Source organism: Caulobacter sp. BP25 (genome assembly GCF_002737755.1).
Taxonomy (GTDB): Bacteria; Pseudomonadota; Alphaproteobacteria; order Caulobacterales; family Caulobacteraceae; genus Caulobacter.
This window is the reverse complement of sequence record NZ_PEGH01000019.1, coordinates 108,758-271,325: the sequence shown is the minus strand read 5'-3', so window position 1 is coordinate 271,325 and position 162,568 is coordinate 108,758. Positions and strand designations below refer to the sequence as shown.

At 66.9% G+C, this 162,568-nt stretch carries 147 protein-coding genes, 5 tRNA genes and 6 pseudogenes (1 of these 158 only partly in view); 92 read left to right on the top strand and 66 right to left on the bottom strand.

The window, feature by feature from the left end; translation table 11 throughout:
• From ptsP to CSW59_RS18900, 7 genes and pseudogenes are all read left to right on the top strand, one after another.
• Positions 1-1,947 (top strand): annotated as a pseudogene (gene ptsP, locus CSW59_RS18930) (phosphoenolpyruvate--protein phosphotransferase); the annotation flags it as partial.
• A gap of 15 nt (positions 1,948-1,962) precedes the next feature.
• Positions 1,963-3,720 (top strand): N-acetylglucosamine-specific PTS transporter subunit IIBC, encoded by a 1,758-nt coding sequence (nagE, locus tag CSW59_RS18925; RefSeq protein ID WP_099445536.1) that lies wholly within the window; start codon positions 1,963-1,965, stop codon positions 3,718-3,720.
• Positions 3,721-4,117: 397 nt separating this feature from the next.
• Complete coding sequence (locus tag CSW59_RS18920; RefSeq protein WP_099445513.1) at positions 4,118-6,796, top strand: TonB-dependent receptor; 2,679 nt, start codon at positions 4,118-4,120, stop codon at positions 6,794-6,796.
• A gap of 139 nt (positions 6,797-6,935) precedes the next feature.
• Complete coding sequence (locus CSW59_RS18915; protein ID WP_099445512.1) at positions 6,936-9,248, top strand: alpha-N-acetylglucosaminidase; 2,313 nt, start codon at positions 6,936-6,938, stop codon at positions 9,246-9,248.
• Complete coding sequence (locus tag CSW59_RS18910; RefSeq protein ID WP_099445511.1) at positions 9,245-10,363, top strand: acyltransferase family protein; 1,119 nt, start codon at positions 9,245-9,247, stop codon at positions 10,361-10,363. Before CSW59_RS18915 ends, CSW59_RS18910 begins: the two co-directional genes overlap by 4 nt.
• 8 nt (positions 10,364-10,371) lie before the next feature.
• Complete coding sequence (locus CSW59_RS18905; RefSeq protein ID WP_099445510.1) at positions 10,372-11,637, top strand: histidine-type phosphatase; 1,266 nt, start codon at positions 10,372-10,374, stop codon at positions 11,635-11,637.
• Between the two features lie 93 nt (positions 11,638-11,730).
• Positions 11,731-14,256: a glycosyl hydrolase 115 family protein gene (locus tag CSW59_RS18900; protein ID WP_099445535.1), complete on the top strand. Its 2,526-nt coding sequence runs from the start codon at positions 11,731-11,733 to the stop codon at positions 14,254-14,256.
• A 174-nt stretch (positions 14,257-14,430) separates the two neighbouring features.
• Here CSW59_RS18900 and CSW59_RS18895 read toward each other — a convergent pair.
• Positions 14,431-14,505: transfer RNA gene (locus tag CSW59_RS18895), tRNA-Thr, on the bottom strand.
• A 90-nt stretch (positions 14,506-14,595) separates the two neighbouring features.
• Here CSW59_RS18895 and CSW59_RS21015 point away from each other — a divergent pair.
• The 19 genes from CSW59_RS21015 (at position 14,596) to CSW59_RS18800 (ending at position 29,263) form a co-directional block, all read left to right on the top strand.
• Positions 14,596-15,048 carry a hypothetical protein gene (locus tag CSW59_RS21015; RefSeq protein WP_201722853.1) on the top strand — a complete coding sequence of 151 codons (453 nt, stop codon included), beginning with the start codon at positions 14,596-14,598 and terminating at the stop codon, positions 15,046-15,048.
• A 113-nt stretch (positions 15,049-15,161) separates the two neighbouring features.
• On the top strand, positions 15,162-16,451 hold the full coding sequence (murA, locus tag CSW59_RS18885; protein ID WP_099445509.1) for a UDP-N-acetylglucosamine 1-carboxyvinyltransferase: 1,290 nt from the start codon (positions 15,162-15,164) through the stop codon (positions 16,449-16,451).
• A 3-nt stretch (positions 16,452-16,454) separates the two neighbouring features.
• Entirely contained in the window at positions 16,455-16,901 is a 447-nt protein-coding gene (locus CSW59_RS18880; RefSeq protein ID WP_099445508.1) for a DUF2948 family protein, read from the top strand.
• Between the two features lie 188 nt (positions 16,902-17,089).
• The gene (locus CSW59_RS18875) at positions 17,090-18,529 is read left to right on the top strand and encodes an NCS1 family nucleobase:cation symporter-1 (RefSeq protein ID WP_099445507.1); all 1,440 of its coding nucleotides are present in this window, start codon (positions 17,090-17,092) and stop codon (positions 18,527-18,529) included.
• A gap of 78 nt (positions 18,530-18,607) precedes the next feature.
• The gene (gene hisD, locus CSW59_RS18870) at positions 18,608-19,882 is read left to right on the top strand and encodes a histidinol dehydrogenase (RefSeq protein WP_099445506.1); all 1,275 of its coding nucleotides are present in this window, start codon (positions 18,608-18,610) and stop codon (positions 19,880-19,882) included.
• Positions 19,883-19,927: 45 nt separating this feature from the next.
• Positions 19,928-20,410, top strand: coding sequence for a UPF0262 family protein (locus CSW59_RS18865; protein ID WP_099445505.1), 483 nt, complete (start codon positions 19,928-19,930; stop codon positions 20,408-20,410).
• 5 nt (positions 20,411-20,415) lie between these two features.
• Positions 20,416-20,874, top strand: a complete 459-nt coding sequence (locus tag CSW59_RS18860; protein ID WP_099445504.1) for a low molecular weight phosphatase family protein — start codon at positions 20,416-20,418, stop codon at positions 20,872-20,874.
• A gap of 74 nt (positions 20,875-20,948) precedes the next feature.
• A complete protein-coding gene (gene infA / locus CSW59_RS18855; RefSeq protein ID WP_004617696.1) occupies positions 20,949-21,167 on the top strand; it encodes a translation initiation factor IF-1 in 219 nt (72 codons plus the stop codon).
• Between the two features lie 7 nt (positions 21,168-21,174).
• The gene (locus CSW59_RS18850; RefSeq protein ID WP_099445503.1) at positions 21,175-21,780 is read left to right on the top strand and encodes a Maf family nucleotide pyrophosphatase; all 606 of its coding nucleotides are present in this window, start codon (positions 21,175-21,177) and stop codon (positions 21,778-21,780) included.
• Positions 21,777-22,823 carry a ribonuclease E/G gene (locus CSW59_RS18845; RefSeq protein ID WP_099445502.1) on the top strand — a complete coding sequence of 349 codons (1,047 nt, stop codon included), beginning with the start codon at positions 21,777-21,779 and terminating at the stop codon, positions 22,821-22,823. The genes CSW59_RS18850 and CSW59_RS18845 overlap by 4 nt, the downstream gene beginning before the upstream one ends.
• A complete protein-coding gene (locus CSW59_RS18840; RefSeq protein ID WP_099445501.1) occupies positions 22,820-22,993 on the top strand; it encodes a DNA gyrase inhibitor YacG in 174 nt (57 codons plus the stop codon). The genes CSW59_RS18845 and CSW59_RS18840 overlap by 4 nt, the downstream gene beginning before the upstream one ends.
• A 99-nt stretch (positions 22,994-23,092) precedes the next feature.
• Positions 23,093-23,168: transfer RNA gene (locus tag CSW59_RS18835), tRNA-Phe, on the top strand.
• Positions 23,169-23,738: 570 nt separating this feature from the next.
• On the top strand, positions 23,739-24,641 hold the full coding sequence (locus CSW59_RS18830) for a MotA/TolQ/ExbB proton channel family protein (protein WP_099445500.1): 903 nt from the start codon (positions 23,739-23,741) through the stop codon (positions 24,639-24,641).
• A gap of 5 nt (positions 24,642-24,646) precedes the next feature.
• The gene (locus CSW59_RS18825) at positions 24,647-25,078 is read left to right on the top strand and encodes a biopolymer transporter ExbD (RefSeq protein WP_099445499.1); all 432 of its coding nucleotides are present in this window, start codon (positions 24,647-24,649) and stop codon (positions 25,076-25,078) included.
• Positions 25,079-25,090: 12 nt separating this feature from the next.
• Positions 25,091-25,822 (top strand): energy transducer TonB, encoded by a 732-nt coding sequence (locus CSW59_RS18820; RefSeq protein WP_099445498.1) that lies wholly within the window; start codon positions 25,091-25,093, stop codon positions 25,820-25,822.
• A 129-nt stretch (positions 25,823-25,951) separates the two neighbouring features.
• Positions 25,952-26,028: transfer RNA gene (locus CSW59_RS18815), tRNA-His, on the top strand.
• A gap of 329 nt (positions 26,029-26,357) precedes the next feature.
• Positions 26,358-26,903 carry a YfiR family protein gene (locus CSW59_RS18810; RefSeq protein ID WP_236632268.1) on the top strand — a complete coding sequence of 182 codons (546 nt, stop codon included), beginning with the start codon at positions 26,358-26,360 and terminating at the stop codon, positions 26,901-26,903.
• Entirely contained in the window at positions 26,900-28,627 is a 1,728-nt protein-coding gene (locus CSW59_RS18805; protein ID WP_099445496.1) for an ATP-binding protein, read from the top strand. Before CSW59_RS18810 ends, CSW59_RS18805 begins: the two co-directional genes overlap by 4 nt.
• Positions 28,628-28,726: 99 nt before the next feature.
• The gene (locus CSW59_RS18800) at positions 28,727-29,263 is read left to right on the top strand and encodes a hemerythrin domain-containing protein (protein WP_099445495.1); all 537 of its coding nucleotides are present in this window, start codon (positions 28,727-28,729) and stop codon (positions 29,261-29,263) included.
• A gap of 129 nt (positions 29,264-29,392) precedes the next feature.
• Here CSW59_RS18800 and CSW59_RS18795 read toward each other — a convergent pair whose 3' ends face one another.
• From CSW59_RS18795 to CSW59_RS18785, 3 genes are all read right to left on the bottom strand, one after another.
• On the bottom strand, positions 29,393-30,889 hold the full coding sequence (locus tag CSW59_RS18795; RefSeq protein WP_099445494.1) for a UdgX family uracil-DNA binding protein: 1,497 nt from the start codon (positions 30,887-30,889) through the stop codon (positions 29,393-29,395).
• Positions 30,889-32,118: a putative DNA modification/repair radical SAM protein gene (locus CSW59_RS18790; protein WP_099445493.1), complete on the bottom strand. Its 1,230-nt coding sequence runs from the start codon at positions 32,116-32,118 to the stop codon at positions 30,889-30,891. Before CSW59_RS18790 ends, CSW59_RS18795 begins: the two co-directional genes overlap by 1 nt.
• Before the next feature lie 122 nt (positions 32,119-32,240).
• Positions 32,241-32,522, bottom strand: a complete 282-nt coding sequence (locus tag CSW59_RS18785; protein ID WP_066682603.1) for an HU family DNA-binding protein — start codon at positions 32,520-32,522, stop codon at positions 32,241-32,243.
• Positions 32,523-32,860: 338 nt separating this feature from the next.
• Here CSW59_RS18785 and CSW59_RS18780 point away from each other — a divergent pair, with 338 nt between their 5' ends.
• Genes CSW59_RS18780 through ligD form a run of 3 tightly spaced genes read left to right on the top strand, consistent with a single transcriptional unit; the run spans position 32,861 to position 34,283 of the window.
• Entirely contained in the window at positions 32,861-33,130 is a 270-nt protein-coding gene (locus tag CSW59_RS18780) for a hypothetical protein (RefSeq protein ID WP_099445492.1), read from the top strand.
• 11 nt (positions 33,131-33,141) lie between these two features.
• Positions 33,142-33,342, top strand: a complete 201-nt coding sequence (locus CSW59_RS21010) for a hypothetical protein (RefSeq protein WP_099445491.1) — start codon at positions 33,142-33,144, stop codon at positions 33,340-33,342.
• Positions 33,339-34,283, top strand: a complete 945-nt coding sequence (ligD, locus tag CSW59_RS18770) for a non-homologous end-joining DNA ligase (protein ID WP_236632267.1) — start codon at positions 33,339-33,341, stop codon at positions 34,281-34,283. The genes CSW59_RS21010 and ligD overlap by 4 nt, the downstream gene beginning before the upstream one ends.
• A 188-nt stretch (positions 34,284-34,471) precedes the next feature.
• Here the strand turns inward: ligD and CSW59_RS18765 are convergent, their stop codons facing one another.
• The gene (locus CSW59_RS18765) at positions 34,472-34,879 is read right to left on the bottom strand and encodes a helix-turn-helix domain-containing protein (protein WP_099445490.1); all 408 of its coding nucleotides are present in this window, start codon (positions 34,877-34,879) and stop codon (positions 34,472-34,474) included.
• A gap of 167 nt (positions 34,880-35,046) precedes the next feature.
• Between CSW59_RS18765 and CSW59_RS18760 the strand changes: the two genes are divergently transcribed.
• Both CSW59_RS18760 and CSW59_RS18755 read left to right on the top strand, forming a co-directional pair.
• Positions 35,047-36,057: an FAD-binding oxidoreductase gene (locus CSW59_RS18760; RefSeq protein WP_099445534.1), complete on the top strand. Its 1,011-nt coding sequence runs from the start codon at positions 35,047-35,049 to the stop codon at positions 36,055-36,057.
• A gap of 34 nt (positions 36,058-36,091) precedes the next feature.
• The gene (locus CSW59_RS18755) at positions 36,092-37,255 is read left to right on the top strand and encodes an acyl-CoA dehydrogenase family protein (RefSeq protein WP_099445489.1); all 1,164 of its coding nucleotides are present in this window, start codon (positions 36,092-36,094) and stop codon (positions 37,253-37,255) included.
• A gap of 76 nt (positions 37,256-37,331) precedes the next feature.
• On the opposite strand, the gene CSW59_RS18750 is transcribed toward CSW59_RS18755, so the two are convergent.
• Complete coding sequence (locus CSW59_RS18750) at positions 37,332-38,045, bottom strand: energy transducer TonB (protein ID WP_099445488.1); 714 nt, start codon at positions 38,043-38,045, stop codon at positions 37,332-37,334.
• Positions 38,046-38,238: 193 nt separating this feature from the next.
• On the opposite strand from CSW59_RS18750, the gene CSW59_RS18745 reads away from it, so the two are divergent.
• Positions 38,239-39,117 (top strand): transglycosylase SLT domain-containing protein, encoded by an 879-nt coding sequence (locus CSW59_RS18745; protein WP_099445487.1) that lies wholly within the window; start codon positions 38,239-38,241, stop codon positions 39,115-39,117.
• Here the strand turns inward: CSW59_RS18745 and CSW59_RS18740 are convergent.
• Together CSW59_RS18740 and CSW59_RS18735 are read right to left on the bottom strand one after the other, a co-directional pair.
• On the bottom strand, positions 39,104-40,294 hold the full coding sequence (locus CSW59_RS18740) for a CaiB/BaiF CoA-transferase family protein (protein WP_099445486.1): 1,191 nt from the start codon (positions 40,292-40,294) through the stop codon (positions 39,104-39,106). The two genes, CSW59_RS18745 and CSW59_RS18740, sit on opposite strands and share 14 nt — an antisense overlap.
• Before the next feature lie 80 nt (positions 40,295-40,374).
• On the bottom strand, positions 40,375-42,165 hold the full coding sequence (locus CSW59_RS18735) for an ATP-binding protein (protein WP_099445485.1): 1,791 nt from the start codon (positions 42,163-42,165) through the stop codon (positions 40,375-40,377).
• Between the two features lie 206 nt (positions 42,166-42,371).
• Between CSW59_RS18735 and spbR the strand changes: the two genes are divergently transcribed.
• Positions 42,372-43,505, top strand: a complete 1,134-nt coding sequence (gene spbR / locus CSW59_RS18730) for a pole-localized protein SpbR (RefSeq protein ID WP_099445484.1) — start codon at positions 42,372-42,374, stop codon at positions 43,503-43,505.
• Positions 43,506-43,565: 60 nt separating this feature from the next.
• Positions 43,566-44,330 (top strand): NUDIX domain-containing protein, encoded by a 765-nt coding sequence (locus tag CSW59_RS18725; protein ID WP_099445533.1) that lies wholly within the window; start codon positions 43,566-43,568, stop codon positions 44,328-44,330.
• Between the two features lie 3 nt (positions 44,331-44,333).
• Here CSW59_RS18725 and CSW59_RS18720 read toward each other — a convergent pair whose 3' ends face one another.
• From CSW59_RS18720 to CSW59_RS18705, 4 genes are read right to left on the bottom strand one after another with little or no spacing between them, the layout of a single operon-like run.
• Complete coding sequence (locus tag CSW59_RS18720; protein WP_099445483.1) at positions 44,334-44,969, bottom strand: ABC-type transport auxiliary lipoprotein family protein; 636 nt, start codon at positions 44,967-44,969, stop codon at positions 44,334-44,336.
• Entirely contained in the window at positions 44,966-45,904 is a 939-nt protein-coding gene (locus CSW59_RS18715; RefSeq protein WP_099445482.1) for an MlaD family protein, read from the bottom strand. Before CSW59_RS18715 ends, CSW59_RS18720 begins: the two co-directional genes overlap by 4 nt.
• Positions 45,904-46,737: an ABC transporter ATP-binding protein gene (locus tag CSW59_RS18710; RefSeq protein ID WP_099445481.1), complete on the bottom strand. Its 834-nt coding sequence runs from the start codon at positions 46,735-46,737 to the stop codon at positions 45,904-45,906. The genes CSW59_RS18715 and CSW59_RS18710 overlap by 1 nt, the downstream gene beginning before the upstream one ends.
• Complete coding sequence (locus tag CSW59_RS18705) at positions 46,734-47,849, bottom strand: ABC transporter permease (RefSeq protein ID WP_099445480.1); 1,116 nt, start codon at positions 47,847-47,849, stop codon at positions 46,734-46,736. The genes CSW59_RS18710 and CSW59_RS18705 overlap by 4 nt, the downstream gene beginning before the upstream one ends.
• 221 nt (positions 47,850-48,070) lie before the next feature.
• Here CSW59_RS18705 and CSW59_RS21540 point away from each other — a divergent pair.
• Together CSW59_RS21540 and CSW59_RS21535 are read left to right on the top strand one after the other, a co-directional pair.
• A pseudogene (locus CSW59_RS21540) lies at positions 48,071-48,476 on the top strand (protoglobin domain-containing protein); the annotation flags it as partial.
• 6 nt (positions 48,477-48,482) lie between these two features.
• Positions 48,483-49,607 carry a methyl-accepting chemotaxis protein gene (locus tag CSW59_RS21535; protein WP_369825795.1) on the top strand — a complete coding sequence of 375 codons (1,125 nt, stop codon included), beginning with the start codon at positions 48,483-48,485 and terminating at the stop codon, positions 49,605-49,607.
• On the opposite strand, the gene CSW59_RS18695 is transcribed toward CSW59_RS21535, so the two are convergent.
• A complete protein-coding gene (locus CSW59_RS18695) occupies positions 49,604-50,656 on the bottom strand; it encodes a LacI family DNA-binding transcriptional regulator (protein WP_099445479.1) in 1,053 nt (350 codons plus the stop codon). The genes CSW59_RS21535 and CSW59_RS18695 overlap by 4 nt on opposite strands.
• 219 nt (positions 50,657-50,875) lie before the next feature.
• On the opposite strand from CSW59_RS18695, the gene CSW59_RS18690 reads away from it, so the two are divergent.
• From CSW59_RS18690 to CSW59_RS18680, 3 genes are all read left to right on the top strand, one after another.
• Positions 50,876-52,132, top strand: coding sequence for an MFS transporter (locus CSW59_RS18690; RefSeq protein WP_099445478.1), 1,257 nt, complete (start codon positions 50,876-50,878; stop codon positions 52,130-52,132).
• A gap of 19 nt (positions 52,133-52,151) precedes the next feature.
• The gene (locus tag CSW59_RS18685) at positions 52,152-52,958 is read left to right on the top strand and encodes an RNA methyltransferase (protein ID WP_099445477.1); all 807 of its coding nucleotides are present in this window, start codon (positions 52,152-52,154) and stop codon (positions 52,956-52,958) included.
• Between the two features lie 84 nt (positions 52,959-53,042).
• Entirely contained in the window at positions 53,043-54,026 is a 984-nt protein-coding gene (locus CSW59_RS18680) for an alpha/beta hydrolase (protein ID WP_099445476.1), read from the top strand.
• 4 nt (positions 54,027-54,030) lie between these two features.
• On the opposite strand, the gene CSW59_RS18675 is transcribed toward CSW59_RS18680, so the two are convergent.
• Positions 54,031-54,750, bottom strand: coding sequence for a YafY family protein (locus CSW59_RS18675; RefSeq protein ID WP_099445475.1), 720 nt, complete (start codon positions 54,748-54,750; stop codon positions 54,031-54,033).
• Between the two features lie 92 nt (positions 54,751-54,842).
• Here CSW59_RS18675 and CSW59_RS18670 point away from each other — a divergent pair, with 92 nt between their 5' ends.
• A complete protein-coding gene (locus CSW59_RS18670; RefSeq protein ID WP_099445474.1) occupies positions 54,843-55,571 on the top strand; it encodes a glutathione S-transferase family protein in 729 nt (242 codons plus the stop codon).
• Positions 55,572-55,767: 196 nt separating this feature from the next.
• Positions 55,768-56,103: a hypothetical protein gene (locus CSW59_RS18665; RefSeq protein WP_099445473.1), complete on the top strand. Its 336-nt coding sequence runs from the start codon at positions 55,768-55,770 to the stop codon at positions 56,101-56,103.
• Between the two features lie 11 nt (positions 56,104-56,114).
• On the opposite strand, the gene CSW59_RS18660 is transcribed toward CSW59_RS18665, so the two are convergent.
• The 3 genes from CSW59_RS18660 to CSW59_RS18650 all read right to left on the bottom strand — a co-directional run bounded on the left by CSW59_RS18660 (position 56,115) and on the right by CSW59_RS18650 (position 58,429).
• Positions 56,115-57,131, bottom strand: coding sequence for a 2-hydroxyacid dehydrogenase (locus tag CSW59_RS18660; RefSeq protein WP_099445472.1), 1,017 nt, complete (start codon positions 57,129-57,131; stop codon positions 56,115-56,117).
• Positions 57,132-57,210: 79 nt separating this feature from the next.
• Positions 57,211-57,951, bottom strand: coding sequence for an SDR family oxidoreductase (locus tag CSW59_RS18655; RefSeq protein ID WP_099445471.1), 741 nt, complete (start codon positions 57,949-57,951; stop codon positions 57,211-57,213).
• A 1-nt stretch (position 57,952) separates the two neighbouring features.
• Positions 57,953-58,429: a DUF3429 domain-containing protein gene (locus tag CSW59_RS18650; protein ID WP_099445470.1), complete on the bottom strand. Its 477-nt coding sequence runs from the start codon at positions 58,427-58,429 to the stop codon at positions 57,953-57,955.
• A gap of 213 nt (positions 58,430-58,642) precedes the next feature.
• Here CSW59_RS18650 and CSW59_RS18645 point away from each other — a divergent pair, with 213 nt between their 5' ends.
• On the top strand, positions 58,643-59,251 hold the full coding sequence (locus CSW59_RS18645) for a TetR/AcrR family transcriptional regulator (protein WP_099445469.1): 609 nt from the start codon (positions 58,643-58,645) through the stop codon (positions 59,249-59,251).
• Positions 59,252-59,675: 424 nt separating this feature from the next.
• Here the strand turns inward: CSW59_RS18645 and CSW59_RS18640 are convergent, their stop codons facing one another.
• The gene (locus CSW59_RS18640) at positions 59,676-61,262 is read right to left on the bottom strand and encodes a DHA2 family efflux MFS transporter permease subunit (protein WP_099445468.1); all 1,587 of its coding nucleotides are present in this window, start codon (positions 61,260-61,262) and stop codon (positions 59,676-59,678) included.
• Positions 61,263-61,323: 61 nt separating this feature from the next.
• Here CSW59_RS18640 and CSW59_RS18635 point away from each other — a divergent pair, with 61 nt between their 5' ends.
• Together CSW59_RS18635 and CSW59_RS18630 are read left to right on the top strand one after the other, a co-directional pair.
• On the top strand, positions 61,324-61,917 hold the full coding sequence (locus CSW59_RS18635; RefSeq protein ID WP_099445467.1) for a TetR/AcrR family transcriptional regulator: 594 nt from the start codon (positions 61,324-61,326) through the stop codon (positions 61,915-61,917).
• Positions 61,914-63,014, top strand: coding sequence for an HlyD family secretion protein (locus CSW59_RS18630; protein ID WP_236632266.1), 1,101 nt, complete (start codon positions 61,914-61,916; stop codon positions 63,012-63,014). The genes CSW59_RS18635 and CSW59_RS18630 overlap by 4 nt, the downstream gene beginning before the upstream one ends.
• A 255-nt stretch (positions 63,015-63,269) precedes the next feature.
• Here CSW59_RS18630 and CSW59_RS18625 read toward each other — a convergent pair whose 3' ends face one another.
• The 3 genes from CSW59_RS18625 to CSW59_RS18615 form a co-directional block, all read right to left on the bottom strand.
• On the bottom strand, positions 63,270-63,725 hold the full coding sequence (locus CSW59_RS18625; protein WP_099445466.1) for a bacterioferritin: 456 nt from the start codon (positions 63,723-63,725) through the stop codon (positions 63,270-63,272).
• A 63-nt stretch (positions 63,726-63,788) separates the two neighbouring features.
• Positions 63,789-64,466: a type 1 glutamine amidotransferase domain-containing protein gene (locus CSW59_RS18620; RefSeq protein WP_099445465.1), complete on the bottom strand. Its 678-nt coding sequence runs from the start codon at positions 64,464-64,466 to the stop codon at positions 63,789-63,791.
• Positions 64,467-64,539: 73 nt separating this feature from the next.
• Positions 64,540-66,051 carry a coniferyl aldehyde dehydrogenase gene (locus CSW59_RS18615; protein WP_255408987.1) on the bottom strand — a complete coding sequence of 504 codons (1,512 nt, stop codon included), beginning with the start codon at positions 66,049-66,051 and terminating at the stop codon, positions 64,540-64,542.
• A 14-nt stretch (positions 66,052-66,065) separates the two neighbouring features.
• Here CSW59_RS18615 and CSW59_RS18610 point away from each other — a divergent pair, with 14 nt between their 5' ends.
• Positions 66,066-66,953 carry a LysR family transcriptional regulator gene (locus CSW59_RS18610; protein WP_099445463.1) on the top strand — a complete coding sequence of 296 codons (888 nt, stop codon included), beginning with the start codon at positions 66,066-66,068 and terminating at the stop codon, positions 66,951-66,953.
• A 332-nt stretch (positions 66,954-67,285) separates the two neighbouring features.
• Here the strand turns inward: CSW59_RS18610 and CSW59_RS18605 are convergent, their stop codons facing one another.
• From CSW59_RS18605 to CSW59_RS18590, 4 genes are all read right to left on the bottom strand, one after another.
• Positions 67,286-67,888 (bottom strand): TetR/AcrR family transcriptional regulator, encoded by a 603-nt coding sequence (locus CSW59_RS18605; protein WP_099445531.1) that lies wholly within the window; start codon positions 67,886-67,888, stop codon positions 67,286-67,288.
• Positions 67,889-67,984: 96 nt separating this feature from the next.
• Positions 67,985-71,080 carry an efflux RND transporter permease subunit gene (locus CSW59_RS18600; protein WP_099445462.1) on the bottom strand — a complete coding sequence of 1,032 codons (3,096 nt, stop codon included), beginning with the start codon at positions 71,078-71,080 and terminating at the stop codon, positions 67,985-67,987.
• Positions 71,077-72,165: an efflux RND transporter periplasmic adaptor subunit gene (locus tag CSW59_RS18595; RefSeq protein ID WP_099445461.1), complete on the bottom strand. Its 1,089-nt coding sequence runs from the start codon at positions 72,163-72,165 to the stop codon at positions 71,077-71,079. The genes CSW59_RS18600 and CSW59_RS18595 overlap by 4 nt, the downstream gene beginning before the upstream one ends.
• A 102-nt stretch (positions 72,166-72,267) precedes the next feature.
• Positions 72,268-72,891 (bottom strand): TetR/AcrR family transcriptional regulator, encoded by a 624-nt coding sequence (locus CSW59_RS18590; protein WP_099445460.1) that lies wholly within the window; start codon positions 72,889-72,891, stop codon positions 72,268-72,270.
• Between the two features lie 92 nt (positions 72,892-72,983).
• On the opposite strand from CSW59_RS18590, the gene CSW59_RS18585 reads away from it, so the two are divergent.
• A complete protein-coding gene (locus CSW59_RS18585; RefSeq protein ID WP_099445459.1) occupies positions 72,984-74,420 on the top strand; it encodes an efflux transporter outer membrane subunit in 1,437 nt (478 codons plus the stop codon).
• Between the two features lie 109 nt (positions 74,421-74,529).
• Here the strand turns inward: CSW59_RS18585 and CSW59_RS21005 are convergent, their stop codons facing one another.
• The 4 genes from CSW59_RS21005 to CSW59_RS18570 all read right to left on the bottom strand — a co-directional run bounded on the left by CSW59_RS21005 (position 74,530) and on the right by CSW59_RS18570 (position 77,460).
• Positions 74,530-75,069 (bottom strand): aldo/keto reductase, encoded by a 540-nt coding sequence (locus CSW59_RS21005; protein ID WP_201722850.1) that lies wholly within the window; start codon positions 75,067-75,069, stop codon positions 74,530-74,532.
• A gap of 14 nt (positions 75,070-75,083) precedes the next feature.
• Positions 75,084-75,419 (bottom strand): aldo/keto reductase, encoded by a 336-nt coding sequence (locus CSW59_RS21630; protein ID WP_201722849.1) that lies wholly within the window; start codon positions 75,417-75,419, stop codon positions 75,084-75,086.
• A 343-nt stretch (positions 75,420-75,762) separates the two neighbouring features.
• Positions 75,763-76,260 (bottom strand): PaaI family thioesterase, encoded by a 498-nt coding sequence (locus CSW59_RS18575; RefSeq protein WP_236632265.1) that lies wholly within the window; start codon positions 76,258-76,260, stop codon positions 75,763-75,765.
• Between the two features lie 39 nt (positions 76,261-76,299).
• Complete coding sequence (locus CSW59_RS18570; RefSeq protein ID WP_099445529.1) at positions 76,300-77,460, bottom strand: thiolase family protein; 1,161 nt, start codon at positions 77,458-77,460, stop codon at positions 76,300-76,302.
• 159 nt (positions 77,461-77,619) lie between these two features.
• Between CSW59_RS18570 and CSW59_RS18565 the strand changes: the two genes are divergently transcribed.
• Complete coding sequence (locus tag CSW59_RS18565; protein WP_099445458.1) at positions 77,620-78,213, top strand: TetR/AcrR family transcriptional regulator; 594 nt, start codon at positions 77,620-77,622, stop codon at positions 78,211-78,213.
• A gap of 1 nt (position 78,214) precedes the next feature.
• Here the strand turns inward: CSW59_RS18565 and CSW59_RS18560 are convergent, their stop codons facing one another.
• The 4 genes from CSW59_RS18560 to CSW59_RS18545 form a co-directional block, all read right to left on the bottom strand.
• Positions 78,215-79,588, bottom strand: coding sequence for an efflux transporter outer membrane subunit (locus CSW59_RS18560; protein WP_201722848.1), 1,374 nt, complete (start codon positions 79,586-79,588; stop codon positions 78,215-78,217).
• Entirely contained in the window at positions 79,575-80,729 is a 1,155-nt protein-coding gene (locus CSW59_RS18555) for an efflux RND transporter periplasmic adaptor subunit (RefSeq protein ID WP_099445457.1), read from the bottom strand. Before CSW59_RS18555 ends, CSW59_RS18560 begins: the two co-directional genes overlap by 14 nt.
• Positions 80,722-83,895 (bottom strand): efflux RND transporter permease subunit, encoded by a 3,174-nt coding sequence (locus CSW59_RS18550; RefSeq protein WP_099445456.1) that lies wholly within the window; start codon positions 83,893-83,895, stop codon positions 80,722-80,724. The genes CSW59_RS18555 and CSW59_RS18550 overlap by 8 nt, the downstream gene beginning before the upstream one ends.
• A 126-nt stretch (positions 83,896-84,021) precedes the next feature.
• Positions 84,022-84,918, bottom strand: coding sequence for a LysR family transcriptional regulator (locus tag CSW59_RS18545; protein ID WP_099445455.1), 897 nt, complete (start codon positions 84,916-84,918; stop codon positions 84,022-84,024).
• A 228-nt stretch (positions 84,919-85,146) separates the two neighbouring features.
• Here CSW59_RS18545 and CSW59_RS18540 point away from each other — a divergent pair, with 228 nt between their 5' ends.
• The 3 genes from CSW59_RS18540 to CSW59_RS18530 all read left to right on the top strand — a co-directional run bounded on the left by CSW59_RS18540 (position 85,147) and on the right by CSW59_RS18530 (position 88,411).
• Positions 85,147-85,974 (top strand): SDR family oxidoreductase, encoded by an 828-nt coding sequence (locus CSW59_RS18540; protein WP_099445454.1) that lies wholly within the window; start codon positions 85,147-85,149, stop codon positions 85,972-85,974.
• 123 nt (positions 85,975-86,097) lie between these two features.
• Positions 86,098-86,685, top strand: coding sequence for a TetR/AcrR family transcriptional regulator (locus CSW59_RS18535; protein ID WP_099445453.1), 588 nt, complete (start codon positions 86,098-86,100; stop codon positions 86,683-86,685).
• A 289-nt stretch (positions 86,686-86,974) separates the two neighbouring features.
• Positions 86,975-88,411 (top strand): NAD-dependent succinate-semialdehyde dehydrogenase, encoded by a 1,437-nt coding sequence (locus CSW59_RS18530; RefSeq protein WP_099445452.1) that lies wholly within the window; start codon positions 86,975-86,977, stop codon positions 88,409-88,411.
• 81 nt (positions 88,412-88,492) lie between these two features.
• Here CSW59_RS18530 and CSW59_RS18525 read toward each other — a convergent pair whose 3' ends face one another.
• From CSW59_RS18525 to CSW59_RS18510, 4 genes are all read right to left on the bottom strand, one after another.
• A complete protein-coding gene (locus CSW59_RS18525) occupies positions 88,493-89,479 on the bottom strand; it encodes an aldo/keto reductase (RefSeq protein WP_099445527.1) in 987 nt (328 codons plus the stop codon).
• A 63-nt stretch (positions 89,480-89,542) separates the two neighbouring features.
• A complete protein-coding gene (locus CSW59_RS18520) occupies positions 89,543-90,160 on the bottom strand; it encodes an NADPH-dependent F420 reductase (RefSeq protein WP_099445451.1) in 618 nt (205 codons plus the stop codon).
• 11 nt (positions 90,161-90,171) lie between these two features.
• Positions 90,172-91,161 (bottom strand): aldo/keto reductase, encoded by a 990-nt coding sequence (locus CSW59_RS18515; protein ID WP_099445450.1) that lies wholly within the window; start codon positions 91,159-91,161, stop codon positions 90,172-90,174.
• A 41-nt stretch (positions 91,162-91,202) separates the two neighbouring features.
• Positions 91,203-92,033 carry an SDR family oxidoreductase gene (locus tag CSW59_RS18510; RefSeq protein WP_099445449.1) on the bottom strand — a complete coding sequence of 277 codons (831 nt, stop codon included), beginning with the start codon at positions 92,031-92,033 and terminating at the stop codon, positions 91,203-91,205.
• A gap of 113 nt (positions 92,034-92,146) precedes the next feature.
• On the opposite strand from CSW59_RS18510, the gene CSW59_RS18505 reads away from it, so the two are divergent.
• The 3 genes from CSW59_RS18505 (at position 92,147) to CSW59_RS18495 (ending at position 95,349) form a co-directional block, all read left to right on the top strand.
• Positions 92,147-93,046, top strand: a complete 900-nt coding sequence (locus CSW59_RS18505; RefSeq protein ID WP_099445448.1) for a LysR family transcriptional regulator — start codon at positions 92,147-92,149, stop codon at positions 93,044-93,046.
• Between the two features lie 376 nt (positions 93,047-93,422).
• On the top strand, positions 93,423-93,827 hold the full coding sequence (locus CSW59_RS18500) for a GNAT family N-acetyltransferase (RefSeq protein WP_201722847.1): 405 nt from the start codon (positions 93,423-93,425) through the stop codon (positions 93,825-93,827).
• On the top strand, positions 93,814-95,349 hold the full coding sequence (locus tag CSW59_RS18495) for a sodium:proton antiporter (RefSeq protein WP_099445446.1): 1,536 nt from the start codon (positions 93,814-93,816) through the stop codon (positions 95,347-95,349). The genes CSW59_RS18500 and CSW59_RS18495 overlap by 14 nt, the downstream gene beginning before the upstream one ends.
• A 146-nt stretch (positions 95,350-95,495) precedes the next feature.
• On the opposite strand, the gene CSW59_RS18490 is transcribed toward CSW59_RS18495, so the two are convergent.
• Positions 95,496-96,431: an alpha/beta fold hydrolase gene (locus CSW59_RS18490; protein ID WP_099445526.1), complete on the bottom strand. Its 936-nt coding sequence runs from the start codon at positions 96,429-96,431 to the stop codon at positions 95,496-95,498.
• A 149-nt stretch (positions 96,432-96,580) separates the two neighbouring features.
• On the opposite strand from CSW59_RS18490, the gene CSW59_RS18485 reads away from it, so the two are divergent.
• Positions 96,581-97,018, top strand: a complete 438-nt coding sequence (locus CSW59_RS18485) for a helix-turn-helix domain-containing protein (RefSeq protein ID WP_099445445.1) — start codon at positions 96,581-96,583, stop codon at positions 97,016-97,018.
• A gap of 157 nt (positions 97,019-97,175) precedes the next feature.
• Here the strand turns inward: CSW59_RS18485 and CSW59_RS21625 are convergent, their stop codons facing one another.
• Positions 97,176-97,301 carry a hypothetical protein gene (locus CSW59_RS21625; protein WP_255408985.1) on the bottom strand — a complete coding sequence of 42 codons (126 nt, stop codon included), beginning with the start codon at positions 97,299-97,301 and terminating at the stop codon, positions 97,176-97,178.
• Between the two features lie 179 nt (positions 97,302-97,480).
• Positions 97,481-98,158, bottom strand: a complete 678-nt coding sequence (locus CSW59_RS18480; protein ID WP_143755017.1) for a transcriptional regulator — start codon at positions 98,156-98,158, stop codon at positions 97,481-97,483.
• 300 nt (positions 98,159-98,458) lie between these two features.
• Here CSW59_RS18480 and CSW59_RS18475 point away from each other — a divergent pair, with 300 nt between their 5' ends.
• Genes CSW59_RS18475 through CSW59_RS18455 form a run of 5 tightly spaced genes read left to right on the top strand, consistent with a single transcriptional unit; the run spans position 98,459 to position 106,287 of the window.
• Positions 98,459-100,735 (top strand): TonB-dependent receptor, encoded by a 2,277-nt coding sequence (locus tag CSW59_RS18475; RefSeq protein WP_161495073.1) that lies wholly within the window; start codon positions 98,459-98,461, stop codon positions 100,733-100,735.
• A gap of 2 nt (positions 100,736-100,737) precedes the next feature.
• Positions 100,738-101,679 carry an ornithine cyclodeaminase family protein gene (locus CSW59_RS18470; RefSeq protein WP_099445442.1) on the top strand — a complete coding sequence of 314 codons (942 nt, stop codon included), beginning with the start codon at positions 100,738-100,740 and terminating at the stop codon, positions 101,677-101,679.
• Positions 101,679-103,379, top strand: a complete 1,701-nt coding sequence (locus tag CSW59_RS18465) for a peptidase M61 (RefSeq protein WP_099445441.1) — start codon at positions 101,679-101,681, stop codon at positions 103,377-103,379. Before CSW59_RS18470 ends, CSW59_RS18465 begins: the two co-directional genes overlap by 1 nt.
• On the top strand, positions 103,367-104,689 hold the full coding sequence (locus tag CSW59_RS18460; RefSeq protein WP_161495072.1) for a CapA family protein: 1,323 nt from the start codon (positions 103,367-103,369) through the stop codon (positions 104,687-104,689). Before CSW59_RS18465 ends, CSW59_RS18460 begins: the two co-directional genes overlap by 13 nt.
• The gene (locus CSW59_RS18455) at positions 104,686-106,287 is read left to right on the top strand and encodes a M20/M25/M40 family metallo-hydrolase (RefSeq protein WP_099445439.1); all 1,602 of its coding nucleotides are present in this window, start codon (positions 104,686-104,688) and stop codon (positions 106,285-106,287) included. Before CSW59_RS18460 ends, CSW59_RS18455 begins: the two co-directional genes overlap by 4 nt.
• 324 nt (positions 106,288-106,611) lie before the next feature.
• Here the strand turns inward: CSW59_RS18455 and CSW59_RS18450 are convergent.
• Together CSW59_RS18450 and CSW59_RS18445 are read right to left on the bottom strand one after the other, a co-directional pair.
• Positions 106,612-106,686, bottom strand: a tRNA-Val gene (locus CSW59_RS18450).
• Positions 106,687-106,733: 47 nt separating this feature from the next.
• Positions 106,734-107,447, bottom strand: a complete 714-nt coding sequence (locus CSW59_RS18445) for an HAD-IA family hydrolase (RefSeq protein ID WP_099445438.1) — start codon at positions 107,445-107,447, stop codon at positions 106,734-106,736.
• A 69-nt stretch (positions 107,448-107,516) separates the two neighbouring features.
• On the opposite strand from CSW59_RS18445, the gene glmU reads away from it, so the two are divergent.
• The 9 genes from glmU (at position 107,517) to CSW59_RS18405 (ending at position 116,682) form a co-directional block, all read left to right on the top strand.
• Complete coding sequence (glmU, locus tag CSW59_RS18440; protein WP_099445437.1) at positions 107,517-108,896, top strand: bifunctional UDP-N-acetylglucosamine diphosphorylase/glucosamine-1-phosphate N-acetyltransferase GlmU; 1,380 nt, start codon at positions 107,517-107,519, stop codon at positions 108,894-108,896.
• Positions 108,893-109,579 (top strand): ribose-5-phosphate isomerase RpiA, encoded by a 687-nt coding sequence (rpiA, locus tag CSW59_RS18435; protein WP_099445436.1) that lies wholly within the window; start codon positions 108,893-108,895, stop codon positions 109,577-109,579. The genes glmU and rpiA overlap by 4 nt, the downstream gene beginning before the upstream one ends.
• A gap of 40 nt (positions 109,580-109,619) precedes the next feature.
• On the top strand, positions 109,620-111,020 hold the full coding sequence (gene gor / locus CSW59_RS18430) for a glutathione-disulfide reductase (protein WP_099445435.1): 1,401 nt from the start codon (positions 109,620-109,622) through the stop codon (positions 111,018-111,020).
• Entirely contained in the window at positions 111,017-111,766 is a 750-nt protein-coding gene (locus CSW59_RS21530; protein ID WP_236632263.1) for a hypothetical protein, read from the top strand. Before gor ends, CSW59_RS21530 begins: the two co-directional genes overlap by 4 nt.
• Entirely contained in the window at positions 111,730-112,251 is a 522-nt protein-coding gene (locus tag CSW59_RS21525; protein WP_236632262.1) for an O-antigen ligase family protein, read from the top strand. Before CSW59_RS21530 ends, CSW59_RS21525 begins: the two co-directional genes overlap by 37 nt.
• Before the next feature lie 112 nt (positions 112,252-112,363).
• A complete protein-coding gene (locus tag CSW59_RS18420; protein WP_099445434.1) occupies positions 112,364-113,743 on the top strand; it encodes a class II 3-deoxy-7-phosphoheptulonate synthase in 1,380 nt (459 codons plus the stop codon).
• A gap of 184 nt (positions 113,744-113,927) precedes the next feature.
• Positions 113,928-115,718, top strand: a complete 1,791-nt coding sequence (locus CSW59_RS18415) for a long-chain-acyl-CoA synthetase (RefSeq protein ID WP_099445433.1) — start codon at positions 113,928-113,930, stop codon at positions 115,716-115,718.
• Between the two features lie 145 nt (positions 115,719-115,863).
• Positions 115,864-116,220 (top strand): aspartate 1-decarboxylase, encoded by a 357-nt coding sequence (gene panD / locus CSW59_RS18410; RefSeq protein WP_010920154.1) that lies wholly within the window; start codon positions 115,864-115,866, stop codon positions 116,218-116,220.
• A gap of 3 nt (positions 116,221-116,223) precedes the next feature.
• On the top strand, positions 116,224-116,682 hold the full coding sequence (locus tag CSW59_RS18405) for a hypothetical protein (protein WP_099445432.1): 459 nt from the start codon (positions 116,224-116,226) through the stop codon (positions 116,680-116,682).
• 35 nt (positions 116,683-116,717) lie between these two features.
• On the opposite strand, the gene CSW59_RS18400 is transcribed toward CSW59_RS18405, so the two are convergent.
• On the bottom strand, positions 116,718-117,503 hold the full coding sequence (locus CSW59_RS18400) for an SIMPL domain-containing protein (protein ID WP_099445431.1): 786 nt from the start codon (positions 117,501-117,503) through the stop codon (positions 116,718-116,720).
• A gap of 149 nt (positions 117,504-117,652) precedes the next feature.
• Here CSW59_RS18400 and CSW59_RS18395 point away from each other — a divergent pair.
• A tRNA-Ile gene (locus CSW59_RS18395) sits at positions 117,653-117,728 on the top strand.
• A gap of 125 nt (positions 117,729-117,853) precedes the next feature.
• Here CSW59_RS18395 and CSW59_RS18390 read toward each other — a convergent pair.
• The gene (locus tag CSW59_RS18390) at positions 117,854-118,303 is read right to left on the bottom strand and encodes a hypothetical protein (protein ID WP_099445430.1); all 450 of its coding nucleotides are present in this window, start codon (positions 118,301-118,303) and stop codon (positions 117,854-117,856) included.
• Positions 118,304-118,805: 502 nt separating this feature from the next.
• Between CSW59_RS18390 and CSW59_RS21520 the strand changes: the two are divergent.
• Positions 118,806-118,901: pseudogene (locus CSW59_RS21520) on the top strand (hypothetical protein); the annotation flags it as partial.
• A gap of 70 nt (positions 118,902-118,971) precedes the next feature.
• Here CSW59_RS21520 and CSW59_RS18380 read toward each other — a convergent pair.
• The gene (locus tag CSW59_RS18380; protein WP_099445429.1) at positions 118,972-121,689 is read right to left on the bottom strand and encodes a TonB-dependent receptor; all 2,718 of its coding nucleotides are present in this window, start codon (positions 121,687-121,689) and stop codon (positions 118,972-118,974) included.
• A gap of 305 nt (positions 121,690-121,994) precedes the next feature.
• On the opposite strand from CSW59_RS18380, the gene CSW59_RS18375 reads away from it, so the two are divergent.
• Complete coding sequence (locus CSW59_RS18375; protein ID WP_099445428.1) at positions 121,995-123,794, top strand: alpha-amylase family glycosyl hydrolase; 1,800 nt, start codon at positions 121,995-121,997, stop codon at positions 123,792-123,794.
• The gene (locus CSW59_RS18370) at positions 123,770-125,410 is read left to right on the top strand and encodes an alpha-amylase family glycosyl hydrolase (protein WP_099445427.1); all 1,641 of its coding nucleotides are present in this window, start codon (positions 123,770-123,772) and stop codon (positions 125,408-125,410) included. Before CSW59_RS18375 ends, CSW59_RS18370 begins: the two co-directional genes overlap by 25 nt.
• Here the strand turns inward: CSW59_RS18370 and CSW59_RS18365 are convergent.
• Positions 125,407-126,500, bottom strand: a pseudogene (locus CSW59_RS18365) (LacI family DNA-binding transcriptional regulator). The gene CSW59_RS18370 and the pseudogene CSW59_RS18365 overlap by 4 nt on opposite strands.
• A gap of 245 nt (positions 126,501-126,745) precedes the next feature.
• Between CSW59_RS18365 and CSW59_RS18360 the strand changes: the two are divergent.
• From CSW59_RS18360 to CSW59_RS18325, 9 genes and pseudogenes are all read left to right on the top strand, one after another.
• On the top strand, positions 126,746-128,239 hold the full coding sequence (locus CSW59_RS18360) for an MFS transporter (protein ID WP_099445426.1): 1,494 nt from the start codon (positions 126,746-126,748) through the stop codon (positions 128,237-128,239).
• 38 nt (positions 128,240-128,277) lie between these two features.
• Entirely contained in the window at positions 128,278-130,602 is a 2,325-nt protein-coding gene (locus CSW59_RS18355; RefSeq protein ID WP_099445425.1) for a glucan 1,4-alpha-glucosidase, read from the top strand.
• Between the two features lie 236 nt (positions 130,603-130,838).
• A pseudogene (locus tag CSW59_RS18350) lies at positions 130,839-132,200 on the top strand (HAMP domain-containing methyl-accepting chemotaxis protein); the annotation flags it as partial.
• 54 nt (positions 132,201-132,254) lie between these two features.
• A complete protein-coding gene (locus tag CSW59_RS20835; protein ID WP_161495071.1) occupies positions 132,255-132,428 on the top strand; it encodes a hypothetical protein in 174 nt (57 codons plus the stop codon).
• 3 nt (positions 132,429-132,431) lie between these two features.
• On the top strand, positions 132,432-133,061 hold the full coding sequence (locus CSW59_RS18345) for a nucleotide-binding protein (protein WP_236632261.1): 630 nt from the start codon (positions 132,432-132,434) through the stop codon (positions 133,059-133,061).
• Between the two features lie 71 nt (positions 133,062-133,132).
• A complete protein-coding gene (locus CSW59_RS18340; protein ID WP_099445423.1) occupies positions 133,133-133,627 on the top strand; it encodes a GAF domain-containing protein in 495 nt (164 codons plus the stop codon).
• Between the two features lie 88 nt (positions 133,628-133,715).
• Entirely contained in the window at positions 133,716-134,240 is a 525-nt protein-coding gene (locus CSW59_RS18335; RefSeq protein ID WP_099445422.1) for a flavin reductase family protein, read from the top strand.
• 76 nt (positions 134,241-134,316) lie between these two features.
• Positions 134,317-135,813, top strand: coding sequence for a CoA-acylating methylmalonate-semialdehyde dehydrogenase (locus CSW59_RS18330; protein WP_099445421.1), 1,497 nt, complete (start codon positions 134,317-134,319; stop codon positions 135,811-135,813).
• A gap of 22 nt (positions 135,814-135,835) precedes the next feature.
• On the top strand, positions 135,836-136,807 hold the full coding sequence (locus CSW59_RS18325) for a M15 family metallopeptidase (RefSeq protein ID WP_099445420.1): 972 nt from the start codon (positions 135,836-135,838) through the stop codon (positions 136,805-136,807).
• A gap of 57 nt (positions 136,808-136,864) precedes the next feature.
• Here CSW59_RS18325 and CSW59_RS18320 read toward each other — a convergent pair whose 3' ends face one another.
• From CSW59_RS18320 to CSW59_RS18300, 5 genes and pseudogenes are all read right to left on the bottom strand, one after another.
• Entirely contained in the window at positions 136,865-137,818 is a 954-nt protein-coding gene (locus CSW59_RS18320) for a transposase (protein ID WP_099442359.1), read from the bottom strand.
• A gap of 328 nt (positions 137,819-138,146) precedes the next feature.
• Positions 138,147-138,872, bottom strand: a complete 726-nt coding sequence (gene nth, locus CSW59_RS18315) for an endonuclease III (protein WP_099445419.1) — start codon at positions 138,870-138,872, stop codon at positions 138,147-138,149.
• A 244-nt stretch (positions 138,873-139,116) separates the two neighbouring features.
• Positions 139,117-139,691, bottom strand: a pseudogene (locus tag CSW59_RS18310) (NUDIX hydrolase).
• Positions 139,679-140,680 carry an inorganic phosphate transporter gene (locus CSW59_RS18305; protein WP_099445418.1) on the bottom strand — a complete coding sequence of 334 codons (1,002 nt, stop codon included), beginning with the start codon at positions 140,678-140,680 and terminating at the stop codon, positions 139,679-139,681. Before CSW59_RS18305 ends, CSW59_RS18310 begins: the two are co-directional and overlap by 13 nt.
• A 5-nt stretch (positions 140,681-140,685) precedes the next feature.
• The gene (locus tag CSW59_RS18300) at positions 140,686-141,342 is read right to left on the bottom strand and encodes a DUF47 domain-containing protein (protein ID WP_099445524.1); all 657 of its coding nucleotides are present in this window, start codon (positions 141,340-141,342) and stop codon (positions 140,686-140,688) included.
• 175 nt (positions 141,343-141,517) lie between these two features.
• On the opposite strand from CSW59_RS18300, the gene CSW59_RS18295 reads away from it, so the two are divergent.
• From CSW59_RS18295 to upp, 3 genes are read left to right on the top strand one after another with little or no spacing between them, the layout of a single operon-like run.
• Complete coding sequence (locus tag CSW59_RS18295) at positions 141,518-141,994, top strand: (2Fe-2S)-binding protein (RefSeq protein ID WP_099445417.1); 477 nt, start codon at positions 141,518-141,520, stop codon at positions 141,992-141,994.
• Entirely contained in the window at positions 141,994-144,168 is a 2,175-nt protein-coding gene (locus CSW59_RS18290; RefSeq protein ID WP_099445416.1) for a xanthine dehydrogenase family protein molybdopterin-binding subunit, read from the top strand. Before CSW59_RS18295 ends, CSW59_RS18290 begins: the two co-directional genes overlap by 1 nt.
• A gap of 54 nt (positions 144,169-144,222) precedes the next feature.
• Positions 144,223-144,852, top strand: coding sequence for a uracil phosphoribosyltransferase (gene upp, locus CSW59_RS18285; RefSeq protein WP_099445415.1), 630 nt, complete (start codon positions 144,223-144,225; stop codon positions 144,850-144,852).
• A 95-nt stretch (positions 144,853-144,947) separates the two neighbouring features.
• Here the strand turns inward: upp and CSW59_RS18280 are convergent, their stop codons facing one another.
• The 8 genes from CSW59_RS18280 to CSW59_RS18250 form a co-directional block, all read right to left on the bottom strand.
• A complete protein-coding gene (locus tag CSW59_RS18280) occupies positions 144,948-145,472 on the bottom strand; it encodes a hypothetical protein (RefSeq protein ID WP_099445414.1) in 525 nt (174 codons plus the stop codon).
• Between the two features lie 75 nt (positions 145,473-145,547).
• On the bottom strand, positions 145,548-145,946 hold the full coding sequence (locus CSW59_RS18275) for a Dabb family protein (protein WP_099445413.1): 399 nt from the start codon (positions 145,944-145,946) through the stop codon (positions 145,548-145,550).
• Positions 145,947-145,975: 29 nt separating this feature from the next.
• Positions 145,976-146,338 carry a hypothetical protein gene (locus CSW59_RS18270; protein WP_099445412.1) on the bottom strand — a complete coding sequence of 121 codons (363 nt, stop codon included), beginning with the start codon at positions 146,336-146,338 and terminating at the stop codon, positions 145,976-145,978.
• A 117-nt stretch (positions 146,339-146,455) separates the two neighbouring features.
• Positions 146,456-146,545: a hypothetical protein gene (locus CSW59_RS21515; protein ID WP_236632269.1), complete on the bottom strand. Its 90-nt coding sequence runs from the start codon at positions 146,543-146,545 to the stop codon at positions 146,456-146,458.
• A 611-nt stretch (positions 146,546-147,156) separates the two neighbouring features.
• Positions 147,157-148,062 carry a 5'-methylthioadenosine/S-adenosylhomocysteine nucleosidase gene (locus CSW59_RS18265; protein WP_099445411.1) on the bottom strand — a complete coding sequence of 302 codons (906 nt, stop codon included), beginning with the start codon at positions 148,060-148,062 and terminating at the stop codon, positions 147,157-147,159.
• Between the two features lie 122 nt (positions 148,063-148,184).
• The gene (locus tag CSW59_RS18260; protein ID WP_099445410.1) at positions 148,185-148,622 is read right to left on the bottom strand and encodes an acetyltransferase; all 438 of its coding nucleotides are present in this window, start codon (positions 148,620-148,622) and stop codon (positions 148,185-148,187) included.
• A 9-nt stretch (positions 148,623-148,631) separates the two neighbouring features.
• Positions 148,632-149,588, bottom strand: coding sequence for an SIS domain-containing protein (locus CSW59_RS18255; protein ID WP_099445409.1), 957 nt, complete (start codon positions 149,586-149,588; stop codon positions 148,632-148,634).
• Positions 149,585-149,800 (bottom strand): hypothetical protein, encoded by a 216-nt coding sequence (locus CSW59_RS18250; RefSeq protein WP_099445523.1) that lies wholly within the window; start codon positions 149,798-149,800, stop codon positions 149,585-149,587. Before CSW59_RS18250 ends, CSW59_RS18255 begins: the two co-directional genes overlap by 4 nt.
• Positions 149,801-149,946: 146 nt before the next feature.
• Between CSW59_RS18250 and gpmA the strand changes: the two genes are divergently transcribed.
• Both gpmA and CSW59_RS18240 read left to right on the top strand, forming a co-directional pair.
• A complete protein-coding gene (gene gpmA / locus CSW59_RS18245; protein WP_099445408.1) occupies positions 149,947-150,660 on the top strand; it encodes a 2,3-diphosphoglycerate-dependent phosphoglycerate mutase in 714 nt (237 codons plus the stop codon).
• 82 nt (positions 150,661-150,742) lie between these two features.
• A complete protein-coding gene (locus CSW59_RS18240; protein WP_099445407.1) occupies positions 150,743-152,002 on the top strand; it encodes a pentapeptide repeat-containing protein in 1,260 nt (419 codons plus the stop codon).
• A 74-nt stretch (positions 152,003-152,076) separates the two neighbouring features.
• Here the strand turns inward: CSW59_RS18240 and CSW59_RS18235 are convergent, their stop codons facing one another.
• Positions 152,077-152,532 carry an Hsp20 family protein gene (locus CSW59_RS18235; protein ID WP_099445406.1) on the bottom strand — a complete coding sequence of 152 codons (456 nt, stop codon included), beginning with the start codon at positions 152,530-152,532 and terminating at the stop codon, positions 152,077-152,079.
• A 232-nt stretch (positions 152,533-152,764) separates the two neighbouring features.
• Between CSW59_RS18235 and CSW59_RS18230 the strand changes: the two genes are divergently transcribed.
• The 4 genes from CSW59_RS18230 (at position 152,765) to CSW59_RS18215 (ending at position 156,008) form a co-directional block, all read left to right on the top strand.
• The gene (locus CSW59_RS18230; protein ID WP_099445405.1) at positions 152,765-153,610 is read left to right on the top strand and encodes a class I SAM-dependent methyltransferase; all 846 of its coding nucleotides are present in this window, start codon (positions 152,765-152,767) and stop codon (positions 153,608-153,610) included.
• A 58-nt stretch (positions 153,611-153,668) separates the two neighbouring features.
• Positions 153,669-154,553 carry a class I SAM-dependent methyltransferase gene (locus CSW59_RS18225; protein ID WP_099445404.1) on the top strand — a complete coding sequence of 295 codons (885 nt, stop codon included), beginning with the start codon at positions 153,669-153,671 and terminating at the stop codon, positions 154,551-154,553.
• 160 nt (positions 154,554-154,713) lie between these two features.
• Positions 154,714-155,022 (top strand): SCP2 sterol-binding domain-containing protein, encoded by a 309-nt coding sequence (locus CSW59_RS18220; RefSeq protein ID WP_099445403.1) that lies wholly within the window; start codon positions 154,714-154,716, stop codon positions 155,020-155,022.
• Positions 155,023-155,027: 5 nt separating this feature from the next.
• The gene (locus CSW59_RS18215; protein WP_099445402.1) at positions 155,028-156,008 is read left to right on the top strand and encodes an alpha/beta fold hydrolase; all 981 of its coding nucleotides are present in this window, start codon (positions 155,028-155,030) and stop codon (positions 156,006-156,008) included.
• On the opposite strand, the gene hisN is transcribed toward CSW59_RS18215, so the two are convergent.
• Positions 155,983-156,819, bottom strand: coding sequence for a histidinol-phosphatase (gene hisN / locus CSW59_RS18210; protein WP_099445401.1), 837 nt, complete (start codon positions 156,817-156,819; stop codon positions 155,983-155,985). The two genes, CSW59_RS18215 and hisN, sit on opposite strands and share 26 nt — an antisense overlap.
• A 68-nt stretch (positions 156,820-156,887) precedes the next feature.
• Complete coding sequence (locus CSW59_RS18205) at positions 156,888-157,271, bottom strand: helix-turn-helix domain-containing protein (protein WP_099445400.1); 384 nt, start codon at positions 157,269-157,271, stop codon at positions 156,888-156,890.
• 111 nt (positions 157,272-157,382) lie between these two features.
• Here CSW59_RS18205 and CSW59_RS18200 point away from each other — a divergent pair, with 111 nt between their 5' ends.
• Complete coding sequence (locus tag CSW59_RS18200) at positions 157,383-158,327, top strand: lysophospholipid acyltransferase family protein (RefSeq protein ID WP_099445399.1); 945 nt, start codon at positions 157,383-157,385, stop codon at positions 158,325-158,327.
• Here CSW59_RS18200 and CSW59_RS18195 read toward each other — a convergent pair.
• The 4 genes from CSW59_RS18195 to gcrA all read right to left on the bottom strand — a co-directional run bounded on the left by CSW59_RS18195 (position 158,324) and on the right by gcrA (position 161,615).
• The gene (locus CSW59_RS18195) at positions 158,324-158,851 is read right to left on the bottom strand and encodes a response regulator (RefSeq protein WP_099445398.1); all 528 of its coding nucleotides are present in this window, start codon (positions 158,849-158,851) and stop codon (positions 158,324-158,326) included. The genes CSW59_RS18200 and CSW59_RS18195 overlap by 4 nt on opposite strands.
• Positions 158,852-159,052: 201 nt before the next feature.
• Complete coding sequence (locus tag CSW59_RS18190; protein WP_099445397.1) at positions 159,053-159,265, bottom strand: DUF2093 domain-containing protein; 213 nt, start codon at positions 159,263-159,265, stop codon at positions 159,053-159,055.
• Between the two features lie 28 nt (positions 159,266-159,293).
• On the bottom strand, positions 159,294-160,811 hold the full coding sequence (xseA, locus tag CSW59_RS18185) for an exodeoxyribonuclease VII large subunit (protein WP_099445396.1): 1,518 nt from the start codon (positions 160,809-160,811) through the stop codon (positions 159,294-159,296).
• A 282-nt stretch (positions 160,812-161,093) separates the two neighbouring features.
• Positions 161,094-161,615 (bottom strand): cell cycle sigma 70 cofactor GcrA, encoded by a 522-nt coding sequence (gene gcrA / locus CSW59_RS18180; protein WP_099445395.1) that lies wholly within the window; start codon positions 161,613-161,615, stop codon positions 161,094-161,096.
• Between the two features lie 238 nt (positions 161,616-161,853).
• Here gcrA and CSW59_RS18175 point away from each other — a divergent pair, with 238 nt between their 5' ends.
• A protein-coding gene (locus tag CSW59_RS18175; protein WP_099445394.1) for an ABC transporter permease crosses the window boundary here: on the top strand, positions 161,854-162,568 show its 5' portion. The gene runs 107 nt beyond the window's last position; the window shows 715 of its 822 coding nt (coding positions 1-715); it begins with the start codon at positions 161,854-161,856; its stop codon lies beyond the right edge, outside the window.

Here is a 162,568-nt window from a genome sequence, read left to right as displayed (position 1 = left end):
TGCGCGCGCGCCGCGCCAGCGCCAGGAGCCCCGGTGGGGCTGATGGCCCTGGCTGTGCGCCACGGCGACGAGATCGTGGTCACGGCCTCGGGCGCGGACGCCGCGAACGCCGTGGCGGCCATCGTCGCGCTGATCGAGAGCGGCATGGGCGAGGGGGCTCGGGTCTTGGCGAAGGCTGCGCCAGCGCCGCCCCCCGGCCCCGATCGCGTCGCAGCCGCTGGCGCCGGCGGCGCTGCCGGCCGACGGGGTGCTGAAGGGCGTGCTGGCCGCGCCGGGGCTTTCGATCGGCAAGGCCGTTCGCCTGGCCTCGTCCGACATCGCCGTGCGCGAGCAGGGCGAGGGGCAGGCCTTTGAAGAGGCCGCGCTGGTGGCCGCCCTGGACAAGGTCCGCGCCAAGATCGAGGCCAATGCGTCCAAAGAAAACGCCCCTGGGGGCGACAAGGCCCGCAAGGCTATCCTGTCCGCCCACCTGGCCTTCCTGGACGACCCCGAGCTTCTCGCCCAGGCCAAGAGCCTGATCGCGGCGGGCAAGAGCGCCGGCTTTGGCTGGCGCGCGGCGGTGGGCGGTTATGTCGAGGCGCTGCGCGCGCTGGGCGATCGCCGGATGGCCGAGCGGGTCGATGACCTGATCGACCTGGAGCGCCAGGTGCTGCGCGCTCTCAATGGCGAAGACGATGACGCCGCGGTGCTGCCGCCCGGCTCGATCCTGTTGGCCGACGAGCTTTTGCCCTCGCAGCTGATGGGGGCTGACCCTGGCGTCATCGCCGGCTTCGCCACCGCGCGCGGCGGTCCGACCTCGCACGTGGCGATCCTGGCTGCGGCCATGGGCATCCCGGCCCTGGTGGCGCTGGGCGGCGCGGCGCTGTCGATCGCGGACGGAACCGCCCTGATCCTCGACGCTGATGGGGGAAGCCTTCGCGTGGCCCCGACGCCCCGGCTCTGGAGGCGGCCCAGACGCAGCTGGCTCAGCGCCAGGCCCGCAAGGCCGCCGCCCACGCCGCCGCCCACGCGCCAGCCGTGACGAAGGACGGAACCCGCATCGAGGTCTTCGCCAACACCGGCTCGGTCAAGGACGCCTTGGCGGCGATCGAGAACGGCGCGGAGGGCAGCGGACTTCTTCGCACCGAGTTCCTGTTCCTGGACCGCCAGACCCCGCCCGATGAGGACGAGCAGGCCCGCCAGTACCAGGCCATCGCCGACGCCCTGCAGGGGCGGCCGCTGATCGTGCGCACGCTGGACGTCGGCGGCGACAAGGCCGCGCCCTATCTGCCGATCCCGGCCGAGGAGAACCCGGCGCTGGGCCTGCGCGGCGTGCGCGTCAGCCTGTGGCGACCGCATCTCCTGAAGACCCAGCTGCGCGCCATCCTGCGGGTGGTTCCGCCCAAAGGCGCAAAAGGGGGTCAGTGCAAGATCATGGTCCCGATGATCGGCAGCCTCGACGAGCTGCGGGCCGTGCGGGCTGTGCTGGAAGAAGCCAAGCGCGAGCTTGGGATCACCGACCACGTCGAGCTGGGCGTGATGATCGAGACGCCGGCTGCGGCCGTGACTGCCGACCTGATCGCCGCCGAGGCCGACTTCCTGTCGATCGGCACCAATGACCTGACCCAGTACGTGCTGGCCATGGACCGGGGCAATCCCGAGCTGGCCGCCCGGATCGACGCCCTGCACCCGGCGGTGCTGCGGATGATAAGCCAGACCTGCCAGGGCGCGAAGGTCCACGGCCGCTGGGTCGGGGTCTGCGGAGGCCTGGCCTCTGACGTCGCCGCCACGCCGATCCTCTTGGGCCTTGGGGTCACGGAGCTGTCGACCACGGCCGCCATCGCCCCGGAGGTCAAGGCCCGCGTCCGCGATCTTGATCTGGCCGCTTGCCAAAAGCTCGCCGCCCAGGCCCTGGCCCAGACCTCGCCGCAGGCCGTGCGCGGCCTTGTCCAAGCCTTCGGAGCCTAAAGCATGAAGTCTCCGATGAAGTCTCCGCTCGAGATCCTCCAGCCGCTGGGCCGGGCCCTGATGCTGCCGATCGCGGTGCTGCCGGTGGCGGGCCTGCTCTTGCGCCTGGGCCAGCCAGACCTCCTCAACATCGGCTTCGTGGCCGCGGCCGGGGATGCGATCTTCTCCAACCTCGGTTTGCTGTTCGCCATCGGCGTGGCCGTGGGCCTGGCCCGCGAGAACAACGGCGCGGCGGGCCTGGCGGGCGTGGTCTGCTTCCTGATCGCCACCGAGGGCGCCAAAGCCCTGCTGCATGTCCCGGCCGAGGTGATGGCGGGCCTTGTCCAGGCCCACGCGGACCTGGCCTCGGCCGCCTATAAGGCCAAGGCGCTGGGAAAGCTCAGCGTGCCGATCGGCATCGTCTCGGGGATCATCGGCGGCCTCTTCTACAACCGCTTCTCGGGCTTCAAGCTGCCCGAGTATCTGGCCTTCTTCAGCGGCCGGCGGTTCGTGCCGATCGTCTCAGGGCTGGCGGGCCTGCTGATCGCCGTCCTCTTGGGCCTGGGCTATGACGTCCTCAACGGCGGGGTCGACGCGGCCAGCCGGGCCGTGGTCGGCTCAGGCGAGCTTGGCCTTGTGGTCTACGGGTTCCTGAACCGGGTCCTGATCGTCACCGGCCTGCACCACATCCTCAACAACATCGCCTGGTTCGTGGTCGGCGACTATCACGGCGCCACGGGAGACCTGCGCCGCTTCTTCGCCGGCGACCCGGCCGCCGGGGCGTTCATGAGCGGGTTCTTCCCGGTGATGATGTTTGGTCTGCCGGCCGCGTGCCTGGCCATGTACCACGCCGCCAAGCCCGAGAAGAAAAAGGCCGTGGGCGGCATGCTGGCCTCGCTGGCCCTGACCTCGTTCCTGACCGGGGTGACCGAGCCGATCGAGTTCTCGTTCATGTTCCTGGCCCCGGCGCTCTATGCGATCCACGCCATCCTGACGGGCGTCTCCATGGCGCTCCTGGACATGCTGCATGTGAAGCTGGGGTTCACGTTCTCGGCGGGCCTGTTCGACTATGTGCTGAACTTCGGCAAGGCTAGCCGGCCGCTGTGGCTGATCCCGATCGGCCTCGTTTACGCTGGCGTCTATTACGGTCTCTTCCGCTGGGCCATCGCGCGGTTCGACCTGAAGACCCCCGGCCGTGAGGACGAGGAGCTTCCGGCGGCGGCCACGGTCACGACCGGCGGCGGGCGCGGGGCTGACTTTGTTCAGGCTCTGGGCGGGGCGGCCAATCTCACCAGTGTCGACGCCTGCACCACGCGCCTGCGCCTGATCGTCGTCGACCAGGCCGTCGTCAGCGAGCCGGCCCTCAAGGCCCTGGGGTCACGCGGGATCGTCAAGCCCTCCGACAAGGCCCTGCAGGTGGTGCTGGGTCCGATCGCCGACGCCGTCGCCGGCGAGATCCGCGCGGCTCTGGGCGCGCCGGCGCCCCAGGTCCAAGCTCAGACCCAGGCCCAGCCGGCCCAGGCCGTCGCCGCCCCGACCGCGCTGGACGAGGCCCTAGACGAGGCCAAGGCTCAGGCCATCCTCGCCGCCCTCGGCGGCCCGGCCAATCTGCGCGAGGTCACCGCCTGCGCCAGCCGCCTGCGCCTGGTCCTCGATAACCCCGAAAAGCTCGACAAAACCGCCCTCGCCAAAGCCGGCGCTCGCGGCAGCGTCACCCTCGGCCACAACGTCATCCACATCATCCTCGGACCTCAGGCTGAGGCTATCGGGAGGGCTATGCGGGCAAGGCCCTAGTCGGCCGCACGCAGGGCGGGAGTGGCTTGAATCCCTCTCGACCTGCGGCTGCCAAGGATTGAACGCGACGGCCAGGTGGCCTTTTAAGAGGCATTATAATGGTATTGTCGATATCGGTTCGCTCCTGGTGGTAGAGCTTGATAAATAACTGAATAAAAAAGAAAAATGGAGGAAATGCTTAGATGAGTGACTTTTAGCCCAGGCTTTGTGGCGCCCAACGAACGGTCGTCATGCAAAAGCGAGTAAAATAAACATCTTAGGCTTTGCGGCATCTTGGCCGGCAGCTTTAGAGTCTATCCATGCGGGCCAAAAAAGGTACTTCAATGGTCTGCTTAACCATCAAGGCGCGCGGTCTTGCAGCCGTATCAGCGTCAGCAGTCACGGGGGATACAAGAATATGAACGATCCGAAATCGAAGAGCGCGGCCGCCAGCCGCAAGGCATTCATGCTCGCCCTGCTGGGCGGCGCCTGCTTCGCCGACATGGCCCTGGCCCAGACGGCGCCCGCGCCGGCGGCTGAGTCGGAAGCAGTCGACGAAGTCATCGTCACCGCCTTCCGCAAGAGCCTGGCCACCGCTCTGGAGGTGAAGCGCAAGGACGTCCGCGTCTCGGACGGTATCTCGTCGGAAGACATCGGCAAGTTCCCGTCTGAAAACATCGCCGAAGCCATCCAGCGCATCCCGGGCGTCCAGATCTCGAACATCAACGGTCGTGGTTCGACGATCAGCATCCGGGGCCTTGGCCCGCAGTACGCCCTGACCACCGTCAATGGTCAGGCCTTCAAGAGCTCGAACTTCACCGACGGCTTCCGCTACGACGTCATCCAGACGGAACTGGCTTCGGGCATTCAGGTCTACAAGTCGCCGATGGCGGACATGGACGCTGGCGGTCTGGCCGGCACCGTCAATATCGACACCGTTCATCCGTTCGACGTGAAGGGCCGCCAGATCATCGTGGCCGGCAAGCTGCAGCAGCAGGAGCTGATCGGCGGCGACCCGACCGGCAAGTACGGCCTGACCTATGTCGACCACTTCCTGGACGGCAAGCTGGGCGTCTTCCTCGGCGGCGGCTACCAAGAGCTGAAGGACCGCGGCGACTATCTGTGGATGGACCGCTGGACCGTCAGCAACAACGTCTACACCCCGGCCCGTCTGCGCTATCGCCGCATTGACCGGGAAACCAAGCGCTCGATGCTGAACGGCGCCTTGCAGTTCAAGCCGACCAGCGACCTGCAGATCGACCTGATCGGCACCTACGCCCAGGACAAGACCACTCAGGAAATCCACCAGCAGGTCTTCCTGTTCACGACGCCGTCGGCCTCGAACGTCGTGCCGCTGACCGTCACGAACGGCACCGCGACCAAGGTGCAGGTCAACAACTTCCGTCTTGAGAACAACCACCAGTATGAGAACCGTCCGCAGTCGACTGGCGCCCTGACGGCCAAGGTCCACTACACCGGTCTCGAGAACTGGGACTTCAAGGCGACTGGCCACTACTCGCGCGGCAGCGCCAAGCACAACGAAGAAGCCGCGATCCTGGGCATCAACATCTCCAGCGCCACGGTCGACATCAGCAATCCGAAGAACGTCGTGTTCACGACGGCGACGGCGCTGACCGACACGGCGCAATACAACCCGTCGACCCTGATCCGGAACACCTATCCGAACGGCGCCTACCGCACGATCGACTCGTATGAGGACGCCGCCCAATTCGACGCCAAGCGCTACCTCGACTGGGGCGTGCTGGAGTCGATCCAGGCCGGCGCCAAGATCCGCCACGAAGTGCTCAAGCGCTATGTGATCCGGAAGGACGGCCAGAACACCATCCCGGCCTCCTATTCGCCGACCATGGCCGCCACTGGCATCGCGGTCACCAACTTCCTGGACGGCGAAGCGACCTTGCCGGCCTCCTGGGTGTCGCCCAACCTCGACGCCTATCGCGCCGCGCTCAAGGCTCAGGGCGTGACCGTCTACGAGGCCTTCGATCCGCAAGGCAGCTACCGCGTCGAGCGGGACCTAACCTCGCTGTACGCGATGGCCAATCTGAAGGGCGAAGTGCTGTCCAAGACCTTCCGCGGTAACGTGGGCGTCCGCAGCGAAAGCACCGACCAGACGATCAAGGGCTATATCGGCGGCGCGTCCAATCCGCTGAACACCGAGGTTCGTCTGGTCGCCGGGACCTACACGGCCAAGAAGTCGTACGACAACATCCTGCCGTCGGCTAACCTCAGCGTCGACCTGACCGACAACCTGCTGCTGCGCTTCGCCGCCGCCAAGGTTCTGGTGCGCCCGATCATCGACTCCAGCAACCAGCTGGCCCGCACGATGACCAGCGCCACGGACACCAGCGGCGTGAGGGTGTTCACGATCTCGACCGGTCAGGGCGATCTCGACCCGATGACCGCCAACCAGTTCGACCTGACGCTGGAATGGTACTACGGCCAGGGTAACGGTCTGAGCGCCGGCTACTTCTCCAAGAAGGTCAAGAACGGCGTGTTCACCCAGCTGAGCTGCCCGAGCGCCTACGAGGGCGTCTCGCTGTCGCGGAACACCAGCGGCGTCTGCGTGGCCAGCAATGGCGACAACTACATGATCACCGAGAGCCTCAATGACTCGAAGGTCGTCGACATCCACGGCTACGAAGTGAACTGGCAACAGTCGCTCGACGCCTGGCTGCCGATCGACGGTTTCGGCCTGATCGCCAACTACACGCACGTCAGCCCGGCCACGTCGACGACGGGCTTCCGCCTGGCCAACCTGTCGGAGCACACCGCCAACGGCACGCTCTACTGGGAAAACCAGACGTTCAGCGCCCGTCTGTCGGCCAACTACCGCAGCGCCTATGACCAGACCTCGGTGGAGAGCTTCTTCGCCGGCCCGCTGGGCCACACAATCAAGTCGCGGACCCAGCTCGACCTGAACCTGGGCTACAATTTCAACGAGCGCCTGAGCTTCGCCTTCGCGGCGATGAACATCAACAACGCGCAGGAGGAGGCCTACCTCGGCAACTCCAGCCGTTGGCAGGAAACCTCGGTGACTGGGCCCAGCTACTACCTGTCGTTCCAGTACAAGATGTAACCCGTTCGGCGCGGTGCTCTCTTCCTCCCCTGAGCGCCGTGTCCTTCCTGGCCTTGTCCGTCGAACGGACGAGGCCGCCCCCCTGGCGCCCGCCGTTTTCCTTCTCCTAGGCGGCGGGCGTCCCTTTTTGTAGATCCTGATGCCGATGAAAGCCTCTCTGAACCGACGTCAGGCGTTGATCTCTGCGGCCGCCGCCGCCATCGCGGGTCCCGCCTTCGCCGCCCCACCCCCCAAGGGGGCCGCCGCCGCCCGTGAGAGCCTGCGCCGCCTGTTTGGCCCGCGCCTGACCGGCGTGAACCTGACCCTGTCGCCGGGCGCCGGGCGCTCCTGGTACTCGGTCGCCGGCAAGCCTGGCCAACTCACCATTTCTGGCGATACGCCCGTCGCGCTTGTGCGCGGCGCCTACGCCTATCTGAACCAGGCGGGCCTCGCCCACGTCAGCTGGGAGGGCGATCGGATCGCCCAAGGCGGCGCCTTGCCGGCCGCCTCCGGCGCGCGCGTCGAGACGCCGTTCCGCCATCGCGCCTATCTGAACACCTGCACCTACGGCTACACCACGCCCTGGTGGGGCTGGGACCGCTGGACCCGCGAAATCGACTGGATGGCGGCCCATGGCATTGACATGCCGCTGGCCATGGAAGGTCAGGAGTATGTCTGGCGCGCCCTGTGGCGCGAGTTCGGCCTTACCGAGGCCGAGCTGGCCGACTACTTCTCGGGTCCCGCCTTCACGCCCTGGCAGCGCATGGGCAACATCGAGGGCTACCGCGCCCCCATGCCGACGGCCTGGATCGACAAGAAGAAAGACCTTCAGGTTCAGATCCTGGGCCGTATGCGGTCGCTTGGGATGACCCCGATCCTGCCGGCGTTCGGGGGCTATGTGCCCAAGGCCTTCGCTCAGAAGAACCCCAAGGCCCGCATCTATCGCATGCGGCCTTGGGAAGGCTTCCACGAGACCTACTGGCTGGATCCGGCCGACCCGCTGTTCGCCAAGATCGCCGGTCGGTTCCTGGCGCTCTACACGCAGACCTATGGGACGGGGACCTATTATCTGGCGGACTCGTTCAACGAGATGCTGCCGCCGATTAACGCCGACGGGGCTGACGCCCGCGACGCCGCCTATGGCGACGGCACGGCCAACACCGCCGCGACCAAGACCAAGGTCGAGGTTGATCCGGCGTTGAAGGCCCAGCGTCTGGCCGCCTACGGTAAGGCGATCTACGACTCGATCCGCCAAGCGCGGCCTGACGCCGTCTGGGTGATGCAGGGCTGGCTGTTCGGCGCCGATAGCCACTTTTGGGACCCGGCGGCGATCTCGGCCTATCTGAGCCTGGTCCCCGACGACAAGCTGATGATCCTGGACATCGGCAACGACCGCTATCCCGCCGTGTGGAAGAACGCCAAGGCGTTCGGGGGCAAGCCGTGGATATATGGCTATGTCCACAACTATGGGGGCAGCAACCCAGTCTACGGCGATCTCGACTACTACCGACAGGACATCCCGGCCATCGCGGCCAATCCCGAGGCTGGCAAGCTGGCCGGGTTCGGCATGTTCCCCGAAGGCCTGCACAACAATTCGATCGTCTACGCGGCGACCTACGACCTGGCCTGGAACGCGGGGCAACCGTCGCTGCCGGCGTGGCTGTCGACCTACGCCCGCGCGCGCTACGGCAAGACCTCGCCGCAGCTGGACGCGACTTTGGGCCAACTGGTCGAGGCGGCCTTCTCGACCCGCTACTGGTCGCCGCGCTGGTGGAAAAGCAAGGCCGGCGCCTATCTCTTCTTCAAGCGTCCTACCGCGACGGTCGGCGATTTCCCGCAACATCCGGGCGACCGCGCCAAGCTGGAGGCGGCCGTCAAGGCGCTGACGGCGCTGGCTCCGGACTACGCGAACGAGCCGCTGTTCACTCTGGATCTGGTGGACGCCGCGCGTCACCTAGCGACGATGAAGATCGACGACCTGCTGCAGGCCGCCGTCGCGGCCTATCGCCGAGGCGATGTCGCCGCTGGCGATCAGGCGCGAGCCGAGATCGAGGCGCTGGCGTTGTCGATCGACAAGCTGCTGGGCGTCCAGCCCGAGACCCTGGCCACCTGGATCGACGAGGCTCGCGCGTATGGCGACACGCCCGCCGACGCGGCGGCTTACGTCGCCAACGCCAAAGCCCAGGTCACCGTCTGGGGCGGAGAGGGCAACCTCAATGACTACGCGTCCAAGGCCTGGCAGGGGCTGTACCGCGGTTTCTACCTGCCGCGCTGGTCGATGTTCCTCGACGCGCTGAAGGCGGCGGGGACGGGGACTTTCGATGAAGCCTCGGCCGTACGCGCCAGCATCGCCTGGGAGCGCGCCTGGGTGGACGCTGAAGTCGCCTATCGCCGCGACAAGCCCGCCGATCCGATCGGCGAGATAAAGACCCTGATCGCACGGATCGGTCAGGGCGGGGAGAAGGCCGCATGAGCAAGCCCGCCGCCCGTTTCCTGTCCCTGGACGTGTTCCGAGGGCTGACGGTCTGCCTGATGATCGTCGTCAATACGGCGGGTCCAGGCGCCAAGGCCTACACCCAGATGGTCCACGCGCCGTGGTTCGGGTTCACGGCGGCGGACGCGGTGTTCCCGTCATTCCTGTTCGCGGTCGGCTGCTCCATGGCCTTCGCCTTCTCGAAGCCGATCCCAGTCAACGACTTCACAGTGAAGGTTCTGCGCCGCGCCGCTTTGATCTTCCTGCTCGGCTTCCTGATGTACTGGTTCCCGTTCGTGAAGAAGGTCGACGGGCATTGGGCGCTGATCCCGTTCGCCGACACCCGGGTCATGGGCGTGCTGCAGCGGATCGCCCTGTGCTACCTGCTGGCCGCCTTCGCCGTGCGTTGGCTGTCGCCGCGCCTGATCGTGGCGTTGTCGGCGGTGCTGCTGCTGGGCTACTGGGCGATCCTGATGACATTCGGCGATCCCGCCGCGCCGCTCACCAAGCTGGGCAACGCAGGCACCCACCTCGATCTCTTCCTGATCGGCCAGAACCATCTCTATCGCAAGGACGGGGGCTTTGATCCCGAGGGTCTGCTGGGCACGCTGCCGTCGACGGTCAACGTGCTGGCCGGTTATCTCGCCGCGCGGTTCCTGAAGGAGAATCCAGGCTCGACGCCGGCCCTGACGCGAATGGCGGTTGCGGGTGTGGTCCTGATCCTCGCCGGTCTCGCCTGGAACCCCCTGTTCCCGATCGCCAAGAAGCTTTGGACCAGCAGCTTTGTCCTGCTGACTGTCGGCATCGACCTCGTTCTGTTGGCCGGTCTAACCAAGCTGCTGGAAGGCAGGGACTCAAACCCGGCCACCTATTTCTTCCAGGTCTTTGGTCTCAATCCGCTGGTGCTCTACCTATTCTCCGAGCTCTTCGTCGTCGTGCTGGGCATGATCGAGGTCGCGCCCGGGGTCGGGCTCTACAAATGGGTCGGCGTCAACATCTTCCAGGTCTTAGCGCCGGGCGCGTTCGGTTCTCTGCTATGCGCCGTGGCTTACATGCTGGTCTGCTGGCTGCTGGGCCATGTCATGGCCCGCCGTGGCGTTGTCGTGAAGCTCTAGGAGCCGTCATGCGCTTGTCCCTCCGCATCGTCGTCGCCGCCATCGCCCTCGCGTCGGCGACCTCGACGACCGCCGCTTGGGCCGACACGCTCGAGAAGGTGGTGATCCTCAGCCGCCATGGCGTCCGCTCGGCCATGTCCTCGCCGGAACGTCTTGAGGAAGCTTCGGCCAGGCCCTGGCCGCGTTTTGAGGTCCCCGCAGGCCATCTGACTGCGCGGGGCGAGACCCTGGTCGCGCGCATGGGCGACTACTACCGACAATACTATGTCGCGCAGGGCCTGCTGAAGCCGGGCGAGTGCTCGGCCGTCTATGCCTGGGCCAACGTCACCCAGCGCACCATCGCGACCGGCAAGGCCTATGCCGCCGCGCTGGCGCCCGGCTGCCCCGTCGCCGTGAACACGGTGGGCGAGGGCAATCACGACCCGATGTTCGAGCCGGTGAAGGCTGGGATCGTCAAGGCCGATCACGCCCTGGCCCGCGCGGCCGTGGCTGGCCGCGTCGGCGACGATCTGACCGCCTGGAGCGCCAGCCACCGTCAGGAGGCCGAACAGCTCGACGCTCTCTTGATGCAATGCGATAGAGGCCCATGCCCGCCGTCGCCCGGCAAGCGCCGCGTATTCGACGCTAAGCCCGGCTTTGTCGATGGCGAGGAGCTGGCCGGCGTCTCAGGGCCAGAAGCCTTCGCCTCCGGCGTCACCGAGAGCCTGCTGATGGCCTGGGCCGACGGCCGCGACTTCGCTGGCCTGGGTTGGAAGGGTCTGGACGAGGAGACGCTGACTCGCTCGTTCTTCCTGCATCAGGCCGAGTTTGATCTGCGTCTGCGTACGCCCTACGTGGCGCGGACATTGGCCGGTCACCTGGCCGATCGGATCCTGGCTACCGTCCAGAGCGGCGCCAAGCCGAACGCGGCCCCGATCGGTCCCGCCGAGGCCAAGCTGGTGGTCATCTCCGGTCACGACGGCACCCTGGCCTCGCTGGGCGGCCTGCTGCGGATGGAATGGACTCTGCCGGGCTACCAGCCTAACCAGATTCAGCCGGGCGGCGCCCTGGTGTTCGAGCGCTGGAAGCGCGATGACGGCGTGCGCGTGATTCGCGTGCGCTTCACGGGCCAGAGCCTGTCTCAGCTGCGAGACATGACCCCGCTGGACGCCAAGACCCCGCCGCTGTTGGCCCCGGTGTTCATCCAAGGCTGCGGCACGGCGACCCCGGCCTTTGACTGCCGGCTGGAAGATTTCGAAGCGGTCGTACGCCACGTGACGCGCGCGGACAGCTAGAAGCCGCTTCGGCGGCATAGGAACGTCGCCCAGGGAATGGGCGCGAAGGCGGCGTTTAACACGCCGCAAGTAGGGAGTTTGGTGATGAAGTGGATGCACGTCGCGGCGGTCTGCGCGCTGGCCCTGGCCTCTTCGGCCCTTCCGACAAGCGGCGCGCGGGCCGCCGGCGCCTCAAGCCGCGCCGCCGCCGAGTCCGCCCCAATCTTCGCGGATGCACCCGCGCGCGGGAGCTTCCAGCTGGTGGGCGCGGGCGTGGTCCCGACCATCGTGGTCGACCCGACCGACGCCGCCGTCGTACGCCATGCGGCCAGTGACCTCTCCGAGGACATCCAGACCGTCACGGGCCAGAGCGTAGCGGTCGCCGCCGCGCCCGCCGGCAAGACCGCGATTCTCGTCGGCACGCTGGGCCAGAGCAAGCTGATCGACCAGCTGGTCGCGGCCAAGCGCATCGACACCTCGCGCCTCAAGGGCGCTTGGGAAAGCTTCGTCATCGCCTCCGTTGATCGTCCGGCGCCCGGCGTCGAAAAGGCCCTGGTGGTGATCGGCAGCGACAGGCGCGGGACCGCCTTTGGCGTCTATGAGGTCGCCCAGGCCATGGGGGTCTCACCCTGGGCCTGGTGGGCGGACGTCACGCCAAAGCGTCGCGAGGCCTTGTACGTTCGAGCCGGCGTCTATCGCTTTGGACCGCCGTCGGTGCGCTATCGCGGGATCTTCGTCAATGACGAGGACTGGGGCCTTTATCCCTGGGCCGTGAAGACCTTTGATCCCGAGCGCGGCGACATTGGTCCCAAGACCTACCGCAAGATTTTCACCCTGCTGCTGCGCCTGAAGGCCAACACCCTGTGGCCGGCCATGCACCACACCACCGCGCCGTTCAACGCCGACCCCGCCAACGCCAAGCTGGCCGAGGAGTACGGTATCGTCATGGGCTCGTCCCATGCCGAGGCCATGCTGCGCAACAATGTCGGCGAGTGGAAGGACGACCCGGTCAAGTTCAACTACGCGACTAATCCGGAAGGCGTGAAGGCCTATTGGGAAGAGCGGGCCAAGACCAATGCGGGCTATGAAAGCTTGTGGACCGTCGGCATGCGCGGCATCCACGACACCGGCATGGTCGGTCCCAAGACCACCGAGGAAAAGGTCGCCTTGCTGGACAAGATCATCGCCGATCAGCGCGAGATCCTGGCCAAGAACGTGAATGCCGACGTCGCCAAGGTTCCGCAGATCTTCGTGCCCTATAAGGAGGTTCTGGGGATCTATCGCGCTGGCGTGAAGGTTCCCGACGATGTGACCATCGTCTGGCCGGACGATAACTTCGGCTACATCCGCCAGTTCGCCAGCCCCGAGGAGGCCGCGCGCAAAGGCGGGGCGGGGGTCTACTACCATCTCTCATACCTGGGCTATCCGCTGGCCTATCTGTGGCTCTCGACGACGCCGCCGGCCCTGGTCCAGGAGGAGATGATCCACGCCTGGGATAAGGGCGCGCGCAACGTCTGGATCGCCAATGTCGGCGACATCAAGCCCGCCGAGATTGGGACCAGCCACTTCCTGGAGATGGCCTGGGACATCGACCGCTGGCGCGACAAGAGCCAGAAGCAGTTCCTGCAGGACTGGACGGCGCGCAACCTGGGCCAGGACCTATCGGCCAAGACCGCCGATCTGCTGGACCGCTACTACCGCCTGAACTTCGAGCGGCGCCCAGAGCATCTGGAATGGCCGCCCAAGGCCGAGAGCCGTCATCTTTCGAGCTATACGCCCGAAGAGGTCAACGCCCGTCTGAAGGCTTTCCGCCTCCTGGTCGACGAGACCAAGGTGACTGGCCAGCAGGTCCCGCCGTCGCTTGCCGACGCCTGGTTCGAGCTGGTGGAGTTCCCAATCCGCATCTCGGCCGCGGCCAACATGCGGTTCTTCGCGGCCGAGCGGTACAACGCGGTGATCGACAACGATCAGGCCATGGCTCGTTCGGCCGGCGGCGCTGCGGTCGAGGCCCAGGCCGAGATCACCGCCCTGACCGATCGCTTCAACAACCAGATCGCCGGCGGTAAGTGGCGCTGGCTGATGCCCGAGGAGCCTGCCGACAGCCAGTGGCGCATCTACCGCGCTCGCTCGATTCCGTTGCCCGGCGCGGGCCTGACGGCCGATTCCGGCAAGTTCCTGAGCGTCGTCGACAACGTCGGTCCCACCGACGCCTTGACGACCGAGGCCGAGGCCTTCGCCGCCAACACTGGCTGGCGCCTGGTCGAGGGTGTCGGTCGAGGGCGCGGGGTCATGATCGCCGACGCCGCTGGCGCCTCGCTCTCGTTCAAGGTCAATGTTCCCGCTTCGGGCCTTAGCCTCCAGCTCGGCGTGCTGCCGATCTTCCCGGACGGGCAGGGCGGCGACATCGCTTTGGACGTCAGCATCGACGGAGGTCCGGTTCAGAAGGTGTCCTTGCCCCGCGCCGTGGGCTCGCCGGCCTGGGCGCAGGGCGTACTCGACAACCTGCTGAGGGCCTCGGTGGGCCCCGAGCTTTCGCCCGGTCCACACACCGTCCATGTGGTCGCCCGGATGGGCCGTGTGGCGCTAGACCAACTGCGCCTCGCCGCAGCTGAGGTCGTGCCCACGCACGAGAACCACTAAGACCTCATCAAAGCATCGGCGGCCGCCTCCTGGCGGTCGCCGCAAGCCCTTCACGGCCGCTGGACGCGCCGGGCAACGTCCGTGCGCGAAAACGCATGCCCGCGCCTAAGGCGCTGCAAAGTCTAGATTGTCTGGAGAAGTGGCGGGGACCCAAGTTTATCACTTGGGTCCCCATGGTGCCGCCGGGCAGGATTGAACTGCCGACCTCAGCCTTACCAAGGATGCGCTCTACCACTGAGCTACGGCGGCGACGAGGAGGGGGCGTATAGCGAGGAGAATCGCGAACGCCAAGCCCAAAATCGCCTTGACCGAACAACTTTGTCGCCGCACCCCGACGATATGCCGATCAGCGACGACAAGACGACCCGCGAGGCCAAGCTGGCCGAGGCGCTCCGGACCAACCTTCGCAAGCGAAAAGCCGCGTCTCGTGGGGTTTCCAGCGATTTCGACCCCGCGATCGAAGCCGCGCGCGCCGCTCCCCAGCCATATAACGCAGTTCGGAAGTTGCTGGGGATAAGTCACAGTGACGGGGCGCGAACCGAATTGCGTGTCGAACTTTCCGTTCCTTTCCCGAATCCGGACGGGGAGGGCTGGGCCGTCGCGGTGCGGCTGACGGGCGACGGCGGCCAGTTCGACACCGAAGTCGGCAAGGCCGCTTTTGGACGCGATGGGCTGGCCGCGACCCGCAAGGCGATCGACCTGGCGCAGGTGGCGCTGGACCTCGCCAGCACCACGCACGACCTGCGCTGGCCCGAGGACGAGCGGCCCTATGACCTCTCCGCGCCGATCTAGAGGGCCAAATTTAGCCGGGGAGCCCTTGCAACCCCTCTTGCAACGGATAGAACCCGCCCCTCACATGTGAGCCGCGCCGAGCCACCCCTGCTTGGACGCGTTCGAGGGACCTAATGGATCGCATCGCCATCACCGGCGGCGCGCAGCTGCACGGGACGATCCCGGTCAGCGGCGCCAAGAACTCCGCCATCAAGCTGATGGCGGCCAGCCTGCTCACGGACGAGCCGCTGCGCCTGACCAACATGCCGCGTCTGGCGGATACGCGCTTCCTGGGCAAGCTGCTGACGCGCCTGGGCGTCCAGGTCACCGAGAGCGATGGTCCCGCCGGTCAACAGACGGTCCTGCATGCGCCGGAGATCACCAGCGGCTTCGCGCCCTATGATCTGGTCCGCCAGATGCGCGCCTCGTTCAACGTCCTGGGCCCTCTGGTCGCGCGTTCGGGCCAGGCCAAGGTCAGCCTGCCGGGCGGCTGCACGATCGGCGCGCGTCCCGTCGACCTGCATCTGCAGGCGCTGGAAGCCCTGGGCGCCAAGATCGACCTGCACGAAGGTTACGTCTACGCCCAGGCCCCGCGCGGCCTGAAGGGCGCGGAGATCATCTTCCCGATCGTCTCGGTCGGCGCGACCGAACACGCCATGCTGGCCGCCGTCCTGGCCGACGGCGTCACGGTGATCCACAACGCCGCCTGCGAGCCGGAACTGGCCGATCTGCAGGACTGCCTGAACGCCATGGGCGCCAAGGTCGAGGGCGCGGGCACGCCCACCATCGCCATCACCGGCGTTGCTCGCCTGAAGGGCGCGACCCATGCGGTGATCCCCGACCGGATCGAGATGGGCACCTACGCCGTCGCCGCCGCCATGGCCGGTGGGGAAGTGCGCCTGACCAACGCCCGTCCGGGCCTGATCGACGCCCTGCTGGACAAGCTCAAGGAAGCCGGCGCGGGCGTCGAGCCCACCGCCGATGGCGTCATCATCCGTCGCAACGGACACCGCCTGGACGCGGTCGACGTCGAGACCGCGCCGTTCCCAGGCTTCGCCACCGACCTGCAGGCCCAGTTCATGGCCCTGATGACCACGGCCAAGGGTGAGAGCCGCATCCGCGAGACCATCTTCGAGAACCGCTTCATGCACGCGCCGGAGCTGATGCGTCTGGGCGCGGACATCTCGGTGTCGGGCGGCGAGGCGCGCGTGCGCGGCGTCGAACAGCTGGAAGGCGCTGAGGTCATGGCCACCGACCTGCGCGCCTCGGTCAGCCTGGTGATCGCCGGCCTGGTCGCGCGCGGGGAAACCACCGTCTCGCGCATTTACCACCTCGATCGTGGCTTCGAACGCCTCGAAGAGAAGCTGGGCGCCTGCGGGGCGCAGGTCCGTCGCATCAAGGGCGACGGCGAGGCGGAGCTCTAGCCGATGGCCGACACCGCCAAGCCGCTTCGTCTGCTGGCTCAGGACGCCGAGGACCTGGCCGTGCTGTCGGCCGCCCTGCAGGACGCCATCGCCAAGATCGGCGACATTCGCTGGGACGCGCAAGCGCGCACCCTGACGATCGCCTGCAACCGCTTTCGCTGGGAGGCTCCGGGCAAGCGCGCCAAGGCCGGCGAGAGGGTGCGCTCGGCGCTGCAGTTCGGCGATGTCACCGGCGTACAGGCCCGCAACCTGCGCCGCGACGCCAAGGGGGCCGTGGTCGAGCTGCTGTCGATCGCGTTCGAGGCCGCTGAGGAGGCGCCAGCGGGCGTCGTCACCCTGACCTTCGCCGGCGGCGGCGACATGCGCGTGGCGGTCGACTGCTTGGACGTCGCCCTAGCCGACGTCTCCGACCCGTGGAGCACGCCCCGCACGCCGGGGCACGCGGACTAAGGTTCAGCCTGAACGGAAATTCAGCGCCCTCGCGCCGGTATGATCGCCGGGCGAGCGGCGCGTCTCCGTCTGTCGAATAGATGACAAATCGCTGTCACCGACGCGAGGCCGCCTCCTAGGCTCGACCAGCGCGCGGATCTCCGGCCCAGGAGCGCGCCTCTGGCTTGTGGGTTTCAGGGACGAGCAGCATGAGCGCGCCCGACGGCGATCTCTGGAATCAGGATTTGGCGCCCACCAGCGCCGCCCAGCGGAACTGGCGCTGGTGGCACTTCGCGGCGCTATGGCTGGGCATGGTCATCGCCGTGCCGGCCTACATGCTGGCCGGCGGCCTCATCGACCAGGGGCTCTCCGCAGCCCAAGCCGTGGCCGCGATCATGCTGGGCAACCTGATCATCCTCGGACCGATGCTGCTGATCGGTCACGCCGGCGCGAAATATGGCGTGCCGTTCGCGGTTCTGGTGCGCTCGTCGTTCGGATGGCGCGGCGCCAGTTTGCCGGCGCTGGCTCGAGCCTTGGTCGCCTGCGGCTGGTACGGTATCCAGACCTGGATCGGCGGCGGGGCCCTTCTGACCCTGTTGGGCGTTATGGTCGGCAAGAACCTGACCGGTCCCATGACACCGCTGGGCATCGGCGCCGGCCAGCTGGCGGCTTTCGCGGCGTTCTGGCTGCTGCAGCTGCTCTTTGTCACCAAGGGTCTGGACGCCGTCCGCAAGCTGGAGACCTGGACCGCGCCGGTGAAGGTGGTCGTCTGCGGGCTGCTGGTCTGGTGGGCGTTGTCCAAGGCCGGGGGGCTGGGCTCCATGCTGCACGCGCCATCGGCTTATGACGCCGGCCATCCCAAAGCGGGCCGCTTCTGGACGGAGTTCCCGCCGATCGTCACGGCCATGGCGGGCTATTGGGGCACGCTGGCGCTGAACATCCCGGACTTCACCCGCTTCGCCCGCACCCAGCGTGATCAAATCCTGGGCCAGGCCGCCGGTCTGCCGGGGCCGATGACCCTGATGGCGCTGATGAGCGTGACCGTCACCTCGGCCACCGTGGTGATCTTCGGCAAGGCGATCTGGGACCCGGTGGCTCTGGCCGGCGACATCGGTGGTGTCGCCGTGATGATCGGGCTGCTGATCATCAGCCTCGACACCGTCTCCTGCAACATCGCCGCGAACTTGGTGGGGCCGGCCTACGACTTCGCTGCCGTGTGGCCCCAGAAGATCACCTATCGCATCGGCGGTTACATCACCGCCGGGATCGGCGCGCTGATCATGCCCTGGAAGCTGATGGAGAGCACCAACGGCTACATCTTCGTCTGGCTGACGGGCTACGGCGCGCTGCTGGGACCGATCGCCGGGATCATGATCGTCGACTACTGGCTAGTGCGCCGCGCGACCCTGGTCACCGACGACCTTTACCGGCGCGAGGGCGTCTATGGCTATCGGCGGGGCTGGAACCCGGCCGCCGTGATCGGTCTGGCCGCCGGCGTTCTGCCTAACCTTCCGGGCTTCCTGGCGACGGCCTTTCCGCACGTGTTCGGCCAGATCGGGGGGTTCTGGACGGGCCTTTACGCCTATGCCTGGTTCGTCGGTTTCATGCTGTCCGGGGGCGTCTACGGCGCGTTGATGCGGCGACGCTAGGCTGGCGCTGGCAGTCGCGGCGCCCAAAAGGCCGCGCTGCCCCCTTGCCACCTCGTCAAAAAACCGCATCTAGGCCCCATGCGCCGTTTCAATTCCTCCGATCCCGGCTTCGCCGCCGCCTTCAAGGCCTTTCTCGATGAACGTCGGGGCTCGCCGGCCGATGTCGACGCCGCCGTGCGCGACGTGCTGGAGGCGGTCAAGACGCATGGGATCGAGGCTGTCCTTGAGTTCAGCCGCAAGTTCGACAAGGTCGAGCTGACAGCCGAGACGGTCCGTGTCACGCCGGAAGAGATCGAGCAGGGCTGGGCCGACACGCCGGCCGACGTGCGCGAGGCCATCGCCTTCGCCGCCGCCCGCATCCGCGTCTATCACAGCCGCCAACGCCCGGCCGACCAGGCCTGGACCGACGAGGCGGGCGTAGAGCTCGGCTGGCGCTGGACGGCGCTGGAGGCCGTCGGCGTCTACGTCCCGGGCGGTCGCGCGGCCTATCCCTCGACCGTGTTGATGAACGCCGTGCCGGCCCAGGTGGCGGGCGTGGACCGCATCGCCATGGTCACCCCGCCCGGCAAGCTTCAACCTGCGGTGCTCGCAGCAGCCAAGGAAGCGGGTGTCACCGAGATCTGGCGCGTGGGCGGGGCCCAGGCCGTGGCGGCGCTCGCCTACGGTGCGGGCCCGATCCAGCCGGTCGACAAGATCGTCGGCCCCGGTAATGCCTATGTCACCGCCGCCAAGCGCCGTCTGTACGGCGTTGTCGGCATCGACGCCCTGGCGGGGCCGTCCGAGATCGTCGTGGTGGCTGACAACAAGAACAATCCCGACTGGATCGCCGCCGACCTGCTCAGCCAGGCCGAGCACGACCCGGCCGCCCAGTCGATCCTGATCACTGATGACGAGGCGTTCGCCGCTGCGGTGGAGCAAGCCGTCATCGAGCGCCTCAAGACTCTGGCCACTGGCGAGGACGCCGCCGCCTCCTGGCGCGACCACGGCGCGGTGATCATCGCGCCGCTGGACGAGAGCCCAGCCCTGGTCGACGCCATCGCCCCTGAGCACGTTGAGTTCGCGATGGACAATCCAGAGCGGCTGTCCGACCGGGTTCGTCACGCCGGCGCGATTTTCCTGGGCCGGGTCACGCCCGAGGCGATCGGCGACTATGTGGCTGGCTCGAACCATGTGCTGCCGACCAGCCGCGCGGCGCGCTTCCAGTCGGGCCTGTCGATCTACGACTTCATCAAGCGCACCTCGATCGTGAAGTGCGACGCCGCCTCGTTCGGCATCCTGGGGCCGCATACCGTGGCCCTAGCCAAGGCCGAAGGGCTTCCCGCCCACGCCCTTTCGGCGGAGATCCGTCTCTAGGAGAGGTTGCCTTCGGCCGGCTGACGCGCGAACTTCCCGCCCCAGATGAGCACGCCAGACGACCGCGCCAGCCAACGGATCCAGTCGATCGAGATCGACGAGCAGAGCCTCGCGGCCGTCTCGCGCGATCAGGAGCAGGAGCGCCAGGTCGCGATCTTCGATCTTCTGGACGGCAACTATTTCGAACCGGCCGAGGCTCATGGCGGGCCCTACGACATCAAGCTTTCGCTGATCGAGAACCGCCTGGCGTTCGACATCGTTGGGCCTGGGTACGCGCGGCGCCACCTCCTGTCGCTGTCGCCGTTCCGAGGGGTGATCAAGGACTACTTCCTGATCTGCGACAGCTATTACGCGGCGATCCGCAACTCGACGCCGCAGCAGATCGAGGCCTTGGACATGGGCCGGCGGGGGCTGCACAACGAGGGCTCGAACCTGCTTCGCGAGCGACTGGAGGGTAAGGTCAAGACCGACCTGGACACCGCTCGGCGGCTCTTCACGCTGATCTGCGCCCTGCACTGGCGGGGATAGCGCCAGTGCCGGACACGTTGCCTGACGCGGTGCTGTTCGCCTGCAACTACAACCGCGTGCGCTCGCCGATGGCCGAGGGGCTGTTCAAGCGATTCTACGGCAAACGCGCCTTCGTCGATTCCTGCGGGCTGAAGGGCGATCCGACCGGAGAAGGGGTCGACCCGTTCGTCGTCGTGGTGATGGACGAGCTGGGCCTGGATGTTTCCGACCACAAGCCCAAGACCTTCGCCGAGCTGGAGGACGGCAGCTTCGATGTCGTGGTCTCGCTGACACCCGAGGCGCAGCACCGGGCGGTGGAGCTGTCGCGCGATCGCGCGGTCGAGATCGAGTACTGGCCGACCCATGATCCTACCCTGGTCGACGGTCCGCGCGAGGCGCGATTGGAGGCCTATCGCGAGGTGCGCGACGCCCTCGCCGACGCGATCAAGCAACGTTTCGGCGCGCCATCGACGTTTGGGGGGTAATTGCGTTATAGAGGCGCCTCGCCGCGAGGACCCTCGTCTTCGCGGCAATCCGATTCGTCCCTTTGAGAGGCCTGATGGCTAAGGAAGAACTGCTCGAGTTTCCCGGTACGGTCAGCGAATTGCTGCCCAACGCCACGTTCCGCGTGAAGCTGGAAAACGATCACGAGATCATCGCCCACACCGCCGGCAAGATGCGCAAGAACCGCATCCGCGTGCTGGCTGGAGACAAGGTCCTGGTCGAGATGACCCCCTACGACCTGACCAAGGGCCGTATCACCTACCGCTTCAAGTAAGACGCCGATGGCTCAGACGAGGGCCGCCCAAGTGGCCGCCGGTCCGGCGCTGGTGCTGGCCAGCGCGAGCCCCCGGCGCCTCGACCTGCTGGCCCAGGTCGGCGTCACGCCCGACCGGGTCGATCCCGCCGATATCGACGAGACCCCGCTGCGCGACGAGACCCCTCGCCGCCATGCCTTGCGGCTGGCGGTGGAGAAGGCGCGCGCCGTCGCCATCCGCGCGCCGGGTGATTTCGTGCTGGCCGCTGACACAGTGGTCGCCGTCGGCCGCCGTATCCTGCCCAAGGCCGAGACAGAGGCCGACGTCCTCTATTGTCTCAAGCTGCTGTCAGGCCGGAACCACAAGGTTTTCACCGGCGTCGCCTTGATCGCCCCTGATGGGCGAGAAGCGTCGCGCCTGGTCGAGACCAAGGTCGGCTTCAAGCGCCTGTCCGACGTCGAGCGCGACGGCTACGTCGCTAGCGGCCAGTGGAGGGGCAAGGCGGGGGGCTACGGCGTGCAGGGACTAGCCGGCGGCTTTATCACCGACCTGCAGGGCTCCTATCCCAGCGTCGTGGGCCTGCCGCTGTACGAGACGCTGAATCTTTTGACTGGCCTGGGCTACAAGCGATGAGCGAGCGCCGCGCGTACCTCTACAAGGGCGTCGGCGAGACCGTCGGGGTCATCACCCTGGATGGCCGCCCCGAACGCCTGTTCATCTCATGGCCCACTGACGACCCGCTGGACGCCGAGGGCGTGAGCGGAGTCGCGCGCGTCAAGAAGATCGAAAAGACCTTCGCCTCGGCCTTCGTGGCCTTGCCGGGCGGCCAGGATGTGATCCTGCCGCTACGGCCCGACATGCCCAAGCTCGTCGAAGGTGGCGTGGTCGAGATCGAGATCAAGACCGCTTCACGTCAAGATAAGGCGGCCGTCGCCCGCTTCGTGGCGGAAGGCGAGGGCGAACCGCGCGTAGTGACCGCCGCCCCGTCCGTCGAGGAGCGGTTGCGGCACTCTGTGAAGGCCGGTTCGCCCACGACGGGCGACAAGGCGCTCCAGGCCGTCGAGGAGGCTGAGGCCGGCGCCTTGACGACCGTATTCGCTCTGCCAGGCGGCGGCGATATCGCCGTCGAGCCGACGCGGGCTCTGACCGCCATCGACGTGGATCTCGGCGCCCGCGAGGCGTCCGATTCGAAACGCGCCGCCCGGCAGGCCAACATGGCCGCGCTCAGCGTCGCGGCGCGGGTGCTGCGCCTGAAGGGGCTCGGGGGGATAATCGTCTTCGACCTCGTCGGACGCGGTCACGACGGACAGGCCCTGACCACGGCCGCTCGCAACGCCTTCGCGGCGGATAACCCGGGCGTCGGCGTGGGCGCGATCAGCAAGTTCGGCACGCTGGAGATGATCGTCCCCCGTCGCGCGCCGCCGATCCTGGATCGCCTCCTGACGCCAACGGGTGCTCCGAATCCCCGTCACCAAGCCCGTCGACTGGCGCGCGCTCTGGAGCGCGAGGGCAGGGCGCAGGGCGGGGCTCGCCTGACGGCCCGCTGCTCGCCCGCGGTCGCCGAAGCGTTTTCCGTCGAGCTGGACGCCGGGGTCGCCGAGCGCTTGGGGCGTCGTTTCAGCATAGAATCTATAACCAATTGGCCAGACGACCGCATGGAGGTGTTCGCCACATGAGCACGGGGTGCCCGATTTGCGGCAAGCCTGTCGAAAAGGCCTTCCGCCCCTTCTGTTCCAAGCGGTGCGCGGACGTGGACCTGCAGCGCTGGTTCAGCGGCCGTTACGTCGTCGCCGGGGGCGAGGACTCCGACGAGAATCCTTCGTCAGAAGTCATCAACAAGGAATGACAAAAGGGCGCTGGACTTCGCCGCGCGCCTTCTCTATAGACCCGGCTCCTCGCTTCGCGGCGAGTTCGCCGAGGCGGTTTCTTCCCGCCAAGGTCAGATGCCTGGGTAGCTCAGTTGGTAGAGCAGCGGATTGAAAATCCGCGTGTCGCTGGTTCGATTCCGGCCCCAGGCACCACCTTCTTCGCCTCCCACAAGGTTCACACCCAAGGCTCTGGTTCAGGGCGTGGGGCGTCATTTTTCTTTCATACCGAAGCGTCCGCTCCCAAGACGCGCGCGCTCATTTGCCAAGCCGGCAGGCGCCTTTCTTCGGCGACCACTGTTTTGTTGCCCTGCTGCGGTGCAGCATCGCCAATCTTCCTGCTGGGGGAAAAACGCCCCGTTTTCCTGAAAACCCCTTTGTGCGTCGCGGTAAAAGCTGGGGGTGTCAGGCGTCTACGACGATTTTGTGCCCAAACGAGACCCTTGACGGTGCGAAAAGGGGTTGCCAAAGGACCACAGCCGCAATTCTAACATTGCGGTAAGACCGGAGCCCCTTCAAAGGGCATCGGTCGCACGCGCTTCGAAACGATCCTTCTGGAGGCCTGGTCCTCGTGAGGGGCGTAACGGGTCGAGCGCAGCGAAGCGGGTCCGTCCCGAGGTGAGAGAAATCGAACCTAGGAACGGGCTATTCAGAGTTAGGGTGGAGACGCTCTCGCGCGACGACCCTCGGTCCAAACGTGCTAGACCAATCAGGAACTGGCGACAGATGCTCGACATTAAACGGAAGACCCCCCTCATCGCTCTCGTTGGCGCCGTTGCGCTGATGGTGAGCGCCCCGGCTTTTGCCCAAGACGCCGCGGCTCCGGCCCCCGCGACTTCGGAAGCCGCCGCTCCGGCCGATCCTGCCGCTCCGGCTGCTGACGCCGCTGCTGCTCCGGCCCCCGAGGCCGCTCCCGCCGAGGAAGCCGCCAAGCCGGCCGGCCACTCGCTGACCCCGATCGGCATGTTCATGCAAGCCGGCGCGGTCGTTAAGGTCGTCATGATCGGCCTGGTTCTGGCCTCGGTCTTCTCGTGGGTTCTGCTGCTCACCAAGATTTTCGAGTTCAGCGCCCTGAACAAGCAGTCGGACAAGTTCCTGGAAGCCTTCCGCGGCGCTCGCTCGATCGCTGACATCGCGCGCATCAGCTCGTCGGAAGAGTTCGAAGGTAACCCGCTGGCCGACATGGCCTCGGCCGCCTCGCAAGAAGTCGAACTGTCGCGTCAAGCTGGCCTGCAAGTGGCTGGCGAACACCGCGACTCGACGCTGGCTCGCGCCACCTACGCCATCAGCGCCGTTCAAGCCTCGCTGGCCAAGCGCCTGTCGGGCGGCATGGTGTTCCTGGCTTCGGTTGGTTCGGGCGGTCCGTTCATCGGTCTGTTCGGTACGGTGTACGGCATCATGACGTCGTTCATCGGCATCGCGAACACCAACACGACCAACCTCGCCGTCGTGGCGCCGGGTATCGCTGAAGCCCTGCTCGCCACCGGTATCGGCCTCTTCGCCGCTATCCCGGCCGTTATCTTCTACAACTACTTCCAGACCCGCATCTCGGCCTACGGCACGCGTTCGGAAGGTTTCGTTGCTGAACTGATGAACGCCATCTCGCGTCAGCTCGACAAGGGGGCGTAACACCCATGGCCGCCAAACTCTCAGGCGGTGGGGGCGACAGGTTCAACGTCGAACAGAACAGTGAGATCAACGTTACGCCCTTCGTGGACGTTATGCTGGTCCTTCTGATCATCTTCATGGTGGCCGCTCCGCTGGCTTCCGTGTCGGTCGAGGTGAACCTGCCGCCGGCGGTGGCGAAATCATCGCCGCCTCCATCCAAGCCGGTTTACGTCTCGATCAAGCAGTCGGGGCAGCTCTACCTGGGCGATAACGAAACCAGCATTGATGAGCTGGGCTTCGATATCACCAAGAGCATGGGCCGCCGCGATCCGACGAAGGAGCGCATTTTCATCCGGGCCGACGAAAAGGTTCGCTATGGGGCTTTCATGGAGGTGATGAACACTCTCCAGGATAACGGCTTCTACAGCGTGGCGCTCGTTGGGCGGGATGATAGCTAGTAGGGGTGCTGCATGGCTGAACAACAAACGCCCGAGCATCGCCACTACGATCCGCTCACTTCGGAGCGCCCGCGTCGGAAAAAGGGTTTTGGTGCTTTTGGCATCTCCCTGACAGTGGTGGCTGGTCTGCACGCACTTCTCTTCGTTTATCTTGCGAAGCAGAAGTTCGAGGCAGTGTTCCAGGAGTACTCGGACGACGCGACCGTTGTGGAGTTGCCTCCGCCGCCGCCGCCGCCGCCGCCGCCTCCGCCGCCGCCGCCGCCGACCAACGAGCCGCCGCCGCCTCCGGCCGTGGTGCAGCCGCGTCCCCCGGTGGCTCCGCCGCCGGACGTGACGCCGCCGCCGCCGCTGCCGATCCCGCCCGTTGAAAAGCGGGTCGAGACGACCGCTCCGCCGGTTATCTCGCAGGCTCCGCCGGTTCCGACGAACCCGCCGGCTCGCGCCTCGGTCGTGACCCGTCCGGACTGGGCCCGTAAGCCCAGCGCGGACGACATGGCCCGCTACTTCCCCGACCGCGCTCAGCGGATGGAAGTCAGCGGCAAGGCGACGATCTCGTGCACCGTCACGGCGAAAGGCACGCTGGAAGGCTGCTCGGTCATCTCCGAGAGTCCGGCCGACATGGGCTTCGGCGACGCGGCTCTGCGTCTGTCGCGCCTGTTCCGGATGAAGCCGAAGACCCTCGACGGCGCGCCCGTCGACGGTGGCCAGGTGACCGTCCCGCTGGTGTTCCAGGTCCCGCAATAGGGTCTGGGTCCAGACGATGACTAAGAAGCGCCCCGGAGTTTCCGCTCCGGGGCGTTTTCCTGTTAAAATCGTCTGGATCGGCGCTTGATCCCAGGGGCCGATCCGACTAAAGACGACGCCTCGCGATGAGCCGGCTTAGCTCAGTTGGTTAGAGCGCTAGATTGTGGATCTAGAGGTCCTCGGTTCGAGCCCGAGAGCTGGTACCATCGCAAGCACTTGAAAAGCCCGGGGTTCGCCTCGGGCTTTTTGCTTTATGGCTCGCGCCCGAAGCTAGGCCTCCAAAATGTCATGGAAAGGGTTTGAAACTCAGCGCTTGGAGCCGCGCTTTCGATGCCTTGCCCGAATCCGCTGCGCAGACGCTAAGGTTGCGGTCTAGATCGCCACGACCGACGAGACCGTCGACGCGTTGAATCCGCAACGCCGGGTTTCGATAGCCGCTGGAGGGGACTGAACTATGGTCTGGGGCATTCCGCCCAGCGCTTCACGCGCGCCGTCTGGAGGTCGTCTAAGGCTGCTGTGGCGGCTTGCTGGGGCGATGCTTCTGTTGTGCATCGCGTCGAGTCAGGCGCTCGCCCACGATCATGGCCGTCGCGGCCACGACCACGCTGGCGAACGGGGGCCCTATGGGATCAAGGCGGACTATCTCGCCAAGTTCACGCCGTTCGTGACCTGGCCCGAAAGCGCCTTCGAAGGGCCGACCAGTCCCTTCCGATTGTGCATTGGCGGCTATGATCCATTCGGGAGGCTGATCGACCGCGTGACGCTTGGACGCCGCGTCGGTGAGCATCCGATCGTGGTCGTTCGGCTTCAGGCCGTGACCAAGGCCGCCGAGTGCCACATGTTGTTCGTGTCGGCGTCGCGTGCGCAGCCTCCCAGCCAGATGTTCGCGGCGGTCGCGGGTTATCCGGTTCTGACCGTCGCCGACGAGACGCTGGAGGCGCCGGAAGCCATGATCCAGTTCGTCACGGTCGAGGGCAGGGTGCGTTTCGATATTCGCTCTGATGCCGCCCAGGCCCAGGGCTTGACGTTGAGCTCCAAGCTACAGTCGCTGTCGGTCTCGCCCCGGGGCGGCCCGCGATGAGCGAGGCGGCGTCGTCTGGCTCCCGGCGCTGGCGTCCGGCGTTGACGGTGTCGATGGCGGTCGCCTTGGCCATCGCTATCGTCGTCGCTGCCTTCGGCATGGCCGTCTACAATGAGCGCTTGAGCGAGCAGGAGCGCTTTCGTCAGGCTCAAGTACAGTTGCGGATTCTCGCCGGCAGCCTTGCGGCGCCCCTGGCCTTTGACGATCGTTCCGCCGCCCAGGAGTACGTGGGGGCTCAAAGCTCGAACCCGGATGTCGAGGCCGTTGCGGCCTACGACATGAGGGGGGAGCTGGCGGCCAGTTATGCGCGGGGTGGCGCGCCGCCCCCCGCCAGGAACGCGATCGCGCCGCCCCGTCGTGACGGCGCGCGCCTCGTCCTGACGGCGCAGGTGACCGAGGGCGGGACCGTGCTGGGCTCAGTCTATTTGCGCACGGTGCTGGAGTCACCGGCGCGACGCGCGATGCGCTATGCCGGCTTTGGCCTGCTAATTGTCATGGCGGCGCTGTTGGTCGCCGTGCTGGGCGCCGCCAACGCGCGGGAAGCTGAGGCCTATCGCAAGCTCAAGGCCGAGATCCGCGAGCGCGAAAAGGCCGAGGACGCCCTGCGCCAGTCTCAGAAGATGGAGGCCATGGGGCAGCTGACCGGCGGCGTGGCTCATGATTTCAACAATCTCTTGATGGTCGCCTCCAGCGGTCTCGACCTTCTGGAGCGCACCTCCGATCCGACCCGGCGCGACCGGCTGCGCGACGGCATCCGTCAGGCTATCGACCGCGGCGCCAGCCTGACGCAGCAATTGCTGGCCTTTTCCCGCCGCACGCCGCTCAAGCCCGAGGTGATCGACATCGGCGAGCGCCTTTCCGGCATGCTTGCGATCCTTGATCGCTCCCTGCGCGAGGATGTCACCGTGCGCATGCAATTGCCGCCAAACCTCTGGCGGGTCGAGGTGGACGCCTCCCAGTTGGAGGTGGCGGTGCTGAACATCGCCATCAACGCCCGTGACGCGATGCCGGACGGTGGAACGATCACGATCGAAGCTCGCAACGAGCCTTCGGGCCAGCCTGACGGCGTTGGCGATATGGTCCGGCTTTCGATACGGGACACCGGCGTCGGCGTCGCGCCCGACATGGTCAGCCGCCTGTTCGAGCCCTTCTTCACGACCAAGGCCGTTGGCAAGGGAACCGGGCTGGGACTGTCCCAGGTGTATGGCTTCGCACGCGCCTCCGGCGGCGAAGTCGGCGTCGACAGCGCTCTGGGTGAGGGGACGACGATCTGGCTACGCATCCCGCGTTCAACCAAGGCGCTCCTCGGTCCCGCGCCGTTGCTCGAAAAGCCCACCTCGTTGCGGGGGGATCGCCAGCGGATCCTACTGGTCGAGGACGATGACAGTGTCGCCCATCTGGTCGAGGAGATGCTGCGAGAGCTGGGCTATGACGTGCAGCGGGTCGGTGACGGCGCCGGGGCCCTCGACACCTTGCGCAGCGATCCAGGCTTCCAGCTGGTGTTCAGCGACATGGTCATGCCGGGCGATATCGGCGGCCTTGATCTGGCGCGAGACATCTCCCGCCTGCGTCCCGACCTGCCGGTGGTGCTGACCACCGGCTACAGCGCGGCCGCGGCGGCGGCCAGCAAGGAAGGGCGGCGGGTGCTGGTCAAGCCCTACCGCATAGAGGCGCTGGCGGCCGAGTTGGACGCGGTGCTGGCGGGGCCGTCCCGTCCCGACTAGGTCTTCTGCACATGCCTCGCATGTGAGACTTGGACGGCGCCGGAACGTGTAGCACGGCATCGGTGTTGGTTGGCGGTCGGGATTATCCAGGAGATTTACATGGCCGCCGCCACCAAGAATTCGTCCACCACAGCCAAGACCGCCAAGGCCCGCAAGGCCACTCGCCGCACCGGTCGCCGCGACCCGCTAGCCATCCGCCTGCTCAAGCAGGACCACCGCGAGGTGGAGAAAATGTTCGACGAATACGAACAGCTGGAAAGCAACAGCGAGAAGCAGGAGCTGTTCAACCAGATCGCCCTGGCCCTGAAGGTGCACACGCAGATCGAGGAGGAGATCCTCTATCCGGAAGAGCGTGGCGACGTCGAGGACGACCTGATCGACGAGGCCTATGTCGAGCACGACGGCGCCAAGAAGCTGATCGCTGAAATCGAAGCGATGAAGCCGGGCCAGGAGTTCTACGACGCCAAGGTCAAGGTGCTGGGCGAGTACATCAAGCACCACGTCAAGGAAGAGGAACAACCCGGCGGTTTCTTCGCCCAAGCCAAGAGGGGCGACGAGGACCTCGACGCCATGGGGGAACGGCTCAAGGCGCGCAAGGAAGAGCTGATGGCCAAGATGGGCGCCAAGGCGCACTGAGGCGTAGGTTCCTCCCCCGCGATGCGGGGGAGATGGCCCTGAGGGGCGGAGAGGGCGATCTGGGCTTATGCTGCATTTGCCCCCTCGGTCACGCCCTGACAGCTCCCCCGCATCGCGGGGGAGCACCTTCTATGTCAGCCCAGCCAGCGCTGCCGCCATTCGGAGGTCCTCGACAAACTCCGCATAGGCGCGCGCCTTGGCCGCGGCGTCAGGCGCGCGCAGCAGGAAAGACGGGTGATAGGTCACCAGGCCCTGAGCTTGGTCTGGCAACTGCAAGGCCCTGCCGCGATTGGCCTCGATGGGCGTCGGCTTGCCGATCAACCCCAGAGCCGCTGTCGCGCCCAGCATCACGATCACCCGAGGTCGAACGATCCGCCGCTCGGCGTCCAGCCACCAGCGGCAGGCGGCGACCTCGCCGCGATCCGGCGTCCTGTGGAAGCGCCGCTTGCCGCGGACCTCGTGCTTGAAGTGCTTTACGGCGTTGGTAACGAACGCTTGGTCGCGGGGCACGCCTGCTTCGGCCAGCGCCTTGTCGAACACCTGGCCAGCCGGTCCGACGAAAGGCCGCCCGGCCAGATCTTCCTGATCGCCCGGCTGTTCGCCGACGAACATCAGCGGCGCGCGACCAAGGCCTTCCCCCGGCACGCCCTGGGTCGCGTCGCGCCACAGGTCGCAACGTCGGCAGAGCTGAATCCCGGCCTCCGCCTCCTCCAGCGTCGTCGGCGCGCCTTGCCCAAAAGAGGCGTCGCGTGAATGTCGCAGCGCGGCCTTCAGCACCCGTTCGGAGGGCGGTCGAGTGGGGGCGGCGACCATGGCGGCGGCGCGCTCCTGGGCGGTGGCGATCAGTTCCGGAATGAGCGCCGCCTCCGGCAGGTTCCGCCAATAGCGTTTGGGCATCTCCTGGCGCATCTGCTTGGGGTTCAGCCGCGCCGGGTTGAAGATCGAGGCGTAGTAGGTGCGCCAGAGCTCCTCCTGCGCGTCCTCTGACGGTGCGTCGGCCGGGTCTGCGCCTTCCGACACCATCAACCGCTCGCCGTCCCAGGCGACACAGACGTCGGGCGTCAGGATCGTCCAGTCCATGGCGGTGAAGCGGCGCACGAAGAACGGCGCGACCGCCTCGGTGACGCGGTGCGCCGGCTCGAACCAGGCGGCGTAGGTCTCGGTCGCCGCGCCCTCGACCAGCCGGAAGCGGACGAAGGCCTTCATCTTGTGCGCGGCGCGGCTGACGGCCTTGGCCATATCGCGGGCTTTGGCCATGTCGGCGTCGGCGGGGTTCTCGATCAGGCGCGGCTCGCGTTCCAGCCGCCACAAGATGCGGTAGAGCAGGGCGAAGCGCTCCGGCGCGCGGTTTAGGATGACCTGCTCGGCCAGCTCCAGGAAGGCGGCTGGGACAGTAAAGCCCCTTCCCCCTTGCGGGGAAGGGGTTGGGGATGGGGGTGTTTGCTCTGAGTTCGCCGGGCTGACACCTCCAGCTCCAGCCCCCTCCCCGCAAGGGGAAGGGGAGAAGAGGTCTCTCTCCACCGTCCACACCACGCCCTCAGGCTCCACCCCCTCCGCCCGCAGCGCCCGCGCCGCCGTCCGCCAACCGGCGAAGTCGGTCTCGCACGCCAGCCGAACGACCCGCATCAGAACAGGCTCAGCTGCTGGGGCTGGACCAGCGCCGCCTTCAGGCTGTCGCGATCGGTCAGAGCCCCCGGCGTCCAATCGACGGTCACGACGAAAGGCTTGGCGCGCTTCAGGACAGCCCCCACGCGCTTCAAGTCGTCCAGGGTCAAGCGCGCGACCTTGCGGGCCGCCAGGACGCGTCCCACGGCCTTGGCGCCCAAGCCGGGCACGCGCAGCAGGGTCTCGCGATCGGCGGTCTGGATATCGACGGGGAAGCGTCCCCGGTTCCTCAGCGCCCAGCCGGTCTTGGGATCGACCGACAGATCCAGGTCCTCGCCCTCGGCGACGATCTCGGGCCGCTCGAAGCCATAGAACCGCATCAGCCAGTCGGCTTGATATAGGCGGTGCTCGCGCAGCAGCGGCGGGCGGGCCAGCGGTAGGCGATGGCTGGCGTCCGGGATGGGGCTGAAGGCGGAATAGTAGACGCGGCTCAGCCGATAGGCGCCATAGAGGTTGGCGCTGCGGGCCAGGATGTCGCCGTCCTTGGCCGCGTCCGCCCCGACGATCAGCTGGGTCGACTGGCTGCGCGCGAAGGTCCGGCGCCCCGCTTTGCGCGCGGGATCTGCGCGATCCTCGATCTCCAGGCGCATTCGGCCCATGGCGCGCTTGATGTCGGTGACGTCCTTTTCGGGCGCCAAGGCCTTGAGGCTGTCGTCGCGCGGCAGTTCGATGTTGATCGACACCCGATCGGCGTAGAGCCCCGCCTCGGCCGCCAGCTCTGGCGAGGCCTCGGGGATCAGCTTCAGATGGATGTAGCCGCGGAAATCGTGGTCCAGCCGCAGCGACTTTGCCACCCTGACCATCTCCTCCATTGTGTAGTCGCCGGTGCGGATGACGCCCGACGACAGGAACAGGCCCTCGATGTAGTTGCGCTTGTAGAAGTTCAGGGTGAGGTCGACGACCTCCTTCACCGAGAAGCGCGCCCGGGCCGTGTTCGACGACACGCGGTTGATGCAATAGGCGCAGTCGTAGATGCAGAAGTTGGTCAGCAGGATTTTCAGCAGGCTGATGCAGCGACCATCTGGGGCGTAGGCGTGGCAGATGCCCATGCCCTCTGTTGAGCCCACGCCCTGGCCACCTAGCGAGTTGCGCTTTTGAGCGCCGGACGAGGCGCAAGAGGCGTCGTACTTGGCGGCGTCGGAGAGGATAGCGAGCTTACGCCTAAGATCGAGAACGGCCATAAGCAGCACGTTATCGTTCTTGATTTGTTCTGAAAAGTCTCCACGCGCGATTCTTGCCTGAGGCGAGAGATCGCGCGTGAATAGCAACGTCGAGGGGCAGCCGTCTGGACGTCCGCCTCTCGACGAAAGGCTTAGCCGTTGACGGCGTCCTTCAGTTGCTTGGCCGGCGTGAAGGCGACCTTCTTGCTGGCGGCGATTTCGATGGTCGCGCCGGTGGCCGGGTTGCGGCCGGTGCGGGCCGGCTTGGCCTGGACCTTGAACTTGCCGAAGCCCGGGATCGAGACTTCTTCGCCCTTCACGGCGGCGTCGGAGATCGACTTGAAGACGCCGTCGATGATGGCCTTGGCTTGGGTCTTGGTCAGCTTGTCGTCAGCGGCGACAGCGGCGTCGACCAGATCGGAAACGTTCGTCATCTCTAAGCTCATTCCTGTGAATCAGGGAAGTGTTGAAGCCTGACGAGGCTGAACGCGTTTGTCACCCGTAAGGGAAGGTTAAAACGTCGATTCATGGGGGCAAAACGCCCGTGGGCCTGGGTTTTTCACGAAATCGTCTTCTCCCGAAGGGCAGGTTTCAGGGCAAAGGCGTTAATTTTAGTCCCGAAAGTGGATTACCAGCTGGCTCGCGCCATAGGTGATTCCGCGAGGGAATCGCGTTTCGGGCGCTCTCAGGTCGCTTGGCGAGGCGCTCGTTGACGACACCCGGAACGCCGGAAGCCGCCATCCATTTCTCCTACGACCATAGGAGAAGAGTCATGACCGAAGTCGAAAACGGATGGGACGGCCAGGACGGCGCCGAGGTGATGGACGACGACGTGATCGGCCGCGATGGCGAGTTTCGCACCTTCGAGGAGCTGCCGGACGTCTTGGACGTCACCCAGGCCGAGGGCGACGCCGACGACGATGACGCCCTGATCGGCGAGGATCTCGATGACGAGGAGATCATCGAACTGGAGCGGGACGAGGACCCCGGCGACGGTCGCGATGTCGACGACGAGCGTCCGCAAGTCTTCGGCGGCGAATAGGGCGGCTAGGGATGGCGGGGCGCAAGCTCACGGCCCACGAGGCCAAGCGCGACTTCGATAAGACAGCCGAGCCCTCGGGCCAAGTCGCCGTCGCCGCGTCCGAGCGCGCGCGCTTTTTCATCCAGAAACACGCCTCCACTCGACTACACTACGACCTGTGGCTGAAGCGCCCGCCCTGGCCGAAGCGGTCGAACTTCTTGAACCGAAAGTGACGCCCCTGTCGAAGCGAAGAAACGGCAAGGCTTCGGTGCGGGGCGTGGCGATCTCCAATCCCGACAAGCCCCTGTGGTCCGACGCCGGCGATGGGACGCCGGGAACCAAGCTCGAGCTGGCGGAATACTTCGAAGCGGTCGGCGATTGGATGCTGGAGCACATCAAGGGCCGCCCGTGCTCGGTGATCCGCATGCCCGACGGCATCGACGGCGAGACGTTCTTCCAGCGTCATTCAGGCAAGGGTGTCTCGTCCCTGATCGACGACATGGTCGTCAGCGGCGACCGCAAGCCCTACCTGGTCTTCAACACCGTGGAGAGCCTGGTGGCGGCCGCCCAGTGGGGCGCGACCGAGCTTCACCCCTGGAACTGCCGGCCGAACAAGCAGGACGTTCCCGGCCGCCTGGTCTTCGACCTGGACCCCGCGCCCGACGTGTCGTTCGACGCCGTTGTGGAGGGCGCGCGGGAGATCCGTGACCGTTTGGAGGCGTTGGGCCTGTCGCCCTTCTGCAAGACCACGGGCGGCAAGGGGCTGCATGTCGTGACGCCGCTGAAGCCCCCAAAAAAGGGAGAAGCGGTCGACTGGGACACAGCCAAGGCCTTCGCCCGCGAGGTCTGCGCCCAAATGGCGGCCGACAGCCCCGAGCGCTACCTGCTGAACATGGCCAAGAGGGAGCGGGGCGGGAAGATCTTCCTCGACTACCTGCGCAACGACCGCATGAGCACGGCGGTGGCGCCGCTATCGCCCCGGGGCCGGCCGGGCGCGCCGGTGTCGTGGCCGGTGTCCTGGACCCAGGTGAGGAAGGGGCTGAACCCCAAGCGCTTCAATCTGCGCACCGCGCCGGGGTTTTTGAAGAGCCTCGACGCTTGGGACGTCTATGCGGAGAGTGAGCGGGACTTGGCGGCGGCGATCAGGAGGCTGGGCGGCGAGAAGACGAAATAGCCCCACCATAAATTGTCATCCCGCCCTTGTTGTTCAGGCCGGGGACATAGCTGACGGGTGTTCGGGCAGATAGCTGACGCATCATTGGCTGGAGGCCACCGATCACCGCCAGCCCAAATCGCCGTTGCGTTGGCGTATCAACAGGGTTCGGGCGCGGGTGACTGGCCAGCCGAAGCGGCAGGCGGCCGTTACGGCGCTTCGTCGTCCACCATGGCGCGGACCAGGTCGACGACCCGGCGACGCAGGCGCCGATCGGCCAGGCGCGGGAACAGCCCGGCCAATTCCAAGCCTTCGGGCGTCGAGACGAACTCGGTCATGCGCTGGGCGAAGCCGTCGTCCATGCCGCCGTCGGTGTCTTCCAGGCCCTCATAGAAATAGGAGACCGGGGCCTGCAGCAGCTTGGCGGCGTCATAGAGCTTGCTGGCGCTGATGCGGTTGGCGCCGCGCTCATACTTCTGGATCTGCTGGAAGGTGATCCCGAGGGCGTCAGCGACCTGGGTCTGGCTGAGACCCATCATCTTTCGGCGAATCCTCAGCCGCGCGCCCACGTACAGGTCGACGGGGTGGGCCTGCTCAGCCGCGGGTCGATCGTTCATCCGCCTTAAATCCCTCAACGCCGCGACGCGGCTCAAACGCGAGTATTAACGATATAGACCGAGCTTCGCGGAGTCGTCACGCCCACGCTTACACGCAACGGGTCAATGAAACGATTATGGCTGCGTCCGGGCTTGACGTGCACGATACGGGAATGTGTCTGCGCCGGATGCAATCAGATGACGGCGCAAAGATCGCGGTGGCGGGAGCCGGGGCCTTCGGCTCGGCGGTGGCGTTACGACTGGCCCAGGCCGGACGGGCGGTCACGGTGTTTGATCCTTCGCCGCCGGGCCTAAACGCGTCCGGTGTGGCCGCTGGCATGCTGGCGCCCGTCAGCGAGGCGCTATTCGACCCCCTTTCGCGTGATCATCTGCCGCTGATGCGCCGCGCCCGTGATCTCTGGCCGGATTTCGCCGAGGCCCTGGCGATCGCTCTTTCGCGCGCTGGCGTGCGGCTCGAGGGCTCCAAGGCTTGGCGGGCTGAGGTCGCGGCGCGGCTGGAGCAACTGGGCCTCGCCGCGGGCGATACGATCGCCGAGGACTGGCGGCTGGAAGCGCGATCGGCCCTGACCAACCTCCGCGCGGCGGCGGAAGACGTCGGTGCGGTTTTCGATCCTGGCGAGGTCGTTTCCTTTGAGTCCGGCGCTCTGACGCTGACCGATGGCCGAGTCGAGTCTTTCGATGTGCTGGTTCTGGCCACCGGGCCGGGCGTTCGCGATGGCCGCATAGCGCCCGAGACCTCGGCGCTAGCGCCGATCAAGGGACAAATTCTCCGCACCTCCGCCCCGGATCACGACGCTGCGGTGGTGCGCGGCCAGGGCGTCTATCTGGCGCCTGGAGAGGCAGCCCTGTCCATCGGCGCGACCATGGAGGCGGGGCGCGACGATCTTGCGCCGGACGCGTCAGCGACTCAGGCGCTGCGTCGCGCCGCCCAAGACCTGCGCCCGGGCCTCGATCTCGATCACGCGGTGGTGGAGGTCGGCGTGCGAGCCACCACGCCCGACGGTTTGCCGCTCGTGGGCTGGAGCCGAGCGCCGGGCGTCATGTTGGCGGTTGGCGCCCGACGTAACGGATGGCTGTTCGCGCCGCTTGTTGCGGATATGGTGGCGGCTTATCTGACAAGCGATAACCCAGGCCCCGACGCCGCTGCTCTCGATGCGCGACGGTTCGAGAAGGCCTAAAGGGGCGACGCACAGCGCAGGGGAGTAAGGCCGGATGTCCGGATTCTGGTTGACCGAAGAGCAGGAAGCCATCCGCGAGGGCGTCGCCAAGGTCTGCGCGGCCTTCGACGATGAATACTGGCGCCGCACCGACGAGACCGGAAACTTCCCCGAGGACTTCGTCGCCGCCATCGCCGAAGGCGGCTGGCTGGGCGTGGCCATGCCCGAAAGCGTGGGCGGCGCCGGCCTGGGCCTGACCGAGGCCGCCGTGATGATGCAGACCGTGGCGCAGTCGGGCGCGGGCTTTTCGGGCGCCTCGGCGATCCACCTGAACATCTTTGGCCCCATGCCGTTGGTAAAGTTCGGCACGGATGAGCAGCGCGAGCGCCTGCTGCCGCGCCTGATCTCCGGCGAGGACAAGATGTGCTTCGCCGTTACCGAACCCAACTCGGGCCTCGACACCTCCAGCCTGGAGACGCGGGCCGAGAAGGTGGACGGCGGCTATCGCCTGAACGGCCGGAAGATTTGGACCACCGGCGCCCAGCGCGCCAACAAGATCCTGATCATCGCCCGCACCACCCCTAAGGACCAGTGCGCCAAGCCGACCCAGGGCCTGTCGCTGTTCTATACCGACCGCGAGAAGATCGAGGCCAAGCCGATCCCGAAGATGGGCCGCAAGGCCGTCGAATGTAACATGCTCTTTATCGAGGACTTGTTCGTCCCGGCCGAGGATCTGGTCGGCGAGGAGGGCAAGGGCTTTCAGTATCTGCTGCATGGCCTCAATCCCGAGCGCGTGCTGTTCGCTGCGGAGGCCATCGGCCTGGGTCGTGCGGCCCTGGCCAAGGCTACGACCTACGCCAAGGAACGCGTGGTGTTCGGCCGGCCGATCGGACAGAACCAGGGCGTGGCGCATCCGCTTGCCAAGTCGTGGGCTGAGCTCGAGGCCGCCAACCTCCTGGCCTTCAAGGCCGCCGCGCTCTACGACGCGGGCCAGGAGTGCGGGGCCGAGGCCAACGCCGCCAAATATCTAGGGGCGGAAGCTGGCTTCCATGCCTGCGAGGCGTCGGTGCTGGCGCATGGCGGCATGGGCTACGCCAAGGAATACGACGTCGAGCGCTACTTCCGCGAGGCGATGATCGCCCGCATCGCGCCCATCAGCCGCGAGATGATCCTGAACTTCATCGCCGAGCGCGTCCTGGGCCTGCCCAAGAGCTACTAGGCGGCGCCTGAAAAGGCATGGCCGGGTCGCTGGAAGGCGCGACCCGGCCGCCGTTTCAACACCGGACGAAGCTTTCTCAGTCCGCGTTGAACCGGATCGGGATGCTGACGGTTGCGCCGTCCACGGGCTCGCCGTTCTCCATCTGCGGCTTCATCTTGAAGAAGCGCGAGATCTTCAGGGCGGCCGCGCCGAAGCCTTCGTCCGCAGGGGTTTCGGAGACGACCGCGCAGTTGCGAACCGCGCCGCTGACTGTCACCGCGCAGCTCAGGGTGGCCGAACCGGAGACCCCGCGACGCACCGCGCTTTCAGGATAGTAGCGCGCCACATCATCGGCGGACGGAACGCGCAGCCAGTTGGCTCGGGTGATCACCTTGGTCGGCGGGGCCGGCGGCGTCGCGAGCGCGGTTGGCGCGGTTGGCGCGGTCGGCAAGGTTGACGGACCTGGCTGTGGCGGACCGTCCACCTTCACCGGCTCGATCGGCAAGGGCTCGGGCGTCGGCAGGGGTGTGGGGACCGGCGTATGCAGCCGAATCTGATTCTGCTGCGGCGGGGTCTGCGACGGGGGAGGCGGGGGCGGCTTGGGCGTGTAGACCTGCTCGATCACGAACGGTTTGTCGGGCTCAGCCGTCGGAAGGGGCTGGGTCCACTTCTGATAGGCGAGGTAGCCGATCAGCATCATGTGCGCGGTGGCCGAGACGCCGAGGCCCAGGATCAGTACGCGGGACGGCTTGCGCGGCGCCGCGTCCAGGCCAGAAATGCCGGAACCATTGGGATACAGGGCCAGAGCCATATTGATCTCCCTAGTGGAATTACATCCGTAGGATCAGGTCAGCACGCGTGCGCGCTCTTGTAAATTGACAATCGTAATCCTGATGGAGATTTCTCTTACGCCCGTAAGATCGCCTGCGGCATCTCGTCTCCGGACGCGCGACGCGGAACGTGGTTAATTGGGAATTAACTATGATCGCCGACTCCTGAGACCCATGCCCGCCGTAGGTTCCATTCGCAGCGTCGTTGAGTCGGCCATCCAGCGCGCCTCCAGCGCGACGGGGGTTGATTTCACCTTCCTGATGGGGACGGCCAAGCGCGAGAGCGGTTTCAACCCCGCCGCCAAGGCGCGGACCTCGTCGGCGTCGGGTCTTTTCCAGTTTGTCGACCAGACTTGGCTGGCCACGCTGAAGAAGCACGGCTCCAAGTACGGCTACGCTCGCTACGCCGATCTGATCACGCAAAGCTCCGATGGTCGCTATCGCGTCGCTGGCGACGAGGCCCGAAAAGCGGTTCTGGGCCTGAAGATGGATCCCCACGCCGCCTCGCTGATGGCCGGCGAGCTGACCTCGGATCACGCCTCGTACCTGCGCGGCCGGGTGGGGCGCTCGCCCACGGCCGGCGAGCTCTACGCCGCCCACTTCCTGGGGCCGCAGGGCTCGGCCAAGCTGATACAAGCGGCCACGACCTCGCCGAGCGCCAGCGCTGCGGCGATGTTCCCCGAAGCCGCCCAAGCCAACCGCTCGATCTTCTATCGCGACGGTCGCCACACAACGGTGGGCGAGCTCTACGCGAACCTGACCAAGACTGGCGGCTCGACCCGGATCGCCGATCCGGCGCCGTCGCGCCCGGCCGATGATGACCAGGGCTTCACGCAGTACGCTAGCGGCCGTCGCCTGGAGCATATCCAGCAGCAGGAGGCGGTGATGAACCTCATCCTGCGTGGCTCGCAGGACGTCGGTGATCCGTTCGGCGGCGCGGGTTCGTCAGGCTCCTCGGGCATGGGCGCCGGTCAGCGCCTTGCCAATTCGATGTTCTCGGCCGAGATGCTGCGCGTGCTGGCCGAGGCCAACGACAAGGTCAAGCAGCGCTGACCGCTGTCAGGGCGGCTACCCTTTCCTCGTCCCATCCAAGCTCGCGGAACACTGCCGCTGTGTCCGCGCCGAGTGCGGGGGCGGGGCCGCGTGGTCCGTCAGGCGCGCCCGGGAAGCGGGCCGGGGCGGCTGGAGCACGGAAAGTCCCGCCGCGCCCGTTGGGCGTCTCCACGAAACAGCCCGCCGCTTCGGCCTGTGGGTCCTGCGCCAGCTCGCGCGGGGTCTGATAGGGGGCCCAGGTGATGTCGCCGGCGTCCAGCGCCTTGGCGGCTTCGGCGTAGGTCATGGCGCCGAAGGCGGCGTCCAGGATGTCGACCAGCGCCTCACCATGCTCGCGCCGGGCCTTGGCCGAGGAAAAGCGTGGGTCGTCGACCAGTTCTGGCCGGCCGGCGGCGGCGGCGATGCGCGGCCAGTCGACCGAACCCTGGCGCGGCAAGAGACAGATCCAGCGCCCGTCGGCTGTCTTGTAGAAATTGGCGAGTGGCTGCACGGCTTCGCGGCGGCCTCGCGTCGAGGCCAGTTTTCCCAGGCGTAGCTGGATCGCCATGTCCGAGCCGATCGCATAGACGCCAGTCCGCAGCAGCGAGGTCTCGACCAGCCGCCCTTCGCCGGTGCGCTGGCGCTCGAAAACGGCTGCCAGGATCGCCGAGACCGTCGCCAGCGACGTCACGTGGTCCCCCATGCCCGTGCGGATCGGGAACGGCTCCGAGCCCTTCGGTGCGGTGATCGCTCCAACGCCGGCGCGCGACCAGAAGGCGGCGACGTCCATGCCGGGCTTGTCCGCGTCCGGCCCCGTCAGGCCATAGCCGGTGAGGCTGGCGTAGATCAGGCGCGGATTGACGGCCTTCAGAGCCTCGAAGTCCAGGCCGGCGCGGGCTAGCGCGGCGGGGCGGACATTGGTCAGGAAGACATCGGCCGTCGCGACCAGAGCCTTCAGCGCCTCGCGGCCCAGGTCGCTGCGAATATCGAGAACCACGGCCCGCTTGCCGCGATTGTCCAGTTCAAAGACGGGGTTGGCGTCCTGGTCCGAACCAATGGTGTCGAAGAAGCGCCGCATGGGGTCGCCCTCGGGCGACTCGACCTTGATCACGTCCGCGCCCCAGTCGGCCATGATCCCCGCCGCGCCCGGGGCGGCGATGTAGGTCGCCAGCTCGATGACCCGCAGTCCTTCCAGCATCGCGTCCTCCCATTGTGTTCTTGGACAGAACCATGGGGGAGGGCGGCGGAGCGTGAAAGGCTTACCTTACGGCAGACGGCTCAGGCGGCGGCGGTTCGCAAGGCCTCGAGGCGCTCCAGAGCCGCCGCGTCGGCGACAGCCCGCGCCACGCCTGCCACGCTCACGGGCTTGCGCAGCGTGATGTCGGCCCCAGCGTCGAGGCTCTCGCGGGCCTCGTCGCCGTCGCCGTCGATCATCGCGATGATCGGCGCGCGCCGGTTGGGGCCGTCGGTTTCCCGCAGGGCCCTGATGGCCGCAGGGCCATCCATAACCGGCATGCGACCGTCCAGCATGAGAAGGTCGAACTCGGCGATCCCGGCCAGGTCCACAGCGCGACGGCCGTTCTGGGCATGGACGACCTGATGGCCCAGTTGCTCCAGGATGGCGCGCAGCATGGCCGCGTTCAGGGCGTCGTCCTCGGCGATCAGCACGCGCATCGCCCGTGGGGCGCCTAGGGGATCGGCGGCCATAGCGACTTCGTGGCCTCCGCGTTCGGCCAGCGGATCAAACGGCAGACGCAGCGTGAAGCAACTGCCGACGCCCATCGCGCTGCTGGCTTCCAGCGCGCCGCCCATTAGCCGCGAAAGCTGACGCGACAGCGAAAGGCCAAGGCCCGCGCCGTTGACGCCCGCGCCGGTGCGCTCCACCCGCCGGAAGGGCTCGAAGGCCTGCTCCAGCTCGTCGGACGACAGACCAGGACCAGTGTCGGCGACCTCAACCGCCACATGGTCATCGCGTAGCTCAAGCCGGACCTCGATGCGGCCCCGCACCGTATACTTGACCGCATTGCTGAGCAGGTTGGACATGATCTGGCGCGTGCGCAGGGGATCGGCGACCGTCGCCCCGCGATCGCGCCCCAGCAGCACCGGGTCGATGTGGATCGAAAGCTCAAGCCCCTTGGCGCCGGCGTGCGGCTTTTCCAGCAGCACGAGATCCTGAATCAGCCGGACGGGATCGAAGGCTTGCCGTTCGACGCTGAGGCGGCCGGATTCGGCCGTCTCGGAATCAAGCGTCGCGTTCAGCACGGCGATCAGATCCTGGGCGGCGTCCAGCGCTGCGTTTAGCTGCTCGCGCGATGGCGCAGCGCGTCCGCCACGGCCAGCGGCGGCGGCGAGCACGTGGGTCACGCCGGTCAGGCCGTTGCGGATCTCGTGACTGAGCGTGGCGACGATGTCGGACTTGGAGCGAGCGGTCCGCTCGGCGGTCTCCAGGACGCGCAAGCGCTCGTCGACCAGCTGCTCGTGGGCGACCGCCAGGTGGTGTTGTCGGCGCAGGGTTCGATTGTGGATCATGGCCAGAGCCAGGGCCAGAGCGGTTGCGCCCCAGGTCAGCTCAAGACCCGTATGCGGCGCGGGTCCGATGAACTGCGCGACCAGCGGGCCAGCGGCGGCCAGTGGCGCGACGATCAACAGGGCCGGCAGGTACGGCGCGGAGAAGAAGGCGCACAGCACGGCTCCGGCTGTCGCCAGCATGAGCAGCGTCTCGCGCGCGGGACCGGCGCCGACTGCGAAAGCCGAGATCTGAGCGACAGCAAGCGCCCACAGCACGCCGCAGGCCACATGGATTCGCGCCCGACGGCCCAGATCCCGCGACCCGTCGTCGCGCAGCGCGTTAACGGCCAGATAGAAAGCGCCCCAGTTGATCGCGAAAATCGCGAAGCTGGCCGTCATCCAGATGCTGTTCTCGGCGAAGGAGGCCACCCAGACGAACAGCGGCAGGCTGATGGCGAAAACCCCAAGGGCGTAAGGCAGCAGGGCGGCCTGGGCGTCCAGAGCCTTGGCCAGCTGCGCGCTTCCGACGGGGTCTTCGTTCTGGCGGCGCTCGGCGAGCAAGGACAGGCTCCTGATGATGGGCTGGGTACCTTAGGAGCGCGTCCTTTGCTCAGCGTTACGGCACGTCGTTAATCCCTGGCGTTCGGGCGCAAACAATCGTTAAGCCTAACGGATGATGATCGTGACTCGCGAAGGCTCCGTGGAAGGGCTTTCGCTGACACGCACGACAGGTTTCGACACACACCTCCGGTCCGGACGGGCGATCCATGGCCACGACGCGCGCAGCACTGACCGAAGCCGACATCCGGATGCTGGTGAAGGGTGCGACGGCCGACGAGCGTGCGCTGGCTGCTCACAAGCTGTGCCGCAACATCGACCGCGCCGAGCTTGGCGAAGAGGATCGCCAGGTCGCCCATGACATCCTGCGAGTGATGGCCGCAGACGCGGCCGAGCTGGTGCGCCGGGCCATGGCCGTGACGCTTAAAAGCTCCAAGGTCCTGCCTCACGATGTGGTCATGCGTCTGGCGCGGGATATCGAGTCGGTCAGCCTGCCGATCATCAGCTTTTCGCCCATCTTCTCCGACGCCGACCTTGCCGAGATCATCCGCGTCGGCGGACCCGCGCGCCAGCTGGCCGTGGCCAAGCGCCCGAAGCTGTCCAGCCGGATCACGGCTCAGTTGATCGACGAGGCGGGGGAGGAGGCGGTCGCCGCGGTCTGCGCTAACGACAACGCCCGCTTCTCCGAGGTCTCGCTGAAGAAGGCGATTTCCCGCTTCGCCAAGTCCGAACAGGTGCTGCAGTCTGTAGCCTACCGCGCCACCCTTCCCCTGGCCGTGGCCGAGCGCCTGATCGACCTGGTCGGCGACCAGTTGCGCGATCACATCCTGACTCATCACGCCTTGTCGGCCGAGCTGACGCTGGAGCTGATTGTCGACGCCAAGGAGCGGGCGACGATTGATCTGGTCGACCAGGCTGGCCGGACCGCCGACCCCAAGGCCTTCGTCGCGCATCTGCACAGCGTTGGCCGGCTCTCGCCCTCGCTGCTGCTGCGCGCCCTGGCGCACGGCCATATGACCTTCTTCGAATGGGGCGTAGCGGAGCTGGCCAGCATTCCCCACCATCGAGCCTGGCTGATGATCCATGACGCCGGGCCGCTGGGCCTGAAGGCTGTCTGCGAGCGCGCCAGCCTGCCGCCACGCCTGTATGCGGCGTTCAAGGCTGGCGTGGACGCGTTCCACAGCCTGGAGCTCGACGGCGGAGACCATGATCGGGAGCGGTTCCAGGAGCACATGATGCAGCGCTTCCTGACGTCGCCGCATGCGGCTTCGCGCGACGACACAGACTATCTGCTGGAGCGCATGGAGCGTAGCGCCGAAAAGCGGCGATCTGCCTCAGCCTGATTTGAACGATCGTTCGAATCTGGGCTGGTGATGGCGCTGGTGCGGCGCCAGACTGTCGCTATGTCCGAGTCATTTCAGGGCGCCATACGCCCGGCCGCGACCATACTACTGCTTCGAGACGCGCCTGATTTCGAGGTCCTGATGGTCAAGCGGCACCATCAGATAGACTTCGCCGCCGGCGCCTTGGTGTTTCCCGGCGGCAAAAGCCATCAGGGCGACGGCGATCCACGATGGCGCGAGCACGCTCTGGGTTTTGACACGGTGGAGGCCGATGACGCGGCCTTGCGTATCGCGGCCCTGCGCGAGGCTTACGAGGAGGCCGGCGTCCTGCTGGCGCGCGATCGCGACGGCGCGTTCTACGCGGGCGAGGCCGCCAAGGACACCCGGGCGGCGGTGGCTGAGGACAAGGTCCCGTTCCTTGAGGTGGTGGCGGATCTTGGCCTAAGCCTCGATCTGTCGGCCCTGACCGTATTCGCCCGCTGGATTACGCCGAGGCTGATGCCCAAGCGGTTCGACACCTGGTTCTATGTCGCCCACGCGCCGCTGGCCCAGCAGGCGATCTGCGACGGCCATGAGGCGGTTGACGCCGAATGGATCGCGCCGCGCCGAGCTCTTGAGCTGGCGGCGATTGGCGCGCGCAAAGTGATCTTCCCCACGCGTATGAACCTGCAGCTTTTGGCCGAAAGCACCGATCCGGCCGACGCTGTCCGCCGGGCCTCGGCGCGGGAGCTGATCACGGTCGAGCCCTGGGTGGACGGAGAGGTCCTCCGTATCCCGCCCGAGGCGGGATACGGCGCGGTGACCGAGCCGCTGGCCGCGCTGTAACAGCTAGCCCGCGACGGCCGGGCTGGCTGCGTTCACCCAGCCCACGATCTCGCCCAGCACCTGAGCGACGGCCTTGTCATAGGCTGGGACAATGGCCGAGACGCGGTTGTCCGCCGCCTTCACGCGGGCCTCGAAAACCTTGTCGCCGACGAGCGTGCGGTCGGTGTTGCGGTTCAGAACGCCCCGCACGCTCACCACCACTTCCGGCGCGGCCTTGGGGCCGTTGACGTAGTCGGTCTCGAAGGTCCGCACCTCCAGGCGCAGGGCGAGATCGGCCTTGGCCACCTCTCCGCGACCGATCAGGCGGGCCCGTCCAGGATCGTTCTCAAACGCGCGGGCGACCGCCTCCTCGAACAGGACGGAGGCCGACGAGACCCAGCGGGCGTCGGCGATATAGGCCACCTGACCCTGGCTGCTGGTCAGGATGCGGTCGCCGGCGGCGGCGCGGGTGAAGGTCGAGGGCGTCTTGAGCACGCTGAACATGGCGCCGGGCGGGCCCTTGGGCGCGCTGACCTGCGCCTCGCCGAAGCGATAGAGGCCTGCCGGTTTGGTCTTCGGGAAGACGCTAATGCAGGCCGAGAGGCCCATGGCGAGCGCCGCGACCGCCGTGAGGCGAGCGATGTTGCGGATCGGGCTCATGGTTTGACCTCCAATTCCTTGGCGGGCGCCTTGCTAAGCGCGCCGCGAGGGTTCTGTTCGACCTCGCCGACCAGCCGATCCAGAGACTCGGCGGCTGATTGCAGGGTGACGATAGCTGCCGACAGCTGGGGCAGGCCGGTGGTCGCGAAGTCGCTGGTCGGGCCTTCCAGCTTGCCCACCATGCCGCGCGCGTCCTTGGCGGCAGCCTTGAGCTCGGCGGCGGCGTCGCCCAACTCCTTCAGCGTGCGCTTGGCGTCGCCATTGACCAAACCGTCGGCGCTGTTGGCCAGTTCCGTGATCGACTGCGCCGTCTGGTCGATGCTCTGCAAGGCCTTCTGGGCGTCGGCGATCACTTCCTTGCGTTCGCGCAACTCGGCGGTAACCGCCTGGACGTCGCCGAGCGTGGCCGTGAAGGTCTTGATATTCTTGTCGGAGAGCACGCGGTTGACGCGGTCCAGCGCCTCGATCGTGCGGGTCAGGACGGTGCCGCCGCCCTCCAGCAGGTCGGATAGGGCGCTGCGCTGGCTGCGCAGAACCGGCACGCTGCCACCTTTGACGGTGTCCTTCAGCAGTTCCGCGTTGGGCGAGCCGGCGGTGATCTGGATGTAGTTCACGCCCGTGATGCCTTGCGGCTCCAGCGTGGCGTAGCTGTCGACCTTGATCGGCACGTCCGAGGTGACGCTGATCCGAGCGATCACGCGGTTGGGATCGCTCTTGTCCAGCTCGATCCGCGTGACCTCGCCGACCTTGATGCCGTTGAAGTGCGCTTCACCGCCTTGCGACAGTCCGCGGACGGGACCGACGAACAGGACGTCGTAGAGGTCGTAGTCGCGATTGAAGCTGATCTTGGCCAGCCAGACGGCGAAGACGATCAGCCCTATGAAAAGGGCCAGCGTGATCGCGCCCACCACCGCGTAGTTGGCGTTTCTTTCCATCAGTCGATCCTCGCCTCGGCCAGGGACTCGGCGGACGCGGCGGCGCGTCCTCGCGGGCCCAGGAAGTACTTTTTGATCCAGGGATGATCCGAACGCTCCAGTTCGTGAACCGGCGCCACGGCGACCACCTTCTTGTCGGCCAGCACCGCCACGCGGTCGGTGATGGCGTAGAGGCTGTCCAGATCGTGGGTGATCATGAACACCGTCAGCTCCAGGCTGGCGGAGAGGTCCTTGATCAGGTCGTCGAACGCCGCGGCGCTGATCGGATCGAGGCCGGCGGTGGGCTCGTCCAGAAACAGCAGCTCCGGATCCATGGCCAACGCACGGGCCAGGCCGGCGCGCTTGCGCATGCCGCCCGACAGCTCGGCCGGCTTCAGCAGCGCCGCGTGGGCGGGCAGGCCGACCATGGCGATCTTCAGGTCGGCGATCTCGTCGATCTCGCGGCGGGGCAGGCGGGTGTGCTCGTGCAGCGGCGCGGCGACGTTCTCGCGCACCGTCAGGTTCGAGAACAGGGCGCCCTGCTGGAAGAGCACGCCCCAGCGGCGTTCGATCGAGGACCAGCGGCGGCGCGAGGCCGTGCGCATATCCCCGCCAAACAGACGCACATGGCCGCCGTCGGGCGCCTTCAGGCCAATGATGGTGTTCAGCAGCACCGACTTGCCGGTGCCCGAGCCGCCGACCACCCCCAGGACTTCGCCCCGCTCGACCTTCAGGTCCAGGCCGTCATGGACGACATGGTCGCCGAAGCGGGACACCAGGCCGCGCACTTCGATCGGAAAGGTCTCGCTGTCAGCGGTCTCGACGGGGGCGGGCATCGGGGCAGGACGGGTCATATGTCCAGCTCCATGTAGATCAGGGCGAACACCGCATCGATCAGGATGATCGCGAAAATGGCGTGGACGACCGCGGCGGTGACACGGCGGCCCAGCGCCTCGACGTCCTGGCCGACCTCCATGCCCTGACGGCAGCCGATTGCGGCGATGACGGCGGCCATGACGGGCGCCTTGGACATGCCGATCCAGAAGTGGGTGGCCCCCACATAGTCGACGATCCGCTGGAGGAAGAAGTTGGGCGACAAATCCAGCACGACCCACACGACAAGCATGCCGCCGGCCAGGCCCGCGATCGTCGCCACAAAGGTCAGGATCGGGATCGTCAGCAGAAGGGCGGCGAACCTCGGCAGCACCAGCGCCTCGTAGGGATCGACGCCCATGACCTGCATGGCGTCAATCTCCTGGTTCATCTTCATCGAGCCGATCTCGGCCGCGAAGCTGGACGCCGAGCGGCCCGCCAGCAGGATCGCGGTGATCAGGATGTTGAATTCGCGCATCACCGAAATGCCGATCAGCTCGACCGAATAGACCTGCGCGCCGAAGTCGGTGAGCATGTTGGCGCCCAGCAGGGCCACCACCGCGCCGATGAAGAAGGTCGTGGTCGCCACGATCGGCAAGGCGTCCAGACCCGCGCGCTCGCATAGGGCGACGATCGGCGCCCAACGAATTCGTCGAGGATTGACGATGCTGCGGCCGACCGCTGTGAGCAGATGGCCCAGGAAGGCCAGGGTGCTGTAGGCGTCGGAGAACAGGCCGAAGACGCCGCGCCCGATCCGCTCCAGAAGGGCCCTGAAGCCGCCTGGGCGCACGGTCGGCTCGGACTGAACCTGAATGGCGGCGGACACCAGCTCCAACAGGCGCAGGACGCCGTGGCGGGCCTTGACGTCCTCGGGCTTCAAGCGGTCGTCCGCAGCGCGCAGGATGGCGTAGGCGCCGGCGGTGTCGCAGCGGTTGACGCCTGTGAGGTCGAAGGCGGGACTTTCCACGCCGTCCAGGGCCTTGGCCAGGCGCAAGCCGGCGTCCAACAGCCCACGGGCGGTCCAGTCTCCCGACAGCACCGCCGTCGCGCGGCCATCCTGTTCGGCCAAGGTAAAGTCCGCAGGAAGCGCCATGAGGTCCTTGAGGGTGTGCTCTCGTTTATATCCAAGCCCCGCCATGGACCTGACAAGTGCAAAACGCGTCAAGGCGCAGCTTGTTTCGATATGACGTGACGTTGAGGCGGCGGCGTGGCGAAAAGTGAATGAAGTTCCGGTTCTGGATTTAACGTCGGTTAAGACATTGGGGGGCACCAACGAACTCAATCCAAGATGTAACTAGAGTTCGGAGTAGCGGCATGGGCGCGGACGCGAAGCTGGACCAGCGAATGGCCTTCATGCGGTTTGACGAGCGCGCGCGTTCGGCCCTGCGCGCCGTTCAGCCGGTCATCGACGACGAGATCGAAAACGCGCTGGGACAGTTCTACGAGCAGATCCGCGCCTTTCCTGAGACGGCAAGTCGCCGGCGCCCAGCGCGCCCAGGCGGCGCATTGGCGCCGCATCGCCCAGGCCGAGTACGGTGACAGCTATGTGCGCGACGTGGAGCGGATCGGTCGCGCCCACGTGCATGCCGAGCTTGAGCCGCGCTGGTACATCGGCGGCTACGCCGTGGTCGCCGAGGAGCTGATCCGCGCGGTGATCGCCAAGCGCGCCAAGGGATTGTTCAACGCCGGCAAGTCCGACCAGCAGCTGGCGGACGGACTTGCGGCCATGGTCAAGGCCATCTTCCTGGACATGGACCTGGCCATCTCCAGCTATCTTGCCTTTATGGAGGAACAGCGCCGGGCGCTGGAGGCTGAGCGCGAGTCGGGCCAGCGGCGTCAGGCCGGGGCGGTCAAGGCTCTGGGCGTGGCGCTGGCCCGGTTGGCGGAGGGGGATCTTTCGACTCGAGTCGAGGGTCAGCTCTCGCCAGAGTTCCAGAGCCTGAAGATTGACTTCGAGAAGGCGGTGGGCGCGCTGGACGCGGCTATGCACGCGGTCGAGCGCTCGGCGGTCGGCATCCTCGCCGGCGCCGAGCAAATCGCGCGCGACGCCGAGGATCTTTCCGAGCGCACCGAACGGCAGGCGGCCACCCTGGAGCAAACCGCCGCCGCGGTCGAGGAACTGACCACCGCTGTTGGCAAGACGGCTCAGAGCGCCCGTGAGGTCTCGTCCCGTGTCGATGAGGCCAGCGCCGAGGCCAAACGCTCCGGCGATGTGGTCGGCCGCGCCGCCCAGGCGATGACCAAGATCGAGGCCCAGTCGCAGCAGGTGAACCAGATCCTGGGCGTGATCGACGAAATCGCCTTCCAGACTAACCTCCTGGCTCTGAACGCGGGGGTCGAGGCGGCCCGGGCGGGTGACGCGGGTAAGGGCTTCGCCGTCGTGGCGCAGGAGGTGCGGGCGCTGGCCCAGCGCTCGGCCGAAGCGGCCAAGGAGATCAAGTCGCTGATCACCGAGTCCAGCCGTCAAGTGGGCGAGGGTGTCGAACTGGTGGGGCAGACGGGCGAGGCGTTGCGCGGGATCGTCGAGAAGGTCGGCGGCATCGGGGCGATGGTGACCGCGATCGCGGCCTCCGCCAGCGATCAGGCTGGGGCCCTCGGTCAGGTCAATTCGGCCGTAAATCAGCTGGATCAGGTCACCCAGCACAACGCCGCCATGGTGGCTCAGTCCACCCAGTCGACCCACGCCCTGCGCGTCGAGGCGTCCGACCTGTCAGAGCACGTGGCCGCTTTTCGCCTGGGCGCGGAGCCGGCGCGGACGCTTGGCGTGGCTGGCGGCGGCGAGCCGTCGGACGACAACGCGGTCCATGTGGCGCACGCGCGTATCGCCGCCTACGCTCGCCCAGGGCGCTAGCGCGGCGGCGGCGCTGTCGAGGCCCGGTGGATCAGCTCGAAGGGCAGGAGAATATCCTCTGGCCTTTCCGCGGGTTCGTTCGTCCTGGCCTGAGCGATCAGCAGCTTGGCCGCGACCGAGGACATCTCCGCCACCGGCTGGCGCACGGTGGTCAGCTGCGGGCGGCTGAAGCGGGCGCTGGAGCTGTCGTCGAAGCCTGCCACCGAAATGTCGCCGGGCGTCATCAGTCCGGCCTCGGCGATGGAGGCGACGCAGCCCAGGGCCATGTCGTCGTTGCTGGCGAAGATCGCCGTCGGCCGGTCCGGCAGGGCTAGCAGCGCCTTGGCCTCGGCCACGCCCGACTGGAACGTGAAGTCGCCCTGGCGCACCAGTCCCTCAGAGACTGGCAGGCCGTGCGCCTTCATCGCCAACAGATAGCCCTCGCGCCGCGCTTGGCTGGCGCCGTAGCGCGGCTCTCCAACGATGAAGCCGATCCGCCGGTGGCCCAGGCCGATCAGGTGCTCGGTCATCTCGCGGGCGGCGGCGACGTCGTCCATGTGGACGCGGGGGCCAAGACCCTCGGCCCGCTCGGGGCCGAGGCGCACATAGGGCGTGCCGGCCTTGTCGAGCAGTTCCAGGACCACGGGGTTGTCCGAGGACGGCGGCGTCAGGATCACGCCATCCGGCTTCAGGGCGGCCAGCAGGGCCGCGACCTCCTGACGGACTTGCGGACCTTCGTGGTCGATCAGTTCGATCAGCAGGTGGTAGCCGGCCTCGCGGCATTCCAGCGTGGCCCCCAGCTGGATGCGGCTCAGATAGTCCGCGCCGCGCTCGCTGCGCCAGTGGTCAATGGTCAAGGCCGCGTCGACGAAGACGGCGATCACGAAAGAGCGTGATCCCGCCAGGCTGCGCGCCGACAGGTTTGGGCTGTAGCCGAGTTCGCCCGCCGCCTGCAGGACACGGTCGCGCATGGCGGGCCGAACATTCGGCTCCTTGTTCATCACCCGCGAGACGGTCTTGATCGAGACGCCCGCCCGCGCGGCGACGTCGTAGATCGTCACCGAAGCCATAGTTCGCCTCGCCCCCTCGAGAGACTCACGCCAGAGCGCGCAGCCTAGAGCCTGCGCGGCCCAGATGGAAACCTCTGGACGACAGTATAGCGCCCCTTGTGCGGCAAGGGCCGGGCGGCCACTGTGCGAAAAGACGCGGCGTAGACCGCGCGGACCTGCTCGGGTCCGGTTCAAGAATGAGGGCGGGCGACGCCGATCGCTCGCTCCGGGGGAGTTGATATGCGGCCAGAGGATCGGGCGCGGCCCCAGGAGCCGGTGCGCGCGAGTTTTATCGCGACCTATACGCTGGCGCAGATCGGCGCGTTCGTCTCGTTCCAGCCGCTGCTTCAAGTGCTGTTGCCATTGAAGGCCGAGGCGATTGATCCAGCGGGCAAGGCCGTGGTGCTCAGCCAGGTCGCCTTCTATGGCGCGATCGTCGCCAGTGTCGCGAATCTGCTGGCCGGCGCGATCAGTGACCGCACCACTTCGCGTTTCGGGCGCCGGCGACCTTGGATCGTGGTCGGCGCGATCGGCGCCTCCCTGGCTTATCTGGCGATCATGCGCGCCACGACGCCGCTGGCCCTGATCGGCGGCATGATCCTGTTCCAGCTGACCTTCAATCTCTGCTTTTCGGCCCTGGTGGCGGTGATGCCCGATCGCGTGCCCGATGGGCAGAAGGGCCTGGTGGCCGCGTTTCAAAGCTTGGGGAATCCCCTAGGCACCGCCGCCGGCGCGGTGCTGATCGGCGGAATACTCGTCGTCGAGGGGCAGCGCTATGCGGCGATCTCGGCGGCGCTGCTGATCGGGCTTCTGCCGCTGGTGGTCAGCCTGCGCGATCCGCCCTTGCCCAAGAGCAGCGTGCCGCCGTTTCGTCTCGCCTCTTTCCTGTCGGGGCTGTGGGTGAATCCCCGAAAACACCCTGACTTCGCTTTCGCTTGGGCCGGACGGTTCATGGTGCTGGTCGCGCTGTGCCTGACCCAGAACTACATGCTCTATTTCCTGCAGGACGTGCTGGCCTATCCGCGCCTGTTCCCCGGCCATAGGGCTGAAGAAGGATTGGCGATCCTGACGACGGTCTCGACGGCTTCGAACGTGGCGTTCGCCCTGCTGGGCGGGGTGCTGTCGGATCGACTACGGCGGCGCAAGCTGTTTGCTTTCGGCGCGGCGTTGATGATCGCCGCGACAATGATCGTCTTCTCGCTCTCGCCCAGCTGGCCGCTGTTGCTGGTGACCTATGTGGTGTTGGGCTGCGGCGCTGGGTGTTTCTACGCCGTGGACATCGCCCTGGTGACCCAGGTTCTGCCTTCGCAGCGCAACGCGGGCAAAGACTTGGGGGTCATCAATCTGGCCAACACCTTGCCGCAGGCCTTGGCTCCCGCCCTGGCCGTATGGGCGCTTGGGCCCACCCAGATGAACTACCAGACCTTCTTCCTCACGGCGGCGGCGTTGGCCCTGGCTGGCGGTCTGGCGATCCTGCCGATACGAGGGGTGCGCTAATCCTTCGCTAGAGGCCGCCTTGCCGCAGTTCCGCGTCGTCACCGATCCCGACGATCCCGCCGTCGCTCCGTTCCGGTCTATCAAGGAGCGCGACCTGGTCGGGCGAGATGGCCTGTTCATCGCCGAGGGCGAGACGGTTCTGCGGGCCTTCGTCCGGGATGCGCCCCAGCGGGTCGTCTCGCTGCTGATCGACCCCAAGCGGCGAGACAAGCTGGAGGACGTCTTCGCCGGCTTGCCGGAGGATGTCCCGGTCCATCTCGCCGACCAGGCCGTGCTGGACGCCATAGCCGGCTTCCACCTGCATCGCGGCGTGCTGGCGGTGGGGCGCAAGCCCGAGCCTGTCGCGGCCGCCGATCTATTGACGGGCCTGCCCGCGCGGGCGGTGGTTCTGGTGCTTTGCGGGATCGCCAATCACGACAATATCGGCGGCATCTATCGCAACGCCGCCGCCTTCGGGGCGGACGCGGTCATCCTGGACGCCGACTGCTGCGATCCGCTGTATCGCAAAGCGATCCGGGTCTCGGTGGGCGCGGCTCTGTCAGTCCCGACCGCGCGGCTGGGCCGAGATGAGGACATCGCTGACCTGCTGGCGCGCACGGGCTTCGAGGCCCTGGCGCTCAGTCCGTCTGCGTCCGAAATCCTGGCACAGCTCAAGCCCGCGCCCCGCACCGCCGTCTTGCTGGGCGCGGAGGGACCTGGTCTGTCGCCCGAGCTTATGGCGCGCGCCCGGACTGTCGGGATACCGATGGCCAACGGTTTTGACTCGCTGAATGTCGCCACGACCAGCGGGATCGTGCTGCACCACCTGCGGTTCGCGTCGATCTAGCGATCGCGGAAACCGGTTTCCAAATCGGCGAAAGCCGCTTTAGGGTCCCGTCCACAACATCCCGTCAGAAGGCTTTTCGATCCCATGCTAAACCGTCGCGGCGCCCTTGCGGCCTTTGTCACCGGCGTCCTGGGATCCCTAGCGACGCAAAGGGCGGAGGCGGCTGTGCAACCCTCCAAGGCGGCGCTGGCCGATCCCACCGAGATCATCACCCTCTGGCCGAACGGCGCGCCGGGCGGGGAGGGCGTCACGGTCGAGGAGCAAATCGTCGATCGCACCACGCCCGGCGGCCCGCGCGACCGCGCCCAGGTCCACACTCGCAAGCCGACGCTCGCTGTGTTCCGGCCCAAGACGCCGAACGGCGCGGCGGTGATGCTGATCCCCGGCGGCGGCTACGAGCGCGTCGTGCTGGACAAGGAAGGCTACGAGACCGCTCGCCGGCTAAACGAGAGCGGCTACACCTGCTTTGTCCTGTTCTACCGGATGCCGGGCGATGGCTGGACGGCGGGCGGCGACGCGCCGCTGCAGGACGCCCAGCGCGCGATCCGCCTGATCCGTTCGAAGGCCTCGGCCATGGGCTTCTCGCCCGATCGGGTCGCGATCATGGGCTTCTCGGCTGGCGGTCACCTGGCGGCTAACCTGACGGTCCGGTTCGACGCGCCGACCTACGATCCGATCGACGCGGTCGATCAAATGCCGGCCAAGCCGAGCTTGTCGGCCCTGGTCTATCCCGTCATCAGCCTGGACCCTTCGATCGCCCATGCTGGGTCGCGCAAGCAGTTGCTGACGCGCGACGCCTCGCCCGAGCGCGCGTTGGCGCTTTCGCCCGAGAAGCAGGTGCGCGAAGGCCTTTCGCCGGTGTTCTTGCTGCATGCGGCTGACGACAAGACCGTGCCGGTCGAGAACGCCCTGGTCATGTTCTCGGCGCTGAAGGCCAAGGCGGTCCCGACCGAGTTGCATGTCTTCGAGGAGGGCGGCCACGGCTTTGGCCTGCGGTTCACGCCCGACAAGCCGGTCGCGGCCTGGCCCAGCCTGTTCGAGGCCTTCGCCAAGCGGCACGGGATTTAAGGCGTCAGCAGGCTTCCCGTTTGCGGGCGTTCCAGGCGGCGATCTCGGCGTCGCGGAACTTGATCCACTCGGCGCGCAGCACCGCCGGGCGCTTGCCGTGCCGCTCGTCCAGGAACGCGGCGCCGACCACGCGGTCGGTGCGGAAGGTGCGGAACGCCTCGCGCAGTTCGCACCAGGCGATGATCATCCGGATGGTCTCGCGATAGCCGACCGTGACGGGCCAGATGACCCGGTTGCTGACCGCGCCGGCCTCGTCGCTGTAGTCGAGGCGGATCTTGCGACCCGCGTGAATCCAGGCGCGGACCTGAGCGACGTCGATGCGGTCAGTCTGCGGCTTCCAGGCCGGTGCGGCGCCGGTCGCCGGCTCCAGCACATAGGGGCGAAGGCGGTCCGGCACGGCCGAGGCGATCTTGCTGATCAGGTCCTTGGCCGCCTTGGCCAGCACCGGGTCGCCGCGTCCGGCCACCCACTGCGCGCCCAGCACCGCAGCCTCGATCTCGTCGGGCGTCAGCATCAGGGGCGGCATGTCGAAGCCGGCTTCGAGCACATAGCCCACGCCGGCCTCGCCGCGGATCGGCGCCCGCTGGCCAACCAGGGCGGCGATGTCGCGATAGACGCTGCGCTTGGAGGTCTCCAGCTCGGCGGCGATGGCGTCGGCGGTCACCGGCGCGCGGCTGCGGCGCAGGATCTGGATGATCTGGAAAAGGCGTTCGGCGCGTCTCATGGCTCACATATCGGCGATCGCTACTGACAGCATGCTGGCAGTAGGGTGGCGGTAGCAAGCTCCATCACGACATTCGGGATCGGAGAGGGACCATGATCACGCTGTTCGCCGCCGGAGCCGGGTTTGGGCTGCCCGAGATCAGCCCGTATGTGACCAAGACCGAGGTCCAGCTGATGATGGCCGCTCTTGACTATCGCAAGACGGTCGGCAGCCGCGAGACCGCCCCCAAAGGCCAGCTGCCCTGGATCGAAGACGCCGCCCAGGCCATCGGCGACTCCACCTTCATCCGCGCTCACATCGAGCAGAAGTACGATATTGATCTCGACATCGGCCTGTCTGGCAAGGAGCGGGCCCAGGCCTGGGCCATCGAACGGATGATCGAGAACCAGCTGGGCTGGGTTTCCAGCTATTTCCGCTTCTTAGAGCCGGCCAACTTCGCCAAGGGCCCGGCGCGATGGTTCGACCAGGCGCCGGAACCTTTGCGCGAGGCGCTTCGCAAGGGTCTGCTGGAAGCGGTGACGGCCAATGTGCGGGCCGTCGGCGTTGGTCGTCACCTGCGCGAGGAGGTCGCCTGGTTGGGCAGCCTCTCGTTGCGTTCGCTGGACGAGTTGCTTGAGGACAAGACCTATCTGATGCGGGACACGCATCCGGTCGGCGTGGACGCCGCGGGCTTCGCGATGCTGGCGGCGATCATGACGCCGTTCTTCGACTCGCCCTTACGGCGCGAGGCGGAAAGCTATCCGCGCCTTGTGGCCTATGTCGGCCGCATGATGAGCCAGTTCTACCCCGCCCACCCCTGGGGACTGCGTCAGGCGGCTTAAAGGACCGGGGAAATCTCCGGCCGAAGTCTAGGTGAACCCTCTTCATGTTGCGATCAGTGGTTGCAACTTGCCTCGATCTGACGTTGTTGACGGCCAATGACCTCGCTTTGGCGCGATCATTGGCCGCACACACCTAGGTCTTGCCCCTATCGGGGGGCGTGTGCTGTTTTGCGGCCTTCAAAATAGGGGGTTAGGGATGTCTGAGACTTTGGCGCCGGTGGGCGTTGAGACGGTGCTGGAAGCGATCTCGGCGGAGATGTCGATCGCGGCGGTGGCGTGCGGACATCTGGACGTGGCGCTTGGCAAGATACTTGAGGTCGTTCCAGCAGAGCACCGCTTGGCGGTCATGCACGAACTGCACATGGTCGACATGCTGGCTCAGCACATCACCGCCATCACCGATTTCACCGGCCGCGTCCTTCACGAGAGCCATCACACCGGTCGTCTCGAGGTCAACGACGCTCTGAACGCCATCACCCTGGGCGACGTCGCCGCCCGCCTGCGCGTGTCTTTGCAGGACAAGGCTGACTGAGGCCTCAAGGCCTAATGCGCTGGCCTGACGGCGTTCGCGGACACCGCGTGCGCCGACGGGCGCCCAGCCTCCACGTCGGCCAGATTGCCCAGCGTTGTTTCGGCGATCGCCGTGAGAGCTTCTTCGGTCAGGAACGCCTGGTGTCCGGTCACCAGCACGTTCGGGAACGTCAACAGGCGCTGGAAGAGGTCGTCCTGGATGATCTCGTTCGACAGGTCTTCGAAGAACAGGTCCGCTTCCTGCTCATAGACGTCCAGCGCCACGCCGCCGACCTGGCGTGACTTCAGCCCCGCGATCAGGGCGGTGGTGTCGATCAGTGCGCCTCGGCTGGTGTTGACGATCAGAAACCCGGGCTTGGCGGCCGCGATTGCGGTGTCGTCGATCAGGTGGCGGGTCTCCGGCGTCAGCGGGCAGTGCAGCGAAATAATCTCGGACTCGCGCAGCAGCGTCTTGACCGGGACATAGCGGACGCCAGCGGCGACCAGGGCGGGGTCTTGCACGACGTCGCTCGCCAGCACATCGCAGCCAAAGCCCAGTCGCAGCATCCGCGCCACCAGCGCCCCGATGCGGCCCGTGCCGACCACCCCGGCGGTGCGTCCGGCGAGGTTCCGGCCGATCAGACCATCGAGCGCGAAGTTGTTTTCGCGCACCCGGGCGTAGGCGCGCGGGATGTTGCGGTCCAGCGCCAGCAGCAGGCCCAGGGTGAACTCGGCCACCGCCTCGGGCGAATAGGCCGGCACCCGGACAACCGTGACGCCCAGCCGCTCGGCCGCCGCCAGGTCGACATTGTTGAAGCCGGCGCACCGCAGGGCCACGGTCCGCGTGCCGCCGGTCGCCAAGGCCTCCAGCGTCGCGGCGTCGAGCCGGTCGTTGACGAACACGCAAACCGCCGGATAGCCGACCGCCAGCGGCGCGGAGGAGGCGTCCAGGCGGGCCTCGTAGTAGTCGATGCGATGACCGAATGTGGCGTTTGCGGCGTCGAAGAAACGCCGGTCGTAGGCCTTGGCCGAGAACATCGCCACGCGCATGGTGGGCTCCTTCCGTGATCGTCGCAGCGGTAGCAGATCGTGGCGGGAGCGCGCAGCGCGGGCGGCTACGGAGGTGCGATCACCAGGGGATGGGAGCCCCATCGTAGTCGAAGAAATCGCCGCTGTCGGCGGGTTCGAGCTGGTGGATGACCTTCAGCAGGCGCGCGGCCGCGGTCTGCGGCGGCTCGACCGAACGGCTGGCCCGCGCGAACGGCGCGCTAAGCGGCGTATCCACGGTTCCAGGATGCAGGACGGCGCAGATGGCCAACGGGCGTTCGCGCGCCAGCTCGATGGCCTGACACCGGATCAGCATGTTCAGGGCCGCCTTGCTGGCGCGATAGGCGTGCCAGCCGCCCAGCCGGTTGTCTCCAATGCTGCCCACGCGGGCCGAGAGCGCGGCGATCACGCTGCGTTCGTCTCGGGGCAGTAGCGGCGCCAGGTGTTTGCAGATTAGCGCTGGCAGCACCGCGTTGACCTCGAACAGTCGCGAGAGACTGGCGGCCGTCACCGTCTTCATCGCCTTCTCGGGCATCAGGCCAGGCTCATGCAGAAGGCCGGTCGCGATCAGGATCAGGCCGGGCGAGCCCAGTGCCGACAGCGCGCTCGCCAGATCCGCCAGGGCGTCCTCGTCTAGCAGGTTGGCGACCAGGAACGGCAGGCGAGGGTCTTCTGGCCAATCGTCCGGTCGTCGTCGGCCGACGCCGACCACCTTGGTCCAGCCGGGCTCGCTTCGCAGTTCCTTCACGAAGGCGCGGCCCAGGCCGCCGCCCGCGCCAATCACGACTGCCAGTCGTGGGGCGCGCGTGTCGTCCAAGGCCATCTCAGCCGCCCACCACGGCCGCGCCGATCACCAGGCCGATACAAGCCATGGCCGTAAGCGGCAGCCGCAGCTGTCGATACCATTCTGGGAGAGCGCTGGAGGTGACGTCCCAGACGCCCTGGGCGGCCAGGGCGGCGGCCATGCCCAGAAGGGCGTCGGCAGCCAGGCGTGGTTCGGTCTGTCCCATGACGCCGATCGCGGCGAGGACCCAGCCGACCAGCGGCGGCGCCATGGCCAGGATCAGCGTGTCCGCGCGACAATCGTCGCTGAACACCGCCTGCGCCGCCCGCACGCCGCCCAGGAAGGACAGGATGGCCGCGCCATAGATGATCTGAAGGCTGCTCCAGGCTAGGATAGGCTCGAACCAGTCGATCCGCAGAACCGGCGGCGCCAGGAAGGGGATCAAGCCCAGCGCCCCGAGCGCTGTCATCAATTGAGCCTGGGACCGCTCTTGGCCGACTCCTTCCACGCGCGACATGATTTCCCGCTCCTCTGATCGAGCGCCCGCCAAGGGCTCAGAGAAGGGATACGGACGGTTCACGCGATCGGATGACGCCGCGCCGTGGGGCTGAAGCCTGTGCGTCGATCCTTTTTCAAACCGTACAGGACGGTTGCGCTATATTCGACGATGACGCCTTCTGGGCTGAAGTGTACGGCTTGGTCTAGAAAAGAGTTTGTGAGGCCGCTGGCCATGCGGGTTAAGAGCGAAGAGAAGCGGCGCGCGATCCTGGAAGCCGCCAAGAGCGTGTTCCTGGAGCGCGGCTATGTCGCGACCAGCATGGCGGAGGTTTCCGCGCGCGTGGGCGGATCCAAGCAGACGCTCTACAGCTACTTCGCCTCCAAGGAGGAGCTGTTTGTCGCGATGATGCTTGAGAAAGGCGCCGCGCAGGTCGAGCCCATGTTCGAGGCCTTCCATGGCGGCGAGAATCTTGCCGAGGCGGTGCGGCGGTTCGCGCAGACCTTCGTGCGGTTCATCAGCAGCGATGAAGTCATAGCGTTCCGGCGGATCGTCTATGCCGAGGGCGCGAAGTCTGACCTGGGACGCCTGTTCTACGAGAACGGACCCAAGCGCGGATGGGCTCGGATGGCCGAGGACTTCGAGCGGGCGATGGACGAGGGGCGCATGCGCCGCGTCGACCCTTGGACGGCCGTCAACCAGTTGCACGCTCTGTGCGAGGCCGGCCCGATTCAACGCTTGCTGGAAGGGTCGGCGAAAAGCGTTGACGAGGAAAGCCTGTCGATCGCGGCCGAGGCCGCCGCCGACACCTTCATCCGAGCCTACGCCAAGGTCGCCGACTGAACGTCAGCGTGGCTCACGTCCGGCGAACTTTATGGAAAGCGATTTGGAAGAAACAATGGTCGATGCGACAGGGATTGAACCTGTGACCCCCTCGGTGTGAACGATCGTAAATCTAGCTGAAATCCAGATGGAATAAGGCGTTGCGGTTGGGTTCTTGCCGTCTCGCTCGGTCCATTTCGGTTCGTTTCTGGCAAGTAACTGGCAAGCAACTGGCAAGCAGCTTGCCGACCAGCGGTCCGTCGCCGTTGAGCTACGAGCCTGAGGCTTGACGCATCCGGGCTGCATTGACGGTCATGCTAGCGGCTAATGACCCATCGCTGAGCTTCGGAAGCTCCGCTTTTAAGCGATGGCTATGACGCCTTCCCACCCGACCGCACGGCCGGGGAAGCCTGGCGCGTCTCGGCAGTTTGGCCATCACCCACGGCTAATGGTTGTCCGGCGGCGGTTTTGCGCCGTTCAACGGCGGAGGCTTGCAGAACGGGGCCATGACGAGCGCTGCGAGGAACAACATCGCCATGACGCGGAAGACGTCGTTGAAGGCCAGTGTCAGGGCTTCCCGGCCCACCACCCTGGCCAGCTCGCCTTGCAGGATCAGTGCAGCGTGAGCGGCGTCGGGCGTTCGCGCCGCGATGCTGTCGGTCATGTTCGAAAGCGCCTCGGAACCGGCGCGGCCAGCAACGCCAAGCGCCTCGCCGAGACGGGCCACGTGGATGCGGGTGTTGTCACCGAGCCAGGTGTTGACCACGGCGATGCCGATCGCCCCGCCTAGGTTGCGCATCAGGTTAAAGAGCCCCGATGCGTAGCGCAATTCGGCCATCTCGAAACCGCCAAGCGCCAGGCCAACGCTGGGCACGATGCAAAGCATGATCGCGAAACCCCGCAGGGCCTGGGGAACCAGGAGATCGGCGAAGCCCCACTGGCTGCTCATGTGCGAGGTCAGCCACAGGGCGGCGGCGAAAAGGGTCAGGCCGATGCTGACGACGATGCGTTGATCGACTTTCGTTGAGAGGCGAGCGGCGACCACCGTCGACAGGATCTGGGCGATGCCGGTCACGAACACGGTCGTGCCGATCTCGAGGCTGTCGTACCCGCGCACCCGGCCCAGAAATACCGGGATCAGGTAGGTCGAGGCGTAGAGGCCAAAGCCGATCACCAAGTTGAAGGCGCAGGCGAAGGCGAAGGTCGGCTTGCGAAACGGCGTGAGCTTGACGATCGGACCGCCGGAGCGGAACGAGCGCTCGACGAAGAGCGCGAAGGCCACGAGCGCCACCCAGGCGGTGATGGCGATGCCTGTGTCCTCGAACCACTGCTTTCGCGGACCTTCCTCCAGCACATATTCCAGTCCGCCCAGAAAGACGGCCATGGCGACGAGATGCGAATAGTCGATGGCCTTCAGCATCTTGAAATTGGGTCGATCGACCTTGATGACCGTGATCGCCAGGAGCGTCACGAGCGCGCCTGGGATGATGTTGATGTAGAAGATCGACCGCCATCCTACGGCTTGGGTAAGCCAGCCGCCGACCGTGGGTCCCAACGTCGGCGCCAGAACCGAGACCATGCCCAGGATCGCTGGGATCATCGCCCGCTGCGGTCCGGAGAACATCGCAAAGCCGGTGGCGAACACGGTGGGCACCATGGCCCCGCCGGTGAAGCCCTGTAGCACGCGAAACAGGATCATCGAGTCGATGTCCCAAGCCATGCCGCACAGCGCCGATGACAGCGTGAACAGGCCGGCCGATAACGCAAACAGCCACCGGGTCGACAGGGCCTGGGCGAGGAACGCGGCGAACGGGATCATCACCAGCTCGGCCATCAGGTAGCCGGTCTGAACCCAGCTGATCTCGTCGGGTCCCGCCGACAGCCCCGCCTGCACATCGTTCAGCGAGGCGGCCACGATCTGGATGTCGATCAGGGCCATGAACTGGCCGAAGGCCATGACTCCGAAGATCAGGAACTTGACCTTGGTCGGCAGCGCGCCCGGGTCGATCGGCCTGTGGTCCTGGGCGTTCATGGCCGCTCTTGAAAATATGATAGTCATAATATTATAAGGATCATCTAAGCGAGGCCGCAAGATGCGATATGACAGCGACCACAAGGCGCGCACCCGAAAGAAGGTGTTGGACGAAGCCGCTAAGGCCATCCGCGAGGAGGGACCACACCGCGTCGGCGTCGCTGGCGTCATGTCGCGCGCGGGCCTGACCCATGGCGGCTTTTACGCCCACTTCGCCTCCAAGGAGGACTTCATCGCTGAAGCCATCGCCCACATGTTCGAGGGCGGGCCGACCGCGAAGCTCGAGAAGATGAAGGGATTGCCGCCGCGCGAGGCCCTGATCGACTACATCGACTTTTACTTGTCGCCCCGCCATCGGGACTCGCGCGTCAGTGGCTGCCCGTTACCGTATCTGGCGGTCGACATTCCCCGACTGACCGAAGCGGCGCGTCAAAGCTACGTGCAAGGCGTGCGTCACCTGACGGACGTGATCGCCGCCCATCTTTCAGCGCTTGGTCGCGGCCGGGCGGATGAGGAGGTCGCCTCCGTACTCGCCGAACTGGTCGGCGCGGTGATGCTGGCGCGCGCCGAGCCGGATGCGGCGCGCTCCGATGCGCTGCTCGTGCGCTGTCGTTCGGAGCTTAAGCGCCGCCTTGATCTGGAGACGGCGCATTGACCGACACGACCCTCAAGCCCGCCGCCGCCAAGGCGCTGCTGTCGCGCAAGACGGTGCTGACCGTTGGCGGCGCGATCATCGTGGCGGCTGGCGGCGCGGCCCTGATCGCCATGCCCAAGGGATCCGTGTCCACCGACGCCGCCTATGTACAGGCTGACAGCTCCACCATCGCGCCTCGCGTTCGAGGTTTGGTCGCCGAGGTGTTGGTGGCGCACAATCAAGCCGTTCGACGCGGTGATCCGCTGGTCCGGATCGACCCCGAGGAATTCGACGCCCGCCTTGCGGCCGCGGACGCCGATCTCGCCAATGCCGAGGCCGCGGCCAGCAGCGCGCGCGCCGCCCTTGTCTCGCTGGACGCCGAGCAACGCCTAGCGGGCTCTAATGTGCGCGCCGCCAAGACGGCCATCGCCGCGGCCGACGCCGAGAACACCCGGGCCCAGGCCGACCGCCGGCGTTACGAGGATTTGGCCGATAGCGGCGCGGTCGCCCGCCGGGATGTCGAGCGTTTTCGGGCGACGGCCATCGGGGCCCAGTCGACCGCCGACCGTAGCCGCGCCCAGCTGGCCGTGGCGGAAGACCAGGCGGCGGTCACCGCCGCCAAGCGCGCCACGCTGATCGCGGGTCTGTCTCAAGCCGATGCTGCCGTCGCGCGGGCTCGCGCCGCGCTCGCGCTCGCCCGTCAGGACCAAGGACACGCCCTTGTGCGCTCGCCTATCGACGGCGTGGTCGGCGACCGGCAGGCCGAGCCTGGCGACTATGTCCAGCCGGGTACGCGTCTCATGACCATCGTGCCGATGAAGGCGCTCTACGTCGTGGCGAACTTCAAGGAGACCCAGGTCGAGCGGATGCTGCCGGGCCAGGAAGCGACGATCAAGGTCGACGCCCTGAACGGCAAGGCGCTGAAAGGCCACGTGGAGAGCTTCGCGCCAGGGTCGGGCTCCCAGTTCTCGCTGCTGCCGTTCGAACCGGGGACGGGTAACTTCACCAAGATCGTCCAGCGCGTGCCCGTCCGGATCCGGATCGACCCGGGCCAGGCCGAGGTCGCGCGCTTGCGGCCGGGCCTATCGACGACGGTCAGTGTGAAGCTCGAGCGTTAGGCCCCGGCGCATTCGCTGATGTCGGCTGTGTCCGCGCCGGTTTTCCCAAGAGCGTCGAGCTCCGCTAAGGCAAGGATAGACTTCGATGGCCACGCCCAGATCGACCCGCCAGCCCATCGCCGCCACGGTCACGCCGCGTCGGGAGTCTCGGGTGGCGCTTATGCTGAAGTACCTTCGCGAAGTCCTCTACGACATGAGCCGTTAGGACGCCGCCCGGGGGAGATACTCGTCCCCAGGCGGTCATCCCGGGGATCGTCAAGCCGCGCGTGCCAGGTAGAGCGCGTCTCCCAGGCGTTCAAGAAGGCTGGTCTCGTCTCGAAGCCAGTTGAGGTGGGCCTCCTCGTCGAGGAGGACGTCCTCCAGAAGCCGCCGCGTGACAACGTCGCCCCGTTCGGCGGCCAGGCGCACCGCGTCGGCAAGCACGGGAAGGCCTTGCTCCTGAAGTCGCAGGTCGTTGCCAAGGATGCCGCGCACATCCTGGCCAAGGACCGGCGCATAGGTCTGGAAGACGATCTCACCGCCCAGGTCCAGCAAGCGCTTTTGAAGAGCCTCGATAGTCTCGGGCTCGTCCGAGATGCGTTGCTGCATGGCCTTGGCGAGCTTCTCGTAGCCGAGCGCGCTCAAGGCGGTCGCGTGGGTGCGGTGCTGGATCAGGCCTGACCAGAACTGATTGATTAGGCCGTTCAGCGCGGTTTGGATCTCGCTGCTCATGTTGGTCTCGTATTTCGTATGAAGAGGGGAAGAGGCGGCCTAGGGCCGCCTCAAGGCTCGGGACTAGCTCAGCTGCGTGATCAGCGCCTTGGCGACGCCTTCGCTGCTGGCGGGATTCTGGCCGGTGACCAGCTTGCCGTCCTCGACGATGAAGGGCGCCCAGTCTGGACCTTTGCGGTAGTCCGCGCCTTGAGCGATGAACTCGTCCTCGATCAGGAACGGCACCACGTCCGTGAGCTCGACAGCGGCTTCCTCGCCGTTGGTGAAGCCCGTTACGGCGCGCCCCTTGACGATGGGGTCGCCATTGGCGGCCTCCACATGGCGCAGAACGCCAGGGGCGTGACAGACAAAGCCGATCGGCTTGCCCGCGCGCTCGAAGTTTTCGATCAAGGCGATGGAGACCGGGCTCTCGGCCAGATCCCAGAGAGGACCGTGGCCGCCGGGATAGAAGACGGTGTCGAAGTCCTCCTGGCGAACGGCGTCGAGCTTGACGGTGTTGGCCAGGACGGCTTGAGCCGCCGGATCGGCCTTGAAGCGATGGGTCAGTTCGGTCTGGAAGTCGGGCAGATCGCTCTTGGGGTCTAGCGGGGGCTGGCCGCCAGCGGGCGAGGCCACCGTGATCTGCGCGCCGGCGTCCAGGAACGTGTAGTAGGGCGCGGCGAACTCCTCCAGCCAGAAGCCGGTCTTCTTGCCGGTGTCGCCCAGGGTGTCGTGGCTGGTCAGAACCATCAGAATTTTCATGTCTTTTCTCCAATTTCAGTCCGCCCTGAGAGCGGCTTTGGGGTTATGCGATCCGGAAAACAGCGGCAGGCGCCTAGCGGCGCGCGGCGAGCGCCTCTTCGAGCGCGGCTTGCTTCTGAGCGTAGGGCGCGCGCAGCCGCAGGCCGCTCGTCCCCGCCTGGCCCTGATGCACCACGGATTTCAGATGGCTGAAGCGGCGGAAGCCGTGAACGCCGTGATAGGCTCCCGTGCCCGATGCGCCGACGCCACCGAAAGGCAGGGCGTCCATGCTGGCGTGCAGCATGATGTCGTTCACGATCAGCGCGCCCGAGGTCACCTGGGCCGAGAACCGCTCGATCGAGGCTTGGCTGTTGGCGAACAGATAGGCCGCCAAAGGACGATCATGGTCGTTGATATGGTCGATCGCCTGATCAAGGCCGGCAATCGTCATGACGGGCAGGATCGGGCCGAAGATCTCCTCCTGCATCACCTGCATGGTCTGATCGACTCCCAGCAGCAGTACGGGCGCGATCTTGCGCGTCTCGGCGCTGTAGGCGGGCTCTCCAGCCGGGGCCAGCGAGATCACCGAGGCGCCCTTGGCCTTGGCGTCGTCGATCAGCCCGACCAGACGGGCAAAATGCCGGTCGGAAATGACAGACGTGTAGTCGTCATTGCCCTGGATCGTCGGAAAGGCGCCGGCGATGAACGTGCGCGCGGCGGTTATGAAGGCGTCCTGGGCCCCTTCGGGCAGCATGACATAGTCGGGCGAAAGACAGATCTGGCCGGCGTTGAAGGTCTTGACCGTCAGGGTTCGTTCCGCGGCGACCGCGACGTCGAAGCCCTCGTCTATGACCACGGGAGACTTGCCGCCCAGTTCCAGCGTCACGGGCGTGAGGTTGGCGGCGGCGGCGCGCATGACCTGGCGTCCGACGTTGCCGCTACCGGTGAAGACCAGGTGGTCGAAGGGCAGGGCGGTAAAGGCCTGGGCCACATCCGGTCCGCCGATCACAACGCCCAGTTCATCGGCGTCGAACAGCGTTCCCACCAGATCGGCGAGCAGGTCCGAGGTATTCGGGGTCAGCTCCGAGGGCTTGATCAGCGCGGTGTTGCCGGCGGCGAGCACGCCGGCCAGTGGCGAGAAGGCGAGATTCAGCGGGAAGTTCCAGGGCGAGACGATACCCACGACGCCCAAAGGCTGGGGCTCGATCCAGGCCTTCACCGCGCTGTCGGAGGTCACGACCTCCTCCCGGACCATCCATTCGGCGACATGGTCGGCGCTGTAGCGAAGGGCGGCGATCGTCGTGGCGATATCGGCGGTTAGGGAGTGATAGACGGCGCGATGGCCGAAGTCGTCGCTCATGGCGCGAGCCAGGGCGACGCGGTTGTCTTGCAGCAGGGCCGCCGCGCGGGCCAGTCGATCACGGCGCAAATCAGCGTTGGCCGGACCTGCCGCGCGTTGGGCCTTCTTCATGGTTTGCAAGATCGCCTGCAGGTCTTGGGCGGTGCTCGTAGCGGTCATGGGATGGTCCTTGGAAGAAGCTGGTGTCCTTGTAGGCCCCGACCCGGGGCTTGACTCACAAGGCGCTTGCTTGCTGCCATCAAAAATATGATGGGTAGAAAATGTCCCTTTCTCGGCTGCGAACCTTCGTCGAAGTCTATCGGTTGCGGTCGCTGTCCAGCGCCGCCCGGAGCCTCAACCTCACCCAATCGAATGTCTCCCAGCACATCGCTGGTCTCGAAGTGGCGCTGGGACGACCGCTCTTTGAGCGGCTGGCGCGCGGCGTGCGGCCAACGCTCGCGGCGGACGAACTGGCGGCCGATCTGGGAGAGCACCTCGATCGCGCCGAAGAAGCGCTGGCGGAGGCCAGGGCGCGGTCGTCCGAACTCACCGGCGCGGTGCGCATCCTTGGCCATGCCGATTTCATCGCCGAGGTTGTGACCCAGCATTTGCCCGCTCTCGTGGAGGCAGGCATCCGCATCAGGCTCCAGCCCGCGAATAGAGATCTGGTGCAGCAGATGTTGATCGAGGGAAACTTCGACCTCGGCGTTTCGGCCTATCCGATCACCGACAGCCGACTGCGTTCCGAGGTCATTCGCGAGGAGACGCTGCGCGCGGTGGCCGCGCCCGTGGTGGCCGCGCGGATCCTCGCCGCCTCTAGCCTGGAAGAGGGTCTTGGGCGCGAGCCGGTGCTTTCCTACAGTCTGGATCGGCCGATGATTGACGCCTGGCTTGCCGGCAACAACCTCGGCGACCTGGCCGCGTCTCCCGCAGTGACCTGTCCGGATCTAAGGGTTTTGCGCAACCTGCTCGCCGCCGGGACCGGGTGGTCGATCATGCCGAACTATCTTTGCCAGAAAGAGATCGGGCAGGGCGTTCTAGCCGAGATCGCCGCGCCCAACCGGGTGATGAGCCTCAGCTATTCCCTGGTCTGGCTGTCCACGGCGCTCAGACATCCCCGCGTGGCCCATGCCCGCCAGGCGCTTCTGAGGGGTATGCGTAGGCGCTAGCGCTGGGCGTGTGGTGTTTCCAGCGCCGCTTAGGTGTCAGTCGGTGGGATGCCCGCGCAGAGGTGGCGCTCACCCCGTGGAGTCCGCTCGCAGGTGGCCGTCTGACGCATCCCTGGGGCTCGGCCCCGTCTTGGGAATGATGTAGCGCGACCGCGCAAGCGGGCCGTAGCGAACGGGAGGGCAGGCGGGGGCTCGTCTCCCTCCCGTTCAATGAGGCGCCTGGAAGCCATGAGCGTGGCATTCAAGGCCGGCGCCGGCGATGTCGGTCCGGCTAGTGACCTGCGTCCTAACGCTCCCCTGAGAGCGGTGATCGGCCAGACCGCTCGCGGTGACTATTTCGCGCCCCCTTGGGCGTGGTAGGCCAAAAGGGCCTCGCATGTTTCGACCATCGCCGCTGATGGGCCGCCGGCGCCAGGTCCTCGCCAGCTAAAAGCCGCGCCATAGAGCACCAGCAGGAGCCCATCGGTGAGGGCCTCGGGACGACTAAGGCCGGTCCTCCGAACGATCTGCAGAATCTTGCTGCGCAGGACCGCCTCACCCCAGGCGCAGACGGCGCGGATCGGGTGGCTGGGATCGGGAATCTCGATCGCCGCGTTGGCGAGCATCCAGCCTCGCGCGCCCGGCGCCGACATGCGTTGATGGGCGTCGGCGATAATGGCCCGGAGCTGGCCCAGCGGGTCGTTAGGAGATTGGCGCGCGATGGCCCTTAGCCGATCTAACTCGTCGGCGACGTTGGCCTCAAGGCACGCGATAACGAGTTCGTCCTTGGAGCGGAAGTGGCGATAAAGGCTCATCTTTGTCGCGCCCGCTGCTGACGCGATCTCGTTCACCCCCACGGCGAGAATCCCGCGCTGGTAAAAGAGCGTTGACGCCGCGCGCTTCACACGCGCGGCCACGTCGGAGCGGGCTTGAGACTCTGATGCTTGGGTCGCCATCGCGATCTCCAATGATCGTTTCCAGTTCGCGAGATATCGGCCGCCGGCTTTGAGGGGCTGGGGGGGCGAGGCAGCCCCTGAGCCGGCGGCCGTCGACTACGGGGTCAGGACTGGTGACCCCGTCGTCGTTCGCCCGTCTTCATCGCGGGCGTTCTTGATCCTGAACCACATCGCGTAAAGCGCCGGCAGGAAGACCAGGGTGAGGATGGTGCCGCCGATCGTGCCGCCGATCAGGGTGTAGGCCATTGAGGACCAGAACACCGACAGGGTCAGGGGCATGAAGGCGAACACCGCCGCCAGGGCCGTCAGGATCACGGGGCGCGCCCTTTGGACGGTGGCCTCGACGACGGCGTGGAAGGGATCAAGACCCTCCTCTTGGTTGATCTGGATCTGGCCAATGAGGATCAGGCTGTTGCGCATGATGATCCCGGCCAGGGCGATCAGGCCCAGGATCGCGTTGAACCCGAAGGGCTGATGGAAGATCAGCAAGGTCGGTGCGACGCCCACCAGAGCCAGCGGCGCGGTCAAGAGCACCATCCACATCGCCGACAACGACCGAACCTGGAAGATGATCACGATCATCATCAGGACGAACATCAGGGGGAAGACGACGGCCAAGGCGGCGTTGGCCTTGCCAGCTTCTTCGATCGAGCCGCCCATTTCGATCCGATAACCGGCCGGCAGGGCCTTGATGATCGGTTGCAGCGACTTCTGGACCGCGATCGAGACGTCCGGCGGCTGCAGGCGCTCGTCGATATCGCCGCGCACGGTGATGGTCGGAATACGGTCGCGGCGGCGCAGGATGGGATCCTCCATGCGGATCTCGGCCTTGCCGATCTGGTCGAGCGGTACGCGCTGGCCGGCGGCCCCGACCAGGGTGAAGGCGCCAAGCCTGGCCGGATCGAGACGGTCCTGGCCGTTGGTCCGTGCGACAACGTCCACGGTCCGGATGTCTTCGCGCACCTGCGTCACCGTCACGCCGCTCAACAAGAACTGAAGCTGCTGGGAAGCGTCGGTCGAGCTGAGGCCGAAGGCGTTCAGCCGATCCTGATCGAGCACGAAATGCACGGTCGGCGTGCGCTCGCCCCAATCGAGATTGACTTGGCGCATGCCCTTGTCGGCCAGCATCACGCCTTTGACCTGCTCGGCGATGTCGCGCACGCGAGCGGCGTCCGGCCCCATGACCCGGAAGGCGACCGGGAAGGGCGAGGGCGGGCCGAAGACGATCTGAGTGGCGCGCAGCTTCGCGCCCGGAACCGCGCCGTTCGCCGCGAACTGGCGGAAACGCTTCTTCAGCGCGTCGCGCGCCTTCTCGTTGGGCGTCAGCACGACGATCTTGGCGAAGGACGGGTCGGGCAACTCGGGCGAGATGGCCAGGAAGAAGCGCGGCGCGCCCTGGCCGATGTAGCTCGTATAGATCCTGGCTTCCGGCTGCTTGGCCAGCCACGCCTCGACCTTGGCCACGGCTTGGCTGGTCGAGCCGATGCTCTGGCCCTCCGGCATCTGAACCTCGATCAGAACCTCCGGGCGATCCGAGCCGGGGAAGAACTGCTGCTTGACCCCGCCCATCATCAGCACGGCCAAGACCATGGCCACGCCGACGCCGGCCGCGACCTTGAAGCGGTTGACCACTGTCCAGGTGACCAGGGCGCGCAGCTTGCGATAGCGCGGCGTGTCGTAGATCGCCGCGTGGCCGCCCTCGATCGGCTTGATTTTGGGGATCATCAGCACGCCAAGATAGGGCGTGAAAATCACCGCCACGAACCACGAGGTGATCAGGGCGAAGGCGACGACCCAGAAGATGTTGCCCGCGTATTCGCCGGCGGAGGACTGCGCGAAGCCCACCGGCATCAGGCCGATGATGGTGACCAGGGTGCCGGCCAGCATCGGCGCGGCCGTGTGGCCCCAGGCGTAGGTCGCCGCCGAGATCCGGTCCTTGCCTTCCTCCATCTTCACGACGATCGTCTCGATGATGATGATGGCGTCGTCGACTAGGAGACCCAGGGACAGGATCAGCGCGCCCAGGGTGATGCGGTCGAAGTCTCGGCCAGTGACCAGCATGATCACGAAGACGCCGGCGAGGGTCAGCGGCACGGCCATGGCCACGACCACGCCCACGCGGAAACCCAGGCTGATCAGGCTGACCACGATGACCACGGCCAGGGCCACGAAGAACTTCAGCATGAACTCGCTGTAGGCCTCGTGGATGTTCACCGCCTGGTCGGTGATCTTCGAAAAGCTCATGCCCAGCGGCATCTCGCCCTGGATCGCCTTGGCTTCATTCTCGAGGTTCTTGCCCAGCTCCAGACCGTTGAACCGATCCTTCATCACCACGCCCAGCACGATGGCCGGCTCGCCGCCATTGCGGATCAGGAAGGTGGCTGGGTCCTCGTAGCCGCGCTTGACGTCGGCGATGTCGCCGAGCTTGAGCGTACGGCCGCCGACCACGATCGGCGTTTCCTTGATGGTCTCCAGGCTGTCGATGGCGCCGTCGAGGCGGATTTGCACCTGCGGGCCTTGTGTCTCGATCGCGCCTGCGGGGGTGACCAGGTTGCGGTCATTCAGGGCGGCGAAGAGATCGCGGGGACTAACGCCCAGGGTCGCCAGGCGCGCCTGGCTGAACTCGACGAAGATCTTCTGCGGCTGCTCGCCGATGATCTGCACCTTCTTGACGCCGGGCACATGCAGAAGGCGCTGGCGCAGGGTCTCGGCCTGGCGGACCAGCAGGCGTTGGGGCTCGCCCTTGGCCTTCAGCGCATAGAGCGCGAAGGTCACGTCGCCGTACTCGTCATTGACGAACGGCCCCAGCACGCCACGCGGCAGGTTGGGCGCCTCGTCGGCCATCTTCTTGCGGGTCTGGTAGAACTGCTCCTGCAGCTCCTTGGCAGGGATCTGATCCTTCAAGGTTAGGGTGGTGAAGGCCAGCCCCGGGCGCGTGAAGGTCTCGGAGCGGTCGTACCACTTCAGCTCCTGCATCCGCTTTTCCAGCGGCTCGGCGACCTGGTCCTGCATCTCCTGGGCCGTCGCGCCGGGCCAGGCGCTGACGATGGTCATCACCTTGATCGAGAAGCTGGGGTCCTCGGCGCGGCCCAGCTTCATGAAGGCGAAGGCGCCGGCGAAGGTGATGGCGATGATCAGGAAGAGGGTGATCGACCGCTCGCGGACCGCCAGGGCGGAAAGATTGAAGTTCATCGCGCCGCTCCGGTCTGGACGCGGACCTTTTGACCCTGGTGCAGCAGATGGGCGCCCAGGGCGACGAACTGTTCGTCGCCACGAAGGCCCTCGGTGATCGTCACCGTCTCGGCGCTGACGCCGGCCAAGCGTACGGGGCGCCATTCAACGGTCGAGGCGCCGGGCTTGATCACCCAGACGCCCGGCCCCTTGCCTGCGTCGTAGAGCGCGCCGATCGGCGCTTCGACACCCTTGACCGAGCCGCTGGGTTGGGTGGGCAGGGCCACGATCATCGTCGAGCCCAGCGGCGCCTGCGCGGCCGGGCCGCTGAGGACATACTTGGCCTCGAACGTACGCGTACGCGGATCGGCCGCGTCGGAGAGCTGACGCAGCCGGGCCTGACCGACAGCGCCGCCATCAAAGCTGAAGGCCCGCGCCTGTGAACCCACCGCCGGGCGGACCGTCTCGGGCAGGGTGATGGTGGCCTCGCGGGGACCGGCATGCGCCAGGCGAACCACGGGCTGGCCGGCGGCCACGACCTGGCCGGGCTCGGCGAGGGTTTCGACCACCACGCCGTCGGCGTCGGCGGTCAGCACGGCGTAGCCGGCGGTGTTGCGGGTCACGCGCGCCTGGGCCTCGGCGGCGTCGAGCTGGGCCTTGGCGGCGTCGGCCGCGGCCTTTGCCTGGTCGTAGGTGATGGCGGAAACCGCTCCCGCCGCGACGAGGCCGCGCAGGCGACGCTCGTCGGACGCCGTCTGCAGGGCCCGCGCCCGCGCGGCTTCGACCTGCTGGTTCTGGGCCGAGACGGCCAGGGCGTAGTCGGTGGCGTCGATCCGCATCAGCGGTTGGCCGCGCCGAACCGTCTGTCCGGCGTCGACCAGGCGTTCCACCACCTTGCCCCCGACCCGGAAGCCCAGGTCGCTCTGGACGCGCGCTGTGACGACGCCGCTGAACCGCCGCTCGCCTTGGGCCGCCGCGCCCGCCGTGGTCACACGGACAATGGGGGGTGTGGTGCGCGGGTCGTCCGCGCCAGCTTTACCGCCACAGGCGGCCAGGGGCGCCAGACCGCCCATGAGCAGGGCGAGGGCTAGGGTTCGAGACGACATGGCTTAAGAGTCCTGCCTGAACGGAAGGCGCTTAAGCTGATGCCTTGTGACCAATATGTCAACTGGTCACAACATCGGGGTCGTTATGTCACAGCGATGAAACTACGGCGCGAGGCTGCGCAGCACTAGGTTGATCACCTTGGCGGGATCCTCGGGTAGGTCCTTCAGGTTATGCTTCAGCATCAGAGGGTTCATGAAGCTCTGCATGGCCAGCAGGATCGCCTCGCAGGTCTCGTCGATCGGCGTCTTGCGCTCGAATTCGCCAGATTCTCGCCCCGCGAGGATGATCGTCTTCAGCGTCTCCTCGGCGCATTCCATGTAGGCGATCACCGAGGGCCACCGCTCTTCAGCCGCATGGGCGGCGATGTCGTAGAGCATCTTGTCTTCGAAGAAGAGTTCGGCGCTCGCTGCGATTATTCCATTGAAAAATCTACGCAACTTGTCCGATTCTGACTTGCCCTCCGCGATGCTGGCCTTACCGCCGGCGAAAACCTGCTCGAGGGTTTGGGCGCAGATCGCCTGGCCGATCGCCTGCTTGGAATCGAAGAACTTGTAGATGTAGGCCTTGGAGAAGCCGATGGCCTTGGCCAGGTCCGCGACCGTGGTCTTGCCGTAGCCAAAGCGACTGAAATGCGCTCGCGCCGCTTCGACGATCTGATCGCGCACGCCGTGTTCGGTAGGGCCGCGCCGGCCTGCCATCGGAGAAGAAGAGTCGATCGTGCTCATACCAGGGACGCTAGCACCCGTTATCGAGATTGACAAACTAGTGACGATATTGGCATATGGTCACAACCTTGTTTGAGCTCAGCGGGAGTCCCATGCGCTCTGTCCGTTTTCCCGCCTTGCTGGCCGCCGCCGGTGTCACGCTCCTCTCGGGCTGCGCCGTCGGTCCGGACTATGTCGCGCCCCCCGCGCCCAAGGCGGGCGCCTTCATGGGGCAGCCAGCTATCGCCGCGCGGATCGTCGCCCCAGCGCCGGCCGAGGCCTGGTGGCGGGGCTTCAACGATCCGGTCCTCGACCGCTTGGTTGACCGGGCTCTGGCCCAGAACCTCGACTTGGCTCAGGCGACGGCTCGCGTGACGCAGGCCCGGGCTGGTCTTGGCGCAGCCACGGCGGCGCTCTTGCCGTCGGCGTCGATCCAGGGCCAGGCCGCCACGGTTCACACCTCCACCCAGACGCCGACTGGCCGTCTGCTGGCCGCCACGCCCGGCTTTGACCGGGATGGGTCCTCCTACGAGGGCAATCTGGTCGCGGGATGGGAGCTCGACGTCTTTGGCGGAACCCGTCGTGATCGCGAGGCGGCTCTGGCCCGTTACGAAGCGGCCAAGGCCGGCGTGGCGGCGGCCAGGCTCGCCGTGGCCGCTCAGACGGCCGACACCTATCTGCTGGTGAGAGGCCTCCAGGAGCGGCTGGCGATCGCGCGCCGTCAGGTCGAGACCCAGTCCAAGCTCGTCGACACAGTGCGTCTACAGTACGAGCGCGGCGCCGCGGCGGACCTGCAGCTGCAACAGGCGCAAGGCGCCTTGGCGCAGACCCGCGCCAGCATTCCGGTGCTTGAGGAAGGCCTGGAGGCGGCGCTCAACGCCATGGATGTCATCCAGGGCGCTCAGCCCGGGACCTATCGCGCGGAACTGACTCCACCCGCCGCGATCCCCGCCGCGCCAGGCTTGGCCGACGCCGGCGGACCCGCCGAGCTTCTGCGTCGCCGCCCTGACCTGATCGTCGCCGAGCAGCGCCTGCGCGCCAGCAACGCCGAGGTTGGATGGGCGCTCTCGCAATACTTTCCCAAGCTCTCGCTGAGCGGACTGGTCGGGACCGCGACGACCAGTCGCGGCACGCTGTTCGAGGGGCCGGCGACCCAGGCGCAGGGCGTGCTGGGGCTGCGCTGGCGGCTGTTCGATTTCGGTCGTGTCAACGCAGAGGTCAAGGCGGCGAAAGGGCGTAAGGCCGAAGCTCTGGCGGCCTATCAGCAAGCCGTGCTGCGGGCGAGCGAGGACGTGGAGAACGCCTTTGTCAGTCTCGTCAAGCGCGAGGAGCAGACGCGCGTCCTGTCCGATGGAGAGACCTCATTGGCCAAGGCTCGCACCGCCTCGCAAGTGGCCTATGAGGCAGGCGCGGTCAGTCTGGTCGAGGTGCTCGACGCCGATGCGCGGCTGCTTGCCGTACGGGACGCTCGGGCGCAAGCCAGAACCGAGGCCGCGCGCGCGGCGATCCGCTCGTTCCAGGCGCTGGGCGGCGGCTGGAGCGCGTCGTGAGGCCGGGCGGTATTCAATAGGCGAGGCGGCGGCGCCGGTCCGCGCTAGCGCGGACCGGCCATCATAGGGTGGGGCGACTGCGCGGCGGAGCCGCTGAGCCGCCTCGACCTTAGTGTCTGGTCAGATTTAGGGGAGCGGGCGACGCCGTGTTTAGCGCCTCGAACTCCTCGTCGGTCAAAACGACCGCGCCGCCGGCGACGTTCTCCTCCAGGTGCTTGACGCGACTGGTGCCGGGAATGGCGATGATCGACGGGCTGCGCTTGAGCATCCAGGCGAGCGCGATCTGGCTGGCGCTCGCGCCCTTGGCCCTGGCCAGCGCGTCGACGAGGCCGCCGGGCTGCGCCAGCCCTCCAGAGGCGAGCGGGAACCAGGGAATGAAGCCTATGCCGTTGGCTTCGCAGTAGTCGAGCACGTCTTCGTCGACCCGGTGCGCCAGATTGTACATGTTCTGCACGGTCGCCACCGGGAAGTACTGCTGCGCCGTCTTGATCTGCTCGATGGTCACTTGGCTCAAGCCCGCATGGCGGATAAGGCCCTGCTCAATCATATCGGCGATAAAGCCGAATTGATCGGCTTCCGGCACGTTCGGGTCCACACGGTGCAACTGCCAAAGGTCGATCCGTTCGACCTTAAGACGCCGCAGGCTCATGCGAACGCACTGGTTCAGGTAGGCGGGGTGGCCAATGATCGGCCAAAGTTCGTCGGTGACGCCCGGGCGAACCAATCCCCCTTGGTGGCGATCACCATGTTGTCATAGGGCGACAAGGCTTCCGCGATCAGGTCCTCGCTGACGAACGGGCCGTAGCTGTCGGCCGTGTCGATGAAATCGATGCCCAGCTCCGGCGCCCGGCGCAGCACGCGCAGCGCTTCGTCCCGATCCACGGGTTCGCCCCAGAAGCCGGGGCCCGTGATGCGCATCGCCCCATAACCCAGGCGGTTGATGCGCAGGTCCCCGCCGATAAGGAAGGAGCCCGCCACCGCGGCGTTGATATCTGACATCGCGTTTTCCTCCGCGCCGTGGAACGGCTATCAATCAGCAATAATGTCTCTAAATGACAAAAGCAATAAAGTGACAAATTGCCTCATGAGTGTGACGGGTTCACGTGCGGAGTGGCGGCGTGCGTCGCGTCTTTCCTCGTGATGAGGAGGGGGGATGCGCCTGCGGCGTCCTATTATATGACCATGATCATTAGATGGTCGTGGCGCATTGCGCCTTGATCGCCGCCACTCTCCAGACCTTCCATCGAGGGGCGAGGCCGCAAAGTCTGGCCCAGGCTGCCTAGTGCGCCGCAAGCCCGGCGCCCGCGAAGCATGACGCCAGCCGTTTGTAGCCGGGTGGCCGTCAGCGTACCGAGATGATCGAAAAATTGCCTACGGCGTGGACGGCTAGGCGTCCCTTTTCGTCTCGAGCTTCGCCTTCGACATAGAGGCTCGTGCGGCCCTGATGCAGAACCTTGCCCCGTGCGCGGATCAGGCCAGAGGCGCTCGTCAGCGGACGAAGATAGTTGAGCTTCAGATCGAGGGTGACGCTGGCTTGGTCGGCCGGCAGAACCGTATGCGCGGCCGCCGCCATGGCGGTGTCGAGCATGGTCGCCGCAGCGCCGCCATGAAGCATGGGCATGAGGTTTTCGAGCGATTCCTCGGCCCTGAGCTCCATGACGACCTCACCGGGCTCGGCGACCACGCAGTCAAAGCCAATCAGGCGGGCCATGGGCGGCGGGGCCAGCGCGCCATCGCGGATTCCGCGCATGATCTCAAGGCCGGTCAGTCCGGCCGAGCGCGCTCGGCTCTGGTCGGGATCCGACCAGGTGATCAGTCGGCTTCTCTCCAGGGTCTGCAAGATAATCCTCCCGAGGCGACTTTGTTTTGATTGGCGGCGCTAGAGCGCCTCCAGCACCGTGGCCACGCCCTGTCCGCCGCCGATGCATTGGGTGGAGACCGCCAGGCGCGCGCCATGACGCTTGAGCAGTTGAGCGGCCTTGCCCGTGATGCGCGCGCCCGTGGCGCCCAAGGGGTGGCCGATGGCTATGCCGCCGCCGTCCAGATTGACCTTGGCCTCGTCGATCTTCAGTTCGCGCATGCAGGCCACCGCCTGGCTGGCGAAGGCCTCATTGATCTCGAAGATGTCGATGTCGGCGACCGACAGCCCCGCGCGCTCCAGGGCCTTGAGCGTGGCCGGAACCGGGCCCATGCCCATGATCTCGGGCGGGCAGCCGGCGGTCGCGACCGCGCGAATACGCGCCAGGATCTCCAGGCCGTGGGTCCGCGCGAAGGCTTCGGTGCACACCAGGGTCGCCGACGCGCCGTCCGTGAGCGGCGATGACGTTCCCGCTGTCACCGTGCCTTCCGCTTGGAATACTGGCCGTAGCGCGGCCAAGCCTTCCAGCGTCGTCTGCGGTCTAAGACAGCCATCCTGATCGACAACCACGCCCTCCGGCGTCGTGACGGGGATGATTTCGCCCGCCAACCGCCCTTCGGCCTGGGCCGCCGCGGCCTTTTGTTGAGAGGCCAGGGCCAAGCGGTCCTGATCCTCGCGCGAGACGCCGTAGCGCCGCGCGACATTCTCGGCCGTATCGCCCATGGCGATATAGGCCTCGAGCTCCAGCTCGGCGTCTGGATGTTCACGCGACTTGAAGCGCGGGTTGGGCGAGAAGTTGAAGCCGCCTTGCGGGACCATGCTCATGGACTCAACGCCGCCGCAGAGAAACGCTTCACCCGCGCCCATGGCGATCTGGCCTGCCGCGATGTGGATGGCCGACATCGACGAGCCGCAGAACCGATTGACGGTCATGCCCGACACGGTGATCGGCATGCCGGCCAGCAGCAGGGCCAGACGGGCGATGTTCGAGCCCTGGGCCGCTTCAGGGTAGGCGCAGCCGAGCAGAACGTCGTCGATCGCTGCCGGATCAATATCCGTCCTGATGATCAGACCGCGGAGCGCGATGGCGGCCAGGTCGTCTGGCCGCACGGTCGCCAAGGCGCCTTTTCGCGCGAAATGAAACGGCGTGCGGACATAGGCGGCGATGACAGCTTGCGGCATGGCCATGTCTCCCTTGGCTGCGGTTTCGGGCCGGCTCGCGCCCCTCCGCCTAGAAAGGCGGAGCGCGCCGGTCTTCGTTGATATGATGGGTATAATACAATAAGGATCGTGGCAAGCTGAAGCCAACGGCCAATTGTCGCGGAAAGGCACGATCAAGGCATGCGTTATGCGCCCGAGCACAAGCAGGAGACCCGCGCGCGCGTCCTGAAGGAGGCGGCCAAGGCGATCAGGGCGCAAGGCGTGCAGAAGGTCGGCGTGGCGGAGGTGATGTCGCGGGCGGGCCTCACCCACGGCGGCTTCTATGCGCACTTCGGCTCACGCGACGACCTGATCGCACAGGCGATCGATCAGATGTTCCTGGAGGGCGCCGATCAGATCAAAGCCCTGAGCGAGGGGCGGTCGCCGGCCGAGGGCTTGGTGAGTTACATCGGCTTCTATCTGTCGCGCGCGCACTGCGACGCCCGCGGCGCCGGATGTCCGATCCCGTTTCTTTCGGCTGATGCGCCGCGGCTAAATGAAACCGCCCGCGCCCGGACCGCCCTTGGCATGAGACAGCTCATCGACGCCTTGGCCGCGCTTTTCGCGCGGATGGAGCATCCCGCGCCTCTGGAGGCCGCCTCCTCGCTGCTGTCCGAGCTTGTCGGGGCCGTCTGCATGGCCAGAATCGAGCTTGATTTCGAGCGCTCCGAACTGATCCTGATGCGGGCGCGGCGCGGCGTGCTCGCGCGCTTTGGCCTGGCCACGTCCTCCTAGGTTACTCCGGCGCGCCGCCCAGCGCGCGGACCGTATCGGCGGCCAGCGCAAACGCTTGGGCGCGCAGGCTGAGGACCGCGCGCTGGGCGTCCAAGGCCGCGGTCTGGGCGGTCGCGACCTCCAGATAGTCCGCCGCGCCGTCACGATAGCGATCCAAGGCTAGATCCCGGGTTCTGGCCGCGGAGGCCGCGGCTATATCCTGGTCGCGGATCTGTTGGGCCAGCTGACGCGCGGTGACCAAGTCATCCTCGACCTCTTGGAAAGCCGCCAGCGTGACCCGCCGATAGGCCGCGCTCGCCTCCTCATGTTCCGCGCGCGCCAAGCGCAGGTCGGCGCGCCGCGCGCCACCGTCGAAAAGCGGCAGGCTCAGGGCGATGGGGCCAAGGGACCAATAGCTGTTGGGGCGACGGATAAGGTCGTCATGGGTGGCCTGATAGCCGCCGGCCGCGCCCAGTGTGATCGAGGGGAAGAAGGCCGCGCGCGCCACGCCGATCCGCGCGTTGGCCGCCGTCACGCGGTGCTGGGCCGCTTGGATGTCAGGGCGTCGCTGCAACAAGGTCGAGGGCAAGGTTTGCGGCGGCGCGGGCGCGTCCCCGAGCTTGCCGTTCGACGCCAGCCTAAAATCGCCAGGGGGCTGGCCGATCAGGACGGCGACGGCGTGCTCGGCCCGCGCCCGCGCGGCGATGGCCGCGTCGCGCTCGGCGGCGGCGGTCGCCGCCTGGGTTCGAGCCCGACTGACATCCATGCCAGAGGCTATCCCGCCAGCATGTCGCGCCTGGGTGAGCTCATAGGCCCGCCCGTACGCCCGCACGGTCTCGTCTAGCAACGCGATCCGAGCGTCGTACTCCCGCATTTGGAAATAGGCGCTGGTCAGTTGCGCTTGCAGGCCGAGGCGCACGGCTTCGACATCGGCCTTGGCGGCAAGGGCTTGGCTTTGGCTGGCGCGTACGCCCTCGCGCAGGCGTCCAAACAGATCAAGCTCATAGCTAAGCGCCGCGCCGAGCCGCAGGTCGTCATAGGTCGCCGCCCGGCCAGACGAAAGAGGACGGTCGCGCGAGACCCGGCTGCGCTCGATCTGGGCGCCCGCCTGGATCTGCGGCGCGGTTTCGGCGCGCGACCCGCCGAGCAGAGCCAGGGCCTGCTCATACCGCGCCCCGGCCGCCGCCAGCTCTGGATTGTCCCTCTGCAAGCGGTCTTGCAGCGCGTCGAGGACGGGGTCGCCGAACATCGTCCACCAGGCGACGCCGGGGCTACCGGCCTCGGAGGACGGACGATCTGGCGCCGTCGCGATGGAGGAGGCGAGGGACGGACCGCCGAAGGCGCAGACGCCAAGGCCAAGAGCCGTCAGCGCCATGACAAGGTCAGCGCGCCGCACGGGCTTGTTCCTCCTTGGAAGCCAGACGGCGCACGGGATCGCCGGTCTGCAAAGACTCTGGAGGGCTGTCGATGACCGCGTCGCCAGCGCCGAGGCCGGCCACGACCTCCACCGTCTTGCCTTGGTCGCGACCCAAGGTGACCGAGCGAAGCTCGGCCTTGCCGTCCGAGCCGATCAGCGCCACCTGAACCCCGTCCTCGCCGATGATTAGGGCGCTCGGCGGCAGGGTGACGGCCTTGCCCCCGCCACGCAGCGGGAACCTGGCTTGAGCATAGGCGCCGGGCTTCAGGGCGCGATCGGCGTTGGCGGCTTGAAGTTCGACCAGCAGGGCGCCGGAGCTAGGCTCCAGGGCGCCGGCGCTGCGGGTCAGAGTCGCGGGGAACTCGCGGCTGGCGTATTCCGGCAGGGTCATCGTGACCGCCATCCCGGGTTTGACTTCACCCGAATAGAGCTGTGGCACGCGCACGAACGCGCGGATGCGACGGATGTCGGCGATGGTGAACAGGGGCTGCGCTGCGGCGTTTCCCGCGGTCACCAGCGCGCCGACCTGGGCTGTTCGCGTGGTGACGATCCCATCGAATGGCGCGGTGATCCGCGTGAAGCCGGCCAAGGTCGCAAGGCGGGCGACATTGGCGCGGGCGGCGTTTGCGATCGCCGTCTTGGCGCGCAGATCGCCAGCCTTCTCGTCGGCCTCCTGCTTCGACACCGCGTCCTTGGCCAGAAGCGTGTTCCAGCGCTGCGCCGTGGTGGCGGCCAGTTGCTGATTGGCGATCGCCGTCTCGAGGTCGGCGCGCGCGGCCTCCAGCTGTTGTTCGACCTCGGGGGCGTCCAACTCGGCCAGGAGCTGACCGCGTCGCACCGTATCGCCGATATCGACATGCCATCGACGGACATAACCGCTCGTGCGGGCGTAGATCGGCGCCGTCTCCATGGCCTGCAGGCTGGCAGGGAGGGTGAGATCTCCATCGACGGCCATCGGCGTCGGCCGGATCACGGCGACGGTGGGAATGGCTTGTTCATGCGTCCAGGCGGTCAGGCGCTTTTCGCGCCCGGCGCGAGAGGCCAAGCCCGCCCCGATCACGGCGACGACGGTCACGATCGCGGCGGCGGCCATGAGCCGGCTACGGGTGGCGTCAGACATTCTCGATCTCCGAGGTTTGGGTGTCACGCGCGGGCTTGGCGCGGCGATGGGCGAGGCTGAAGACCACCGGGACAAACATGAGCGTCGCGAAGGTCGCCACGAGCAGGCCGCCGATTACCGCCCGCCCGAGCGGGGCGTTCTGCTCGCCGCCCTCGCCCAAGCCGATGGCCATGGGCAGCATGCCGATGATCATCGCCAGGGCCGTCATCAGCACCGGGCGGAAGCGGCTCATGCCCGCTTCGAGCGCCGACTTCAGCGCATCGCCGGTGTCGGCCAGGCGCGCGCGGGCGAAGCTCACCACCAGGATGGAATTTGCGGTGGCGACCCCCATGCACATGATCGCGCCGGTCAGGGCGGGGACCGACAAGGTGGTGCCAGTGGCGAACAGCATCCACACGATCCCGGCCAGGGCGGCCGGCAGGGCGGTGATGATGACGAGCGGGTCCACCCAGCTCTGGAAGTTGACGACGATCAGCAGGTAGATCAGCACCACGGCGCCCAGAAGACCCAGGCCAAGACCCGTGAAGGCCGTCTTCATCGTGGCCGCCTGACCGCCCAGGGTGACGGTCACGCCCTTGGGCGCTTCGGCCTTCAGCTCGGCCAGGACCTTTTCGATATCGGCGCTGACCGCGCCGAGGTCGCGATCGTTGGGCGTGGCGTAGATGTTGATCACTGGCTGGATGTTGTAGTGGCTGACCACGGCCGCGGTGGCTCCGCGCGCGATCTGGCCCAGCCCGCCGAGCACCTGCGGAGCGCCCGCGCCCGTCACTGGGATGTTCGCCAGGTCGTCGAAGGACGAGACGGTATGTTCGGGAGCCTGGGCCACGACCGAGTAGGACACCCCGTTTTCGGGGTTGAGGAAAAACACGGGCGCGGTCTGCAGCGTCCCCGCCAGGGTCGAGCCCAGGCTTGTGGTGACGTCCCGTTCGGTCAGACCCAGCTGGCCAATCCGGCTGCGATCGACATTGACCGCCAGCTGCGGATAGCGGGACGATTGCTGAATGCGCGCGTCGGCCAGACCTGGGATCGTGCTCACACGACGCAGGATCGTGCGGGCGTAAGCTTCGTTGGCCTTGGTGTTCGGGCCGGTGACACGGATGTCGATCGGCGCGGGCGCGCCGAAGTTGAGGATCTGGCTGGTGATATCGGCGGGCAGAAACGCGAACTGAACGCCCGGAAAGGATCGCGGCAAGGTTTCGCGCAGCTTGCGGACGTACTCGGCTGTCGGCGCGTGATCCTTGGAGAGTTGGATCAGGATGTCACCGTCCTGAGAGCCGATCGTTCCAGAGGTGTTGTACACGGAGTTGATGGCGCTGGCCGGCAGGCCGATGTTGTCGACGACCGAGACGAGTTCGTCTTGGGGAATGACCTGGCGGATCGCGCGGGTGATCCGGTCAAATCGCGCCGAGGTGTCTTCGATGCGCGAGCCGACCGGCGCGCGGACGTGAATGGCGATGGCGCCCGCGTCGACCGTCGGAAAGAAGTTTTGGCCCAGAAGCGGCGTGAGGACGAACGACAGCGCGACGCTGGCCACGAAGACGCCGATGAAGGCGCGCGGCGCGGCCAGCACGCCCCGCAGCAGCCGGCCATAGGCCAAGCGTAGGCCTTCGAACTTCTGTTCAAAGCGCTTCTGGAAGCGCGCCAGGGGATTGCGCGTTGGTTCGGCGCTGTGATCTCCGGCCACATGCGGCCGCAAAAGATACATCGCCAGGGTCGGCACCAACGTGCGCGAAAGCACGAACGAGGCGACCATCGCGAACACCACCGACAGGGCCAGCGGCACGAACAGAAACCCCGAAACCCCTGGCAAGAAGAACATCGGGACGAAGACGATGCAGATGCAAAGCAGGGATACGAAGGCGGGGCCGACGATCTGAGCCGCGCCATCAAGGATGGCCTGGCGCACGGATTTGCCCTGCTCAAGGTGCCAGTTGATGTTCTCGATGGTGACCGTCGCGTCGTCGACCAGGATGCCGACCGCCAGGCTAAGCCCGCCCAGGGTCATGATATTGAGCGTATTGCCGGTCACGGACAGGCCGCTGATCGCCGCGAGGACCGCCAGGGGGATGGAAACGGCGATAATCACCGTTGAGCGCCAGGAGCCTAGGAAAAGCAGGATCATCAGAGAGGTGAGGACCGCAGCGATCACGCCCTCGTGGATCACCGCCTGGATCGCGGCTCTGACGAACACCGACTGGTCGCCGATCGGCACGATCTTGAACGCCGCCGGCAGGGTCTGCTGAATGGTGGGCAAGGCCGACTTGACGCTATCGACGATCGCCAAGGTCGAGTTCGCGCCGTTCTTCAACACCGTCAGCAACACCGAGCGCGCGCCGTCGACGTGGACGACATTGGTCTGCGGCGCCGAGCCATCGCGCACATGCGCGACGTCGCGCATGTAGATGGTCGCGCCGTCCACGACCTTCACCGGCAGATCGTTCAGCTCCTCGATCGAGGCGGGCGCGTTGTTGAGCCTGACGGCGTACTGGAAGGCGCCGATCTTGATGAAGCCCGCGGGCGTGATCTGGGTCTGGGCCGCGATCGCCGCGCCGACGTCGGCGGCCGAAAGGCCCTTGGACTGAAGCGCTTCAGGATTGAGATCGATCTGGACCTGCCGCTGGCGCCCGCCGGACGGGAGCGGGATCGCCGCGCCCGGGATCGTCACGAGACGCGGTCGGACCTGGTTCCAGGCCTGGTCGAAGACCTGGCCTTCGGACATGCCTTGCCCCGAGGCGGCCAACTGAAGGATCGGCACGGTCGAGGCGTCGTAGTTCAGGATCAGCGGAGGGCTGACGCCGGGCGGCAGGGACCGCAACAGGGTCTGGGACACCGACGTCACCTGGGCGGTGGCGGTGCGCACATCGGCCTTGGGCTGGAAGTAGATCTTGACGATCCCGATCCCGAGAAGCGACTGGCTCTCGATGCGGTCGATATCGTTGACCGTGGTGGTCAGGGCGCGCTCGTAGGGCGTGACGATCCGGCCGGACATGTCCTCGGGCGAGAGGCCCGAATAGGTCCAGGCGACGGCGATCACCGGAACGCGGATCTCCGGGAAAATGTCGATCGGCGTACGGAGCGCCGAAATCACCCCCATGATGACGATCAGAATCGCCATGACGATGAAGGTGAGGGGCCGCGTCAGGGCGGTCTTGACGATCGCGATCACGGGAACTCCGTTAGCTGGCCGATACAGCGGCCAAACTAGGGAGGCGGACAGCTAGGGATTAGGTGGCAAAGGTCGCATGAACCTATGCGGGATTTTCATTAATCTCCCAGCCCGTCTAGCCCGTCATCAAGCCCGATACCGCAGGACGTCAACGAGGGCCGCGAAGGCCGGCGTCGGTTGGCGTCGGCTGGGATAATAGAGATGGTAGCCGGCGAAAGGCGGACACCAATCTTCCAGCAACGTTACTAGCTGGCCATTGTCGAGGTAGGGGCGGACGCTGTCTTCCATCAGGAACGCTAGACCAAAGCCATCCACGGCCGCGCGGACGATCATCTTGGTGTCGTTCATCACCAGGCGGCCGTCGACCCGCACCTTGAGCTCTCGACCGTCCTGTTCGAACTCCCAGACATAAAGTCCGCCCATCGTTCGCATCCGCAGATTGATGCACAGGTGGTCGGTCAGCTCGTGCGGGGTTCTCGGCTTGTCGCGTCCTTGCGCGAAATAGGCCGGAGATCCGACCAGGAGCATGCGCAGGGGCGGTCCGATCGGCACAGCGATCATGTCCTTGGCCAGGGACTCGCCCAGCCGCACGCCGGCGTCATAACGCTCCGCGACGATGTCGATCAGCGTGCTGTCGGTGCTTATCTCGACCTTGATGTCGGGATAGTCGACCAGGAAGGTCTTCAGCGCCGGCCAAAGCACGGTCTCCGCGGCATGGGCGCTGGTGGTCAGCCGCACGAGGCCCGCCGGCTTCTCGCGAAGTTCGGTCAGGTCGGCGAGCTGCCGTCCGATGTCGTCGAAGGCGGGGCGAAGGGTCTGCACCAAGCGCTCACCCGCCTCGGTGAGCGAGACGCTTCGGGTCGTGCGGGTCAAAAGCCGCAGGCCAAGCTGCGCCTCAAGGCGGCGGATCGTGTGGCTGAGCGCCGATTGGGAGGTGCCCAGCTTCGCCGCCGCCCGCGTGAAATTCCGCTCATCGGCGACCGCCAGGAAGCTCATCAGGTCCGCCAGATCCCCGCGACGCATTGATGATCCTTCGGCATGGATGAGTTTCGATCCCAGCGTTTTATCGCATGAAAGAGCGAGGGCGAAGCCTGAAAGGGTTCCGACGCGGCGACGTGGTGCAGGACGCACTGATGAATTGGCGACATAGGTCCATGCTGTTTGTTGCGGCTAATCGTTCGACGCGCCGGCGGTAAGATGGCGCCTTGATCGTCCAGCCATTGCTGGATCCGCGGAAAGAGGAACACCGCCATGGCCCAAGTGGTCGTCGTCATCGGGGCCGGCTCGATCGGCCAGGCCATCGCCCGCCGGGTGAGCGCGGGCAAGCATGTGCTGCTGGCCGATCTACATCAGGCCAACGCCGAAGCCGCCGCCAAGGTGCTGAGTGACGCGGGCTTCGAGACGAGTACGACGAGTGTCGACATCAGCTCGCGCGCGTCGCTGGAAACTCTGGTGAAGACCGCCACCGCGCTCGGTGAGGTCACCGGCGTCATTCACGCTGCGGGGGTGTCGCCGTCTCAGGCGCCCCCGGAGGCGGTCCTGGCCGTCGACCTGCATGGCACGGCGATGATCCTGGAACTCTTCGGCGAGGTCATCGCGAGGGGCGGATCCTGCGTGGTGATCTCCTCGCAGTCCGGACACCGTCTCGGCGCGCTGACAGCGGCGGAGGATGATGCGCTGGCGACAACACCGGCCGATGATCTGCTGTCCCTGCCGATGCTGCGACCCGAGAACATCAAGGACTCGCTGCATGCTTACCAACTGGCCAAACGCGGCAACGTCCTGCGCGTGAAAGCCGAGGCCGTGCGGTGGGGTCAGCGCGGCGCGCGGGTCAACGCCATCAGCCCCGGGATCGTGATCACGCCGCTGGCCCGTGACGAGCTGACCGGACCTCGCGGCGAGGGCTATCGTCGAATGATCGAGCTTTCCCCGGTCGGCCGCGCCGCCACGCCGGACGAGGTGGGTCATGTGGGCGCGCTTTTGATGGGGCCCGATGGTGCGTTCATCACCGGCAGCGACATCCTGATGGATGGCGGTGTCACGGCCGCCTACTTCTACGGAGCGTTGAAGCCGGCCTAGCCGCGCCGCGCTCTTGGCCTGGCGGCGTTCAAGACTTTCGGTCCCGCTCTCTGAGCTGGGTGAGTGACATTTGTCGCTAAGTGACTATTTTGCGACGAACGCCCCTTGTCATGGACGCCGCTGATGAGCCTGAGAGAAAAGAAGAAGGACCGTACGCGGCTTCAACTGCTTGAGGCCGCGCTTGACCTCATTGAGCGCCAGGGATTTGCCGAGACTACGATCAGCCAGATCGCCGAGGCGGTCGAGGTCTCGTCCCGTACGGTTCTGCGCTACTTCGCGACCAAGGAAGACGTGATCGTCAGCTGGGTCGAGGACGGTATGGCGACTTTCCTGGCCAGTCTTGAACAGCGTCCAGCCGATGAGCCCGCGCCGGCGTCGCTGATCGCCAGCGCGCGCGACATGCTGGCCAGCTATCAAGCCAAGTCGAACTTCTATCTGACAATCGAGCGGGTGATCGCCGCGGTGCCGGCCGTGAGCGCCCGCAAGCAGGAACTATCGGCGGCATTGGCGGCAAAGGTCACCAAGATATTGAACGCGCGTAAGGGCGGGGGCGAGCGCTTCGCGCTCGCCAATGAGCTCTATCCGATCGTCATCTTCTCGGTCATGCGTGTGGCCATCAGTCAGTGGGTCGCGTTCAATGGCGCACGGCCCCTCGTCGAGGTGTTCGACGAAGCTGTCTCCCTGGTTCAGTTCTCGCCCCTGGACGCCTGAGCCTAGCGCTCCGGCTGGCCCCAAGCGGGGCGCTGGTGCGTGCGCGGAGAGCGACGGCTAGCTCATAAAATATGTCACTTATTGACAAATGGCGTCGAGTGACATAAATCGTCTCCTGCAAGCGAAGACGCCCCGGTGATGGGCGGCGGCCTTCGAGATCGGGTCGCGTCGGCCGACGAACCCGCTCGTTCGAAGCGGCCAAAACCATCCCCCGAGACCGCCACCCACTTGTTCGCGACGCCCCGCATTTCGCGGGCGAGCCGTCGCGCCTGAACGATGGAGACCCTCAATGACGTCAGTCTATAGTGAACTTTATCAGTGGATCGACGGCCAGAAGCTGTCCGGTAACGGCCGCGAGACCAGCGCCGTCATCAACCCCTTCAATGGCGCGGTGCTCGGCCAGATGCCGCATGCGACCGCGGCCGATCTGCAAGCGGCTCTGGAATCCTCGGAGCGCGCTTTCAAGGTGTGGCGCAAGGTTCCCGCCTGGGATCGCTCGGCGATCATCCTCAAGGCGACGGCTCTGATCCGTGAGCGCATCAACCTCTTCGCCGAGACCCTGACCCTCGAGGTCGGCAAGCCGCTGGCCGAAGCCCAAATGGAAATGGGACTGACGATCGACTCGATGATCTGGGCCGGCGAGGAAGCCAAGCGGATCTATGGCCGGACCGTCGAGGCGCGCGCCCCGAACGGCCGCGCGATCATCTCGCGCGAACCGGTGGGCCCGGTCGCCGCCTTCGCGCCCTGGAACGTGCCGGCGCTGCTGACGGGTCGCAAGATCGCCGCAGCCCTGGCCGCCGGCTGCTCGATGATCATCAAGCCGTCCGAAGAAACGCCCGCCACGGCCCTGCTGATCGCCCAGGCTTTCGCCGATGCGGGCCTGCCCGCCGGCGTGCTGAACGTGGTGCTGGGCGACCCGGCCTTCATCTCGCACACCCTGATCAGCTCGCCGATCATCAAGAAGGTCTCGTTCACCGGCCCGACCCCGGTTGGCAAGCAACTGGCGGCCCTGGCCGCGCAGCAGGTGACGCCCGTGACGATGGAGCTGGGTGGTCATGCGCCGGTGATCGTCTGCGACGACGCCGACATCGACACGGTGCTCGCCTATTCGGTGCCGAACAAATACTTCAACGCCGGCGCCAGCTGCATCGCGCCGACCCGCTTCTACGTGCAGGACGCGGTCTATGACGACTTCGTCGCGCGGTTCACCAAGGCCGCCAGCGAAATCACCGTCGGCGATGGCATGGATTCGAGCGTCAGCATGGGCCCGCTGGCCAATGAGCGCCGTCTGACGGCCATGGAAACCCTGATCGCTGACGCGGTCGCGCATGGCGGCAAGATCACGACCGGCGGCAAGCGCATCGGCGACCAGGGCTTCCTGTTCGAACCGACCGTGCTGGTGGACGTCCCCGAGGACGCCCGGATCATGAACGACGAGCCGTTCGGTCCGGTCGCGATCATCTCGCGCTTCAGCACGCTGGAAGACGCCATCGAGAAGGCCAATCGTCTGCCCTTCGGCCTGGCCGCCTACGCCTTTACCGGTTCGGCCAGCCGCTCGGCCCTTCTGGCCGACAGCCTCGAAAGCGGCATGGTGGGCATCAACACCTACAGCTTCGGCATGCCGGAGGCGCCGTTCGGGGGCGTCAAGCAGAGCGGCTATGGCAGCGAGAACGGCGTTGAAGGCATCGACGCTTACCTGGTGACCAAGTTCGCCAACTACGGCTGAGGCGTGATCCCGTAAGAAAGGGGCGCGAGAGCTTGTGGCTCCCGCGCCCCTTTTTTTGAGCGACAGACGGTGACGCCGAGATCAACGGCCCTGGCGGTCGCGCATGATCCCGGCCGGATAGCGCTCGCCGACGATCTCGACGCCCGATAGCGCCTCGTCGATGGCGGTGAGGTCTTCCGACGAAAGCGACACCCGCGCCGCGCCGAGGTTTTCCTCAAGACGGCTCAGCTTGGTCGTGCCCGGGATCGGAACGATGTAGGGCTTCTGGTGCAGCAGCCAGGCCAGGGCGATCTGGGCGTTGGTGACGCCATGAGCGCGCGCGATCTCGCCGATCCGATCGACCAGCGCCATGTTCGCGCGGCGGTTCTCTTCCTGGAAGCGCGGGAAGATGTTGCGATAGTCGCCTTTGCCGAAGGTGGTCGTCTCGTCGATCTTGCCGGTCAGGAAACCCTTGCCGAGCGGGCTGAACGGCACGAACCCGATGCCCAATTCCTCCAGAACCGGCATCACCGTCTTTTCCGGCTCGCGCCAGAACAGCGAGTACTCGCTTTGAAGGGCGGCGACCGGCTGCACGGCGTGGGCCCGACGGATCGAGCCTTCGCCAGCCTCGGACAGGCCGAAGTGCTTGACCTTGCCCTCGGCGATCAGCGCCTGGACCGTTCCGGCCACGTCCTCCATCGGGACGTTCGGATCCACCCGGTGCTGGTAGAAGAGGTCGATGCGATCGGTCCGCAGATGCCGCAAGGCGTTCTCGGCCACTCGGCGGATGCGCTCGGGGCGGCTGTCGACGCCCTTCATCGCGTTGCCGTCCTGGAAGCCGAACTTGGTCGCGATCACCACCTGGTCGCGCACGGGTTCGAGCGCCTCGCCGACCAAGGCCTCGTTGGCGCCCTGGCTGTAGGCCTCGGCGGTATCGAAGAAGGTGACGCCTTGGTCGAAGGCCGAGCGGATCAGCTTCACGGCTTCGGCGTGGTCGGTCGGCGGACCATAGCCGTAGCTGAGTCCCATGCAGCCGAGGCCGATCGCCGAGACCTCTAGGCCCGTGCGGCCGAGTTGGCGCTTGTCCATGATCATTCTCCTTCCGTGGATTTTGGCCGGCGCCGGGCCCGCCTGGCGCTCGTCCAGGCGCGGTCAGTCCAGGCGCAGGCGGCGACGAAGGGCCGGGGCGCTGAGATGCGCGCGAAAGCCAGGGCCGCCGCGCTGGAAGCTGCGAGCGGCCGCTAGGCCGCCGACCGCAACCGGCTCGCAGCCGGCGTCGCGGACGAGCGCCTCGGCGACCAGCAGCGCCTCGGGATCGTCGCTGGAGATCGGCACGCCCAGAGGTTCGCCGTCGTTTTCGGCCGACGCCTCGACCGCGGTCGCGTCGACCGCGCTGAACGCCCGCACCAGCCGGGCGTCCGGCAACAGCCGCGCCGTCGCCAGCGCCACGCCCTCGGCCTCGATCGCCTGCTGGAAGGCCGGCGGATCGGGCGTGTAGGGATTGCAGGCGTCGAGCACGATCTTGCCAGCGAGGATGGGGCCGAGCGCTTTGGCCAAGTCCGGCAAGGCGCGATAGGGAATGGCGATCAGCACCACCTCGCCAAAATCGGCCGCCTCTTGCGTCGTGCCCGCCCAGGCTCGGAGCCTTTGAGCCCTTGAGACGTGCGCCTCCGGACGACGAGACGAGAACATCACCTCATGGCCCGCCTTGGCCCAGATTTCCCCGACGGTTCCGCCCAGCCAGCCCGCCCCGATCACTCCGATCTTCATGAGCGCGGCCCTCAGCGATAGGACAGTTGCAGGATCGCGGCCGGCAGGCGGTCGCCGACGATCTCGATCGTCGCCAGTTGCGCCTCGATCGCGTCAAGATCGCCGGCGGTCAGGTCCAGCGCCGCCGCGCCGAGGTTCTCGCGGACGCGGTCCAGCCGGCGGGTGCCGAAGATCGGCACGATGAAAGGCTTGCGCGCCAGCAGCCAGGCCAGGGCGACCTGAGCCGGCGTGGCGCCGCGAAACGCCCCCACCACCTCAAGCACCTCGACCAGCTTCTGGTTCGCGGCGCGCGCCTGCGGCGTGAAGCGCGGCGAGTGCGAGCGGAAGTCGCTGGCGTCGAATGCCTGGTCGGCGCTGACCTTGCCGGTCAGATAGCCCGCGCCAAGCGGGCTCCAGGGCACGAAGCCGATGCCCAGCTCCTCGCAGACGGGAAGCACCTCGGGCTCCGGATCGCGGGTCCAAAGGGAGTATTCGCTCTGCACCGCCGTGACCGGCTGAACGGCGTGCGCGCGCCGGATCGTGCTGGCCGCAGCTTCGGAGAGGCCAAAGCATCGGACCTTGCCCGCCTCGATGAGGCCTTTGACCGCCCCCGCGACGTCCTCGATCGGAACCTCCGGATCGACGCGATGCTGGTAGAGGAGGTCGATATGGTCCGTGCCCAGGCGCCTGAGCATGGCGTCCGCCACCTGGATGATGTGATCGGGGCGGCTGTTGAGACCCGGGCGCCGCTCGCCGGTTTGCGGATCGATGTTCCAGCCGAACTTCGTGGCGATCACCACCTGGTCGCGCACGGGCGTCAGGGCCTCGCCGACCAGTTCCTCGTTCGTCCAGGGGCCATAGGCCTCGGCCGTGTCGAACAGGGTGACGCCTAGGTCGTGAGCGCCGCGAATGACCTTGATGGCCTCGGCCTTGTCAGGGGCCGGACCATAGGTCGACGCGAAGCTCATCGTGCCAAAGCCTAGTTCGGAGGCCCTCAGGTCTCCCAGCATGCGGGTCTTCATGTTCGGCTCCTGGGGGCAGAGGGCTAAGTGGGGGATGCGCCTCAGCCCGGCGTCGGCAGCTTTCCAGCGAACATGGCCGCGATCACGCCGCCATCGATCAACAGGTCGCTGCCGGTGACGAAGCCGCCGTCGGGCCCCAGCAGGTAGGACGCGGCCACCGCGATTTCGTCCGGCGAGGCCATGCGCTTGGCCGGGGAGGCGGCGATCATGGCGCGATAGCCGTCGCCGATCGGCGAGTTCAGCTCATGTTGCGCCAGGGGCGTGGCGATGATGCCGGGGCTGATCGAATTGACCCGCGCGCCGCGTTGGCCCCAGCTGACCGCCTCGGCCTGGACGCGCAGATGGTTGGCGCGCTTGGCCATGATGTAGGCGACCATCGAATTGGGCACAGCCTCGCTATTCAGCATGGGCAGGGCCAGCAACTCGTCGGCCGGCGTGAAGGCCAGGGCCTTGTCCTGTTCGGCGGTGAGCGCCGGCATCATGTGGCCGGCCATGCTGGAGATCACCAGCCCCGCGCCGCCGGGCGCGATCACGCGACCAAACTCCTCGAACACGACCGCCGAGCCATAGAGGTCCACCGCCAGCACGCGGTCCGGCGGGGCCATGTTCGGCGAAAGCCCGGCGGTGTTGACCACCTGCAGAACCGATCCGAGTTCGGCCGCGCGTTCGGCCAGAGCCCGCACCGAAGCGCGCGAGGCGACATCGACGATCTGGGTCTCGACCGTAAAACTGGCGTTACGCAGGTCGTCAGCGGCGGCCTGCAGCACCTTCTCGCTGAAGTCCGCCAGCAGGATCGTCCGGCCAAAGCCTTGGCGACGGGCGATCGCCGCGCCAATGCCGCCCGCTCCGATCACCACAACTATGTCCGTCATCGTCAATCTCCTGGGCCGCCGGGGTGGGGCCTTCGCGAGACTGGAATTTAGATATCGAGCGGCGCCACGATTAGGCGCTAAATGGCGCATGAACCTATTAGCAGGCGAGATAAATGGAGCGCGCCGACCTAGCCGATCTGACGGCCTTCATGGCTGTCGCCGACGAGCGGAGCTTCACACGCGCGGCCGCTCGCCTGGGGACCTCGCAATCAGCGCTTAGCCAGGCGGTGCGCCGCTTGGAGACGCGCCTTGCCGTTTCGCTGCTGACGCGGACGACGCGCAGCGTCGCGCCCACCGAGGCGGGCGAGCGACTGCTTGACGGCCTTCGCCCCGCCCTGGACCAGATCGACAGCGAAATCTCAGCGTTGAGCGAACTGCGCGACACGCCGTCGGGAACCGTGCGGATCACGGCCGGACGTCACGCCGCCAAGACCGTGCTGATGCCTGCCTTGAGATCGCTGGTTCGGAAGTATCCCGACATCAAGGTCGAGCTGTCGGCCGACTCTAGCTTGCGGGACATCGTCGCCGACCGGTTCGACGCCGGCGTGCGGCTTGGCGAGCAGCTCGCCGCCGACATGATCGCCGTGCGGATCGGGCCGGATCTGCGGATGTTGGCGGTCGGCTCGCCCGACTATTTCGCGCGTTACGGCAGCCCCCAGACGCCCCATGACCTCACGCGCCACAACTGCGTCAACATTCGCTTCCCGACGGTGGGCGGCCTTTATGTCTGGGAATTCGAGAAGGACGGGCAGGAGCTCCATGTCCGTGTCGACGGGCAGTTCGTCCTCAATGACATGGAGCTGGTCGTCGAGGCCGCGCGCGCCGGGTGCGGTCTGGCCTATGTGCTGGAGAGCGAGGCTCAGGCCCTGATCGCCGCAGGGGAGCTGGTCACGGTTCTGGAGGATTGGACCCCGCCTTTTGCGGGCTATCACCTCTACTACCCTAGCCGGCGTCAGACCTCGCCCGCGTTCAAGGCCGTGATCGACGCCTTGAGATACCGGGAGCCGCGCTAGGCCCGGTCGGGCTCAAGCTGCGAGAGTCTTGAACTCGCCGTGGCGCCTGGCGGTCCCTTTGGAGGCGTCGCGCTTGCGATCGGCCTCTTCGGCGCCCGCGCGCGGCCGAACGGCGAGACGATTGATGTCCAGATTCGCACGGCCCTATGCCGAAGTCTCATTAGTCTTGGAGGCGGTCGCGAGCCTATTCTGACAGCCCGCCAAAGGCCGACGATGCATCATGTCCAGGGAGAGGCGCTTGTCAGAGACGGTCGCTTCTGGATCGACCACGCCAGTCGCCAAGATCCGCGCGGCCCAGCCGGGGGAAGGACATCGTCTCGGGCCGCTCGGGGCGGAACTTGTTCGCCGGCACCATGACTTCGATCCGCGACGCTTTTTGAGCGCCACGCCCTCGACCGAGAAGGCTTATGGCGACTTTCTGGAGCGGCAGCTGGGTCTGCCCGACGCCCTCCTGTTGGTGGCCGTCCAGGCTGGCATGCTGATCGGCTACGCCTATGCCGGTCTGGAAGGCGCCGACTACATGGCGCTCCGCGGCCCGGCCGGCGTGGTCTATGACCTGATCGTCGCCGCGCCATTTCGGGGGCAGGGTCTTGGCGCGCGCTTGTTGAGCGAGGCGATCCGCGCGCTGCGAACGCGCGGCGCGCCGCGCGTTATTCTCTCCACCGCAGCGTCCAATCACGCCGCCCAACGTCTGTTCTCGAGCTTCGGATTCTCGCCCACGATGATCGAGATGACGCTCGACTGTCACGAGCCTGAGCAGGGTAAGCATGCACGTCTTTGAATCGCTGCTGGCTTTGCTCTTCGCCGCCAACTTGCTGTCGGTGCTCGGGCGCCGGCTGGGCGTTCCTTACCCTACTGTCCTGGCGATCGGCGGCGCGGTGATCGCTTTCCTGCCCGGGGCGCCGCGCCTGGATTTGCCGGCCGAGCTCATCATGGCCCTCTTTGTCGCGCCCGTGCTTCTGGACGCGGCTTACGACGCCTCGTTGCGCGACCTCAAGCGAAGCTGGTTGCCGGTGACGTCCCTCGTGCTGGTCGCCGTGGGGCTGACGACGCTCACCGTCGCGGTTCTTGCCCGCCTGATGTTCCCGGACATGTCCTGGGCCGTCGCGATTGTCTTGGGAGCCTTGGTTGCGCCGCCGGACGCGGTCGCGGCCCTGGCCGTGCTGCGGCAGGCCCAGCCGCCGCACCGAACCAAGGTGATCCTGGAGGGCGAGAGCCTGCTCAACGACGCCTCGGCCTTGCTCATCTACCGTCTCGCGATCGCCGCCGCGCTGGCGGGCGGGTTCGATCCGCTGTCGGCGGCGCCGGCCTTCGGGCTGGTCTTCGTCGGCAGCGTGGCCGTCGGATGGCTGTTGGCCTGGCCTGTCGCGGCGCTGATGTCTCGCGTCGAGGACGCTTCGACCTCGGTGATCCTTCAGTTCGTCGTCACCTTCGCGGTCTGGCTACTGGCCGAGCGTTTGGCGCTATCGGGGGTGGTGACCATGGTCGTTTTCGGGCTGACGCTGGCGCGGCGTCACTTCGGGCGCATGCCCGCGCGGCTCAGGGTTCCTTCCTTCGCCATCTGGGAAACCGCGACCATGGTGCTCAATGTCCTGGCGTTCACGCTGATCGGCCTGCAACTGGGGCCGATCTGGAGCGCGCTAGGTCCGGAGCGCCGCGGCCCGTACCTGCTAGCGGCCCTAGCCATCCTGGCCGCCGTGATCCTTGTGCGCCTGGCCTGGGTGCTGCTGCATCACGGCCTTGACCGAGGTGTCCGGCGTCTGTTGGGGGCGGCGTCCGACGAGAAAGGCGCCCCCACCGTCAAGGACGCCCTGGCCGTGGGCTGGTCGGGCATGCGCGGGATCGTCACCCTGGCCGCGGCCCTGGCCGTTCCGCCGAGCTTGCCCTATCGCGATTTCATCCTGCTTACCGCCTTTGTCGTGGTGTTGGGCACGCTGGTGCTGCAGGGGCTGACGCTAGGACCGCTCTTGCGGGGCCTGGCCCTGGCGAACGACGGCTTGGTGGCGCGGGAAGTGACGCAGGCGCGGGAGCAGGCGCTAGGCGCCGCAGTCCGCGTGCTGGATGGCGAGCTTGGCGTCTCGGCCGAGCGACTGCGGGCGGAGGGGCTACGCGCCCTGGAGCGCGCGCGTCTTGGCGGTGACGCCACCGACCACGACGAAGACCGGCTGCGCCGTCGGATGGTCCAAGCCGCGCGCGCGGCGATCGAGGACATGCGGCGATCCGGACAGATCGGGGATGACGCCTTTCGCCGGATCGAAGAGGAGCTCGATTGGCGGGAGCTCGCCTTGGCGGCCGCGCCCTAGCTGAAGTGGCCTTTAAGCCCCAGCGCTAAGGGGCGATGGAGAGCCCTCGGCGCCAAGGTCCGCGCTCCCTCCATCGGGCGCCAAGTTTTTTAGCGGCAAGCTAGGCGATCCGGCGCCGCGCCTGGGCGACGCCGGATCGCCGGACACTACGCCTTTAGGAAGGAGGCGATGTGGCCCGCCGACTCTTCCGGATACTGATGCTGCGGGCCATGGCCCGACTTCGGGAAGGTGACCAGCCGGGTCGTCGGCAGCGCGCCGTTGAGGGCGTACCAGTTCTCGACCGGGAAGATGATGTCGTGGTCCGCGCCAAGATGCAGGATCGGCGTCTTGGTCGACTTGAGCAGGTTCAGGATATCGTCCGACGGGAACACCGGATTTTGCGGCTTGTTTCCGATTTGAGAGATCGCCCAGGCCGCATCCACGTCCGGCGCGCGGTCAGCCTTGCGCTGGGTGATGCGGTCGAACGAGCGCTTGGACGCCGCCCGACTGGCTTCGTCGGCGGGCTCGAAAAAGACGATGGTGAACTGCTCCAGATCGATGCCCGGCTTGGCGGCGGTGTCGTAGAAGAGCTGCTCCGCCGGCTTTACGAGGGCGCCCGGGGGCGTGGTGGCGATGAGCACGACGTGGGAAACCTCCTGGCCAAACAAGGCCAGGTAGATCTGAGCGGCGATGCCGCCGATCGACCAACCGCCGATCGCGACGTTCTTGAGGCCCAGCGCCACGATCAGCTCGCGTCCATCCTTCACCAGGGAAGGCGGGCTGTAGCTCTTTTCGCCCGTGGAAAAGCCCAGTCCGGAGTAGTCGAAGGTGATCACCCGGAAGCCCTGCGCCGCCAGGCTGTCGATGAACAGCGGGTCCCAGGTGTCGAGGGTGCCTCGGAAGCGATTGAACAGGACGAACGGCTTGCCTTCGCCCACCGAGCGATAGGCAAGCTTGCGGCCGCCGACCTCGACATAGCGGGTCGGCGCGTTGGACGCGCTCTGGGTGGCGGTCTGCGCCGCGCTAGCGGTGACGGCCTGCGAAGACAGGGTCAGCGCGACGGCCGCGCTGGTTCCGACCTTGACGATGTTTCTACGCGACATGGACATGGCGTTTCTCCTTGCGAATGCGATCGAGGGCGACTGGACCGAGGGTGACTCTGGCGGCCTTCGGTCGAGTGGCTATCAATTCGATAGTGTGTTACTACGTTATCAGTATCTAGTCACTATCAAAATGATATCGAGTGAGATCGATGGATAGCCCATGCCCCATCGCTCGAGGCGTCGCGACGTTTGGCGACGCCTGGAGCCTCCTGATCCTCAGGGACGCCCTGGCGGGGGTAAGCCGCTTTGATGACTTCCGAAGGGGGCTCGGCATCGCGCCCACGGTCCTGACCAAGCGCCTGGCTTCGCTGACGCAGGAGGGGCTGCTGGAGAAGGTGCGCTACCAGGATCATCCGCCGCGTGATGAATACCGCCTGACGGAGGCGGGGCGTGACCTGCTGCCGATCCTGTTCATGATCGCCGGCTGGAGCCGCAAGCATCGGTCGGAAGGCGCTTTGGTGCGCTACCTGGACGCGGTGAGCGGAAGAGACATCGAACCCGTCGCCATTGATCGGGGAACCGGCGCGGAGATCGGTTCGCGAGCGTTTCGGGTTGTCGTGCCAGGATCGACGGCAGAAAAGCCATAAGGCGGCGTAGTCAGTGTGTTCTTTGCTCCTATACGCCGCCGCTAAAGGGCGCGGACCGGCGAGCGAGCGCGCCCTTGGCCGCCTGCTGTCGGGCCGGTGGTCTCCTGCGCTGGACGAGCCTGCCGTGTCTGGTGTCGCTGCTGCTGCGGCTGATCGGTCAGACCGAGCTGATCGCTACCGCCATGCCAGGCATGTAGGTCATCGAGGTCACGCTGCCGGCCTTCATGGTTTGGATGGTCTGGCGTCTGGCCCTGGCGATCGCCTTGTAGCTTCCAGTGACCATGATACGGGCAGCCAGCTCCGGAAGGGTTGAGCCGGACGGATCTGGCCAGAGGATCATTCCACGCCTACTGGTCAAAGGCCGACGGCGCTACCACCAACGCACTCCTGAATGTCGCATTCTTGGAGCTGCGCTTAGGTCCGTTCATGGCGCGGGGCGGCCGCGCAAACGTGGCCGCGACTTCAAGAGCGCTTGGCGCCGATTTCGTCGAGGTAGTTGTAGATCGTGAACTTGGTGACGCCCAGGCGCGCGGCCACCCTTTCAACCGACCCTCGGATCACGAACAAGCCGCGCTCGTGCATGATCGAGACGGCGGTCTTCTTTTCGGCCTTGGACATCCGCTCGACTGGAGCGCCGGCGGTGTCGAGGGCCGAAGCGATGATCTCCTCGATCAGGTCCTCGATATTCGTCTCGGCGCGCGGGGCGGGCAGGGGGGGCAGCACGGTCGGGATCAGCGCGCCCTGAATATCGCGCTGGAGGCGTTCGATCGCCCCCATGTCGACGTTGACGCAGAGCGCGGCCGCCGGAACGCCGTCGGCGTCGAACATGACCACCGAGGACGAACGGAGCGAGCGTCCGTCACGGGCCTTGGACGTGTAGTTGGCGACGACGCGCACCTCGTTGGGGTGGGCGGCGGCCTTGCTGGCGACGAGGGTGTCGAAGGCCTTGTCCTCGGCCGGGCCCGCGATAATCGCCGAGCCCACATGGCGTCCGCTGACATGGCCATTGACGATCTCGACAATTGAGGCCTCGGGTTGCCGCAGATTGTGGACCACCACTTCCGTATGCTGGTTCACGGCGCACTCCAGCGCCTTGGCCACGCCTTGGAGGACGCCCAGCAGGGCCTTTTCGTCGTGCACGGGGCGGCATCCTTCATGCGAGCGTATGATCGGCGGGGCGGGCGCGAGATTCAACGAAATGTTGATGTCGAGCCTCGGCGTGGGGTTAACACGATCGTCAGCGGGCGTCGATTATCCGATTGGCGCCTGTGTTTTGGGCCCTATTGTCTGATTTCCAAGCGAAAATCGGCCCATGTCAAAGCTTCGTTGTGATCATCAACAAAATGTTGAATGCGTCATCGTTCCGTTGCAAGACTTCTGGCGAACATTGGTCTTGAGGAGGCGGCGCTCACGCCATCCTCCACGCCTAGGGGGATTGCGATGCGCAACGGTTTGAAGGTTTTGCTGCTGGCGGGTTCGGGGAGCGCGTGCCTGCTGGCCGCTTCGGCGGTTCAGGCTCAGGACGCCGCGAGCGACCAGACGACGATGAGCGAGATCGTCGTGACCGCCCAGAAGAAGTCAGAGCGCCTGCTGGACGTGCCGGTGTCGGTGGCGACCGTGACGGGGGATACCCTGGTGCGCCAGAACTTGGTGCAACTGCGGGACTTCTACAATCGCGTCCCGGGCATTTCGCTGACGGGTGGTGGCACCGAGCAGCGCGCGGCCAACGTCGCCATTCGCGGCGTCACCACCGGCGGCGGCACCGCGGCGACCGTCGCCTTCGTCGTCGATGACGTGCCGCTGACGTCCGGCGCGGCCTCGGCTCAGTCGCCGCTCGTCGATATCGATCCGTCCGATCTACAGCGCATCGAGGTCCTGCGCGGTCCGCAAGGCACGCTCTACGGCGCCTCCAGCCTGGGCGGCCTAGTGAAGTACGTCACCACGGCGCCCAACACCGAGGACTTCAGCGGTCGCGTCGAGCTCGGCGCCAACAACATCGCCGGCGGCGGTCAGGGCTATTCGCTGCGCGGCGCTGTGAACGTGCCCGTGGTCAAGGACAAGCTGGCGCTTCGTGTCAGCGCCTTCGACCGCCGCGATCCGGCCTATCTCGACAACATCAACGCCACCGCCCAGGGTGTGGACGTCAACAAGAACCGCGTGAAGGGCGGACGGGCCGTGGTTCTGTTCAAGCCGACCGAGACCTTCTCCATCGACGCGTCGGCCGTGCGCCAGCGCGCGAAGTTCCTCGGCAGCCCCAGCATCCGCGTCTGCCCGTCGTGCGGCACGGGCGCTTTCACGGGCCCCGTCGACTTCACGCCGTACTTCGGCGACCTGACGCTGAACATCGCGCCGACCAAGCGCGACGTCAGTCTCGACCTCTATCAGGGGCGCGCCAATGTGGACCTCGGCTTCGCCGACCTGACCGCGATCAGCGCCTGGAACAAGGTCCGCTCCAAGTCCGATCTGGACCAGACCAACGCCTTCCGCTTCCTGCTCTCGCCGTTCTCGGCCGCAGGCGGGTCGGTGTCGCTGATCAACGCCGACCGGACCAAGAAATTCAGCCAGGAAATCCGCCTGGCCTCCAAGTCTGACGGACCGTTGGAGTGGCTGGTCGGCGGCTTCTACACGGACGAGAAGATCTCGGTGGATCAGACGCTGATCGTCCGTTCGGCGGGCGGCGGCGCGGGGACGACCGCCTATAACTCGGTCGGGCCCGCGACGCTGAAGGAAAAGGCCGTCTTCGCCGACGCCACCTACCACTTCACGCCGAAGTTCGACCTGCAGGTCGGCGCGCGCTACTCGTCCAACGACCAGGACAGCCGGTCCACGACCACGATCGCCAAGCCGGCCGAGCGGTTCTTCGGCCCGACCAGCAGCGTCGACCAATCCAAGTCCTCCGACGACGCCATCACCTGGCTGTTCACACCCAGCTACAAGATCTCGTCGGACATGATGGCCTACCTGCGCGTCGCCACCGGATATCGTCCCGGCGGCCCCAACAGCGCGGGGATCGGCAGCGTTCCGCTGTCGTTCGGTTCCGACACCGTGACCAGCTACGAGGCCGGTCTGAAGGGCGTGGTCCCGAACCTGAGGTTCACCTATGAGGCGGCGCTCTTCCAGATCGACTGGGACGATATCCAGCTCCTGACCACCGACACGCTCTCGCAGCTGACCTACTACACGAACGGCTCGACCGCTCGCAGCCGTGGCGCGGAGTTCTCCGGGCGCTGGTCGCCGGTTCGGGGTTTCGTGCTCGAAGGCGCCATGACCTATCTGGACGCCAAGCTGACCGACGGCCTGCGTCCGCCGGCGGGCGCCTCGCCGATCTACGGCGCCAAGGGCGATCGCCTGCCGGGATCGGCCAAGATCTCGGGCAGCCTGTCGGCGGACTACGACTGGTCGGTCGGCGGCGGCTTCTCAGGCTTCGTCGGCGCCAGCTTGGCCTATGTCGGTAGCCGCTATGGCGACTTCGCCAACATCCTGCCGACCGCGACCGCCAACGAGGCCTACGGCCCCCGTGTGAAGCTGCCGTCCTACACGACGGTCGATCTCCGCGTCGGCGTGCGCAACGAGGACTGGACCCTCGTGGCCTATCTCAAGAACGTCGGCGACAAGCGCGGCGTCCTGGAGGCCAACACGCGTGGCGGCACCAGCCCGCCCACGGCTGTCTTCCTGCAGCCGCGCACCGTGGGTGTCTCCGTGTCCCGCAGCTTCTAGGCATGAAGGTTCTCGACGAAGCCGCCGTCCTGAAGGGCCTCGATTTCGAGGGCTGCCGGGCGGCGGTGCGTGGAGCGATGATCGCGCTCTCCGCGGGCGAGACCCGGCAGCTGCCGCGCTCGATCATTCCGATCGGCGCGGGGCGGCTATTCGGTCAGATGCCGGGGGCGCTGCTCTCGGACGGCTATTTCGGAGCCAAGCTTGTCAGCGTCTTCGCCGAACCCGATCGCCCGGGGCGCACCGCGCACCTGGGCGTGGTGGTGCTATTCGACGCCGATAGCGGCCAGGCGGTGTGCGTCGCCGACGCCAGCGCCATCACCCTGATCCGCACAGCCGCCGGCACAGCCGTCGCGACCGACGCTCTGGCGGTCCCGGACGCCGAGCGTTTGACGGTCATGGGCTATGGCCACCAGGCCAGCGCCCACATCGAGGCCCTGGCCCGCATTCGGCCGCTGCGCGAGGTCAGGGTCTGGGGGCGCTCGATCGACCGGGCCGGGGCTTTCTGCGAGACGATGGCGGAGAAGACCGGCCTGTCGATGGTCCCGGTCGCCGATCCTCGCGAGGCGGTGGCGGACGCCCAGATCGTCTGCACGGTCACCGGCGCGGTCGAGCCCATCCTGTTCGCCGACTGGCTGACGCCTGGAACTCACGTGAACTTGGTCGGGGCCAGCGTCGCCTCGGCGGCGGAAGCCGAGGCCGCCGTGGTCTCGGTCGGGCGCTATTTCGTCGAGAGCCGGGAGTCGGCGCGCAACGGCGCGGGCGAGTTCCTGCGCGCCGTCGCGGCCGGGCTGGTCACCGAGGACTGCATCCAGGCCGAGATCGGCGAGGTGCTGGCCGGAACCCGTCCGGGGCGAGAGGCCGACTCGGATATCACCGTCTACAAGTCGATCGGCCACGCTGTGCAGGACCTGGCGGCGGCGGCCTATCTCTACGAGCAAAGCTGATGACCCTGGCGCACCGTCTCGGCGGCCTTACCGCTGCTCTCCTGCTGACCGCCTCCGGTCCGGCCCTGGCCGATCCGTCGCTGTCGGTGCTGCTCAAGCCCAGCCGCATGGACGAGGCCAAGGGGCAGGGGAGCCTCGAGGTCGAGATGCGCTTCTCGGAGCTGCCGGCCACGGCCGGCGCGCCGATGCTGAGCCTGCCTATCGTCATCGCCAACACCGCCACGGTCGCCGAGACCCTGACCGGCCTGACGGCGACCGACGCTGACGGCGAGGTTCCGCTGATGGTGCGGGACGATCCGGCCCAGGGCCTGGTCTGGTCGCGCCACTGGCTGGCCGGTCGCGCCACGCGCGGGCCGGTCGTCGTGCGCTACACGGCTCCGGTCGACAACACCCCGCCCAAGCGTGGCTCGGGCCCGCCCTATGCCTTGCGCACCGAAGGCGGCGGTGTCTCGGGCGTAGGCAACACCTTCATCCTCCTGCCCGAGGAGGAGAAGGTCCGGAAGATCAGTCTGAGCTGGGATCTGCGCGCGCTGCCCCAGGGCTCGACGGCGACCTCCAGCTTTGGCGAGGGCGATGTCGCCTTGCCCGACGGCCCGGCCGACCAACTGGCCTCGACCGTGTTCATGGCTGGGCCGATGAAGCGCGAGCCGGCCATAGTGTCCGAGACCGGGTTCTCATCGGCCTGGCTGGGCAAGCCGCCGTTCGACCCCGCGCCGCTGATGGCCTGGACCAACCGGTTGCACGGTTGGATGAGCGGCTTCTTCCAGGACAAGAGCGTCCCGCCGTATCGGGTCTTCCTGCGTTACAACCCGATCAACGCCGGCGGCGGCACGGCCTTGACTCGGTCGTTCCTGACCACCTACGGCGCCGACACCAAGGGCGACAGCCTGAAGGGCACCCTGTCGCACGAGATGGTTCACACCTGGACGGAGTCGAACGCCGGCCAGTGGTATGGCGAGGGCGTGGCGGTCCATTACCAGGGTCTGCTGCCGTTCCGCGCCGGGCTTCTTTCGCCCGAGGAGTTCCTGGAAGACCTCAACGACACCGCCCGCCGTTACTACGCCAATCCGTTGAACGACACGCCCGACCAGGAGATCGCGCCGCGCTTCTGGGAAGACACTCGCATCCGCGTGCTGCCCTACGACCGGGGCGGCCTCTATTTCGCGGTGCTGGACGGCCGAATCCGCCGCGCCACCGCCGGCAAGCGTTCGGTCGACGATCTGGTGCTGGAGATGAACCGCCGCTATGCCGCTGGCCAGAGCACGGACGACGCGGCGTGGATCGAGCTGGTCGTGAAGGAACTGGGCGAGGACGGGCGCAAGCTGCACCAGGCCATGTTGGCCGGCGCCCTGATGTTGCCCGAGTCCGACGACTTCGGGCCGTGCTTTACGCGGACGACGGCCGAGGTCCGTCGCTTCGAGCTGGGTTTCGAGCCCAAGTCGCTGGTTGGGACCACCAAAACGATCCGGGGCCTGATCCCGGGCTCGGAAGCCGCCAAGGCTGGCCTGAAGGACGGTGACGTTGTCACCTACGCCGTCGCGATGGACGGCGTGCAGGGCGATCCCGCCGCGACCTTGACCCTGAAGGTTACACGCGAGGGCAGGAGCTTCCCGCTGACCTATCTGCCGCGCGGCGAGACGGCCAAGGTCTATCAATGGACGCGCAAGCCGGGGACGGAGAGTCTGAAATGCGCCTACTGACCGCCGCCATCCTGGCCGCGTCCCTAGCCGGATCGGCGTCCGCGCAGTCGCCTGCGACTGTGAAGAACGGGTTCTCGCTGGCCGTGACCGGCGACCTGATCGGGCCCGAGAAGCCGATCACCGGTTATGGCGATCCCGGAACACTGCGGATCCAGAAGCTGCTGTCGGGCGCCGACGCCGCGTTCGGCAACCAGGAAGGCGCGATCTTCGACCTCGACAAGTTCCCCGGCTACCCGGCGGCCCAGAACGGCGGGGGCACGCCGATCAACGACGCGGCGGTGGCCTTCGACCTCAAGGCCATGGGCTTCAAGGTCATGTCGATGGCCAACAACCACGCCACCGACTTCGGCGTCGATGGCATGCTGCGGACCCAACAGTCGCTGGACGCCGCCGGCGTGGTCCATGCCGGCACGGGCGACAGCTTGAGCGCGGCGCGCAAGCCCGCCTACGCCAAGACGCCCAGCGGGACCGTCGCACTGGTGTCGTTCGCGGGCACCTATACCGATATTTCCTTGGCCGCTGACGCCAATCCGGCCCGAGGCTTCCGCGCTCGTCCGGGCCTGGCCCCGCTGCGCTCGCGCGAGCTGCAACGGGTCACGGCCGACCAGATGCGGACCCTGCGCGAGATTGCGGCCCGCTCGGAGACGCCCGACGCGGCCAAGAACCCGGAAGTCTTCAGCGCCGCCAAGACAGGCGAGGAGTTGACCATCGGTCGCACGACCTTCCGCGTCGAGGACGGTCCGGGCCTGAGCTACGACATCAACGCCGACGACCGCGCCGCGGCCCTGGCCAGCGTCAAGGAGGCGCGCGGCAAGGCCAACCTGGTGGTATTCTCGATCCACGCGCATGAGACGGCCTCGTCCGATCCCGAAGACATTCGTCCGGCCGACTATATGACCCCGCTGTTCCACGAACTGATCGACGCCGGCGCCGACGCGATCGTGCGCCACGGTCCGCACGCCCTGCTGGGCATCGAGATCTACAAGGGGCGGCCGATCTTCTACGGCATGGGCAGCCTGATGTTCCAGGTCGGCGACAAGAGCCGCCAGTTCCGGGGCTTCACCCTGCCGGAAACCTGGTATGACGGGGCCGTTGCGGTGACCGAGTACCAGAGCGGCCGGGGCGCCGTGATCCGCATCCATCCGTTCGTCCAGAACCTGCAGGACGATCGCCTGGTCGGCACCCCCCGGTCGCCGTCGCATGACGAAGCCCGGCGGATCCTCAAGCGCATCCAGGCCGCCTCGGTCCAGTTCGGTACGCAGATCGCCATCGAGGGCGATGTGGGCGTGATCCGCGTGACGACAAAATGAAGCTGGCGCGGCGGCGAGCGCTCATCGGTCTGGGCGCACTGGCTTTAGCCCATCCGGCCAAAGCACAAGCCGTTCCCGATCTGGCGCTGTATCAGGCCATCCGCGACGAGGGCCTGAAGCGTGGTCGGGCCATGATCTACGCCACCAGTCTGGTCGATGGCGTCGGTGCGCGTCTGATGGGCTCTCCGAACATGCGGCGAGCCTATGACTGGTCCCTGGCGCGGATGCGCGAACTGGGCCTGAGCAATCCGCGCCTTGAGCCGATCGGCTCCTTCGGCCTCTCCTGGCGCCAGGTCCGCGCCTGGGCCCGGATGATCGCTCCGGGAGACGCAGCCTTCGCCGCCGCGGCCGCGCCCTGGTCGGTGGCGACGAAGGGGGCGGTCGAGGGCTGCGCGATCGCCGTGCGCTTGGACGCCGACGAAGATTTGCAGGCCGCTAGAGGACGGCTGAGCGGCAAGGTCGTGCTGCTGGGGCCGCCGAAGGCCGTATCCGTCACCGAGCCGTCCGTCGTCCGCTACACCGACGAAGAGGTCTTGAAGGGCGACGCCGCCGAAGCCGTGGGCGCCTACTACCGCACGGTCACCGAACGCCGCGCGCGTCAGGGGCGGGAGGGGCTGTTCAAGGCCCGGCGCAACGCATTCCTGGCGGCGGAGGGCGTGGCGGCCGTGATCCTGGACGGCGGTGGCGACGAGCCCGGCGTCATCACGGTCGACGGCTCGGAGCTGGGCGGTCGGCCATGGCTGGTGGCCGAGCGCCCCGCGTTTCCCGTGCTCCACATGGCGCACGAGGCCTATGCCCGCTGCTGGCGTCTGGCGGAGGCCGGGACTTCGACGCGTCTGCGGCTGGAGATCGCCACCGAGGAAGGCGATCCCGCCGAGCCGGGCTACAACGTCGTCGCCGAGTGGCCGGGGACGGACCCGGCCCTGAAGGCCCAGGTCGTGCTGGCCGGCGCGCACCTCGACAGCTGGGCGGCCGGCGCGGGGGCGGCCGACAATGGCGCGGGCGTGGCGGCGACGCTGGAGGCGGTCCGCATCCTGCGCGCGCTGAACCTGAAACCCCGCCGCACGATCCGAGTGGTTCTCTACGGTGGCGAGGAGCAAGGGCTTTACGGTTCTGAAGCCTACGCCAAGCAGCGCCTGGGCTATGCTCCGCGCTCGACCGCGCCCGAGCAGTTGGCGCTGCCCGTCGAGGGGCGGCGCGCCAAGATCGGGCCGCTGGTCAAGGGGCCGGAGTACGAGGCGTTTTCGGTCGCCTTCAATCTGGATGGCGGCTCTGGGCGCATCCGGGGCGTCTTCACGGGCGGCAATCCCGCCCTGGCCGCGCTTTATCGCGCCTGGATCGCGCCGCTGGCGGATCTGGGTGTGCTGGCGGTCTATGACGGGCCGCACTGGCCGGCCGATCAGTCGACCTTCACCGAGATCGGCTTGCCGGGGATCTCGTTCCTGCAGGATCCGCTCGACTACGACAGCCGCGCGCATCACACGAATCTGGATACGCTTGAGCGCCTGTCGCCGCCAGATTTGGCGCAAGCGGCGACCGTCCTTGCGATCTTTCTGATCAACAGCGCCACCGCCGAAGCGCGGACGCCGAGGTCATGACGGGCGATGGGCCCGTGCAGGGGCGCGAGCGATGTTCAACCTAAGTGAGGATTTGCGGCGCCCATAGGCGCTCAAGCACCGTGGAAACTTCGGGAATAGGAAAGAAGCTCGCGCACACAGCGCGCGGTGAGAAGCTGGGGAAGTGTGGCCTTTGCACGAAGGGGAACACTTCGGACGCGCCGATTGTCTTCACGGCCTCGGAAATCCAGTTCTCACAAGTATTCGGCTTGCGGGGTGAGGAGCGCGAAACTTGGGTTTCTGGGGCGACAGCGCCACGAATGGCCGGCTCTATATGCCGCAAGCTATCATAAAATAAGGAAGAAATGGTGGATGCGACAGGGATTGAACCTGTGACCCCCTCGGTGTGAACGAGGTGCTCTCCCGCTGAGCTACGCATCCGCCGTGTGGAGAGGTCCGAAACGAACCCGTCCGCGAGAGGACGGGGGCTATAGCCCGGTGTTCGGCGCGGGGCAAGAGGCCAAAAGCGTCTTGCAGGCGTTCGGCACATCCAAAAAGCTGTGGACGACCAGATCGCCGCCCAGGGTCTCGACCGGATCCTCTGTGTAGCCGAACGACACCAAGACGCTGGGCACGCCGGCGTTCTTGGCGCCGAGGGCGTCGTTGATGCTGTCGCCGATCATCACCGCGCGGGCGAGGTCGCCCTCAACGGCGGCGACGGCGGCGGCGACATGGCGGCCGTCGGGCTTGGCGGCGGGGGCGCTGTCGGCGCCGACCACGGCGTCGAAGAACGGCGACAGACCCGTGGCGTCCAGCAGGGCGACCGACAGGTGGGTCAGCTTGTTGGTGCAGACGACGAGGCGGGCGCCAGCGGACTTCAGGTCGGTCAGGGTCTCGACCACGCCGGGGAAGGGCGCGCTCTCGTCTGCGATACGCGTCAGGTAGAGGGCGATGAAGCGCTGGACGAGGGCGGGCGCGTGCTCGGCGTCCAGCGGCGCGCCGGCGGCGGCGAAGCCCCGCTCCAGCAGGGCCCGCGCGCCCCGTCCGACCATCAGCCGCACCTCGTCGAAGGGCAGGGCGGGCAGGGACTCCTCGGCCAGGATGGCGTTCAGCGAGCCCACCAGATCGGGCGCGGTGTCGACCAGCGTGCCGTCCAGGTCGAAGGCGATGGTCGCCCCGTTCAGGTCATGAAGCGCGTGCATGGGTCTGGCCTTTCGGCCAATTGCACGGCTAATGCAACTTTGGTTCGCCTCTAGGGAGTCGCGAGAGCCATGACCGTCCCCGTGTTACAGCCCATCCGGCCGCGCGCCGCCGTGATCCTGGCGGCCGGTCAGGGCACGCGGATGAAGTCGCCGACGCCCAAGGTGCTGCACAAGCTGGCCGGCCGGACCCTTTTGGACCACGCCATCGACGCGGCCGAGGGTCTGGGCTGTGAGCGGATCATCGTCGTGGTCGGGGCGCACAGCCCGCAGGTCGGCGAGGCCGCCCGCAAGCGCCTGGGCCCGAACGCGACCGTGGTCCAGGACCCGCCCCTGGGCACCGGCCACGCCGTGCTGGCGGCCAAGGACGCGCTGGCGGACTTCAACGGCGACGTGGTCGTCACCTACGCCGACTGCCCGCTGACAACAGCCGGGGTGATCGCGCCGCTGTTCGACCAGATCACCGGCGGCGCCCATGTGGCGGTGCTGGGCTTTGAGGCCCACAATCCGACCGGCTACGGCCGCCTGATCCTGGCCCCCGGCCACGTGCTGCTGCGCATCGTCGAAGAAAAGGAAGCCGACCTCGCCACCAAGCAGGTCAAGCACTGCAATTCCGGCGTCCTGGCCGCCGATCGGGCGATCCTGTTCGACCTGCTGGCCAATGTCCGCAACGACAACGCCAAGGGCGAGTACTACCTGACCGACGTGGTCGGCCTGGCCCACGATCGCAAGCTGGTCACCCGCGCGGCTTTCGCGCCGGAGGCTTCGGTGCAGGGCGTCAATTCGCAAGCCGAGCTCGCCGCCGCCGAGGTGGTCTGGCAGAAGGCCCGCCGCAACGCCCTGTTGGTCGAGGGCGTCACCATGCCCGCGCCCGAGACCGTTCATCTGTCGTGGGACACCCAGATCGCCGGCGGGGCGGTGGTCGAACAGTTCGTGGTCTTCGGCCCCGGCGTCAGCGTCGAGAGCGGCGCGGTGATCAAGGCCTTCAGCCATCTGGAAGGCGCCCATGTCGGGGAGGGCGCCTTGATCGGTCCCTACGCCCGCTTGCGCCCCGGCGCCGAGATCGGCCCAGAAGCTCACATCGGCAACTTCGTCGAGGTCAAGAACGTCAAGGTTGGCAAGGGCGCCAAGGCCAACCACCTCAGCTATCTGGGCGACGGCTCGGTCGGCGAGAAGGCCAACATCGGGGCCGGCGCCATCTTCTGCAATTACGACGGCTTCGAGAAGTTCCAGACCCATGTCGGCAAGGGCGCCTTCATCGGCTCCAACAGCGCCCTGGTCGCGCCCGTGCGGGTGGGCGACGGCGCCATGACCGGCTCGGGATCGGTGATCACCAAGGACGTCGAGGACGGGGCGCTGGCCCTGGCGCGTCCTGAACAGACGATCAAGGCAGGGTGGGCGACCAAGTTCCGCGCCCTCAAACAAGCCAAAAAGGATGCGAAGACGAAATGAGCAGCGCCGACGATCAGAAGCGCGCCTCGGGCGAGGCCGCCGCGCAACTCGTTGAAAACGGCATGGTGGTGGGTCTGGGCACCGGCTCCACCGCAGCCTGGTTCGTCAAGGCGCTGGCCGCCCGCAAGCTGACCGACATCAAGGGCGTGCCGACCTCGGACGCCACCGCGGCCCTGGCGCGCGAGCTGGGCATTCCGCTGGTCGCTCTGGACGACGTCAAGACGATCGACCTGACCGTGGACGGCGCCGACGAGATCGGTCCGGGCCTCAGCTTGATCAAGGGCGGCGGCGCGGCCCTGCTGCGCGAGAAGCTGGTCTGGGAAGCCTCGACCCGCTGCGTGGCGATCGCCGACGCCGCCAAGCGCGTTCCGGCGCTCGGCAAGTTCCCGCTGCCGATCGAGGTCGTGCGCTTCGGCCACGTCCACACCGGCCATCGCTTGGCCGACATCGCCGCCGAGTTCGACCTGCCGCCGCCGCGTCTGCGCACGGCCGAGCGGGGCGTGGTCGTCACCGACGGCGGCAACCTGATCTACGACATGGCCTCGGGCCGCATCGACGAGCCGGCGACCCTGGCCACGGCGCTCAAGAGCGTCACGGGCGTCGTCGACCACGGTCTGTTCCTCGACCTGGCCGACGAGGCGCTGGTCGGTACGGACGAGGGTGTGGTGCGTCTCGTTCCCTGACGTCTTACATAAGCCGACCAGTGAAGCTTGGAGCCCGGTGATGGCTGACTACGACTACGATCTCTTCGTCATTGGCGCGGGCTCCGGCGGCGTGCGCGCGGCGCGGCTGGCGGCCATGAGCGGCGCCAAGGTAGGCGTGGCCGAGGAGTATCGTGTTGGCGGAACCTGCGTGATCCGCGGCTGCGTGCCCAAGAAGTTCATGGTCTACGCCAGCGAGGTCGCCAGCCAACTGAAGACGGCCAAGGGCTATGGTTGGACGATCGGTGAGGCCAAGTTCGACTGGAAGGGCTTCATCCACGACAAGGACGTCGAGATCGCCCGTCTGTCAGGGATCTATGTAACCAACCTGCAGAAGGCCGGCGCGCATCTGCTGCACGGCCGCGCCCAGATCGTTGATGCGCACACCGTCGAGGTGCTTCCCAAGGAGGGCTCGAACGACGCCGGTGTCTACACCGCCCGCAAGATCCTGATCGCCACGGGCGGCCGGCCGGTGAAGCCCGACTTCCCGGGCGCGGAGTTCGGCATCACCTCGGACGAGGCGTTTCATCTGCCCAAGCTGCCCAAGAGCATCATGATCGTCGGCGGCGGCTATATCGCCGTCGAGTTCGCGGGCATCTTCGCAGGGCTCGGCGTCGAGACGACGCTGCTCTACCGCGGCGCCAACATCCTGCGCGGCTTCGACGACGACGTCCGCGCCCACCTGGCCGATGAACTGGGCAAGCGCGGGATCAAGGTCGTGCTGGGCTGCTCGCACACCCGCATCGAGAAGCAGGAAGACGGGACGCTGCTCAGCACCCTGAACAACGACCTGACCTTCGAGACCGAGGCGGTCATGTTCGCCACCGGCCGCGAGCCCTATGTCCATGGCCTTGGCCTGGAGAAGGCCGGCGTGAAGCTGAACGAGCGCGGCGCGATCGCGGTCGACGCCCACTCCAAGACCAATGTCGACAGCATCTGGGCCGTCGGCGACGTCACCGACCGGATCAACCTGACGCCGGTCGCGATCCGCGAAGGCGCGGCCTTCGCCCAGACCGAGTTCTACAACAATCCGACGACCTTCGATCACGACATGGTCGCCTCGGCGGTGTTCTCGCAGCCGCCGGTCGGCGCGGTCGGCATGAGCGAGGCCGAGGCGCGGCACGTGTTCGGCGCGGTCGATATCTACCGATCGGTGTTCCGTCCCATGAAGATCACCTTCTACGGCGGCCAGGAGCGGTGCCTGATCAAGCTGGTGGTCAAGGCCGATGACCAGAAGGTGGTCGGCGTTCACGTGGTCGGGCCGGACTCGCCCGAGATCATCCAGATGGCCGCCATCGCCGTGAAGATGGGCGTGACCAAGCCGCAGTGGGACTCGACCTGCGCCGTCCACCCGACCCTGGCCGAGGAGCTGGTGACGATGCGCGAGAAGTACATCCCCGTCGAAGTCGGCGGCGTGGGATGATGAAGGCCGGCGTCCTGACGGACGCTTCGGAACGTCGGACCCGTTGGCTGGGTGGTCTCGCCGTCTTCATGATGGTGATGACGTCGCTGCTTGGCTATCTGGCGCCAAAGCAGTTCGCGGCGTTGCTCAGTCTGGTCGGCCTGCTGGCGGCGCCGGGGCTGCTCAGGTCGCGACCGCCGCTGCTGCCGATGTTCGCCTTGGCGCTGATGGCGGTTTGGGCGCTGTTCAGCCTGAGCTGGACGCCAGCTCTCCCGGACCCGGCCAAGCTCAAGAAGTTCGGCGCCGTAGAGAATTTCACGGCGATCAAGCTGTTCCTGCAATTGGGCCTGTACGGCTCGGCGGTCGCCATGCTGGGCCAGATGTCAGTCCGATCGGCTCGGCTGGCGGCGCGGGTGATGCTGGTCAGCGCCGGCCTGCTGGCGCTGATCACGTGTCTGGACGGCCTGCTGGGCGCTCCGATCTATCAGGCGATCCGCAAGGCTAGCGGTGATCCGCTGACGCCTGACCTCGCCATGGTCAAGGTCTCCATGGGAACCTATCCGCTGGTTCTGCTGCTTTGGCCGTGCGCCCGCGTTCTGGGCGCTTCGACCGTCAAGGGGCGGAATGTCTTGGTGGCGATCCTGTTCGGTCTGATCCTGCTGGCGGCCCATATCACCGGGGCCGACGCGCCGGTCGCCGCCCTGGTGCTGGGGGGCTGGTCTGGCTGGGGGTGCGCTTCATCGGCAAGCCGGTCGCGCGGGCCCTGATCCCGCTGGTCTCGGCGGTTTTTATCTTCGCGCCCATGGTGATGCTGTGGGGCGAGAAGTCGGGCGTCGTCGCCTGGCTGCACGCGCTTGTGCCCCCGTCCTGGGACCATCGTCTGAACATCTGGGCCTTCGCCTCCGACCGTATCCTGGAGCATCCGATGCGCGGCTGGGGGATCGACGCAAGCCGGGCCTTCGGCTCGGCCATCCCGCTGCACACCCATAACGCTCCGCTACAAATCTGGCTGGAGCTTGGCGCGTTCGGCGCGGCCATGGCGGCGGCCTTCTATGCCTGGATCCTCTACGGCGTGGTCAGGTGGACCGGCGTGGATCGACGCGACGGCGCCATGGCGGCCGGGGCCCTCACATCCTATCTGGTGGTCAGCGGTTTGAGCTTCGGGGTCTGGCAGGAATGGTGGCTGGCCCTCGGCGCCTTGGCCGTCATTGCCTGCGGGGTCGCGCAAAAAACGAGCGCTTCTACCCGCTAGCGCGACAACGAACTTTCTCGCTTTGGCGGATCGACGCGGCTTCACCGCATGATTTTGCCTTTCGGTTCTATTCGCGGTATCTACGCCGCCCCTTGTTGTTATCGAGCCTGTCATGACCGCCCGCTGGACCCCCGCCGCCTGGAGAGCCAAACCCGCCAAGCACATCCCCGCCGACTATCCGGACGCGGGCGCTGTCGAGCGGGTCGAGCAGACGCTTCGCCAGATGCCGCCGCTGGTCTTCGCCGGCGAGGCGCGTCGGCTGAAGAGCCTGCTGGGCGATGTCGCCGAAGGCCGCGCCTTCCTGCTGCAGGGCGGCGACTGCGCCGAGAGCTTCAAGGAATTCCACGCGGACAACATCCGCGACACCTTCCGCCTGATCCTGCAGATGGCGGTGGTGCTGACCTTCGCTGGCGGCAAGCCGGTGGTGAAGGTGGGGCGCATCGCCGGCCAATTCGCCAAGCCCCGGTCGGAGCCGATCGAGGTCCAGGGCGACATCACCCTGCCGTCGTATCGCGGCGACATCATCAACGGCATGGACTTCAACGAGGCCGAGCGGGTTCCCGATCCGGACCGCCTGCTGAAGGCCTATGGCCAGTCGGCCGCGACGCTGAACCTGCTGCGCGCCTTCGCCAGCGGCGGCTATGCCGACCTCTACAACATCCACCGCTGGACCCTGGGCTTCGTCGGCGACAGCCCGCAGGGCGCGCGCTATCGCGAGCTGTCGGAGAAAATCTCCGAGGCCCTGACCTTCATGTCGGCCGTCGGCGTCACGCCCGACACCCAGCCTGATTTGCGCCGCGTCGAGTTCTTCACCAGCCACGAGGCCCTGCTGCTGGGCTTCGAGGAAGCCATGACCCGCGTCGATAGCACCTCGGGCGACTGGTACGACACCAGCGCCCACCTGCTGTGGATCGGCGAGCGCACCCGCCAGCTGGACGGCGCCCACATCGAGTTCATGCGCGGCGTGAAGAACCCGATCGGCCTGAAGTGCGGCCCGACCATGGAAGGCGACGACCTGCTGCGGCTGATCGACGTCCTGAATCCGAACAACGAGCCGGGGCGTCTGACGCTGTACGGCCGCTTCGGCTCGGACAAGATCGCCGACCGCCTGCCGCGCCTGATGCGGGCGACCAAGAGCGCCGGCCGTTCGGTGGTCTGGGCTACGGACCCGATGCACGGCAACACGCTGAAGGCCTCGACCGGCTACAAGACCCGTCCGTTCGATCGGATCCTCGGCGAAGTGAAGAGCTTCGTGGAGATCGCCCAGGCCGAGGGCGTGCACCCCGGCGGCGTCCATCTGGAGATGACTGGCCAGAACGTCACCGAGTGCCTCGGCGGCGCCCGCGCCGTGTCGGAAACCGATCTCGGCGACCGCTATCACACCCACTGCGACCCGCGCCTGAACGGCGAGCAGGCGCTGGAACTGGCCTTCCTGGTGGCGGAAAAGCTGAAGTCCGCGCGCGACGATCAGCGGCGGTTGGCGGCGGGCTAGGCCCAGGCGGGGCGGCGGGCGCCTCGGCGCCCGCGTCCTGGTCTACGGATACCCCCGCGAGCGCGGCTGGCGCGCCCGTTCGGCTTCGCGCTTTCCTAGAACGACGATAGGTTTGCGGTGCGGCGAACGGCCGCTTGACCGCCCGCGCGGCGCTCTCCAATTGTGTTTCATAAGGGAGAGCCGAATGCGTTTGCGCCAGAAGATCCGTCGCGAGGTCAAGTTCCTCAAGGGTTTGACCCGGACGCTCAAGCGCGTGAAGTCCATTGCTCCCGACAGCGCCAATCTGATCTGTGACGATATCGAGGCGGCCGTCGACAAGTGGCGCGACCGCCCGGCCATGACCTTCGAAGGCAAGACGGTCACCTATGCCGAGCTGGACGGCATGGCCAACCGCTACGCCCACTGGGCCAAGGGGCAGGGGCTCACGCGGGGCCAGACCGTCGCCCTGTTCATGCCCAACCGCCTGGAATACTTCGCGGTCTGGTACGGCCTGTCCAAGGTCGGGGTCGCCACGGCCCTGATCAACAATCAGCTGACTGGCGCGGCCCTGGCGCACTGCCTGAACATCTCCCAGGCTCTGCACTGCATCGTCGATCCTGAGACCTCGCCCTGTTTCGAGGACGTGAAGGACAGGCTTGACCGCCACATGCAGCAGTGGGTCCTGGGCCCCGTCCACGGCGAGCAGCGCGATCTGGTCAAGGCGCTGAAGAGCTGCAGCCAGCTACGCCCCGACCGCGTCACCGCGCGTGAAGGCCTCACCGCCAGGGACACCGCGCTCTACATCTTCACCAGCGGCACCACGGGCATGCCCAAGGCCGCGCGCATCACCCACATGCGCGCCCAGCTCTACATGCGCGGCTTCGCCGGTTCGACGGGCTCCAAGGAGACCGACCGCATCTATGTCACCCTGCCGCTCTATCACGCCACCGGCGGGCTCTGCGCCCTGGGCGCGGGCTTGCTGAACGGCGGCGCGATCGTGCTGCGCAAGAAGTTCTCGGCCACCCAATTCTGGCCCGACATCGTCTCCGAGAACTGCACGATGTTCGTCTATATCGGCGAGCTGTGCCGCTATTTGGCCAACCAGCCTGAGCACGAGCTGGAGCGGGCCCACAAGCTGCGCCTGATCTTCGGCAACGGCCTGCGCCCGGACGTCTGGGACGACATGCTGGACCGCTTCAAGGTCGGCGAGGTGCTGGAGTTCTATGGCGCGACCGAAGGCAATGTTTCGCTGTTCAACTTCGACGGCCGGCGAGGGGCGATCGGCCGGGTGCCGGGCTATCTGCGCGGCAAGTTCAACATCCGGATCGTCAAGTTCGACGTCGAGACCGAGACCCCCATACGCAGCCTTGACGGCAGCTGCATCGAGTGCGCGCCGGGCGAGGTCGGCGAGTGCATCGGTCAGATCGGCAGCGACGCCCGCTCGAACTACGTCGGCTACGCCGACAAGGCCGCCACCGAGAAGAAGGTGCTGCACGACGTCTTCCAGAAGGGCGACGCCTGGTTCCGCACCGGCGACCTGATGCGGGTCGACAGCGATGGCTACATCTATTTCGTCGACCGCATCGGCGACACCTTCCGCTGGAAGGGCGAGAACGTCGCCACCAGCGAGGTGGCCGAGCGCCTGGCCGCCGTCGAGCACGTGCTCGAGGTCAATGTCTATGGCGTCAAGGTCGGCGAGCTGGACGGCAAGGCGGGCATGGCGGCCCTGGTCACCGATCCGGAATTCGACCTCGCCGCTTTCGCCAAGCACGTGGACGAGCACCTGCCCAGCTATGCGCGGCCGGTCTTCCTGCGCCTGCAGCAGGCGATCGAGACGACCGGCACCTTCAAGTACCGCAAGGTCGACTTGGTCGGCGACGGCTTCGACCCCACCCGGACCAAGGACCCGCTGTACTTCCGCGATCCGAACAAGGGCTATGTGAAGATCACCAAGGCCGTCTTCGCCAAGATCGAGGCCGGCGGCTACAAGCTCTGAACGCGTCGCGCGTGCCGCTACGTCAAGTTGCGGCGCGATTGAACGGCGCGCGCTTCATGGCTATATGCGGAAGTCGATCCGCGGGCCTTTGTGTGTGGCGGCCTTTCAAGATCTCATTCCAATCAAAGGGATAGTCTTCCCCGCCATGCTTCTGACCATGCTGAAGGCCAAGCTGCACCGCGCCACGGTGACCCAGGCCGACCTGGATTACGAAGGCTCGATCGCCATCGACCGTGATCTGTTGGACGCCTCGGGCATCCTGCCCAACGAGCAGGTCGACGTGTTGAACATCACCAATGGCGCGCGCTTCACCACCTACGCCATCGAGGCCCCGCGCGGGTCGAAGGTCATCGGCGTCAACGGCGCGGCCGCGCGCCTGGTGCAGAAGAACGACCTCGTCATCGTCGTCACCTATTGCCAGATGCCGGCCGAGGAGGCGCGTAACTACGCCCCGACCGTCGTGCTGCTGGACGAAGGCAATCTGATCAAGAAGGCGGCCTGACGCATGGCTCGTCGCCTGGCCCTGGTCGCGATCGCCGCTGCGGGCCTTTCGGCCTGCTCGCCCAAGCTGCCCGCCGACATCAACGAAGACGTCCTGGCCCAGGCGATCGGCAAGTCGATCGGCTCGCCCTCGACCTGCGTGATCCTGGCCGACGCCCAGGGGCGTATGGTCTGGCGCGGCGGCGGCTACATCACCTGTTCGCGCAACCTGCCCACCTGCCAGGGCGAGACGACCACCGCCGAGGCCGTGCTGAAGGCGGGGCTGGGCAAGCCCGCGCGCTTCACCAGCTGCCCGACCACGGGAAACAATACCGTCGGCTGGGCCGTCGGCCCCATGCCGACCGGCGAGGGCAAGCCCGCGCTCGGCCTGACCTATGTCGCGGTCATGGAGGGCGAACGCGCCCTGCCGGGCCTTGAGATCAAGGAACGGGCGGAGCACGCGTTCAAGAAGGCCGGGTTCTAACCGCCGCCCCACGAGGGGCGGCGGCCTCGTCGTTCCTACCGCGCCGCCTCGTAGACCGCGCTGACGTCCACCCGCACCTTCAGTTCACCGGCCGAGATGCTGGTCGAGTCGGCCATCTCGCGCTTGGCCATGGCGAACACCGGCATTGGCGGGGAGGGGGGCGCATAGCCGCCGCCTTCGCTGAGATTGATCAGGCGCACGGCCTTGTAGCCGGTGGCCCGGCCATAGAGCTCGGCCTTGGCCTGCAGGGCCTTCACCGCCTCCAGCCGCGCGGCGTCCTCGGCGACTTGCGGGTTCGACAGGCCAAAGCTGATCCCGTTCACGGTGTTGGCGCCCGCCCCGACGGCGGCGTCCACGGTCGCGCCCAGCTTGGCCAGATCGCGCACGGTGATCGTCACCTGGTTCGAGGCCTGATAGCCGGTCAGCTTGGGCGGCTGGTTCTGCTCATAGGCGTATTGGGCGCTCAGGTTCAGGTTTGAGGTCTGGATATCGCGCTCGGCGATCCCGGCCTTCTTCAGCGCCGCCAGGGCCTGGTTCATCCGCGCGCCATTGGCCTTCAGGGCCTCGCCGGCGGTCGCGCCTTCCGTCTGCACGCCAAGCGTGATGGTGGCCATGTCGGGCGCGACGAGGGTCTCGCCGAAGGCCGACAGGTTGAAGGTCGTAGCCTTGAACGCGGCCTCGGCGCTGGTCTGCGCCAAGGCCGGCGCGGCCGCGCCCATCAGCAGGGCGCCGCCCAGCAGGACGGGGGCGGCGAAGGCGGCCATCCGGCGAGCGGGGCCTTGGGCGGGGCCTTGGGCGGAGCGGCGGGCGGTGTTGGTCATCGTTTTCTCCAGATCTGTCCGGCGCAGGCGAAGCGTGGCTGAACAGCTATGGTTCCCCTCATGACAGCCTCAACCTGAACCGGAGCTTTAAGCCGCGTTCGGCCCGTGCTAATCCGCCGGCTCGCGTGCGCTTCGAAGCGACTCCGCGCGGGCCTGTAGCTCAATGGTTAGAGCCGACCGCTCATAACGGTCTGGTTGGGGGTTCGAGTCCCTCCGGGCCTACCAAAATTTTGAACAAGGTACGAATTCCTCGAAAATCATAGAAATGGACGTTCATGGCAAAGATGCCGCCAAGCTCGGTCGTCCTGTCATCTAACCTATCGATCACGAGAGAGGCTCACGAGGTGGGGCTACGGTCCGGTCAAGAAATGCCAGAGGGTCTTAGTAATGGCCCAGGTGATGCTGAGCAGTGTGAGCATTAGAATCCAAGCTAACGCCGTCATTAACAACTCACTCATCGGCGTTGCCATCAATTTTTGAAGTTCCGTCGGCTTCGGCACGGATTCTAGAAACCGGCTGAACAGCTGTTGGTCACTGGGGTTTATGATCGTCCTGTAACCGTCTCTCACGCTACTAGGGTAACGGTCTACAAGTTTCCCGTCGGCCCATAGCTGGACTTGGATCGCTTGCTTGTGCGGGTGCTCGAAATCGAAACAATCAAGCTCGCAGTGAACGACGGGACGGTAGCCGTGCAGGACCAAGCTAGAGAAGCGATGGGCGAGGATCTTACCGTGTCGCTCGTTCGCTCTCCACTGACGGCGCTCCTCGTCCGAATATTCCTGATCTTGAGTTTCGAACACGCGATGCCTCTCCTCAGTTGAGCTCGATCACTATAAGGCGAGGTCTAAGGCTCGCAGTGACGTCAGTTTGAGTCAAAGTGGGGGGCGCCGCGCGCCCAGCTCCCGAGAAAATCTTCGCGAGAGGTAACGTCAAAGTCGGACGCACACCCCTGCGCCCCACCCCGACTCCCGCCTCGCCAATCGGCAAAATCGTTAATGGCGGGAGTGTTTTGGCCGCGGCCGCAGCGCGCTCCCTGAGCCATCACCCCAAGATCCCAGGCTGGAGGAGGCCTCGATGGACATCGATGCCGATCGCCTGCGCGCGGTCGTGGGCGCGTTGGGCGGCGTGGCCGTCTACGGCCTGGTGCAGATCGGCGCGCTGGACGTGGCCGAGCGCGCGACCCCGCGCCACCTGACGATCCGCCTGGCCTGCGCCACCGGGGCGGCGGTCATCGTCGCGGCCTTTCTGGTCAAGGCGGCCCTGCCGGTCATTCCGTGGCCGGCCGTGCGCGAGCCCTATCTGTTCGGCTTCGCGGTCGGCGCCTTCAGCTGGGAGCTGCTGCCCCTGGTGTTCAGTGTGGTGAAGCGCCGAGCCGCCGAGCGGGCCGAGACGCTGTAGGCCACCAAAAAGAAAACCCTCGCCGGGCAGGTCCGGCGAGGGCTCAAGGCTTGGGGAAGGAGGGGCAGGTCTAGAACTTGTAGTTCAGGCCGATCAGGTAGGTGCGGCCATAGCGCTGGTAGTCGATCACCTGGCGCGGGTCGTTGTTCTGGTAGGTGGTGAACGGCTCGTCGGTCAGGTTGTTGACCTGGGCCAGCACCGACAGGCCTTCCATCGGGCCGTCGTTGAAGGTGTAGCCGATCTGGCTGTCGACCACGGACTCGCCCTTGACCATCCGGTAGTTGCGGCCGTTGCCAAAGCCCGAGACCTCGCCCAGGAACTTGGAGCGATAGCGGTCGCTGATCCGGAACGAGAAGCCGTTCTTCTCATAATAGACCGTCAGGTTGGCCACCGTCTTGGACAGGCCCGGGATCGGCTGGCTGTCGTCGCTGGGGTTGGGCTGGATCGAGCTGTCGGTGTACGAGGCGCTGAAGGTGGCGCCAAAGCCGTCCAGCAGCGGGGTCAGCAGCGCGCCCGGCATGGAGAGCGCGAACTCCACGCCCTTGACCGCGCCGCCCTTGCCGTTCTGGGGCGTCGTCACCAGGCCCTGGCGGATGGCCGGCTCGGGATTGCCGCCGGTCGGGAAGCCGGTGAAGTCGAACACGACCGTCTGGTCGTACACGTAGGTCTTCAGGTCCTTGTAGAACGCCGCCAGCGAGACATAGGCCTGACGGCCGAAGTACTTCTCGTAGGAGACGTCATAGGAGTCGGCGCGCCAGGGCTCTAGCTCCGGATTGCCGCCGCTGCCGCTCCAGGGCGAGAAGTTGATGTTGGTCGATCCGGCCTTGTTGGGGTCGTAGCTGAAGGTCTTGCTGGCGCGCATCTGGTCCATGCGGGGACGGGCCAGGGTGCGGGCGACGGCGAAGCGCAGGCTCTGCTCGCCCGCGAACTGGAACCGCAGGTTCACGCTGGGCAGGAAGTCGAGATAGCTCTTGCCGCCGCTGAGGGTGGTGCGGGTCACGCCCGTTCCCGTGCCGCTGGCGCCCAGGGCGGTCGAGCTCTGGTCGGTGTGGACCATCTGGAAGCCGAAATTGCCGCTCATCGGCACGCCGCCGAGCTCGGCGTCGATATTGGCCTTCAGATAGCCGATCGCGACCTTCTCCTCGACGTCCCAGCTCTTGACCAGCACGTCGGCGTTGGGGTTGCGCACCAGGTCATAGGCGCCCGAGGCGATCAGGGCGAACGGATCGTAGCTGACCATGTTCCCCAGGCCGATGAACGCCAGCGAGGTTGAGCCGACGATGGCCGAGGCGGGGATGGCGACGCTGGCCGGCGAGCCCTTCACCCGCAGGAACCACTCGTCGTTCACCAGGCCCTTGGAGCGTTCGCTGTAGTTGAAGCCGGCCTCGAGGCTGGACAGGCCGCCGTCCAGCGCGCGGCTGGCCGAGAAGCGCGCGGCCTTCAGCTCGTCGGTCACGGTGGGCTGGTTGAAATAGCCGTCCTGGCCGCCGCTGATGATGTCGCCGCCCCAGCCTTGCGGGCTGGTCAGCTTGATCTGGCTGGCGTCGCCGTAGTTCAGGGTCGAGGTGAAGATCGCCACGCCGTCGCCGTTCATCGTGAACGACATGTTGTCGGTCGCGCCGACGCCCGAACGGCCGGTGCCGGAGTAGGATTCGATGATCTGGTCGGTGCGCTCGACCTTGGACCAGGACAGGTCGCTGGTCAGGGTCCAGGCCTCGCCCAGCTCCAGCTTGTTGTTCCAGCCCAGCGACTTGATCGTGGCGTCGCGGTCGTTGCCGTCGTTGCGGATCACGCCCTTGACGCCGTTATAGGTCCCGGCGACCACCAGGCCGTTGTCGACCTTGGCGTTGGTCAGCGGCACCCCGCCCCACAGCAGCGGCAGCTCGACGCCGCGCTGGATCTGGTGGTTGTTGAACTCGGAATAGAAGACGTCCAGCGACGAGGTGAAGCGGTCGGTCGGAGCATATTCGACCACGCCCATGAAGCCGTCGCGCTTGAGCATGCTGGATTGGACGTAGGGCTTGGCGCCGCCGATCACCAGCGCGCCGTTCGAGGTGGGATAGCCCCAGGCGTTCCAGCGCTCGGCCTGATAGGGCGACTCCATGTGGGCGTAGCCCAGGGCCAGGCCCAGCTTACCGTCCATGAACTGGTCGATGTACGAGACGCTGAAGCGGTTGCCGTGCGACTTGGTGCCGGCGTTCAGGGCGCCGATGTCGTTCCACTCATAGCGAGCGCCGACGGCCAGGGCGCGCTTGCCGAACGCCAGCGGACGGACGGTGCGCATGTCGGCGGTGCCGGCCAGGCCCTGGCCGATCAGACCAGCATCCGGGGTCTTGTAGACCACCACCGCGCTCAGCAGTTCCGAGGGATACTGGTCGAACTCGACGCCCCGGTTGTCGCCGGTCGAGACCTGTTCGCGGCCGTTCAGCAAGGCGGTAGTGAAGTCCGGCGCCAGGCCTCGGATCGAGATGACCTGCCCACGGCCGTCCAGGCGCTGTGCCGTCAAGCCAGGAAGGCGCGCGATCGACTCGGCGATCGACACGTCCGGCAGCTTGCCGATGTCCTCGGCCGAGACGGCTTCGACGATCGAGGTCGAGGTCTTCTTCAGCGAAATGGCGCCTTCGATGCCGCGACGGATGCCGGTGACGACGACTTCCTCGACCTGGGTGTCTTGCGGTTCGGGCGCGGTTTGCGCCTGGGCCGAGCCGGCCAGGGCGAAGGTCAGCGCCAGGCCCGTGGCGCCTCCGGTCATCAACCCGGCGCGGCGGCGCGAAATTGCAGTGCTCATGAGTCTCACCCTCCCTGTCCGGCTCTGCGCTTTGGATGGTGCGACGGGCCGTTGGTGAAAATTACTGCAAATTAATCGGATGTAATCAACCCAAAAAATTGCAAACCGGCGAGGGCGGTGCGCTTTGAGGCGCCTCTATTAGGTCCGATGTGGCTTCTTCGTCCCACCTTTGGAGGATGTAATGAGTTGAAAGTGGCTGCAAAGGGCTCGGATTGAGCGGATTGACAGGGCTGCGCTGTCGCTGCAAATTCTTGCAAAGATATGCAATAGCGGTCCGTCGCTGAACGGGCGTGGGGAGGGGAGCGATGTCGGTCATGACGCCTTGGCGACGAACGCTGCTGGCCGCGCTGGGCTTGAGCGCCCTGGCCGCCTCGGCGGTCGCGGCGCCGTCTCCCCACCTGCAGCGCAAGCCGCAGGACGAGGTGATCTACTTCCTGCTGCCCGACCGCTTCGAGAACGGCGACACGGCTAACGACCACGGCGGACCCAAGCGAGGCCCCTTGGTCGACGGTTTCGATCCGACACGAGCGGGCTTCTACCATGGCGGCGACCTGAAAGGCGTCACGCGCCGGCTGGACTATATCCAGGGGCTAGGCGCGACCGCGATCTGGCTAGCGCCGGTGTTCACCAACAAGGCTGTGCAGGGATCGCCGGGTCACGAGTCGGCGGCGCATCACGGCTACTGGATCACCGACTTTACTGATGTCGATCCGCACTTCGGGACCAAGGCCGACTTCAAGGCCCTGGTGGATGCCGCCCATGCGCGGGGCCTGAAAGTCTACATGGATATCGTCGTGAACCACACGGCCGACGTCATCCAGTACCAGGAGTGTCCCGGCGGGGCCTGTCCCTATCGCGGCGTCGCCGACTACCCCTACGCGCGCAAGGGCGGTGTGGCGGGACCGGTGATCAATGACGGTTTCGATGGCAAGGATTTCTCCAAGCTCAAGCGGCCAGACTGGGCCTATACGCCCTTCGTTCCGGCGGGCCAGAAACATGCGAAGAAGCCTGACTGGCTGAACGACCCGATCTACTACCATAACCGGGGCGAGAGCACGTTCGCCGGCGAGAGCTCGCTGCTGGGCGATTTTGCGACCCTGGACGACGTGTTCACTGAACACCCGCACGTGGTGGCGGGTTTCATCGAGGTCTATGGCCGCTGGATCGACGACTTCGGGATCGACGGGTTCCGCATCGACACCGCCCGCCACGTGAACCCTGAGTTCTGGCAAGCCTTCGTCCCGGCCATGCTGGCCCGCGCCAAGGCCAAGGGCATTGCGAACTTCCACATCTTCGGCGAGGTGTTCGATCCGGACGTGGCGATCCTGGCCAGCCACACGCGGGTCGACAAGCTGCCGGCGGTGCTGGACTTCGCGTTCCAGGCGGCGGTGACCGACGTGGTCACGGGCAAGGCGGGGCCGGAGCGATTGGCTCGGGTCTTCGCGGCGGACGCCGTCTACGAGGGCGGCGAGGCGACAGCGCGCCAGCTGCCGACGTTTCTGGGCAACCACGACATGGGCCGGATCGGCTGGTTCCTGCAAAGGGCGCGGCCTGGGATCGGCGACGAGGAGCTTCTCGCTCGCGTGACCCTGGCCAACGCGATCATGCTGACCGCGCGCGGCGTCCCGACGATCTACTATGGCGATGAGCAGGGCTTCACCGGTGATGGCGACTATGCCGACGCGCGCGAGGACATGTTTGAAAGCCAGGTCGCCCGCTACAACGACAACCGCCTGATCGGCGTCTCGGCGAAAGGCCCAAGGTCGGCCTTCGATCCCGACAGCGTGCTCTACCGCCGGATCGCCGAGCTGGCTCGCCTCCGCGCCGCGACGCCGGCCTTGCGCGATGGTCGCCAGGTCACGCGCGTCGCCGACCAACAGCCGGGCCTCTTCGCCTTCTCGCGCCTGCTGGCGGGAGCCGAGGTCCTGGCCGTCTTCAACACCAGCGACAAGCCGATCAAGACGAACGTGCCGGTCGAGGCCGGCTCAAGCGCGTGGCGGGCCCTGCATGGCTCCTGCCAGCCCAGCGCCGCCGCGCCCGGCGGCTATTCCGTCGAGCTTGCGCCGCTCGACTACATGCTATGCGTTTCCGAGGGACGACCGTGACCGTTGAAGTTCTTGCAAAGCCCCAGGCGGAGACGTTGATGAGCGAATGGTGGCGGGGCGCGGTGATCTACCAGGTCTATCCGCGCAGTTTCGCCGACTCGAACGGCGACGGCGTCGGCGACCTGCCGGGGATTACGGCCCGCCTTGAGCACATCGCTTCGCTGGGCGTCGAGGGTGTGTGGCTGTCGCCGTTCTTCACGTCGCCGATGAAGGACTTCGGCTACGACGTTTCGGACTATCGCGATGTCGATCCGATCTTCGGGACCCTGGCCGACTTCGACGCCCTGATCGCCAAGGCCCACAGGCTGGGCCTGAAGATCATCATCGACCTGGTGTTCTCGCACACCTCGGAAGAGCACCCCTGGTTCGTCGAGAGCCGCCAGGACAGGGCCAACGCCAAGGCCGACTGGTTCGTCTGGGCCGACGCCAAGCCCGACGGCAGCCCGCCCAGCAACTGGCAGTCGGTGTTCGGCGGCCCGGCCTGGACCTGGGACGCCCGGCGCGGCCAGTACTACATGCACAACTTCCTCAGCAGCCAGCCGCAGCTGAACCTGCATAACCGGGCGGTCCAGGACGCCCTGCTGGCCGTCACCCAGTTCTGGATCGACAAGGGTGTGGACGGCTTCCGCTTCGACGCCATCAATTTCTCGATGCATGATCCGGCGCTGACCGACAATCCGCCGCTGCCGCCGGGCGGCAAGCGCACGCGGCCGTTCGACTTTCAGGACAAGATCCACAACCAGAGCCACGCCGACATCCCGAAGTTCCTCCAGCGCCTCCGGGCGCTGACCGACGCGGCGGGCGGACGGTTCTCGGTGGCCGAGGTCGGCGGCGACCATGCCGACCGCGAAATGAAGCTGTTCACGGCCGGAAGCGACCGGCTGAACAGCGCCTATGGCTTCCTCTATCTCTATGCCGACAAGCTGATGGCCGACATGATCCCCCAGGGTGCGGCCATGTGGCCGGGCGAGGCGGGAGAGGGCTGGCCGTCCTGGACCTTCTCGAACCACGACGCGCCGCGCGCGGTGTCGCGCTGGGCCGAGGGCCGCGACTGCAAGGCTTTCGCCGAGATGGCCCTGCTGCTGCTGATGGGACTGCGCGGCAACGTCTTCGTCTATCAGGGCGAGGAGCTGGGCCTGCCTCAGGCCAATGTGCCGTTCGAGCGGCTGCAGGATCCTGAAGCCATCGCCAACTGGCCCCAGACCCTGGGTCGCGACGGCGCGCGGACGCCGATGCCGTGGGTGGCGGGCGCGGCCAATGCCGGCTTCTCAGGCGTCGAGCCCTGGCTGCCGGTCGATCCCGAGCACCTGCCCTTGGCTGTGGATGCGCAGGAGGCTGACCCGACCTCGACCTTGCATGTGGCGCGTCGCCTGATCGCCCTGCGTCGGAACCATCCCGCGCTGCGCACCGGCGCCATCACCTTCCTCGACACCAACAGCCCGCTGCTGATCTTCCAGCGCGGCGAGGGGGCGGGCGCGCTCTTGCTGGCCTTCAATCTGGGCTTTGAGGCGGTCAACTGGTCGCTGCCCGAGGGCTGGACGCTGGTGGATGGCGTCAACCTGGGCGCCGAGGGCGAGATGCCTGTGTGCGCGGGTCTGATCGCGCGGCGGGTTTAGCCTCCGCAGCTCTCCCGGATGATCAGATCCGTCGGCACGCGCTCGGAGCGGCTGGCGCGCTCGCCGCTGTCGAGCAGCTTGGACACCATCAGCCGGCCGGCCTTGGCGGTGTCCTGGGCGATGGTCGAGAGGGCGGGGCTGGCGTAGCGGCTGAAGGGGACGTTGTCGAAACCCATCACAGACACGTCGCCCGGCACGGACAGGCCCGCGTGCTTCAGCGCGCGGATGGCGCCCAGCGCGATCAGGTCGGACGCGGCGACCACGCCGTCGAACTGGATGCCGTGATGGATCAGGCTGTCGACGGCGGCCTCGGCCGACTCCACCTCGAAGTGGGCGGGGACGATCAGGTCGGGATCGACGCCCAGCTTGGCCTGCTCGAGGGCTTCCAGATAGCCGCGGTGGCGGTGCATGGCCTCGGGCGCCTCGGTGTCGCCCAGGAAGACGATGCGCTTGCGGCCCAGGCGCGCCAGATGCAGCGTCGCGCGGCGCCCGCCCTGGATGTTATCCGAACCGACCGAGCAATAGGCCTGGTCTGGGAACTGGGCGCCCCAGACGACGAAGCGGGTCTCGGTCTCGGCCAGCCGGTTGAAGGCCGCGTGCAGCGAGCTCTGGCCCAGGAAGATGACGCCCTCGGCCCGGCTGGTGTTCATCGCTGCCGCCAGATCCTCGAAATTGGCCGGCGCGATGTGGCTGAGGATGACGTCGCAGCCGCGCTCCTTGGCCGCCTCGCCGACACCGGCCAGCAGCTCCAGAAAGAAGGGATCGGACATGCCGCTGTCGCGGCCTTGCGGGCGAGGGGTGACCAGAGCGATCGTAGCCTCTGCGCCGATCGGGCCGGCGGGCATGTAGCGGCGGAACGGATAGTCCATCTCGCGCGCTAGCTTCCAGATCAGCTGCTTGGTGCGCTGGTTCACCGCTGGGCTGTCGTTCAGCGCCCGCGAGGCGGTGGAGATCGAAACCCCGGCCAACTTGGCCAGGTCCTCAAGTCGTGTCGCGCCTCTGCTCACCTACGCCCGTCCCCAACGCTCGCCGCAAACATTTCTGCAAAGTTTTTCATTGGCCATAAGGCCCGGTTCGGCGAGATTTGCAACCGTCCAGCGGTCGGTCAGCTGTGCTGGCTATGTCTGAAAAATACCGCAAATAATCTCGCGCAGCTTTACGGACGCGTCTTGTGTCTTTACAGCGTTTCAGCGCGATCATGCGTCATTAATCCATATTTTGCAGCCTTTTCCGTTGCGCGACGCGACGCGGCGTGTGCAAATACGGCTTGCGCGATTTGTGCAAAATATTGCGAAAATGGATCGGATCTAACCGGTCCGAGCGGGGCGGAGACGGATGGCCAGGCAGAGGCTGACTTTCCTGCAGATCTGGAACATGTGCTTTGGATTCTTCGGAATCCAGATCGGTTTCGGCCTGCAGAACGCCAACACCAGCCGCATCTTCCAGACCCTGGGCGTCGACGTGAACCACCTGGCGATCCTGTGGATCGCCGCGCCGGCCACCGGTCTGATCGTGCAGCCGATTATCGGCCATTTCAGCGACAAGACCTGGGGGCGCCTGGGCCGTCGGCGGCCCTACTTCCTGTGGGGCGCGATCCTGACAACGGCCGCGCTGCTGGTCATGCCCAATTCGCCGACCCTGTGGGTCGCGGCCGCGGCGCTATGGATCATGGACGCTTCGATCAACGTCACGATGGAGCCGTTCCGGGCCTTTGTCGGCGACAACCTGCCCGACGAGCAGCGCGCGACCGGCTACGCCATGCAGAGCTTCTTCATCGGCCTGGGCGCGGTGCTGGCCTCGGCCCTGCCTTGGATCCTGACCAACGGGTTCAATGTCGCCAACACAGCCCCGGCGGGACAGATCCCCGACGCGGTCAAGATCGCCTTCTACGCCGGCGGGGCGGGGCTGCTGCTGGCGGTGCTGTGGACGGTCTTCACGACCCACGAGTATCCGCCCGAGCAGATGCAAGCTTTCGAGGCCGAGGAGCTGGGCTTTGGCCCGCGACAGGAGCCCGAGCCTTCGATCAACGCCTATGCCGCGCTCGGCGCCGGCGGCGTTCTGCTGAGCGCGGCGCTGGCCCTGATGGTCTGGTGGACGGGCCTGGAGAAGGAGCTCTACGTCCTGGCGGGCCTGCTGCTGGCGTTCGGCGTCGCGGGTGTGGTCGGCGCGCGGTTCAAGCGCCTGGGCCGCACCGATAACGGCTTTTCCGAGGTGCTGGAGGACGTCTTGCGCATGCCCGTCACCATGCGCCAGCTGGCGGTGGTGCAGTTCTTCTCGTGGTTTGGCCTGTTCGCCATGTGGATCTACACGACCCCCGCCGTGGCGGCGGTTCACTTCGGCGCCACGGACGCCGCGTCCAAGGCCTACAACGAAGGCGCTGACTGGGTCGGCCTGCTGTTCGCCGTCTATAACGGTGTCGCGGCCCTGGCGGCCCTGCTGATCCCGCTGATGGTCAAGGTCTCCAGCCGCAAGGTCAGCCACGCCGTCTGCCTGGCGCTGGGCGCGCTGGGCCTACTGTCCTTTCTGCTGATCCGCCAGCCGGGCCTGCTGTGGATCGGCATGATCGGCGTGGGCTTTGCCTGGAGCTCGATCCTGTCGGCGCCGTACTCGATCCTGGCCGGAGCCCTGCCGGCGCGGAAGATGGGCGTCTACATGGGCATCTTCAATGTCTTCATCGTCATCCCCCAGCTGTTGGCGGCGACGGTGCTGGGCCTGCTGCTGAAGACCTTCTTCGGCGGCCAGGCCATCTACGCGCTCGTCCTGGGCGCGGCCTCCCTGGTCATCGCGGCCCTGGCGACCTTCGCGGTTCGCGACGCCAAGCCGGCCTGACTTCCTGCTTTTCCCTTCAGCCTGACGAGGTCCTCGCCATGCGCCGCCTGAAACTGATCGCCCTGGCCTCGGCCGCCACCGCCGTCACGAGCGCGGCCCACGCCGCCGCGCCGGCCACGACCTGGGCCTACGCCGCCAAGACCGGCGTTGGGGCGTCCTACGAGGCCTATGTCGACGGCGCCTACAAGCCCAGCGGCCCGACGGGCGCGGTGTCCAAGGTCTGGTTCTCGATCGCCGACGGCGTGCTGACCGAGACCATGTACGGCCTGATCCACGAGGCTCAGGTCAAGCAGATGCGCATCGCCGTCCAGACTTCGACGGGTCTGGCGGTCGAGGGCGCGGACACCACGGCCAAGACCGAGTACCTGCACGTCGACGCCGCTGGCCGCCCGCTGTCACCGGCCTACAAGATCACAACCACCGACCGCCAAGGCCGCTTCGTCATCGAGAAGCGGATCTTCGCCGATCCGGACCGCGACAGCCTGTTCGTGCGGGTGACGGTCAGGGCGCTGAAGGGGGCCGTGACCCCGACCCTGGTGCTGGAGCCGCACATGGCCAACACGGGCGGCGGCGATACGGGCGCGGCCTCGACCACGGCGCTGACGGCCTTCGAGGGCCGGGCGCATCTCAGCCTCAAGGGCGCCAAGCCCTTCGCCAAGGCCTCGGCCAGCGCGCTCCAGGACGGCGAGCCCCTGGCGGGCCTGAAGGTCACAACCTCTTCCGCCAAGGGCGCGATCGTCTTGACGGCTGGGCTGCCAGCCGTCGCGAAGGAGGAGACCTTCGATCTCGCCATCGGCTTTGGCCCCGACGCCAAGGTCGCCGACGCGAGCGCCTCGGCGACCCTGAAGACCGGCTACGCCGAGGTGTTGGCCCGCTTCAACGGCGAGGGCGCGCGGGTGGGCTGGGAGGACTATCTGACCTCGCTGACCGAGCTGCCCCGCCTGCGCGAGGCGTCGGAGGACGGCGGCAAGTTGGTCCAGGCCTCGGCCCTCATGTTGAAGGTCCAGGAGGACCGCACCCACGCCGGCGCCCTGATCGCCTCGCTGTCAAACCCGTGGGGCGACACGGTCGACGCCACCCAGTCCTCGACCGGCTACAAGGCCGTCTGGCCGCGCGACTTCTACCAGTGCGCCATGGCCCTGGCGGCGCTGGGCGATAGAGAGACGCCGCTGGCGGCCTTCCACTACCTGCCCACGGTCCAGGTCGGCCCGAAGACGCCAGGCAATACGGGCGCGGGCGGCTGGTTCCTGCAGAAGGCGCATGTCGACGGCACGCCCGAATGGGTCGGCGTTCAGCTTGATCAGACCGCCATGCCGATCATGCTGGGCTGGAAGCTCTGGAAGCTGGGCTGGCTGCCGGACGCCGAGTTGAAGGCCTATTACGGCCGCATGCTGAAGCCCGCCGCCGACTTCCTGGTGAAGGGCGGCAAGGTGGGTCTGGGCTGGAACAGCGCCACCATCACCCCGCCATTCACCCAGCAGGAGCGCTGGGAAGAGCAGGGCGGCTATTCACCCTCGACGACCGCCGCCGTGATCGCGGGGCTGGTGGTCGCCGGGGATATCGCGGAAGCGGCCGGCGACGGCGCCTTGGCCGCGCTCTATCGGCAGACCGCCGACGCCTATTCGGCCAAGGTCGAGGCCCGCATGGTCACGACCAAGGGATCGTTCGGTGACGGCCACTACTACCTGCGCCTGAACAGCGACCAGGATCCGAACAACAAGAGCCCCGTCGAGGCGCGCAACGGCCAGGCCGCGGTCCCCGAGGACAAGATGCTGGACGCTGGTTTCCTAGAGCTGGTCCGCTACGGCGTGCGCCGCGCCGACGATCCGGCCATCGTCGCCAGCCTGCCCAAGATCGACGACCAGGCGATGGAGGACCTCTATCGCGTCCGCTACGACTTCACCTTCCCGGGCGTGCCGGGGACCTTTCCCGGCTGGCGGCGCTATGGCGTCGACGGCTATGGCGAGGACGTGGCGACCGGCGCCAACTATGGCGCGGGCGGCCAGATGCGCCCCGGCCAGCGCGGCCGGGTCTGGCCGATCTTCACCGGTGAGCGCGGTCACTACGAACTGGCGCTGGCTGGCCTTTCGGGCAAGCCGGATGCGGCGGCGGTCAAGACGATCCGCGACACCTATGTCCGCGCCATGGAGCTGTTTGCCAATGACGGCCTCCTGATCCCCGAACAGGTCTGGGACGGCGTCGGCGCGGCCAGTCCGCATGGCTACACGCGCGGAGAGGGGACGGATTCGGCCACGCCGCTAGCCTGGAGCCACGCCGAATACGTCAAGCTGCTGCGCTCGGTCAGCGATGGTCAGGTTTGGGACAGCTACGCGCCGGTAAAGGCCCGTTTCGCGCGTCCTTGAAACGTGGTTAACGGGCGATTCAGGAATCGGTCGTCAAAGACAAGGTCAGCAGCCAAAGTTCTGGCCGGAGACCTTTGTTCATGTCCCGTCGATCGACCATCGCCCGGAAGCTGATCCTCGCCACCGGCCTGACGATGGGGGTGCTGCTGATCGCGGCGGCCGGGGGCGTGGCGATGCAGGCCGGCGGCAGCTCTGGCGTGGCGCTGACCCTGCTGGCGGCCGGCGGCGTGTTCGCCCTCGTTGTGCTGATCGCCCTGGCCATGACCGCCAAGGCGGTGGTCAAGAAGCCGCTGGGCGGCCTGTCGCGTTCGGTCGAGGCACTGAGCGCGGGCCGCTACGATCAGGCGGTCCATGGGACCGAGAGCAACGACGAGATCGGGGTGGTCGCTCGCGCGCTGGACGGCGTCCGTCACAACCTTGTCGAGGCCGAGCGCCTGAAGGCCGAGCGCGAGGCTCAATGGACCGCCGCCGAGACCGAGCACCGCCGCCAAGCTCAGGAAGCCGCCGCCCTGGCCGACGCGCAGGCGCGCGCCGCCGATGCGCTGGGCGAGGGCCTGGAGCGCCTGGCCGAGGGCGACCTGATCTGGCGCATGCGCGAGGACGCCTTCCAGGGTGACGCCGTCCAGATGCCGCGCGATTTCAACGCTGCGGTCGAGGACCTTCAAGCAACGCTGGCCGGCGTTCTTAGCGCCGCCCGCAACATCCGGGGCGGCTGCGCCGAGATGGGCGATGCCGCCGATGACCTTGCCCAGCGCACCGAGCGCCAGGCCTCGGGCCTGGCTCAGACCGCCACCGCGCTCGACCAGATCACCGCCACCGTCAAGCGCAGCGCCGAGGGCGCCGAGCGGGCCCGGCAGGTGACCATCTCCGCCAAGGCCGCCGCCGAGCGCAGCGGCACGGTGGTCACCGAGGCGGTCGAGGCCATGAGCGGCATCGAGAAGTCCTCGCAGTCGATCACCCAGATCATCGGCGTCATCGACGAGATCGCTTTCCAGACCAACCTCCTGGCCCTGAACGCCGGCGTCGAGGCCGCCCGCGCGGGGGACGCGGGTCGCGGCTTCGCGGTCGTCGCCCAGGAGGTGCGGGCTCTGGCCCAGCGCTCGGCCGACGCGGCCAAGGAGATCAAGGGCTTGATCACCGCCTCGACCGACCAGGTCGGCAAGGGCGTCAAGCTGGTCGGCGAGACCGGCGACACCCTGCGCGAAATTCTGGTCCAGGTGGCCGAGATCAACGAGCTGGTGGGCGACATCGCCGCCTCGTCCAAGGAGCAGGCCACCGGCCTGGCCGAGGTGAACCACGCGGTGAACCAGATGGACCAGGTGATCCAGCAGAATGCGGCCATGGTCCAGCAGTCCAGCGCCGCCAGCCGCGCCCTGGCCGGCGAGGCCGCCGAGCTGGAACGCCTGGTCGGCCGCTACCAGGTCGGCGCGGTGGTCCACGAAATGCCCGCCCGCGTCGAGCGCCGCCCAGCCGCGCCTGCTCCGCGTCCCACCATCGCCGCCCCCACCCGCGAGACCTTCCGCCAGCGCTACGTCCAGGGCTCGAACGCCCTGAAGGTCGCCCCCAGCTCGCGTCCGGGCGAGTGGGAGGAGTTCTAGGGCGTTCGCGATTTGTCCCTTGTGCTCTGAGGGGCGAACACGCACATTGTTGGTATGGCGACCTCGACCAACTCAGCGTCCTCCAAGTCAGGCAAGCACGGCAGCCTGGTGGCTGGTCGCAGCGCGGCCACGGGGCGCTTCGTGCTGAGCCCGGCGTCCAAGGGCAGCTCGATCACGGTTCGGGAAGTCCGTCGCGCCGCCGAGGATGTTCAGAGCAAGAAGAAATAGCGCTTGGCGGCTCGCACGGGGACATCGGCCGATGACGTGTTCATCAACTGCCCGTTCGACAGCGCCTATAGCCCAACCTTCCGAGCGCTGATCTTCGTCATCTACGCCTGCGGCTTCCGTCCACGATCGGCGATGGAGCTCGACGACGGCGGCCAGACGCGCATCGACAAGCTGTATGGCCTGATCGGCGAGTGCCGTTATGGAATCCACGACCTTTCGCGGACCGAGCTTGACACGGCCAATCAGCTTCCACGCTTCAATATGCCTCTAGAGCTGGGGATCTTCCTGGGCGCCAAGCGCTTTGGCGGCAAGGATCAGAGCGCTAAGCGGCTTCTGATCCTGGACGTCGAGCGCTATCGCTATCAGCGCTTCATTTCAGATCTCGCCGGGATGGATATTCACGGTCACGACGGCGACGCCACCGTGGCCTTGCGAACGACGCGCGACTGGCTGGCCAACGTCTCGCGACGCCAACTGCCGAGCGCCGACCGCGTCGCGCGGCTCTTCCAGTCCTTCATGGCCGACCTCCCCGCGCTTGCCGCCGACCTCGAGTTCGACCCCAAGAACATTCCCTATGTCGACTTCGAACGCATGATCGTCGGCTGGCTGCTGACGGCGGGGCCGCCAGCTTAGAGCGCGACTTTCGCCGCGCCGCTAACCGACTTCCCCCTCGCATCCCGCGCCGGCCGCGCTATATCCCCGCCATGGCCGAAGCGTTCAACGACATCACCCTCTCCGCCGATAAGGCGACCCGATATGCCGAGGTCGCCGATGAGATCGCCTCCGTGCTGGACGGCGAGACCAACCTGACCGCCCGCATGGCCACGGTGGCCTCGATGCTGGCCAATAGCTTCGACCACTATTTCTGGACCGGCTTCTACGTCGTCGATCCGGCCAAGCCGCGCGAGCTGGTGGTCGGGCCCTATCAGGGCACGCTGGGCTGCCTGCGCATCGCGTTTGGGCGCGGCGTCTGCGGGGCCGCCGCTGAGACGGGCCAGACCCAGCTGGTGGCGGACGTCCACGCCTTCCCAGGCCACATCGCCTGCGACAGCCGCTCGCAGAGCGAGGTTGTCGTTCCGGTGTTTGATCCGGAGGGTCAACTGATCGCCGTGTTCGACGTCGACTCCGACAAGCCCGCCGCCTTCGACGAGACGGATCAGGCGGGACTGGAGAAAATCCTCAAGGCGACGTTCGGCTGAGCGCGCCCGATGAGCAGCGCGATCTCTTTGTCCGATTAAGGCGCCGCGTGGCTTGCCCGCGGCCCGGCTTTGCCCCACTGCTAGGCCGATGAGTCAGGCGGTCACGATCGAACTGGGCGAGGGCGGCGAGCACGACACCCGCGCTCTGCGTAACGCATTCGGATGCTTCACGACCGGCGTAACGGTCGTCACCACCCTGGCCGAAGACGGTCGGCGCGTGGGCCTGACCGCCAACTCCTTTACCTCCGTCTCGCTGGAACCGCCGCTGGCGCTGATCTGCGTGGACCTGAAGTCCTCGAGTTTGCCCGCCCTGGACGCGGCCGGCCGCTTCGCCGTCAACGTCCTGCACGCCGACCATCAGGCGCTGGCCCGCCAGTTCGTGCAGAAGGACATCGACCGCTTCGCCGGCGTCGAGACCGAGACCTGGCGCACGGGCGTGCCGATCCTGCCCGGCTGCATGGCCAACTTCGAGTGCGAGACGCACCAGGCCTTCGACGCCGGCGACCACCGGGTCTATGTCGGGCGCGTCGTGAAGCTGCGCTACGACCCTGATCACGAGCCGCTGGTCTATCTGCAGGGCCGCTTCCGGCGAGTGCATGTCGATGCGGAGTAGGGCGGCATAATTCTGCGCGGTACGGCGCAAGCCGTGGGTATTATTGACGCGCAAAACGAGCGTTAGGGAGCTCATCATGCGAGACATCGCCCATTTCGTGAACGGTCAAGCCTTGACCGGAACCTCCAGCCGCTACGGCGACGTCTTCAATCCCAACACCGGCGAGATCCAGGCCCGCGTCCAGTTCGCGACCGACGCCGAGCTCGACGCCGCCGTCCAGGTCGCCGCCAAGGCCCAGGTCGGCTGGGCCCAGACCAACCCGCAACGCCGCGCCCGGGTGATGTTCGAGTTCAAGCGCCTGATCGAGCGCGACATGAACGTGCTGGCCGAAATCCTGTCGTCCGAGCACGGCAAGGTCATCGCCGACAGCAAGGGCGACATCCAGCGGGGCCTCGAGGTCATCGAGTTCGCCTGCGGCATCCCCCACATCCTGAAGGGCGAATATACCGAAGGCGCGGGTCCCGGCATCGACGTCTATTCGATGCGCCAGCCCCTGGGCGTTTGCGCGGGGATCACCCCGTTCAACTTCCCGGCCATGATCCCGATGTGGATGTTCGGCATCAGCATCGCGGTCGGCAACAGCTTCATCCTCAAGCCGTCGGAGAAGGATCCGACCGTGCCGGTCAAGCTGGCCGAGCTGATGATGGAGGCCGGCGCGCCCGCTGGCGTGCTGAACGTGGTGCATGGCGACAAGAGCGCCGTCGACGCCATCCTGACCCATCCGCTGATCCGCGCGGTCAGCTTCGTCGGCAGCTCCGACATCGCCCACTACGTCTATCAGACGGGGGCCGCGCACGGGAAACGCGTCCAGGCCATGGGCGGCGCCAAGAACCACGGGATCGTCCTGCCGGACGCGGACCTCGACCAGGTGGTCAAGGACCTGTCGGGCGCGGCCTTCGGTTCGGCCGGCGAGCGCTGCATGGCCCTGCCGGTGGTGGTCCCCGTCGGCAAGAAGACCGCCGATGAGTTGCGCGAGCGGATGGTCGCCGAGATCGGCACGCTGAAGGTCGGCGTCTCCACCGATCCCGACGCCCACTATGGCCCGGTGGTCAGCGCCCAGCACCGCGCCAAGATCGCCGACTACATCCGCATCGGCCAGGAGGAGGGCGCCGAGCTGGTCGTCGACGGCCGCGACTTTCAGCTGCAGGGCTTCGAGAAGGGCTTCTTCATCGGCCCGTCGCTGTTCGATGGCGTCAAGAAGGGCATGAAGACCTATCACGAGGAGATCTTCGGGCCGGTGCTGCAGATGGTCCGCGCCGAGAGCGTCGAGGAGGCCATGGCCCTGCCGTCCGAGCACCAGTACGGCAACGGCGTGGCCATCTTCACCCGCAACGGCCGCGCCGCCCGCGAGTTCGCCGCGAACGTGAACGTGGGGATGGTCGGGATCAACGTGCCGATCCCGGTGCCGGTGGCCTATCACACCTTCGGCGGCTGGAAGCGCTCGGCCTTCGGCGACACCAACCAGCACGGCGTCGAGGGCGTGAAGTTCTACACCAAGGTCAAGACGGTGACGGCACGTTGGCCCGAGGGCGACGTGGCGGACAGCAGCTTTGTCATTCCGACGATGAAGTAGGTCCAGGCAAGGAGCGGTGGCGATGAACGGTCTGGTTCGGCGATCCTTCCTGGCGCTCACCGCCGCCGGCCTGGCCGCGCCCGCCGCCATTGCCCAGAGCCGCGCGGAATGGGCCGCGATCGGGCAGTACGGCGACAAGGCCGCGCCGCTGACGGTATTCGAAAAGGACGGCGCGCTGCACATCGACGGCACGGGCTACGCCTCGGCCCGGCTGACGGCGACGGGGGCGGGCCGCTATGCGATCGCCGGCGGCGGTGCGTTGGTCCTTGAGCCCGGCGCCGTCCATCTGAACGGGACGCGGCTGGCCTTCCACGACTTCGGGGCAGAGACGGAGGCCGCCATCCGCGCCGGCGTGCGGGCCGATCCGCAGGCGCTTCGACGGCAAGCCTTGGCCGCGACGCCGCCGGTCGAGACAGGCGATTTCCTGCCCGCCGACCTCGTCGACCTGACCAGCCTCGATCCGCGCATCAAGCTCGACATCCGCTATGCCGGCGCGAGCAACTTCATGGGCATTGCGCTGTACGAGCGCGCGGCGGCTTATCTGCAGCGACCGGCGGCCCAGGCGCTGAAGCGGGCGCAGGAGGCCTTGGCCGCTCAGGGCTATGGCCTGCTGATCCACGACGCCTATCGGCCCTGGTTCGTCACCTGGATGTTCTGGGAGGCCACGCCGCCCGACGCCCGCATGTTCGTCGCCGACCCGGCCAAGGGCTCGCGCCACAATCGCGGCTGCGCGGTGGACCTGACGCTGTACGACCTGAAGACCGGTACGGTCGTCGAAATGCCCAGCCGCTACGACGAGTTCTCCGGCCGCGCCTATGCCGACTTCGTGGGCGGCACGACGAAGCAGCGGGCGCTGCGGGCGGTGCTGCGCGAGGCCATGACCGCCCAGAGCTTCGAGGTCTATGCCGAGGAGTGGTGGCACTTCGACTTCCAGGACTGGCGGCGGTACGGCATCGGGACGAAGACGTTTTCGGAGCTGGGGGGCGCGCGCTGAGCCCCTCTCTCATGGAGAGAGGGCGGGGCCCGCCGCGAAGCGGTGGGAGCAACCATGTCATTGTGCGGGTCGAGTGCGCCAGGGGCGTTGCTGACGGAGGATTAGGTTCGCCGCCTCTATGAGCTTTCGCATGATGGCGACAAGGACGAGCTTAGGAGGCTTGCCCTTTGAGCGCAGTCGTTCGGCGAAGGCCCTGAAGCCTGTATCGACGCGCTTTGCGGCCAGTGCGGCGATGTAGACAAGACGCCTGGGGCGAGAGCGCCCGCCCTGGATGAAGCGCTGGCCTTTGTGTTGGCCGCTTTCGCTGTCGAACGGCGCAACGCCGAGCAGGGCGGCGGCCTTTCCTGGCTCCAGGGCGCCAAGCTCGGGCATGCGGATCAGGACGGCGACGGCCACGACCGGCCCAAAGCCCGGCAGGCTTCGCAGCAGCGCCAGACGTTGGGCCAAGTCGGGATGAACCGCCACCAGGGCCAGGATGTCCTTAAGCAGCCGAGCCTTCAGGTTTTCCAGAGAACGGATCCGAGCCTGATAGCTGCGGATGATGTCCTTCAGCGTCACGTGCTCCAGATAGGTCTTCATCTGGGCGGCCTGATCGCTCATCTGCTCGTAGGCCGTCAGGCGCTCGGCTAGCTGGCTCAAGCGAGGATCGCTGGCGGCCCTGACCGCGTCGACCTGCGCCGTCGCCGCAGCGATCAGCGCCGCATCGAGACGGTCGTTCTTAGCCTTCATGCGCTTGAGACGCGCGAACAGCCGAACCTCCAGAGGCTGATGCATCACCACCTCTAGACCCGCAAAGCCCATGGCCTCACGCACCGCCCGTTCGTAGCCTCCGGTCGCTTCCAGCCCAACGCGCGTGACGCCGTGCGACTTCAGCCAATCCAGCAAGCTTCCGATCCCGGCCGGGCTATTGTTGATCACCAACGTCTCGCTCCGGCCATAAAGCGCCACGTCGAGGCGACCCTTCCCCACATCAATCCCGGCGATGATCGTGTTAAGCTTACACCGTTCCATGTCCCGTCCTTGTGCTTGCGGACCCTGTCGTCCCTGCAACCATCCGGGTCTTGAAACGTCGACGAGGGCCCAGCTCCCACGCAGCCCCTAACGGCTCAGGGTGAAACGGCCTCTCTCCGACCGTCCGCCTGGCGCGCCAACGCCGGGCGGACCTTCCGGACACCCACGCCTAACATCCCATCGGCAAACAAGGGTGAGTGGGTAGGCGAAGCCCGTGGACGATCCTGGCGCTGTTCCGATCTATGTGCCGGCACGCCGGCTGACGGCGTAACCACTCACCCTCCCAAGCTTCGCTTGGGCCCCTCCCTCTCTCTAAGAGAGAGGGGTTTCAGCCGCGCGGCCGCCAGCTCAGCACCTCCGCGCTATGCCCAACGCCGACCTTGGCGCACATCGCCTTGACCGGACACGCCCCGCACTTGGGCCCCTCATGCGGGCACAGCATCTGGCCCAGGCCGCGCTTCATCAGCCAGTGCAGCTCGAACAGGTCGTCGGCGGTCCAGGTGTTGGGCGCCAGGGCCATCAGCGTGTGGTAGGTGTGGGTCGTATCGCCGGCGCCGACCAGGCCAATGCGCTTGGCGACGCGGTCGACATGGCTGTCGACGACCAGGGCCCGCATGGCCAGCTCGCTGAAGTTCAGCACGCAGGCGGCGACCTTGATCCCGACGCCGGGAAGGGCCTGCAACTCCCAGCGGGCCTGGTCGACGTTAAGGCCCTTCAGATGGTTCAGCGACAGCCAGCCGACCTTGTCGCGGATCATCTTCAGGGCGGTGGTCAGGTAGCGGGCCTTGTCCTCCGGAAACGTCACGTCGTCGATTAGCCGGACCACGGCGGCGACGGGCGCGTCGGCCAGATCGTCCCAGCTTTTGAACTCGGCGCGCAGACGCAGGAAGGCTCCCCACGAGACGGCGTCCTGGGTTCGGCCGCTGATCGACGACTTCACCAGCTGCGAGACCGGATCCATCCGCGTGACTGGCCGCTGGGCCCCGAACTCGCAGAGCAGGGCGTCGCGCACGCTCTCCAGCGGCGAGCGCGCGAGGCTTAGGGAAAGCTGCATGGGATATCGTCGCGCAAGAACATAATGGGAACATTATGCGGGGCGAAGGCGGTTGTCCACAGGCTTGAATTCATCCCGCCTCCCTAGGCCTTGTGCCTAGGGCCCAGCTTTCAGCGGGTTCTGAGGGGAAAGGGGCGCGCCCACGCTCCCGGTGCGCATACATCTCCGCCGAGCCCAGCGGCGCCATGGGTCCTCGCCACAGGGGCGAGGAAGGCGGAAGTATTTTGGCGTTCGGAGTACAGCCCTACCGCCCGTACCGCCCCCAAAGCGCGGTGATCCGGCGGCGCAGGCGCTGGAAGGTTACCCGCACCGGCGTCGGTGCGGGGGTAGGCGCGGGGTGGTCTTCTTCCGCGAGCTCGACCCCAGCGAAGCGGGCGATCAGGTCGCGCAGCTCGGTCTCCTGGACGGCGAGGGCGGCCTCGACCGGGGTCATCCAGCGGAGGGTGCGTTGGCCTTTCTCAGGCCAGTTCAGGTGCTCGCGGGTCACCTGCAGGGGGAAGACGTCGACCTTGACCAGCTTGGCCGCGCCGCTCTTCAGGCGTTTCAGGTACTCGTATTCGCCGGCGGGCGTGTCGGCGATCACGCCGTCGAGGCCGGCTTCCTCATAGGCTTCCTGGGCGGCGGCGGCGAAGTCGGTCTTGCCCTTCATCGGCCAGCCTTTGGGATCACCCAGCGTCGGGTCTCGCGCGAGGAGACCAGCAGGATGCGCAAGGCCTCGCCTTCGCCCTGCCAAGGCAGGGCGGCGACCTGGCGGCGCTTGCCGCCGCCGTTGGACTTGCGTCCTTCCTGCTTGCCTCCCGAGGCGGTCACGTCATCCAGAACCCGAGATAGTAGAACACCGCCGCTGTCAGGGCCGCCGCCGGTAGGGTGACGATCCACGCGATGACGATGTCCTTGGCCACGCCCCAGCGCACGGCGGAGGCCCGACGCGAAGCGCCGACGCCGACAATAGCGCCTGTAATGGTGTGAGTCGTCGAGACTGGAACCCCAACATGGGTCGCCATGAACAGCATGATCGCGCCGCCGGTCTCCGCGCAGAAGCCCTGCATGGGGGTCAGGCGGGTGATCTTGCTGCCCATGGTGTGGACGATGCGCCAGCCGCCAAACAGCGTACCAAGGCCCATGGCCGCCTGACAGGCGATGACGACCCAGAACGGAATCTCGCCTGGCTTACCGGTGGCGCCGTGGGCGAACAGCAGGGCGGCGATGATGCCCATGGTCTTCTGGGCGTCGTTGCCGCCGTGGCCCAGGCTGTAGAGGGCGGCCGAGACGAACTGGGCCTTGCGGAACACCTTGTCGGCGAAGAACGGCGAGCTCTTCACAAACAGCCACGAGACGATCAGCACCAGCAGCAGGGCTAGGACAAAGCCCATGGTCGGGGAGACCACGATGCCGGCGGCGGTCGCGGAGAGGCCGGCCCACTGGATCGCTCCGAGGCCGCCGACCTTGGCGATGGCCGCGCCGACCAGACCGCCGATCAGGGCGTGTGAGCTGGACGAGGGGATGCCCGCCCACCAGGTCAGCAGGTTCCAGCTGATCGCCCCGCCCAGGGCGCCGAAGATCAGGCGGTCGCTGATGATGTGCGGATCGACGATCCCCGAACCCACCATCTTGGCCACATGCAGGCCGAAGAACATGAAGGCGATGAAGTTGAAGAACGCCGCCCACAGCACCGCCCACTTGGCCGACAGCACGCGCGTCGAGACGATGGTGGCGATCGAGTTGGCGGCGTCGTGCAGGCCATTGAGAAAGTCGAACGCCAGGGCGACGACGATCAGGAAGACCAGGATCAGAAGCGTGGGTTCCACGGGGCTCAGACCTGCTCGACGACGATGCCGCTGATGCGGTTGGCCACGTCCTCGAAGCGGTCCATGACCTTCTCGAGGTGGCTGTAGATGTCGATGCCGACGATGAAGGTCATCGGATCACCCCCAGGGCCGGTTTCTCGGCTGGCCAGGAACAGGTCCTTGCGGCCCTGGTCGTACAGGTGGTCGGACTGCTCCTCGATCTCGCGAATGCGCACCGAGATCTCGCTGAGCTTCTGGGCGTTGTGGCGCATCTTGGGCAGCAGGGCGACGGCTTCCTCGGTCAGCTTGGCGGCCTCGACGATGACGCTCGCCATCTGGCGCATCTGCGGCTCGAAGCTCTTGACCTCGAACAGGCTGACGACCTTGGCGGTCTTGCGCATCTGGTCGATGGCGTCGTCCAGCGAGGTGGTCAGGTCCTGGATATCGCTGCGGTCGAAGGGGGTGATGAAGCTGCGGCGGACGGCCAGCATCACCTGGCGGGTGATGTCGTCGGCCTCTTCCTCGTGGCGATAGACGCGGGCGCTGGCGGGTTCGACAGCGTCGCCGCCTTCGGTCATGTCGCGCAGGGCGTGGGCGCCGTCGACCAGGGTTTTGGCGTGGGCGGAGAACAGGTCGAAGAACGCGTCTTCCTTCGGCATGACGGCCTTGAACAAGCCCAGCATAATGTCGATCTTTCCTTGCGAGATCGCGTTCGTCCGTAGGCGGATCGACGCGCGGCGCACGGGAACCACGGAAGGATTTGGCCGTCAAATCCTATCTGTGAAACTTTTGTGACAGTTCTCGCGTCCGCGCCGCGATTGGGGCAGGATCGCTTCACCTTAGGGAAGGAAGACACCGATGGCCTTCACGCTGACCGTCAACGGAGAGCGTCGCACCGCCGACGTGGATGGCGACACGCCCCTGCTGTGGGTGCTGCGCGATACGCTGGGCCTGGTCGGGGCCAAGTTCGGCTGCGGCGCGGCCCTGTGCGGCGCCTGCACGGTGCATCTGGACGGGCAGCCCATCCGCGCTTGCGTCACCCCGATCAGCGACATCGGCGGCAAGACGGTCACGACCATCGAGGGGATTGGCAAGACGCCGGTCGGCGCCAAGGTGCAAGACGCCTGGAAGGCGATCGACGTGCCCCAATGCGGCTACTGCCAGGCCGGCCAGATCATGTCGGCCTCGGCGCTGCTGGCCGCCAAGCCCAAGCCCACTGACGCCGATATCGACGAGGCGATGAACGGCAATCTGTGCCGCTGCGCGACCTACACCCGCATCAAGAAGGCGATCAAGGTCGCCGCTGGCTTGGAAGCCGTTGGGGAGAAGGCGTGATGGACGGCGAGATCCTCCGCGACCCCACCCGTCGCTTCGTGCTGCAGAGCGGCGCGGCCGTCGGCGGTGGCCTGCTGCTCAGCTTCACCATGACCGCCGAGGGCCAGGCGGCTGGCGACACCCAGGTCAATGCTTACGTTCGCGTCGCGCCGGACAGCAAGGTCACGATCGCCTCCAAGGTTCCGGAGGTGGGGCAGGGGATCAAGACCTCGCTGCCGATGCTGATCGCCGAGGAGTTGGACGTCGACTGGTCGGCCGTCACGGTCGAGCAGGCCATCGCCGACAGCAAGATCTACGGCCGCCAGGTGGCCGGCGGCAGCATGGCCACCACGCTGGAATATGACGGCCTGCGCCGGGTCGGCGCCAGCGTCCGGGCCCTACTGATCCAGGCCGCCGCCGCGCGCTGGAGCGTGGCTGCCGATAGCCTGACGACCGAGCCAGGCGTGGTGGTCCACGCCGCCAGCAAGCGCCGCGCCGCCTATGGCGAGCTCGCCGCCGACGCCGCCAAGCTGACCCCGCCCGATCCCAAGTCCCTGACCCTGAAGGACCCCAAGGCCTTCCGGATCATCGGCCAGAGCCACAAGAGCCAGAACCTCGACGCCATCACCACGGGCGCGCCGACCTTCGGCATCGACATGCGCTTGCCGGGCATGCTGTACGCCACCTTCGCCAAGGCCCCGACCTATGGCGCCAAGGTCGCCAGTGTCGATCTGGCGCCGGCCAAGGCGGTCAAGGGCGTCAAGGACGCTTTCGTCGTCGAGGGCGGGACCAATCTGCAAAGCATCGTCCCCGGCGTCGCCGTGATCGCCGACAGCTGGTGGGCCGCGCGCAAGGGCCGCGAGGCGCTGGACATCAAGTGGGCCGAGCACCCGACCGCCGCCCAGAGCAGCAAGGGCTTCGAGACCAAGGCCGCCGAGCTGTCCAAGGCCCCCCCGCACCGCACCCTGCAGAACGACGGTGATGTCGACGCGGCCCTGAAGGGCGCGGCCAAGACGGTCAGCGCCGCCTACAGCTATCCGTTCCTGGCCCACGCGCCGATGGAGCCGCAGAACTGCACGGCCCAGGTCAAGGACGGGAAGGTCGAGATTTGGGCCCCGACCCAGAACCCCGAGTCCGGCCGCGCTCTGGTCGCCAAGGCGCTGAACGTCGATCCGTCGGCGATCACCATCCATCTGATCCGCTGCGGCGGCGGCTTTGGCCGTCGGCTGATGAACGACTATATGGTCGAGGCGGCGGTGATCGCCTCCAAGGTGGCCGCGCCGGTCAAGCTGGTCTGGACCCGCGAGGAGGACATCCAGCACGACTTCTACCGTCCCGCTGGCTGGCACAACTTCACCGCAGGCCTTGACGCCAGCGGCGCGGTGGTCGCCTGGAAGAACCACTTCATCACCTTCGGCGAGGGCGAGAGCTTCAGCCTGGCGGCGGGGATGAACTCGACCCAGTTCCCCGGCCGGGCGGTCGCCAACTACCGCCACGACGTCTCGGTGATGCCGCTGGGCTTCCCGACGGGCTTCCTGCGCGCGCCGGGCAACAATGCTTTCGGCTTCGTGATCCAGGGCTTCACCGACGAGCTGGCTCACGCTGCGGGCAAGGACCCGGTCGTCTTCCGCCGCGAGATGCTGGGCGCGCCGCGCCTGCTGGGCGAGCCGGGCAAGGGCGACAGCTTCCACACCGGCCGCATGCGCGGCGTGCTCGACCTGGCCGCCGAGATGTCCGGCTGGGGCCGCAAGGTCCCGAAAGGCACGGGCCTGGGCGTGGCCTGCCACTACAGCCACCTGGGCTATGTGGCGGTGGTGATCCAGGCGACGGTGAAGGAGGGGGCGATCAAGGTCGACAAGGCCTGGGCCGCCGTCGACTGCGGCCGCCAGGTCGTCAATCCCTCGGGCGCTGAGCAGCAGGTGCAGGGCTCGGTGCTGGATGCGATCGGCAGCGCCCTTTACCAGGGCGTGACCTTCGAGAACGGCGCGGCGGTGACCAGCAATTTCGCCGACTTCCCGCTGCTGCGGATGGCCGAGGCTCCGCCGGTCGAGGTGCGCTTCAAGCTGTCGGACAACAACCCGACCGGCCTGGGCGAGCCTGCCTATCCGCCAACCCCGGCGGCCCTGGTCAACGCGCTGTTCGCCGCCACGGGTAAGCGCATCCGCAGCCTGCCGATCGGCGATCAACTGGCCTGAATTCCCGAGCGCGTGCTAGGAGCGGGGAGCCCCCGTTCCTAGCCAGGTCTCGCCATGTCCCAGGTCACCGTCGTCAATCATCCGCTGGTCCAGCACAAGCTGACCCGAATGCGGGACAAGACGACCTCGACCAAGACCTTCCGCGCCCTAATGCGCGAGACTGCGACGCTGCTCTGCTACGAGGTCACCCGCGACCTGCCGATGGACGAGGTCCAGATCGAGACCCCGGTCGCCAGGGCCACGGCCTATGAGATCGCCGGCAAGAAGCTGGTCTTCGCCCCGATCCTGCGGGCGGGTCTTGGCATGTGCGAGGGGATGCTGGACCTGGTCCCGTCGGCGCGGGTGGCCCACATCGGTCTCTATCGCGACCACGAGACGCTGGAGGCCATCGAGTACTACTTCAAGGCGCCGGAGGACATCTCGGGCCGCCTCACGATCGTCGTCGATCCGATGCTGGCCACCGGCCACTCGGCCATCGCCGCGATCGCGCGCCTCAAGCACTACGGCGTCACCAACTTGCGCTTCGTCTGCCTGCTGGCGGCGCAAGCCGGCGTCGACGCCCTGCGCGAGGCCCATCCGGACGTGCCGATCTGGACGGCGGCGATCGACGAGACGCTGAACGACCATGGCTACATCGTGCCGGGCCTGGGCGACGCCGGCGATCGGACCTTCGGGACGCGATAGCAGAAAGCCCGACCGGCGGGGCCGATCGGGCTCATGTCTATGGGTTCAAGCCTTCCGACACCGCTGACGCTTGTCGGAAAGGCGGTGGCGGCCGATCAGCTGGCCTTGAAGAGCTCGGGCAGCGACTTGCCGCTGACGGTCTCGGTCTTCGGCGTGGCGCAGACCTTCGAGGCCACGGCGCGCGACGTCGCGTCGATCTTACGGAAGCTTTGCTGGGTGCTCGCCACCGGCTGCAGGTCGGCGCCGTACTGACGCAGGCCCAGCACGGTCTCGCCCGTCTTGCGGCAGTCGATCCGCGAGGTGACCTCGGTGACGCCCATCTTGTCCTGCGCCCACACATAGTAGGTCAGATCGACGGTCCGTCCGGTGCGGGTGATGGCGCTGGTGTCGAACGCCACGGTCCTGGCCGCGTTGGGCGAGGGGCCGCCCAGAGCGCCGTTGGCGCCGGTCATCCAGTCCATGGGCGGGTTAGCTCCGCCATCCGGCTTCGCGCTGGTCGGCGCCTGCGCGGACAAAGCCGCCAGCTTCATCACCGACCAGTCCTGCTTAGGCCAAGCCTCGGCATAGGCCGGGGCGGCGAACAGCAGGGCGGCGGTGGCGGTCAGAGCAACCTTGATCATCTGCATTCTCCCCAAGTTGGCTGAACCCTATACCTGCTACCTAAGGTGTCAATAGAGGCCCGGCGGGGCCGCGCGTTACACCGCCATGCTGTCGTAGACGATCACCTTGCTCCACAGGTGGCCGCAGTCGGCGATGAACTTCTGGTGCAGCGGGTGGCTCTGGTAGCGGTTCTGGTCCTCGACGCTCTTGAAGACCATCAGCTCGGAGACGTCGTAGCTGTTGTCGATCACGTCGCGTTTCTCGGTCGAGGCCGGGACGCCGACGTGCAACTGCTGAATGACCTCGACCGCCTTCAGCGCCTTCAGGCCCGCGATCAGCTTTTCGCGGTCGGCCTTGGCGCCCGGGTTCTTGAGCCAGAAAAACACTTGGTGGAGCACGATGGGGGCGTCGGTCGCGGCGCTCGCGGGCGTGGCAAGGGCGGCGCTGGCCGCGAGGCCGCCGGAGAGCAGAACACGGCGATCGAAAGACGACATGGCGGGGCTCCTGGGGGGGGCTTAGTCGACTAAGCTAGCGCTTCGTAGACGACAAATCTTGCGACGTTGGTAGATGACATCGCCTTCGCAAGTTCGCGGTCATGGAAGCCTGGCAGCGCCTTCAACCAAGCGACGAAGTCCTGCATGCCCTGTGCTTCCAGTGGAAAGATGCCCGTTGGTTCGACTACCTCGGAGTAGAGCAGGAACACGACGTCCGCATCCCAAGGCCCACTATCGTCGGTGGCGACGACAACGCGCCGTAAATCGCTCACCGGAACCGCGACTTCGGTACCCTGACCGTCATCGATCGCGATAAGGTCGCCAACGACCGCCACCGTCCAATGCGGCGGCCTGCCTTTAGCTGCCCATGCTTTCAGCCATCCGAACACCATGAGGGGTACGCTAAGGGCGGAAGGTCATGTGAGCAACGGGTAGCCGCCCGACCTCTCCAGGTCGGGGCGAACCTTACATCTCTTGGAGGCTGCAGCGTGCTGGGCTGATCAGGTCAGTCAAGGATCGCCTCCGGCGACCGCGAGCGGCGACGCGGAGCGTCGTCCTTGAGTGACCTGATCAGCCCAGCGATCGTCTCGCCGTGAGATGTAAGGATGGCTCCCGTCGCTTGAGGACGGGTTTCAAAGCGCCAATCGGCCACCACCGCAGGCCCCCACCTGACCACGCTCCGCGTGGTCGTCCGCCCCCAAAGGGGGCAGAAGACGTGGGTTTCCTTCTTCCCCCTCCGGGGGAGGAGCGCCGCAGGCGCGGAGGGGGCAAGTACGAGCGTTCGCGGCGCTCTGTGATCCGCGTATCCGAAATCGAACCCAACAATTTCAACGACTTCTCACTTTTACACGCCGCTGTGTGATCCGCGTTGAAACCCCCTCCATACTGATCTCACCCGATGGCTTAGAAGGGACGTCCGGCCGGCGATCGTGACGGCTGTCGGGGGTGGTCGAGCGGGACTTTAGGTCCGGGCTGAAATCGCCCGAACGGTCCGGGGACCGGGTCGCCAGCCCGGCCCGCCCGCCGGGGGCCTCTTTCGGAAGCGGGTTAAAACCCCGCGCGTCGAAGGCTCACCGGATAACGACTGCGCGGAGCGTCTAGGCTTCGTCGAAACGGTAATCACTACTCACACTCCGGGCGTCGCCCGGGCGCTCCGCATCCCCTTCCATCCCTTCAGCGGCCATCCGCGTGAAGCGGGAAAGCCGCGCGCCTAGTTCGGCAGCGCCTTGACGAACGCCTTCACCACCGTTGCTGAATTGTCCGAGGCGAGAGCCATGAAGGTATGCATCTCGTTGGCGCCCGCGCCGCCGCCGGCCAGGTCCGACAGGCTGCGGAAGGCGATGAACGGGGTCTTGTTGACCAGGGCCACGTGAGCGACGGCGGCGCTCTCCATGTCGACCACCCGGGCTTCGAAGGTCGAGCGCAGATATTTGCGATAGCCGGCGTTGTCGAGGAACACCGGGGCCGAGACGCCGGCGCCGCCGATCACCACCTTGGGCGGATGGACCAGGCACTTGTCGGCGGCGCAGCGCTGCAGGGCCACCGAGGCGGCGACCTGTTTGGCGGTCTCCAGCAGGGCCGGATCGGACGGGAACCAGACGCGGCCGTCGCGCAGGCTGTCGCTGTCCGACGGCAGGACGATCGCGCGCGGGAAGATCATGCCGTAGTTGGGCAGGGTGCTGTTGCGGATGCTGGGCGAGACCTCGAAACCCTTGTCGGTCTCGCGGGCGAAGGCGCTTTCCAAGTTCTGGGCCCAGCGGTCGGCGACCACCACGTCGCCGATGTCCAGGCCCTCATCGACGCCGCCGGCGATGCCGGAAAAGACGATGCGGGTGATGTTGAAGCGGTCCAGCGCCATCTGGGTGGTCATGGCCGCGTTGACCATGGAGACGCCGCTCAGGAACACTACGACCGGCTTGCCTTCCATCTGGCCGGTCATGAACTTCACGCCGTGGACGTCGAAGGTCTTGGGGTCCTTGGTGGCGGCGTTCAGCGCGCCGATCTCGGGCGGGAACGCCGAGATCACCGCCACGCGCGGCGTCTGGTCCAGCTTCTGCGCCAGGGCGGGCGAGACGAACACAAGCAGGCAGGCCAGGATGAGAGCGGGCAGGCGCATGGCGACTCCTCAACAGCGATCGCGCCTGCTTAGCCGTCCGCCACCCCAGGCCCAAGGGGAAGACGTACTGAGGCGATCTTAGCGCCTCGGATGGCTAATGGCGGGGCCGAGGCGCCCCTTGTCTAAGCGCCAAAGCGCAGATGGATCAGCGGGTAGGCGCGGCCCTGGCCGTCGGTCGCCGACCATCCGGTGCGTTCGAAGCCCATGTGCTCGTAGAAGCCGACCGCCTGGGCGTTCTGCTCGTTGACGTCCGTGGTCAGGAGCGGGTGAACCGCCAGGGCGTACTCGATCAGCATCCGGCCGACACCGGCGTCGCGATGTTCAGGATCAATGAACAGGGCTTCCATGTGCGATCCCGCGATCAGCATGAAGCCGACCGGCCGATCGCGGCGATCCACCGCGACGGTCAGCGGCGCGCCGGGCAGGAAGGCCTCGACCTCGCGCCCGATCGCCGCGCGATCCTCGGATGAGAGAAAGTCGTGCGTCGCGTCCACGGCGGCGGCCCAGATCTCGACGACCCGTGGGCCGTCGTCGGGGCGGGAGGGGCGGAGCCTGATCATGATGGCGTGTCAGATCACGCCGGCGCGCAGCAGGTCGTGGACGTGCAGCACGCCGACGGGACGTTCGGCCTCGACGACGAAAAGCACCGTGATCCGGCGATCGTTCATCACTTTCAGGGCTTCGGCCGCCAGGGCGCCGGGGGCGATGACCAGGGGGGCGCGGGTCATGACCTGGCTTGCGGTGTGCTGCAGCAGCCCGTCCATGTGTCGGCGCAGATCGCCGTCGGTGATCAGGCCGGCCAGGCGTCCGTCGCCGTCGACGACGCCCACCGCGCCAAAGCGTTTCTCGCTCATGACCAGCAGGGCGTCGGACATGGGGGCGTCGACGCCGATCAGCGGCAGCTCGTCGTCGCCGTGCATCAGGTCGGCGACCGTGCGCAGCATGGCGCCCAGCTTGCCGCCTGGATGGAAGACCCGGAAGTCGCTGGCCGTGAAGCCTCGCCGTTCCAGCAGGGCCACGGCGATGGCGTCGCCCAGGGCGATCTGCAGCGTGGTGGAGGTGGTCGGGGCGTTGACCTCGGCCGTGGCTTCCGGCGCATCGGGCAGGCGCAGCACGATGTCGCCGCCACGGCCCAGCTGGCTGTCCTCGAACGCCGTCATGGCGATCAGCGGAATCGAGAAGCGCTTGGCGTAGGCGATCGTGTCCGACAGCTCGCGCGCCTCGCCCGACTTCGACAACGCCAGGATCACGTCGTCGGGGCCGATCATGCCGAGGTCGCCGTGGCTGGCTTCCGCCGGGTGGACGAACATCGCCTGCGCGCCGGTGGAGGCCAGGGTCGCGGCGATCTTGCGCGCCACGTGGCCGGACTTCCCGATGCCGGTGCAGACGATCCGGCCCTTGGCGTTGAACAGAGTCTCGACCGCCTGAACGAAGGCGTCGTCGAGGGATTGGGACAGCGTGCGCAGGGCGTCGGCCTCGACGCTCAGCACCCGTCTGCCGACGGCGATCGCATCGAAAGCGCTCATTGCGGGGCGTGGCCCGTGGCTTCGATGGCCTTCCGCGCGGCGGCTTCACGGCGGGCCGCAGCGTCTTTCTCCCGCTGGATCTTGGCCTTCATTTCGGGTGTCTGCTGGACCGGCGTATGGCCGAACGGCCCCCAGGAGCGGTCACCCTGGCCCTGCGGCCAAACGAGGGAGAAGGCGATCAGCACAAGGGCGATCAGACCCATTAGCGGCATGAAGATGCGATCAGGCATGTCCCGCCTATAGCACGTGCGACGGGTTGGGGGAGGGGGCGCGGGCATCGGCGCTTGACGCTGGGCGGCGCTGGGCTTAGCCCGCCCTGAGATAAACCCGACCTCGCCTCCACGCTGAAGGAAGCCCGATGCCGACCCTCGTCCTGCTCCGCCACGGCCAAAGCCAGTGGAACCTGGAAAACCGCTTCACCGGCTGGGTCGACGTCGACCTGACGGCCGAAGGCGAGGCGCAGGCGCGCAAGGGCGGAGAGCTGATCGCCGAGGCCGGCCTCGACATCGACCAGGCTTTCACCTCGGTCCAGACGCGGGCCATCCGCACGGGCAATCTGGCGCTGGACGCGGCCAAGCAGAGCTTCGTGCCGGTGACTAAGGACTGGCGTCTGAACGAGCGCCACTACGGCGGCCTGACGGGCCTGAACAAGGCCGAGACCGCCGAGAAGCATGGCGTCGAGCAGGTCACGATCTGGCGCCGGTCCTACGACATCCCGCCGCCGGAGCTAGCGCCGGGCGGCGAGTACGATTTCGCCAAGGACCGCCGCTATAAAGGCGCGACCCTGCCGTCGACCGAGAGCCTGGCCACGACCCTGGTTCGCGTTCTGCCCTACTGGGAGAGCGACATCGCCCCGCACCTGAAGGCCGGCGAAACCGTCCTGGTCGCCGCGCACGGCAACTCGCTGCGCGCCATCGTCAAGCACCTGTTCCAGGTGCCGGATGACAAGATCGTGGGCGTTGAAATCCCGACCGGTAATCCGCTGGTCATCGAGCTGGACGCCCAGCTGAAGCCGATCGGCGCGCGCTATCTTGACGAGAGTCGGGCCGAGGCGCTGCCGCAGGTTGGTTGATAGGCGGCGGAAGCCTTTGGAAAGATGGCGTTAATCCTGTTCTGCGCAGGGTTGACGCCTCATTCGGGATACCATGCCGCCCATGAGCGCCGATGCGCCCACCGTCCAAGACTACAAGCGTCTGACGCAGCACGACCTTGACGTCATCTGCGCCAAGCACGATCGCCTATGGTCGGCGAAGCTGGGGGGCGCGCGGGCCGTCTTCACGTTCTGTGATCTTTCCGGCCTGTCGCTGACGGGCCGGAACCTGTGCGACGCCGACTTTACCGGCGCGATGATGGTCGGGTGCGACCTGCGCAAGACCAAGCTCGACAACGCCAATCTGTATGGCGCCGATCTGCAGGGCGCGAACCTGACCGACGCCTCGCTGCGGCGGGCCGATCTGCGCGGCTCCAGCCTGCGCGGCGCTAATCTGACCGGCGCGGACATGTTCGAGGCCGACTTGCGGGAAGGGGCCATCGCCGCCGCCGATCGCAAGGAGGGCTACAAGGTCATCGAGCTGACCCAGCGCGAGGCCTATGCGATCGGGGCCAACCTCAGCGGCGCGAACCTTGAGCGCTCGCGCCTGTCGGGGATCGTCGCGACCAAGGCCGACTTCAGCGACGCCATCCTGAAGGACGCCAAGCTGATCCGAGCCAATCTCAAGCAGGCCAACTTCAATGGCGCCAACCTGGCGGGGGCGGACCTGTCGGGCGCGAACCTCGCGGGCGCGGACCTGCGCAACACGGTTCTGGTCGGCGCCAAGACTATGTCCTGGAACGTCAACCAGACGAACATGGAAGGCGCCCTGACCGACAAACCGGCCGGGACCAACATCGCGGATCTGCCCTACGAGCAGATGATCGCCGACCACGCGCGCTGGATCGAAACCGGCGGCGCTGAAGGCAAGCCGTCGGTCTTCGACAACGCCGACCTGCGCAATCTGCGCTCGGTAAGCGGCTTCAACCTGACGGCCCTGTCGGCCAAGGGCGCGGTCTTTTATGGCCTCGATATGGAAGGCGTGCAGATGCAGGGCGCCCAGCTGGAGGGCGCGGACTTGCGCGCCTGTAACCTGCGCCGGGCGGACCTGCGCGGCGCTCGTCTGAAGGGCGCCAAGCTCACCGGCTCTGACCTGCGCGACGCCCAGATGGGACCGTTGCTGATCGCCGCCGATCGGGTTCTGCCCTGCGACATGACCGGCGCCATTCTCGCCAACGCCGACCTGGCCCGGGCGGATCTGCGCCAGGCGCGGTTGGCCGGCGCGGACCTCTCGCGCGCCAATTTCACCAGCGCCCAATTGCGCGACGTCGACATCACCGGCGCGATCCGCCTGGGCGCGCGCGGCCTCGACGACGTGATTTAGGCGACACGAAAAAGGCGGCGCATCGCTGCGCCGCCCAAGTTCGGAGGGGTGTAGGGAACTCAGAACAGGGTCGATTAGGCGGCCTTCTCGCCTTCGATCAGCGACGAAGCGCCGGCCTTGATGTCGACGATTCGAGGCTTGAGGGCCTCGGGCAGTTCGCGCTTCAGCGCGATGGACAGCAGGCCGTTCGACAGTTCGGCGTCGACCACCACCAGGTAGTCGGTAAGCTGGAACTTGCGCTCGAAATTCCGTTCGGCGAGCCCGCGGTGCAGGTACTGCTTGGCGTCGTCGTTGGCCGCCTTACGACCGGTGACGGTCAGCAGGTTTTCCTTCACCTCGACGTTCAGCTCTTCCGGCTTGAAGCCCGCCACCGCGATCTCGATGCGGTAGTCGTTCTCGCCGGTGCGTTCGATATTGTAGGGAGGGTAGCCCGAGCTGGCTTCCGTGCGGGCCGCGGCGTCCAATTGGGCGGCCAGGCGGTCAAAGCCGACGAGCGAGCGATACAGGGGCGAAAGGTCGATCGTACGCATAGGTTTCAGATCCTTCTCATCAAGCAAGGTCTTTGAATGTGCGTCCCTTCGGCGACCCGAAATCGGCGTCGCCAGCGGTCCGGAAGGCCCGGATTTCCAGCGCCTTCATAGGTTTAGTTGGTGAGACGGTTTCCCCGTTCAAGGGGGGGCTCATCGAACGCGAATCCTTTGACGCATCGCGCGCCCCGGGTAAGGTCGCCCGCGCAACAACTCGCCGAAGGACACTTCCCCCATGCCGCTTCGTCGTCACGTCCTGCTGCTGGCCGCCGCCGTCAGCCTTACCGCCCCAGCCGCCGCCTTCGCCGCGACCGATCAGGCGCTGAAGTCCGCGATCGCTTCGCCGGCCCGTCCTGCCGCCGATGTGGCTCGCGATGGCGCGCGCCATCCCTATGAAAGCCTGATCTTTTGGGGCCTGAAGCCCAAGCAGACGGTGATCGAAATCTCGCCGGGCGGCGGCTACTGGACCGAGATCCTGGCGCCCTATGCCAAGGCGACCGGCGGGACCTACATCGCCGGTGTCGCCGATCTTTCGAACCCCAAGCTGTCGGAAGGCGCGCGCAAGGGCCGCGCCGACTTCGAGGCCCGCTTTTCGGACGCCGCCAAGTACGGCAAGCCGCAGTTCGTGAACTTCGGCGCCGTGTCGGGACCTCTGGGCGCGCCGGGCTCGGCCGATCTCGTGCTGACCGCCCGTAACGTCCACAACTGGACCGGCGCGCCCGGCATGGCCGACAAGGTGTTCGCCGACTTCTTCGCGGTGTTGAAGCCGGGCGGCTTCCTGGCGGTCGAGGACCATCGGGCCGATCCGCGCTCGGAAAAGGCCGCCGGCGCCGACGGCTACCTGAACACGGCCACGGTCGTGGCGCTCGCCGAGAAGGCCGGCTTCAAGCTGGACGCCCAGTCCGAGATCAACGCCAACCCCAAGGACACCAAGGACCACCCGTTCGGGGTCTGGACGCTGCCGCCCGTAAAGCGCACGGCGCCCGGCGGTCAGCCGGCCGACCCGAACTTCGATCGGACGAAGTACGACGCCATCGGCGAGAGCGACCGCATGACCCTGCGCTTCCGCAAGCCGGCCTGACTTTGGTCAAGGTCGGCGGCCAGGCTGGCGCCGTTTCAGCGTACGCGTACACGGGGGCATGATGGCGTCTACCCAGCAATGGTCGCGAAGAAGCTTGCTGGCCGGCGCGGGCGCGCTCGGCCTGGTGGGTTGCGGCAAGTCCAAGGACAAGGCCGCGCCCGTCGAAAAGCCGCGTCCCGAGAGCCTCGAGGCCATCATCGCCGGTGAGTGGCGTCTGCCGGCGGACCGCGCTCGCGACCGCTGGCGTCATCCCGTGGAGACTCTGAAGTTCTGGGGCCTCGCGCCCGGCCAGACCGTCGTCGAGTTCTGGCCGGGGGCGGGGTGGTACACCGACATCGTCGCGCCCTTCCTGGCCGAGACCAAAGGCCACCTCTACGAGGCGCTGCTGGAGACCAACAATCCGGCCGACCCGGCCGCCGCCGAGATCGTCGAGGCTTACCGACGCAAGGTCACGGGCGCGAAGAAGATCTTTGGCGAGGTGACCTTCACCGCGTTTGGCCCGACCAGCGGTCCGGTGGCGCCGGCGGGCAGCGCCGACCTCGTGCTGTTCCTGCGCAACCTGCATAACTGGATGGCTGGCGGCATCGCCGAGAAGGCGTTCCGCGACGCCTTGGCGGCGCTGAAGCCGGGCGGCGTGCTCGGGATCGAAGAGCATCGCGGCGAGCCTGGACACGTGCAGGACGTGCTGGCCGCCGATGGCTACGTCCAGCAGGACTATGTGATCCAGATGGCCAAGGAGGCGGGCTTCGTCCTGGCCGCCGCCAGCGAGATCAACGCCAATTCCAAGGACACCAAGGACCATCCATTCGGCGTCTGGACTCTGCCGCCCACGCGCCTGTCGGCGCCGCGTGGCGAGCCAGCCGAGCCGGGCTTCGACCATGCGAAGTATGACGCGATCGGGGAGAGCGATCGCATGACCCTCAAGTTCGTGAAGCCCGCATGAGCGAGGCGCCCTGTGGGTAAAGTTGACAAAAACCTCGACTAAGGTCGCCTTCTACGGCGGGAAGAAAATAGAGGCCTGCGTCGTCTGAACGGTGTTTACTTGTTTGGGCGGGCCGGTCTAGCTATCCGCAATATCATTTCGCGCAAGGGAGATCGCGCTCATGGCCACCATCCAGGAAATCACCGATCGCATCAAAACCGCCGTCGGCGACGACAGCGGCCTGGGCAAGAGCCTGAAGTTCGACCTGAAGGACGCAGGCTTCATCCACATCGACGGTGGTTCCGTGACCAACGAAGACAAGCCGGCCGACCTGACCATGACGCTGGCGCTCGACGACCTGCTGGCCATCGGCGAAGGCAAGCTGGACCCAACTATGGCGGTCATGACCGGCAAGCTGAAGCTTTCGGACATGGGCGTGGCCATGGCCCTGCAGCCCAAGATGGGCGCCCTGTTCTCGAAGATGCGCTGAGCCGGATGACGGAACCGGCCGATCTGGTCTCAATTCCCGAGGCCCCGGTTCCGGATCACGGTAAGGCTGAATGGTTCCGCGGCGCGGAGGGGGCGACCCTCCGCGCCGCGACGTTTTTCTCGGAGGGCTCGGCGCGCGGGACCGTGGTGCTCAGCCCCGGCCGCACCGAGCCGATTGAGAAGTATTTCGAGGTCGTCGAGGAGCTGTTGGCTCGAGGCTTCGCCGTGCTGCTGCACGACTGGCGCGGGCAGGGGCTTTCGGCGCGGAGCCTGCCTGATCGCCTGAAGGGCCACGCCCAGGGCTACCAGCCCTTTCTGAGCGACTACAAGGCCCTGCTCGATACGTTCGAGGCGCGCCTGCCCAAGCCCTGGATCGCCATGGGGCATTCGATGGGCGGCTGTCTCACCTTGCTGGCCCTGGCCAAGGGCGAGGGACGCTTTTCGGCCTGCGTGCTGTCGGCGCCGATGCTGGGGATCAACACCGGCAATGTCCCGCCTTGGGCCGCCAGGGCGCTGTCCTGGACTCTGTCGCGGTTTGGTTTCGCGGACCGGTACGTCAGCCAGGCCTATGATCCGCTGACCCAGACCTTCGAGGGCGATAAGCTCACCCACGATCGCGCGCGTTACGACCGTTACAGCGCCCAGCTCAAGGCCGATCCCCGCATCGCCCTGGGCGGCGTCACCTGGGGATGGCTGGATTTCGCGATATCAGCCTGCGCGTGGCTGTCGCGGCGGGGCTCGGTCGAGCGACTCGAGCTGCCCGTCACCATCGTCGCGGCCGAGTTGGACGACCGCGTGCTCAATCCGGCTCTCAAGGCGATCGCCGCGCGGCTGCCGCGCGGCCGCTATGTCGAGGTCCCGGGCGCCTTCCACGAGATTCTGGTCGAGACCGACCCGCGCCGGGCGGTGTTCTGGAAGGCGTTCGACGAGGCGGTCGACGCGTCGGCGAACGTTGGCGCGCCTATTTCGCCGAGCGCTTCAGGCTGACCAGGGCTTCGTCCAGCGGTCGGCGGTCGCCCGAGATCACCATCTGGCCGCCATTGGGACCGATCGTATCGCCCCGCCAGTTGGTGACCATGCCGCCAGCGGCTTCGACCAGCGGGATCGCGGCCTCGATGTCCCAGGACTTCAGGCCCGCCTCGATGACCATGTCCATCTTGCCCATGGCGACCATGGCGTAGGCGTAGGCGTCACAGCCCAGGCGGGCCAGCTTGGCCGCCGCCCGCACCTGCAGCCAGGCGCCGCGCTCGGCCCCGTCGAAGCAGGCGTCGGGATCGGTCGTGGCGATCACCGCGTCGTTCAGATTGGCGCACTCACGCACGCGGATCGGCGCGCTCTGGCCGCGCGCGATCAGGCGAGCGCCGCCAGCGTGGCCGATGAATAGCTCGTCGGTGAAGGGCTGGCCGATCGACCCCAGCACCGGGCGACCATTGTGGCGCAGGCCGATCAGGGTGGTCCACAGCGGCAGGCCGGAGATGAAGGCGCGGGTGCCGTCGATGGGGTCCAGAACCCAGACGAACTCGGCGTCGGGACGATCCTCGCCGTATTCCTCGCCGATCACGCCGTGCTCGGGATAGCGCTCGGTGATCAGCGCGCGGATCGCGGCTTCGGCGCCGCGATCGGCTTCCGTCACCGGATCGAACGCGGCGTGCGTGTCGCGCGGCAGGTTCTTGCCCGCCCCCTTGTCCTCCAGGCCATGATCGGCCCGGAACAGCGGCAGGATGGCGGCCGCCGAGGCCTTGTTCAGGTCGATGACGAAGGCGTCGAGCGCCGCGAGCCGATCAGCGGAGAGAGTCATGCGCGCGGGTTTAGCTTTCCAGCCGTCGCCGCGCCACGCCTTTCCGCGCGCATCGGTTGCGCGAGCCGTCAGGCGTCCGCCAGTTCGCCGCCATGCAGCGACTTGGCCAGGTCCAGCAGGCGACGACGCGGGCGCTCGCCCAGCAGGTAGTAGGCGCGGACTAGGTCCAGCGTCTCCTTGCGCGCGAACATCTCGCCGCTCTCTGCGGTTTCGCCGGCCGTCTCGCGGCGGACCTCGGAAAGGCCATCGTAAAAGTAGCCGACCGGCACCTCGACCGCCTCGGCCAGCTGCCAGAGCCGCGCGGCGGAGATGCGATTGGCGCCGCACTCGTACTTCTGGATCTGCTGAAACCGCACACCGACCGTTTCGGCCAGTTGCTGCTGCGTCAGACCCAGCAGACGGCGACGCCGACGCAGGCGCTTGCCCAGGTGGACGTCGATGTCGTTACCCATGGAACTTCTTGCCCCTTAACCTTGGTTCGTACCGAAACGGAACGAGATGCCCCGCGAGCCGCAAGTCGCGTGCCGTTGCGCGAAGCGGTCGGCCAAGCCTACTAAGGGCGCATGTCTGATAAGCGTCGGCCTTGGGTGCAGGATCTGCTGTGGCGGTTGGAGGCCCTGGGCTTCGACCTCTTTATCGGGGCTGTGCGCCTGATGGGCGTGGACCGCGCCTCCGACTTCGGCGGCTGGCTGGGGCGAACCTTCGGGCCGCTCAGCAGCGCCCACAAGGTGGCCGAGCGCAATCTGAAGCTGGCTTTCCCCGAAAAGGACGTCGCCTGGCGCGAAACGGTGCTGCGCGAGCAATGGGAAGGCCTGGGGCGCTCGTTCGCCGAGTTCCCGCTCATGGACAAGATCCTACCCTCCACCGGCCGGGTCGAGGTGGTGGGCAAGGAACGGCTGGAGCAGATCGCTCGCGACAAGATCCCGGTCGTCTTCGTCTCCGGCCACCTGTCGAACTGGGAGGTCATGCCGGCGGCGATCGTCGACAGCGGCGTGATCTGCGAGATGACCTATCGCGCCGCCAACAACCCGTATGTCGACAAGCGCATCAAGGACAGCCGCTTTCGCTATGGCGTGCGCCTGTTCGCGCCCAAGGGCGGCGACGGCGCGCGCGAGCTTCTGGAAGGCATGAAGGAGGGGCGCTCGGTCGCCCTGATGAACGACCAGAAGTTCAACAGCGGCGTGGCGGCCCCGTTCTTCGGCCACGACGCCCGCACCGCGCCGGGCCCTACACGTTTGGCTATCCGGTTTGGCACGGTGCTGCAGCCGATGTCGGTGCAGCGGCTGAAGGGCGCGCGCTTCCGGGCGGTGGTGCACGAGCCCATCATCCCGCCCAAGACGGGCGACCGCACGGCCGACATCGAAGCGGGCGTGCGGATGATCAACGCCTTCATGGAAGATCGCATCCGCGAGCGGCCCGCCGAATGGTTCTGGGTTCACCGTCGCTGGCCGAACGAGGTCTATGCGGCCCTATCTGAGCGCGAGCGGGCTATTTCTCCGTCGAGCTAGATCTCGATCGTGTCGCTGGGCGGCTCGGGCGAGTCCAGCTCGCCGGTCCTGCGGAAGGGGCCCTTGTATGAGGGATCGTTCCGACGCCGCCGACAGGGGCCAAAATAGTCGGGCGAGCGGATGAATGGCCGCGGGTGGAAGATCACGGTGTTGATCCGGTCCAGAAGCGACCGCGCCGTCACGGGCTTGACCACGATTTCCGTGACCCCAGCGTCTCGGGCCTCGAACACGCGGTGGCGCTCGGCGAACCCTGTCAGCATGATGATCGGCAGGAAACGGTCGACGCTATCGGGCGCGTTGCGGACCAGCTTCGTGAACTGAACGCCGTCCAGCGGGCTCATCTTGAAGTCGACGACCGCGATGTCAGGGCGCCAGTCGCGCAGGACCTGCAACGCCTCGGCCCCGTCCATAGCCTCACGGATCTGGCGCACGCCGACGCCCTTGAGGATCGTCCCGACGATCGAACGCATGTGCTGGTTGTCGTCCACCAGCAGAAAGCGCAGCTTTTCAAGAGCCGCAGACATGCGGGAGCCGCCTCCTCAACGATCTCGCGGGGACTATCGGACCAGGGTCGCTCCCCTGCGACCTAACGTTCCGACGGGGTCGGCATTGCTAACGAATGAACTGAACTCAAGCTAGACACGAATAACGAGAACTGGCGGCGCGAAGCGGTCGAGATCCCGCCTCGCGGGAGGCCCAGTCCATCGGCGGCGTCTAGGAGGCGCTTAGCCTTGCCAGCGTTTCAGGGCCTCGGCCGCGCTGGCGTAGGCCTCCTGGTGCTCCGGGCTCCAGTAGCGCAGGGCGTCCAGCGGGATCTTCGCATTGGTGACGGCGCACAGCACGAAGCGGCCGGGCGAAAGCACGGCGTACTCGCCGTCGCCATAGTGCAGGACGGCCAGGCCGTCGGGCTTACCAAGGTCACGATCGAAAGCGTTCATGGTCCATACTCTACGCCAGAGCGGCGTTTCAGAACAGATCGCCCTGTTGGGTCGAGGGCGAAGCGGGTTTAGCGCGGTGCGGTGACGAGCGCGGCGGTGTCGAGGCCGACGGCGGCGCTTCGTTTCCGATCATCGCTTCGCGCTCTCCGTCGGCGAACTGCAGGGCCACTTGGTCGCCCAGCGCTAGGGCGCTCGCCGAGCGGATGATCGTCCCATCGGCCTTGCGTACTAGGGCAAAACCCAAGTCCAGCGGCCGCCGAGGATTCAGCGATATGCGCAGCTTGTCCAGATTGGCAAGCTGGTCTTTAGCCCTCTCCAGGCGGCGTTTGCCCGCCTCTTCCAGGCGATCCCATAGCGCCGGCAGGCGCGCGTGCTGAGCCACGCGATCCGGCGCGCGACGAGCGGCCAGATCGAGGCGCCGGCCAAGGTCGCTTAAGCGCTCGGCCTTGATCTGGCGCTGCCGGGTCAAGACGTCCGGCGTCAGGCGCGCGGTGACCTTCAAGAGATCCTGAGCGTGGACGGTGGTGTTGCGATGCAGGGCCGCGTCCAGCCGGCCCGAGGCGATGTCGAAGCGTTGCTGCGCCAGGGCCAGCAGGTCGTTGGGCCGGGGCAGGCCGCGCGCCGCGCTGGTCAGGCGGGTGCGGCGCTCCTCGATCACGCGGGCGCCGCAGCGGCTGAGGCGGCGATCGAAGTCCGAGATCAGCGCCCGCAGTTCGGCCAGCACGGGCGTGGCCATCTCCGCGGCGGCCGTCGGCGTCGGCGCGCGGCGGTCGGAGACGAAGTCGATCAGGGTGGTGTCGGTCTCATGCCCGACCGCCGAGATCAGCGGGATTGCGCTCTCGGCCACGGTGCGGGCCAGGGCCTCGTCGTTGAAGGCCCACAGGTCTTCGACCGACCCGCCGCCTCGGGCGACGATCAGGATGTCGGGACGCGGCACGGGCCCGCCGGGCTGGATGGCGTTGAAGCCCCGGATCGCCGCGCTGACCTGGGCGGCGGCGGCGTCGCCCTGCACCACCACCGGCCAGACCAGCACCTGGCAGGGCCAGCGGTCGCGGATGCGGTGCAGGATGTCGCGGATCACCGCGCCGGTCGGGCTGGTGATCACCCCGACCACAGCCGGCATTGAGGGGAGGGGGCGCTTGCGCTCGGGTGCGAACAGGCCCTCTCCAGCCAACTTGGCTTTCAAGCGCTCAAGTTGCGCGAGAAGCGCGCCAACGCCGGCGGCCTCCATGCTGTCGATGATGATCTGATAGCGCGAGCCGGCCGGATAGGTCGTAATCTTGCCGGTGACGATGACCTCGAGCCCATGCTCGGGCCGCACGCCAAGACCCCGGACATTGCCCTTCCAGACGACGCCGTCGATCGCGGACTTGTCGTCCTTGATGGTCAGGTAGACGTGGCCGTTGGAGTGATGGGTGACCTTGGACAGCTCGCCACGCAGCCGCACGAACCCGTAACGGTCCTCCAGCGTTCGCTTCAGCGCGAAGGCCAGCTCTGAGACCGAGTAGGGCGGGGCGTTGGAATCGTTCGGCGCGAGGTCCGTCATTGGGCTGTTTTAGGGGGGAAGTTGGAGGAGGTCATCCTTCCCGATCCCCCTTTCATCGCCTTCCTCGTCCTTGTGGCGAGGACCCATGGTTCGGCTTGGCCCGGTGTGTGAGCGTTGAGGCTTGGCGATGATGGTGCGCGCTGGCCGACGTCTCGCGGCGGAACGCTGGGTCCCAGGCACGAGGCCTGGGAAGGCGGATTTTGAGGAAGTCTTAGAAACGCAAAATCCCGGACGACCGTCTGGTCGCCCGGGATCCGCCGCTCTGAGAGACTTTTGTTCTTCTTAGATGTAGCGGCGAAGCGAGCGGGCGAGCTCGGTGGCGCCGCCCTTCTTCTTGGTTTGCTGCGGCTGGTAGGCCACGCGGGCGTGCTCGACGCAGTAGGGCAGGCCGTCCGAGGCGCGGCGGCCGCAGAAGGTGAAGCCTTCCGACGACGGATCGCCGATCGGCCACTTGCACATGTGCGCGCCCAGGGTCAGCACGGTGGCCGAGCCCGGCTCTTCGTGACGGAAGGCCGGCAGCGGCGCGGGCGCGGAGGCTACGGGCATCGACGGCGCTTCGATCGGCGTCACACGACGCGGCGCCGAAGGCATGGCCTGGGCGGCCGGACGCGCCGGACGCGGAGCCTTGAAGGCCGGACGCGCGGGTTGCGAAGGCGCGGCGCGGCCCGACAGGCCGAGGCGGTGCACCTTGCCGATGACGGCGTTGCGCGTAACGCCGCCCAGTTGCTTGGCGATCTGACTGGCCGACAGTCCGTCCAGCCACAGCTTCTTCAAGGTCGAGACCCGCTCGTCGGTCCAGCTCATAACCCGTCTCCGCCATTTAGACTGGGGAGAGGGCGTCCCCACGCCCGTCACCCCATATCTGGTGATCAAACCGCCCCGCCGGCGGTCGTCCTACTACTAATCGTAAAGAAGGTGTTAAAACACACAATAGGCGCCAACGACTCTGTCCACAGAAACAAGATGTTGATTCACGCAAGCCCGAGCTTGCGAAAAGGGGGGCAAGGGCGCACATGGCCAAGCAGAACAACGGGTTGAGCGCATGAGAGACACCGCCGAGAGCGTCATTCCGCCGCAGCCGCGCGACTATCACGGCTGGAACTGGAGCGGTTTCTTCACCCTTTATCAGCGCGAAATCCGTCGTTTCTGGAAGGTCGGGACTCAGACCGTGGCCGCGCCGGTGGTCACGACCTTGCTCTACATGCTGGTTTTCGTGGTCGCGGTCGGCGCCAGCCGCCCGGCTGTCGGGGGCGTGACCTTCGGCCATTTCGTGGCCCCGGGCCTGATCATGATGGCGATCCTGAACAACGCCTTCGCCAATTCTTCATCGTCGCTGATCCAGGCCAAGATGATGGGCCTGACGCCGGACTTCCTGACGCCGCCGCTGTCGGCGCTGGAGCAGGTTTCAGCCTTCGCCTTAGGCGCGGCGACGCGCGGCGTGGTGGTCGGGGCGGTGACGGCCCTGGTGGTCGGCGTCCTGCCCGGCGCGGGGCTTTCGATCGCGCACCTCTGGGCGGTGATCTATTTCGGGGTGGTCGCCTCGCTGAGCTTGGGTCTTGCGGGCGTGGCGGCGGGCCTGTGGTCGGAGAAGTTCGACCAGCTGTCGGCCGTGACCAACTTCCTGATCATGCCGATGACCTTCCTGTCGGGTACCTTCTACCTGGTCGACAAGCTTCCGGAGCCCTTCCGTTCGGCCAGCCATTTCAACCCGTTCTTCTATCTGATCGACGGCTTCCGCTATGGCTTCATCGGCCATG

Bases quoted from the DNA above. Each gene is read 5' to 3' on its own strand.
- CSW59_RS18520 (WP_099445451.1), bottom strand. From the start codon at position 90,160: ATGAAGATCGGAGTGATCGGGGCGGGCTGGCTGGGCGGAACCGTCGGG.
- CSW59_RS18490 (WP_099445526.1), bottom strand. From the start codon at position 96,431: ATGTCGCGTAGAAACATCGTCAAGGTCGGAACCAGCGCGGCCGTCGCG.
- CSW59_RS18660 (WP_099445472.1), bottom strand. From the start codon at position 57,131: ATGCGCGTGGCGATGTTCTCGGCCAAGGCCTACGACCGGCGTTTCTTC.
- infA (WP_004617696.1), top strand. From the start codon at position 20,949: ATGGCTAAGGAAGAACTGCTCGAGTTTCCCGGTACGGTCAGCGAATTG.
- CSW59_RS18705 (WP_099445480.1), bottom strand. From the start codon at position 47,849: ATGGCGCTTCCTGCGGACTTTACCTTGGCCGAACAGGATGGCCGCGCG.
- glmU (WP_099445437.1), top strand. From the start codon at position 107,517: ATGACCGTCCCCGTGTTACAGCCCATCCGGCCGCGCGCCGCCGTGATC.
- CSW59_RS18765 (WP_099445490.1), bottom strand. From the start codon at position 34,879: ATGAACGATCGACCCGCGGCTGAGCAGGCCCACCCCGTCGACCTGTAC.
- CSW59_RS18850 (WP_099445503.1), top strand. From the start codon at position 21,175: ATGGCTCAGACGAGGGCCGCCCAAGTGGCCGCCGGTCCGGCGCTGGTG.
- CSW59_RS18865 (WP_099445505.1), top strand. From the start codon at position 19,928: ATGAGCACGCCAGACGACCGCGCCAGCCAACGGATCCAGTCGATCGAG.
- CSW59_RS18825 (WP_099445499.1), top strand. From the start codon at position 24,647: ATGGCCGCCAAACTCTCAGGCGGTGGGGGCGACAGGTTCAACGTCGAA.
- CSW59_RS18680 (WP_099445476.1), top strand. From the start codon at position 53,043: ATGCTAAACCGTCGCGGCGCCCTTGCGGCCTTTGTCACCGGCGTCCTG.
- CSW59_RS18750 (WP_099445488.1), bottom strand. From the start codon at position 38,045: ATGGCTCTGGCCCTGTATCCCAATGGTTCCGGCATTTCTGGCCTGGAC.
- CSW59_RS18445 (WP_099445438.1), bottom strand. From the start codon at position 107,447: ATGCACGCGCTTCATGACCTGAACGGGGCGACCATCGCCTTCGACCTG.
- CSW59_RS18655 (WP_099445471.1), bottom strand. From the start codon at position 57,951: ATGGCCTTGGACGACACGCGCGCCCCACGACTGGCAGTCGTGATTGGC.
- murA (WP_099445509.1), top strand. From the start codon at position 15,162: ATGGATCGCATCGCCATCACCGGCGGCGCGCAGCTGCACGGGACGATC.
- CSW59_RS18525 (WP_099445527.1), bottom strand. From the start codon at position 89,479: ATGGACAAGCGCCAACTCGGCCGCACGGGCCTAGAGGTCTCGGCGATC.
- CSW59_RS18675 (WP_099445475.1), bottom strand. From the start codon at position 54,750: ATGAGACGCGCCGAACGCCTTTTCCAGATCATCCAGATCCTGCGCCGC.
- CSW59_RS18565 (WP_099445458.1), top strand. From the start codon at position 77,620: ATGCGTTATGCGCCCGAGCACAAGCAGGAGACCCGCGCGCGCGTCCTG.
- nagE (WP_099445536.1), top strand. From the start codon at position 1,963: ATGAAGTCTCCGCTCGAGATCCTCCAGCCGCTGGGCCGGGCCCTGATG.
- CSW59_RS18650 (WP_099445470.1), bottom strand. From the start codon at position 58,429: ATGTCGCGCGTGGAAGGAGTCGGCCAAGAGCGGTCCCAGGCTCAATTG.
- CSW59_RS18330 (WP_099445421.1), top strand. From the start codon at position 134,317: ATGCGAGACATCGCCCATTTCGTGAACGGTCAAGCCTTGACCGGAACC.
- CSW59_RS18465 (WP_099445441.1), top strand. From the start codon at position 101,679: ATGACCCTGGCGCACCGTCTCGGCGGCCTTACCGCTGCTCTCCTGCTG.
- CSW59_RS18375 (WP_099445428.1), top strand. From the start codon at position 121,995: ATGTCGGTCATGACGCCTTGGCGACGAACGCTGCTGGCCGCGCTGGGC.
- gcrA (WP_099445395.1), bottom strand. From the start codon at position 161,615: ATGAGCTGGACCGACGAGCGGGTCTCGACCTTGAAGAAGCTGTGGCTG.
- CSW59_RS18625 (WP_099445466.1), bottom strand. From the start codon at position 63,725: ATGAGCAGCGAGATCCAAACCGCGCTGAACGGCCTAATCAATCAGTTC.
- CSW59_RS18795 (WP_099445494.1), bottom strand. From the start codon at position 30,889: ATGCGGGTCGTTCGGCTGGCGTGCGAGACCGACTTCGCCGGTTGGCGG.
- rpiA (WP_099445436.1), top strand. From the start codon at position 108,893: ATGAGCAGCGCCGACGATCAGAAGCGCGCCTCGGGCGAGGCCGCCGCG.
- CSW59_RS18845 (WP_099445502.1), top strand. From the start codon at position 21,777: ATGAGCGAGCGCCGCGCGTACCTCTACAAGGGCGTCGGCGAGACCGTC.
- CSW59_RS18820 (WP_099445498.1), top strand. From the start codon at position 25,091: ATGGCTGAACAACAAACGCCCGAGCATCGCCACTACGATCCGCTCACT.
- CSW59_RS18215 (WP_099445402.1), top strand. From the start codon at position 155,028: ATGACGGAACCGGCCGATCTGGTCTCAATTCCCGAGGCCCCGGTTCCG.
- CSW59_RS18200 (WP_099445399.1), top strand. From the start codon at position 157,383: ATGTCTGATAAGCGTCGGCCTTGGGTGCAGGATCTGCTGTGGCGGTTG.
- CSW59_RS18355 (WP_099445425.1), top strand. From the start codon at position 128,278: ATGCGCCGCCTGAAACTGATCGCCCTGGCCTCGGCCGCCACCGCCGTC.
- CSW59_RS18915 (WP_099445512.1), top strand. From the start codon at position 6,936: ATGCCGATGAAAGCCTCTCTGAACCGACGTCAGGCGTTGATCTCTGCG.
- CSW59_RS18400 (WP_099445431.1), bottom strand. From the start codon at position 117,503: ATGACCAACACCGCCCGCCGCTCCGCCCAAGGCCCCGCCCAAGGCCCC.
- CSW59_RS18190 (WP_099445397.1), bottom strand. From the start codon at position 159,265: ATGAACGCTTTCGATCGTGACCTTGGTAAGCCCGACGGCCTGGCCGTC.
- CSW59_RS18250 (WP_099445523.1), bottom strand. From the start codon at position 149,800: ATGCCGCTAATGGGTCTGATCGCCCTTGTGCTGATCGCCTTCTCCCTC.
- CSW59_RS18635 (WP_099445467.1), top strand. From the start codon at position 61,324: ATGCGATATGACAGCGACCACAAGGCGCGCACCCGAAAGAAGGTGTTG.
- CSW59_RS18645 (WP_099445469.1), top strand. From the start codon at position 58,643: ATGCGGGTTAAGAGCGAAGAGAAGCGGCGCGCGATCCTGGAAGCCGCC.
- CSW59_RS18800 (WP_099445495.1), top strand. From the start codon at position 28,727: ATGGCCGCCGCCACCAAGAATTCGTCCACCACAGCCAAGACCGCCAAG.
- CSW59_RS18880 (WP_099445508.1), top strand. From the start codon at position 16,455: ATGGCCGACACCGCCAAGCCGCTTCGTCTGCTGGCTCAGGACGCCGAG.
- upp (WP_099445415.1), top strand. From the start codon at position 144,223: ATGTCCCAGGTCACCGTCGTCAATCATCCGCTGGTCCAGCACAAGCTG.
- CSW59_RS18275 (WP_099445413.1), bottom strand. From the start codon at position 145,946: ATGTCGTCTTTCGATCGCCGTGTTCTGCTCTCCGGCGGCCTCGCGGCC.
- CSW59_RS18380 (WP_099445429.1), bottom strand. From the start codon at position 121,689: ATGAGCACTGCAATTTCGCGCCGCCGCGCCGGGTTGATGACCGGAGGC.
- CSW59_RS21535 (WP_369825795.1), top strand. From the start codon at position 48,483: ATGGTCAAGGCCATCTTCCTGGACATGGACCTGGCCATCTCCAGCTAT.
- hisD (WP_099445506.1), top strand. From the start codon at position 18,608: ATGCGCCGTTTCAATTCCTCCGATCCCGGCTTCGCCGCCGCCTTCAAG.
- CSW59_RS18620 (WP_099445465.1), bottom strand. From the start codon at position 64,466: ATGAAAATTCTGATGGTTCTGACCAGCCACGACACCCTGGGCGACACC.
- CSW59_RS18255 (WP_099445409.1), bottom strand. From the start codon at position 149,588: ATGAGCGCTTTCGATGCGATCGCCGTCGGCAGACGGGTGCTGAGCGTC.
- CSW59_RS18810 (WP_236632268.1), top strand. From the start codon at position 26,358: ATGCTTCTGTTGTGCATCGCGTCGAGTCAGGCGCTCGCCCACGATCAT.
- CSW59_RS18535 (WP_099445453.1), top strand. From the start codon at position 86,098: ATGAGCCTGAGAGAAAAGAAGAAGGACCGTACGCGGCTTCAACTGCTT.
- CSW59_RS18570 (WP_099445529.1), bottom strand. From the start codon at position 77,460: ATGCCGCAAGCTGTCATCGCCGCCTATGTCCGCACGCCGTTTCATTTC.
- gpmA (WP_099445408.1), top strand. From the start codon at position 149,947: ATGCCGACCCTCGTCCTGCTCCGCCACGGCCAAAGCCAGTGGAACCTG.
- CSW59_RS18900 (WP_099445535.1), top strand. From the start codon at position 11,731: ATGCACGTCGCGGCGGTCTGCGCGCTGGCCCTGGCCTCTTCGGCCCTT.
- CSW59_RS18485 (WP_099445445.1), top strand. From the start codon at position 96,581: ATGGATAGCCCATGCCCCATCGCTCGAGGCGTCGCGACGTTTGGCGAC.
- CSW59_RS18785 (WP_066682603.1), bottom strand. From the start codon at position 32,522: ATGACGAACGTTTCCGATCTGGTCGACGCCGCTGTCGCCGCTGACGAC.
- CSW59_RS20835 (WP_161495071.1), top strand. From the start codon at position 132,255: ATGGCGACCTCGACCAACTCAGCGTCCTCCAAGTCAGGCAAGCACGGC.
- CSW59_RS18805 (WP_099445496.1), top strand. From the start codon at position 26,900: ATGAGCGAGGCGGCGTCGTCTGGCTCCCGGCGCTGGCGTCCGGCGTTG.
- CSW59_RS18830 (WP_099445500.1), top strand. From the start codon at position 23,739: ATGCTCGACATTAAACGGAAGACCCCCCTCATCGCTCTCGTTGGCGCC.
- CSW59_RS18665 (WP_099445473.1), top strand. From the start codon at position 55,768: ATGTCTGAGACTTTGGCGCCGGTGGGCGTTGAGACGGTGCTGGAAGCG.
- CSW59_RS18745 (WP_099445487.1), top strand. From the start codon at position 38,239: ATGCCCGCCGTAGGTTCCATTCGCAGCGTCGTTGAGTCGGCCATCCAG.
- CSW59_RS18300 (WP_099445524.1), bottom strand. From the start codon at position 141,342: ATGCTGGGCTTGTTCAAGGCCGTCATGCCGAAGGAAGACGCGTTCTTC.
- CSW59_RS18640 (WP_099445468.1), bottom strand. From the start codon at position 61,262: ATGAACGCCCAGGACCACAGGCCGATCGACCCGGGCGCGCTGCCGACC.
- CSW59_RS18840 (WP_099445501.1), top strand. From the start codon at position 22,820: ATGAGCACGGGGTGCCCGATTTGCGGCAAGCCTGTCGAAAAGGCCTTC.
- CSW59_RS18530 (WP_099445452.1), top strand. From the start codon at position 86,975: ATGACGTCAGTCTATAGTGAACTTTATCAGTGGATCGACGGCCAGAAG.
- CSW59_RS18545 (WP_099445455.1), bottom strand. From the start codon at position 84,918: ATGCGTCGCGGGGATCTGGCGGACCTGATGAGCTTCCTGGCGGTCGCC.
- CSW59_RS18515 (WP_099445450.1), bottom strand. From the start codon at position 91,161: ATGAAGACCCGCATGCTGGGAGACCTGAGGGCCTCCGAACTAGGCTTT.
- CSW59_RS18585 (WP_099445459.1), top strand. From the start codon at position 72,984: ATGCGCTCTGTCCGTTTTCCCGCCTTGCTGGCCGCCGCCGGTGTCACG.
- CSW59_RS18720 (WP_099445483.1), bottom strand. From the start codon at position 44,969: ATGAGCCCGATCCGCAACATCGCTCGCCTCACGGCGGTCGCGGCGCTC.
- hisN (WP_099445401.1), bottom strand. From the start codon at position 156,819: ATGACTCTCTCCGCTGATCGGCTCGCGGCGCTCGACGCCTTCGTCATC.
- CSW59_RS18600 (WP_099445462.1), bottom strand. From the start codon at position 71,080: ATGAACTTCAATCTTTCCGCCCTGGCGGTCCGCGAGCGGTCGATCACC.
- CSW59_RS18335 (WP_099445422.1), top strand. From the start codon at position 133,716: ATGAGTCAGGCGGTCACGATCGAACTGGGCGAGGGCGGCGAGCACGAC.
- CSW59_RS18320 (WP_099442359.1), bottom strand. From the start codon at position 137,818: ATGGAACGGTGTAAGCTTAACACGATCATCGCCGGGATTGATGTGGGG.
- CSW59_RS18590 (WP_099445460.1), bottom strand. From the start codon at position 72,891: ATGAGCACGATCGACTCTTCTTCTCCGATGGCAGGCCGGCGCGGCCCT.
- CSW59_RS18325 (WP_099445420.1), top strand. From the start codon at position 135,836: ATGAACGGTCTGGTTCGGCGATCCTTCCTGGCGCTCACCGCCGCCGGC.
- CSW59_RS18725 (WP_099445533.1), top strand. From the start codon at position 43,566: ATGTCCGAGTCATTTCAGGGCGCCATACGCCCGGCCGCGACCATACTA.
- CSW59_RS18760 (WP_099445534.1), top strand. From the start codon at position 35,047: ATGCAATCAGATGACGGCGCAAAGATCGCGGTGGCGGGAGCCGGGGCC.
- xseA (WP_099445396.1), bottom strand. From the start codon at position 160,811: ATGACGGACCTCGCGCCGAACGATTCCAACGCCCCGCCCTACTCGGTC.
- CSW59_RS18740 (WP_099445486.1), bottom strand. From the start codon at position 40,294: ATGCTGGAAGGACTGCGGGTCATCGAGCTGGCGACCTACATCGCCGCC.
- CSW59_RS18455 (WP_099445439.1), top strand. From the start codon at position 104,686: ATGAAGCTGGCGCGGCGGCGAGCGCTCATCGGTCTGGGCGCACTGGCT.
- CSW59_RS18495 (WP_099445446.1), top strand. From the start codon at position 93,814: ATGCACGTCTTTGAATCGCTGCTGGCTTTGCTCTTCGCCGCCAACTTG.
- CSW59_RS18370 (WP_099445427.1), top strand. From the start codon at position 123,770: ATGCGTTTCCGAGGGACGACCGTGACCGTTGAAGTTCTTGCAAAGCCC.
- CSW59_RS18780 (WP_099445492.1), top strand. From the start codon at position 32,861: ATGACCGAAGTCGAAAACGGATGGGACGGCCAGGACGGCGCCGAGGTG.
- panD (WP_010920154.1), top strand. From the start codon at position 115,864: ATGCTTCTGACCATGCTGAAGGCCAAGCTGCACCGCGCCACGGTGACC.
- CSW59_RS18240 (WP_099445407.1), top strand. From the start codon at position 150,743: ATGAGCGCCGATGCGCCCACCGTCCAAGACTACAAGCGTCTGACGCAG.
- CSW59_RS18920 (WP_099445513.1), top strand. From the start codon at position 4,118: ATGAACGATCCGAAATCGAAGAGCGCGGCCGCCAGCCGCAAGGCATTC.
- CSW59_RS21630 (WP_201722849.1), bottom strand. From the start codon at position 75,419: ATGTCAGATATCAACGCCGCGGTGGCGGGCTCCTTCCTTATCGGCGGG.
- CSW59_RS18420 (WP_099445434.1), top strand. From the start codon at position 112,364: ATGACCGCCCGCTGGACCCCCGCCGCCTGGAGAGCCAAACCCGCCAAG.
- CSW59_RS18235 (WP_099445406.1), bottom strand. From the start codon at position 152,532: ATGCGTACGATCGACCTTTCGCCCCTGTATCGCTCGCTCGTCGGCTTT.
- CSW59_RS18195 (WP_099445398.1), bottom strand. From the start codon at position 158,851: ATGTCTGCGGCTCTTGAAAAGCTGCGCTTTCTGCTGGTGGACGACAAC.
- CSW59_RS18205 (WP_099445400.1), bottom strand. From the start codon at position 157,271: ATGGGTAACGACATCGACGTCCACCTGGGCAAGCGCCTGCGTCGGCGT.
- CSW59_RS18280 (WP_099445414.1), bottom strand. From the start codon at position 145,472: ATGATCAAGGTTGCTCTGACCGCCACCGCCGCCCTGCTGTTCGCCGCC.
- CSW59_RS18755 (WP_099445489.1), top strand. From the start codon at position 36,092: ATGTCCGGATTCTGGTTGACCGAAGAGCAGGAAGCCATCCGCGAGGGC.
- CSW59_RS18360 (WP_099445426.1), top strand. From the start codon at position 126,746: ATGGCCAGGCAGAGGCTGACTTTCCTGCAGATCTGGAACATGTGCTTT.
- CSW59_RS18905 (WP_099445510.1), top strand. From the start codon at position 10,372: ATGCGCTTGTCCCTCCGCATCGTCGTCGCCGCCATCGCCCTCGCGTCG.
- CSW59_RS18415 (WP_099445433.1), top strand. From the start codon at position 113,928: ATGCGTTTGCGCCAGAAGATCCGTCGCGAGGTCAAGTTCCTCAAGGGT.
- CSW59_RS21005 (WP_201722850.1), bottom strand. From the start codon at position 75,069: ATGAGCCTGCGGCGTCTTAAGGTCGAACGGATCGACCTTTGGCAGTTG.
- gor (WP_099445435.1), top strand. From the start codon at position 109,620: ATGGCTGACTACGACTACGATCTCTTCGTCATTGGCGCGGGCTCCGGC.
- CSW59_RS18910 (WP_099445511.1), top strand. From the start codon at position 9,245: ATGAGCAAGCCCGCCGCCCGTTTCCTGTCCCTGGACGTGTTCCGAGGG.
- CSW59_RS18715 (WP_099445482.1), bottom strand. From the start codon at position 45,904: ATGGAAAGAAACGCCAACTACGCGGTGGTGGGCGCGATCACGCTGGCC.
- CSW59_RS18295 (WP_099445417.1), top strand. From the start codon at position 141,518: ATGGCCTTCACGCTGACCGTCAACGGAGAGCGTCGCACCGCCGACGTG.
- CSW59_RS18710 (WP_099445481.1), bottom strand. From the start codon at position 46,737: ATGACCCGTCCTGCCCCGATGCCCGCCCCCGTCGAGACCGCTGACAGC.
- CSW59_RS18555 (WP_099445457.1), bottom strand. From the start codon at position 80,729: ATGTCTGACGCCACCCGTAGCCGGCTCATGGCCGCCGCCGCGATCGTG.
- CSW59_RS21010 (WP_099445491.1), top strand. From the start codon at position 33,142: ATGGCGGGGCGCAAGCTCACGGCCCACGAGGCCAAGCGCGACTTCGAT.
- CSW59_RS18290 (WP_099445416.1), top strand. From the start codon at position 141,994: ATGGACGGCGAGATCCTCCGCGACCCCACCCGTCGCTTCGTGCTGCAG.
- CSW59_RS18265 (WP_099445411.1), bottom strand. From the start codon at position 148,062: ATGCGCCTGCCCGCTCTCATCCTGGCCTGCCTGCTTGTGTTCGTCTCG.
- CSW59_RS18540 (WP_099445454.1), top strand. From the start codon at position 85,147: ATGGCCCAAGTGGTCGTCGTCATCGGGGCCGGCTCGATCGGCCAGGCC.
- CSW59_RS18340 (WP_099445423.1), top strand. From the start codon at position 133,133: ATGGCCGAAGCGTTCAACGACATCACCCTCTCCGCCGATAAGGCGACC.
- CSW59_RS18260 (WP_099445410.1), bottom strand. From the start codon at position 148,622: ATGATCAGGCTCCGCCCCTCCCGCCCCGACGACGGCCCACGGGTCGTC.
- CSW59_RS18595 (WP_099445461.1), bottom strand. From the start codon at position 72,165: ATGTCGTCTCGAACCCTAGCCCTCGCCCTGCTCATGGGCGGTCTGGCG.
- CSW59_RS18270 (WP_099445412.1), bottom strand. From the start codon at position 146,338: ATGGTGTTCGGATGGCTGAAAGCATGGGCAGCTAAAGGCAGGCCGCCG.
- CSW59_RS18510 (WP_099445449.1), bottom strand. From the start codon at position 92,033: ATGACGGACATAGTTGTGGTGATCGGAGCGGGCGGCATTGGCGCGGCG.
- CSW59_RS18225 (WP_099445404.1), top strand. From the start codon at position 153,669: ATGATGGCGTCTACCCAGCAATGGTCGCGAAGAAGCTTGCTGGCCGGC.
- CSW59_RS18230 (WP_099445405.1), top strand. From the start codon at position 152,765: ATGCCGCTTCGTCGTCACGTCCTGCTGCTGGCCGCCGCCGTCAGCCTT.
- CSW59_RS18470 (WP_099445442.1), top strand. From the start codon at position 100,738: ATGAAGGTTCTCGACGAAGCCGCCGTCCTGAAGGGCCTCGATTTCGAG.
- nth (WP_099445419.1), bottom strand. From the start codon at position 138,872: ATGCAGCTTTCCCTAAGCCTCGCGCGCTCGCCGCTGGAGAGCGTGCGC.
- CSW59_RS21530 (WP_236632263.1), top strand. From the start codon at position 111,017: ATGATGAAGGCCGGCGTCCTGACGGACGCTTCGGAACGTCGGACCCGT.
- CSW59_RS18220 (WP_099445403.1), top strand. From the start codon at position 154,714: ATGGCCACCATCCAGGAAATCACCGATCGCATCAAAACCGCCGTCGGC.
- CSW59_RS18505 (WP_099445448.1), top strand. From the start codon at position 92,147: ATGGAGCGCGCCGACCTAGCCGATCTGACGGCCTTCATGGCTGTCGCC.
- CSW59_RS18475 (WP_161495073.1), top strand. From the start codon at position 98,459: ATGCGCAACGGTTTGAAGGTTTTGCTGCTGGCGGGTTCGGGGAGCGCG.
- CSW59_RS18405 (WP_099445432.1), top strand. From the start codon at position 116,224: ATGGCTCGTCGCCTGGCCCTGGTCGCGATCGCCGCTGCGGGCCTTTCG.
- CSW59_RS18690 (WP_099445478.1), top strand. From the start codon at position 50,876: ATGCGGCCAGAGGATCGGGCGCGGCCCCAGGAGCCGGTGCGCGCGAGT.
- CSW59_RS18695 (WP_099445479.1), bottom strand. From the start codon at position 50,656: ATGGCTTCGGTGACGATCTACGACGTCGCCGCGCGGGCGGGCGTCTCG.
- CSW59_RS21015 (WP_201722853.1), top strand. From the start codon at position 14,596: ATGCCGATCAGCGACGACAAGACGACCCGCGAGGCCAAGCTGGCCGAG.
- CSW59_RS21625 (WP_255408985.1), bottom strand. From the start codon at position 97,301: ATGGTCACTGGAAGCTACAAGGCGATCGCCAGGGCCAGACGCCAGACC.
- CSW59_RS18605 (WP_099445531.1), bottom strand. From the start codon at position 67,888: ATGGCGACCCAAGCATCAGAGTCTCAAGCCCGCTCCGACGTGGCCGCG.
- CSW59_RS18670 (WP_099445474.1), top strand. From the start codon at position 54,843: ATGATCACGCTGTTCGCCGCCGGAGCCGGGTTTGGGCTGCCCGAGATC.
- CSW59_RS18610 (WP_099445463.1), top strand. From the start codon at position 66,066: ATGTCCCTTTCTCGGCTGCGAACCTTCGTCGAAGTCTATCGGTTGCGG.
- CSW59_RS18460 (WP_161495072.1), top strand. From the start codon at position 103,367: ATGCGCCTACTGACCGCCGCCATCCTGGCCGCGTCCCTAGCCGGATCG.
- spbR (WP_099445484.1), top strand. From the start codon at position 42,372: ATGGCCACGACGCGCGCAGCACTGACCGAAGCCGACATCCGGATGCTG.
- CSW59_RS18875 (WP_099445507.1), top strand. From the start codon at position 17,090: ATGAGCGCGCCCGACGGCGATCTCTGGAATCAGGATTTGGCGCCCACC.